General features: G+C 65.3%; 184 protein-coding genes, 8 tRNA genes, 12 rRNA genes and 2 pseudogenes (1 of these 206 cut by a window edge). 132 read left to right on the forward strand and 74 right to left on the reverse strand.

Annotated features, from left to right (window positions below; genetic code table 11):
- The first annotated feature begins 276 nt into the window (after nt 1-276).
- The 5 genes from ACEN9Q_RS00005 to rrf (ACEN9Q_RS00025) all read left to right on the forward strand — a co-directional run bounded on the left by ACEN9Q_RS00005 (nt 277) and on the right by rrf (ACEN9Q_RS00025) (nt 5493).
- Nucleotides 277-1815, forward strand: a 16S ribosomal RNA gene (locus tag ACEN9Q_RS00005).
- A gap of 82 nt (nt 1816-1897) precedes the next feature.
- Nucleotides 1898-1974, forward strand: a tRNA-Ile gene (locus ACEN9Q_RS00010).
- A gap of 100 nt (nt 1975-2074) precedes the next feature.
- Nucleotides 2075-2150, forward strand: a tRNA-Ala gene (locus tag ACEN9Q_RS00015).
- Between the two features lie 235 nt (nt 2151-2385).
- Nucleotides 2386-5262: ribosomal RNA gene (locus tag ACEN9Q_RS00020) — 23S ribosomal RNA — on the forward strand.
- Nucleotides 5263-5380: 118 nt separating this feature from the next.
- Nucleotides 5381-5493 (forward strand): 5S ribosomal RNA (rrf, locus tag ACEN9Q_RS00025).
- The 16S, 23S and 5S rRNA genes sit together here with 2 tRNA genes alongside, the layout of an rRNA operon.
- 68 nt (nt 5494-5561) lie before the next feature.
- Here rrf (ACEN9Q_RS00025) and ACEN9Q_RS00030 read toward each other — a convergent pair.
- Both ACEN9Q_RS00030 and ACEN9Q_RS00035 read right to left on the reverse strand, forming a co-directional pair.
- On the reverse strand, nt 5562-6785 hold the full coding sequence (locus ACEN9Q_RS00030; protein WP_495626947.1) for a sensor histidine kinase: 1224 nt from the start codon (nt 6783-6785) through the stop codon (nt 5562-5564).
- Nucleotides 6775-8118, reverse strand: a complete 1344-nt coding sequence (locus ACEN9Q_RS00035) for a sigma-54-dependent transcriptional regulator (RefSeq protein ID WP_495626948.1) — start codon at nt 8116-8118, stop codon at nt 6775-6777. Before ACEN9Q_RS00035 ends, ACEN9Q_RS00030 begins: the two co-directional genes overlap by 11 nt.
- Before the next feature lie 167 nt (nt 8119-8285).
- On the opposite strand from ACEN9Q_RS00035, the gene ACEN9Q_RS00040 reads away from it, so the two are divergent.
- The 3 genes from ACEN9Q_RS00040 to ACEN9Q_RS00050 are packed head-to-tail and all read left to right on the forward strand — an operon-like array spanning nt 8286 to nt 12815.
- A complete protein-coding gene (locus ACEN9Q_RS00040) occupies nt 8286-9641 on the forward strand; it encodes an efflux RND transporter periplasmic adaptor subunit (protein WP_495626949.1) in 1356 nt (451 codons plus the stop codon).
- A 38-nt stretch (nt 9642-9679) separates the two neighbouring features.
- Complete coding sequence (locus ACEN9Q_RS00045) at nt 9680-10360, forward strand: ABC transporter ATP-binding protein (protein ID WP_056450474.1); 681 nt, start codon at nt 9680-9682, stop codon at nt 10358-10360.
- Nucleotides 10361-10370: 10 nt separating this feature from the next.
- On the forward strand, nt 10371-12815 hold the full coding sequence (locus ACEN9Q_RS00050) for an FtsX-like permease family protein (RefSeq protein WP_495626950.1): 2445 nt from the start codon (nt 10371-10373) through the stop codon (nt 12813-12815).
- On the opposite strand, the gene ACEN9Q_RS00055 is transcribed toward ACEN9Q_RS00050, so the two are convergent.
- Both ACEN9Q_RS00055 and ACEN9Q_RS00060 read right to left on the reverse strand, forming a co-directional pair.
- The gene (locus ACEN9Q_RS00055; protein ID WP_495626951.1) at nt 12805-13239 is read right to left on the reverse strand and encodes a VOC family protein; all 435 of its coding nucleotides are present in this window, start codon (nt 13237-13239) and stop codon (nt 12805-12807) included. The two genes, ACEN9Q_RS00050 and ACEN9Q_RS00055, sit on opposite strands and share 11 nt — an antisense overlap.
- Before the next feature lie 51 nt (nt 13240-13290).
- Entirely contained in the window at nt 13291-14298 is a 1008-nt protein-coding gene (locus ACEN9Q_RS00060) for a YeiH family protein (RefSeq protein WP_495626952.1), read from the reverse strand.
- A gap of 93 nt (nt 14299-14391) precedes the next feature.
- Between ACEN9Q_RS00060 and ACEN9Q_RS00065 the strand changes: the two genes are divergently transcribed.
- The 9 genes from ACEN9Q_RS00065 (at nt 14392) to rrf (ACEN9Q_RS00105) (ending at nt 24226) form a co-directional block, all read left to right on the forward strand.
- A complete protein-coding gene (locus ACEN9Q_RS00065) occupies nt 14392-15282 on the forward strand; it encodes a LysR family transcriptional regulator (RefSeq protein WP_056450461.1) in 891 nt (296 codons plus the stop codon).
- 105 nt (nt 15283-15387) lie between these two features.
- Nucleotides 15388-16818, forward strand: a complete 1431-nt coding sequence (locus ACEN9Q_RS00070) for an aldehyde dehydrogenase family protein (RefSeq protein WP_495626953.1) — start codon at nt 15388-15390, stop codon at nt 16816-16818.
- Complete coding sequence (locus tag ACEN9Q_RS00075) at nt 16802-17731, forward strand: AraC family transcriptional regulator (protein WP_495626954.1); 930 nt, start codon at nt 16802-16804, stop codon at nt 17729-17731. Before ACEN9Q_RS00070 ends, ACEN9Q_RS00075 begins: the two co-directional genes overlap by 17 nt.
- 13 nt (nt 17732-17744) lie before the next feature.
- Nucleotides 17745-18587, forward strand: coding sequence for an alpha/beta fold hydrolase (locus ACEN9Q_RS00080; protein ID WP_495626955.1), 843 nt, complete (start codon nt 17745-17747; stop codon nt 18585-18587).
- Nucleotides 18588-19012: 425 nt separating this feature from the next.
- Nucleotides 19013-20541, forward strand: a 16S ribosomal RNA gene (locus tag ACEN9Q_RS00085).
- 82 nt (nt 20542-20623) lie between these two features.
- A tRNA-Ile gene (locus tag ACEN9Q_RS00090) sits at nt 20624-20700 on the forward strand.
- Nucleotides 20701-20800: 100 nt separating this feature from the next.
- Nucleotides 20801-20876, forward strand: a tRNA-Ala gene (locus ACEN9Q_RS00095).
- Between the two features lie 227 nt (nt 20877-21103).
- Nucleotides 21104-23995: ribosomal RNA gene (locus ACEN9Q_RS00100) — 23S ribosomal RNA — on the forward strand.
- Between the two features lie 118 nt (nt 23996-24113).
- Nucleotides 24114-24226 (forward strand): 5S ribosomal RNA (gene rrf / locus ACEN9Q_RS00105).
- A gap of 51 nt (nt 24227-24277) precedes the next feature.
- On the opposite strand, the gene ACEN9Q_RS00110 is transcribed toward rrf (ACEN9Q_RS00105), so the two are convergent.
- Complete coding sequence (locus ACEN9Q_RS00110) at nt 24278-25174, reverse strand: alpha/beta hydrolase (RefSeq protein WP_495626956.1); 897 nt, start codon at nt 25172-25174, stop codon at nt 24278-24280.
- Nucleotides 25171-26037, reverse strand: a complete 867-nt coding sequence (bla, locus tag ACEN9Q_RS00115) for a subclass B3 metallo-beta-lactamase (protein ID WP_495626957.1) — start codon at nt 26035-26037, stop codon at nt 25171-25173. Before bla ends, ACEN9Q_RS00110 begins: the two co-directional genes overlap by 4 nt.
- A 158-nt stretch (nt 26038-26195) precedes the next feature.
- Between bla and ACEN9Q_RS00120 the strand changes: the two genes are divergently transcribed.
- From ACEN9Q_RS00120 to ACEN9Q_RS00175, 12 genes are all read left to right on the forward strand, one after another.
- Nucleotides 26196-27311, forward strand: a complete 1116-nt coding sequence (locus ACEN9Q_RS00120; protein ID WP_495626958.1) for a sensor histidine kinase — start codon at nt 26196-26198, stop codon at nt 27309-27311.
- Nucleotides 27312-27314: 3 nt separating this feature from the next.
- Entirely contained in the window at nt 27315-28076 is a 762-nt protein-coding gene (locus ACEN9Q_RS00125) for a LytR/AlgR family response regulator transcription factor (protein WP_495626959.1), read from the forward strand.
- A 100-nt stretch (nt 28077-28176) separates the two neighbouring features.
- Entirely contained in the window at nt 28177-29325 is a 1149-nt protein-coding gene (gene ampC / locus ACEN9Q_RS00130) for a class C beta-lactamase (protein ID WP_495628897.1), read from the forward strand.
- Between the two features lie 431 nt (nt 29326-29756).
- Nucleotides 29757-31295: ribosomal RNA gene (locus ACEN9Q_RS00135) — 16S ribosomal RNA — on the forward strand.
- Between the two features lie 82 nt (nt 31296-31377).
- Nucleotides 31378-31454 (forward strand) — tRNA-Ile (locus tag ACEN9Q_RS00140).
- A gap of 100 nt (nt 31455-31554) precedes the next feature.
- Nucleotides 31555-31630: transfer RNA gene (locus ACEN9Q_RS00145), tRNA-Ala, on the forward strand.
- 241 nt (nt 31631-31871) lie between these two features.
- Nucleotides 31872-34748 (forward strand): 23S ribosomal RNA (locus ACEN9Q_RS00150).
- Nucleotides 34749-34866: 118 nt separating this feature from the next.
- Nucleotides 34867-34979: ribosomal RNA gene (rrf, locus tag ACEN9Q_RS00155) — 5S ribosomal RNA — on the forward strand.
- Nucleotides 34980-35081: 102 nt separating this feature from the next.
- Nucleotides 35082-36548: a DUF2868 domain-containing protein gene (locus tag ACEN9Q_RS00160; RefSeq protein WP_495626960.1), complete on the forward strand. Its 1467-nt coding sequence runs from the start codon at nt 35082-35084 to the stop codon at nt 36546-36548.
- Nucleotides 36545-38029 (forward strand): GTPase domain-containing protein, encoded by a 1485-nt coding sequence (locus ACEN9Q_RS00165; RefSeq protein WP_495626961.1) that lies wholly within the window; start codon nt 36545-36547, stop codon nt 38027-38029. Before ACEN9Q_RS00160 ends, ACEN9Q_RS00165 begins: the two co-directional genes overlap by 4 nt.
- A gap of 114 nt (nt 38030-38143) precedes the next feature.
- Entirely contained in the window at nt 38144-38617 is a 474-nt protein-coding gene (pedF, locus tag ACEN9Q_RS00170; protein WP_056450482.1) for a cytochrome c-550 PedF, read from the forward strand.
- A gap of 7 nt (nt 38618-38624) precedes the next feature.
- Nucleotides 38625-39470: a substrate-binding periplasmic protein gene (locus tag ACEN9Q_RS00175; protein ID WP_495626962.1), complete on the forward strand. Its 846-nt coding sequence runs from the start codon at nt 38625-38627 to the stop codon at nt 39468-39470.
- Nucleotides 39471-39482: 12 nt separating this feature from the next.
- Here ACEN9Q_RS00175 and ACEN9Q_RS00180 read toward each other — a convergent pair whose 3' ends face one another.
- The 3 genes from ACEN9Q_RS00180 to ACEN9Q_RS00190 form a co-directional block, all read right to left on the reverse strand.
- The gene (locus tag ACEN9Q_RS00180) at nt 39483-39668 is read right to left on the reverse strand and encodes a 4-oxalocrotonate tautomerase (RefSeq protein WP_056450486.1); all 186 of its coding nucleotides are present in this window, start codon (nt 39666-39668) and stop codon (nt 39483-39485) included.
- Nucleotides 39669-39678: 10 nt separating this feature from the next.
- Nucleotides 39679-40449 (reverse strand): class II aldolase/adducin family protein, encoded by a 771-nt coding sequence (locus tag ACEN9Q_RS00185; protein ID WP_495628898.1) that lies wholly within the window; start codon nt 40447-40449, stop codon nt 39679-39681.
- Between the two features lie 78 nt (nt 40450-40527).
- On the reverse strand, nt 40528-42648 hold the full coding sequence (locus tag ACEN9Q_RS00190; RefSeq protein WP_495626963.1) for a TonB-dependent receptor family protein: 2121 nt from the start codon (nt 42646-42648) through the stop codon (nt 40528-40530).
- Between the two features lie 147 nt (nt 42649-42795).
- On the opposite strand from ACEN9Q_RS00190, the gene ACEN9Q_RS00195 reads away from it, so the two are divergent.
- The 7 genes from ACEN9Q_RS00195 (at nt 42796) to ACEN9Q_RS00225 (ending at nt 52181) form a co-directional block, all read left to right on the forward strand.
- Nucleotides 42796-43737 (forward strand): beta-propeller fold lactonase family protein, encoded by a 942-nt coding sequence (locus ACEN9Q_RS00195; protein WP_495626964.1) that lies wholly within the window; start codon nt 42796-42798, stop codon nt 43735-43737.
- A gap of 169 nt (nt 43738-43906) precedes the next feature.
- The gene (gene adh, locus ACEN9Q_RS00200; protein ID WP_495626965.1) at nt 43907-45427 is read left to right on the forward strand and encodes an aldehyde dehydrogenase; all 1521 of its coding nucleotides are present in this window, start codon (nt 43907-43909) and stop codon (nt 45425-45427) included.
- A gap of 17 nt (nt 45428-45444) precedes the next feature.
- Entirely contained in the window at nt 45445-45825 is a 381-nt protein-coding gene (locus tag ACEN9Q_RS00205) for a DUF779 domain-containing protein (protein ID WP_495626966.1), read from the forward strand.
- 97 nt (nt 45826-45922) lie between these two features.
- Entirely contained in the window at nt 45923-47668 is a 1746-nt protein-coding gene (locus tag ACEN9Q_RS00210; RefSeq protein WP_495626967.1) for a PQQ-dependent methanol/ethanol family dehydrogenase, read from the forward strand.
- A 291-nt stretch (nt 47669-47959) separates the two neighbouring features.
- Nucleotides 47960-49120 carry a porin gene (locus ACEN9Q_RS00215; RefSeq protein WP_495626968.1) on the forward strand — a complete coding sequence of 387 codons (1161 nt, stop codon included), beginning with the start codon at nt 47960-47962 and terminating at the stop codon, nt 49118-49120.
- A gap of 8 nt (nt 49121-49128) precedes the next feature.
- Nucleotides 49129-51213 carry a 4Fe-4S binding protein gene (locus ACEN9Q_RS00220; protein WP_495626969.1) on the forward strand — a complete coding sequence of 695 codons (2085 nt, stop codon included), beginning with the start codon at nt 49129-49131 and terminating at the stop codon, nt 51211-51213.
- Nucleotides 51210-52181 carry an FAD:protein FMN transferase gene (locus tag ACEN9Q_RS00225; RefSeq protein ID WP_495626970.1) on the forward strand — a complete coding sequence of 324 codons (972 nt, stop codon included), beginning with the start codon at nt 51210-51212 and terminating at the stop codon, nt 52179-52181. The genes ACEN9Q_RS00220 and ACEN9Q_RS00225 overlap by 4 nt, the downstream gene beginning before the upstream one ends.
- 9 nt (nt 52182-52190) lie before the next feature.
- On the opposite strand, the gene ACEN9Q_RS00230 is transcribed toward ACEN9Q_RS00225, so the two are convergent.
- Nucleotides 52191-54158 (reverse strand): sigma-54-dependent Fis family transcriptional regulator, encoded by a 1968-nt coding sequence (locus ACEN9Q_RS00230; RefSeq protein ID WP_495626971.1) that lies wholly within the window; start codon nt 54156-54158, stop codon nt 52191-52193.
- A gap of 585 nt (nt 54159-54743) precedes the next feature.
- Between ACEN9Q_RS00230 and ACEN9Q_RS00235 the strand changes: the two genes are divergently transcribed.
- The 6 genes from ACEN9Q_RS00235 to ACEN9Q_RS00260 all read left to right on the forward strand — a co-directional run bounded on the left by ACEN9Q_RS00235 (nt 54744) and on the right by ACEN9Q_RS00260 (nt 61829).
- Nucleotides 54744-56272, forward strand: a 16S ribosomal RNA gene (locus ACEN9Q_RS00235).
- Between the two features lie 82 nt (nt 56273-56354).
- Nucleotides 56355-56431 (forward strand) — tRNA-Ile (locus ACEN9Q_RS00240).
- A gap of 100 nt (nt 56432-56531) precedes the next feature.
- Nucleotides 56532-56607: transfer RNA gene (locus tag ACEN9Q_RS00245), tRNA-Ala, on the forward strand.
- Nucleotides 56608-56834: 227 nt separating this feature from the next.
- Nucleotides 56835-59711: ribosomal RNA gene (locus ACEN9Q_RS00250) — 23S ribosomal RNA — on the forward strand.
- A gap of 119 nt (nt 59712-59830) precedes the next feature.
- Nucleotides 59831-59943 (forward strand): 5S ribosomal RNA (gene rrf / locus ACEN9Q_RS00255).
- A gap of 245 nt (nt 59944-60188) precedes the next feature.
- A complete protein-coding gene (locus ACEN9Q_RS00260) occupies nt 60189-61829 on the forward strand; it encodes a sensor domain-containing diguanylate cyclase (RefSeq protein ID WP_495626972.1) in 1641 nt (546 codons plus the stop codon).
- 7 nt (nt 61830-61836) lie between these two features.
- Here ACEN9Q_RS00260 and ACEN9Q_RS00265 read toward each other — a convergent pair whose 3' ends face one another.
- The 5 genes from ACEN9Q_RS00265 to ACEN9Q_RS00285 all read right to left on the reverse strand — a co-directional run bounded on the left by ACEN9Q_RS00265 (nt 61837) and on the right by ACEN9Q_RS00285 (nt 65877).
- Nucleotides 61837-62175 carry a DUF1840 domain-containing protein gene (locus ACEN9Q_RS00265; protein ID WP_056448225.1) on the reverse strand — a complete coding sequence of 113 codons (339 nt, stop codon included), beginning with the start codon at nt 62173-62175 and terminating at the stop codon, nt 61837-61839.
- Between the two features lie 70 nt (nt 62176-62245).
- Nucleotides 62246-63781: a putative ABC transporter permease subunit gene (locus ACEN9Q_RS00270; RefSeq protein ID WP_495626973.1), complete on the reverse strand. Its 1536-nt coding sequence runs from the start codon at nt 63779-63781 to the stop codon at nt 62246-62248.
- On the reverse strand, nt 63778-64518 hold the full coding sequence (locus ACEN9Q_RS00275; RefSeq protein WP_322404186.1) for an ABC transporter ATP-binding protein: 741 nt from the start codon (nt 64516-64518) through the stop codon (nt 63778-63780). The genes ACEN9Q_RS00270 and ACEN9Q_RS00275 overlap by 4 nt, the downstream gene beginning before the upstream one ends.
- 1 nt (nt 64519) lies before the next feature.
- A complete protein-coding gene (locus ACEN9Q_RS00280) occupies nt 64520-65038 on the reverse strand; it encodes a hypothetical protein (protein ID WP_495626974.1) in 519 nt (172 codons plus the stop codon).
- 74 nt (nt 65039-65112) lie between these two features.
- Nucleotides 65113-65877 (reverse strand): SDR family oxidoreductase, encoded by a 765-nt coding sequence (locus ACEN9Q_RS00285; RefSeq protein WP_495626975.1) that lies wholly within the window; start codon nt 65875-65877, stop codon nt 65113-65115.
- Between the two features lie 235 nt (nt 65878-66112).
- On the opposite strand from ACEN9Q_RS00285, the gene ACEN9Q_RS00290 reads away from it, so the two are divergent.
- Nucleotides 66113-67072: a GlxA family transcriptional regulator gene (locus ACEN9Q_RS00290; RefSeq protein WP_056448209.1), complete on the forward strand. Its 960-nt coding sequence runs from the start codon at nt 66113-66115 to the stop codon at nt 67070-67072.
- Nucleotides 67073-67079: 7 nt separating this feature from the next.
- Here ACEN9Q_RS00290 and ACEN9Q_RS00295 read toward each other — a convergent pair whose 3' ends face one another.
- Nucleotides 67080-68606, reverse strand: a complete 1527-nt coding sequence (locus ACEN9Q_RS00295; protein WP_495626976.1) for a YifB family Mg chelatase-like AAA ATPase — start codon at nt 68604-68606, stop codon at nt 67080-67082.
- Nucleotides 68607-68760: 154 nt separating this feature from the next.
- Here ACEN9Q_RS00295 and ACEN9Q_RS00300 point away from each other — a divergent pair, with 154 nt between their 5' ends.
- Entirely contained in the window at nt 68761-69063 is a 303-nt protein-coding gene (locus tag ACEN9Q_RS00300) for a hypothetical protein (protein ID WP_495626977.1), read from the forward strand.
- A 38-nt stretch (nt 69064-69101) separates the two neighbouring features.
- Here ACEN9Q_RS00300 and ACEN9Q_RS00305 read toward each other — a convergent pair whose 3' ends face one another.
- Nucleotides 69102-69350, reverse strand: coding sequence for an accessory factor UbiK family protein (locus ACEN9Q_RS00305; RefSeq protein ID WP_495626978.1), 249 nt, complete (start codon nt 69348-69350; stop codon nt 69102-69104).
- A 267-nt stretch (nt 69351-69617) separates the two neighbouring features.
- Between ACEN9Q_RS00305 and ACEN9Q_RS00310 the strand changes: the two genes are divergently transcribed.
- The 4 genes from ACEN9Q_RS00310 (at nt 69618) to gshA (ending at nt 73732) form a co-directional block, all read left to right on the forward strand.
- The gene (locus tag ACEN9Q_RS00310; protein WP_495626979.1) at nt 69618-70364 is read left to right on the forward strand and encodes a TorF family putative porin; all 747 of its coding nucleotides are present in this window, start codon (nt 69618-69620) and stop codon (nt 70362-70364) included.
- A 12-nt stretch (nt 70365-70376) separates the two neighbouring features.
- Nucleotides 70377-70715, forward strand: a complete 339-nt coding sequence (locus tag ACEN9Q_RS00315) for a P-II family nitrogen regulator (protein WP_025511601.1) — start codon at nt 70377-70379, stop codon at nt 70713-70715.
- A gap of 10 nt (nt 70716-70725) precedes the next feature.
- Complete coding sequence (locus tag ACEN9Q_RS00320; RefSeq protein ID WP_495626980.1) at nt 70726-72288, forward strand: ammonium transporter; 1563 nt, start codon at nt 70726-70728, stop codon at nt 72286-72288.
- Between the two features lie 142 nt (nt 72289-72430).
- Nucleotides 72431-73732 carry a glutamate--cysteine ligase gene (gene gshA / locus ACEN9Q_RS00325; RefSeq protein WP_495626981.1) on the forward strand — a complete coding sequence of 434 codons (1302 nt, stop codon included), beginning with the start codon at nt 72431-72433 and terminating at the stop codon, nt 73730-73732.
- An 80-nt stretch (nt 73733-73812) separates the two neighbouring features.
- On the opposite strand, the gene ACEN9Q_RS00330 is transcribed toward gshA, so the two are convergent.
- The gene (locus tag ACEN9Q_RS00330) at nt 73813-74529 is read right to left on the reverse strand and encodes a class I SAM-dependent methyltransferase (protein WP_495626982.1); all 717 of its coding nucleotides are present in this window, start codon (nt 74527-74529) and stop codon (nt 73813-73815) included.
- A 190-nt stretch (nt 74530-74719) separates the two neighbouring features.
- On the opposite strand from ACEN9Q_RS00330, the gene gshB reads away from it, so the two are divergent.
- The 8 genes from gshB (at nt 74720) to ACEN9Q_RS00370 (ending at nt 81958) form a co-directional block, all read left to right on the forward strand.
- Nucleotides 74720-75667, forward strand: a complete 948-nt coding sequence (gshB, locus tag ACEN9Q_RS00335) for a glutathione synthase (protein ID WP_495626983.1) — start codon at nt 74720-74722, stop codon at nt 75665-75667.
- Nucleotides 75668-75671: 4 nt separating this feature from the next.
- Nucleotides 75672-76076, forward strand: a complete 405-nt coding sequence (locus tag ACEN9Q_RS00340; protein WP_056448179.1) for a PTS sugar transporter subunit IIA — start codon at nt 75672-75674, stop codon at nt 76074-76076.
- A gap of 63 nt (nt 76077-76139) precedes the next feature.
- Nucleotides 76140-76409 (forward strand): HPr family phosphocarrier protein, encoded by a 270-nt coding sequence (locus ACEN9Q_RS00345; protein WP_322404258.1) that lies wholly within the window; start codon nt 76140-76142, stop codon nt 76407-76409.
- A 38-nt stretch (nt 76410-76447) separates the two neighbouring features.
- Entirely contained in the window at nt 76448-78199 is a 1752-nt protein-coding gene (gene ptsP / locus ACEN9Q_RS00350; protein WP_495626984.1) for a phosphoenolpyruvate--protein phosphotransferase, read from the forward strand.
- Nucleotides 78200-78266: 67 nt separating this feature from the next.
- Nucleotides 78267-79376: a homoserine O-succinyltransferase MetX gene (gene metX, locus ACEN9Q_RS00355; RefSeq protein WP_495628899.1), complete on the forward strand. Its 1110-nt coding sequence runs from the start codon at nt 78267-78269 to the stop codon at nt 79374-79376.
- Nucleotides 79373-79993, forward strand: a complete 621-nt coding sequence (gene metW, locus ACEN9Q_RS00360; protein WP_495626985.1) for a methionine biosynthesis protein MetW — start codon at nt 79373-79375, stop codon at nt 79991-79993. Before metX ends, metW begins: the two co-directional genes overlap by 4 nt.
- An 87-nt stretch (nt 79994-80080) precedes the next feature.
- The gene (locus tag ACEN9Q_RS00365; RefSeq protein ID WP_495626986.1) at nt 80081-81010 is read left to right on the forward strand and encodes a M48 family metallopeptidase; all 930 of its coding nucleotides are present in this window, start codon (nt 80081-80083) and stop codon (nt 81008-81010) included.
- Nucleotides 81011-81016: 6 nt separating this feature from the next.
- Nucleotides 81017-81958, forward strand: a complete 942-nt coding sequence (locus ACEN9Q_RS00370) for an RluA family pseudouridine synthase (RefSeq protein WP_495626987.1) — start codon at nt 81017-81019, stop codon at nt 81956-81958.
- Nucleotides 81959-82096: 138 nt separating this feature from the next.
- Here ACEN9Q_RS00370 and ACEN9Q_RS00375 read toward each other — a convergent pair whose 3' ends face one another.
- Entirely contained in the window at nt 82097-86929 is a 4833-nt protein-coding gene (locus tag ACEN9Q_RS00375) for an Ig-like domain-containing protein (protein ID WP_495626988.1), read from the reverse strand.
- Nucleotides 86930-87088: 159 nt separating this feature from the next.
- Nucleotides 87089-87859 carry an exodeoxyribonuclease III gene (locus tag ACEN9Q_RS00380; RefSeq protein WP_495626989.1) on the reverse strand — a complete coding sequence of 257 codons (771 nt, stop codon included), beginning with the start codon at nt 87857-87859 and terminating at the stop codon, nt 87089-87091.
- 225 nt (nt 87860-88084) lie between these two features.
- On the opposite strand from ACEN9Q_RS00380, the gene ACEN9Q_RS00385 reads away from it, so the two are divergent.
- From ACEN9Q_RS00385 to ACEN9Q_RS00415, 7 genes and pseudogenes are all read left to right on the forward strand, one after another.
- Entirely contained in the window at nt 88085-90637 is a 2553-nt protein-coding gene (locus ACEN9Q_RS00385; RefSeq protein WP_495626990.1) for an ATP-binding protein, read from the forward strand.
- Nucleotides 90638-90768: 131 nt separating this feature from the next.
- Nucleotides 90769-91836 (forward strand): annotated as a pseudogene (locus ACEN9Q_RS00390) (MEDS domain-containing protein); the annotation flags it as partial.
- A 240-nt stretch (nt 91837-92076) separates the two neighbouring features.
- A complete protein-coding gene (pyrE, locus tag ACEN9Q_RS00395; protein WP_056448283.1) occupies nt 92077-92733 on the forward strand; it encodes an orotate phosphoribosyltransferase in 657 nt (218 codons plus the stop codon).
- A 45-nt stretch (nt 92734-92778) separates the two neighbouring features.
- Nucleotides 92779-93018 carry a hypothetical protein gene (locus ACEN9Q_RS00400; RefSeq protein WP_495626991.1) on the forward strand — a complete coding sequence of 80 codons (240 nt, stop codon included), beginning with the start codon at nt 92779-92781 and terminating at the stop codon, nt 93016-93018.
- Complete coding sequence (locus tag ACEN9Q_RS00405) at nt 93015-93767, forward strand: prolipoprotein diacylglyceryl transferase (RefSeq protein ID WP_495626992.1); 753 nt, start codon at nt 93015-93017, stop codon at nt 93765-93767. Before ACEN9Q_RS00400 ends, ACEN9Q_RS00405 begins: the two co-directional genes overlap by 4 nt.
- Nucleotides 93764-94561, forward strand: a complete 798-nt coding sequence (locus tag ACEN9Q_RS00410) for a hypothetical protein (RefSeq protein ID WP_495626993.1) — start codon at nt 93764-93766, stop codon at nt 94559-94561. Before ACEN9Q_RS00405 ends, ACEN9Q_RS00410 begins: the two co-directional genes overlap by 4 nt.
- Complete coding sequence (locus tag ACEN9Q_RS00415) at nt 94558-96036, forward strand: radical SAM protein (RefSeq protein ID WP_495626994.1); 1479 nt, start codon at nt 94558-94560, stop codon at nt 96034-96036. The genes ACEN9Q_RS00410 and ACEN9Q_RS00415 overlap by 4 nt, the downstream gene beginning before the upstream one ends.
- Here ACEN9Q_RS00415 and ACEN9Q_RS00420 read toward each other — a convergent pair.
- Together ACEN9Q_RS00420 and ACEN9Q_RS00425 are read right to left on the reverse strand one after the other, a co-directional pair.
- Entirely contained in the window at nt 95996-97933 is a 1938-nt protein-coding gene (locus tag ACEN9Q_RS00420; RefSeq protein WP_495626995.1) for an SPFH domain-containing protein, read from the reverse strand. The genes ACEN9Q_RS00415 and ACEN9Q_RS00420 overlap by 41 nt on opposite strands.
- Nucleotides 97934-98033: 100 nt before the next feature.
- Nucleotides 98034-98684 carry a glutathione S-transferase family protein gene (locus tag ACEN9Q_RS00425; RefSeq protein WP_056448145.1) on the reverse strand — a complete coding sequence of 217 codons (651 nt, stop codon included), beginning with the start codon at nt 98682-98684 and terminating at the stop codon, nt 98034-98036.
- Between the two features lie 106 nt (nt 98685-98790).
- On the opposite strand from ACEN9Q_RS00425, the gene ACEN9Q_RS00430 reads away from it, so the two are divergent.
- The 5 genes from ACEN9Q_RS00430 (at nt 98791) to ACEN9Q_RS00450 (ending at nt 103402) form a co-directional block, all read left to right on the forward strand.
- Nucleotides 98791-99441: a TetR/AcrR family transcriptional regulator gene (locus ACEN9Q_RS00430; protein ID WP_495626996.1), complete on the forward strand. Its 651-nt coding sequence runs from the start codon at nt 98791-98793 to the stop codon at nt 99439-99441.
- 131 nt (nt 99442-99572) lie between these two features.
- Nucleotides 99573-100268 (forward strand): YIP1 family protein, encoded by a 696-nt coding sequence (locus ACEN9Q_RS00435; protein WP_056448139.1) that lies wholly within the window; start codon nt 99573-99575, stop codon nt 100266-100268.
- A 4-nt stretch (nt 100269-100272) separates the two neighbouring features.
- Entirely contained in the window at nt 100273-101496 is a 1224-nt protein-coding gene (locus ACEN9Q_RS00440; protein WP_495626997.1) for an efflux RND transporter periplasmic adaptor subunit, read from the forward strand.
- Nucleotides 101493-102185, forward strand: coding sequence for an ABC transporter ATP-binding protein (locus ACEN9Q_RS00445; RefSeq protein WP_200958390.1), 693 nt, complete (start codon nt 101493-101495; stop codon nt 102183-102185). Before ACEN9Q_RS00440 ends, ACEN9Q_RS00445 begins: the two co-directional genes overlap by 4 nt.
- Complete coding sequence (locus ACEN9Q_RS00450; RefSeq protein ID WP_056448133.1) at nt 102182-103402, forward strand: ABC transporter permease; 1221 nt, start codon at nt 102182-102184, stop codon at nt 103400-103402. Before ACEN9Q_RS00445 ends, ACEN9Q_RS00450 begins: the two co-directional genes overlap by 4 nt.
- 82 nt (nt 103403-103484) lie before the next feature.
- Here ACEN9Q_RS00450 and gatB read toward each other — a convergent pair whose 3' ends face one another.
- The 3 genes from gatB to gatC form a co-directional block, all read right to left on the reverse strand.
- On the reverse strand, nt 103485-104945 hold the full coding sequence (gene gatB / locus ACEN9Q_RS00455; protein WP_495626998.1) for an Asp-tRNA(Asn)/Glu-tRNA(Gln) amidotransferase subunit GatB: 1461 nt from the start codon (nt 104943-104945) through the stop codon (nt 103485-103487).
- 128 nt (nt 104946-105073) lie between these two features.
- Complete coding sequence (gene gatA / locus ACEN9Q_RS00460) at nt 105074-106549, reverse strand: Asp-tRNA(Asn)/Glu-tRNA(Gln) amidotransferase subunit GatA (protein WP_495628900.1); 1476 nt, start codon at nt 106547-106549, stop codon at nt 105074-105076.
- A 25-nt stretch (nt 106550-106574) separates the two neighbouring features.
- The gene (gene gatC / locus ACEN9Q_RS00465; protein ID WP_056448127.1) at nt 106575-106874 is read right to left on the reverse strand and encodes an Asp-tRNA(Asn)/Glu-tRNA(Gln) amidotransferase subunit GatC; all 300 of its coding nucleotides are present in this window, start codon (nt 106872-106874) and stop codon (nt 106575-106577) included.
- Nucleotides 106875-107181: 307 nt separating this feature from the next.
- Here gatC and ACEN9Q_RS00470 point away from each other — a divergent pair, with 307 nt between their 5' ends.
- From ACEN9Q_RS00470 to lpxD, 8 genes are all read left to right on the forward strand, one after another.
- Nucleotides 107182-108225, forward strand: a complete 1044-nt coding sequence (locus ACEN9Q_RS00470; protein ID WP_025511657.1) for a rod shape-determining protein — start codon at nt 107182-107184, stop codon at nt 108223-108225.
- 152 nt (nt 108226-108377) lie between these two features.
- Complete coding sequence (gene mreC / locus ACEN9Q_RS00475) at nt 108378-109736, forward strand: rod shape-determining protein MreC (RefSeq protein ID WP_495626999.1); 1359 nt, start codon at nt 108378-108380, stop codon at nt 109734-109736.
- The gene (gene mreD / locus ACEN9Q_RS00480; protein ID WP_495627000.1) at nt 109736-110257 is read left to right on the forward strand and encodes a rod shape-determining protein MreD; all 522 of its coding nucleotides are present in this window, start codon (nt 109736-109738) and stop codon (nt 110255-110257) included. The genes mreC and mreD overlap by 1 nt, the downstream gene beginning before the upstream one ends.
- A 22-nt stretch (nt 110258-110279) precedes the next feature.
- Entirely contained in the window at nt 110280-112265 is a 1986-nt protein-coding gene (gene mrdA, locus ACEN9Q_RS00485; RefSeq protein ID WP_495627001.1) for a penicillin-binding protein 2, read from the forward strand.
- A gap of 3 nt (nt 112266-112268) precedes the next feature.
- Nucleotides 112269-113384: a rod shape-determining protein RodA gene (gene rodA / locus ACEN9Q_RS00490; protein ID WP_056448115.1), complete on the forward strand. Its 1116-nt coding sequence runs from the start codon at nt 112269-112271 to the stop codon at nt 113382-113384.
- A 145-nt stretch (nt 113385-113529) separates the two neighbouring features.
- Nucleotides 113530-114420: a septal ring lytic transglycosylase RlpA family protein gene (locus tag ACEN9Q_RS00495; protein ID WP_229412843.1), complete on the forward strand. Its 891-nt coding sequence runs from the start codon at nt 113530-113532 to the stop codon at nt 114418-114420.
- Nucleotides 114421-114832: 412 nt separating this feature from the next.
- Nucleotides 114833-117928: a TonB-dependent receptor gene (locus tag ACEN9Q_RS00500; protein WP_495627002.1), complete on the forward strand. Its 3096-nt coding sequence runs from the start codon at nt 114833-114835 to the stop codon at nt 117926-117928.
- 187 nt (nt 117929-118115) lie between these two features.
- Nucleotides 118116-119174 carry a UDP-3-O-(3-hydroxymyristoyl)glucosamine N-acyltransferase gene (lpxD, locus tag ACEN9Q_RS00505; protein ID WP_495627003.1) on the forward strand — a complete coding sequence of 353 codons (1059 nt, stop codon included), beginning with the start codon at nt 118116-118118 and terminating at the stop codon, nt 119172-119174.
- A 12-nt stretch (nt 119175-119186) separates the two neighbouring features.
- On the opposite strand, the gene ACEN9Q_RS00510 is transcribed toward lpxD, so the two are convergent.
- Genes ACEN9Q_RS00510 through ACEN9Q_RS00530 form a run of 5 tightly spaced genes read right to left on the reverse strand, consistent with a single transcriptional unit; the run spans nt 119187 to nt 123169 of the window.
- Nucleotides 119187-120218, reverse strand: a complete 1032-nt coding sequence (locus ACEN9Q_RS00510; protein WP_495627004.1) for an alcohol dehydrogenase — start codon at nt 120216-120218, stop codon at nt 119187-119189.
- Between the two features lie 5 nt (nt 120219-120223).
- Nucleotides 120224-121348, reverse strand: a complete 1125-nt coding sequence (locus ACEN9Q_RS00515) for a flavin monoamine oxidase family protein (protein WP_495627005.1) — start codon at nt 121346-121348, stop codon at nt 120224-120226.
- Nucleotides 121336-122019, reverse strand: coding sequence for a cupin domain-containing protein (locus ACEN9Q_RS00520; protein WP_495627006.1), 684 nt, complete (start codon nt 122017-122019; stop codon nt 121336-121338). Before ACEN9Q_RS00520 ends, ACEN9Q_RS00515 begins: the two co-directional genes overlap by 13 nt.
- Nucleotides 122020-122024: 5 nt before the next feature.
- Entirely contained in the window at nt 122025-122369 is a 345-nt protein-coding gene (locus tag ACEN9Q_RS00525; protein WP_495627007.1) for a carboxymuconolactone decarboxylase family protein, read from the reverse strand.
- Nucleotides 122370-122395: 26 nt separating this feature from the next.
- Complete coding sequence (locus ACEN9Q_RS00530) at nt 122396-123169, reverse strand: SDR family NAD(P)-dependent oxidoreductase (RefSeq protein ID WP_495627008.1); 774 nt, start codon at nt 123167-123169, stop codon at nt 122396-122398.
- Nucleotides 123170-123306: 137 nt separating this feature from the next.
- Between ACEN9Q_RS00530 and gcvA the strand changes: the two genes are divergently transcribed.
- Nucleotides 123307-124245, forward strand: coding sequence for a transcriptional regulator GcvA (gene gcvA, locus ACEN9Q_RS00535; RefSeq protein WP_495627009.1), 939 nt, complete (start codon nt 123307-123309; stop codon nt 124243-124245).
- 132 nt (nt 124246-124377) lie between these two features.
- On the opposite strand, the gene ACEN9Q_RS00540 is transcribed toward gcvA, so the two are convergent.
- From ACEN9Q_RS00540 to argS, 7 genes are read right to left on the reverse strand one after another with little or no spacing between them, the layout of a single operon-like run.
- A complete protein-coding gene (locus ACEN9Q_RS00540; RefSeq protein ID WP_495627010.1) occupies nt 124378-125157 on the reverse strand; it encodes an SPOR domain-containing protein in 780 nt (259 codons plus the stop codon).
- 10 nt (nt 125158-125167) lie between these two features.
- Nucleotides 125168-125938 carry a type III pantothenate kinase gene (locus ACEN9Q_RS00545; RefSeq protein WP_056448084.1) on the reverse strand — a complete coding sequence of 257 codons (771 nt, stop codon included), beginning with the start codon at nt 125936-125938 and terminating at the stop codon, nt 125168-125170.
- Nucleotides 125939-125954: 16 nt separating this feature from the next.
- Nucleotides 125955-126701 carry a biotin--[acetyl-CoA-carboxylase] ligase gene (locus ACEN9Q_RS00550; RefSeq protein ID WP_495627011.1) on the reverse strand — a complete coding sequence of 249 codons (747 nt, stop codon included), beginning with the start codon at nt 126699-126701 and terminating at the stop codon, nt 125955-125957.
- 14 nt (nt 126702-126715) lie between these two features.
- The gene (locus ACEN9Q_RS00555; RefSeq protein ID WP_495627012.1) at nt 126716-127510 is read right to left on the reverse strand and encodes an SDR family oxidoreductase; all 795 of its coding nucleotides are present in this window, start codon (nt 127508-127510) and stop codon (nt 126716-126718) included.
- On the reverse strand, nt 127507-128184 hold the full coding sequence (locus ACEN9Q_RS00560) for a thiol:disulfide interchange protein DsbA/DsbL (protein WP_495627013.1): 678 nt from the start codon (nt 128182-128184) through the stop codon (nt 127507-127509). Before ACEN9Q_RS00560 ends, ACEN9Q_RS00555 begins: the two co-directional genes overlap by 4 nt.
- Nucleotides 128185-128199: 15 nt before the next feature.
- The gene (locus ACEN9Q_RS00565) at nt 128200-128898 is read right to left on the reverse strand and encodes an SPOR domain-containing protein (RefSeq protein WP_495627014.1); all 699 of its coding nucleotides are present in this window, start codon (nt 128896-128898) and stop codon (nt 128200-128202) included.
- A 25-nt stretch (nt 128899-128923) separates the two neighbouring features.
- Nucleotides 128924-130636, reverse strand: a complete 1713-nt coding sequence (argS, locus tag ACEN9Q_RS00570) for an arginine--tRNA ligase (RefSeq protein WP_495627015.1) — start codon at nt 130634-130636, stop codon at nt 128924-128926.
- A 418-nt stretch (nt 130637-131054) separates the two neighbouring features.
- On the opposite strand from argS, the gene rsmB reads away from it, so the two are divergent.
- The 10 genes from rsmB to ACEN9Q_RS00620 all read left to right on the forward strand — a co-directional run bounded on the left by rsmB (nt 131055) and on the right by ACEN9Q_RS00620 (nt 141642).
- Nucleotides 131055-132491: a 16S rRNA (cytosine(967)-C(5))-methyltransferase RsmB gene (rsmB, locus tag ACEN9Q_RS00575; RefSeq protein WP_495628901.1), complete on the forward strand. Its 1437-nt coding sequence runs from the start codon at nt 131055-131057 to the stop codon at nt 132489-132491.
- Between the two features lie 85 nt (nt 132492-132576).
- A complete protein-coding gene (locus tag ACEN9Q_RS00580) occupies nt 132577-133092 on the forward strand; it encodes a DUF4390 domain-containing protein (RefSeq protein WP_495627016.1) in 516 nt (171 codons plus the stop codon).
- Between the two features lie 3 nt (nt 133093-133095).
- A complete protein-coding gene (locus tag ACEN9Q_RS00585; protein WP_056448063.1) occupies nt 133096-135384 on the forward strand; it encodes a sensor histidine kinase in 2289 nt (762 codons plus the stop codon).
- Between the two features lie 92 nt (nt 135385-135476).
- Complete coding sequence (locus ACEN9Q_RS00590; protein ID WP_056448059.1) at nt 135477-136229, forward strand: response regulator; 753 nt, start codon at nt 135477-135479, stop codon at nt 136227-136229.
- Nucleotides 136219-136623 carry a hypothetical protein gene (locus tag ACEN9Q_RS00595; RefSeq protein ID WP_056448056.1) on the forward strand — a complete coding sequence of 135 codons (405 nt, stop codon included), beginning with the start codon at nt 136219-136221 and terminating at the stop codon, nt 136621-136623. The genes ACEN9Q_RS00590 and ACEN9Q_RS00595 overlap by 11 nt, the downstream gene beginning before the upstream one ends.
- Before the next feature lie 168 nt (nt 136624-136791).
- Nucleotides 136792-137049 (forward strand): BTH_I0359 family protein, encoded by a 258-nt coding sequence (locus ACEN9Q_RS00600; protein WP_036235350.1) that lies wholly within the window; start codon nt 136792-136794, stop codon nt 137047-137049.
- Nucleotides 137050-137200: 151 nt separating this feature from the next.
- Nucleotides 137201-137968, forward strand: a complete 768-nt coding sequence (locus ACEN9Q_RS00605; protein ID WP_056448053.1) for a class II glutamine amidotransferase — start codon at nt 137201-137203, stop codon at nt 137966-137968.
- A 98-nt stretch (nt 137969-138066) separates the two neighbouring features.
- Entirely contained in the window at nt 138067-139347 is a 1281-nt protein-coding gene (locus tag ACEN9Q_RS00610) for an EAL and HDOD domain-containing protein (protein WP_056448048.1), read from the forward strand.
- 61 nt (nt 139348-139408) lie between these two features.
- Nucleotides 139409-140350, forward strand: coding sequence for an ABC transporter ATP-binding protein (locus ACEN9Q_RS00615; protein ID WP_495627017.1), 942 nt, complete (start codon nt 139409-139411; stop codon nt 140348-140350).
- An 11-nt stretch (nt 140351-140361) separates the two neighbouring features.
- Nucleotides 140362-141642 carry an ABC transporter permease gene (locus ACEN9Q_RS00620; protein WP_495627018.1) on the forward strand — a complete coding sequence of 427 codons (1281 nt, stop codon included), beginning with the start codon at nt 140362-140364 and terminating at the stop codon, nt 141640-141642.
- A gap of 204 nt (nt 141643-141846) precedes the next feature.
- Here ACEN9Q_RS00620 and metH read toward each other — a convergent pair whose 3' ends face one another.
- Nucleotides 141847-145623: a methionine synthase gene (gene metH, locus ACEN9Q_RS00625; protein WP_495627019.1), complete on the reverse strand. Its 3777-nt coding sequence runs from the start codon at nt 145621-145623 to the stop codon at nt 141847-141849.
- A gap of 327 nt (nt 145624-145950) precedes the next feature.
- Here metH and ACEN9Q_RS00630 point away from each other — a divergent pair, with 327 nt between their 5' ends.
- On the forward strand, nt 145951-146184 hold the full coding sequence (locus ACEN9Q_RS00630; protein WP_056448036.1) for a BrnA antitoxin family protein: 234 nt from the start codon (nt 145951-145953) through the stop codon (nt 146182-146184).
- Nucleotides 146185-146389: 205 nt separating this feature from the next.
- On the opposite strand, the gene fmt is transcribed toward ACEN9Q_RS00630, so the two are convergent.
- Nucleotides 146390-147337, reverse strand: coding sequence for a methionyl-tRNA formyltransferase (gene fmt, locus ACEN9Q_RS00635; RefSeq protein WP_495628902.1), 948 nt, complete (start codon nt 147335-147337; stop codon nt 146390-146392).
- Nucleotides 147338-147342: 5 nt separating this feature from the next.
- Complete coding sequence (def, locus tag ACEN9Q_RS00640; RefSeq protein ID WP_056448033.1) at nt 147343-147870, reverse strand: peptide deformylase; 528 nt, start codon at nt 147868-147870, stop codon at nt 147343-147345.
- A gap of 273 nt (nt 147871-148143) precedes the next feature.
- Here def and ACEN9Q_RS00645 point away from each other — a divergent pair, with 273 nt between their 5' ends.
- The 4 genes from ACEN9Q_RS00645 (at nt 148144) to ACEN9Q_RS00660 (ending at nt 154023) form a co-directional block, all read left to right on the forward strand.
- A complete protein-coding gene (locus ACEN9Q_RS00645; protein ID WP_495627020.1) occupies nt 148144-149259 on the forward strand; it encodes a LysM peptidoglycan-binding domain-containing protein in 1116 nt (371 codons plus the stop codon).
- A 7-nt stretch (nt 149260-149266) separates the two neighbouring features.
- Nucleotides 149267-150472 carry a DNA-processing protein DprA gene (dprA, locus tag ACEN9Q_RS00650; protein WP_495627021.1) on the forward strand — a complete coding sequence of 402 codons (1206 nt, stop codon included), beginning with the start codon at nt 149267-149269 and terminating at the stop codon, nt 150470-150472.
- Nucleotides 150473-150594: 122 nt separating this feature from the next.
- Nucleotides 150595-151059, forward strand: a complete 465-nt coding sequence (locus tag ACEN9Q_RS00655) for a Smg family protein (RefSeq protein ID WP_056448026.1) — start codon at nt 150595-150597, stop codon at nt 151057-151059.
- 288 nt (nt 151060-151347) lie between these two features.
- Nucleotides 151348-154023 carry a DNA topoisomerase III gene (locus ACEN9Q_RS00660; RefSeq protein WP_495627022.1) on the forward strand — a complete coding sequence of 892 codons (2676 nt, stop codon included), beginning with the start codon at nt 151348-151350 and terminating at the stop codon, nt 154021-154023.
- Between the two features lie 171 nt (nt 154024-154194).
- On the opposite strand, the gene ACEN9Q_RS00665 is transcribed toward ACEN9Q_RS00660, so the two are convergent.
- The 3 genes from ACEN9Q_RS00665 to ACEN9Q_RS00675 are packed head-to-tail and all read right to left on the reverse strand — an operon-like array spanning nt 154195 to nt 158933.
- Nucleotides 154195-154407, reverse strand: a complete 213-nt coding sequence (locus tag ACEN9Q_RS00665) for an addiction module protein (RefSeq protein ID WP_056448020.1) — start codon at nt 154405-154407, stop codon at nt 154195-154197.
- A 46-nt stretch (nt 154408-154453) separates the two neighbouring features.
- Nucleotides 154454-158035 carry a M1 family aminopeptidase gene (locus tag ACEN9Q_RS00670; RefSeq protein WP_495627023.1) on the reverse strand — a complete coding sequence of 1194 codons (3582 nt, stop codon included), beginning with the start codon at nt 158033-158035 and terminating at the stop codon, nt 154454-154456.
- 4 nt (nt 158036-158039) lie between these two features.
- Complete coding sequence (locus ACEN9Q_RS00675) at nt 158040-158933, reverse strand: ABC transporter ATP-binding protein (protein ID WP_056448014.1); 894 nt, start codon at nt 158931-158933, stop codon at nt 158040-158042.
- Between the two features lie 218 nt (nt 158934-159151).
- On the opposite strand from ACEN9Q_RS00675, the gene ACEN9Q_RS00680 reads away from it, so the two are divergent.
- The gene (locus ACEN9Q_RS00680; RefSeq protein ID WP_495627024.1) at nt 159152-159604 is read left to right on the forward strand and encodes a hypothetical protein; all 453 of its coding nucleotides are present in this window, start codon (nt 159152-159154) and stop codon (nt 159602-159604) included.
- A gap of 37 nt (nt 159605-159641) precedes the next feature.
- Nucleotides 159642-160289 (forward strand): 2-polyprenyl-3-methyl-6-methoxy-1,4-benzoquinone monooxygenase, encoded by a 648-nt coding sequence (gene coq7 / locus ACEN9Q_RS00685; protein ID WP_056448008.1) that lies wholly within the window; start codon nt 159642-159644, stop codon nt 160287-160289.
- A 3-nt stretch (nt 160290-160292) separates the two neighbouring features.
- Here coq7 and ACEN9Q_RS00690 read toward each other — a convergent pair whose 3' ends face one another.
- The 4 genes from ACEN9Q_RS00690 to ACEN9Q_RS00705 form a co-directional block, all read right to left on the reverse strand.
- Nucleotides 160293-160715 carry an OsmC family protein gene (locus ACEN9Q_RS00690; protein ID WP_056448005.1) on the reverse strand — a complete coding sequence of 141 codons (423 nt, stop codon included), beginning with the start codon at nt 160713-160715 and terminating at the stop codon, nt 160293-160295.
- A gap of 87 nt (nt 160716-160802) precedes the next feature.
- Nucleotides 160803-161984 carry an ABC transporter permease gene (locus ACEN9Q_RS00695; RefSeq protein WP_495627025.1) on the reverse strand — a complete coding sequence of 394 codons (1182 nt, stop codon included), beginning with the start codon at nt 161982-161984 and terminating at the stop codon, nt 160803-160805.
- Nucleotides 161981-162715, reverse strand: a complete 735-nt coding sequence (locus ACEN9Q_RS00700) for an ABC transporter ATP-binding protein (RefSeq protein WP_495627026.1) — start codon at nt 162713-162715, stop codon at nt 161981-161983. The genes ACEN9Q_RS00695 and ACEN9Q_RS00700 overlap by 4 nt, the downstream gene beginning before the upstream one ends.
- A 14-nt stretch (nt 162716-162729) precedes the next feature.
- The gene (locus ACEN9Q_RS00705) at nt 162730-164154 is read right to left on the reverse strand and encodes an alpha/beta hydrolase (protein ID WP_495627027.1); all 1425 of its coding nucleotides are present in this window, start codon (nt 164152-164154) and stop codon (nt 162730-162732) included.
- A 293-nt stretch (nt 164155-164447) separates the two neighbouring features.
- Between ACEN9Q_RS00705 and rplM the strand changes: the two genes are divergently transcribed.
- Both rplM and rpsI read left to right on the forward strand, forming a co-directional pair.
- Nucleotides 164448-164876 carry a 50S ribosomal protein L13 gene (gene rplM / locus ACEN9Q_RS00710; protein ID WP_036235400.1) on the forward strand — a complete coding sequence of 143 codons (429 nt, stop codon included), beginning with the start codon at nt 164448-164450 and terminating at the stop codon, nt 164874-164876.
- A 13-nt stretch (nt 164877-164889) separates the two neighbouring features.
- Nucleotides 164890-165282 (forward strand): 30S ribosomal protein S9, encoded by a 393-nt coding sequence (gene rpsI / locus ACEN9Q_RS00715; RefSeq protein ID WP_028102305.1) that lies wholly within the window; start codon nt 164890-164892, stop codon nt 165280-165282.
- Between the two features lie 150 nt (nt 165283-165432).
- Here rpsI and ACEN9Q_RS00720 read toward each other — a convergent pair whose 3' ends face one another.
- Nucleotides 165433-165660, reverse strand: a complete 228-nt coding sequence (locus ACEN9Q_RS00720; protein WP_495627028.1) for a hypothetical protein — start codon at nt 165658-165660, stop codon at nt 165433-165435.
- 123 nt (nt 165661-165783) lie between these two features.
- Here ACEN9Q_RS00720 and argC point away from each other — a divergent pair, with 123 nt between their 5' ends.
- The 5 genes from argC to ACEN9Q_RS00745 all read left to right on the forward strand — a co-directional run bounded on the left by argC (nt 165784) and on the right by ACEN9Q_RS00745 (nt 171695).
- On the forward strand, nt 165784-166821 hold the full coding sequence (gene argC / locus ACEN9Q_RS00725) for an N-acetyl-gamma-glutamyl-phosphate reductase (RefSeq protein ID WP_495627029.1): 1038 nt from the start codon (nt 165784-165786) through the stop codon (nt 166819-166821).
- 118 nt (nt 166822-166939) lie between these two features.
- A complete protein-coding gene (locus ACEN9Q_RS00730) occupies nt 166940-167353 on the forward strand; it encodes a bactofilin family protein (protein WP_056447987.1) in 414 nt (137 codons plus the stop codon).
- Nucleotides 167354-167407: 54 nt separating this feature from the next.
- Entirely contained in the window at nt 167408-167779 is a 372-nt protein-coding gene (gene erpA / locus ACEN9Q_RS00735) for an iron-sulfur cluster insertion protein ErpA (protein WP_056447984.1), read from the forward strand.
- A gap of 210 nt (nt 167780-167989) precedes the next feature.
- Nucleotides 167990-169441, forward strand: a complete 1452-nt coding sequence (locus ACEN9Q_RS00740; RefSeq protein ID WP_495627030.1) for a family 8 glycosyl hydrolase — start codon at nt 167990-167992, stop codon at nt 169439-169441.
- Nucleotides 169442-169463: 22 nt separating this feature from the next.
- Nucleotides 169464-171695 (forward strand): beta-glucosidase, encoded by a 2232-nt coding sequence (locus ACEN9Q_RS00745; protein WP_495627031.1) that lies wholly within the window; start codon nt 169464-169466, stop codon nt 171693-171695.
- Nucleotides 171696-171707: 12 nt separating this feature from the next.
- Here the strand turns inward: ACEN9Q_RS00745 and ACEN9Q_RS00750 are convergent, their stop codons facing one another.
- The 4 genes from ACEN9Q_RS00750 to ACEN9Q_RS00765 form a co-directional block, all read right to left on the reverse strand.
- The gene (locus tag ACEN9Q_RS00750) at nt 171708-172616 is read right to left on the reverse strand and encodes a DUF2145 domain-containing protein (RefSeq protein ID WP_495627032.1); all 909 of its coding nucleotides are present in this window, start codon (nt 172614-172616) and stop codon (nt 171708-171710) included.
- Nucleotides 172616-173083 carry a hypothetical protein gene (locus ACEN9Q_RS00755; protein WP_495627033.1) on the reverse strand — a complete coding sequence of 156 codons (468 nt, stop codon included), beginning with the start codon at nt 173081-173083 and terminating at the stop codon, nt 172616-172618. The genes ACEN9Q_RS00750 and ACEN9Q_RS00755 overlap by 1 nt, the downstream gene beginning before the upstream one ends.
- Before the next feature lie 203 nt (nt 173084-173286).
- The gene (locus tag ACEN9Q_RS00760; protein ID WP_495627034.1) at nt 173287-174378 is read right to left on the reverse strand and encodes an anhydro-N-acetylmuramic acid kinase; all 1092 of its coding nucleotides are present in this window, start codon (nt 174376-174378) and stop codon (nt 173287-173289) included.
- A gap of 70 nt (nt 174379-174448) precedes the next feature.
- A complete protein-coding gene (locus ACEN9Q_RS00765) occupies nt 174449-175807 on the reverse strand; it encodes a peptidoglycan DD-metalloendopeptidase family protein (RefSeq protein WP_056447966.1) in 1359 nt (452 codons plus the stop codon).
- Between the two features lie 160 nt (nt 175808-175967).
- Between ACEN9Q_RS00765 and tyrS the strand changes: the two genes are divergently transcribed.
- From tyrS to ruvB, 10 genes are all read left to right on the forward strand, one after another.
- Nucleotides 175968-177242 (forward strand): tyrosine--tRNA ligase, encoded by a 1275-nt coding sequence (tyrS, locus tag ACEN9Q_RS00770; RefSeq protein ID WP_495627035.1) that lies wholly within the window; start codon nt 175968-175970, stop codon nt 177240-177242.
- The gene (dtd, locus tag ACEN9Q_RS00775) at nt 177239-177697 is read left to right on the forward strand and encodes a D-aminoacyl-tRNA deacylase (protein ID WP_495627036.1); all 459 of its coding nucleotides are present in this window, start codon (nt 177239-177241) and stop codon (nt 177695-177697) included. Before tyrS ends, dtd begins: the two co-directional genes overlap by 4 nt.
- Nucleotides 177698-177758: 61 nt before the next feature.
- Nucleotides 177759-178433, forward strand: coding sequence for a YbhB/YbcL family Raf kinase inhibitor-like protein (locus ACEN9Q_RS00780; RefSeq protein WP_495627037.1), 675 nt, complete (start codon nt 177759-177761; stop codon nt 178431-178433).
- 81 nt (nt 178434-178514) lie between these two features.
- Nucleotides 178515-179189, forward strand: a complete 675-nt coding sequence (locus tag ACEN9Q_RS00785) for a histidine phosphatase family protein (RefSeq protein ID WP_495627038.1) — start codon at nt 178515-178517, stop codon at nt 179187-179189.
- Nucleotides 179190-179319: 130 nt separating this feature from the next.
- Nucleotides 179320-180342, forward strand: coding sequence for a tRNA dihydrouridine synthase DusB (gene dusB / locus ACEN9Q_RS00790; RefSeq protein ID WP_082548281.1), 1023 nt, complete (start codon nt 179320-179322; stop codon nt 180340-180342).
- 75 nt (nt 180343-180417) lie between these two features.
- Complete coding sequence (locus tag ACEN9Q_RS00795; RefSeq protein WP_056447956.1) at nt 180418-180651, forward strand: helix-turn-helix domain-containing protein; 234 nt, start codon at nt 180418-180420, stop codon at nt 180649-180651.
- A gap of 95 nt (nt 180652-180746) precedes the next feature.
- A complete protein-coding gene (gene purH / locus ACEN9Q_RS00800) occupies nt 180747-182333 on the forward strand; it encodes a bifunctional phosphoribosylaminoimidazolecarboxamide formyltransferase/IMP cyclohydrolase (protein ID WP_056447954.1) in 1587 nt (528 codons plus the stop codon).
- 226 nt (nt 182334-182559) lie between these two features.
- Nucleotides 182560-183105, forward strand: coding sequence for a crossover junction endodeoxyribonuclease RuvC (ruvC, locus tag ACEN9Q_RS00805; RefSeq protein ID WP_056447952.1), 546 nt, complete (start codon nt 182560-182562; stop codon nt 183103-183105).
- Between the two features lie 16 nt (nt 183106-183121).
- The gene (gene ruvA, locus ACEN9Q_RS00810) at nt 183122-183700 is read left to right on the forward strand and encodes a Holliday junction branch migration protein RuvA (protein ID WP_056447949.1); all 579 of its coding nucleotides are present in this window, start codon (nt 183122-183124) and stop codon (nt 183698-183700) included.
- Nucleotides 183701-183837: 137 nt separating this feature from the next.
- Nucleotides 183838-184905, forward strand: a complete 1068-nt coding sequence (gene ruvB, locus ACEN9Q_RS00815) for a Holliday junction branch migration DNA helicase RuvB (protein ID WP_495627039.1) — start codon at nt 183838-183840, stop codon at nt 184903-184905.
- Nucleotides 184906-184932: 27 nt separating this feature from the next.
- On the opposite strand, the gene ACEN9Q_RS00820 is transcribed toward ruvB, so the two are convergent.
- Together ACEN9Q_RS00820 and ACEN9Q_RS00825 are read right to left on the reverse strand one after the other, a co-directional pair.
- On the reverse strand, nt 184933-185340 hold the full coding sequence (locus tag ACEN9Q_RS00820; protein WP_056447943.1) for a hypothetical protein: 408 nt from the start codon (nt 185338-185340) through the stop codon (nt 184933-184935).
- Nucleotides 185341-185481: 141 nt separating this feature from the next.
- A complete protein-coding gene (locus tag ACEN9Q_RS00825; RefSeq protein ID WP_495627040.1) occupies nt 185482-185937 on the reverse strand; it encodes a DUF2147 domain-containing protein in 456 nt (151 codons plus the stop codon).
- 234 nt (nt 185938-186171) lie between these two features.
- Between ACEN9Q_RS00825 and ACEN9Q_RS00830 the strand changes: the two genes are divergently transcribed.
- Nucleotides 186172-186807 carry a PEP-CTERM sorting domain-containing protein gene (locus ACEN9Q_RS00830; RefSeq protein WP_157202093.1) on the forward strand — a complete coding sequence of 212 codons (636 nt, stop codon included), beginning with the start codon at nt 186172-186174 and terminating at the stop codon, nt 186805-186807.
- Here ACEN9Q_RS00830 and ACEN9Q_RS00835 read toward each other — a convergent pair.
- The 3 genes from ACEN9Q_RS00835 to ACEN9Q_RS00845 all read right to left on the reverse strand — a co-directional run bounded on the left by ACEN9Q_RS00835 (nt 186717) and on the right by ACEN9Q_RS00845 (nt 191917).
- Nucleotides 186717-187253 carry a DinB family protein gene (locus tag ACEN9Q_RS00835; protein WP_056447933.1) on the reverse strand — a complete coding sequence of 179 codons (537 nt, stop codon included), beginning with the start codon at nt 187251-187253 and terminating at the stop codon, nt 186717-186719. The genes ACEN9Q_RS00830 and ACEN9Q_RS00835 overlap by 91 nt on opposite strands.
- A gap of 86 nt (nt 187254-187339) precedes the next feature.
- Entirely contained in the window at nt 187340-190138 is a 2799-nt protein-coding gene (locus ACEN9Q_RS00840) for a valine--tRNA ligase (protein WP_495627041.1), read from the reverse strand.
- A gap of 231 nt (nt 190139-190369) precedes the next feature.
- A complete protein-coding gene (locus ACEN9Q_RS00845; protein ID WP_495627042.1) occupies nt 190370-191917 on the reverse strand; it encodes a S8 family serine peptidase in 1548 nt (515 codons plus the stop codon).
- A gap of 364 nt (nt 191918-192281) precedes the next feature.
- On the opposite strand from ACEN9Q_RS00845, the gene ACEN9Q_RS00850 reads away from it, so the two are divergent.
- The 4 genes from ACEN9Q_RS00850 to ACEN9Q_RS00865 all read left to right on the forward strand — a co-directional run bounded on the left by ACEN9Q_RS00850 (nt 192282) and on the right by ACEN9Q_RS00865 (nt 197019).
- A complete protein-coding gene (locus ACEN9Q_RS00850) occupies nt 192282-192920 on the forward strand; it encodes an ANTAR domain-containing response regulator (RefSeq protein ID WP_495627043.1) in 639 nt (212 codons plus the stop codon).
- Between the two features lie 63 nt (nt 192921-192983).
- On the forward strand, nt 192984-194090 hold the full coding sequence (locus ACEN9Q_RS00855; RefSeq protein ID WP_495627044.1) for an S-(hydroxymethyl)glutathione dehydrogenase/class III alcohol dehydrogenase: 1107 nt from the start codon (nt 192984-192986) through the stop codon (nt 194088-194090).
- 145 nt (nt 194091-194235) lie between these two features.
- Nucleotides 194236-194730, forward strand: coding sequence for an outer membrane beta-barrel protein (locus tag ACEN9Q_RS00860; protein ID WP_495627045.1), 495 nt, complete (start codon nt 194236-194238; stop codon nt 194728-194730).
- Nucleotides 194731-194922: 192 nt separating this feature from the next.
- A complete protein-coding gene (locus tag ACEN9Q_RS00865) occupies nt 194923-197019 on the forward strand; it encodes a M13 family metallopeptidase (protein ID WP_495627046.1) in 2097 nt (698 codons plus the stop codon).
- 108 nt (nt 197020-197127) lie between these two features.
- On the opposite strand, the gene ACEN9Q_RS00870 is transcribed toward ACEN9Q_RS00865, so the two are convergent.
- Nucleotides 197128-197640, reverse strand: a complete 513-nt coding sequence (locus tag ACEN9Q_RS00870) for a hemerythrin domain-containing protein (RefSeq protein ID WP_495627047.1) — start codon at nt 197638-197640, stop codon at nt 197128-197130.
- A 176-nt stretch (nt 197641-197816) separates the two neighbouring features.
- The gene (locus ACEN9Q_RS00875) at nt 197817-198359 is read right to left on the reverse strand and encodes an SRPBCC family protein (RefSeq protein WP_082548277.1); all 543 of its coding nucleotides are present in this window, start codon (nt 198357-198359) and stop codon (nt 197817-197819) included.
- A 258-nt stretch (nt 198360-198617) separates the two neighbouring features.
- Between ACEN9Q_RS00875 and ACEN9Q_RS00880 the strand changes: the two genes are divergently transcribed.
- Nucleotides 198618-200936: a UvrD-helicase domain-containing protein gene (locus tag ACEN9Q_RS00880; RefSeq protein ID WP_056447866.1), complete on the forward strand. Its 2319-nt coding sequence runs from the start codon at nt 198618-198620 to the stop codon at nt 200934-200936.
- 120 nt (nt 200937-201056) lie between these two features.
- Here the strand turns inward: ACEN9Q_RS00880 and ACEN9Q_RS00885 are convergent, their stop codons facing one another.
- From ACEN9Q_RS00885 to ACEN9Q_RS00895, 3 genes are all read right to left on the reverse strand, one after another.
- The gene (locus ACEN9Q_RS00885) at nt 201057-201824 is read right to left on the reverse strand and encodes a BPSS1780 family membrane protein (RefSeq protein WP_056447863.1); all 768 of its coding nucleotides are present in this window, start codon (nt 201822-201824) and stop codon (nt 201057-201059) included.
- Nucleotides 201821-202780 carry a homoserine kinase gene (locus ACEN9Q_RS00890; protein ID WP_495627048.1) on the reverse strand — a complete coding sequence of 320 codons (960 nt, stop codon included), beginning with the start codon at nt 202778-202780 and terminating at the stop codon, nt 201821-201823. The genes ACEN9Q_RS00885 and ACEN9Q_RS00890 overlap by 4 nt, the downstream gene beginning before the upstream one ends.
- Before the next feature lie 61 nt (nt 202781-202841).
- Nucleotides 202842-203285, reverse strand: coding sequence for a DUF2782 domain-containing protein (locus tag ACEN9Q_RS00895; protein ID WP_495627049.1), 444 nt, complete (start codon nt 203283-203285; stop codon nt 202842-202844).
- A 185-nt stretch (nt 203286-203470) separates the two neighbouring features.
- Here ACEN9Q_RS00895 and polA point away from each other — a divergent pair, with 185 nt between their 5' ends.
- The 4 genes from polA (at nt 203471) to ACEN9Q_RS00915 (ending at nt 208259) form a co-directional block, all read left to right on the forward strand.
- The gene (polA, locus tag ACEN9Q_RS00900; protein WP_495627050.1) at nt 203471-206230 is read left to right on the forward strand and encodes a DNA polymerase I; all 2760 of its coding nucleotides are present in this window, start codon (nt 203471-203473) and stop codon (nt 206228-206230) included.
- 104 nt (nt 206231-206334) lie between these two features.
- Nucleotides 206335-207150, forward strand: coding sequence for a dienelactone hydrolase family protein (locus tag ACEN9Q_RS00905; protein WP_495627051.1), 816 nt, complete (start codon nt 206335-206337; stop codon nt 207148-207150).
- 172 nt (nt 207151-207322) lie between these two features.
- Nucleotides 207323-208024 carry a ZIP family metal transporter gene (locus ACEN9Q_RS00910; RefSeq protein ID WP_157202092.1) on the forward strand — a complete coding sequence of 234 codons (702 nt, stop codon included), beginning with the start codon at nt 207323-207325 and terminating at the stop codon, nt 208022-208024.
- A 91-nt stretch (nt 208025-208115) separates the two neighbouring features.
- A complete protein-coding gene (locus tag ACEN9Q_RS00915; RefSeq protein WP_157202083.1) occupies nt 208116-208259 on the forward strand; it encodes a hypothetical protein in 144 nt (47 codons plus the stop codon).
- 285 nt (nt 208260-208544) lie between these two features.
- On the opposite strand, the gene ACEN9Q_RS00920 is transcribed toward ACEN9Q_RS00915, so the two are convergent.
- From ACEN9Q_RS00920 to ACEN9Q_RS00930, 3 genes are read right to left on the reverse strand one after another with little or no spacing between them, the layout of a single operon-like run.
- Entirely contained in the window at nt 208545-209408 is an 864-nt protein-coding gene (locus ACEN9Q_RS00920; RefSeq protein ID WP_495627052.1) for a sulfurtransferase, read from the reverse strand.
- 9 nt (nt 209409-209417) lie between these two features.
- Nucleotides 209418-210329 carry a DMT family transporter gene (locus ACEN9Q_RS00925; RefSeq protein ID WP_056447845.1) on the reverse strand — a complete coding sequence of 304 codons (912 nt, stop codon included), beginning with the start codon at nt 210327-210329 and terminating at the stop codon, nt 209418-209420.
- 13 nt (nt 210330-210342) lie between these two features.
- Complete coding sequence (locus ACEN9Q_RS00930) at nt 210343-211458, reverse strand: aromatic ring-hydroxylating oxygenase subunit alpha (RefSeq protein WP_056447842.1); 1116 nt, start codon at nt 211456-211458, stop codon at nt 210343-210345.
- A 358-nt stretch (nt 211459-211816) separates the two neighbouring features.
- Here ACEN9Q_RS00930 and ACEN9Q_RS00935 point away from each other — a divergent pair, with 358 nt between their 5' ends.
- The 3 genes from ACEN9Q_RS00935 to dxs are packed head-to-tail and all read left to right on the forward strand — an operon-like array spanning nt 211817 to nt 214878.
- A complete protein-coding gene (locus ACEN9Q_RS00935; protein ID WP_082548276.1) occupies nt 211817-212116 on the forward strand; it encodes an exodeoxyribonuclease VII small subunit in 300 nt (99 codons plus the stop codon).
- Entirely contained in the window at nt 212113-213009 is an 897-nt protein-coding gene (locus ACEN9Q_RS00940) for a polyprenyl synthetase family protein (RefSeq protein ID WP_056447836.1), read from the forward strand. The genes ACEN9Q_RS00935 and ACEN9Q_RS00940 overlap by 4 nt, the downstream gene beginning before the upstream one ends.
- A complete protein-coding gene (dxs, locus tag ACEN9Q_RS00945) occupies nt 213010-214878 on the forward strand; it encodes a 1-deoxy-D-xylulose-5-phosphate synthase (RefSeq protein ID WP_495627053.1) in 1869 nt (622 codons plus the stop codon).
- 146 nt (nt 214879-215024) lie between these two features.
- Here the strand turns inward: dxs and ACEN9Q_RS00950 are convergent, their stop codons facing one another.
- Genes ACEN9Q_RS00950 through ACEN9Q_RS00960 form a run of 3 tightly spaced genes read right to left on the reverse strand, consistent with a single transcriptional unit; the run spans nt 215025 to nt 217319 of the window.
- Nucleotides 215025-215720, reverse strand: coding sequence for a 2OG-Fe(II) oxygenase (locus ACEN9Q_RS00950; RefSeq protein WP_495627054.1), 696 nt, complete (start codon nt 215718-215720; stop codon nt 215025-215027).
- Nucleotides 215717-216754 carry a rhomboid family intramembrane serine protease gene (locus ACEN9Q_RS00955; RefSeq protein WP_495627055.1) on the reverse strand — a complete coding sequence of 346 codons (1038 nt, stop codon included), beginning with the start codon at nt 216752-216754 and terminating at the stop codon, nt 215717-215719. The genes ACEN9Q_RS00950 and ACEN9Q_RS00955 overlap by 4 nt, the downstream gene beginning before the upstream one ends.
- 10 nt (nt 216755-216764) lie before the next feature.
- Entirely contained in the window at nt 216765-217319 is a 555-nt protein-coding gene (locus ACEN9Q_RS00960; RefSeq protein WP_056447831.1) for a cob(I)yrinic acid a,c-diamide adenosyltransferase, read from the reverse strand.
- A 74-nt stretch (nt 217320-217393) separates the two neighbouring features.
- Here ACEN9Q_RS00960 and ACEN9Q_RS00965 point away from each other — a divergent pair, with 74 nt between their 5' ends.
- From ACEN9Q_RS00965 to ACEN9Q_RS00995, 7 genes are all read left to right on the forward strand, one after another.
- On the forward strand, nt 217394-218875 hold the full coding sequence (locus ACEN9Q_RS00965; protein ID WP_056447828.1) for an FAD-linked oxidase C-terminal domain-containing protein: 1482 nt from the start codon (nt 217394-217396) through the stop codon (nt 218873-218875).
- A 2-nt stretch (nt 218876-218877) separates the two neighbouring features.
- A complete protein-coding gene (gene glcE / locus ACEN9Q_RS00970) occupies nt 218878-219942 on the forward strand; it encodes a glycolate oxidase subunit GlcE (protein ID WP_495627056.1) in 1065 nt (354 codons plus the stop codon).
- A gap of 3 nt (nt 219943-219945) precedes the next feature.
- Entirely contained in the window at nt 219946-221175 is a 1230-nt protein-coding gene (gene glcF, locus ACEN9Q_RS00975) for a glycolate oxidase subunit GlcF (protein ID WP_495627057.1), read from the forward strand.
- A gap of 59 nt (nt 221176-221234) precedes the next feature.
- A complete protein-coding gene (locus ACEN9Q_RS00980; protein WP_229412840.1) occupies nt 221235-221549 on the forward strand; it encodes a hypothetical protein in 315 nt (104 codons plus the stop codon).
- Nucleotides 221550-221792: 243 nt separating this feature from the next.
- Nucleotides 221793-223313 (forward strand): family 43 glycosylhydrolase, encoded by a 1521-nt coding sequence (locus ACEN9Q_RS00985; protein WP_495627058.1) that lies wholly within the window; start codon nt 221793-221795, stop codon nt 223311-223313.
- Between the two features lie 60 nt (nt 223314-223373).
- Nucleotides 223374-224063, forward strand: coding sequence for a pentapeptide repeat-containing protein (locus tag ACEN9Q_RS00990; protein ID WP_056448248.1), 690 nt, complete (start codon nt 223374-223376; stop codon nt 224061-224063).
- 62 nt (nt 224064-224125) lie between these two features.
- Nucleotides 224126-224761 carry a class I SAM-dependent rRNA methyltransferase gene (locus ACEN9Q_RS00995; RefSeq protein WP_056447813.1) on the forward strand — a complete coding sequence of 212 codons (636 nt, stop codon included), beginning with the start codon at nt 224126-224128 and terminating at the stop codon, nt 224759-224761.
- Nucleotides 224762-225238: 477 nt separating this feature from the next.
- Here the strand turns inward: ACEN9Q_RS00995 and ACEN9Q_RS01000 are convergent, their stop codons facing one another.
- The 6 genes and pseudogenes from ACEN9Q_RS01000 to ACEN9Q_RS01025 form a co-directional block, all read right to left on the reverse strand.
- Entirely contained in the window at nt 225239-226105 is an 867-nt protein-coding gene (locus ACEN9Q_RS01000) for a hypothetical protein (protein WP_495627059.1), read from the reverse strand.
- Between the two features lie 206 nt (nt 226106-226311).
- Nucleotides 226312-227010 carry a S1 family peptidase gene (locus ACEN9Q_RS01005; RefSeq protein WP_082548274.1) on the reverse strand — a complete coding sequence of 233 codons (699 nt, stop codon included), beginning with the start codon at nt 227008-227010 and terminating at the stop codon, nt 226312-226314.
- Nucleotides 227011-227032: 22 nt separating this feature from the next.
- Nucleotides 227033-228226 (reverse strand): annotated as a pseudogene (locus ACEN9Q_RS01010) (alpha-L-fucosidase).
- Nucleotides 228192-228323, reverse strand: a complete 132-nt coding sequence (locus tag ACEN9Q_RS01015) for an alpha-L-fucosidase (RefSeq protein WP_082548289.1) — start codon at nt 228321-228323, stop codon at nt 228192-228194. Before ACEN9Q_RS01015 ends, ACEN9Q_RS01010 begins: the two are co-directional and overlap by 35 nt.
- Nucleotides 228324-228568: 245 nt before the next feature.
- Entirely contained in the window at nt 228569-229321 is a 753-nt protein-coding gene (locus ACEN9Q_RS01020; protein WP_157202082.1) for a hypothetical protein, read from the reverse strand.
- A 126-nt stretch (nt 229322-229447) separates the two neighbouring features.
- The gene (locus ACEN9Q_RS01025) at nt 229448-229909 is read right to left on the reverse strand and encodes a hypothetical protein (protein WP_157202081.1); all 462 of its coding nucleotides are present in this window, start codon (nt 229907-229909) and stop codon (nt 229448-229450) included.
- Nucleotides 229910-230152: 243 nt separating this feature from the next.
- On the opposite strand from ACEN9Q_RS01025, the gene ACEN9Q_RS01030 reads away from it, so the two are divergent.
- A protein-coding gene (locus ACEN9Q_RS01030; RefSeq protein ID WP_495627060.1) for a TonB-dependent receptor plug domain-containing protein crosses the window boundary here: on the forward strand, nt 230153-230686 show its 5' end (the start). 1641 nt of this gene lie beyond the right edge of the window; 534 of the gene's 2175 nt are visible here — the first part of the coding sequence; its start codon is at nt 230153-230155; its stop codon lies off the right edge, out of view.

Below are 230686 nucleotides of genomic sequence, written 5' to 3' on the forward strand. Positions count from 1 at the left end.
GAGGGGTTGACGAGTTAAGCGAAGCACGGCATAATCTCACTTCTCTGCTGCTGACGAACAAAACGATTCGCAAGTGCAGCAAGGCAGTACCGAATACAGTTCTTTAACAATCAACAGTCGATAAGTGTGGGCGTTTGATGAGGTGCCAGCATCCTTTTGGGTGCTGAATGCTTAAATTATCAAATGTTCACACAAAAGAAATACGTTGCTCAGCAATGAGTAACGGTCAGTATTTTGAGTGAGCGATCTGCTGCGAAAGCAGCAAAAACAGAGATTAAACTGAAGAGTTTGATCCTGGCTCAGATTGAACGCTGGCGGCATGCTTTACACATGCAAGTCGAACGGCAGCGCGGGCGGGGGTAACCTCGCCTGGCGGCGAGTGGCGAACGGGTGAGTAATATATCGGAACGTACCCAAGAGTGGGGGATAACGTAGCGAAAGTTACGCTAATACCGCATACGATCCAAGGATGAAAGTGGGGGACCTTCGGGCCTCATGCTCCTGGAGCGGCCGATATCTGATTAGCTAGTTGGTGAGGTAAAGGCTCACCAAGGCGACGATCAGTAGCTGGTCTGAGAGGACGACCAGCCACACTGGGACTGAGACACGGCCCAGACTCCTACGGGAGGCAGCAGTGGGGAATTTTGGACAATGGGCGCAAGCCTGATCCAGCAATGCCGCGTGAGTGAAGAAGGCCTTCGGGTTGTAAAGCTCTTTTGTCAGGGAAGAAACGGTTCTGGATAATACCTGGAGCTAATGACGGTACCTGAAGAATAAGCACCGGCTAACTACGTGCCAGCAGCCGCGGTAATACGTAGGGTGCAAGCGTTAATCGGAATTACTGGGCGTAAAGCGTGCGCAGGCGGTTTTGTAAGTCTGTCGTGAAAGCCCCGGGCTTAACCTGGGAATTGCGATGGAGACTGCAAGGCTTGAATCTGGCAGAGGGGGGTAGAATTCCACGTGTAGCAGTGAAATGCGTAGAGATGTGGAGGAACACCGATGGCGAAGGCAGCCCCCTGGGTCAAGATTGACGCTCATGCACGAAAGCGTGGGGAGCAAACAGGATTAGATACCCTGGTAGTCCACGCCCTAAACGATGTCTACTAGTTGTCGGGTCTTAATTGACTTGGTAACGCAGCTAACGCGTGAAGTAGACCGCCTGGGGAGTACGGTCGCAAGATTAAAACTCAAAGGAATTGACGGGGACCCGCACAAGCGGTGGATGATGTGGATTAATTCGATGCAACGCGAAAAACCTTACCTACCCTTGACATGTCAGGAACCTCCGAGAGATTGGAGGGTGCCCGAAAGGGAGCCTGAACACAGGTGCTGCATGGCTGTCGTCAGCTCGTGTCGTGAGATGTTGGGTTAAGTCCCGCAACGAGCGCAACCCTTGTCATTAGTTGCTACGAAAGGGCACTCTAATGAGACTGCCGGTGACAAACCGGAGGAAGGTGGGGATGACGTCAAGTCCTCATGGCCCTTATGGGTAGGGCTTCACACGTCATACAATGGTACATACAGAGGGCCGCCAACCCGCGAGGGGGAGCTAATCCCAGAAAGTGTATCGTAGTCCGGATCGCAGTCTGCAACTCGACTGCGTGAAGTTGGAATCGCTAGTAATCGCGGATCAGCATGTCGCGGTGAATACGTTCCCGGGTCTTGTACACACCGCCCGTCACACCATGGGAGCGGGTTTTACCAGAAGTAGGTAGCTTAACCGCAAGGAGGGCGCTTACCACGGTAGGATTCGTGACTGGGGTGAAGTCGTAACAAGGTAGCCGTATCGGAAGGTGCGGCTGGATCACCTCCTTTCTAGAGTAGCACTGCGAGCGCGAGCTCGATCATCAAGCGTCCACGCTTATCGACTGTTCAAAGTTAAACGAGAAGAGTTTTCGGGGCTGTAGCTCAGCTGGTTAGAGCACCGTGTTGATAACGCGGGGGTCGTTGGTTCGAGTCCAACCAGCCCTACCAGGGCTATCAAACGAAAGTAAAAACCTACTTTCGTTTGGAACTGCGTTAGCTAAAAATGCCCGGCGAAGCCGGATCATTTTTAGATGGCAAAAGCCACAACGGGGGATTAGCTCAGCTGGGAGAGCACCTGCTTTGCAAGCAGGGGGTCGTCGGTTCGATCCCGTCATCCTCCACCAACTCTTGTTCACTGCATTTATGTAAGCCTGTGTGGTTTAGATAAGTGTAGTTCTCGTTCTTTAACAATCTGGAAGAAGTAAAGTTTTCTTTAAGCGTGTAGTTGATCCAACGATCAAATGCACACTTAGGGTAGTAATCTGTATGTATCAACAAACAAAGTAAGCTGAACTCTTGTCGATATGACGTTCCCTTCTCGTCTTTCCTTCGGAAAGACTGCAGGGGCCAACGTTATAGGGACAAGTGAATAAGTGCACATGGTGGATGCCTTGGCGATTACAGGCGATGAAGGACGTAGTAGCTTGCGATAAGCTGCGGGGAGTGAGCAAACACACTTTGATCCGCAGATTTCCGAATGGGGAAACCCGGCCTTTTAGGTCATCGCATACTGAATACATAGGTATGCGAAGCGAACGCGGCGAACTGAAACATCTAAGTAGCTGCAGGAAAAGAAATCAACCGAGATTCCCAAAGTAGTGGCGAGCGAAATGGGAAGAGCCTTGTACGTGATAGTCGGACTGATAGTGGAACAGCCTGGAAATGCTGGCCATAGAGGGTGATAGCCCCTTACACGAAATCAGACCGGTGATACTAAGCGTACGACAAGTAGGGCGGGACACGAGAAATCCTGTCTGAATATGGGGGGACCATCCTCCAAGGCTAAATACTCGTAATCGACCGATAGTGAACCAGTACCGTGAGGGAAAGGCGAAAAGAACCCCGGGAGGGGAGTGAAATAGATCCTGAAACCGTGTGCATACAAACAGTCGGAGCCTCTTCGTGGGGTGACGGCGTACCTTTTGTATAATGGGTCAGCGACTTACATTCAGTGGCGAGGTTAACCGAATAGGGGAGCCGTAGAGAAATCGAGTCCGAACAGGGCGACAGTCGCTGGGTGTAGACCCGAAACCAGGTGATCTACCCATGGCCAGGATGAAGGTGCGGTAACACGCCCTGGAGGTCCGAACCCACTAATGTTGAAAAATTAGGGGATGAGCTGTGGGTAGGGGTGAAAGGCTAAACAAACCTGGAAATAGCTGGTTCTCTCCGAAAACTATTTAGGTAGTGCCTCAAGTATCACCACCGGGGGTAGAGCACTGTTATGGCTAGGGGGTCATTGCGACTTACCAAACCATTGCAAACTCCGAATACCGGTGAGTGCGAGCTTGGGAGACAGACGTCGGGTGCTAACGTCCGGCGTCAAGAGGGAAACAACCCAGACCGCCAGCTAAGGTCCCAAAGATTGGCTAAGTGGAAAACGAAGTGGGAAGGCTAAAACAGTCAGGATGTTGGCTTAGAAGCAGCCATCATTTAAAGAAAGCGTAATAGCTCACTGATCGAGTCGTCCTGCGCGGAAGATGTAACGGGGCTAAGCCAGTCACCGAAGCTGCGGATATGTGCTTGCACATATGGTAGGAGAGCGTTCCGTAAGCCTGAGAAGGTGTCTTGTAAAGGATGCTGGAGGTATCGGAAGTGCGAATGCTGACATGAGTAGCGATAAAGAGGGTGAAAAGCCCTCTCGCCGAAAGCCCAAGGTTTCCTGTTCAACGTTCATCGGAGCAGGGTGAGTCGGCCCCTAAGGCGAGGCAGAGATGCGTAGCTGATGGGAAGCAGGTTAATATTCCTGCACCGTCGTATGATGCGATGGGGGGACGGATCGCGGAAGGTTGTCCAACTGTTGGAATAGTTGGTTTTTGACTCATAGAAGGTGCTTAGGCAAATCCGGGCACGTAATTCAAGGGGTCGAGACGGGTGTCCTTGCGACACGAAGCAATCGGAAGTGGTTCCAAGAAAAGCCTCTAAGCTTCAGTCATACGAGACCGTACCGCAAACCGACACAGGTGGGCGAGATGAGTATTCTAAGGCGCTTGAGAGAACTCGGGAGAAGGAACTCGGCAAATTGGTACCGTAACTTCGGGATAAGGTACGCCCCGGTAGCTTGACTGCTTTACTGCAGAAGGGTGAAAGGGTTGCAATAAACTGGTGGCTGCGACTGTTTAATAAAAACACAGCACTCTGCAAACACGAAAGTGGACGTATAGGGTGTGACGCCTGCCCGGTGCTGGAAGATTAAATGATGGGGTGCAAGCTCTTGATTGAAGTCCCAGTAAACGGCGGCCGTAACTATAACGGTCCTAAGGTAGCGAAATTCCTTGTCGGGTAAGTTCCGACCTGCACGAATGGCGTAACGATGGCCACACTGTCTCCTCCCGAGACTCAGCGAAGTTGAAATGTTTGTGATGATGCAATCTACCCGCGGCTAGACGGAAAGACCCCATGAACCTTTACTGTAGCTTTGCATTGGACTTTGAACCAATCTGTGTAGGATAGGTGGGAGGCTTTGAAGCGGGGACGCCAGTTCTCGTGGAGCCAACCTTGAAATACCACCCTGGTTCGTTTGAGGTTCTAACCTTGGCCCGTGATCCGGGTCGGGGACAGTGCATGGTAGGCAGTTTGACTGGGGCGGTCTCCTCCTAAAGTGTAACGGAGGAGTTCGAAGGTACGCTAGGTACGGTCGGACATCGTGCTAATAGTGCAATGGCATAAGCGTGCTTAACTGCGAGACCGACAAGTCGAGCAGGTACGAAAGTAGGACATAGTGATCCGGTGGTTCTGTATGGAAGGGCCATCGCTCAACGGATAAAAGGTACTCTGGGGATAACAGGCTGATTCCTCCCAAGAGTTCATATCGACGGGGGAGTTTGGCACCTCGATGTCGGCTCATCACATCCTGGGGCTGTAGCCGGTCCCAAGGGTATGGCTGTTCGCCATTTAAAGTGGTACGTGAGCTGGGTTTAAAACGTCGTGAGACAGTTTGGTCCCTATCTGCCGTGGGCGTTGGAAATTTGAAGGGGGCTGCTCCTAGTACGAGAGGACCGGAGTGGACGAACCTCTGGTGTACCGGTTGTCACGCCAGTGGCATTGCCGGGTAGCTAAGTTCGGAAGAGATAACCGCTGAAAGCATCTAAGCGGGAAACTCGCCTTGAGATGAGATTTCCCGGAGCCTTGAGCTCCTTGAAGGGTCGTTCGAGACCAGGACGTTGATAGGTCGGGTGTGGAAGTGCAGTAATGCATTAAGCTAACCGATACTAATTGCCCGTACGGCTTGTCCCTATAACCTTGGCAGTCATTGCCAGTACAAGGGTTCAGCTGTTTGTTGACACAACAGATTAAAACTACTTCTTCCAGATTCAGGGTAGCGTCCACATGGACGATACCCGTACAAGTTATGCCTGATGACCATAGCAAGTCGGTACCACCCCTTCCCATCCCGAACAGGACCGTGAAACGACTTTGCGCCGATGATAGTGCTGCAACCAGTGTGAAAGTAGGTTATCGTCAGGCTAGTTATATGCAGAAGCCCGCTCAGTTGATACTGAGCGGGCTTTTTGCTTTGGTGGCGCCCAAAAATCTCAGAATGTCATCACGAACCGCGCGCCGCCCTCCAGTGAGCGCGCGTAGCGAACCCGCCCCCCGTTCCGATGAACGAGTTGCCGCACCATGGCGAGACCGATGCCGCTGCCATTCGCGCGCGTCGTAAAAAACGGTGTGAAGATGTGCCGGATGAGTTCATCGGGTACGCCGGGACCGTTGTCCGCCACCTCGATGCGCAGTTGGCTGCCACGCACCAGGCGGGCGCTCACCTCCAGTTGCGGCCGGGGCTGGCCAGCGGTCGCTGCCAACGCGTTATTCGCAAGGTTGACCAGTGCTTGTTCCAGGTGGCCCGGGTCGGCCAGCAGCTCCAGATTGGCCGGCTCCACGGTGAAACGCGCCTCGCCTCCGTGCTCGGCCCACGCGCCGCCCACCATCGCACGCAGCCGCAGGAACAGGTCGTGCACACGGATGCGTTCAGGCCGGGGCTCGGGAACACTCGCCAGCGAACGGTAGCCGGTGACGAAGCTGGCCAGGCTGGTCGAGCGGCGGCCGATCGCGTCGAGTGCGGTGTCGAGGTCGACGGCGACGTCGGGTGCGAGGCCGGAAGCGCCCTTGAGCAGCTCGCGCGCCGTCTGTGACAGCGACGCGACCGGCGTGAGCGAATTCATGATTTCATGGGTCAGCACATGGACGAGTTTTTGCCAGGCTTGCATGGCTTCGGCTTCCAGTTCGTTCTCGACGGAGCTCAGGGCGACCAGTCGCTGCGGACGGCCTTCGATCGTCAGGTCGACCGCGCCCGCGAGCGCCCGCTCGGCGCCATGCTCCGTATCGATGCTCAGCACCGTGCGCCGGTCCGCCGGCAGTGCGGCAAGCTGCCGGCCGAAGCGGCCGCTGTCGACGACACGACCCGGCGCCAGCAGGCGCCGGGCAGCGGTGTTCAGCGTTTGCAATGGGCCGTCCGGCCCCGGCGCATCCAGGATGAACAGGGCGACCGGTGCGAATTCGATCCAGGTGTCGAGACGGTCCGCGCGTGCGGCGTCCGGCCGCTGCGCAACGGGAATCTCCAGTGGCGCGACAGGTGCCGTGCGGATCCGCGCCGCGTACCAGACAAGGCCCGCGCCGCCGAGCAGCGCCGCCCCCGCGCCTGCCCAGGTCCAGGCCTGGCCGGCGCCGTGGGCAAACCATCCCGCGCCGAACAACAGCGCGGCCCCCGTTCCGGCCGCGATGGCGGCCGTCGATCGCGGCGGCGCTTCAGAGTCCATGCTTGTCGAGTTTGCGGTACAGGGCCGCGCGGCTGACGCCCAACAGGCGGGCGGCGCGGCTGATATTGCCCTGCACCTTGTCGAGTGCCGCGGCCACGGCGTCGCGCTCCAGCGTATCCAGCTTGAGCGAAGCCGGCGTGGCGCACGGCGCCGCGTCGACCGGAACGACGCGCGCCGCCACGCCGAAATCGTCGACCATGTAGCGCTCGCCCTGGCTCAGGATCACGGCCCGCTCGCAGGCATGACGCAGGGCGCGTACGTTGCCGGGCCAGTCGTGGTGCTGCAGCAGGTCGAGCGCCGCGGCGTCGAGCGGCCGCGGCGTCCGTCCGTAATGGTGCTGATAGTGCGCCAGGTAGTGCGCGAGCAGCTGCGGAATGTCGCCCTGCCGCTCGCGCAGCGGCGGCACCTTGATCACGATGGTATTCAGGCGAAACAGCAGGTCGGGACGAAACACGGCGGGATCGTGCAGGGCATCCTCGGCGAGATTGGTGGCGCTGACGATGCGCACGTCGATGGCCTGCGCGCGGTCGGCGCCGAGCGGCGTGACTTCGCGCCGCTCCAGCGCCGTCAACAGCTTGGCCTGGGCGGGCAGGGGAAGATTGCCGATTTCGTCGAGGAAGAGCGTGCCACCGGACGCCGCCTGGAAGCGTCCTGCCCGGTCGTGGCGCGCGTCGGTGAACGCGCCCCTGCGGTGGCCGAACAATTCGCTCTCCAGCGTCGCTTCGGGCAGGGCACCCATGTCGAGGGCGAGGAACGGACGCGCCGCGCGCCGGGACTGGCAGTGCAGGGCGCGCGCGACCAGTTCCTTGCCGACGCCGTTCTCGCCCAGCACCAGGATATTGGCCTCGGTCGGCGCGACGTGGGCGATCAGGCTGCGCAAGTGACGCATCGACGGCGCGTCTCCCATCAGCGCACGATCGTCTCCGGCGGCGGAGACGGCGCCCGCGCGCCGCGCGCACGCCTGGTCGACGGCCGCCACCAGGCGCGCATTGTCCCAGGGCTTGGTCAGGAAGTCGCAGGCGCCCGCTTTCATGGCCTCCACGGCCAGCGCCACGTCCGCATAGGCGGTCAGCGCGATCACGGCAGGCGGCTGCGGCAAGGCCTGTAGTTGGCGCAGGGCGGCGAGACCCGCCGCGCCGTCGGTCTGGCCCGGCGCGAAGTTAAAGTCGAGCAGGACGACGTCCGGCGCGCAGCCCTGCAGGTAGCGCGGCAGGTCCGCAGGATGCGCCAGGCTGTCCACCCGCGCCACGTGCCGCCGCAGCAGCAGCGTGGCCGCGTAGGCCACATCGGCATCGTCGTCGAGGACCAGGATGTGCGCTGCGCTTGGCGGCATGGCGAGGCGGGCGTGAGTTGAGTTGGCCGATTCTAGCAGCCGCCGCGCACCCCGCCCAGCGATTCGGGCGCCGGGACCGCGGAGTGTCCGGAAGCGGACACCCGGCCCGTCCGCTTATGGACAATCCCGTGTCCACGAATGTCCGTTTGGGCCGGAAACGCCGTGGCATGGATGTTGCAAACAGTGCCGTCATGCTCTCTCACATGCATCCGCACCTGCCCCGACCCGACGCCGACGGCGCCGCCATGGACACCCCGCTGCCCGCGCGCCGCGCGCGCCCCCTTGCCGTGGCGGGCGGCGTCGCGCTGCTGGCCGCCGCCGCGCTGCTGTTGTGGCGGATGATGCCGCAAGGCCTGGCGGTCGACGCGGCCAACGTGCGCGTGGCCGTCGCCGGCCGGGACACGTTCCACGACGACGTGCTGGTGCGCGCCACCGCTGCCCCCTTGCGTTCCGTGATGCTGGATGCGGTCGAATCGGGCCGGGTCGAGGAGGTGCAGGCGCGCGACGGCGCGACCGTCGCGAAGGGGGACGTGCTGTTCCGCCTGTCGAACGCCCAGCGGCGCCTGGAACTGCTGCAGCGCGAATCGGAACGGGCGCAGCAGATTTCGAATGCGATGAACATGCGGATCGCGCTCGAGGCGAGCCGCGCAGACCGGCGCCGGCGGCTGGCGGACCTCGAGTTCGCGGCGCGCGAAGCGGACAAGCAGTACCGCCGCAACCTGGCCCTGTCCGGGCAGGGATTCGTATCCGCGTCCGCGCTGCAGGATGCGTTCGACCGCAGCACGCAGCAACAGCGGCTGCTGGCCGCGGAGCGGGCCGACGCGCGCGCCGAGGAGCGCATCCAGGCGAATGCCCTGCAGCAGATGGAGAAGGCCGGCATGCGCCTGGAAACGGGCCTGCGGCTCGTCAGCGAAACCGTCGCGGCGCTGGAAGTGCGTGCGCCGGTCGCGGGACGGCTGACCGACTTCCGGCTGCAGGTCGGCGAAACGGTCAAGCTCGACCAGCACCTCGGCCGCATCGACGATCCGGCGCGCTTCAAGCTGGCGGCCCAGCTCGACGAGTATTACCTGAACCGCCTGGCGCCAGGACTGCAGGCGCACGCCGACGTGAACGGCGTGCGGTACGCGTTGACGGTCAGCCGGCTCTACCCGCAGATCCGCGACGGCAAGTTCGCGCTCGAACTGGCGTTCGCCGCCGCCGCGCCCGCGCTCCAGCCGGGCCAGGGCCTGGAAGTGGCGATCACGCTCGGTGCCCCTGCGCCCGCGCTGGTGCTGCCCATGGATGCTTGGATCGCCGACGGCGGCGGTGCCAGCGCCTATGTGGTCGGCGCCGACGGGCGCAGCGCGCTGCGGCGCACGATCCGCACCGGACGGCGCAACGCCGGCCAGATCGAAGTGCTGGCTGGCCTGGCGCCAGGGGAGCGCGTCATCGTTTCTTCCTGCGCCGCATACGGCCAGGCCGCGCGGCTCGCCTTCGCGCAGCCGGTCGGCCCATCGACACAACCCAAGGACGTGACACAATGAAGCTCGACGACGACCCATCCATTCCTACCGGAGACACCATGCTGAAGCTCGTCAACGTGACCAAGACGTATCGCGGCGGCGACGTGCGCACGCGCGCGCTCGACGGCATCAACCTGGAGATCGAGGCCGGCGAATACCTGGCCATCACCGGTCCCTCCGGCTGCGGCAAGTCGACGCTGCTGGCGATGCTCGGCCTGCTCGACACCCCGGACAGCGGCGAATACTGGATCGATGGCCAGGAGGCCGGCCGCCTGGACGAGACGCGCCTGAACCGGTTGCGGCGCGGACGCATCGGCTTCATCTTCCAGAACTTCAACCTGATCGAGGCGCTCAGCGTCCAGGAGAACGTCGAGCTGGCATTGCAGTACATGGACGTGCCGGCGGCCGAGCGGCGCCGGCGCGCCGCCGCGATGCTGGAGAAGCTGGGCGTGGCGCACCGCGCGCGTCATCGCCCGTCGCAACTCTCCGGTGGCCAGCAACAGCGCGTGGCGATCGCGCGCGCGCTGGTCCCGAACCCCGCCGTGCTGCTCGCCGACGAGCCGACCGGCAACCTCGACACGGCGCGCGGCGAGGAGGTCATGCGCCTGCTCCGCCAGATCAACGGCGAAGGCACGACCATCGTGATGGTGACCCACTCGCCGGCGCATGCGGCCCAGGCGTCGCGCACGGTGCGCCTGCTCGATGGGCGGGTCGTGGTCGATGCCCTCCACGCGGCGTGAAGGAGCGGCGATGACCCGACAGGATTTCGCGATCGGCTGGCGCACGCTGGTCCAGGACCCGGTGTATTCGCTGGTGGTCGTGCTGGGGCTGGCGATCGGCTTCGGTGCCTGCCTGCTGCTGCTCGGCTTCGTGCGCTACTCATGGCAATACAACGCCAACGTGCCGCATGTGGAACAGGTCTACGTGGTCAAGCAGCGCGACAACCGGCAGCCGACGGCGCCCTGGTTCGACCAGGTCCCGCTGCTGTTGCACGCGACCGCGCTCAAGACGGCCGGCGTCGACAGTGCGGCCGCGTGGCTGCCGACCCGCCCGCGGCAGCTGACGGCGCGCATCGAAGGCCGCCTGTACCGCCACGACAGCCTGACGGTCACGCCGGAATTCGCCCGCACGCTCGGCCTCGTGGCGGTGCGGGGCGATCTCGGCGCCGCGCTGCGCCAGCCCGACAGCTTCGCCATCACGGAAGCCGGCGCGCTGGCGGCCTTCGGCAGCGTCGACGCGATCGGCCGCACCATCGAGGTCGACGGCCAGTCGGTGCGCGTCGGCGCGGTGCTCCGTACGCCGCCCGCCAACACGACGATTCCCTTCGAGACCCTGTTCGGCCCGGCGTCGAACGTGAACCCCGCCGACATCCGCGACGAACTCGCGACGGGCAGCCGCGGCTGGTGGGGCAGGATGCTGATTCGTGTAAAACCCGGCGGATCGATCGAGCCGATTCGCGCCGCCCTGCAGGACGCGGTCGATCACGCCGCGGCGCTGCAACGGATCCCGGCCGTGACGCGCGCCCGCCTGGGGGGACGCAAGGTCATGGATGTGGCGCTGGTCCCGCTCGGCGACGCCTATTTCGACCGCGACCTGGCCTCCAACAACCTCGCGCAGCCGGGACCGCGCGGCGACCGCGCGGTGGTGGCCGGCCTGGGCGCCATCGCCCTGCTGATCCTGATGCTCGCGGCGATCAATTACGTCAACCTGGCGACGGCGCGCGTGGTCCGGCGGCAGCGCGAGATCGCCATGCGCAAGGTGCTGGGCGCGAGCCCGCGCCAGATCGCCATGCAATTCATCGCCGAGGCCCTGCTGGTCGCGCTGCTGGCCACGGGCCTCGGCCTGCTGCTGGCCTGGCTGGCGCTGCCGCTGTTCGCGACGCTGGTGGCGCGCGACCTCGACGGCATGCTGTCGCCCTCGAATCTCGGCGCGGCGCTGGCGCTGGGCGTGGCGCTCGGCCTGGCCAGCGCGATCAATCCCGTGTGGACCGCACTGCGCGTGGCCCCGCACGGGGCACTGAGCGGGCGCCAGGATACCGAATCGGTACGTGCCGGCCAGGTACGCAAGCTGATGACGGTGCTGCAGATCGGCGCGGCGATGGGCCTGGCCTGCGTGACGCTCGCGATCACCTGGCAGACGCGCCATGCGCTGGCGAGGTCGCCGGGATTCGATCCGTCACCCCTGCTGATCGTGGACCTGGAAGGCGGCGCGAACGCGCGTGACACGGCCGCCGCGCGCGGCCTGATCGCGGCGCTGAAGGCCGACCGCACGGTGGCGGGCGTGGCCATCAGCGAAGATGCGGTCGGCCGCCACGACAGCGCCTGGTCGCGCGAGCTGCGCCGGCCCGGCGTGGCCGACGTGCGCGTCGAGATGAAATCCGTCAGCGCCAATTTCTTCGAACAGTATGGCATCAAGCCGGTCGCGGGCAGGCTGTTCGACCCCCGCGTCGACGCGGACCAGGCGGCCGAACCATTGGTCGTCAATGCGGTGGCCGTGCGCCAGCTCGGCTTCGCCAGCCCGGCCGCGGCGATCGGGCAGACGGTGGTCTTCACGAATTTCGACGACACCGTCGTCCACAAGCGGATCGTCGGCGTCGCGCCGGAACTGCGCTTCCATTCGCTGCGGGAGGCGCCGGCCGCGATCGGCTACGAATTGTGGATCGCCGGCTCGACGCTGACGGTGAAGGCGATGCGTTCGCTGCCCGAGACCGCGGCGGCGGTGCGGGCCCTGTGGCCGCGCTGGTTCCCGAATTCGGTGTTGACCATGCATGACGCCACCGACGTGCTCGCGGCCGACTATGCCGAGGACCGGCGCCTCGCCCGGCTCATGGCCATCGCCACCGGCATCGCGCTCGCCATCGCGGCCTTCGGCACCTACGCGCTGGCCGCCGACGCCGCCCAGAGACGGGCGCGCGAAATCGTCCTGCGCAAACTGTACGGCGCCCGCAAGCGCGATATCGGCCTGCTCATGCTGCGCGAGTTCGGCGCGCTGACGCTGGCGGGTGCCGCCATCGGATTGCCGATCGGGGCGGTCGTGGGCGAGCGCTATCTGTCCGCGTTCGTCGAGCGTGCCCCGTTCGGCCACTGGAACGTGGCGCTGGCCTTTTTCGCCAGTGCCTGCATGGCGCTGGTGGCGATCGCGCAGCATGCCTGGGGCGCGATGCGCATGTCGCCGGCGGACGCGCTCAGGGGGTGACGCTGCCGGTACGCACCGCGATCGGATGCCCCGCCCGCAGCTGCAACAGGTCCCACAGATTACCGTAGAGGTCTTCGAACACGGCCACCGTGCCGTACTCTTCCTCTTTCGGATCGCGTATGAACGTGACCCCGTTGTTGAGCAGCCGTTCGTAATCGCGCCAGAAATCGTCCGTGTTCAGGAACAGGAACACGCGCCCGCCGGCCTGGTTGCCGATGAACGGCTGCTGTTCAGGCTTCGATGCTTTCGCGAGCAGCAGCGTGGTGCCGGCGCCGCCCGGCGGCGCGATCACGACCCAGCGCTTGTCCTGCGCCGGCTGATACGTATCGTCCAGCAGTTCGAAACCAAGTTTGCCGACGTAGAAATCGATGGCTTCATCGTAGTCGCGCACGACCAGTGCAATGTGGACGATGGATTGCTGCATGAACGCTCCGTTGTGATTGATCGATGCCGATCAGTGTAGCAGTGCGACCGGTTACCGGATCCCCAACACCGCGATCAGCCCCCAGCTGATCAGTCCCAGCCCGACGAGCGACACGACGACGGTCGTGGTCACCTTGGCGCCCGCGCGCAGCACGGCGCGCGCGTCGACGCCGAGGCCGAGCGCCGCCATCGACATGCTGGTCAGCCATCCGGATGCGGCGTGCGCCGGTTCGAGCAGCGCGGCAGGCAATGCGCCGACGGACCGCAACGTCATCAGGGCGAGGAATCCGACGATGAACCAGGGGACAAGCTGCGCAATCGGCAGCGCCCGGTGCCGGCCGCCGTCGCGCCGGCATACCGACAGCCCGAGCACGACGGGGCCGAGCATCAGCACCCGCACCAGCTTCACGAGGGTCCCGATTTGCAGGCTCGCCAGCGACACCGGCGCCGCCGCGGCCAGGACCTGCGGCACGGCATACACGGTCATGCCGGCGAAGATGCCGTATTGGAGCGGCGTCAGCGCCAGTACCCGGTCGAGCAGCGGCAGCACGAGCACGACGACGACGCCCAGCACGGCCGTGAAGGCAATCGACGATGCGACATCCTTGCCGTCGGCATCGATGACGGGAGCGACGGCGGCGATGGCCGAGTTCCCGCAAATCGAATTCCCGCACGCGACCAGCACTGCCATCTCGTGCGGCAGTTGCAGCAGCCGGCCGACGGCGTAGCTGAAGCCGATCGCCAGGACCACCGCGAGCGCGATCCCGCCCAGCAGCGGCAGGCCGTGCGCGACGATCGCGCCGGCGCTGACGGAAGCGCCGAGCAGCATCACCGCCAGTTCGAGCACGAACTTGGCCGTAAAGCGCACGCCGGCCTCGCACGCGGCGGGGATCGGCGCGACGGTGCGCACGAGGCTCCCCAGCAGGATGGCCAGCACGAGGCTTTCCAGCCATGCGCGGCCAAAGAGCGCGGTTTCGCCGCGTTCCAGTAAAACGGCGGCGCCGGTGACGACGGTACCGAGAAAGAGGCCGGGAAGCAGGCGGAGGATTGTGTTGTTCATGTCATATGCCTTGATCGAGCCCGCAGTATCGGCTGGACAGCTTTGTTCGGTCCATCTTAAAATTCAGCACAAATCGTGTAAAAAAATCGAACGATGACCCTTGACCAGCTCCGCATCTTCGTCGCCGTCGCCGAACGCCAGCACCTGACCCAGGCGGCGGACGTCCTCGCGCTGACACCGTCCGCCGTCAGCGCATCGATCCGCGCGCTGGAAGAACGCTATGGCACGCCCTTGTTCGACCGGGTGGGGCGGCGCATCGAAGTCAATCCGGCGGGGCGCATCTTCCTCGACGAAGCACGCGCCACGCTGGCCCGCGCCGCCGGCGCCGAGCGCGTGCTGGTCGAACTGGCGGGACTGGCGCGCGGCGCGCTCGCGCTGCAGGCCAGCCAGACGATCGCCAGCTACTGGCTGCCGCCGCTGCTCGTCCGGTTTCGCGAAACGCATCCGCAGATCGACGTGCGGCTGGACGTCGGCAATACGCAGTCGGTGGCGGACGCCGTGCGTGACGGACAGGCCGATCTCGGCCTCGTCGAGGGCGGCGTCGACGATGCGGCGCTCGTCGTCGACAGCGTCGGGCAGGACCGCATGGCGATCGTCGTCGCGCCCGGTCATCCGTGGGCGCGCAAGCGCAAGCTGAGCGCCGCCGATTTGCAGGCCGCACGCTGGATCATGCGCGAACCGGGATCGGGGACGCGTTCCGTGCTCGAAGAGATGCTGGTGGGGCAGGGCGCCGACCTGGCCGCGCTGCAGGTCGCGTTGACCTTGCCGTCCAACGAAGCCGTGCGCGCGGCCGTGATGAGCGGAGGCGATGTGGCCGGACTGTCGGAACTGGTCGCGGCGCCCTATGTAGCGGCCGGCCTGCTCGCCAAGGTGCGCGTGAACCTGCCGCCGCGCGACTTTTTCCTGCTGCGCCACCGCGAGCGATACCGCAGCCGCGCGGCCCAGGCGTTCGAGCAGCTGGTGCGCGCAGCCCCGGGTGCCTGATCCGCGCCAGATCGGCAGGATCAGGCAATCCTTCGTCAGTATCCTGCTACCGCCTGGCGCGCCCGGACTCCTATGATGGATTCATCGTTCACGAGGAGTCCAGCCATGAAAACCATAGCCACCATCTATATCGACGGCCAGTTCGTTACCCCGCACGGACGCGAGCCGCTCGTCCTGCTCGACCCCGCCACGGAGCGCGAGACGACGACCGTGATCCTGGCCGACGACGTCGACGCGCAGCGCGCGATCGCGGCCGCGAAGGCGGCGTTTCCGGCCGTGGCGCGCACGACGCGCGAGGAACGCATGGCATGGCTGCAGCGCCTGCACGACGCCGTCGCCGCGGCGGAACCGGACATCATCGACGTGATGGTCACAGAATACGGCGGCACGACGGCGATGGCGACGGGCACCGCGCGCCGCGCCGCCGCGTCGTTTGCGATCGCGCGCCGCCTGCTGGCCGAGTATCCGTTCGAGCGCGAGGTCGGCGGTGCGCGCGTGACGATGGTGCCGCATGGCGTCGTCGGCATGATCACGCCGTGGAATGCGAGCATCGGGTTCATCGCGAGCAAGCTGGCGATGGCGATCGCCGCCGGCAGCACGGCCGTCATCAAGCCCAGCGAACTGAGTGCCGCGCAGACGGAACTCATCACGCGCGTGATGCATGGCGCGGGCCTGCCGCCGGGTGTCTTCAACATCGTCACCGGCCGCGGCGACGTGGTCGGCGCGGCGATCACGCGCCATCCCGACATCGCCAAGATCTCGTTCACCGGTTCGACGGCCGTCGGCAAGGCAATCGCGCGCGGCGCCGTCGACACCATGAAGCGGGTGACGCTGGAACTGGGCGGCAAATCGCCGACGGTGCTCCTCGACGATGCGGACTTCGCGAAGGCGATGCCGCTGGCGGCACAGGCCGCGGTGATGAACAGCGGGCAGGCGTGCATCGCCGGCACGCGCCTGCTGGTGCCCGAGAGCCGCGTCGGCGAAGCGCATGAGCTGGCGGTGCGCGCCTTTCGCGACCTGGTCGTCGGTCCGACCCGCGACCCGCGCGTGAGCGTGGGGCCGATGGTCACGCGCACGCAGTACGAGCGGGTGCAGGCGTATATCCGCAAGGGGATCGAGGAGGGCGCGACGTTGTTGACGGGCGGTCCCGGCCGGCCGGAAGGACTGGAGCACGGTTACTTCGTGCGGCCGACCGTGTTCGGCCACGTCCGCAACGACATGACCGTCGCGCGCGACGAGATCTTCGGGCCGGTCCTGTCCATCATCCCTTATCGCGACGACGACGATGCCATCGCCATCGCCAACGATACGCCATATGGCCTGCATGCCTATGTGTTCGGTGCGGACCTGGCGCGCGCGAACCGCGTCGCAGCAAGCATCCAGGCCGGGCGCGTGTTCGTGAATGGATTGTATGATGCACCGGAGGCGCCGTTCGGCGGCTTCAAGCAGTCCGGCCTGGGGCGCGAGTTCGGCGTCTTCGGCCTGGAGACTTATCTCGAACCCCAAGCCATCATGGGCCATGACAAACGACTCTGAGTCCAACCTCCTCGGCCAGTTGCGCAGCCTGGCCGACAAGGCGATGCGCGGCGCCGGCCCCGGTGTCCTCGATCTCGCCACCGATCTGCCCTGGCTCTGGCTCGTGCGCCGGCCCGCGCCGACGCCGGCCGGGCGCGGGATCCTGTCGCCGTCCGTCTGCCTGCTGGTGCAGGGCGAGAAGGAGATGCTCGTCGGCCAGCGGGTGCTGCGCTACGGCCCCGGATGTTATGTGCAGGCGGGGGCGGCGATGCCCGTATCGGGCCAGGTGACGCGAGCGAGCGAGGCCGCGCCGTACTACGGCATCCGCGTCGACATCGATCCCAAGGAAGTGGCGGCGTTCGTGCTGGAGATGCGGCTGCAGCTGGCGGCGAACGACGCCGACCCGCCCGCGATCACGGTCGAGCGCGCGGACGAGGCCATGCTGGAAGTGTTCGTGCGTCTCCTGCGCCTGCTCGAGCGGCCGCGCGACCTGGCCGTGCTGGGCCGCCTGCTCAAGCAGGAGCTGATCTACCATCTCGTCACGGCGCCGGGCGGGGCGACATTGAGCCGCGGGGTGGCAGGCGGGCAGCGCGAACGTGCCGTGGGCGAGGCGATTCACTGGATCCGCACGCATTACAACGAGCCCCTGAGCATCGACGCGCTGGCGCGCACGGTGCACATGAGTCCTTCGGTGCTGCACCGGCGCTTCAAGGCGGCGACCGTGATGAGCCCCTTGCAGTACCAGAAGCAGGTGCGCCTGCTCGAGGCGCGCAAGATGCTGATGAGCGGCGATGTCGAGGCGGCGAGCGTCGCGTTTGAGGTCGGGTATGAAAGTCCGTCGCAGTTCAGCCGCGAGTACCGCCGGCTGTTCGGCGCGCCGCCGTTGAAGGATGCGGAGCAGCTGCGGCGCCAGCCCGCGGCTGCCCAGCCTTAGCGGCAAGGAGAACATGATGATCGAAGCGGACCTGGTCCTGGACGACGGCCACATATTGCATTTCTACGACCAGGGGCCGTCCGATGGCGCCGGTCTCGCGGTCTTCTGGCTGCACGGTACACCGAATATCGGTCCGCCACCCGCGCCGCTGTTCGCCGATGCCGCCCGCCTCGGATTGCGTTGGATCGGCTACGACCGGCCCGGCTATGGCGGCTCGACGCCGCGCGAAGGCCGCGACGTGGCCTCGGCCGCGCGCGACGTCGTCCGTATCGCCGACCGGCTGGGCATCGACCGCTTCGCCGTGATGGGGCACTCCGGCGGCGGCCCTCATGCGCTGGCCTGCGCCGCGCTTCTGCCCGGACGCGTGCTGGCGGCGGTGGGCATCGCCGGTCTCGCACCCTATGGCGCCGAGGGACTCGACTGGTTTGCGGGCATGCGGCCGTCCGGCGAGGCCGGTCTGCGCGCGGCCCACGCGGGACGGGCGACCAAGGCCGAGTACGAGGCATCGTGCCCGGCATTCGACCCTGCGCTGTTCACCGAGCGCGACCGGGCTGCCTTGTCGGGGCAGTGGGCCTGGTTCGACAGCGTCGTTGGTCCGGCGATGGCCGGCGGGCCCGGTGGATTGATCGACGACGACATCGCCTACGTCACGCCCTGGGGTTTCGATTGCGCGCAGATAGCGCGGCCGGTGCTCCTGTTGCATGGGGACGAGGATCGCATGGTGCCCAGGCAGCACGGAGAATGGCTGGCGCGGCACTGTCCCGCGGCCGAGCTGTGGTTGCGGCCCGGGGACGGGCATATCTCCGTGTTGAGTGCCGCACCGCGTGCGCTGGAGTGGCTGAGGACGCAGATGTAGGTCCTCGTCGGATTTTTGCTACTGCTGGGCTTGCAGGACGGAATGGCGGTTGCTATACTGCGCGTCCGCTTCACGGCACGGTTGAAATCCCAAGGAAATCAATGTGTTAACGTTGCAGTGCCGAGTTCGGTGTTGCAGCGAAGCGAAAAGAGAAGTTGACGAACATCGCGAAACACTGCATAATCTCACTTCTCTGCTGCTGACGAACAAAACGATTCGCAGATGCAGCAAGGCAGTACCGAATACAGTTCTTTAACAATCAACAGTCGATAAGTGTGGGCGTTTGATGAGGTGCCAGCATCCTTCGGGATGCTGAATGCTTAAATTATCAAATGTTCACACAAAAGAAATACGTTGCTCAGCAATGAGTAACGGTCAGTATTTTGAGTGAGCGATCTGCTGCGAAAGCAGCAAAAACAGAGATTAAACTGAAGAGTTTGATCCTGGCTCAGATTGAACGCTGGCGGCATGCTTTACACATGCAAGTCGAACGGCAGCGCGGGGCAACCTGGCGGCGAGTGGCGAACGGGTGAGTAATATATCGGAACGTACCCAAGAGTGGGGGATAACGTAGCGAAAGTTACGCTAATACCGCATACGATCTAAGGATGAAAGTGGGGGACCTTCGGGCCTCATGCTCCTGGAGCGGCCGATATCTGATTAGCTAGTTGGTGAGGTAAAGGCTCACCAAGGCGACGATCAGTAGCTGGTCTGAGAGGACGACCAGCCACACTGGGACTGAGACACGGCCCAGACTCCTACGGGAGGCAGCAGTGGGGAATTTTGGACAATGGGCGCAAGCCTGATCCAGCAATGCCGCGTGAGTGAAGAAGGCCTTCGGGTTGTAAAGCTCTTTTGTCAGGGAAGAAACGGTTCTGGATAATACCTGGAGCTAATGACGGTACCTGAAGAATAAGCACCGGCTAACTACGTGCCAGCAGCCGCGGTAATACGTAGGGTGCAAGCGTTAATCGGAATTACTGGGCGTAAAGCGTGCGCAGGCGGTTTTGTAAGTCTGTCGTGAAAGCCCCGGGCTTAACCTGGGAATTGCGATGGAGACTGCAAGGCTTGAATCTGGCAGAGGGGGGTAGAATTCCACGTGTAGCAGTGAAATGCGTAGAGATGTGGAGGAACACCGATGGCGAAGGCAGCCCCCTGGGTCAAGATTGACGCTCATGCACGAAAGCGTGGGGAGCAAACAGGATTAGATACCCTGGTAGTCCACGCCCTAAACGATGTCTACTAGTTGTCGGGTCTTAATTGACTTGGTAACGCAGCTAACGCGTGAAGTAGACCGCCTGGGGAGTACGGTCGCAAGATTAAAACTCAAAGGAATTGACGGGGACCCGCACAAGCGGTGGATGATGTGGATTAATTCGATGCAACGCGAAAAACCTTACCTACCCTTGACATGTCAGGAACCTCCGAGAGATTGGAGGGTGCCCGAAAGGGAGCCTGAACACAGGTGCTGCATGGCTGTCGTCAGCTCGTGTCGTGAGATGTTGGGTTAAGTCCCGCAACGAGCGCAACCCTTGTCATTAGTTGCTACGAAAGGGCACTCTAATGAGACTGCCGGTGACAAACCGGAGGAAGGTGGGGATGACGTCAAGTCCTCATGGCCCTTATGGGTAGGGCTTCACACGTCATACAATGGTACATACAGAGGGCCGCCAACCCGCGAGGGGGAGCTAATCCCAGAAAGTGTATCGTAGTCCGGATCGCAGTCTGCAACTCGACTGCGTGAAGTTGGAATCGCTAGTAATCGCGGATCAGCATGTCGCGGTGAATACGTTCCCGGGTCTTGTACACACCGCCCGTCACACCATGGGAGCGGGTTTTACCAGAAGTAGGTAGCTTAACCGCAAGGAGGGCGCTTACCACGGTAGGATTCGTGACTGGGGTGAAGTCGTAACAAGGTAGCCGTATCGGAAGGTGCGGCTGGATCACCTCCTTTCTAGAGTGGCACTACGAGCGCAAGCTCGATCATCAAGCGTCCACGCTTATCGACTGTTTAAAGTTAAACGAGAAGAGTTTTCGGGGCTGTAGCTCAGCTGGTTAGAGCACCGTGTTGATAACGCGGGGGTCGTTGGTTCGAGTCCAACCAGCCCTACCAGGGCTATCAAACGAAAGTAAAAACCTACTTTCGTTTGGAACTGCGTTAGCTAAAAATGCCCGGCGAAGCCGAATCATTTTTAGATGGCAAAAGCCACAACGGGGGATTAGCTCAGCTGGGAGAGCACCTGCTTTGCAAGCAGGGGGTCGTCGGTTCGATCCCGTCATCCTCCACCAACTCTTGTTCACTGCATTTATCCAAGCCCAGCGAAGCTGAGTTTCGATAAGTGTAGTTCTCGTTCTTTAACAATCTGGAAGAAGTAAAGTTTTCTTTAAGCGTGTAGTTGATCCAACGATCAAATGCACACTTAGGGTAGAAAATCTGTATGTATCAACAAACAAAGTAAGCTGAACTCTTGTCGATATGACGTTCCCTGATACTCATACAGGGGCCAACGTTATAGGGACAAGTGAATAAGTGCACATGGTGGATGCCTTGGCGATTACAGGCGATGAAGGACGTAGTAGCTTGCGATAAGCTGCGGGGAGTGAGCAAACACACTTTGATCCGCAGATTTCCGAATGGGGAAACCCGGCCTTTTAGGTCATCGCATACTGAATACATAGGTATGCGAAGCGAACGCGGCGAACTGAAACATCTAAGTAGCTGCAGGAAAAGAAATCAACCGAGATTCCCAAAGTAGTGGCGAGCGAAATGGGAAGAGCCTTGTACGTGATAGTCGACTGGATAGTGGAACAGCCTGGAAATGCTGGCCATAGAGGGTGATAGCCCCTTACACGAAATCCGGACGGTGGTACTAAGCGTACGACAAGTAGGGCGGGACACGAGAAATCCTGTCTGAATATGGGGGGACCATCCTCCAAGGCTAAATACTCGTAATCGACCGATAGTGAACCAGTACCGTGAGGGAAAGGCGAAAAGAACCCCGGGAGGGGAGTGAAATAGATCCTGAAACCGTGTGCATACAAACAGTCGGAGCCTCTTCGTGGGGTGACGGCGTACCTTTTGTATAATGGGTCAGCGACTTACATTCAGTGGCGAGGTTAACCGAATAGGGGAGCCGTAGAGAAATCGAGTCCGAACAGGGCGACAGTCGCTGGGTGTAGACCCGAAACCAGGTGATCTACCCATGGCCAGGATGAAGGTGCGGTAACACGCCCTGGAGGTCCGAACCCACTAATGTTGAAAAATTAGGGGATGAGCTGTGGGTAGGGGTGAAAGGCTAAACAAACCTGGAAATAGCTGGTTCTCTCCGAAAACTATTTAGGTAGTGCCTCAAGTATCACCACCGGGGGTAGAGCACTGTTATGGCTAGGGGGTCATTGCGACTTACCAAACCATTGCAAACTCCGAATACCGGTGAGTGCGAGCTTGGGAGACAGACGTCGGGTGCTAACGTCCGGCGTCAAGAGGGAAACAACCCAGACCGCCAGCTAAGGTCCCAAAGATTGGCTAAGTGGAAAACGAAGTGGGAAGGCTAAAACAGTCAGGATGTTGGCTTAGAAGCAGCCATCATTTAAAGAAAGCGTAATAGCTCACTGATCGAGTCGTCCTGCGCGGAAGATGTAACGGGGCTAAGCCAGTCACCGAAGCTGCGGATATCTTTCTGATGCTTGCATCATGATCGATATGGTAGGAGAGCGTTCCGTAAGCCTGAGAAGGTGTCTTGTAAAGGATGCTGGAGGTATCGGAAGTGCGAATGCTGACATGAGTAGCGATAAAGAGGGTGAAAAGCCCTCTCGCCGAAAGCCCAAGGTTTCCTGTTCAACGTTCATCGGAGCAGGGTGAGTCGGCCCCTAAGGCGAGGCAGAGATGCGTAGCTGATGGGAAGCAGGTTAATATTCCTGCACCGTCGTATGATGCGATGGGGGGACGGATCGCGGAAGGTTGTCCAACTGTTGGAATAGTTGGTTTTTGACTCATAGAAGGTGCTTAGGCAAATCCGGGCACGTAATTCAAGGGGTCGAGACGGGTGTCCTTGCGACACGAAGCAATCGGAAGTGGTTCCAAGAAAAGCCTCTAAGCTTCAGTCATACGAGACCGTACCGCAAACCGACACAGGTGGGCGAGATGAGTATTCTAAGGCGCTTGAGAGAACTCGGGAGAAGGAACTCGGCAAATTGGTACCGTAACTTCGGGATAAGGTACGCCCCGGTAGCTTGACTGCTTTACTGCAGAAGGGTGAAAGGGTTGCAATAAACTGGTGGCTGCGACTGTTTAATAAAAACACAGCACTCTGCAAACACGAAAGTGGACGTATAGGGTGTGACGCCTGCCCGGTGCTGGAAGATTAAATGATGGGGTGCAAGCTCTTGATTGAAGTCCCAGTAAACGGCGGCCGTAACTATAACGGTCCTAAGGTAGCGAAATTCCTTGTCGGGTAAGTTCCGACCTGCACGAATGGCGTAACGATGGCCACACTGTCTCCTCCCGAGACTCAGCGAAGTTGAAATGTTTGTGATGATGCAATCTACCCGCGGCTAGACGGAAAGACCCCATGAACCTTTACTGTAGCTTTGCATTGGACTTTGAACCAATCTGTGTAGGATAGGTGGGAGGCTTTGAAGCGGGGACGCCAGTTCTCGTGGAGCCAACCTTGAAATACCACCCTGGTTCGTTTGAGGTTCTAACCTTGGCCCGTAATCCGGGTCGGGGACAGTGCATGGTAGGCAGTTTGACTGGGGCGGTCTCCTCCTAAAGTGTAACGGAGGAGTTCGAAGGTACGCTAGGTACGGTCGGACATCGTGCTAATAGTGCAATGGCATAAGCGTGCTTAACTGCGAGACCGACAAGTCGAGCAGGTACGAAAGTAGGACATAGTGATCCGGTGGTTCTGTATGGAAGGGCCATCGCTCAACGGATAAAAGGTACTCTGGGGATAACAGGCTGATTCCTCCCAAGAGTTCATATCGACGGGGGAGTTTGGCACCTCGATGTCGGCTCATCACATCCTGGGGCTGTAGCCGGTCCCAAGGGTATGGCTGTTCGCCATTTAAAGTGGTACGTGAGCTGGGTTTAAAACGTCGTGAGACAGTTTGGTCCCTATCTGCCGTGGGCGTTGGAAATTTGAAGGGGGCTGCTCCTAGTACGAGAGGACCGGAGTGGACGAACCTCTGGTGTACCGGTTGTCACGCCAGTGGCATTGCCGGGTAGCTAAGTTCGGAAGAGATAACCGCTGAAAGCATCTAAGCGGGAAACTCGCCTTGAGATGAGATTTCCCGGAGCCTTGAGCTCCTTGAAGGGTCGTTCGAGACCAGGACGTTGATAGGTCGGGTGTGGAAGTGCAGTAATGCATTAAGCTAACCGATACTAATTGCCCGTACGGCTTGTCCCTATAACCTTGGCAGTCATTGCCAGTACAAGGGTTCAGCTGTTTGTTGACACAACAGATTAAAACTACTTCTTCCAGATTCAGGGTAGCGTCCACATGGACGATACCCGTACAAGTTATGCCTGATGACCATAGCAAGTCGGTACCACCCCTTCCCATCCCGAACAGGACCGTGAAACGACTTTGCGCCGATGATAGTGCTGCAACCAGTGTGAAAGTAGGTTATCGTCAGGCTAGTTATATGCAGAAGCCCGCTCAGTTGATACTGAGCGGGCTTTTTGCTTTCTAACGCACCTTCTTCAAATACCCACGCAAACCATGGGTCAACACCAGCGGAAAGACGCTGGCATGATCCTCGTCCGCAAACACTTCGAGCCTGCTTTTGAGGTTCGAATAGCGGTGCGATTTGAGTGCTGCGTCGAAGTCGCATAAATCCGCGACCATGTCCGCATTCTCTTCCGTGTGCGCCCGTTTCCGGTCCTTGCCGAGCGTCTCGCGTCCGCCGATACCGAAAAACACGGAGGCCGGCATATCGTTGTGTGTTTTTGCGTAATCCTGTTCGCGCTCGAACATCACGCCCTGGTCGAACCACAGCGAAGGACTGCCGAGGATGTAATGGTCGAACGTGCGCGGTTCACTCAGCAGCAACTGCAGGCCCAGCAGGCTGCCATACGAATGGCCGACAAAGATCTTGCGGTTCATGTCGGCCCGATAGTTCGCGGCGATCAGCGGAAAAACGTCGGCGGCGATGAAGCGCCCATAAGCCTGAGCCTCGCCAAACGCCGGCGTCCGGCCCGGCATATCGGCGGCATAATTCCCACGCCGCGGCACGGCCGGCGTGTAGTCGCGGCGGCGGCTGTACACGGGACTGTCGCCGTGCGCATACGACAGGCCGACGACGATCACCTCTTCCATGCCCGCATGCTTGGCCAGTCGCTGCGCGATGCCGCGCGCGACCGGGAATGCGTAATTGGCGTCGGTGATGAACAACACGGGATAACGCCGGCTCGACGAACGATACGAATCCGGCAGCGCAACGAACACCTGATAGTCGCGGTTCAGCGCGCGCGCATGCACGTCGCGCACTTCCGTTTCGTCGAGCACATACGGCGCAGGTGCCGCGGCCGTGGCCAAGCCGGACGCGAAGCAACACAACAACAAAAGCTTGCGGACGGTCGTCATGGGCGCGCCTCGGCCGCCAGTACGCCTTCCAGCCTGGTACGCGCGTTTGTCGCATACTTGCGGCACGCGTCGTGATCGACGAACGCCGCGTCCCCGAGCTCGGCCTGCTTCGCTTTCCGCTCCCACAAGTCGCTCCCTTCCGGATGGGCGCTCACGAGCACGTCGCAGTCCAGCCCATCGATAATCGCGATGGAGTGTTCGACGTCCGCCCGCGCATTCGGGTACAGCGGATTCCTGCTGAAGCTGCGGCCGTCCGCGGCCAGCGCATTGATGCTGTCCGCGTACACCATGTGCATCGTCTTGCCGCCTTCGTTCGACTGCCACGTCCAGCTGGTCGCACCCGGCGTGTGCCCTGGCGTGAAGCGCGCGGTCACGGCGAGCGGTCCGAGTTTTACGACCTCGCCATCGCGCACGGCGCGCGTATTGGCGACGGGGTCCATTGGCTGGAGGCCGGGATACTGCGCGTCGCGTTTGTCCGGCTGCCCGGTCCGCAGCACCTCGAGGGACGCCGGGCTAGCCAGCACCACGGCACCGCTCATCTTCTGCAGGGCGGCGATGCCGCCGGCGTGGTCGAAGTGCTCGTGCCCACTCAGGATGTAGTGGATGTCCTCGACCTTGAAGCCGAGTTGACGGATGTGCGCTGCGATCTGCGCGGACGCGCCGGACGGGCCGCCGTCAATGAGGATGTGACCGGCCGGCGACGTGATCAGCACGGCGCTGATGCCGCGGGTGCCGACGTAATACGTATTGCCGTAGACGGCGAACGGATCCTGGGATGCGTACCAGTCCGCCGCGCCGGCGCCAGCCGAAGCGGAAGTGCCGCCGAGCAGGAGGGCGGCGGCCAGGCGTATCGTGTTTTTCATGGGGTAGCGTGAGAGTTGATAAAGAATCGTGACTGCGCCGCCGATTCTGCAACCAGCCCGGCGCCACGGCCCGCGCTGCGTGACGAAACGCCGCTTCCACGTGATGAAGCGGCCGCCTGCGGTCTTCGGACAGGCAAGGCCGCTGCTATACTTTTCCGATGACGCAGCACGCCGACACGACCATCCCCCATCCCGCGATACCGCCTGCGGCCAGGACCATCGTCATCGTGGTGCTCTTGTGGACCGCGATCAGCGCGCTCGGCGCCTTGCAGACCTACAGCGACAACCTGCGCCTCGGCGTGGACAGCCACTATCCGTCCCTGCTGGTGACGTGGTTCGTCGAGTACGCGGTGCCGCTGATCGTCCTGAGCTCAGGCCTGAGCATGGCACTGGCGCGCTGGCCCGCCCTGATCGCCCGTCCGCACAACGTGCTTCTGCTGTTCGTCGGCCTCGTGCTCGTGTTCCAGCCCGCGCAATGGACGTATATGGCGTGGCTGCGCGGCTACCTGCACATTGCGAGTCTCGACGACGCGCGCCGCCTGCTGATGAAGATGCTGCTGGTCGGCTGGTTCTCGACCACCGGCACTTTTGCGGCGATCCTCGCCATCCATTACTGGCGCCAGGCGCGCGAGCGCGAACTGGCGTGGCAGCGCAGCCAGACCGACATGCTCAACCTGCGCCTCGCGCTGGAAGAACAACGCATGCTGGCCCTGCGCGCGCAATTCGAACCCCACTTCCTGTTCAATGCGCTGAATGCGATCAGCGCCCTCGTGCGCGAAGGCGACCGCACGCTGGCCCTCGGCGGCATCGGCCGCCTGAGCGACCTGTTGCGCTATGCGTTGTCGGCCAGCGTGCGCAACACGGTCACGGTCGCCGCCGAGCTGCAGTTCGTGCGCGATTACCTCGACCTGCAACGCCTGCGCTACGGCGACCGGCTGCAGGTGCGCATCGATGGCGAAGACCGGTTGCTGCACGACGTCGACTGTCCGCCGCTGCTGCTGCAACCGCTGATCGAGAACGCGCTGCGCCACGATCTCGATTGCCGCGACGGGCCGAGCGATATCCGCCTGTCCTTCGTGGCCGACGGCGAGGCCCTCACGATCCGCGTCACGAACCCCGCCAGCGCGCATGCGTCGCCCAATCCCGGCGCGGGGCTCGGACTGGCGAACACGCGCGAGCGGCTGCGGCTCATGCATCCCACCGCGTCGCTGCGCACCAACCTGCAGGAGGGCCGCTTCGTGGCTGAAGTGCGCCTGCCGCTGGAGCGGGAGTAAGCGATGACCGTGCGTTACCTGATCGTCGACGACGAGGCGCCCAGCCGCGCCAACCTGCGCCTGGCATTGGCCGCGCATCCCGACTGGCGGCTCGTGGCCGAATGCGACGGCACCGCGGCAGCGCGCGCGGCGCTCGCCGCCCAGGACGTCGACGTCATCTTCCTCGACATCCAGATGCCGGCCGAATCGGGGCTCGTGCTCGCGCGCGAGATCAGCCGCCTGCCTGCGCCGCCGCTGATCGTTTTCGTGACGGCCTACAGCGAACACGCGATCGACGCGTTCGAAGTCCATGCGCTCGACTACCTGCTCAAGCCCCTGAACGACGCGCGCCTGAGCCAGGCCGTGGAGCGCATCGGCGCCATGCTGGGACAACGCCAGCGCGAGGCGTATGGCGCGGCCTTGCGCGATTATGTCGACGCCGGCGCGGACCAGGCGAAGGCAATCCTGGAACGGATCAACGTGCGCTCGGTCGGCCGCATCGAACAGATCCTCGTGGCGGACATCCTGTGGATCGAATCGGCCGGCAATTACGTCGAACTGCACCTGGCCGGGCGTACGGTCCTGCATCGCATTACGCTGAACCGCCTCGAGACGCTGCTCGCGCCCGACGACTTCCTGCGCGTGCACCGCGGCGTGATCGTCCGGCGCAGCGAGATCGCGCGCCTGGATGCCGTCGGCGACGGCGGGTATCGGCTCACGCTGCGATGCGGCGCGGCCGTCGCCGTCAGCGAGCGTTACCTGGGCGCCTTGAAGTCCGCGATGTGACGAAGTGCCGTTTTGCCGGGACGGCCGCGCTGTCTGCGGACGGTCGTCGCTGCCTATACTGTCGCTCGTCACGAACGATCCGGAGAATGCTTTGCTTACCCTGTCACGTCCCACGCGATCCATCGCCATCGCATGCCTGTCCCTGCTGCCGCTGACGGCCGGCGCCGTCGATGCGGCCGCCGTGCGCGCAGCCGTCGACCGCGTCATTCAACCGCTGATGGCGCAGCACGACGTCCCCGGCATGGCGGTCGCCGTTACCGTCGATGGCCACGCGATGTTCTTCAATTACGGCGAGGCGTCGAAACAGGGCCATGTGCCCGTCACCGAGAACACGCTGTTCGAACTGGGCTCCGTCAGCAAGACCCTCACCGCGACGCTGGCCTGTCATGCGCAGGACCTCGGCAAGCTGTCGTTCGACGATCATCCCGGTGCCTACATGCCGCAACTGAAGGGCAGCGCGATCGACCGCGCGAGCCTGCTCGAACTGGGCACTTATACGCCGGGCGGTCTGCCGCTGCAATTCCCGGACGAGGTCGAGACGGATGCGCAGATGATCGACTACTTCCGCGCATGGCGCCCGGACGCGGCGCCCGGCACGCAGCGCCGTTATTCGAACCCGAGCCTCGGCCTGTTCGGACACGTAACGGCGCGCGCGTTGGACGTCGATTTTGCCGACGCCGTCGAGCGCCGACTGTTTCCCGCGCTGGGCCTGAAGCACAGTCATATCCGCGTGCCGTCCGGCGCGATGGGCGACTACGCCTGGGGCTACGACAAGACCAATCGGCCCGTGCGCGTCAGTCCGGGCGTGTTCGATGCGGAGACATACGGCATCAAGTCAAGTGCCGTCGACATGATCCGCTTCGTCCAGGAGAACATCGACGCGAGCGTCCTGCCGGCCCCGATGCGCCGCGCCATCGATTGCACGCACACGGGTTACTTCCGCATCGGCGATACGGTGCAGGGACTCGGCTGGGAACAGTACCGTGCACCCGTGACCCTGGCCGCCCTGCAGGCGGGGAATTCCACGAAGATGAGCAGCGAGCCGAATCCGGCCACCCGGCTGCAGCCGCCCCAGGCGCCGCCGCGCGGGACGCTGTTCAACAAGACCGGTGCCACGCGCGGTTTCGGCACCTATGTGTTGTTTGTGCCGGCATATCGCGTCGGGATCGTCATGCTGGCCAATAAGAATTACCCGATCCCGGCACGGGTGAAGGCCGCGTATTCGATTCTCGGGCAACTGGCGCCGTGATGCCGTCAATACGCGCCGATGCGACAAATCGCCCTTGCGCACTCGCCCGTGGTTTTGCTATAGTTCGCGTCCTGCTTCTGCAGCGCAAGAAAAGTTCAGCGAAATCAAGTAGTTGAGCCAGGCCGTTTGATAACGCCGCTTGTGTTGAAGAAAAAGAGGGGTTGACGAGTTAAGTGAAGCACGGCATACTCTCATTCCTCTGCTGCTGACGAACAAAACGATTCGCAAGTGCGGCAAGGCAGTACCGAATACGGTTCTTTAACAATCAACAGTCGATAAGTGTGGGCGTTTGATGAGGTGCCAGCATCCTTCGGGATGCTGAATGCTTAAATTATCAAATGTTCACACAAAAGAAATACGTTGCTCAGCAATGAGTAACGGTCAGTATTTTGAGTGAGCGATCTGCTGCGAAAGCAGCAAAAACAGAGATTAAACTGAAGAGTTTGATCCTGGCTCAGATTGAACGCTGGCGGCATGCTTTACACATGCAAGTCGAACGGCAGCGCGGGCGGGGGTAACCTCGCCTGGCGGCGAGTGGCGAACGGGTGAGTAATATATCGGAACGTACCCAAGAGTGGGGGATAACGTAGCGAAAGTTACGCTAATACCGCATACGATCCAAGGATGAAAGTGGGGGACCTTCGGGCCTCATGCTCCTGGAGCGGCCGATATCTGATTAGCTAGTTGGTGAGGTAAAGGCTCACCAAGGCGACGATCAGTAGCTGGTCTGAGAGGACGACCAGCCACACTGGGACTGAGACACGGCCCAGACTCCTACGGGAGGCAGCAGTGGGGAATTTTGGACAATGGGCGCAAGCCTGATCCAGCAATGCCGCGTGAGTGAAGAAGGCCTTCGGGTTGTAAAGCTCTTTTGTCAGGGAAGAAACGGTTCTGGATAATACCTGGAGCTAATGACGGTACCTGAAGAATAAGCACCGGCTAACTACGTGCCAGCAGCCGCGGTAATACGTAGGGTGCAAGCGTTAATCGGAATTACTGGGCGTAAAGCGTGCGCAGGCGGTTTTGTAAGTCTGTCGTGAAAGCCCCGGGCTTAACCTGGGAATTGCGATGGAGACTGCAAGGCTTGAATCTGGCAGAGGGGGGTAGAATTCCACGTGTAGCAGTGAAATGCGTAGAGATGTGGAGGAACACCGATGGCGAAGGCAGCCCCCTGGGTCAAGATTGACGCTCATGCACGAAAGCGTGGGGAGCAAACAGGATTAGATACCCTGGTAGTCCACGCCCTAAACGATGTCTACTAGTTGTCGGGTCTTAATTGACTTGGTAACGCAGCTAACGCGTGAAGTAGACCGCCTGGGGAGTACGGTCGCAAGATTAAAACTCAAAGGAATTGACGGGGACCCGCACAAGCGGTGGATGATGTGGATTAATTCGATGCAACGCGAAAAACCTTACCTACCCTTGACATGTCAGGAACCTCCGAGAGATTGGAGGGTGCCCGAAAGGGAGCCTGAACACAGGTGCTGCATGGCTGTCGTCAGCTCGTGTCGTGAGATGTTGGGTTAAGTCCCGCAACGAGCGCAACCCTTGTCATTAGTTGCTACGAAAGGGCACTCTAATGAGACTGCCGGTGACAAACCGGAGGAAGGTGGGGATGACGTCAAGTCCTCATGGCCCTTATGGGTAGGGCTTCACACGTCATACAATGGTACATACAGAGGGCCGCCAACCCGCGAGGGGGAGCTAATCCCAGAAAGTGTATCGTAGTCCGGATCGCAGTCTGCAACTCGACTGCGTGAAGTTGGAATCGCTAGTAATCGCGGATCAGCATGTCGCGGTGAATACGTTCCCGGGTCTTGTACACACCGCCCGTCACACCATGGGAGCGGGTTTTACCAGAAGTAGGTAGCTTAACCGCAAGGAGGGCGCTTACCACGGTAGGATTCGTGACTGGGGTGAAGTCGTAACAAGGTAGCCGTATCGGAAGGTGCGGCTGGATCACCTCCTTTCTAGAGTGGCACTGCGAGCGCGAGCTCGATCATCAAGCGTCCACGCTTATCGACTGTTTAAAGTTAAACGAGAAGAGTTTTCGGGGCTGTAGCTCAGCTGGTTAGAGCACCGTGTTGATAACGCGGGGGTCGTTGGTTCGAGTCCAACCAGCCCTACCAGGGCTATCAAACGAAAGTAAAAACCTACTTTCGTTTGGAACTGCGTTAGCTAAAAATGCCCGGCGAAGCCGGATCATTTTTAGATGGCAAAAGCCACAACGGGGGATTAGCTCAGCTGGGAGAGCACCTGCTTTGCAAGCAGGGGGTCGTCGGTTCGATCCCGTCATCCTCCACCAACTCTTGTTCACTGCATTTATCCAAGCCCAGCGAAGCTGAGTTTCGATAAGTGTAGTTCTCGTTCTTTAACAATCTGGAAGAAGTAAAGTTTTCTTTAAGCGTGTAGCTGATCCAACGATCAGATGCACACTTAGGGTAGTAATCTGTATGTATCAACAAACATAGTAAGCTGAACTCTTGTTGTTATGACGTTCCCTTCTCGTCTTTCCTTCGGAAAGACTGCAGGGGCCAACGTTATAGGGACAAGTGAATAAGTGCACATGGTGGATGCCTTGGCGATTACAGGCGATGAAGGACGTAGTAGCTTGCGATAAGCTGCGGGGAGTGAGCAAACACACTTTGATCCGCAGATTTCCGAATGGGGAAACCCGGCCTTTTAGGTCATCGCATACTGAATACATAGGTATGCGAAGCGAACGCGGCGAACTGAAACATCTAAGTAGCTGCAGGAAAAGAAATCAACCGAGATTCCCAAAGTAGTGGCGAGCGAAATGGGAAGAGCCTTGTACGTGATAGTCGGACTGATAGTGGAACAGCCTGGAAATGCTGGCCATAGAGGGTGATAGCCCCTTACACGAAATCAGACCGGTGGTACTAAGCGTACGACAAGTAGGGCGGGACACGAGAAATCCTGTCTGAATATGGGGGGACCATCCTCCAAGGCTAAATACTCGTAATCGACCGATAGTGAACCAGTACCGTGAGGGAAAGGCGAAAAGAACCCCGGGAGGGGAGTGAAATAGATCCTGAAACCGTGTGCATACAAACAGTCGGAGCCTCTTCGTGGGGTGACGGCGTACCTTTTGTATAATGGGTCAGCGACTTACATTCAGTGGCGAGGTTAACCGAATAGGGGAGCCGTAGAGAAATCGAGTCCGAACAGGGCGACAGTCGCTGGGTGTAGACCCGAAACCAGGTGATCTACCCATGGCCAGGATGAAGGTGCGGTAACACGCCCTGGAGGTCCGAACCCACTAATGTTGAAAAATTAGGGGATGAGCTGTGGGTAGGGGTGAAAGGCTAAACAAACCTGGAAATAGCTGGTTCTCTCCGAAAACTATTTAGGTAGTGCCTCAAGTATCACCACCGGGGGTAGAGCACTGTTATGGCTAGGGGGTCATTGCGACTTACCAAACCATTGCAAACTCCGAATACCGGTGAGTGCGAGCTTGGGAGACAGACGTCGGGTGCTAACGTCCGGCGTCAAGAGGGAAACAACCCAGACCGCCAGCTAAGGTCCCAAAGATTGGCTAAGTGGAAAACGAAGTGGGAAGGCTAAAACAGTCAGGATGTTGGCTTAGAAGCAGCCATCATTTAAAGAAAGCGTAATAGCTCACTGATCGAGTCGTCCTGCGCGGAAGATGTAACGGGGCTAAGCCAGTCACCGAAGCTGCGGATATGTGCTTGCACATATGGTAGGAGAGCGTTCCGTAAGCCTGAGAAGGTGTCTTGTAAAGGATGCTGGAGGTATCGGAAGTGCGAATGCTGACATGAGTAGCGATAAAGAGGGTGAAAAGCCCTCTCGCCGAAAGCCCAAGGTTTCCTGTTCAACGTTCATCGGAGCAGGGTGAGTCGGCCCCTAAGGCGAGGCAGAGATGCGTAGCTGATGGGAAGCAGGTTAATATTCCTGCACCGTCGTATGATGCGATGGGGGGACGGATCGCGGAAGGTTGTCCAACTGTTGGAATAGTTGGTTTTTGACTCATAGAAGGTGCTTAGGCAAATCCGGGCACGTAATTCAAGGGGTCGAGACGGGTGTCCTTGCGACACGAAGCAATCGGAAGTGGTTCCAAGAAAAGCCTCTAAGCTTCAGTCATACGAGACCGTACCGCAAACCGACACAGGTGGGCGAGATGAGTATTCTAAGGCGCTTGAGAGAACTCGGGAGAAGGAACTCGGCAAATTGGTACCGTAACTTCGGGATAAGGTACGCCCCGGTAGCTTGACCACTTTACTGTGGAAGGGCGAAAGGGTTGCAATAAACTGGTGGCTGCGACTGTTTAATAAAAACACAGCACTCTGCAAACACGAAAGTGGACGTATAGGGTGTGACGCCTGCCCGGTGCTGGAAGATTAAATGATGGGGTGCAAGCTCTTGATTGAAGTCCCAGTAAACGGCGGCCGTAACTATAACGGTCCTAAGGTAGCGAAATTCCTTGTCGGGTAAGTTCCGACCTGCACGAATGGCGTAACGATGGCCACACTGTCTCCTCCCGAGACTCAGCGAAGTTGAAATGTTTGTGATGATGCAATCTACCCGCGGCTAGACGGAAAGACCCCATGAACCTTTACTGTAGCTTTGCATTGGACTTTGAACCAATCTGTGTAGGATAGGTGGGAGGCTTTGAAGCGGGGACGCCAGTTCTCGTGGAGCCAACCTTGAAATACCACCCTGGTTCGTTTGAGGTTCTAACCTTGGCCCGTGATCCGGGTCGGGGACAGTGCATGGTAGGCAGTTTGACTGGGGCGGTCTCCTCCTAAAGTGTAACGGAGGAGTTCGAAGGTACGCTAGGTACGGTCGGACATCGTGCTAATAGTGCAATGGCATAAGCGTGCTTAACTGCGAGACCGACAAGTCGAGCAGGTACGAAAGTAGGACATAGTGATCCGGTGGTTCTGTATGGAAGGGCCATCGCTCAACGGATAAAAGGTACTCTGGGGATAACAGGCTGATTCCTCCCAAGAGTTCATATCGACGGGGGAGTTTGGCACCTCGATGTCGGCTCATCACATCCTGGGGCTGTAGCCGGTCCCAAGGGTATGGCTGTTCGCCATTTAAAGTGGTACGTGAGCTGGGTTTAAAACGTCGTGAGACAGTTTGGTCCCTATCTGCCGTGGGCGTTGGAAATTTGAAGGGGGCTGCTCCTAGTACGAGAGGACCGGAGTGGACGAACCTCTGGTGTACCGGTTGTCACGCCAGTGGCATTGCCGGGTAGCTAAGTTCGGAAGAGATAACCGCTGAAAGCATCTAAGCGGGAAACTCGCCTTGAGATGAGATTTCCCGGAGCCTTGAGCTCCTTGAAGGGTCGTTCGAGACCAGGACGTTGATAGGTCGGGTGTGGAAGTGCAGTAATGCATTAAGCTAACCGATACTAATTGCCCGTACGGCTTGTCCCTATAACCTTGGCAGTCATTGCCAGTACAAGGGTTCAGCTGTTTGTTGAGACAACAGATTAAAACTACTTCTTCCAGATTCAGGGTAGCGTCCACATGGACGATACCCGTACAAGTTATGCCTGATGACCATAGCAAGTCGGTACCACCCCTTCCCATCCCGAACAGGACCGTGAAACGACTTTGCGCCGATGATAGTGCTGCAACCAGTGTGAAAGTAGGTTATCGTCAGGCTAGTTATATGCAGAAGCCCGCTCAGTTGATACTGAGCGGGCTTTTTGCTTTTTCAGGCACAATGCCTCTGCAAGCTTGTTAATTCAACCAGACAGGGAGCCTATGAACGAGCGGACCGCACGCGATGTCGTCCTGATGCGCGCCATCGAAACCGCCGACGCCCAGCGCGAGATCCTTTCCGAGGACGATCGCGTGTACGCCAGCCGCAGCGCGCGCGAGCTGGCGCACTGGCAGGCCGCCGAAGGCAAGAGCGAGCCCAGGCTCGACCACTTCCTCGGCCAGCGCGCGGAACTGATCCTCAAACGCCTGGCCGAGCGCACGCCGGCGTTTGCCGCCTTCCGTCAACGGCGCAGCGTGATGCCCGTGCTGGCCGTGCTGCTGCCCATCGTCGGTTTCCTGGCCGGCGCGGGACTCGACCGCATTGGCAATCCACACCGTGTCGACCTGCTGTCGGCGCCCCTGCTGTTGATCCTCGCGTGGAACCTGATCGTGTATCTCGCCCTGATCGTGTGGGCCCTCGTGCCGTCGAAGCGGACCGGCTGGGCGAGCCCGCGGCTGCTGCGCCGTCTGTCCGTCGGCAAGGCGGCGCTGCCGCGCAAGCTGCCGGCGCCGCTCGCCGCCGGCATCGCGCAATACTTCACGGACTGGGCGCAGCTGACCGCCAAGCTCACGCACCTGCGTCTTGGGCGCACGATACACCTGGCGGCGGCCGCGTTCGCGCTCGGTGCGATCGCCTCGCTGTATGCGCGCGGCGTGCTGACGCAGTACGCGGCCGGGTGGGAGAGCACCTTCCTCGATGCGCATCAGGTCCATGCGCTGCTGTCCTTCCTGTTCGCGCCCGCGCTGGCCGTGTTCCCGCTGCAGGGTTTTTCGCTGGCCGACGTCCAGGCACTGCATTTCGTGCAGGAGCCGTCACCCGCCGGCGGCGCGCGCTGGGTACACCTGTATGCCGCGACGCTGTTCCTCCTCGTCGTGCTGCCGCGCCTCGCGCTGGCCATCGTGTCCGCACTGCGCGCGCGCCGGCTCGCGCACCGCTTCCCCCTCGACCTCGGCCAGCCCTACTACCGATTGCTGGCCGATCGCGTCGGCGCGTCGGGACCGGCCGTGCTGCGCGTGGTCCCGTACAGCTTCACGGTCGACGAAGCGCGTCATAAAGGCCTGGCGGCCATCGCGGCGATGGTCCTCGGCGAGCAGGCGCAGTTGATGCTGCGGCCATCCTGCTCGTACGGCGAAGAACCGAAGGAGCTGCTGCGCGATGTGCGCCTGGACGATGCCGACGTCGCCGTCACGGCCGTCCTGTTCAATCTCGCGGCGACGCCGGAACGCGAGAACCACGGTGCCTTCCTCGACTACCTGGCACGCAATACGCCGCGCGGCATCGCCGTGCTGCTCGACGAATCCGGCCTGGTGGGGCGCGGGGCCGTCGACAACCGCGTGGTGGAGCGCGTCGCGCTGTGGCACGAGTTCTGCCAGTACCATCACACGCGCGCGACCGTCGTCGACCTCCTGCATCCGGAGCGCCATCCGCTCGACCTCGGGTCCGGGCTCGCCGTGTCGGGTGCGGCATGAGCGAGCAACCCGTCGACATCCAGTTCGCGCTCGTCTCGCACACGAACAACGGCAAGACGACCCTGGCGCGCACGCTCATCGGCATGGACGTGGGCGAGGTGCGCGACGCCGCCCACGTGACCGTGTTCGCCGAAGCGCATACGCTGCAGACCAGCAGCGCGGGCGACCGCTTGCTGTTGTGGGACACGCCCGGCTTCGGCGATTCCGTCCGCCTGCTCAAGCGGTTGGCATCCGCCGGCAATCCGATCGGCTGGTTCCTGCGGGAGGTATTCGACCGCTACCGCGACCGGCCGTTCTGGCTCAGCCAGCAGGCGCTGCGCGCCGCGAAGGATGCGGCCGACGTTGTGCTGTACCTGGTGAATTCGTCGGAAGATCCGCGCGACGCGGGCTATCTGCCGGCCGAGATGCGGATACTGGAGTGGCTGGGCAAGCCGGTCGTCGTGCTGCTCAACCAGCTGGGGCCACCGCGGCCCGACGAGCAGGAACAGGCGGAGCAGGCGCGCTGGAAGGCGCATCTCGACCAGTTTTCCATCGTGCGCGACGTGCTCGCGCTGGACGCGTTCGCGCGCTGCTGGGTGCACGAGGACGTGTTCTACGAGCGTGTCGGCCGGGTGCTCGACGACTCCAAGCGCGACGGCTACGCGCGGCTGCTCGCCGCCTGGCAGGCCAGCAACGTGCAGCGCTTCCGCGCGTCGGTGGACCTCGGCGCGCAGATGCTCGCCGGCGCGGCGCGCGACAGCGAGGCAATCGCACAGGAAGGCAAGGCGGGCTTCCTGAAGTCGGCACTGAAAGCGGTCGGCATCGGCAAGGATGAACAGAAGCGCCAGGATGCCGCGATGGCAGGCCTCGTCGAGCGGCTCGAGCGGCGGATCGGCGACACGACAGTCGGCCTGCTGCGCCTGCATCGGCTCGACCCGGGCGACGCGGGCCGCATCAATGCCCGCGTGCGCGAAAACTTCGCGGTGCGCGCGCCCATCGACAAGGCGCAGGCGGGGCTGCTCGGTGCCGTCGTCTCCGGCGCCGCGACGGGACTGTCGGCCGACCTGATGGCCGGCGGCCTCACGCTTGGCGGCGGCGCGCTGCTCGGCGCGATCGTCGGCGCGCTCACGATGGCCGGCGCCGCCTGGGGTTTCAATACGACGACGGACCGCGACCGCCCGACCGTGCAGTTTGCCGATCCGTTCCTGCGCACGCTCCTCGTCGGCAGCGTGTTGCGCTACCTGGCCGTGGCCCACTTCGGTCGCGGGCGCGGCAACTTCGTCGAAGGCGAGGCGCCGCCGTTCTGGCAGGCCGAAGTCGAACGCAGCGTCGCGCGGCACGAGGCCGAACTGGCGCCGTTGTGGAAGGACGTGCGCGCCGCGCCCGATGCCGCGGCGGCATCGGCGGCCGTGCAGGCGCTGCTGGGCCGCGTGATCGTCGAGACGCTCGAACACCTGTATCCGGAAACGGCGGCGCGGGCGCTGGCGCGCGCGGACATGTGACACCTGTTGCAAATTGGGACAGGCGCGGCCCGCAAACCCCGGCGTAACGGGCCGCGGCGCATGGCACGCCGATTGCTCATGTAGGGATAGACCGATAAACCTACAGGAGACATCATGAAGCACACCATCCGCATCGCCGCCGGTGCCCTGGCGCTCGGCGCCGCCGCACTCACCTCGCTCTGGGCCAGCGCGCACGGCAACGTGATCCCGCAAGCCGTCGACACAACGGGCCTGCCCACGCTGGGCGACAAGTGGCGCGACGAGAATCCGTACCGCACCAACAAGCTCGCACTCAAGATCGGCTCGTCGGCCTACAACCAGAATTGCGCGCGTTGCCACGGGCTGGAAGCGGAATCCGGCGGAATCGCGCCCGACCTGCGCCTGCTCGATCGCGACTGCACCGGCATCAAGAACGAGACCAAGAAACAGGCCTGCTACAAGGAGACCGACAAGTACTTCCTGACCAGCATCCGCCACGGCAAGGTGCGCAACGGCGCCGTCTACATGCCGCCGTTCGAGGGCGTGTTCAATCAGGAAGCGATGTGGGCCATCAAGACCTACCTCGAATCGCGCCGCGCCGCGGATTGAGGCGGCCATGTCCACCCCGCTATCGCCATCGCGCCGCCGCGTGCTCGCGGCCGGCCTGTTGCTGGGTGCGGGCATCGCCGCACCCGGTGCCGTCCTCGCCGCGGATGCACCTGTGCTGCGCGAACCGGGCATCCTCAAAGTAGCCGTCTACAACGACCTCGCGCCGTTCTCCGACCACGGCCAGGGCATCGACGCCGACCTCGGCGCCGCGCTGGCCGGCAAGCTCGGATTGAAGCTGGCGCTGTTGCCGTTCAATGCCGGCGACGATCTCGGCGACGATCTGCGCAACATGGTGTGGAAAGGCCACTACCTCGGCTACGGACCGGCCGACGTGATGCTGCACGTGCCCGTCGACCGCATGCTGATGAATGCGAATCCGCAGGTCGAGATCTTCGCGCCGTATTACGTGGAGACCGTGCGGCTCGTGCGCAGCGTGCGGGCCATTCCACAGTTCGATGGCGTCGACGCGCTGGCCGGCAAGCGGATCGGCGTCGAGAAGGTGTCGATCTCCGGCATGGTGATGCTGGGCGAGGGCGGGGGACGCTTCCGTGAGCAGGTACACATCTACCCGACCGCGATCGAGGCGCTGGAGCAGCTGAAGGCAGGCGGCCTCGATGCGGTGCTGGCCACGCGCGCGCAGATCGAATCCGTGATGAAGGGCGATCCCGCGTTCCCGCTGCAGGACGTGCCGTTCGACCGCCTGCCGCGCGGCGGCTGGGCGATCGGCATGGCGGTCCGCAAGGACAATCTCGGCCTCGCGCGCCAGCTGCAGGCCGCGCTGAACGACATGGCGGCCAATGGCGAGTTGCGGACGATCTTTGCGAAGTACGGCGTGCAGGCCGTCAAGCCATGATGCGGAAGGCGGCTATTCCTCCGACCACAGCTTGCCGCCGGTGGCCCAGTGCTCGCGCTTGATTTCGTGGATCAGGATGTCGACGGATTCGGGCGAGCACTCGAGCGTCCTGACGGCGGCTTCCGTGACGGCCCGGACGAAGGCGCGCTTTTGTTCCGGCGTGCGGCCGTCGAACAGTTGAACGTTAATGGTCGGCATAGGGGTTCCTTTAATTACGGTAGCGGGGGCTGACCGCGTCCAGGCGGCGCAGCAGCGCAGGCCATTCGGGCACGCCTTCGGGCGCGCCATCGCCTCGCAGCTGCGCATGCGCGGTCACGCACATGGCCGCAGGCGGCTGGCGCAGCGGCACACCGGCCGCTTGCGCGCGCAACTGCACGTCGCAGGCGCGGTCCAGCGTTTCCATCAGCACGAACGCTTCCGGGATCGTGCGCCCCACGGTCAGGCTGCCGTGGTTCCGCAGCAGCATCGCAGGCCGGGCGCCCAGGTCGTGCACGAGGCGCGCCTGCTCGTCCGGCGTCATCGCGATGCCTTCGTAGTCGTGATACGCGAGCTCGCCGTAAAAGCGCAGCGCGTACGGCGACAGCGGCAGCAGGCCGCTTTCCTGCATGCCGACGGCGATGCCGGCCAGGTTATGCAGGTGCATGACGCAGGCCGCGTCCGGCCGCGCCTCGTGCACGGCCGCGTGCAGGCGGAAGCCGGACTGGTTCACCGGGGCGGCGAGCGGTCCGACGACGTTGCCGTCGCTGTCCACCTTGACCAGGTTCGACGCCGCCACTTCATCGAAGCGCATGCCGAATGCGTTGATCAGGTAGTGGCCCGGTTCGTCCGGCACGGCGGCCGAGATATGGGTGTAGATGCCGTCGTCCCAGCCGTACAGCGCGCATAAGCGGTAGCACGCGGCGAGGTCGATGCGGGTTTGCCATTCGGTGGGGGAGGGGTGGCCGCATGCGGTGCGGCCGGCTGTCGCGAGTCTGTCCATCACGCCAGCGTAGCAGGCATCGTGCACATCGGTCATATGCCTGCCTGCATAGACGCTATGCGTATCGCGTATTCAAAACTAGAACTGATACCGGACGCTGGCGCCCAGCACCCAGTTGCGTCCGGGCGCCGGCTCATAGTATCGCTTGTTGCTGTCGCCGACGATGACCGAGCCGACGTACGTGCGGTCGAACACGTTGTTCACGCGTGCGTACTCGCGCACGTGCCACGCGCCCAGCGCCTGCCTGGCCTGCACGCGCGCGTTGACGATCGCATAGCCCGGCGCCGGGATCGCGGCATTGGCGTCGTCCGGATACACCTTGCCGCCGGCGACCGTCTCCAGCGCCGCCTGCAGGCGGCCGTCCGCATCCTTCCACGCCAGCTCGCCGAACAGGCTCGTTCGCGGTACGCCCGGCAGGCGGTTGCCCTCGGCGACGCCGGTGAACGCCTCGTCGTAGATCGCGCGCAGCAGCGTGGCCGCCACGCGCGCGGAAAAGCCCGCGCGCAGGTCGGCGTCGAGCGACAGTTCCAGGCCCTGGCGCAACGTGGCGCTCGCGTTGCGGTAGCTGGTGCGGCCGCCGCTGGAACTGTCGACGACCAGCTCGTCCTGCGTGCGCACCTGGAACAGCGCGGCGTTCACGCGCACGTCCCGGCCGACGAGGGCCTTGGCGCCGGCTTCGAGTTGCGTGCTCGTCGCCGCGCCCAGGTGGTAGTTGAAGCCGCCGCCCGTGCCCGAGTAGAACACTTCGTTGAGCGTCGGCGTCTCGAAGCCGCGCGCCGCGCTGGCGTAGACGTTCAACGTGGGCGTGACCTTGTACAGGGCGCCCAGCAGCGGCGTCGTGTGGCGATAGTCGACGCTGCCGCCGTCGTTGCCGTTCGAGAGATAGTGGTCGGCGACGTCGAAGCTCACGCGGCTGTGGCGCAGGCCTCCCGTGAACACCCACGGTCCGCGCTCCCACTCCAGCTGCAGGTAAGGATCGACGTTGCGCACGTCGTCGTCTTCGTCGCGGCGCAGGCGGCCCTTCACGCCGAACGTCGTGTCGACGTAGTTCTCGTAACCCTTGCGCGCATCGTTCGATTTGCCCGCTTCCAGGCCGAGGGTCGTGCGCAGCAGTCCGTCGCCGAGCGGGCGCACCATCAGCCAGTTCGCGTCGACGCCGTAGAAGTCGCGGTCGAAATCGACCACGCCGCCCGAATGGCTGGCCGGCGCCTGGAACGCTTTCGAAAAGGACTGGTACTGGATTACGCTGCGGTTGCCGCCGTAGACCGTCACGTGCAGGCGATCGGTGCCGAATTTTTCATCCCACGACAGGCCGACCTGCTGGTGGTGGATGCTCTTGCGCGTGTCGTAGCGGTCGGCCAGCGTGCGTTTGGGCGTCTGCGTGTCGGTCGCGTCGATTTCGCCCGCGCGCGGGTCGCGCTGGAACGTGGCCCACGTCACGCCGAGCGGATCCTGCGTGTCGTCCTGGCGCAGGCTGCTCCCCGTCACCGTCAGCTTTCCCGTGGCCGACGTGTCGAACGTCAGCTTGGCATAGGCCTGGTCGCGCGTGGCGGCGCTGTGGGCGCGGTAGCCGTCCGTCTCGAAGCGCGAGCCGTCCAGCAGCCAGCCGAAGGCGCCCTGCTTGCCGCCCGCGTTGACGTCGGTCTTGCGCATGCCATCGCTGCCGGCGGCGACGTTCGTTTCGACAAACGGTGCGCCGTGCGGATCGCGCGTGAACAGTTGAATGACGCCGCCCGCGTGGTTGCCGTACAGGGCGGAGAAGGGGCCGCGCAAGACCTCGATGCGTTCGGCCATGTCGAGGTCGAACGTCGCGGCCTGGCCCTGGCCGTCCGGCATCGTGGCCGGCACGCCGTCCGCGATCAGGCGCACGCCGCGCACGCCGAACGCAGAACGGGCGCCGAAGCCGCGCGAGGAAATCTGCAGATCCTGCGCATAGTTCTGGCGATTCTGCACGACGAGTCCAGGCACGGCGGCCAGCGCCTCGGACGCGTTCACGCGCGGCTGGGCGGCGCCGATGCGGTCGGCGTCGACGACGTCGATGGCGGCCGGCAGGTCGAAGCTCGTGTGTTCGGCGCGCGTGGCGCTGACGACGACCACGTTCAGCGGCGCATCGGGTGCATCGGGTCCGTCGGGCGCTGCGGCGCAGGCCAGCGGGGCGGCCGCGAACAGCGCCGCAACAAAGTTCAAACGTGATTCCATCTTGTCTCCGTGTCGAATAGTCCGCCCTGTCATGCGGGCGCCGACTATCACGGCAAGCAATATACCTGCCAAGCCGGAAACCTGCTGCCCGCATGGCATGGCGCTTGCAATCCTGGCGGTATCGCATCCACACCTGAAAGGATCATCATGTCGCTCATCCGTTTCTCGTTCGTCCTGCTGGCGTTCGGCTGCGGCGCCGCGCAGGCCGCGCCCTTCGCCTACGTCCCCAACGAAAAATCCGGCAGCGTCAGCGTCATCGACACGGCCAGCAACGTGGCCGTGCGCCAGATCGCGGCCGGCAAGCGCCCGCGCGGCATCGCCGCCGATCCGCAAGGCACGCGGCTGTACGTGACGGACGCCGCCGCCAATGCGCTGCTCGTGCTGGACGCGGCCAGCGGCGCCCTGCTTGCCACGCTCCCCCTCGGCAGCTCGCCCGAAGGCGTGAATGCATCGCGCGACGGGCGCTGGGTCGCCGTCGCGGTGGAGGACACCAACAGCGTGGCGCTCATCGACGCGGCCGCGCGCACGCTCATCGCCGACATCCCGGTCCAGGGCAAGAATCCCGAGCACGCCGTGTTCAGCCCCGACGGACGCTGGCTGCTCGTCTCGGCCGAGAACGCGGAGCAGGTCGACGTGATCGACGTGGCCGCGCGGCGCCAGGTGGGAGCGATCGTCGTGGGCCTGCGCCCGCGCGGCATCGGCTTCAGTCCGGACGGCGCACGCGCCTATGTGGCCTGCGAGCTGGCCGGCGCCGTGTACGTGCTGGACCTCGAAACCCGGCGCAGCATCGCGACAATCCCGGCGGGGAGGAACCCGGCCGGCATCGTCGTCGCGCCCGATGGCAGGACGGTGTTCGTGTCGAACGGCGCGGACGGCAGCGTGATGCGCATCGACGCCGCCCGCAACGTGGTGGACGCCACGATCGCGGTCGGAAAACGGCCGTGGAACATGGCGCTCACGCCCGACGGCAGCCGGCTGTACGTGGCGAACGGGCGCTCGGACAGCGTGTCCGTGATCGATACGGCGGCGGGCAGCAAGACGGGCGACATCGCGGTGGGCCGGCTGCCGTGGGGCGTGGTGATCCGCTGAGCTGTTCAAGTTTGGGACACCTGTACCAGAAACGGCCGGCATCGGGCGGTCCGGCACGGCAAAAACAGGCGAAAGCGGGCTGGCACGGGGTTTGCGAAAGAAGGGATGTACCGAACGAATACCCAGCGCCGGCAACGGCGAATTCCAACTCATAGTGAAAGAGGATGACATGAATCTCGCGGACATCAGCAAACTCGGCGTCGCCAATCCGTTCCGCCAACGCTACGACAACTACATCGGCGGACGCTTCGTCGCGCCGACCAAGGGCGAGTACTTCGCCAACGTCACGCCGATCAGCGGCCAGCCATTCTGCGAAATCGCGCGTTCGACGGCGGAAGATGTCGAGCTGGCGCTGGACGCCGCCCACGCCGCCAGGGATGCATGGGCCAGGACATCGCCGGCCGACCGCGCCAACATCCTGAACCGCATCGCCGACCGCATGGAGCAGAACCTGCGGTTGCTGGCGACGGCCGAGACGATCGACAACGGCAAGCCGATCCGCGAAACGATGGCGGCCGATATCCCGCTCGCGATCGACCACTTCCGCTACTTCGCCAGCTGCATCCGCACGCAGGAAGGCGCCATCTCGACCATCGACGACCAGACCTACGCCTACCACTTCCACGAACCGCTGGGCGTCGTCGGCCAGATCATTCCGTGGAACTTCCCGATCCTGATGGCCGTGTGGAAGCTGGCTCCCGCGCTCGCCGCCGGCAACTGCGTCGTGCTGAAACCGGCCGAGCAGACCCCGGCCTCGATCATAGTGCTGGTCGAGCTGATTTCCGACCTGCTGCCGGCGGGTGTCCTCAACGTCGTCAACGGCTTCGGCCTGGAAGCGGGCAAGCCGCTCGCGTCGAGCAAGCGCATCGCCAAGATCGCCTTCACGGGCGAGACGGGCACCGGCCGCCTGATCATGCAGTACGCCGCGCAGAACCTGATTCCGGTGACGCTGGAATTGGGCGGCAAGTCGCCCAACATCTTCTTCGCCGACGTGATGGACGCGGACGACGACTTCTTCGACAAATGCCTGGAAGGCTTCGCGATGTTCGCGCTGAACCAGGGCGAGGTGTGCACCTGCCCGTCGCGCGTGCTGATCCAGGAATCGATCTACGAGAAGTTCATCGAACGCGCGCTGGCGCGCGTGGCGCAGATCAAGGCCGGCAACCCGCTCGACGAGGGCACGATGATCGGCGCCCAGGCGTCGAAGGAACAACTGGAAAAGATCCTGTCCTACCTCGACATCGGCCGCCAGGAAGGCGCGCAGGTGCTGGCCGGCGGCGAGCAGGCCAGGCACGACGGGGATCTCTCCGGCGGCTACTACGTGCGTCCGACCGTGTTCAAGGGCGACAACAGCATGCGCATCTTCCAGGAAGAGATCTTCGGCCCGGTCGTGTCGGTGACCACGTTCAAGGACGAGGCGGACGCGCTGCGCATCGCCAACGATACGCTGTACGGCCTGGGCGCCGGCCTGTGGACGCGCGACGGCAGCCGCGCCTTCCGCGTCGGCCGCGCGATCCAGGCGGGCCGCGTGTGGACCAATTGCTATCACCTGTACCCGGCCCACGCAGCGTTCGGCGGCTACAAGCAGTCGGGCATCGGCCGCGAGAATCACAAGATGATGCTCGACCACTACCAGCAGACCAAGAACCTGCTGGTGAGCTACAGCCCGAAAGCGCTGGGCTTCTTCTGATTTGCCCCGCCAGCGCCATGACATCCAATATCGAACGCGTGACTGCGACCCCCGCCGCGCTGGCCTTCATCGGCGAGCTGCGGCGGCACCACGGGCCGGTGATGTTCTTCCAGTCCGGCGGCTGCTGCGACGGCAGCACGCCGATGTGCTACGCCGCCGGGGAATTCGACCTCTCCGACACCGACGTCTATCTGGGCAACCTGGATGGGGCGCCGTTCTACATCGGGCTGGAGCAGTTCGGCTACTGGGAACACACCCAGTTGATCATCGACGTCGTGGACGGCAATGGCGGCATGTTCTCGCTCGATAACGGCACGGGCCGGCGCTTCCTCGCGCGCTCGCGCCTGTTCACGGACGAGGAGTGCGGCCAGCTGCGCGACCAGGCACCCGCACCTTAAATACATCAGTAGGGTGGGCTCCCCGAGCCCACGCGTAACGCTGGCGTCGCGTGGGCACAGGGTGCCCACCCTACAACGACAACAAAGGAGACAAAGCATGAAGACGAGATTGACCATCCTGCTCGCAGGACTCGCCCCCCTGGCGTTCCTCGCCCAGGCGGCCGACATCACCAACGCGATGCTCGAGAATGCATCGAAGGACACGAAGAACGTGCTGTCCTTTGGCATGGGCTCGCAGGGCCAGCGTTTTTCGACGCTCACCCAGATCAACACGAAGACCGTCGGCCAGCTCGTGCCCGCGTGGTCGTTCTCGTTCGGCGGCGAGAAGCAGCGGGGCCAGGAATCGCAGCCCGTCATCGCCAACGGCAAGATGTTCGTGACCGCGTCGTACTCGCGCATCTTCGCGATCGACCTCAAGACGGGCAACAAGCTGTGGAAGTACGAGCACCGCCTGCCGGAAGCGATCATGCCGTGCTGCGACGTCGTCAACCGCGGTGCCGCGCTGTACGGCAATCTCGTCATCTTCGGTACGCTGGATGCGCAACTGGTCGCCCTCGACCAGAACACCGGCAAGATCGCGTGGAAGGAAAAGGTCGACGACTACGCGGCCGGTTATTCGATGACGGCCGCGCCGCTGATCGCCAAGGGCGTCCTGATCACGGGCGTGTCGGGCGGCGAATTCGGCATCGTCGGCCGCGTGGAAGGCCGCAATCCGCTGACGGGCGATCTGCTGTGGACGCGCCCGACCGTCGAAGGCCACATGGGGTACCGCTACGACAAGGACGGCAAGGCCATCGAGAACGGCATCACCGGCACCGTCAACAAGAGCTGGCCGGGCGAGTTGTGGAAGACGGGCGGCGCATCGACCTGGATGGGCGGCACGTACGATCCGGCCACGGGCCTTGCCTACTTCGGCACCGGCAACCCGGCGCCGTGGAACAGCCACCTGCGTCCGGGCGACAACCTGTATTCGTCGTCGACCATCGCGCTCGACCCGGAGACGGGCCAGATCAAGTGGGCGTACCAGAACACGCCGAACGATTCCTGGGACTTCGACGGCGCCAACGAATTCGTCACGTTCGACATGAACGGCAAGCGCTACGGCGGCAAGGCCGACCGCAACGGCTTCTTCTACGTGATCGACGCGAAGACGGGCCATTTGCAGAATGCCTTCCCGTTCGTGCGCAAGATCACGTGGGCGAGCGGCATCGATCTGAAAACGGGCCGCCCGAACTTCATTGCCGCCAACCGTCCCGGCGATCCGACGACGGGCGACGGCAAGAAGGGCTCGACCGTCTTCTCCGCGCCGGCCTTCCTGGGCGCGAAGAATCAGATGCCGATGGCGTACAGCCCGCAGACCGGCCTGTTCTACGTGCCGGCCAACGAGTGGGGCATGGAGATCTGGAATGAGCCGATCACGTACAAGAAGGGTGGCGCTTACCTTGGCGCGGGCTTCACGATCAAGCCGCTGAACGAGGACTACATCGGCGCGCTGCGCGCCATCGATCCGAAGACCGGCAAGATCGTCTGGGAAGACAAGAACACGGCACCGCTGTGGGGCGGCGTGATGACGACGGCCGGTGGCCTCGTCTTCTACGGCACGCCGGAAGGTTACCTGAAGGCCGTCGACGCCAGGTCCGGCAAGGAGTTGTGGAAGTTCCAGACGGGTTCCGGCGTCGTCGCGCCGCCGGTGACGTGGGAAGACGGCGGCACGCAATACGTGGCCGTCGTGTCGGGCTGGGGCGGCGCCGTGCCGCTGTGGGGCGGCGAGGTCGCGAAGAAGGTCAACTTCCTCGAACAGGGAGGTTCCGTGTGGGTGTTCAAGCTCGCCACGAAGATCTGAGGATTTGACGATGTAATGTGTGTGGTCAGGGAGGGTTATGCATCGGCCGCGGCGGCGGCCGGCGTCAAGACCCTGTTTTGCGGCGGCTTCGGCCGCCGTTTTTTTATTTATATCGTTTATTCTGTTTTGTTTCGAACGGTCAAAACTGGAACACCTGATCCGATTCGTCACAGCAAAAACGCCGCCGCTCCCCGCTTTCCCCGTGTGCACGACCGGGCACGCAACTTGCCATCACTGTGGGTACATCGAATCGATGTGCTCACCACAACGAACAAGAAAGCGAGGAGACAAATGAAGAAGGTTCAGCTATTCACCGTCCTGGCGGCGATGACCGCATGCGCGCAGCAGGCGTGCGCGGTCGACCTGAAGGCCGGCGACTGGACGGTCAACGTCGGCGGCATCGTCAACGCCTATTACACGGCCGTCTCGTGCAGCGGCGACGCCGTCGGCGGCCTGGCGCTGGCCGGGAAGGCGCTCGGCTGCGGCGGCGAAGACCACCGCACCACCATCGGCAACGGTCTGCTGCCCAGCGGCCTCGTGACGTCGGTGGCGTCGACGCAGGGCGGCTACGACGTCACGGCCAAGATCGGCATCTACGCGGCCACGGCCACCGACAGCGCGATCGCGCAGAACAGCACGGTCGACGTGCGCCAGGCGTTCTTCACGTTCGGCCGCGCCGATCTCGGCACCGTCAAGCTAGGCCGCGACTACGGCATCTTCGGCGCCAACGCGATCCTGGGCGACATGACGCTCGTCGGCGCCGGCGCACCGGTGCAGGCCACGCAGCGCGGACGCGTCACCCTGGGCCACATCGGCGCGGGCTACAGCTACCTGGGGACGTACGGCCAGATCGTCTACAGCGCGCCGAAGAACGCATCCGGCATCGGGTTCGACGTCGGCGTGATGAGTCCCGTGTCCGACACGCCCGTGATTGCCGGTCCGCGCTACGCGACCCGATCGAGTCCTCAGGTGCAGGCGCGCCTGAGCGTCGAGCACGACGGCTTCAAAGCGTGGCTCGGCGCGAAGTCGCAGCGCTTCGAGTCCACGACGACAGGCGTCGGCGACCTGACGATGCACGGCTTCGAAGCCGGCGCATCGTGCCAGCTCGGCGCGGCCGGCCTGCTGGTCAATGCGCAGACGGGACGGGCGCTGGGCATCCTGTCCGACGCCGACCAGGGCGACGTCCGTTCGAAGAACTTCCTCGTGCAGGGAACCTTCAAGACGAGCGACGCGCTCAAGCTGGGACTGTCGTGGGGCCGCAGCGCCAATGACGACAATGCCGCCGGCACGGGCGGCCTGAAGTCGAACGCCAACCTGACCGCGGGCGCCTACTATGCGCTGAACAGCGCGATCACGCTGGTGGCCGAGATCGGGCAGACCCGTTCGAAAGGCTTTGGCGGCGCCACCGCGCGCATGAACGGCGGTTCGGTCGGCGGCATCGTTTTCTTCTGACGACGGCCATGCGCCCGCTCCGCCTCTTCATCTGCTGGATACTGGTCCATATGTCCGCGTCCGCGTCCGCGCATGCCGGTACGCTGACGCAGGCGGAGCTCGCGCGGCGCTTCCCGGCGCCGCTGACGGTCGGCGCAAAGGCGGCCGACCTCCCGGCCTGGCCGCTGTTCAAGCAGAACGGTACAAAGACGGAACTGGTCGGCTACGCGTTCGAATCGGCCGACCTGGCGCCCGTGCCGGGCTTCGCCGGCGTGCCGCCGAACCTGCTCGTCGTGATCGACCCGAAGGGGATCTTCCTCGACGTCGCCGTGCTGTCGCAACACGAACCCGTATTCATGGAAGGCCTGGGCGAGGCGCCGCTGCGCGCGTTCCTGCGCCAGTACCGCGGCCGGTCGCTGGCGCAGGGGATCACGGTCGGCGGGCCGGGGCAGCTTGACGGCGTGTCCAAGGCGACGGCGTCGGTCCGCATCATCAACCAGAGCGTGCTGTCCGCCGCGCTGAAGGTGGCGCGCGCCAAACTCGGCTTCGCCCAGGGCCGCGATCCGGGCCGCATCGGCCGCATTCGCCGCGACCGGTTCGAGCCGATGTCGCTGGCGGCCTTGCTGGATGCTGGCCTCGTGCGCCACGTGCGCGTATCGAATGCCGACGTCGAGCGGTTGTTCGCGGGCAGCGCCGGCGCCGGGCTGGATGCGCAGGCGCTGGCGGCACCGGGCGACGTCTTCATCGACGTCTGGATCGCCTGGGCCTCGGTGCCGGCCGTCGGCCGCAACCTGCTGGCGCCGCGCACGTGGCGCCGGCTGCAGGAGCGCCTGGAGCCGGGCGACCACGCGCTGCTCGTGATGACGGCCGGCCGCCACACGGTCACGGGCGACGACTTCGTGCGCGGCAGCGTCCCGCGCGGCATCGTGTTGCGCCAGGACCGGTTGCCGGTCGAGATGCGCGACCTCGACATCGAGCCGCGGCTGGCCGACGGCGTCGATCTGCCTGCCGGCGAGATGCTGCTGTTGCGCGTGATCGGCCAGGCCGGTCTCGATCCGGCGCGCGCGCTCGACCTGGCGCTGCCGGTCACGCGCAGCAAGGGTATCGTCTATCCCGAGCGCATCACGCGCGAGATCGCGTTCGGCTATCGCCTGCCGGCCGCTTACTACACGGCGCCGGACGAGGATGCGCCGGCGTGGCAGGCCAGCTGGAAGGCACGGCGCGGACCGTTGATCGTGCTGGGCGTGGCGCTGGCGCTGCTCGGCGCCGCGCTGTGGCAGCAGCGCTGGCTCGTGGCACACGCGCGCCGCTTCGCCTGGCTGCGCCGCGCATGGCTGCTGTTCACCGTCGGTTTCATCGGCTACGCGGTGCAGGCCCAGCTTTCGATCGTCAACATCACCGGCATCGTGCAGGCGCTGCGCGCGGGACGCGGCCTGGATTACCTGCTGTTCGATCCGATGACGGTCGCGTCGTGGGCGTTCGTGCTCGTCTCGCTGGTGGCGTGGGGACGCGGCACGTTCTGTGGCTGGCTGTGCCCCTTCGGCGCGCTGCAGGAATTCGCCGGACTCGCCGGACAAGCATTCGGATTGCCGCAACTGGCCGTGCGGCGCGTGCTCGATGCGCGCCTCAAGCGCGTGAAGTATGGCGTGCTGGCCGCGATCCTGCTGGCGGCCGTGTGGGCGCCGGCGTGGGCCGACAGGCTCGTCGAACTGGAGCCGTTCAAGACGGCGATCACCTTGACCTTCGTGCGGGCCTGGCCGTTCGTCGCGTATGCCGTCGGTTGGCTGCTGCTCGCGATGGTCGTCAACAAGGCGTTCTGCCGCTATCTGTGTCCGCTGGGTGCCGCGCTGGCGTTGCTGGGCCGCGTGCGCCTGCTCGACTGGATCCCGCGCCGTGCCGAATGCGGTACGCCGTGCCAGACCTGCCGCCACCGCTGCGGCTACAACGCGATCGCGCCCGGCGGCGCGGTCGACTACGAGGAGTGTTTTCAATGTATGGAATGTGTCGTTATCCACGCAAGCGACGCGCAATGCGCGCCGCGGATACTGGAACGCAAGCGGGCGCGGTCGATTCCGATCGTGCCGGTATCGGGCATCGTCGACAGGAGACCATGATGCACAGGAGGAGCTTCATCGCCGCCACGTTGGGCGGCATGGCCGGCGCCGCGGTGGATGCGGCCGAAGCCGACCAACTGCCGCTGCACAGCGGCGCCGCGCTCGCATTCGGTACGACGATCAGCATCGCCGTGCGCCATGCGGACCCGGAAACCGCGCAGCAGGCCATCGCCGCCGCGCTGGGCGAGGCGCGCCGCGTCGACGCCCTGATGAGCCTCCACCAGCCGCCGAGCCAGGTGTTCCGGCTGAACCGCGACAAGGTGCTGCACGGGCCGGACCGGCATCTGCTGACGGTGCTGGAGCATGCGCGTACGCTGTCGCGCCTGACGCAGGGCGCGTTCGACGTCACCGTGCAGCCGTTGTGGCGCGCGTTCGACGCGGCGCACGGCGTGCCGTCCGAATCCGAGCGCATGCGCGCGCAGCGTCTCGTCGGCTGGACGCACGTGCAGGCGGGGCTTGATCGCGTCGTGCTGGCGCGTCCGGGCATGGCGATCACGTTGAACGGCCTGGCGCAGGGGTATGCGACGGACCTGGCGCTGGCGGCGTTGCGCCGGCACGGCATCCGCCATGCGCTCGTCGACACGGGCGAATACGGCGCGCTGGGGCGGACGGACGGGCGGCGCTGGCGCCTGGGCATCCGCGACCCGCGCCACGAGGATGCGCTGGCGGCGAGCGTCGTGCTGGACGGCCGCTGCGTCGCCACGTCGGGCGATTACGCGTCCGCGTTCACGTCCGACCTGCGCCATCACCACATCTTCGATCCCGCCAGCGGCGATTCGCCGACGGAGCTCGCGAGCGTCACGGTGCTGGCACCGACGGGCCTCGAAGCGGATGGGTTGTCGACCGCGTTCATGGTGATGGGCGCGCGCCGTTCTCACGCGCTGGCGGCGCACCTGCCGGGCGTGGATCTGCTCACGATCGGCAAGGATGGCGCGCGCTGGAAGTCGTCCGGCTTTCCGGCGGCGTGAGGGCGGAGGTTATTTCAGGTGCGGCAGCTTGCGATAAATGGTGTTGCGCGAGACGCCCAGCGCGCGCGCCGTGGCCGAGACGTTGCCGCCGTTCGCCTCGAGCGACCTGACGATCGCGGCCAGTTCCATCTCTTCGAGGTTGGCGCCGGCCGCGATCACCTGCTGTGCGGCCGGTGCGGCCGCGGGTTCGGTCGCGGTCGTGGGGGCGGCGTGCGCCTCCGCGATATCGTCGAGGAAGTCGTCGGGCATGTGGCGCAGGCCGATTTCCTCGTCGTCGCCGGCCATGATCGCGGCCGTGCGCAGGAGGTTCGTCAACTGGCGAAAGTTGCCTGGCCATTTGTGGCGCCGGAACAGCCGCAGCACCTCGTCGGAGATCGTATGGCGGCTGTTGCCGCAGGCGTCCGTTTCGGAGGCGAGGATTTTCCTGACCACCGTTTCGAGGTCGGTGCGCTCGCGCAGCGGCGGCAGCTTGACCACGAGGCCGTTCAGCCGGTAGTAGAGGTCTTCGCGGAACAGGCCCTCGGCGATGCGCCGGCGCAGGTTGTGGTTCGTCGCGCAAATCAGTTCCACGTTGACGGGGATCGATTTGCCGCTGCCGAGCGGCGTGACCATCCGCTCCTGCAGCACGCGCAGCAGGCGCGCCTGCAGGGGGTAGGGCATGTCGCCGATCTCGTCGAGGAACAGCGTGCCGCCGTTCGCCTGCAGGATCCGGCCGACGGCGCCCTTCTTGCGCGCGCCGGTGAACGCGCCGTCTTCATAACCGAACAGCTCCGATTCGATCAGCGTCTCGGGGATCGACGCGCAATTGACGGCCACGAACGGCCCTTGCGCGCGCGGCGAATCGTTGTGGATGGCCTGGGCGAGCAGTTCCTTGCCGGTGCCTGTCTCGCCCATGATCAGGATCGGCACGTCGCGTCCGAGCACGCGGTTGACCTTGTCGATGACCTGTTCGAGCTGCGGATCGCCCGTGTTCAGGTAGCGCAGGCCGGACAGGCGCCGCGTCGCGGCCTTGGCCGCAGGCTGGGGGAGGGCGGCGGCTTGCGGCGCATCGTCGAACGCGCCGGTGAGCACGTGGACGCCGTTCGTCAGGCGCAGCTCCGCGCGGCCGCATACGCGCACGCCGTTGTGCATGCACAGGTCGAGGAGGCCGGGCGCCGCCGTGCGGTAGTGATCGTAAAGCGCCGAGACGGGGAGGCCGAACAGGGAGCTGAACGTATGGGCCTGCAGCGCGGGATACGAGAGGCCGAGCTGGAACAGGCCGTTGCGGTTGGCGGCGAGGAAGCGGCCGCCCGGGCTGAACGACGCGATCCCTTCCATCAGCGTGCCGATGAATTCCGGCCGCGTGTGGAAGTGCAGCGTGATCGCGTTCTCGAACGTCGCCGCGAACATCTGGTTCTCGATCATCAGCGCCGACATGCGCACGAGGGCCATCGTGTGCTTGTGGAAGCTGCGGCGGTCGCCGCTGACGTCCAGCACGCCGACCACGTTGCCGCGATGGTCCGTGATCGGCGCCGCGGAGCAGGTCAGGAAGTGGTTCGCCGAGAGGAAGTGCTGGTCGGCGTGGACCGTCGTCGGCGCCCGTTCGGCGATGGCGGTGCCGATCGCGTTGGTCCCCTTGCTCTCTTCGGACCATGCCACGCCCGGCGTCAACGCGACGCGGTTGGCCTTTTCCAGGAAGTCGGCATCGCCCAGCGAATGCACGATCACGCCCTGGGCGTCCGTCAACAGGACCATATTGTGCGTGTTGGCGATCTGCTGGTACAGCGTTTCCATCGCGGGTACCGCATGGCTGTACAGGAGGCGATTCTGTTCGACCAGGTGCGACAGGTCGGCGCCGGACATGGGGTTGAAGTCGGGCCGCGAATCGGGGCACAGGCCGAATTGTTCCGAACGTTGGTGCGAGATGGCGATCATGGAGGCCAGGTCGTCGCCGGGTACGCCAGGGACGAGCAGGCCCGCTGCGTGCTGGTAAGTCATTCCATGTCTCCTGTTTGGCCCTGGACGGCGGCTCTGTGCTGGGAATCGACTGTTCACTAATGTAGCACCTGTACCAGAACGGAACAATCGAATGCGTCCATATGTTCCGTCTGCGAGGTGCTTTGTTTTATGCAATACGTAGTAAGCAAGCGGGATGCCAGCTTTTTGTGCACGCAAAACAAGTCTTGCGCAGGAGCCCGGGGTTTTGCTATAGTTCGCGTCCTGCTTCTGCAGCGCACAAAAAGTTTAACTGAATCAACTAGTTAAGCTTGTCAGATCGATTACGTCGAGTGTGCTGCGGAAAAAGAGGGGTTGACGAGTTAAACGATGTGCTGCATACTCTCGCTCCTCTGCTGCTGACGAACAAAACGATTCGCAGATGCAGCAAGGCAGTACCGAATACAGTTCTTTAACAATCAACAGTCGATAAGTGTGGGCGTTTGATGAGGTGCCAGCAGTCACGTAAGTGCTGCTGAATGCTTAAATTATCAAATGTTCACACAAAAGAAATACGTTGCTCAGCAATGAGTAACGGTCAGTATTTTGAATGAGCGACATGCTGCGAAAGCAGCAAAAACAGAGATTAAACTGAAGAGTTTGATCCTGGCTCAGATTGAACGCTGGCGGCATGCTTTACACATGCAAGTCGAACGGCAGCGCGGGGCAACCTGGCGGCGAGTGGCGAACGGGTGAGTAATATATCGGAACGTACCCAAGAGTGGGGGATAACGTAGCGAAAGTTACGCTAATACCGCATACGATCCAAGGATGAAAGTGGGGGACCTTCGGGCCTCATGCTCCTGGAGCGGCCGATATCTGATTAGCTAGTTGGTGAGGTAAAGGCTCACCAAGGCGACGATCAGTAGCTGGTCTGAGAGGACGACCAGCCACACTGGGACTGAGACACGGCCCAGACTCCTACGGGAGGCAGCAGTGGGGAATTTTGGACAATGGGCGCAAGCCTGATCCAGCAATGCCGCGTGAGTGAAGAAGGCCTTCGGGTTGTAAAGCTCTTTTGTCAGGGAAGAAACGGTTCTGGATAATACCTGGAGCTAATGACGGTACCTGAAGAATAAGCACCGGCTAACTACGTGCCAGCAGCCGCGGTAATACGTAGGGTGCAAGCGTTAATCGGAATTACTGGGCGTAAAGCGTGCGCAGGCGGTTTTGTAAGTCTGTCGTGAAAGCCCCGGGCTTAACCTGGGAATTGCGATGGAGACTGCAAGGCTTGAATCTGGCAGAGGGGGGTAGAATTCCACGTGTAGCAGTGAAATGCGTAGAGATGTGGAGGAACACCGATGGCGAAGGCAGCCCCCTGGGTCAAGATTGACGCTCATGCACGAAAGCGTGGGGAGCAAACAGGATTAGATACCCTGGTAGTCCACGCCCTAAACGATGTCTACTAGTTGTCGGGTCTTAATTGACTTGGTAACGCAGCTAACGCGTGAAGTAGACCGCCTGGGGAGTACGGTCGCAAGATTAAAACTCAAAGGAATTGACGGGGACCCGCACAAGCGGTGGATGATGTGGATTAATTCGATGCAACGCGAAAAACCTTACCTACCCTTGACATGTCAGGAACCTCCGAGAGATTGGAGGGTGCCCGAAAGGGAGCCTGAACACAGGTGCTGCATGGCTGTCGTCAGCTCGTGTCGTGAGATGTTGGGTTAAGTCCCGCAACGAGCGCAGCCCTTGTCATTAGTTGCTACGAAAGGGCACTCTAATGAGACTGCCGGTGACAAACCGGAGGAAGGTGGGGATGACGTCAAGTCCTCATGGCCCTTATGGGTAGGGCTTCACACGTCATACAATGGTACATACAGAGGGCCGCCAACCCGCGAGGGGGAGCTAATCCCAGAAAGTGTATCGTAGTCCGGATCGCAGTCTGCAACTCGACTGCGTGAAGTTGGAATCGCTAGTAATCGCGGATCAGCATGTCGCGGTGAATACGTTCCCGGGTCTTGTACACACCGCCCGTCACACCATGGGAGCGGGTTTTACCAGAAGTAGGTAGCTTAACCGCAAGGAGGGCGCTTACCACGGTAGGATTCGTGACTGGGGTGAAGTCGTAACAAGGTAGCCGTATCGGAAGGTGCGGCTGGATCACCTCCTTTCTAGAGTGGCACTACGAGCGCAAGCTCGATCATCAAGCGTCCACGCTTATCGACTGTTTAAAGTTAAACGAGAAGAGTTTTCGGGGCTGTAGCTCAGCTGGTTAGAGCACCGTGTTGATAACGCGGGGGTCGTTGGTTCGAGTCCAACCAGCCCTACCAGGGCTATCAAACGAAAGTAAAAACCTACTTTCGTTTGGAACTGCGTTAGCTAAAAATGCCCGGCGAAGCCGGATCATTTTTAGATGGCAAAAGCCACAACGGGGGATTAGCTCAGCTGGGAGAGCACCTGCTTTGCAAGCAGGGGGTCGTCGGTTCGATCCCGTCATCCTCCACCAACTCTTGTTCACTGCATTTATCCAAGCCCAGCGAAGCTGAGTTTCGATAAGTGTAGTTCTCGTTCTTTAACAATCTGGAAGAAGTAAAGTTTTCTTTAAGCGTGTAGTTGATCCAACGATCAAATGCACACTTAGGGTAGAAAATCTGTATGTATCAACAAACAAAGTAAGCTGAACTCTTGTCGATATGACGTTCCCTGATACTCATACAGGGGCCAACGTTATAGGGACAAGTGAATAAGTGCACATGGTGGATGCCTTGGCGATTACAGGCGATGAAGGACGTAGTAGCTTGCGATAAGCTGCGGGGAGTGAGCAAACACACTTTGATCCGCAGATTTCCGAATGGGGAAACCCGGCCTTTTAGGTCATCGCATACTGAATACATAGGTATGCGAAGCGAACGCGGCGAACTGAAACATCTAAGTAGCTGCAGGAAAAGAAATCAACCGAGATTCCCAAAGTAGTGGCGAGCGAAATGGGAAGAGCCTTGTACGTGATAGTCGACTGGATAGTGGAACAGCCTGGAAATGCTGGCCATAGAGGGTGATAGCCCCTTACACGAAATCCGGACGGTGGTACTAAGCGTACGACAAGTAGGGCGGGACACGAGAAATCCTGTCTGAATATGGGGGGACCATCCTCCAAGGCTAAATACTCGTAATCGACCGATAGTGAACCAGTACCGTGAGGGAAAGGCGAAAAGAACCCCGGGAGGGGAGTGAAATAGATCCTGAAACCGTGTGCATACAAACAGTCGGAGCCTCTTCGTGGGGTGACGGCGTACCTTTTGTATAATGGGTCAGCGACTTACATTCAGTGGCGAGGTTAACCGAATAGGGGAGCCGTAGAGAAATCGAGTCCGAACAGGGCGACAGTCGCTGGGTGTAGACCCGAAACCAGGTGATCTACCCATGGCCAGGATGAAGGTGCGGTAACACGCCCTGGAGGTCCGAACCCACTAATGTTGAAAAATTAGGGGATGAGCTGTGGGTAGGGGTGAAAGGCTAAACAAACCTGGAAATAGCTGGTTCTCTCCGAAAACTATTTAGGTAGTGCCTCAAGTATCACCACCGGGGGTAGAGCACTGTTATGGCTAGGGGGTCATTGCGACTTACCAAACCATTGCAAACTCCGAATACCGGTGAGTGCGAGCTTGGGAGACAGACGTCGGGTGCTAACGTCCGGCGTCAAGAGGGAAACAACCCAGACCGCCAGCTAAGGTCCCAAAGATTGGCTAAGTGGAAAACGAAGTGGGAAGGCTAAAACAGTCAGGATGTTGGCTTAGAAGCAGCCATCATTTAAAGAAAGCGTAATAGCTCACTGATCGAGTCGTCCTGCGCGGAAGATGTAACGGGGCTAAGCCAGTCACCGAAGCTGCGGATATGTGCTTGCACATATGGTAGGAGAGCGTTCCGTAAGCCTGAGAAGGTGTCTTGTAAAGGATGCTGGAGGTATCGGAAGTGCGAATGCTGACATGAGTAGCGATAAAGAGGGTGAAAAGCCCTCTCGCCGAAAGCCCAAGGTTTCCTGTTCAACGTTCATCGGAGCAGGGTGAGTCGGCCCCTAAGGCGAGGCAGAGATGCGTAGCTGATGGGAAGCAGGTTAATATTCCTGCACCGTCGTATGATGCGATGGGGGGACGGATCGCGGAAGGTTGTCCAACTGTTGGAATAGTTGGTTTTTGACTCATAGAAGGCGCTTAGGCAAATCCGGGCGCGTAATTCAAGGGGTCGAGACGGGTGTCCTTGCGACACGAAGCAATCGGAAGTGGTTCCAAGAAAAGCCTCTAAGCTTCAGTCATACGAGACCGTACCGCAAACCGACACAGGTGGGCGAGATGAGTATTCTAAGGCGCTTGAGAGAACTCGGGAGAAGGAACTCGGCAAATTGGTACCGTAACTTCGGGATAAGGTACGCCCCGGTAGCTTGACTGCTTTACTGCAGAAGGGTGAAAGGGTTGCAATAAACTGGTGGCTGCGACTGTTTAATAAAAACACAGCACTCTGCAAACACGAAAGTGGACGTATAGGGTGTGACGCCTGCCCGGTGCTGGAAGATTAAATGATGGGGTGCAAGCTCTTGATTGAAGTCCCAGTAAACGGCGGCCGTAACTATAACGGTCCTAAGGTAGCGAAATTCCTTGTCGGGTAAGTTCCGACCTGCACGAATGGCGTAACGATGGCCACACTGTCTCCTCCCGAGACTCAGCGAAGTTGAAATGTTTGTGATGATGCAATCTACCCGCGGCTAGACGGAAAGACCCCATGAACCTTTACTGTAGCTTTGCATTGGACTTTGAACCAATCTGTGTAGGATAGGTGGGAGGCTTTGAAGCGGGGACGCCAGTTCTCGTGGAGCCAACCTTGAAATACCACCCTGGTTCGTTTGAGGTTCTAACCTTGGCCCGTAATCCGGGTCGGGGACAGTGCATGGTAGGCAGTTTGACTGGGGCGGTCTCCTCCTAAAGTGTAACGGAGGAGTTCGAAGGTACGCTAGGTACGGTCGGACATCGTGCTAATAGTGCAATGGCATAAGCGTGCTTAACTGCGAGACCGACAAGTCGAGCAGGTACGAAAGTAGGACATAGTGATCCGGTGGTTCTGTATGGAAGGGCCATCGCTCAACGGATAAAAGGTACTCTGGGGATAACAGGCTGATTCCTCCCAAGAGTTCATATCGACGGGGGAGTTTGGCACCTCGATGTCGGCTCATCACATCCTGGGGCTGTAGCCGGTCCCAAGGGTATGGCTGTTCGCCATTTAAAGTGGTACGTGAGCTGGGTTTAAAACGTCGTGAGACAGTTTGGTCCCTATCTGCCGTGGGCGTTGGAAATTTGAAGGGGGCTGCTCCTAGTACGAGAGGACCGGAGTGGACGAACCTCTGGTGTACCGGTTGTCACGCCAGTGGCATTGCCGGGTAGCTAAGTTCGGAAGAGATAACCGCTGAAAGCATCTAAGCGGGAAACTCGCCTTGAGATGAGATTTCCCGGAGCCTTGAGCTCCTTGAAGGGTCGTTCGAGACCAGGACGTTGATAGGTCGGGTGTGGAAGTGCAGTAATGCATTAAGCTAACCGATACTAATTGCCCGTACGGCTTGTCCCTATAACCTTGGCAGTCATTGCCAGTACAAGGGTTCAGCTGTTTGTTGACACAACAGATTAAAACCTACTTCTTCCAGATTCAGGGTAGCGCTCGAAAAAGCGATACCCGTACAAGTTATGCCTGATGACCATAGCAAGTCGGTACCACCCCTTCCCATCCCGAACAGGACCGTGAAACGACTTTGCGCCGATGATAGTGCTGCAACCAGTGTGAAAGTAGGTTATCGTCAGGCTAGTTATATGCAGAAGCCCGCTCAGTTGATACTGAGCGGGCTTTTTGCTTTGGCGCGCAGGACAATAAGGCCATCCGCTGTAAAAATATTTGTGTAGCCGGTCGCGTATGTACGGTAGCATTTCAGTCTTTATTTTTTCGCAAAACCGTATGAGCGCTGCCAGCGACACCGAAACACGAGCCAAGCGGACCAGGCCTGTTCGGCTCGCGGCATGGATGGTGTCGTTTGCCTGCCTGACGGTGGCGATGACTGCATTTCTGCAACTGAGTCTCGTCGACCATTTCGCTATCCGCCACGCGGCGGAAGAAGCCGGCTTGCGGCTGGAACAACTGTCCTGGCAAATGCGCGACTCCCTCGACCGCACGCTGGACCAGACGGTCCGCGATGTGACCTTGCTGTCGACTTCGTCGGACGTCCGCGCCGCCCGGAGTTCCGCGGCGGTCAGGCGGGCACTCGAGAATTTCCAGCGCAATTTCCCCGACTATGCGTGGATCGGCATCGCACGGCCGGATGGCCGCGTGCTGGCCGCGACCGGCGGCTTGCTGGAGAATCGCGACGTCACCGCGCGGCCCTGGTTCCACGTCGGCCAACTGGCCGTTGTCGCGGAAGATTATCATCCTGCCGTCATGCTGGGCAGCCTGCTGCCGCGCACGTCCGACCCGTGGCGCTTCGTCGACGTGGCCGGCCCGATCCGGGATGCCGACGGTACGCTGCGCGGCGTCCTTGCCATTCACCTGAGCTGGAAGTGGGCGCGTACGCTCGCCACGGCACTGCTGACGCCGGCGCTGCGCGAATACGGCGCGGAGATCATCGTCGTGCGCAGCGACGGCGTCGTGCTGCTCGGCCCGGCTGATATCCTGGAAAAACCCATCGCGACCGAGAGCCTGCGCCGCGCGTTCGACAACGGCACCGGGGCGGTCAAGGAGCGCTGGCCCGATGGCCGGACCTATATGACGGGTTACAGCCAGACGGGGCGCGGCCGCGATCGCGCGGGCCTGCGCTGGGCCGTCCTCGTGCGCCAGACGGAAGTTGCAGCGCTGGCCTCGGCGCACGATTTCGAACGCCGCGTGCTGTGGCTGTGTCTCGGCCTGGGTATCGTCCTCGCGGCCGTGGCGGCCCTGCTGGCGCGGCGCATCGTCGCGCCGCTCAAGGTGCTCAGCAGCGCCATCGAAGACCTCGCGCAGGCGCCCGCGCACGGGTCGCTTGCGCGGGTTCCGGCAGTGAACAGTTTTTACGAGGTGCAGGTGTTATCGGAGGCGCTGCGCGATCTCGTCGCCAGCGAGCGCACGCACCGCGACACCCTCGAGCGGATGAACGCGCAACTCGAGGTGACGGTGGCGGCGCGTACGGCCGAGTTGCAGGGATTGCTGATGCGCGACGTGCTGACCGGCTTGCCGAACCGCCGCGCGCTGATGCAGGCGTTGCCGGAAGCGATGGCGCGGGCGGCGCGGCTGGGACGTCCGTGCGCGGTCCTGTTTCTCGACATGGACGGTTTCAAGCAGGTCAACGATACGCGCGGCCACGAAGAGGGCGACGAGTTGCTGCGCCAGTTCGGCATGCGTCTACTGAACGGCATCCGCGAGACCGACATGGCCGCGCGGCTGGCGGGCGACGAATTCGTCGTCGTGCTCGAGCTGTTGACCGATGCGCAGGATGCCGAAAACAAGGCGCATGTCCTGCTGGACGAGTTGTCACGTCCCTACCTGCTGGCCGGCGGCAGCGTACAGGTGGGCGCGAGCATCGGCGTGGCCCTGCAGTTGCCGCACGAACTGCAGGAGCCGGCCCGCCTGCTGGCCCGCGCCGACCAGGCGATGTATGAAGCCAAGCGCAAGGGCAAAGGCCGCGTCGCGCTGCCGGCGGCCGAGCTTGCGCGGGAAACTTCCTAGCCGGGGCTCAGACACCCCAGAGCACGTCGGTCTGATGGTCGCGTGCGGCACGCAGCATTTCCAGCAGCGGGAAAGCGCGGGTCGAGAACGTCACTGCCTCGATCGTCTCGTGCTCGGTATCTGCTTCGCCGTGGTGCGCCTTGACGTCCTGCTCCATCTCGTCCGTGGCCAGGTGCTTGCGGCTTTCCTCGATCTCGCTTTCGAGCAGCTTGACCGCCTTGCCAGCTTCCTCGGCGGTAATGACGCCGCGTTCACTGTCCTTGTGCAACAGGTCGAGGATCCGCCTGGCGTGATCCTGGTACATCATGACGTTGGGGTAGGCTTTGGATTTAAAGGTAATAAGCATAGTTGTCTCATTCAATCGCTAGTAGCCAAACGATAACACGAGTGGCGCATGAAGGTCAGTGCGCTCGCTCTCACATCGGGCCGCGTCGGAACTGCCAGGCGAGCAGCAACACGCCCAGTCCCGCAGCCAGCAACGCTGCGGCCGCAAACAGCACCCAGCTTGCAGCGCCCGCGGCCAGGTAGACGAGCAGCCAGCCGAGGCCACCCCAGCAGAGACTGCTGATCATTTCCAGCATCCTGCTCAGGACATTTCCCTTGCCGCGCGTCTTGAAATCGCTGCGCGGCGCCGGCCGCCCCGTCCACAGCACGATGAGGCCGGCGCTCAGCACGGCCGCGCTGACGGTGAACGCGAAGAGCAGGCCGGTCAGCGGCGCGTGCACGATCAGCCACAGCAGCGGCAGCGCGACGATCAGCAGGGCAGGCATCGTGGCCGCGGCCAGCTTGGCCAGCTGCAAGGTGCGCCTCGATGCCGGTGCCGACAGCAGGAGGTCGGGCGCGTCCTCGGCCGAGATCACGATCCAGGTCAGGCTGCCCGTCAGCGAACTGCACAGCAGCGTGAGGCCGGCGCCGAGCGCGGCGCTGGTCGAATTGTCGCGCAGGATGGGAAGCACCAATGGCACGAGATAGATCAGCTGCAACAGCACCTGCGTGATCAGGTGCGGGTCGCGCGCGATCAGGCGCCATTCCTTGACGACGATCGTGTCGAACAGGCTGCCGCGGAAATGGAAGCGCACCGCGCCGGCCGGCCTGGCGCGCACGCGGCTGGCCCCGGCGGCCTGCTGGAGGCCATGGACAAAGAAGCGGTGGGTACGGCCCACCGTCAGCGCGAACGCGAGCGCAGCCAGCACAAGGGCGGCCAGCAGCGGCATGGGCGCGCCGAGGATGGCATGGCCGGGCAGCCACAACGCGCTGCCGGGGCCGAACAGGTGCTGGCTGGCGAGCATGGCCAGCAGCCGCGGTCCGGTGCTGCCGTCGTGGCGGGTGAAGTTGTACGCCTGCGACAGCAGGAACACCAGCGCGCCCGCGATGGCGGCCATCACCTGGGCCACGACGCGCGTGCGGCGCGCACCGAGCGTGCGCACGAGCGCCAGCGTCAGCAACATGCCGGCGCAGGCCATCAGCATGGCGCAGGCACAAATCACCACGTACAGCCCGAGCCATCCCGGATGCCCCAGCACCAGCGCGACGTTGGCGAAGGGGCCCGCCAGGAACAGGTAAGGGGTGGCGGTGGCCGCCGCGATGCCGAGCAGGCGCACGGCGAAGACGCTGCGCGAGGGCAGCGGCGAGGACAGCAACAGGTCCAGGTCGCCGCGCTCGAACAGCGCCATCACGCAGCTCGACAGGGCGCTCGACAGCATGAAGGTCGCGCACACGAGCAGGATGGCGGTGAGGGGAATGGCCAGGAACGCCTCGTCCATGCCGCTGTGCTCCAGTGCGAGCAGCATGGCGAACGCGACCAGGTGCTGCAGGAGCCCGACGGTGACGATGAACGCCATGCCGAAGCGTCCCCGGCCGCGCTTGCCGCCCTTGTTCAGTCCCGTGCCATACCATGCCATGCGCAGCTCATGGCCCAACAGCCAGAGGATGCTTCCGGGAGCGGCACTCATCCCGGCTGTCCTTCGGTCAGTTGCAGGAACACGTCTTCCAGGCTGCCGCCCTGCGTGCGTGCGCGCAGCTCGGCCAGCGTGCCCTCGGCGATCAGGCGGCCCTGGCGGATGATGCCGATGCGCTGCGCCAGGCGCTCCGCCACTTCGAGGATGTGCGTGGTCAGGATCACGGTGCCGCCCTTGTCGACGTGCGACACGAGCAGGTCCTTCACCTGGCGCGCCGCGGCGGCGTCCAGGCCGGTCAGCGGTTCGTCCAGGATCAGCAGTTCGGGCTCGTGGATCAGCGCGCCGGCCAGCGCCAGCTTCTGCTTCATCCCGCGCGAAAATCCTTCGCTCAGTTCGTGCGCGTGTTGCGTCAGGTCGAGCCAGTCGAGCAGGCGGCGCGCCCGGGGTTCGGCGTCCTGGGCGCGGATGCCCCACAGGCCGGCGACGAATTCCAGGTATTCCGTGGGCTTGAGTTTCCCGTACAGCAGCGGGTCGTCCGGCAGATAGGCCATGCCCCGCTTGGCGCCCGCGGGGTCGCGCGCGAGGTCGATGCCGAGCACCTCGACGGTGCCTTCATCGGGCGCCAGCAGGCCCGTGACCATGCGCAGCGTCGTCGTCTTGCCGGCGCCGTTGGGGCCCAGCAGCGCATACAGTTCGCCGCGCCGCACCGTCAGATCGAGGCCGTCGACGGCCGGACGGCCGAAGGATTTGCGCAGCGCCGACAGGCGCAGGGCGGGAGATGCAGTGTTCATGTCAGCGCAGCTTGAAGGAAGTGAGGAATTGTTCGACCTGCTCGGCCGGCAGCGCTTGCGTCTTGCCGAGCACGATCACCTGGTAGAAGCGCTTGCCGCGCGATTCGAAATGGCCGACGAGGCGCATCGGGACGCCCTGGCTGGTCCCGCTGGCTTCGATGTCGCGCGTCGCCCGGTCGTTGTTGTCCACCGTCGTATTCCGGCTCGTCACGGTGGCGCCGATGTTGCGCACCAGCGCGACCTCCATCGCTTCCAGCGCGGCCTGTGCGCGCGCGGCATCCGGTGCCTCGGCCGCGCCGACGGCGAAGGTCGCGCCGTCGACTTCGGCCGCCGTCATCGTCATGGCGACCTGCATGCCGTCCAGGTTGATGTTGCGGGTGAAGGTGGCCGGCTTGGCCGGGAACGTGACGCGGTAGCGGGCGTCCGGACTGGCATAGTCGCGCCAGTTGTATTTGGGGGAGCAGGCCGCCAGGAGGCACAGCGCGGCGGCCACGGAAAACGCGAAGAGTCGTCTTGTCATGACGCCATGGTAACAGGGCTTGCCCAGTGGCGAAACCGGCAGCAGCGCCGGTCGGCCCTCGACCGCCCGGCGCTTCAGGCGCCCACGGGAATCGGATGTGCCGCGATGTGGGCGTTGAAGTCGTTGACCAGCTTGTGCTCGTCCGGACCCGCATTGTTGCGCAGCGGGACGGCACTGTCGACCAGCGCTTCTTCCCGGTTCGTGGCCAGTGCCTGCATGGTCTGGGCGATGAACGCGTCGAGCGGCATGGCGCGCGGATCGTCGCCTTTGTGGATCAGGTCGGTGTTGACCCAGGGCGGTGCGATTTCCTGCACCGTCACGCTGGTGGCGCGCAACATGAAGCGCAGCGACAGCGTGTACGAGTGCAGCGCGGCCTTGGTGGCCGAGTACACGGCGCTCGTGGCGATCGGCACATAGGCCAGCACCGACGTGTTGTTGACGATGGTCGAACGCGGCTGCTTCTTGAGGTGCCCGACGAGGCTGGCCGTCATGCGGATCGGGCCAAGCAGGTTCGTCCCGATGGTCGACACGGCCGTCAGGTCGTCGATCGGGCCGGACGGATCGTCGAACGGCATGATGCCGGCATTGTTGACCAAGACGTTCAGCGTCGGATAGTCCGCGATCAGCGTCGCGGCGGCGCGATCGATGCTGGCCAGATCGGCGATGTCCAGTTCGATGGCGCGCATGCCGGGATTGGCGCGCGTCACCTCGTCCAGCAGGGCCTTGCGGCGACCGCTGATGATGACCTGATTGCCGAGCCGGTGGAAGGCTTCCGCCAGGCCGCGGCCGATGCCCGAGGTGCCGCCCGTGATGAAAATGGTGTTGTCCGTCAGTTGCATGTTCGTTCTCCGGTTGTCGTCAGGGCTTTATGTTGGCGCAAACACTCGTGCCTTGAATGACAAAGAACCCTCGAATCAGGACAACCTGTGCGTATGCACATCGAAATAACCTCCTATCTACTTTGTCAGTTGTTTTTGGCCGGGGCCAAGCTGGTGTCGTATGATTACCATCATGCACTGCAGCAGACGCTGTAATCCGGTCCAGCCGGCAAGCCTAATCATCACTGAGGACAACATGAAACGCAGAATCGGACTCTTGCTGCCCCCCGGCTTCCAGGCCCTGGACCTGATGGCAACGACGGTGTATGAATTCGCCAACGCCCTGTCCGACGAACCCTTGTACGAAGTCACGATCCTGTCCGAGCACGGCGGCGCCATGGCCAGCTCCTCTGGCATCAACGTGCTGACGGACGCCGTCACGCGCTACGACTACGACACCCTGCTGGTGGCGGGGCAGATGGTGCCGCGCCGGCCGTCGTCGCCGGGCTTCGTCGAGATCCTGCGCCAGGCCGGCGTGCAGTCGCGCCGCGTGGGCAGCATCTGCACGGGCGCCTTCCTGCTGGCGGAAGCGGGCCTGCTGGACGGCAAGCGCGCCACCACGCACTGGTCGCTGGCCCGCGACCTGCAGCGCATGTACCCGAAAGTGCGCGTCGAGGAAGACCGCATCTTCATCAACGAGGGCAGGGTCTGGACGTCCGCCGGCATGACCGCGTGCGCCGACCTGTGCCTGGCCCTCGTCGAGAGCGACCATGGCATCGAGCTGTCGCGCAACATTGCCCGCAAGCTGGTCGTCTACCACCGCCGCAGCGGCGGCCAGTCGCAGTTCTCGGCCCTGCTGGAACTGGAGCCGAAATCCGACCGCATCCAGCAAGCACTGTCCTATGCCAAAACCCACCTGCGCAAGCCGCTGTCCGTGGACGAGCTGGCGGAAGCGGCCAACCTGAGCACGCGCCAGTTCAGCCGCACCTTCCGCATCGAGACGGGCCAGTCGCCGGCGCGCGCAATCGAGGTGCTGCGCGTGGAAGCGGCGCGCGCCATGATCGAGGGCAGCAACCATTCGATCGACGTGGTGGCGCGCGAGACCGGTTTTTCCGACCCCGAGCGCATGCGCCGCGCCTTTTTGCGCGCCTTCGGCCAGCCGCCCCAGGCCATCAAGCGCGCGGCGCGCGAGCAGGCGTCGACCGGGCTCGCCTGATTTTCCATCAGTGATCGCGCAGTCCGCGCCGGTACTGGATCGCCTCGGCCACGTGGATGGCCTGCGCCCTGTCCGACCCGGCCAGGTCGGCGATCGTGCGCGCCACCTTCAGCACGCGGTGGTAGGCGCGTGCCGACCAGTGCAGGTGCTGCATGGCGTCGCCCAGCAGGCGTTCGGCGGCGGCGTCGAGGCGGCAGTGGGTGTCGATCTCGCGCGTCGTGAGCTTCTGGTTGGCCTTGCCCTGGCGCGCCAGCTGGCGCGCGTGCGCGCAGGCGACGCGCTGCGCGATGGCGGCGCTCGGCTCGCCGTCGGCCAGTTGGGCCATCGTATCCGGCGCCATCGCCGCGACGGGGATCTGGATGTCGATGCGGTCGAGCAGGGGGCCGGAGATGCGGTCCTGGTAGCGCTGGACGCCGTCCGGCGTGCAGCGGCATTTGCCTGACGGATGGCCGAGCCAGCCGCACGGGCACGGATTCATCGCCGCGATCAACTGGAAATTGGCGGGGAAATCGGCCTGGCGGGCCGCGCGCGAGATCGTGATGCCGCCCGTTTCCAGCGGTTCGCGCAGCACTTCCAGGACCTTGCGGTCGAACTCCGGCAACTCGTCGAGGAACAGCACGCCGTGGTGGGCCAGCGAAACTTCTCCGGGGCGCGGCACGGGGCCGCCGCCGACGAGGGCCACGCCGGAGCTCGTATGGTGCGGGTTGCGGAACGGCCGCTTGCGCCAGCGCTCGATGGCGAAGCTGCCGGCCAGCGACTGGAGGGCTGCCGTTTCCAGCGCTTCTTCTTCGCACATCGGCGGCAGCAGGCCGGGGAAGCGGGATGCCAGCATGCTCTTGCCGGCACCGGGCGGCCCGATCAGCAGCACGGAGTGCAGGCCCGCGGCCGCCACTTCCAGTGCGCGCTTGACCTGTTGCTGGCCCTTGACGTCGGCGAAGTCCGGGTACACGGGCGGGGCGTCCGCGGCGGCGGGCCGGTAGCGCGCGAGCCGCGCATCGTCGGACTTGGCCGCGAAGTGCGCGCACACCTCCAGCAGCGAGCGGGCCGGGTAGATGGCGGCGTCCGTCACGAGGGCGGCTTCGTCCGCGTTCGCCCAGGGCAGCACGAAGGCCCGCGCCGGTTCGTCCGCGCGTGCATGGCGGCGCAACATCGCAAAGCTCATCGCCAGCGCGCCGCGCACAGGGCGCAATTCTCCCGACAGCGACAGCTCGCCGGCGAATTCGTAGCCGTCCAGCGCGCCGGCCGGGATCTGCTCCGACGCCGCCAGGATGCCCAGCGCGATCGGCAGGTCGAACCGTCCCGATTCCTTGGGCAGTTCCGCCGGCGCGAGGTTGATGGTGATGCGGCGGCTGGGCACGTCGAAGCCCGAGTTCTGCAGCGCGGCGCGCACGCGGTCTTTCGACTCGCGCACTTCGGCGTCCGCGAGGCCGACGATATTCATGGCCGGCAATCCGTTGGCCAGGTTGACCTCGACGCTGACGGCGGGCGCTTCCATGCCGGCGAGGGCGCGGCTCCTGAGGACGGCGAGGCTCAATCGGGTTCCTTCAGCGGTGGACGAGGCCCCATCTTAGGCAAGCGGAGCCGGTGCCTGTTGAGAGGGGACAGGCGCGCGTACCGAACTTTTTTCGCATGGGGTCTGGTAAGGTAGCGGGCCCGGCCGCCTGGCCGGCTTTGATCCCTATCGACGCATGCCCAGACTGATTCTTTCCCTGCTCGCCATCGCGGTCCTGTTCTGCCTGCTGTGCGGACCCGTGACCTGGGTGGCGCTGCGCCTGTGGCGGCGCGGGGACCTGGGCGCGTTCCGGCCGGTGCGCAGCGTCTGGATCGCGCAGGTGGCGCTGGCGTGTGCCTTGATGTTTGCCGCTGACAGTGCCGGGTTGCCCAATCCGGTGGGCTGGATGGTCGCGATCGTGCTTGCTGTCAGCCTGGGTGGGGCTGTCCTGTTCGCCACGTGGCGGGCGGTGGTGCGGGTGGCGGTGCGGCGGCGATAGGAGCGGCGCGAGGGCGGCGCAAGGCCGCCCGCTGTGCGTCAAGCCTTGGTGTCGGCCGCCGCCACCTTGGCTTCCAGTTCGGCCACGCGCAATTCGAGCGCGTCGAGCTTGGCGCGCGTCTTCGCCAGCACCTGGGCCTGGATGTCGAACTCTTCGCGCGTCACGAGGTCCAGCTTCGAAAAGCCCTGGGTCATCATCGCCTTGACGTTGCGCTCGATGTCCTTCGCGGGCGAGTTTTCGAAGACTTCGTTGAGCTTGCCCTGCAAATCATTAAAAAAATTATTCATTTCACACTATTCCTTGAGTCGGTGCGACGCACCAAGACGGTGCGTATGTACCTGAATTGGTGCGTGCACCGGGACGGCGCACGCGTCCTGGTCTCGTTTGTTTTTTGAAACCAAAAAAGTGGGGGCATAAGGCGTGAAAAACAAGGCGATACCCGTCCCGGCAAGGGTGGCACGCATCCTGCTAATCAACCATAAACCATAACGGGGTCGCGATCCGGGATTGTAAACCGCAACTCAAGAATATGTTCAACTACAAGGGAGTGTCGTATGAAGCGTCGTAACAGCAATTGGCCCCACGTTGCAGTACTGGCCGCAAGCTTGTGGAGTCTCGGCATCGGGATGGCCGGCGCCGAGGAGCAGAAGCCGGACAATGAAGTGAGCTACAACGCGGCGGTGACGAGCGATTATCGCTACCGCGGCATTTCCCAGTCCCGCCTCGACCCCGCGCTGCAGGGCGGCGCCGATTACACCCACAACCCGACCGGCCTGTACGCGGGCACCTGGCTGTCGACCATCAAGTGGACCAAGGACCTGGGCGGCAGCGGCGACGTCGAATGGGACCTGTACGGCGGCAAGCGCGGCAACCTCAGCGCGGACGTCACGTATGACGTCGGCGGCCTGTACTACTTCTATCCGAGCAATGGCCTGCATCCCAACGCCAACACGTTCGAAGTGTATGGCCAACTCGGCTTCGGCCCGGCCTACGTCAAGTACTCGCATTCGCTGACGAACCTGTTCGGCACGGCCGACAGCAAGGGCAGCGGCTACCTGGACATCGGCGCCAACGTCGACATCAGCAACGGCTTCACGCTGAACCTGCATGCCGGCCGCCAGAACGTGCGCCACAACGGTTCGTTTTCCTACACCGACTACAAGATCGGCGTGACCAAGGACCTGGGCGTCTGTTCGGTGGCCCTGGCCTTCATCAAGGCCGACACCAGTGCCTATCTGAGCCCGTCCGCAGAAAACCTGGGCAAGTCCGCGGCCCTGCTCACTGTTTCAAAAACTTTCTGAAGAGGCAAAAGCATGAAAATGATCACCGCCATCATCAAACCCTTCAAGCTCGACGAGGTGCGTGAAGCCCTCTCGGAAATCAACGTCCAGGGTATCACGGTAACCGAGGTGAAGGGTTTCGGCCGCCAGAAGGGCCATACCGAGCTCTACCGTGGTGCGGAATACGTCGTCGATTTCCTGCCGAAGACCAAGATCGAGGCAGCCGTCGACGACGCCATCGTCGACCAGGTGATCGACACCATTCAGAGCGCCGCCCGCACCGGCAAGATCGGTGACGGCAAAATTTTCGTCTCCAACCTGGAGCAGGTAGTCCGTATCCGTACCGGCGAAACCGGCAACGAAGCGCTGTAAGGGGAATCCGATGATCCATACAATCACAAAACTGATCGCAGGCGTGTCCGTCGCCATGGCGCTGGCCGCATCCGCGCCGGCCCTGGCCCAGGACGCCGCCAAACCTGCCGCCGCGGCCCCGGCCGTGAGCGCGCCGGCCGCCGCCGCGCCGGCCGCCGACGCCGCGCCGGTTGCCGCCGCAGCCACAGCCGCCCCGGCCGCGGCAGCAGCGCCGGCACCGGCCGCCGCTGCTCCGGCCGCCGCCCCCACGCCGCAGAAGGGCGACACCGCCTGGATGATGGTGTCGACCCTGCTGGTGATCATGATGACGATCCCGGGCCTGGCCCTGTTCTACGGCGGCCTGGTCCGTTCGAAGAACATGCTGTCCATCCTGCTGCAGGTCTTCATGATCTTCGCCGTCATCATCGTCCTGTGGTGCCTGTACGGGTATTCGCTGGCGTTCACCGAGAACACCGCGTTCATCGGCGGCTTCGACCGCCTGTTCCTGAAGGGGATCTGGGATCCGGTCAAGGGCGCGTTCTCGACCGCGGCCACGTTCAGCAAGGGCGTCGTCATTCCTGAATTCGTCTACGTGGCGTTCCAGGGCACGTTCGCGGCCATCACCTGCGGCCTGATCGTCGGCGCCTTCGCCGAGCGCGCCCGCTTCTCGGCCGTGCTGCTGTTCGTCGTGCTGTGGTTCACGTTCGGCTACCTGCCGGTCGCCCACATGGTCTGGTTCTGGACCGGTCCGGATGCCATCACCGCCGCCACCGCCGACGCCGAGACCGCCAAGGCAGGCTGGCTGTTCCAGAAGGGCGCCCTCGACTTCGCGGGCGGCACCGTGGTGCACATCAACGCCGCTATCGCCGGCCTCGTCGGTGCGGTCCTGATCGGCAAGCGCGTCGGCTACGGCCGTGAATCGATGGCCCCGCACTCGCTGACCATGACCATGATCGGCGCCTCGCTGCTGTGGGTGGGCTGGTTCGGCTTCAACGCCGGTTCGGCACTGGAAGCGGGCGACATCGCCGCGCTGGCCTTCGTCAACACCCTGCTGGCCACCGCCGCCGCCACCCTGTCGTGGGTCTTCGGCGAATGGATCACCAAGGGCAAGCCGTCGATGCTGGGCGGTGCCTCGGGTGCCGTCGCCGGCCTCGTCGCCATCACCCCGGCCTGCGGTTTCGTCGGTCCGATGGGCGCGCTGATCATCGGCCTCGTCGCCGGCATCGTCTGCCTGTGGGGCGTGAACGGCCTGAAGCGCATGATCGGCGCCGACGACTCGCTGGACGTGTTCGGCGTGCACGGCGTGGGCGGTATCCTGGGCGCGCTGCTGACCGGCGTGTTCGCGGCACCGCAACTGGGCGGCCAGGGCATCTTCGACTATGTCACCAACAAGATGTCCGCCGATCCGTACTCGATCGCCCACCAGGTGCTGGTGCAGGCGGAAGCCGTCGGCACCACCATCGTGTGGTCGGCCGTCGTCTCGTTCGTCGCCTACAAGATCGTCGACGTCGTCGTGGGCCTGCGTGTGCCCGAGGACGAGGAACGCGAAGGCCTGGACATCACGAGCCACGGCGAGCAGGCGTATCACTCCTGATTGTCGAATCGGCAATGTGGTTCAAAAAAGCGCCTTCTTGGCGCTTTTTTGTTGCCTGAATGAATATGGGGCTTTAAAAAACGTTCAACCACCCCAATCTCGGCTTACCATATCGCCAAGAAGCCCGAAGGACGTCATTTTTATGGTTCCCCACCTCGCCACTGCCCTGACCGGTCCCCTGCTGGACCTGGAAAAGAAGATCCTCGAAGCCACGCCCGCCATCGAACGCTGGTTCCGCCTCGAGTGGCAGGAGCATACGCCGCCGTTCTATTGTTCGGTGGACCTGCGCAATGCCGGCTACAAGCTGGCGCCGGTGGACACGAACCTGTTCCCGGGCGGCTTCAACAACCTGTCGACCGAGATGCTGCCGCTGACGGTGCAGGCCGCCATGGCCGCGATCGACAAGTATTGCCCGGACGCCCGCAACTTGCTGCTGATCCCGGAAAGCCACACGCGCAATCCGTACTATCTGCAGAACGTGCAGCGCCTGATGCAGATCTTCCGCCAGACGGGCCTGCACGTGCGCCTGGGCTCGCTGTCGCCCGACGTGACGGAACCGACCCCGCTCGCGCTCCCGGACGGGAATATGCTCGTCGTCGAACCGCTCGTGCGCTCACCCAACGGCCGCCGCGTCGGCCTGGCCGATTTCGATCCGTGCACGATCCTGCTGAATAACGACCTGTCCGCCGGCATCCCGGGCATCCTGGAAAACGTCCACGAGCAATCGCTGCTGCCGCCGCTGCACGCCGGCTGGGCCGTGCGCCGCAAGAGCAATCACTTCAAGGCCTTCGACGAAGTCGCCAAGAAGTTCGGCAAGCTGATCGACATCGATCCCTGGCTCGTGAACCCGCTGCACAGCAAATGCGGCGAGGTCGATTTCCAGGAAGACGTCGGCATGGAGTGCCTGGCCGACAACGTGTCGGCGCTGCTGTCCAAGATCAAGAAGAAATACAAGGAATACGGGATGAAGGACCAGAAACCCTTCGTCATCGTCAAGCCGGACGCCGGCACCTACGGCATGGGCATCATGACCGTCAAGGACGCGAGCGAGGTCAAGGACCTGAACCGCAAGCAGCGCAACAAGATGTCGGTCATCAAGGACGGCGTCACCGTCACCGACGTGATGATCCAGGAAGGCGTGCCCACGTTCGAGTCGATCAACGACGCGGTGGCGGAGCCGGTCGTGTACATGATCGACCGCTACGTCGTCGGCGGCTTTTATCGCGTGCATGCGGAGCGCGGCGTCGACCAGAACCTGAACGCGCCGGGCTCGCAATACGTGCCGCTCGCGTTCGCGCAGCAGCATGCCGTGCCGGACCTGAAGGCGAAGCCGGGGACGGCCGCGCCGAACCGGTTTTATGTGTACGGCGTCGTGGCGCGTCTCGCGTTGCTGGCGGCGTCGCTGGAGCTGGAACGGACCGATCCGGATCCGGAAATCTATTAATCGTTGGTGGACCGCATGCGTTTGGTGGGCTCGGGGAGCCCACCCTACGCTTGAGCGCTCGGACCCGGAAATCTATTGATTCATTCCGCCCGGTCCGTCTCGGGCTTGCGCGCCATGTAGATGAAGTGCGAGCGCAGCGGCGGGATCAATGTTGCCAGCGCTTCCGGTATCAGCCAGGGCAGGGCGGCCAGGGTGCGGCCCAGCGGCGGCGCCAGCACCAGCGTGCGGTAGTGGCGGCTGGCGGCGGGCCAGAAGCGCAGCAGTTCGACGTCCGTCACCTTGCGCACGTGGGCGTTGCGTGGACTGGCGTAGCGGAAGTCGAAGATCATCGTCCAGCCGCCCGGACGCAGCACGCGCCACATCTCGGCGGCCAGGTCGCGCCGCAGGTCTTCGTCCAGGATCGAGGAAAACACGGTGTGCGCGCTCACGAGATCCATGCTGGCGTCGGGAAAGGCGTCGAGCTGGCCCAGGTGCCAGCGGATGCCCGGCGCCGTGCGGCTGCGCGCCTGGTCCAGGCGGTCCTGCTGCAGCTCCGTGCCCGCCAGGTGGGTGGGCGTGGCGCCCCAGTCGATCAGCTGGCGCAGGAAGCTGCCGCTGCCGCAGCCGACGTCGAGCGCGCGCACGGCGGACAGGTCGCGCCCCACCGTCTGCGGCAGCAGCTCGGCCAGCGCGCGCGACCGCGCCGCCGTCTGGCGGATGACGTCGGGCCGGTGCCAGGCATATTTCGCGAGCGCGGCGCCGCCATGCCATTGGCGGTAGACCTGGTTGATGCGTTCCTGCTCGGCACGGTCGTTCATCGTGTCCTCCTCGAACGCATCTTCCCAAGCGGGCCGGAGGCACGTTTGAGGGTACGCAAATGCGGGCTGAATAGATGACATTTTGCCAATGGGAAGCTGCCTCGCCAACTCGTCCGGCAGTCGCGGCCGCCTTTCCGCGAACATCCGCGTTTCCGGCTAAAATCGAGGCATTGCCTCCATTGGGACCATCATGAAAATCGCTTTTCTCGCCGATCCGCTGTCCGGCTTCAAAATCTACAAGGACTCGACCTTCGCGATGATGCGCGAAGCCGCGCGGCGCGGTCACCGGATCTACGCCTTCGAACAGCGCCACCTCGTGCTGGAGGAGGGCGTCGTGACGGCCGAGGCGACGGAGATTCAGCTGACCGGCGACGCCGACGACTGGTACCGCGAGGGCGACACCGATATCGTGCCCCTGTCCGGATTCGACGCCGTCATCGAGCGCAAGGATCCGCCGTTCGACATGGAATACGTGTACGGCACGTATCTGCTGGAGCTGGCCGAGCGCCAGGGCGCGCGCGTGTTCAACAAACCCTCGGCGATCCGCGACCACAACGAAAAGCTGACCATCGCCCAGTTCAGCCAGTTCACGTCGCCGACGCTCGTGTCGTCGTCCGGCACGCGCCTGCGCGCCTTCCACGCCGAGCACGGCGACGTGATCTTCAAGCCGCTGGACGGCATGGGCGGCGCCGGCATCTTCCGCGTCAAGGACGATGGCCTCAATCTCGGCTCGATCATCGAGACGCTGACGGAAAACGGCGCGCGCACGATCATGGCCCAGAAATACATTCCCGCCATCGTCAAGGGCGACAAGCGCGTGCTCGTCATCGACGGCAAGCCGGTCCCGTTTTCGCTGGCGCGCATTCCGCAGGCCGGCGAAGTGCGCGGCAACCTGGCGGCCGGCGGCACCGGCGTCGCGCAGCCGCTGTCGGCGCGCGACCGCGAGATCGCGGAAACGCTCGGCCCCGTACTGGCCGCGCGCGGGCTGTTGCTGGTAGGATTGGATGTGATCGGCGATTTCCTGACCGAGGTGAATGTCACCAGCCCCACCTGTTTCCAGGAAATCGCCGACCAGACCGGTTTCGACGTCGCGGCGATGTTCATCGATGCCATCGAAAACCGGGTAACGGGAAACTAAGACAATGGTAGGCATTCTGCTGATGACCCACGCGCCGCTGGGCCAGGCATTCATCGCCGCGGTTGCGCACGTGTTCCGCGGCCCCACCGAGCGCTTCGAGGCGATCGACGTGACGGCGGACCAGGACACGAACGAAATCAACGCACTGGCGAAGAGCGCGATCGCGCGCCTGGACGAAGGCGACGGCGTGCTGGTCATCACCGACATCAAGGGCGGCACGCCGTCGAACTGCTGCAATTCGCTGGCCGAGGCCGGGCGCGTGGAAATCATCGCGGGCATCAGCCTGCCGATGCTGCTGCGCGCGATCACGTACCGGCGCGACACGCTGGACGTCGTGGTCGAAATGGCACTGGCCGGCGCCCAGAACGGCGCCGTCAGGGTGGACAACAGGATCCGGCTCGGCACCTGACCGGGGTCCGGGGCCGTTCTGAAACGGCCCGGGCGTATCTCACGAGAAAACGACAACTACAATATGATTCAACAGGAACTCGAGATCATCAACAAGCTGGGCCTGCACGCCCGCGCTTCCGCCAAATTCACCCAGCTGGCCGCCAAGTTCCAGAGCGACGTCTGGCTCACCCGCAACGCGCGCCGCATCAACGCCAAGTCGATCATGGGCGTCATGATGCTGGCCGCCGGCAAGGGCGCCAAGGTGACGCTGGAGGCGGACGGCCCCGACGAACAGGCATGCATCGCGGCGCTCGCCGGCCTCATCAACGACAAATTCGGCGAAGGCGAGTAATGCCGGATACACGCGGCGGACGTCACCCGGGACCCTCCATGGCATCGTTCACATTGCACGGCATTCCGGTCTCGCGCGGGATTTCGATCGGGCGCGCGCACCTGCTCACGCCGGCCGCGCTCGACGTCAAGCATTACCTCGTGCCGGAAGAGCAGGTCGAGGCGGAAGTGAAGCGCCTGCAGGACGCGATCGCCGAAGTGCACCGCAACCTGCAGGAATTGTGGACCGAGCTGCCCAAGGAAGCCCCGACGGAACTGGGCGCGTTCATCGACGTGCATGTGCTGATCCTGTCCGATCCGATGATCTCGGAGGCGCCGCTCGACATCATCCGCAGTCGCCACTACAACGCCGAATGGGCGCTCGTCACGCAGATCGACGAGCTGTCGGCGCAGTTCGACGAGATCGAGGACGAGTACCTGCGCGAGCGCAAGCAGGACATCCAGCAGGTGGCCGAGCGCGTGCTCAAGGTGCTGATGGGGACCGCGCTGCCGGCGCCGCCGCCGGTCGGCGAAGACCACTTCCAGCCGCAGATGATCGTGGTCGCCCACGACATCTCGCCGGCCGACATGCTCGCGTTCCGCGACCGCTCGTTCGTCGGCTTCGTCACGGACGTGGGCGGCCAGAATTCGCACACGGCGATCGTCGCGCGCAGCCTGGACATCCCGGCCGCCGTCGGCATGAGCCAGGCGTCGCGCCTGATCGAGCAGGACGACTGGGTGATCGTCGACGGCGACGCCGGCGTCGTCATCTGCAATCCGAGCGCGCTCGTGATGGAGCAGTACCGCGCGCGCCAGGCCAGCCTGATGAAGGCGCGCAAGCGCCTGCTCAAGCTGAAAAAGACGCCAGCCGTCACCACGGACGGCACGCCGATCACGCTGCTCGCGAACATCGAGCTGCCGGACGACTGCGGCCCGGCGCTGGATGCGGGCGCCGTCGGCGTCGGCCTGTTCCGCTCCGAGTTCCTGTTCATGGGACGCGGCGCGCAAGGCCTCAAGGTGCCGGGCGAGGACGAGCAGTTCGAGCAGTACCGCAAGGCGGTGCTGGCGATGAAGGGCCGGCCCGTCACGATCCGCACGCTCGACGTGGGCGCCGACAAGCCGCTCGACCAGACCGAGCACACGGCGCTGAATCCGGCGCTGGGCCTGCGCGCGATCCGTTATTGCCTGGCCGAGCCGCAGTTGTTCCTCACGCAGCTGCGCGCGATCCTGCGCGCGTCCGCGTTCGGCAAGGTGCGCATCCTGATCCCGATGCTGGCGCATGCGTTCGAGATCGACCAGTCGCTCGCCATGATCGAACAGGCCAAGGCCCAGCTGCGCGAGCAGAACGTCAAGTTCGACGACGACGTGGACGTCGGCGCCATGATCGAGATCCCCGCGGCCGCGCTGGCGCTGCCGATGTTCGTGAAGCGCCTGGACTTCCTGTCGATCGGCACCAATGACCTGATCCAGTACACGCTGGCGATCGACCGCGTCGACTACGAGGTGGCGCACCTGTACAATCCGCTGCACCCGGCGGTATTGAACCTGATCGCGATGACCATCGAGGCCGGGCGCAAGGCCGGCGTCGACGTGGCCGTGTGCGGCGAGATGGCGGGCGACGTCAAGCTCACCCGCCTGCTGCTGGGCATGGGCCTGCGCGAGTTCTCGATGCATCCGGCCCAGCTGCTGGCCGTCAAGCAGGAAATCCTGTCCAGCGACCTGGCGCTGCTCGTGCCGCGCACCCGGCGCATCCTGCGCGCGATGGAGCCGGCGGCCATCGCCGAAGCCGTGGAGCAGCTGCAGTCCCTCTAGTCATTCGCAGCACACAATAATTTAACGAGTCTTCATGGGATCGATCGGAATAGTCTCCCCCCAGGCGATGCAGTTCGCCGAACCACTACCTCTGCAAAGCGGCGCGGTGCTCGGCGATTACACGCTGGTGTACGAAACGTATGGCACGCTGAACGCCGACAAATCGAACGCGGTGCTGATCTGCCACGCGCTGAACGCGTCGCACCACGTCGCCGGCCACTACGCCGACCAGCCCAAGAGCGCCGGCTGGTGGGACAATATGGTCGGGCCGGGCAAGCCGGTCGACACCGACCGCTTCTTCGTCATCGGCGTCAACAACCTCGGTTCCTGCTTCGGTTCGACGGGCCCGATGCACACGAATCCGGCCTCCGGCAAGCCGTACGGCGCCGCCTTCCCCGTCGTGACGGTGGAGGACTGGGTCGCCGCGCAGGCGCGCCTGGCCGACCGCCTCGGCATCGAACGGTTCGCGGCCGTGATGGGCGGCTCGCTGGGCGGCATGCAGGCCCTCGCGTGGAGCATCATGTTCCCCGCACGCCTGCGCCACTGCATCGTGATCGCATCCACGCCCAAGCTGTCGGCGCAGAACATCGCGTTCAACGACGTGGCGCGCCAGGCCATCCTCACCGATCCGGACTACCGCGGCGGCGACTTCTACGAACACGGCGTCGTGCCCAGGAACGGCCTGAAAGTGGCGCGCATGGTCGGCCACATCACCTACCTGTCGAACGACGACATGGCGGAAAAATTCGGCCGCAAGCTGCGCAACGCGGCCGAGCGCAACGAGTACAAATTCGACTTCGGCGTCGACTTCGAGATCGAATCGTACCTGCGCTACCAGGGCGATAAATTCTCGGAATACTTCGACGCCAACACCTACCTCCTGATCACGAAGGCGCTCGATTACTTCGACCCGGCGCGCGAACATGGCGGGGTGCTCGCCAAGGCGCTGGAAAACACGCGCGCCCAATACCTGATCGCCTCGTTCAGCACCGACTGGCGCTTCTCGCCGGAGCGCAGCCGCGAGATCGTCGAAGCGCTGCTGGCCAACCGCCGCAAGGTGACGTATGCCGAGATCGACGCGCCGCACGGCCACGACGCCTTCCTGCTGGAGGACGCGCGCTACATGAACATCGTGCGCGCCTACTACGAACGCATCTGGGCAGAGGAGGCCGCATGAAATTCGAAGACCTGAGCACCCTGCGCCCCGACCTGGCCTTCATCGCGCACTGGGTGGGCGACCGCGCGCACGTGCTGGACGTCGGCTGCGGCGACGGCGCCATGCTGCGCTACCTCGAACAGGCCAAGCGCTGCACCGGCTACGGCGTCGAGATCGCCGACGACAAGGTCCTGGAAAGCACGCAGCGCGGCATCAGCGTGATCCAGCACGACATGGAGCAGGGTCTCGGCCTGTTCGCGGACGATGCGTTCGACATGGTCCTGTGCCTGTCGTCGCTGCAGATGATGCAGCACGTGGAGGCGCGCCTGCGCGACATCGTCCGCGTGGGCAAGGAGGCGATCGTGTCGTTCCCGAACTTCGCCTACTGGCCGCACCGCGCCGCGCTGCTGAAAGGGCGCATGCCGGTGTCGCGCACGCTGCCTTACCAGTGGTTCGACACGCCGAACCTGCGCTACGCGACGATCTACGACTTCAAGGACCTGGCCGAGAAATGCGGCCTGGAAGTGCTGGAATACGTCGCGCTGGCCGAGGGCAGGCCGGTGTCGTTCCTGCCGAACCTGCGCGGCAGCCTGGCCGTATTCCGCCTGCGCAAGCGCGATCTCGCCGGCAAGGCCTGAGCGTTTGCACTCGCATGCCCGCGTATCGTGTTGTACATACGTGCGTGTCGCGGGCATGATGTCGTCAGAACCCAGCAGGAGAACACCATGAATCCACTCTTCAAGCGCAGCGCGGCCGTGCTGTTTGCCGTGTGCGCCGCCACCCAGGGCGCGTACGCCGCGCGTCCCCAGGACGACCGCCCGAACCAGGGCCAGGTCGTGCAGGACGGCATCGCCGTCAAGCCGCTCAACCGCAACCGGATCGTCAGCGGATGGCGCGACATCGCCGCGCCCGAGGAAGCGGTCAACCAGCAGTCGGCCCAGCAATACCTGGCACTGATGAGCAAGGCGAAGCAGGAGGGCGCGCTCGTGCCCGAATCCGATCCGCAGGTGCAGCGCCTGCGCGCGATCGCCAAGCGCATCATCCCCAACACCATCCGCTGGAACCAGGACGCGCAGCAGTGGAAGTGGCAGGTCAACCTGCTGAAATCCGGTGAGGTAAACGCCTTCTGCATGCCGGGCGGGCGCATCGCCTTTTATACCGGCATCATCGACAAGCTGCGCCTGACGGACGACGAGATCGCGGCCGTGATGGGCCACGAGATCGCGCACGCGCTGCGCGAGCACGGGCGCGACCGCCAGAGCAATGCAACGGCGGCTGGTGTCGTCAGCCAGTTGGGCGGTACCGTATTGTCGGCCTGGCTCGGCGTGGACGTGCGCGGCGCGACGAACGCCCTCGGCAAGCTGGCGGTGCTGAAATTCTCGCGCGACGAAGAGCGCGAGGCCGACCTCGTGGGCCTGGACATCGCCGCGCGCTCCGGCTACGACCCGCGCGCCGGCATCGCGCTGTGGAACAAGATGGCCGTCCTGAACCAGAGCGGCGCGCCGATCGAACTGCTGTCCACGCACCCGGGCGGCAGCGAACGCATCGAGCAGATCGAGAACCACATGAACGTCCTGCTGCCGCTGTACGCGCGCAGCAAGGGCGTGCCGCTCGACAGCCTGCCGCCGTACCGCAGCAACGTCGCACAGCGTTGAGGACTGATGGCACGTTTCGTCAGGAAGGGCCACCAGGCCGCCGCCAATGCCGTCGTGCCGCTGCCGGTGAAGGACGGCGTGGCGCCCAGTTATCTGTGGATCACGGACACCCGCACCGGCGGCATGCTGGCCTTCCTGGAAGCGCGTTTTCCCGACGTCGCCGGCCCGTCCTGGGCCGAGCGCCTCGCGCGCGGCGACGTCGTCGACGGGCAGGGCGAGCGCCTCGGCGCCGACAGCCACGTGCGCCAGGGCATGCGCATCTGGTACTACCGCGAGCTGGAACACGAGACGCCGATCCCGTTCGAGGAATCGATCATCTTCCAGGACGAGCACCTGCTCGTCGTCGACAAGCCGCACTTCCTGCCGATGATCCCGACCGGGCGCTTCCTGCGCGAGACCTTGCTCGTGCGCCTGAAGCAGCGATTCGACCTGCCGCACCTGACGCCGATCCACCGCCTCGACCGCGAGACGGCCGGCGTCGTCATCTTCTCGCACAACCTGGCCACGCGCGGGACGTACCAGTCGATGTTCCAGAAGCGCAGCATCCGCAAGGTGTACGAGGCGCTGGCGCCCGTGCTGGAAGGGCGGGAATTCCCGTTCACCTACCGGAGCCGCATGGTCGACGGCGACAAGTTCTTCGTGATGCGCGAAGAACCGGGCGAGCCGAATTCGGAGACGTTCGTCGAGCTTCTGGAAACGCGCGGCGGCGTCGCGCGTTACCGGCTGCATCCGCACACGGGACGCAAGCACCAGCTGCGCCTGCACATGGCGGCGCTGGGCGCGCCGATCCTGAACGATGCGTTTTATCCCGTCGCGCTGCCGTGCAAGGGCGACGATTTTTCCGCGCCGCTGCAACTGCTGGCGCGCGCCATCGCGTTCGACGACCCGCTCACGGGCGCGCCGCGCAGCTTCGCCAGCGCGCGCGCGCTGGACTGGCCGGCGCTGTAGAACCTGTCCGGCGGGCGCATGCATCCGCGTGGGCGGGGGCCGCCCACCCTACTGTCCTGGTAGGGTGGGCACCCCGTGCCCACGCGCACGCGTGCGAAAACGGGATACCTCCGAACCGGGACAGGTTCCCTGCGCCCGTCAGGCCAATCCGACCGAGAAGCTCGAGGTGCCGATGATGGCGACGTTGCCCGCCACGTCCTGGATCGCGTTGTCCGCCACCGCCAGGTGAAAGCTGCCGTTCAGCGTGCCGAGGTTGAGTTCCAGCGTGTTCTGCACACCCTGCGCGTTCGTCGTGATGTCCCAGTTGGTCAGGTCCCACGCATGGTGCGATTTGCCGACGTTGAGGCCGTCGAGCACGTCGATCGCGCTGTTCTTCACGAATACGACGTGTTCGCTGAATTCCAGGCTGTGCCAGTTCGCCGACGATTTCGTGTACGACTGGCTCACGGTGATGGTCGGCGCCGTCGTGTCGACGGTGATCGACAGCGGCGCCGAAGCGGCGCTCCGGTTGCCGGCCGCATCCACCTGGCGCGCGGTGAGCGTGTGTACGCCGTCCGCGAGCGCCTGGCCGGCGCCGGGCGTGAACGACCAGGCGCCGTCGGTGCCGACGTCGGCGTTGCCCAGCAGCGTGTCGCCGTCGTACACCTCGACCTTGCCGCCGGCCTCGAACGCGGTGCCGGCCAGGGTGGGCGTCGTGTCCATCGTGATGCCGTCGCTGGCCGAGACGCCCGTGTCGCTGCCTGCGGCCAGCAGCGGCGTGCCGGGCGCGTAGGGGGCGACGGCGTCGATCGTGAAGGTGTACGGCGCCGACAGCTCGCGCGGCGTCACGTTGTTGTTGGCGTCGGCCAGTTCCAGCGTGATCGTGTGCTGGCCGTTCGCCAGGTCCCAGCCCGGCGCGAAATGCCAGGCGCCGTCGCCGCCGGCGGTGGTCGAGCCGAGCACCGTGCTGCCGTCCCACACGGTCACCGTCGTGCCGGCGGCCACGGTGCCCGTGAACGCGGGCCTGGTGAGGCTCGTGATGTTGTCGGTCGCGGACAGGCCGTTGTCGACGTCCGCGTCCAGTCTCGTCATCGCGATCGCCGCGTCGGCGACGGTGACCGCCAGCGGTTGCGACGGTGCGCTGGCATTGTTCGCGGCGTCGTACTGGATGGCCGTCAGCGAATAGATGCCGTCGGTGCCCAGCACGACGGAATCGATGGCCCAGTTGCCGCTGCCGTCGGCCTGGCCGCTGCCGACCAGGTGGTCGCCCGCGTACAGGTCGATCCTGGCCCACGCTTCGGCGCCGCTGCCGGTGATGGTGGGCGCCATGATGCTCGTGACGTCGTCGCCCACGGTGCCCGTGTCCGACCCGGCGGCCAGGTGCGGCGCGGGCGGGGCGTCGGGCGCATGCGCATCGATCTGGATGGAGTGGCCGTAGCCGTCGCCGTCGAGCAGGTACCCGAACGTGATGTGCGCCTGGTCGAGCAGGTGGCCCGCATCGTCGGCGAAATGGCCGGCCAGGTCGGCCCTGTTGGCGATGTCGAGACCGGCGACATCCTGGTCGCCGGCCGCCACCTTGTATTCGAACACGGCGGAGCGCCGGTCCGCGCTGGTGTTCACGAACGTGGCCGTGGCGCCGTTGTCGAGAAGGAGGACGGGCGTGCCGTCGCCGGCCACGTTGACCGGTTCGCTGAACGTCACGCTGATGTCGATGGTCGAGCCGATGCCGTACACGCCGCCGCTGCCTGCCGCCAGGCCGGTCGCCGACGGCGGCGTCACGTCGACGTAGGTGCCGGCCGTGTGGAACACGATGCTTTCGTACGCCACCTGGTTGCCGGCCAGGTCGGTCAGCGAGTAGGGCAGGTAGAGGGTATAGTCGTTGCCCGAACCGAGGTGCAGCTCGTCGGCGGTGAGCGTGATGGTCTTGTGGTCGCTCGAGAAGTCGCCGTCCGCCAGGTCGAGATAGGTGCTGGCGCCGTCATGGTCGTACAGCTGCAGGCCGTCGTAGGCACCCTCGCCGTTCGTCCAGTACACGGCCTTGTCGAACGTGAGGACGAGGTTGCCCGCCACGTCGAACGCGGCGTTGCCGTCGGGGGAGCCGGTCAGGCGCGGGTTCGTCATGTCGACCGTGATCTGCTTCGATACCGTCACGCTGGCGTGGCCGTCGGCATCGACGATGCTCGCGGTGTACGTGTGCACGCCCGCCGGCATATAGGCTTCGCTCGCGTAGTACCACGCCGTCACGCCGCCGCTCGGCGTGCCGACGTGCAGGCCGTACGGGTCGACTTCCTGGCCGTCGTAGGTGACCCGCAGGTGCTGGGTGTCGGTCAGCGTGCCGACGAAATAGCCCTCGACGTATTCGTTGCCGGCATTCGTCACGCCATCGTCGGCGAACGGGCCGGCGTCGTTGACGTGGATGCCGGACACATATCCGGCCACCGCCGTATCGAACGTGTAGTTGCCCGAGCTGGCCGTGCCGCTGCCCGCATTGCCGAGCGTGTCGTGCACCTGGGCCAGGTCCACGCTGACGACGTTGGTGCCGTCGACGACGCCCGCGTCGGCCGCGGACAAGGTCGCGTACCAGGTCAGGTTGTCGGCCGAGTGGTGCAGGTCGGCGAGCGTGGCGTGCGGCGCGCTGATGGCGGCGGCGTCCAGTGCCGCCACCGGTGCCGAGAAGTGGATCGTGACGGCGACGCTGGCGCCGTTGACCAGCGCGGCGCCGTCCAGGTCGACCGTGGCGCCGACGGGCTCCATGTTCAGGCCGTAATGCGACACCGACGTCGCGGTGCCCGTGCCCGCGTTGCCGGCCGCGTCGTGCACCTGGGTCAGGTCCACGGCGAGCGCGTTGTCGATGCTGCTCGTCGCGCCGGCGGCGGCCGTGAGCATGCCGGTCCACGTCCTGCCGCCGTCGAGCGTCGCGAGCCCGCTCACGTCGGCGTGCGGGGCCTGCAGCGCGGCCGCCGTCAGGCCGCTCACGCTTTCCGAGAACGTGATCGTGAAGCCGATGCCGTGCGCCTGGCCGATCGTGGTGTCGTCGAACAGGATGTCCATCACGGTGGGCGGCGTGACGTCGACCGCGGACGTCGTGATGATGCCGCTGCCCGTGTTGCCGAGGGCATCGTGCACCTGCGCGAGGTCGAGGCTGGCGGTATTGCCGCCGTTATCGCCCTGCGGCGTCACCGTCGCCGTCCACGTCAGCCAGTCGGACGAGTGCTGCAGGTTGCCGAGCGTCGCGTTGGGCGCCTGCAGGGCGGCCGCCGTCAGGTCCGTCACGGCTTCGTTGAAGCGGATCGTCAGGTCGCTGCCGGCCAATGTCAGCGTGGCGGCCGGGCCTTGCGTGTCGACCGTGTACGCCGTGCCGGTTCCGGTGCCGTTGCCGCTGTTGCCGGCCAAATCGACAACCTTCGTCAGGTCGACGCTGACGGCATTGTCGGCCCAGGTGCCGCTGCCGTTGGGGGTGAGCGTCGCCGTCCAGGTCTTGCCGCCGTCGTTCGACCTGAGGTCGGCGACGTTCGCGTGCGGCGCGCTGATCGCGGCCAGCGGCAGGTCCTGCAGGCTTTCCGCGAACGTGAACGTCGCGTGGATGCTCCGCGCGCCGCCGAGGATGGCGCCGTCGAGGGCGATGGCGACCGTGTCCGGGGCCTGCGTGTCGACGGCGTAGTTGCCGGAAAACGTGCTGCCGCTGCCGGCATTGCCCGCCGCGTCATGGATCTGGGCGAGGTCGAGGCTGACCGCGTTGGTCGTGTCGGTGACGCCCGCCTGCGGGGTGAGCGTGGCCGTCCACGTCAGGTAATCGGACGAGTGCTGCAGGTTGCCGAGCGTCGCGCCCGGGGCATGCAGGGCGGCCGGCGTCAGGTCCGTCACGGCTTCGCTGAAATGCAGCGTCAGGCCGATGGTGCCGCCCGTGTGCAGGACGCCGCCGCTCAGTTCCAGCTTGGCGGTCGGCCCCTGGGTGTCGACCGTGTAGCTGCCCGAGGCGGCGGTGCCGCTGCCCGCGTTGCCGGCCAGGTCGCGCACCTGGGCCAGGTCGACGGCGAGGACGTTGTCGCCCGCGGTCGTGGCGGCATTGCCGCTCAGCGTGGCGAGCCAGGTCGTGCCGCCGTCGGTGGTGTGCAGGTTCGAGACCGTCGCGTGGCCGGCGCTCAGGGCGGCCGGCGTGAGGCCGGTGACGGCTTCGGAAAAATGGATCGTTGCGACGGCGTCGTGGCCGGACGCGAGCAGCGTGCCGTCCAGCGCGACGCTGGCCGTGGGCGCCTGGGTGTCGACCGCGTAGGTGGCCAGGGTGCCCGTGCCGCTGCCGTGGTAGCCGGACGTGCCGACCAGCTGGCTCATGTCCAGGGTCAGGACGTTGCCGGCGGCCGTGGTGGCGCCCGCCGGCGCCCCCAGGTGCACCACCCAGGTGATGCCGCCGTCAGCCGTCGTGGCGCCGGTGACGGCCGCGTGCGGCGCGTCGAGGGCGCCCAGCGGCAGGTTCGTCACGGCTTCCGAGAACTTCAGCGTGACGGCGATGCTGCCGTCCGCCTTGAGGATGCCGCCGTCCGAACCGGCGGCGACGAGCGTCGGACCGGCGGCCGGCGTGGGGAACGACAGCAGCGATGTGGAACGCACGCCCCCGAACGCCACGTGGTCGCTCGACTGCAGCGCGTCCGCGCCCATCACGACGCTGTACTTGTGGCCGGGCAGCAGGTTCGTGACGTGCAGCGTGACCTCGGCCCCGTCGATGACGAGGCTGGACGCGGCTATCGTGTGGGTGTCGGTCGCGCCGACCACGCGCATCGTGGGCAGGCCGGTCGCGCGGTCGATCACGGTCTGCACGGCGCCGTCCGTGACGATGATCGTGCCGTTGCCGGCCGCCATCGCCGTGTTGAAATCCATGACGATGCTCATGTCGCGCGCCGTGCCGAGTGCCTTGATGCCGGGTTGCAGGATCGGCGGCGTGAGGCTCGCGGTGGCGGGGGCGGTGGTGGTCGGGGCGGTGGGCTGAGTGGTCATGATCGTTCGCGGACAGTTTTTGGCGCCGTGGAAAAAGATTCCGTACGGAAAGCTTAGCGGACGATCATATCAACAAACCACCTCGTAATCTTCGGAAAGTGTGTAAGTTGATGTTTTTACGACATTCTCAGCGATAAATCCCCCCCGCCGGGGGGTAAATCAGAGCGCGTAATCGATGATCAGCGGCGCGTGATCCGAAAACCGCTCGTCCTTGTAGATCGAGACCGCGTGCGCCGTGGCGGCGATGCCCGGGGTGGCGACGTGGTAATCGATGCGCCAGCCCACGTTCTTCGCCCACGCCTGGCCGCGGTTGCTCCACCACGTGTACTGCTCGGGGCGCTGGTCGATGCCGCGGTGGACGTCCACCAGCCCGAGTTCGTCGAAGATGCGCGTCATCCAGGCGCGTTCTTCCGGCAGGAAGCCCGAATTCTTCTGGTTGCCCTTCCAGTTCTTGAGGTCGATTTCCTTGTGCGCGATGTTCCAGTCGCCGCAGATCACGATCTCGCGGCCTTCGGCCTTTAGCTCCTGCAAGTGCGGCAGAAACACTTCCATGAAGCGGAACTTGGCCTCCTGGCGCTCCGGCGACGACGAGCCGGACGGGCAGTACACGGAAATGACGGTCAGATTGCCCACGTCGGCGCGGGTGTAGCGGCCTTCGTTGTCGAATTCGACGCAGCCGAAGCCCGTTTTGACGGCGTCCGGCTTGGTGCGGCTGTAGACTCCCGTGCCCGAGTAACCCTTCTTCTCGGCATAGTGGAAATGGCCGTGGTAGCCGTGCGGCGCGAGGAATTCCTCGGTCATGTCGGCCTGCTGGGCTTTCAGCTCCTGGACGCAGATGAAGTCGGCTTTCTGGCCGGCGATCCAGTTGAAGAACCCTTTTTTGTGGGCGGAACGGATGCCGTTCAAATTGGCGGAAATAATTCTTGGCATGGATAGAAACGAAAGGGCGTTGGGCCGGGGCGCAGCCGCGATGCGGCGCACACGATAAGGCGCCAGTGTAGCGTGTTTTGACATGTATCAACACATTCATGCCGGATGTTACCGCTGACAACATGGGGTGCCGCGCGATAGAAATGTTAAGAAAATCACACAACATGTTAAGCTCCAATGCTGTGCCCGATGTGCGGGCACGTTCACTGTGCAAAAGGAGCCAGCGTGCTGATCAGATCCGATGATCTGCTGTCGGGCAAACACGGCAGGAGCGGACATTTCGTGAGGTTTTACGACGACGGCGACGTCATGCTGGACGAAGTCGCGACGTTCCTCGGCCAGGCCGTGCGCACCGACGGCAAGGGCATCGTGATCGCCACGCAGGACCACATCGACGTGCTGCGCCGGCGCCTCGGCCCGGCGGCCGTGCGGGTGTCATGGGTGGATGCCGACGCCGCGCTGGCGCAGTTCATGGTCGACGGCTGGCCGGACCCGGCACGCTTCGAGGCCGCGGTCGGGACCGCGGTTGCCGCGGCCTGCGCCGGCGGCGCCACCGTGCATGCGTTCGGCGAAATGGTGGCGCTGCTGTGCGCGCGCGGCTGCCACGATGCCGCGCTCGAACTCGAGGCGCTGTGGAACGAACTGGCCGAGCGGCACGTGTTCTCGCTGTTCTGCGCCTATCCCTGGGATGCGTTCCCGACGCCCGACCTGGCGCAAGCCTTCCGCCAGGTGTGCGCACAGCACGACCATGCCTGCGCCGACACGGCGCTGGTCCTGCCGGCCGAGGGCGACGCCGATATCGGCCGCCTGCGGCTCGAGCAGGAGGTGCGGGCGCTGCGCGCCGAAGTGGCACGGTACAAGGACAACGAACAGGCGCTGCGCCGCAGCGAGCGCGAACTCGCGGACTTCGTCGAGAACGCGGTCGAGGGCCTGCACCGCGTCGGCGCCGACGGCACCATCCTGTGGGCGAACCGCGCGGAACTGCAGATGCTCGGCTACGGCTGGGAGGAGTACGTCGGCCGCAACATCACCGAATTCCACGCCGACCGGCCGGCCATCGACGACATCATCGCCCGGCTGGGGCGCGGCGAAACGCTGTACGACCATCCGGCGCGGCTGCGCTGCAAGGACGGCTCGATCAAGCACGTGCTGATCCACTCGAACGCCAGCTTCGAGGACGGCCGGCTGCGCTACACCCGCTGCTTCACGCGCGACGCCACCGAGCGGCGCGAACGCGACGTCGCGCTCGAGCAGCGCGACCGCATGCTGCTCGACGCCCCGGTGGCGGCGGTCCTGCTGATGGGCCCGGACTTCGTCGTCCGCCTGGCCAACCGCTGCTACCGCGAGCTGGCCGGCCGCGACGTCATCGAAGGACAGCCGTTGCTGCAGGCGTTTCCGGAGCTGCGCGGCAGCGAGATCCACCACCTGCTCGACCAGGCCCACGGCAGCGGCCGGGCGGCGCGCGCGGAAGAGCTGCGCGTGCTGCTGCGCGACGCCGCCGGCCGTGAGCGCGAACGCTTCCTCAAGTTCAGCGTCGAGCCGCTGGCGGTCGAGGAGGGCGAGGAGCGCGGCATGGTCGTGGTTGCCGTCGATGTCACCGAGCACGTGCGCACCCGCCAGGAGATCGAGCAGGCCCACGCCGAGCGCGCCGAGCTGCTGGCCGAATTGACGGCCGCCAGCCGCGCCAAGGACGAATTCCTGGCCATGCTCGGCCACGAGCTGCGCAACCCGTTGTCGCCGATCGTCAGCGCGCTGGAGCTGATCCGCATGCGCGGCGAGACCGGTTCCGTGCGCGAGCGCGAGATCATCGAGCGCCAGGTCCAGCACCTGGTGCGGCTGGTGGACGACCTGCTGGACGTGTCGCGCGTCACCCGCGGCAAGGTGGAGCTGAAGTGCGAACGCGTCGAGCTCGCCCAGCCGCTGGGCAAGGCCGTCGAGATGGCGCGGCCGCTGCTGGAGCACCACCACCACCGGCTCGACGTCGAGATCGAACCGGGACTGGCCTGGGAAGGCGATCCGATGCGCCTGGCCCAGGTGGTGTCGAACCTGTTGACCAATGCCGCGCGCTACACGCCGGCCGGCGGCCATGTCGTGCTGCGCGCGCGCGGCGAGGACGACGCACGCGTGCGCATCGACGTGCGCGACACCGGCATCGGCATGAGCCCGGAACTGCGCACCCAGGTGTTCGACCTGTTCTTCCAGGGGAAGCGCGACATCGACCGCGCCGAGGGCGGCCTGGGCATCGGGCTGGCGCTCGTCAAGAACATCGTCGAGCTGCATGGCGGCCGCGTGGAAGCGCACAGCGCCGGGCCGGGCATGGGCAGCGAGTTCGTCGTGCTGCTGCCCCGGCGCACGCCGGCGGCAAGCGCGGCGCCGGACGGGCCGCGCCTGCTGCCCGCGCCGGCGGCCAAGCGGCGCCGCGTCATGCTGGTGGACGACAACGTCGACGGCGCCGACACCTTGGCGCGCCTGCTCGCCGCGCACGGCCACGAGGTGAAGGTCTTCAACGAACCGGTGGCCGCGCTGGCCGCCGTACCGGGCTTCCTGCCCGACCTGGCCGTGCTGGACATCGGCCTGCCGGTCCTCGACGGCTACGAAGTGGCGCGCCGCCTGCGTCCGCTGCTGGACGGCCACCCGTGCCGCCTCGTCGCGCTGACCGGCTACGGCCTGGCCGCGGACCGCGCGCGCAGCGCCGCGGCCGGATTCGATGCGCACCTCGTGAAACCGGTCAATCCCGATCTGGTGGTGCGGCTGGCGGGGGGAAGCGGCACCGCCTGAGTGGCGGTGTTGTGCCGGTGGGAAACTTCGCAAAGTTCGGGCGTAACGTGTTTTGATCCAAATCAACACCATTACGACCTGCCCGAATGTTGTCGTTTTGCTCGCTAGAATGACATCCTTGTAATGTTTCTATGCGCGACGTCAACGCATCCTTCCACCCACCAGAGACCCAAGTGCTGATCAAGACCGATGACCTGTTGTCCGGCAAACATGGCAAGACGGGGCATTTCGTCCGTTTTTACGACGACAGCGACACGCTGCTCGACGAAGTCGCGTCTTTCATCGAGCGGGGATTGCGGGCGCGGGGCCGGGGCATCGTGATCGCCACCGGCGCGCACACCGACGCGCTGCGCCGGCGCCTGGACGAGCTGGCGGCCGCCGAAGGGCGGGCGGCGCCGCCGTCCTGGGACATCGTGTGGCTCGACGCCGAAACGACGCTGGCACGCCTGATGGCGGGCGGCTGGCCGGACCGGACCCGCTTCGAGTACGAGGTCGGCCGCATCGTGGCCGAAGCGTGCGCCGGCGGCGCGCCCGTGCACGTGTTCGGCGACATGATGGCGCTGCTGTGCGCGCGCGGCCGCTACGATGCGGCACTGCATCTGGAGCGGCTGTGGAACGAGCTGGCGCGCAAGGTCGATTTTTCGCTGTTCTGTGCGTATCCGTGGGGCCTGTTCCCGACGGCCGACGTGGCGCACGTGTTCCGGCAGGTGTGCACGGAGCACAACCATGCGTGCGCGGACGCCGCCGCCCCGCTGCCGCCCGGGCAGAGCGTCGACATCAACCTGGTCAGGCTGGAGCAGAAGGTGCATGCGCTGCAGACGGAGGCGGCACGCCGCCGGCAGGCGGAAAAAGACCTGCTCCGGCGCGAGCGCGAGTTCGCCGACATCGTGGAAAACGCGGCCGAAGGCCTGCACCAGATCGGCGCCGACGGCACCATCCTGTGGGCCAACAAGGCCGAGCTGCAGATGCTCGGCTACCGCTGGGAAGAATACGTCGGGCACCACGTCGCCCGCTTTCACGCCGATGCATCCGTCGCCGAGGGCATGCTGGCCAGGCTCGCGGCCGGCGAAACGGTGCTCGACGAGCCGGCGCGCCTGCGCTGCAAGGACGGCTCGATCCGGCACGTGGTCGTCCGCTCGAACGCCTGCTTCGAGGACGGCAGCCTGCGCTACACCCGCTGCTTCACGCGCGACGTCACCGATCAGGCGCGCAGCCTGGACGAGATCGCGCGCGCCAAGGCCCGCCACGCGGAACTGGCGGCCGCGCTGGAGGCGGCCGGCCGCGCCGAGGAGGCATTCCTCGCCATGCTCGGCCGGTCGCTGCGGGCCCCGCGCACCGAACGGCGGCTGCGGCGCATCGCGCGGCTGGTCGAGAGCCGGCTTCGCGGGCGCGCACGGGGCGGATTACAATACCGGTTTTCACAGTTCGAGGGTCGTGTCGTGGACAATCTGCGCCAACAGTTCATTGCGTTTTCAGTCGAAGCCGAAGTCTTGAAGTTCGGCCAATTCATCACCAAGGCGGGCCGCCAGTCGCCGTACTTCTTCAACGCCGGCCTGTTCCACGACGGCGCCACGCTCGGCAAGCTGGCCGAGTTCTACGCCCAGACGCTGCTCGATTCCGGCCTCGAGTTCGACATGCTGTTCGGCCCCGCCTACAAGGGCATCACCCTGGCCTCCGCGACGGCCGTGGCGCTGGCGGCAAAAGGCCGCAACACGTCGTTCGCCTACAACCGCAAGGAAGCCAAGGACCACGGCGAAGGCGGCACCATCGTCGGCGCCAGGCTGGCCGGCCGGGTCGTCATCATCGACGACGTGATCTCGGCGGGAACGTCGGTGCGCGAATCGGTCGCGATGATCCGCGCCGCCGGCGCCGAGCCGGCCGCCGTGCTGATCGCGCTCGACCGCATGGAACGGGGCGGCAAGGACGGCGTGCTGTCGCCGCTGTCGGCCGTGCAGGAAGTCAGCCAGGCCTACGGCATCCCCGTCATCTCGATCGCCAGCCTCACCGACCTGTTCGGCTACCTGGAGGCCGATCCGAAGCTGGCCCAGTACAAGGACGCCGTCGCGGCGTATCGCCATCAATACGGCGTGGCCTGAGCCGCCGGATTGTGATGTAATGGCAGCAACTATTCCGGAGCTGCCATGAACAACGTCGCCCGCGGCATTCTGACCCTCATCCTCTGCGTCGTGCTCGTGGGCTTCGGCGTCTGCGGCGCCTACGGCACGTTCGGGGGCCTGTTCGAACTGGTCCGCGGCGCGGGCGAGGCCGGGGGCTTCGCGCCCATGCTCATCGGCTTCGGGCTCGTCGGCCTCGGCATCGCCTGGGTATGCTGGAAGGCCGTCGCCGGCCTCTGGCGGACGCGCCCGCCCGGCACCGAATGACCGGTCCCGTCCTCCCCGCCGCGACGGCGCAGCTGGTCCACCTCGTGTTCGAATGGCTGGCCCTGGCCGGCGGCGTGCAGCTGTACCGCTGGCAGCGCCGCCGCGCGCATCAGCCCGCGCTGCTGCAGCCGGGCTCCTTCGCCGTCGTCGTCGGCTGCATCCTCGGCGCCGCCATCGGCAACAAGCTCGTGTTCTGGATCGAGATGCCGCACCTGTGGCACGGGCTCGATCCGGACTGGCGCCTGATCGCGTCGGGCCAGTCGATCGTCGGCGGGCTGCTGGGCGGCCTGCTCGGCGTGGAGATCGCCAAGAAGGCCGCGGGCATCCGCGGGTCGACGGGCGACCAGTTCATCCTGCCCCTGATTGTGGGGACCATCGTCGGCCGCATCGGCTGCTTCCTGGCCGGCCTGCACGACGGCACCTACGGCGTGCCCACGAGCGTGCCGTGGGGCGTCGATTTCGGCGACGGCATCCCGCGCCATCCCACGCAGGTCTACGACATGCTGTTCGTGCTGGCCGTGGGCGCCTTGCTGTGGCGCGCGCGCCTGCCGCTCGCGCGCAGTCCGGGGCTCGCGTTCAAGCTGTACCTGTCGTCCTACCTGGCCTGGCGCCTGTTCGTGGACGGCATCAAGCCGGTGGCCTATGCGTATGCGTTCGGCCTGTCCGGCATCCAGTGGGTGTGCGTGCTGGCGCTGGCGTGCTATCTGCCGTTCGTGTTCTTTCAATCCCGGGAGCTTGCCCGCACATGACGTTTTTATCCGATTCCCGCGCGCGCGGCGGGATGCTGATCCTCGCCCTCGCATTCATCGGCGGCACCGGCTGCGTCGCCATCGACGCGGTCAACAAGAACCGCTACGAGCGACAGCAGCGCGACGCGGAGGAGGCACGCCAGCGTCGCATCGCCGAGCTGGCGCCGGCGGCCGAACGTGGCGACGCGGCGGCGCGCACGGCGCTGGCATACGCATTGTTGTCGCCATCCGGCGCCGGGCAGGCCGACGGCCCGCGTGCGCTGGCGCTGCTGGAGCAGGCGGCCGCGCAGGACGACGGCATGGCGCAGGCGCTGCTGGGCGCGATCCTGTCCGGCGCGCGCGTGGGCGCGTACCGGCACTTCCCGACGACCCCGCAGGACCTTGCCCGCGCTACCGCATTACTGCAACGTGCCGCGACCAAAGCCTGCGTGTACCGGCCCGGACCCGCATACTTCCGGCTCGAGCCGGCGCAGCGGGTCGAGCAGGTTCTGGACGCAGCCGGTCGCCGCGACGAATCCCGCCTCTGGCAGGCGCGCAGCATTCTTCACTGCGGCGGCGCGCACGCGGGCACCCTGTCGTGGCAGGCAAAGTCCGCGAACGTCACGCCCGCGCAGCGCACCGACGCGCTGGCGCTGCTGACGTTGACCGGCGACGCGAAGGCCATCGCCGAGGCCACGGCCGCGCTGCCCGCGGACACGGTCGCCGCCGCCGGGCGCCTGGCCGCCGACCTGCGCCGCCAGGTCGCCGCGTCCGAACTGGACTACCCGGCGCCGCCGCGCAAGGAACTGCCATGAGCCGCAAATCCCGCCCCTACCTGTTCTACGACACCACGACCTCCGTGTGCTCGACCTGTTTGCACCCGGCCGAAGCGAAGATCGTGTTCAAGGACGACAAGGTCTACATGGACAAGTGGTGCGGCGCGCACGGCCTTGAACGCGTGCTCGTCAGCGACGACGTTGCCTACTACCGGCTGTGCCGCGAAGTCTTCGTCAAGCACCCGGAGATGCCGCAGCAGTTCAACACGAAGATGGAATACGGCTGCCCGTACGATTGCGGCCTGTGCCCCGACCACATGCAGCACTCGTGCCTGTCCGTCGTCGAGATCACGGACAACTGCAACCTGAACTGCCCCGTGTGCTATGCGGAGAGCGGCACGCACCGCGAACGGCATCGCCCGCTGGAAGACGTCATCCGCATGCTCGACGCCGTCGTCGCCAACGAGGGCGAGGCCGACGTGATGCAGTTGTCCGGCGGCGAACCCACGCTGCACCCGCGGTTCTGGGACATCCTCGATGCCGCGAAGGCGCGCCCCATCAAGCACGTGATGGTCAACACGAACGGCATCGTGCTCGCGCAGGACAAGGGTTTCGTGCGGCGCCTGGCCGGCTATGCGCCCGGCGTCGAGGTCTACCTGCAATTCGATTCGCTGCGCGCGGAAGTCCACCGCGAATTGCGCGGCGCGGACCTCACGCGCATCCGCCGCCAGGCGCTCGACAACCTCAATGAAGCCGGCCTGTCGACGACGCTCGTCGTCACGCTCAAGAAGGGCCTGAACGACGGCGAGATCGGCGACATCATCGACTTCGCGCTGCAGCAGCCGTGCGTGCGCGGCGTGACCCTGCAGCCGATCCAGGACGCCGGCCGCGTCGAAGGGTACGACCCGCGCCTGCACCGCCTGACGGTGTCCGAGATCCGCCGCCGCATCGCCGAACAGAGCCGCCTGTTCACGCTGGAAGACGTCGTGCCGGTGCCCTGCAACCCGGACACGCTGGCGATGGCCTATGCGATCAAGACGGAGCAGGGCACCGTGCCGCTCACGCGCTGGCTCGATCCGCAGGCGCTCGTCGAAGGCAGCGGCAACACGATCGTGTTCGAGCGCGATGCGGGGATGCGCAACGTCGTGAAGGACCAGGTATTCAAACTGTTCTCGACGAACCACTCGCCGGAATCGCAGGCCAACTGCCTGTCCGAGCTGATGTGCTGCCTGCCCTTGATCAGCGCGCCGTCCGCGCTCCGTTACGACAACGTGTTCCGCGTGCTGATCGTGCAGTTCATGGACGCGTATTCGCTGGACGTGCGCGCGCTGAAGAAATCGTGCATCCACTTCGCGCTGCCGGACGGCCGCCTCGTCCCGTTCGAGAGCTACAACCTGCTGTACCGCGACGGGCGCAGGCTGGAACACATCCGCGCCGGCATCGCGGCCGACTTCGCGCGCCGGCGCGAGAGGCCTACGATACCGCTGGTGCCGGCGCCGCCATCTGCTGCTTGACGGCCATCGCCAGGAAGGCGTCGAGCGCCGTGCCGCGGCCGTCGCTCGCGCCCACCTGGATCGACGGCACGAGCGCCACCTGGCCCCGCTCGATCGCTTCGGCGAAGCGCAGCAGGACGGTCTGCTGGAACTGGAGTTCCGGCCCACCGTAGGCCGCCACGTTCAGTTCCGTCGCCTTGGCCTGCGCCTGGCCGACGGCTTCCAGCTGGAACGCTTCCGCCTCGGCCAGGCGGCGCTTGGCGTCGGCGGCGCCGGCCGCGTTCTGGCGCGCTTCCTCGGCCGCCTTGATGGCCTTCTGCACGGCGGCGCTGCCCTGGTTCTCGGCGATGCGCACCGCGAGTTCCGATTCCGTGATCGACGTCTGCTGCTTGGCGCGCGCCTCCGCTTCGCGCAGGATGCGTTCCTGCTGCGCGGCCGCTTCCTTGGTGCGGTAGGTCTCCAGCTGCTCGCGCGAGACCTGCCGTTCGCGCAGCTGGCGCAGGATCGTCTCGATCTGCGTGTCGCCTTCCTTGGCGCGCGGCGTGCCGATCAGGACTTCGTTCAGGGTCAGGTTATAGCCCTCGAAGTTGCGGCGCATTTCCGCCATCGCGCGTTCCTGGATATCCGAGCGTTCCTGCAGCAGCTCGATGAGCGTCTTGCGCTGGCCGACGTTTTTAAAATATGCGGCGACCATAGGATCGAGGGTCTGCTCGACCAGCTTGCGGATGTCGCCGAAGCGCTGGATCACGAGCGGCGCCATCTTGTAGTCGATGTTGACGACGACCGACAGCGGCAGGTCCGGCTCGAACGCATCCTTCGTGATCAGCGAGACTTCGGACAGATGCTTGTCCAGCTCATGCGAGCCGATGGCGCCGGCCTGCCATTTCAGGATGAAGTTCGTCGTCGGCACTTCGATCACGCGCTTCGCGTACGGGTTCAGCGCGTACTTGCCGGGCAGGAGGGGCGTCGCCTGCACGCCTTTCTCGTCGGTGGCCACGAGCTCGCCGTGGCGGTAGTCGTCGCCTGTCTGGTCCGTGCCGGCCTTGCCGGTGTACGACACGACGACGCCGACGAAGCCCACCGGCACCTCGGTCTTCGGCACGATCTCCCACGACGCGAAGCGCGCGTTCAGGTAGTACGTGCCTTCGACGAGCACCTGCAGCTGGCGGCCCTTGTAGCCGCCGGCGTCGATGAACGTTTCCGGGTTCTGGTAATCGTGGTGATAGCGCGCCGCGTCGGCCGGATCGGCGCCGACGATGGGGGCGACGATCGTCCCTTCCGGCAGCGACTGGCCCTCGTGCGTCGTGACGACCGCCAGCTTGTCTTCGCGGATCACGAGCGGGCGGAAACCGCCGCGGGCGACGAGGTCGTCGTGGACGGCGGCGAGGATGCCGCCGATCCCGCCCTTGGCATCGACGTTGGCGTCGCCCGGCAGCGCCAGTGCGTACACGCGGTCCTCGGCCAGCACGACGAATTGCGCGAGGTTGATGGCATACGTGCCCTCACGCAGGATCTTGCGCTGCAAGCCTTTCTGGCCGCCTTGCGCGAGGAACGCGGCGACGTCGGTGAAATCGGCGGCGACCTTGTTGCAGCCGAGGTTCTGGCTCGGCGCCATCGGCAGGCCGTCGCGCGCGAACACGTAGGCGAGGGTGCCCTGCTGGATGGTCACGAGGTTCTCGCGGTGCACCCGGTACTGGAACGGCGCGAAGAAGTGGAAGCCGCCGCGCAGCAGGTCCGGCTGGAAGCCCGCCTCGCCCTGCAGCGCGATGAAGCCGGCGCGCACGGAGCCCCGGCCCGACCATTTCTTTTCCACGACCCCGATCTTGTCGTTGGGGATGTAGACCACGCAGCTGCGCACGAACACCAGGATGGCGGCGGCGAGCAGCCCCGCGGCTGCGACGGCGATGATCTCGAACATATGACGTCCTTTCGACGAATGATGACGAGATCAGCGTAGCGGGCCGGGCGTAAACGCGGTGTATAAAGATCGGGCGCGCCCGCAACGATGGCGTAAAAACCTATGCCGCCATGGGCGCCGCCGCGAACTGCGCCACCTGGTCCGCCAGCGCCTTGCGGTACGCCGGACGGGCCGTGCAGCGGTCGCGCCAGGCAGCGAGGCGCGCGAAGCGCTCGACGTAGCCCATGCCGTCGAGCAGGCGCACGACGGTCGTCATGAGGATGTCGGCCACGCTGAAATCGCCGGCCAGGTAGTCGCGGCCGTCCAGCCACGCGTCCACCTGTCCCAGGCGCTTCAGCGCGATCTCTTCCAGCACCGGGCGCTGCGCGGCGGCCCAGGGCTGGTCCATGGAAAACGCGACGAGGTTGGCGAGGTTGCCCAGATACGGTTCGACCGAATTCAGGGCGGCGAACGTCCACATCGTGACGTTGGCGCGTTCGACCGGATCGCGCGGCAGCAGGACGGGATGACGCTCGCCCAGGTGCAGCAGGATCGCGCCGGATTCGAACAGCGTCAGGTCGCCGTCCTGCAGCACGGGCACCTGGCCGAACGGCTGCTCGCGGCGATACGCGGGCGAGTCCTTGTCCTCGAAGCCGATCAGGCGCATGTCGTAGGGTTGGCCGGCTTCCTCGAGGGCCCAGCGCACACGCAGGTCGCGCACGTGGCCGACGGCAAACGAAGGAACGGAACGGAAGGTAGTCAGGGTAGGCATCGGTCGTCTCCTTGGGGTGAATGACGAGAGCTTACGCCGGTCCAAAATATGTTCAAGAACATAATGTGGATGCGCGCATAATGCCGTTCTCGAAAGGAGATGCGAGATGCCCTACAGTAGCGAACACAAGGCCCAGACCCGCGAACGCATCGTGCATGCGGCGCGCCGGCTGTTCAACCGCCATGGCTTCGAACAGGTCTCGATCGACCGCGTGATGTCCGAGGCGGGCCTGACGCGCGGCGGCTTTTATCACCACTTCGACAGCAAGGACGAGCTGTACGCGGCGGCCGTCGCCAGCTTCAGCACCTGCAACCCGTTCCGGCCCGATCTCGAGGATACGCCGCCGCCCGAACCGCGCGAGCTGGCGCGCATGCTGGTCGACATCTACCTGAGCGACGAAGTGTTCGACAACATCGAGGCGCATTGTCCGCTGTATGCATTGCCGGGCGACGTGGCGCGCGCGGGACTGTCGCCGCAGAAGGCGTACACGCAGCTGATCCGTAACCTCGTGCAGGTGTACGCGGGCGCGCTCGCGCACGAACCCGACGGCGACCGGCGCGCGCAGGCGATCGTGGCGCTGTGCGTGGGCGGCATGGTGCTGGCGCGCACGACGGACGATGCCGTGCTGCGCGCATCGTTGCGGGCGACGGCGCGCGAGCAGGCGCTGACGCTGCTGGAGGGGGATGTAAACGCCGTGTATAAAGATGCGCGCGCCGTGCAAGCACCGCGTAAACGACTGCGCGCCGCCCCAGAGTGAAGACGCGGTCTTTGCTGCCGCGTGGACGATTTTGCAATGACAATTGGTGAGTTTTCCGTGGCGCGAATCCCCTAGACTACTGGCAGCTGAGCAGCGGGCGCTGCCAGTGACAATAACTAGGGAGTCACAACATGGCCACGCAGGCATTCTTCGATATCGGTAACGTCATCCTCGCACCGTCGCCCACGTTTGCACGGCTGAAGGACAAGCCGCGCCCGTGGGTGCCGCTGCTGCTGCTCGTCGTGTTGACGCTGGGCGTCTCGTACTGGTACATCTCGACGCTCGATTTTTCCTGGTTCCGCGAGCACATGCTGGCGGCGCGCGGGTCCATCAAGCCGGAGGAGCGGGCCGCGCTGGAGCATTTCCTTACGCCGAAGACGATGATGTGGAGCTCCGGCGCCGGCGCCGTGCTGGGCGCACCGGTCCTGTGCGCCCTGGCGGCGCTGTACTACCTGTTGGCGGCCAAGGTGATGGGGACCGGCATCGGCTACGGCAAGTGGTTCGGCTTCGCCGTCTGGACCAGCATCCCGCGCCTGCTGGCGCTGCCGCTGTCGGCGCTGCAGATCGTGACGTCGGGCGGCCGCCTGGCGCCGGAAGACATGAACATGGTGTCGCTCAACTACCTGCTGCTGCACGTGCCGATGTCGAACCCCTGGTTCGGCTTTGCCACCAATCTCGACCTGACGTCGCTGTGGGCCATCGCGCTGGCCGCGATCGGCCTGAAGGCCTGGACGGGGCGTTCGACCGCGGCCTGCGTGACGGTCGCCGTGCTGCCGTATGCGCTCATCTACGGCATCTGGGCCGCGAAGATCGCCTTCATCGGGTAAGCGCATGAACAAGAAATCGATAGGCGCGGCCGTGGTCGCGGCGTTCTTCCTCGTCCCGGTGGCGATCAAGTTCGCGGGCAAGCCGACGCGCCGCGAGGCCGAGCTGGCGGCCGTGCAGAAGCTGGCGATCCATCCGTCGATCCTCGCCACGGGCAACCTCGTGTTCCGCCAGGAGGTGCAGCTGTCGGCCGAGGTGATCGGCAAGGTGTCCGGCGTGCTGGTGAAGGAGGGCGACAAGGTCGAGCGCGGGCAGATCCTGCTGCGGCTCGATCCGACCGTGTACCAGGCCGAGGTGGCGCAGCAGGAAGCCAACCGGCGCAACGCGGCGATCGCCATCGAGCGCGCCCAGATCAATCTCGCCAACCAGCAGCGCAACCTGGACCGCACGGGCCAGTTGTACAAGGCGAAGTACATCGACATCTCGAAATACGACGACGCCGTGCACCAGATGGACCTGGCCAAGGTGGAGGTGCGTGCCAGCCGCGAATCGCTCGAACAGGCGAGCGCGCTGCTGTCGCAGTCGCGCGAGCACCTGGCCAAGACCGAGGTGCGCGCGCCCATCGACGGCACTGTGACGGCCGTGCCGATCAAGATTGGCGAGACCGCCGTCGCCAGCGCGACCGGCATCGCGGGATCGTCCCTGATGACGATCGCCGACGTCGGTTCGATCATGGCCGAAGTGAACGTGGACGAGGCGGACATCGCGCGCGTCGCGGTCGGCCAGCAGGCCAGGGTGTTCCCGGCCGCGTTCCCCGACCAGCCGGTGACGGGCAGCGTCGAGAGCGTGGCCATGGCGCCGCGGAACACGCTGGGCGCGCAGAGCCAGGGCCGCAGCTATGTCGTCAAGCTGCACCTGCCCGACACGAAGCTGGCGCTGCGGTCCGGAATGACGTGCCGGGTCGAGATCGTCGTCGGCAACGGCGCGGCGCGGGCCGCGGTGCCCATCCAGGCCGTGATGAGCGAGGAAATCCCGGGCGCCAAGGACAAGGTCAAGAACGCCAGTTACGTGTTCGTCGTCCAGGACGGGAAGGTGAAAAAGACCACGGTGGAGCTGGGGCTGTCCGACGACGCCAACCAGGAAGTGACGAAGGGCCTGGCGGCCGGCCAGACGATCGCCGTGGGCCCGGCGCGCCTGCTGCGCGAGCTGCACGACGGCGATGCGGTGACGGCGAAGAAGGCCGAGGTGAAGGTCGCCGACGTCAAGCCCGCCGATGGAGCCCACCCGTGATCCGGCTGGAAGGCGTGACCCGGCAATACCAGATGGGCGACCAGACCGTGCACGCGCTGCAGGGCGTGGACCTGCACATCCGCGCCAACGAGTTCGTGGCGTTCATCGGCGCGTCCGGGTCCGGCAAGTCGACCATGATGAACATCGTCGGTTGCCTCGACCGCCCCAGCAGCGGCGCATACTGGCTCAACGGGCGCGAGGTCGCGACCATGTCCGGCGACGAGCTGGCGCGCGTGCGCAACGAGGAGATCGGCTTCATCTTCCAGAGTTTTCATTTGCTGCCGCGCGCGAGTGCGCTCGACAACGTGGCGCAGCCGCTGATCTATCGCGGCATACCGCTGCGCGAGCGCCTGGCGCTGGCGGAACGGGCCTTGCAGCGCGTGGGCCTGGGCGAGCGCATTCACCACCGGCCCAACGAGCTGTCGGGCGGCCAGCGCCAGCGGGTCGCGATCGCCCGCGCGCTCGTGGGCAAGCCCTCGATCCTGCTGGCCGACGAGCCGACGGGGAACCTCGATTCGGCCACCAGCGAGGAGATCCTGGAACTGATCCGCGAACTGCACGCGGGCGGGCAGACGGTCGTCGTGGTGACGCACGAACCCGAGATCGCCGCACAATGCCGGCGCATCATCCGGTTGCGCGACGGCCGGATCGTGTCGGATACGGCAAACGATGCGGAGGACGCGGCATGAACCTGTTCCTCGAAAGCCTGCGCTCGGCGCTGGCGTCGATCCGCGCGCACCGGCTGCGCAGCTTCCTCACGTCGCTCGGCATCGTGATCGGCGTGGCGTCCGTGATCACCGTGATCTCGCTGATCCAGGGCCTGTCCAAGAGCGTCAGCGACCAGTTCGAGGGCCTGGGCGGCAACGGCCTGACGATCCGGCCGCACAACGAGTTCAAGGAGGTCATGCGCGGCAAGGTGAACTACCTGCATTTCGAGGACGTGGCCCAGCTGCACCTGCGCGTGGACGGCATCCGCAACCTGAGCCCCGTGTTCACGCCCGGCTTTTCCGAAGTGCGCTTCACGGGCCTGTCGGCCACGGCCCAGGTGTTCGCCACGACGGCCAGCTACCAGGAAGTGAATGGCCGCTACGCGCGCCTGGGCAGGTTTCTCAGCGAGTCCGACGACGCCAGCGCGCGCCGCGTGGCCGTGATCGGCGAGAAGCTCATCGACGACCTGCACCTGCCGCCCGACCCGGTCGGGCAATTCATCCTGTACGCGAACGAGTGGTTCAAGATCGTCGGCGTGATGGAAAAGCGGGGCGAGATCTTCGGCATGTCGCAGGATAACTACATGATCATCCCGTTCAAGACGGGGCAAAGCATCATCGGCAACAACACGCGTCCGCAACTGCAGATCACCGTCGCGGTGCGCGACCTGGGCCGGCTGGACGCGACCCGCACCCACATCCGCATGGTCATGCGCCAGGCTCACCGCCTGAAGGCCGAGGAGCCGGACGATTTCGAGATCGAATCGGCCGACCAGATCGCGAAGTCCTTCGACAAGTTGAGCAGCACGGTGACGCTGGTGATGAGCGGCGTGGTCGGCATCGCGCTGCTGGTCGGCGGCATCGGCATCATGAACATCATGCTGGTGTCGGTGAAGGAGCGCACCCGCGAGATCGGCATCTGCAAGGCGATCGGCGCGCGCAGCCGCGACATCCTGCTGCAATTCCTGATCGAGGCCGTCACCTTGTCGCTGCTGGGCGGGTTGCTGGGCCTCGTGATCGGCTACGCGCTGGGCGTGGCGATCGCCGCCATGATCCCCGATTTCCCGCCGGCCGTCGTGCCGTGGTGGGCGGTGGCGCTGTCGGTGCTGTTTTCGGGCTCGGTGGGGGTCGTGTTCGGCGTCGTGCCGGCCAGCCAGGCGGCGCGGCTCGACCCGATCGACGCGCTCCGCTATGAATGACACCGGGGTCAGAGCCCGTTTTTTGGCACGATCTCTGGGGCAATTACCCAAAACCGGGCTCTGACCCCGGTTTTACGTCAAGTCAGGCCACCAGCTTTTTCTTCAGCAGTTCGGTGACCTGCGCCGGATTCGCCTTGCCCTTCGACGCCTTCATGCATTGGCCGATCAGCGCGTTGATCGCCGCTTCCTTGCCGGCCCTGTACTGCTCGACCGATTTCGCGTTGGCCGCGAGGACCTCGTCGACGATCGCTTCCAGCGCGCCCGTGTCCGAGATCTGCTTCAGGCCTTCGCGTTCGATGATGGCGTCGGCCAGATGCTCGTCCGCCGATTGCGCTTCCCACATCAGGCTGAACACCTTCTTGGCGGCGTTGTTCGAGATCGTGCCGTCGGCGATGCGTTTCAGCAGCAGCGCGAGTTGCGACGCTTCGACCGGCGAATCCTCGATGGCGACGTCGGCACGGTTCAGCGCGGACGACACGTCGCCCATCAGCCAGTTCGCGGCCGCCTTGGCGTTCTCCTTGCCGGCCCTGGCGACGACGGCTTCGTAATACGTCGCCATCGCCTGCGACGACGTCAGGATCAGCGCGTCGTACTCGGGCAGGCCGTAGGCGCCGATGAAGCGCTCGCGCATCGCGGCCGGCAGTTCCGGCATGTCGGCTTGCACGCGGGCTATCCACTCCTGCGAGATCGCGAGCGGCGGCAGGTCGGGGTCGGGGAAGTAGCGGTAGTCCTGCGCGTCTTCCTTGCTGCGCATCTGGCGCGTTTCCTTGCGGTCCGGGTCCCACAGGCGCGTGGCCTGCACGACCTTGCCGCCGTCTTCGATCAGCTCGATCTGGCGCCGCACTTCGTAATGCACGGCTTCTTCGATGAAGCGGAACGAGTTCAGGTTCTTGATCTCGCAGCGGGTGCCGAATTCCTTCTGGCCGACGGGGCGCACGGACACGTTGACGTCGCAGCGGAACGAGCCTTCCTGCATGTTGCCGTCGCAGACGCCGAGCCACATCACGAGGCCGTGCAGGGCCTTGGCATACGCGACGGCTTCGGCCGCGCTGCGGATTTCCGGCTCGGAGACGATCTCCAGCAGCGGCGTGCCGGCGCGGTTCAGGTCGATGCCGCTCATGCCGTGGTAGTCCTCGTGCAGCGACTTGCCGGCGTCTTCCTCGAGGTGGGCACGGGTCAGGTTGACGGTCTTCGTCTCCAGCTTGCCGTCCTTCTCGAACGCGAACGTGAGGCTGCCGCCCTGCACGACCGGGTCTTCGAACTGGCTGATCTGGTAGCCCTTCGGCAGGTCGGGGTAGAAGTAGTTCTTGCGCGCGAAGACCGACTCCGGCGCGATCTTGCCGCCCACCGCGAGGCCGAAGCGGATGGCGCGTTCGACCGCGCCCTTGTTCATCACGGGCAGCACGCCCGGCAGCGCCAGGTCGACGGGGCTGGCCTGCGTGTTCGGCTCGGCGCCGAACTTGATCGAGCTGCCGCTGAAGATTTTGGAGTTGGTCGTGAGTTGGACGTGGTTCTCAAGACCGATGACGACTTCCCATTGCATAGTGTTCTCTCTTTGTCGTTACGTTCGCATGTGCCGCCGTGGGCTCGTCACGCGTCACGCGTGGGCTCGGGGAGCCCACCCTACGATGCATTCTTGCCGTAGGGTGGGCACCCCGTGCCCACCATGCATCAAACGCCTTCCGGGGCGCGCGTATGCCAATCCGTGGCTTGCTGGTACTGGTGCGCGATGTTCAGCAGCTTCGCCTCGGCAAAGTAATTGCCGATGATTTGCAGGCCCACCGGACGCTTCGCGTTCTTCTCGCCCTGGCCAAAGCCGACCGGGATCGACATGCCGGGCAGGCCGGCCAGGCTGGTCGACAGCGTGAAGATGTCGGCCAGGTAGTTCGCCACCGGGTCGTTCGCCTTCGAGCCCAGGTCCCACGCGACGCTCGGGGCCACCGGGCCCATGATCACGTCGCACTTGTCGCGGAACGCGGCCTGGAAGTCGTCGGCGATCAGGCGGCGGATCTTCTGTGCCTGCACATAATAGGCGTCGTAGTAGCCGTGGCACAGCACGTACGTGCCGACCATGATGCGGCGCTGGACTTCCTTGCCGAAGCCCTGCGCACGCGTCTTCTTGTACATGTCCTGCAGGTCGGTGTACTCGGGGGCGCGGTAGCCGTAGCGCACGCCGTCGAAGCGCGACAGGTTGGACGACGCTTCCGCCGGCGCGATGATGTAGTAGACGGGGATCGACAGCGACGTCTTCGGCAGCGAGATCTCGACCAGCGTCGCGCCCAGCTTCACGAATTCGTCCAGCGCGGCGCGCACGGCCTGCTCGACGTCGCTGGCCAGGCCTTCGCCGAAGTATTCCTTGGGCACGCCGATGCGCAGGCCGGTCAAGGGCTGATTGAGGTCGCGCGCGAAGTCTTCGCGCGCGTTGCCTTGCTCGGCCGTGAGGCTCGTCGAGTCGCGCTCGTCGAAGCCGACCATCTCGTTCAGCAGCAACGCGCAGTCCTCGGCCGTGCGGGCCATCGGGCCGCCCTGGTCGAGCGACGAGGCGAACGCGATCATGCCGAAGCGCGACACGCGGCCGTACGTCGGCTTGATGCCGGTGATGCCGCAGAACGCGGCCGGCTGGCGGATCGAGCCGCCCGTGTCGGTGCCGGTCGCGGCGGGCGCCAGGCGCGCGGCGACCGCGGCGGCCGAGCCGCCCGACGAGCCGCCCGGCACGGCCGCGGCGTCCCACGGATTCCTGACGGCGCCGAACGCGGAGTTCTCGTTCGACGAGCCCATCGCGAATTCATCGCAGTTCAGCTTGCCCAAGGTGACCATGCCGGCGTCCGCGAATTTCGTCACGACGGTGGCGTCGAACGGACTCACGTAATTGCCCAGCATTTTCGACGCGGCGGTCGAGCGCCAGCCCTGCGTCACGAAGATGTCCTTGTGCGCGATGGGGATGCCGGTCAGCGGGCCGGCGTTGCCCGCTGCGATGCGGGCGTCGGCGGCCCTGGCCTGGGCCAGCGACAGGTCGGGATTCACGTCCAGGAAGGCGTTGTGGCTGCTCGCGGCGATGCGGTCGAGGTAGTGCTGCGCCAGCTCCGTTGCCGAGACTTGTTTCGTGTGCAGGAGCGCGGACAGCTCCTTGATGGTTTTTTGATGCATCATGATGGTCGGCGTTCGCTGCGGGTTATTCGATGACTTTCGGCACGAGGTACAGGCCGTCCTGGGTTGTCGGGGCCGGGGCCTGGTAGTCGTCGCGGTGGTTTTCTTCGGTCACCACGTCCTCGCGCAGGCGCAGCGGCAGGGCAAGCACGGCCGCCAGCGGTTGCGACAACGGCGCAACACCGCTGGTGTCGACGGCCTGCATCTGCTCGGCCAGGGCGAAGATCCCGTTCAGCTCGTTCAAGGCGATTTCGGCATGTGCCTCGTCCATATCGAGCTGAGCCAGATTGGCGATCCGTTTTACGTCTGAAAGTGTCAGGGACATGGCAAAAAGCGCGGTTCGGCACCGCGTTCAAAGATGAATGTGTAGATAATGAAATTTGGACAACGGCGCGCTAAAGCTGATAAAAGCTTTCTAATACCGTCCATCTCGCAGGCTGATATGGGCATGAAACCACCCGTTTTTCAGCGTTTAATCGGCAAATTATAAGGTAGAATGGCGGGCTAATGCGTTCTCCGGGCAAACCGGCCCTACTTCCACGCATGAAAAAGCCCGCGATGCGGATTCGGCGTTGCGGCGAAGATTCCCCGATTAATGTTAGGCGCACGTCGTTGCGCACATCAGGACACACATGTTTGGTTTTTTACGTAGCTATTTCTCGAACGACCTGGCCATCGACCTGGGTACCGCCAACACGCTGATCTATGTCCGTGGTCTGGGCATCGTACTGGACGAACCTTCGGTCGTCGCGATCCGCCAGGAGGGCGGTCCGAACGGCAAGAAGACGATCCAGGCGGTCGGCAAGGAAGCCAAGCAGATGCTCGGCAAGGTTCCCGGCAACATCGAAGCGATCCGTCCGATGAAGGATGGCGTGATTGCCGACTTCACCGTCACCGAGCAGATGCTCAAGCAGTTCATCCGCATGGTGCACGACTCGAAGTTCTTCCGGCCGTCGCCGCGCATCATCATCTGCGTGCCGTGCGGTTCGACGCAGGTCGAGCGCCGCGCGATCCGCGAATCGGCGCTGGGCGCCGGCGCGTCGCAGGTCTACCTGATCGAAGAGCCGATGGCGGCCGCGATCGGCGCCGGCCTGCCGGTGTCGGAGGCGACCGGTTCGATGGTCGTCGACATCGGCGGCGGCACCACCGAGGTCGGCATCATCTCGCTGGGCGGCATGGTCTATAAAGGTTCCGTGCGCGTGGGCGGCGACAAGTTCGACGAAGCCATCGTCAACTACATCCGCCGCAACTACGGCATGCTGATCGGCGAGCAGACCGCCGAGTCGATCAAGAAGGCCATCGGTTCCGCGTTCCCGGGCTCCGAAGTCAAGGAGATGGAAGTCAAGGGCCGCAACCTGTCGGAAGGCATCCCGCGTTCCTTCACCATCTCGTCCAACGAGATCCTGGAAGCGCTGACCGACCCGCTCAACAACATCGTCTCGGCCGTCAAGAACGCCCTCGAGCAGACCCCGCCGGAACTGGGCGCGGACATCGCCGAGAAGGGCATGATGCTGACCGGCGGCGGCGCGTTGCTGCGCGACCTCGATCGCCTGCTGATGGAAGAGACCGGCCTGCCGGTGCTGGTGGCCGAGGACCCGCTGACCTGCGTGGTGCGCGGCTCCGGCATGGCGCTCGAGCGCATGGACAAGCTGGGCTCGATCTTCTCGTACGAGTAACCCGGCAGTGGCAACGCGGACAGGACGTGTGACCGTTCCGGCGATCCCGGGGCGGCACGCGCCGTCCGCGTCTGGCGCCGCCCGGCAGTCGCATCCTGGTGCCGGGCGTCTACATCGACGCGGGCGCAGCTAGCCCCGCATTATTGGAAGTCATGGAATACAGTCCTCCGCCGCTTTTCAAGCAAGGCGCCCCCGCAAGGGTCAAGGTGACCGTGTTCGCTCTGCTCTCGATCGCGCTGCTCGTGGTCGACGCCCGCCTGCATGCGCTCACCGCCGTGCGCCAGGTGGCGGCAACGGTCCTGTACCCGTTCCAGATGGCTGCCCTGATGCCGCGCGATGCGCTGGCGAACATGGGCACGTATTTTTCCTCGATCTCCGCCCTGCAGAAGGAAGTGCGCGACCTCAAGAGCCAGCAGGTCGCGATGGCCCAGGCCATGCAGCAGGCGCAGCTCCAGATGGCCGAGAATACCCAGCTGCGGCGCCTGATGGACGCGCGCGAACACCTGCCCGTGCGTTCGCAGATGAGCGAGATCCTGTATGACGCGCGCGACCCGTCCACGCGGCGCGTGGTGCTCGACCGCGGCACCCGCAACGGCGTCAAGCTCGGCCTGCCCGTGATCGACAACGCCGGCGTCGTCGGCCAGGTCACGCGCGTGTTCCCGTTCACGTCCGAAGTCACGCTGCTGACCGACAAGGAGCAGGCGATCCCCGTGCAGGTGCTGCGCAACGGCCTGCGCAGCGTGGCCTATGGCCGCGGCCAGTCCGGCCTGCTGGACCTGCGCTTCGTCGCGCCAAACGCCGACATCCAGGTCGGCGACGTGCTCGTGACGTCGGGCCTGGACGGCGTGTATCCGGCCGGCCTCGCGGTGGCCAAGGTGATCCAGGTCGAGAACGTGGTGCAGGGCGCCTTCGGCCGCGTCGTGTGCCAGCCGCTGGCGGGCATCGACCGCTACCGCCAACTGTTGATCGTGATGTCCGACCAGCCGCTGCCGCCGCGCCCGCCCGCGGAACCGGTCAAGGCCGCCACCAGCGCGGCGTCGAAAAAGAATCTGCCGCGCATGGAACCGGTGCCGCCGCTGCCGCTGCCTCCGCAGCCGCTCGCGCCGGCCGTCGCGCCGGCCGCGAATGCCGCAAATGCCGCAAATGCCGCGAACGGCGCGCGTCCGGCGGCGCCGCACGCGAACGCCGCCGCGCGTGCGCCCGCGCCCGCGCCCGCGCCCGCGCCCGCACGTGCGACCCCGGGGGCCGCGACGGGCGCTCCGGCGCCCGCGACGGGGGCACCGGCCGCCGGCACGCCGGCCGCCACGGCACCCGTTGCCCGCCCGCCGGCACCGCCCGCCGCCCGCACCCCGGCCGCGGCCACGGCCGCACCGGCCGCGACGACGGTCGCGCGCACGCCGGCCGCAGGCACCGGCACCGCCGCGCGCCAACCGGCCGCCGCCGCGCCGGCACAAGGCGCCGCCGCAGCGCCCGCCGCCAACGCCGCCGCGCGGCCGAAGGAGGGCAACTGATGCCGACGACGAACCGTCCGCACTACATCCTGCTGCCGGTCAGCCCGCTGTTCATCGCGTTCAGCCTGGTGTGCGCCTTCATGCTCAACCTGCTGCCCTGGGGCCGCTGGGTCGGCGCGCCGGACTTCGTCGCGCTGGTGCTCGTGTTCTGGGGCATCCACCAGCCGCGCAAGGTCGGCATCGGCATCGCGTTCTGCATGGGCCTCCTGATGGACGTGCACGACGCGACGCTGCTGGGCGAGAACGCCCTGGCGTACACGCTGCTGTCGTACCTGGCGATCATGATCCACCGTCGCGTGCTGTGGTTCCCGCTCGTCACGCAGGCGATGCACGTGTTCCCGCTCCTGCTGCTGACCCAGGCGATCCAGGTGATGGTGCGCTTCTTCGTCACGGGCCGCTTCCCCGGCACGCTCGTGTTCATCGAGAGCGTCGTCGCCGTCGCGCTGTGGCCGGTGATTACGTGGCTGCTGCTGGCGCCGCAGCGCCGCGCGGTCGACAAGGACCATACGCGTCCGATCTGAAGAACCATTCACGCCATCCCGAATGACCGAGATCAAAGACAGCGATCGCGAGATCCACCTGTTCCGCATGCGCCTCACGGCGATCGCGCTGTTCGTCTTCATCTGCTTCGGCCTGCTGGTCGCACGCTTCGTCTGGTTGCAGGTCGTCAAGCACAGCCAGTACATGGCGCAGGCCGAGGACAATCGCATCGCGCTCGTGCCCATCGTACCGAACCGCGGACTGATCCTGGACCGCCACGGCGTCGTCCTGGCCAGCAACTACTCCGCCTACACGCTCGAGATCACGCCGTCGAAGCTCGAAGCGAACCTGGATTCCGTCATCGACGAACTGTCCAAGCTCGTGACGATCGAACCGAAGGACCGCAAACGCTTCAAGCGGCTGATGGAAGAATCGAAGAATTTTTCCAGCGTCCCGATCCGCACGCGCCTGACGGACGACGAGGTGGCGCGCTTCACGGCGCAGCGCTTCCGCTTCCCCGGCGTGGAGGTGCAGGCGCGCCTGTTCCGCCAGTATCCGCTGGGCGAGGTGGCGTCGCACGTGCTGGGCTATATCGGCCGCATCAACCAGGCCGAGGCCAAGGTCATCGACGCCAGCGACGATGCCGCCAACTACAACGGCACGGACCACATCGGCAAGGAAGGCCTGGAAAAGAGCTACGAACACCAGTTGCACGGCCAGACCGGCTACGAGGAAGTGGAACGCTCGGCCGGCGGCCGCGCCATCCGCACGCTCTCGCGCACCCCGCCCACGCCGGGCACCAACCTGATCCTGTCGATCGACATCGAATTGCAGAAGGTCATCGAGCAGGCATTCGGCGATTACCGCGGCGCGCTCGTCGCCATCGAACCGTCGACGGGCGACGTGCTCGCGTACGTGTCGCGCCCCGGCTTCGACCCGAACCTGTTCGTCGACGGCATCGACTCGCAGAGCTGGAGCGAGCTGAATACGTCGCTCGACAAGCCGCTGATGAACCGCCCGCTGTCCGGCACGTACCCGCCCGGCTCGACGTTCAAGCCGTACATGGCGCTGGCGGCGCTCGAATACGGCCTGCGCCGTCCCGAGTACGGCATCAGCGACCCGGGCTTCTTCATGCTGGGCGGCCACCGCTTCAACGACGACAAGAAGGGTGGCCACGGCTTCATCGACATGTACCGGTCGATCGCGGTGTCGTGCGACGTCTATTACTACCAGCTCGGCAATGAGATGGGGATCGACCGCATCCACGACTTCATGCAGCCGTTCGGCTTCGGCGAAAAGACGGGCATCGACCTCGAACACGAAAAGACCGGCATCCTGCCGTCGCAGCAATGGAAACGCGAGCGCTTCAAGCGCAACCGCGCGGCGCAGAAGTGGGTGGGCGGCGACACGATCTCGATCTCCATCGGCAACGGCTTCAACAGCTACACGCCGCTGCAGATGGCGCACGCCGTGGCCACGCTGGCCAACGACGGCGTCATCATGAAGCCGCACCTCGTCAAGATGCTCGAGGACGGCGGCAGCCACGCGCGCACGCTGACGGTGGCGAAGGCATCCGGCCGCATCCCGATCAAGCAGGAAAACATCGACATCGTCAAGCGCGCCATGGTCGGCGTGACGTCGGACGCGAAAGCGCCCGGCACGGCTGTTCTCCCGTTCCGCGGCGTCCCGTACACGGTCGCCGGCAAGACGGGTACGGCGCAGGTGGTGGGCCTGAAGGGGCAGAAGTACAATGCGGCGGCGACGCCGGAACGCCTGCGCGACAATGCGCTGTTCATTGCCTTCGCACCCGCCGACCACCCGCGCATCGCGCTCGCGCTCGTCGTGGAAAACGCCGGCTTCGGCGCGGCCGTGGCGGCGCCGATCGCGCGCAAGGCGCTCGATTACTACCTGCTCGGCAAGCGCCCGGGCGACGCCGACAAGCCGCCGCCCAAGCCCGCCGACCCGGTGCCGGCCGACGAAGACCAGGTGGCGCCCACGGCCGGCGCCGACTTCCAGCCGGGCGGCGAGACCCCCGGCAACAAGGACTGAATCATGGCGCACTTTCCCGAACGCCGCTCGCTCAGCCGGCGCCTCAAACCGTATTTCGCCGTGTTCGACCCGGCGCTGTCGCTGATCCTGTTCCTGCTGCTGTGCGTGGGACTCGTCACGCTGTCCTCGGCCGGCCACGACTTCCCCGGCCGCCTGGAAGGCCAGATGCGCAACATCGTCGCGGCCTTCGTGTTCATGTGGGCCGCGGCCATCGTGCCGCCGCAGACCCTGCTGCGCCTCGCGGTGCCCGTGTACACGTTCGGCGTCGCGCTGCTGCTGGCCGTGGCGGCCGTCGGCACCATCAAGAAGGGCGCGCGGCGCTGGCTGCACGTGGGCGTGGACATCCAGCCGTCCGAGATCATGAAGATCGCCACGCCGCTGATGCTGGCCTGGTATTTCCAGACACGGGCCGGGGCCCTCAAGTGGAAATCGTTCCTGGTGGCGGCGGTGCTGCTCGTGATCCCGTTCGGCCTCATCGCCAAGCAGCCCGACCTCGGCACGGCGCTGCTGGTGGGCGGCTCGGGCTTCTACGTGATCTTCCTGGCCGGCCTGTCGTGGAAGGCGCTCGGCGCGCTGTTCGCGGGCGGCTGCGCCGCGCTGCCCGTGGCGTGGTCGCTGATGCACGATTACCAGCGCGAGCGGATCATGACCCTGATCGACCCGACGTCCGATCCGCTCGGCAAGGGCTTCCACATCATCCAGTCGACCATCGCGATCGGCTCCGGCGGCGTGTCCGGCAAGGGGTACATGAAGGGCACGCAGGCGTATCTCGAGTTCATTCCCGAGCGCACCACCGACTTCATCTTTTCGGTATATTCCGAAGAGTTCGGTTTGATCGGTAATTTGGTACTGCTGTTCCTGTACCTGCTGCTGATCGGGCGCGCCATGATGATCGCGGCCAATGCGCCGAACCTGTTCACGCGCCTGCTGGCGGGGGCGGTCGCGATGATGTTCTTTACGTATGCCTTCGTCAATATGGGCATGGTCAGCGGCATCCTGCCGGTGGTCGGAGTTCCGCTTCCTTTCATGAGCTATGGCGGTACCGCGCTGATTACTTTGGGCCTTTGCAGTGGTATATTGATGAGTATTCAACGACACCGCAAACTGGTGCAGACCTGATATGCAAGAGAACGCGATGGCCGTTCCGAGGTTACTCCCAGCGGTCATTGCAGTGCTGGCAATGATGGCGGGATGCAGTACCACGGACCAGAACGGCGAACACAAAAGCCTGATTCCCCTGCCTTGGCGGCACAAGGTCACCCGCGTGGACCCCACGCTTCCCAACCTCCCCGCGGCCGGCTCCGGCCGCGGCGGCTACTACCAGGACGACGGCCCCGGCACGAATCCGCCGCCGGGCCTGATGGACACGCCGGACGCCGTCGTCAAGTACGAACCCTATGCCAGGTTCGCCAACAAGCCGTACTCCGTGTTCGGCCAGACCTACACGCCGCTCGTCAACGACGAACCGTTCACCCAGCGCGGCGTGGCCAGCTGGTATGGCGTGAAGTTCCACGGCCAGCGCACGTCGTCGGGCGAGCCCTACGACATGTACAAGATGACGGCCGCGCACCCGACCTTGCCGATTCCCTCGTACGCGCGCATCACGAACCTGGAGAACGGCAAGTCCGTCGTCGTGCGCATCAACGACCGCGGCCCGTTCCACTCCGACCGCATCGTCGACGTCTCGTACACGGCGGCCCTGAAACTGGGCCTGCTGGGCAAGGGCAGCCACGAAGTCCAGATCGAGCGCCTGTTCCCGGGCGACGAGATCCACCTCGCGTCCGCGCGCCGCGCCGCCGCGTCCGAGGCGCAGGCCCTGCCGCCGCCGGCCATCGCGGCCCTGATGCTGGAAGACCGCGCCGACACCGACAGCGCCGCCGTCGCGCCGGCGCCGGCGCCGGCCGCGGCGGCCGACCAGGCGGCGCCCAGGTCCGGCTTCTACCTGCAACTGGGCGCCTACGGACGCGCGGGCAAGGCCGAGGAAGTGAGCGAAAAGCTCAAGCAATCCGGCGTCGACCTGGCAATCGAGGTCGTGCGCTCCGGCAGCCTCAACCGCCTGTACGGCGGTCCGTTCGAAACCCGCGCCCTGGCGCAGGAAGCGGCGCGCGCGCTGCCGGCGGGGCTCGGGCTGCGGCCCATCGTCGTGCGCCGCTGAGCGGGCAGGGCGGGACGTTCGTCAATTCCCATAGACATCTGATGTCTGACCAGAAACAGGGCATTTCCTCGACAATGCCGCCAATCGGTGTTGTCGATCCCTGTATTTTTGGCAATAAATGTCTCAAAACACCGGTTCCCTCCATGTTTTTCGTCGGATGTCAGACATCTGCAACGATTTTTTATTTGCTATACGCTACCATTTTTTGCCCGAGAAAATCAGTAAACGTCCGAATATTAAAAGACGGTCCTGCGTTAAATGCCATATAAACGCAAAGTTTGCCATGATGTTTGCGCATAACATTTTTGTTTGCGCAATTGACACTACTAACATTGTGCTCCTACACTGGGTTTGCCAACGATAAGGACGGCCTACCGGCACGTCCTGGCACAGAACAACACAGGAGACAGCAATGATCGAGAAGTCCGTACAGCGGCGCCGCCAGCGCCGGCAAGTCGTGCTTGGCCTGGGCGTACTCGCCGGCCTCATCCAGCAAGCCTATGCGCAGGAAGCCGCCGCACCGGCCCCGGACGCACCCGCGCAAGTCGCGCCGGCCGTCCAGGCCGATGTCAACGTCGTCAAGGTGACCGGCTACCGCGCCAGTCTGCTTTCGTCGGCCAAGGACAAGAAGGAAGCCATCGGCTTCCAGGACACCATCAGCGCCGAAGACATCGGCAAGTTCCCCGACAAGAACATTGCCGAATCGCTGAGCCGCGTGCCGGGCGTGCAGATCGCGCGCGACGTGACGGGCGAGGGCACGAACATCCAGATCCGCGGCCTCGGCTCGAGCTTCACCAAGATCCTGCTGAACAATGCGCAGATCGCGGTGGCGTCGTCCGGCCCGATCGACGGCGCCAACACGAACCGCGAGGTCGACCTCGATCTGCTGCCGACCGACCTGTTCACCAAACTGACCGTCAGCAAGAGCCCGACGGCCGACCTGATCGAAGGCGGCGCCGCCGGCGTCGTGAACATGCGCAGCGCGCGTCCGTTCGACAATCCCGGTACGCACGTCTCGTACGGCGTCACGGCGCAGAAGCAGCAGATCGCCGACGGCGTCGGCGGCCGCGGCTCCCTCGTGGCCAGCAAGACCTGGGGCGACACGTTCGGTATCCTGGCCGGCTTCACCGTCAACCGCCAGAAATCGCGCACGACCGGCTACGAGACCGTCGGCCTGACCAACCCGAACCTGACGGCCGCGCAGAGCGCCTCGCCGACCCGCAACAGCACGGGCGGCGGCAACTGGACCATTCCGGCCACCGTGCCGGCCGGCGCCGGCGCGGGCCTCGTGGCGGGCACCCCGATCGACCAGGCATTCCTGCTGTCGCACAACCCGGGCCTGACGATCGACCAGATCGACAACGCCCTCTTGCCGCGCCTGGGCCGCTTCATGGATTACTTCGGCACGCGCGACAAGGGCTCGGCCATCCTCAGCGCCGAATGGCGTCCGCTGGCAAACCTGCACTTCTACGTCGACACGCTGTACAGCAAGAAGGACGACGACATGCAGCGCATCGCCTACACGTGGGCGGTCCGCAACGGCGCGTCGATCCCGCTGAACATGCAGGTCGATAACACCAACTGCACCATCGGCTGCACGGTCACGTCGGGCACGTATTCCAACGCGAGCTACTTCATCGAGTTCGGCCCGCGCCGCGACCGTACCGACCTGAAAGGCATCAACCCGGGCATGGAGTGGAAGATCACCCCGACCCTGAAACTGGATGCGCAGGCCAACGCCACCAAGTCGACGTTCTCGCACGAAGCGCCGACCGTCATGCCGATCACGGCCGCCGGCAGCGGCCTCGTCGCCACCTTCAACAACAACGGCGGCGGCGTGCCGAGCATCACGTTCAACCAGGACGTCAACGACCCGGCGAACTTCGTCTGGGCCGGCGGCCGCGTCAACATCCAGAACGAGCTGCGCGAGACGAGCACGAAGGGCTTCCACACCGACCTGACCTGGGGCGATTCGAAGCTGAGCCTCAAGGCCGGTCTCGCCTACGACGACATCGACCGCCGCATCCGCGGCCAGGACAACTCGGCCGCGTGGCAGGCTGCCGTCTGCGGCAACAACCCGAGCGTGTTCCTGCAGGGCCCGAACGGCGCCCCGGCCTGCGACGGCGCCAGCACGCCGGGCGCCAGCGCCGCCGCGCTGTACCCGGGCTACGGCACCGGCTACACGGCCGGCCAGACGGCACCGCTGGTGTACCAGGGTTCGCTGATCCCGCTGAACAAGCTGTCGACCTACTTGGTGCCCGGCCCGAACGGCCGCGTGGTCGTCGACTGGGATCGCTTCCGCAAGGATTCGAACTACGACGCCTACAATTCGAGCGCGCCGGATTCCACGAGCTCGTCGACGGGCGCCAGCTCGGGCTATGTGCGCGAGAAAACCACCGGCTTCTACACCGAGATCAATGGCGAGACCACGCTGGGCAGCTTCCCGGTGCGCTACAACGCCGGCGTACGCTATGTCCGCACGAAGCAGGACGTCGGCTCCCTGAACTCGTTCAGCGACCCGCGCAACGCCACCCTGACGCAGAACGGCTCGAAGTATCCGAACCAGACCGAGTGGGTCTACCAGGACACGACGTACAACAACACGCTGCCGTCGGCCACCGCCGCCATCACGCTGCGCAAGGACGTTGTGGCCCGCGTCGCGCTGTCGAAAAGCATGACCCGCGCGAACCCGAACTCGCTGCGTCCGGGCATCAACTTCAGCGGCACGTCGGCCGACGTCGGCACGATCGGCAGCCCGGAACTGAAACCCTACCTGTCGAACAACATCGACCTGGGCATCGACTGGTACACCGGACGTGAAGGCTACGTGAGCCTGACCGTGTTCCAGAAAAAGGTGAAGGGCTTCACCGTCATCGACAACCTGACGATGCCGTTCTCCGCCCTGGCCGCCTACGGCATCACCTACAACAACCTGATCCCGACCCAGCAGGTGGCGATCAACTCGCGCGGCGGTCCGGACGTGGCGACCGTGGTGATGAGCCAGGAGCGTAACGCCGGCGGCATCCTGACCGTGCGCGGCCTGGAAATCGGCTGGGTCCAGCCGCTCGACAAGCTGCTGCCGATCAGGGGCTTCGGCTTCAGCGAGACGGCCACGCTGATCAACCAGAGCGCGAGCGGCGAGGGCACCAACGGCTTCGTCGCCCTGAACGTACCGAAGAAGAGCAACAACTTCGGCTTCTACTACGAGAACCACGGCTACATGGCGCGCATCTCGCACCAGTACCAGCAGGGCAGCCAGTCCGCCAACGCGAACCAGAGCGGCGTGACGCTGGCGGCACTGTACGGCCGCTCGTACAAGCAGGCCGACTTCTCGTCCAGCGTGGACCTGGAAGAAGTGCTGGGCCGCGACAACTGGCCGACGATCACGTTCGACATCGTCAACCTGAACAAGGCCAAGCGCGAAGGCTACTTCCAGTTCCCGAACGCGGCGTTCAGCTCGTATGATCCGGGCCGCACGTTCCAGCTGGGCCTCCGCGGCAAGTTCTGATCACGCAGTACCCATTACGTCCCCTGTCCCCGCTTTCGACCGGCATGCTGTGCGCCGGTTGCAAGCGGGGCTTTTTCTTTTGCGGTAGCTCACACCGCTTCCTTGTTCTCCCTGCGATCCGGAACCGCCGGGCCGGCGCATCGGTCGAACCGCAATCACACGTAACGATGCGACAGGAGGCGAGGGCATGGGCACACGACTCATGGAGCTGGTCGAACGCTTCGGCGGCCGGCTGGAAGGCGATCCGCAGATCGAAGTCACGCGCATCGCCCCGCTGGACCGCGCGGGCGCCACCGACATCAGCTTTCTCAGCAACAGCCGCTTGCGGGCCGCGGCCGCGCACAGCCGGGCGGCGGCGCTGATTCTATCGCCGCTCGACGAGCCGGACGTCGCCGCCGCGTACGACGGCGCACGCATCGTCACGAACAACCCGTACGCCTATTTCGCGCGCACCGCGCAATACCTGTGCGGGTCCGCCGCGCCCGCGCCGGGCATCCACCCGTCGGCCGTCGTGCACGCGAGCGCGCGCGTGGACCCGGCCGCGTACGTCGGCGCGCACGTCACGGTGGAGGCGGGCGCCGTCATCGGGCCAGGCGCCGTGATCGACGCCGGCTGCTACATCGGGCACGACGCGTCGGTGGGCGAAAGTACGCACTTCTTCGCCAACGTGACCTTCCACGCGCGCTGCGTCATCGGCGCGCGCGGCATCGTCCACTCGGGCGCCGTGATCGGCGGCGACGGCTTCGGCTTCGCCGTGGACGGCGGCATCTACATCAAGATTCCGCAGACGGGGCGCGTGGTGATCGGCGACGACGTCGACATCGGCTCGAACACGGCGATCGACCGCGGCGCGCTGGACGACACCGTGATCGAAGACGGCGTGAAGCTCGACAACCTGATCCAGATCGGCCACAACTGCCGCATCGGCGCGCACACGGCAATGGCGGGCTGCGTCGGCGTGGCGGGCAGCGCCAACATCGGCAGCCACTGCACGTTCGGCGGCGCCGCGATGATCAACGGCCACATCGACATCGCCGACAACGTCCACGTCACGGCCGGCACGCTGGTGCCGAACTCGATCGCGGCACCGGGCCGCTACACGGGCTTTTATCCGATCGCGCCGAACGCGGAATGGGAACGCAGCGCGGCGCTCGTGCGCAACCTGTCGGCCATGCGCGACAAGGTCAGGGCGCTCGAGCGGGCCATGAAAGTGCTGGGCGGGGAGCCGGTGGGGCGATCGGGGTAGGCGCCCGCACGGTCACCGGCCCGCGCCCGCCATGGTCAGGACCATGCGGAACCTGGCGGCGCCGGACCGCATCTTTTGGTAGGCTTCGTTGGCCCGCTCGAACGGCATCACCTCGATCATCGGACGAATGCCGGCCAGCACGCTGAACGCGAGGGTCTTTTCGTTTTCGTAGGGCGTGCCCGTCAACGATCCGACGATCTCACGCTCACCGACCACCAGCTGGCCGGATGAGACCGGCAACGGATCCTTGCCGGCACCGAGCAACACCAGCCGTCCACGCGGCGCCAGGCCGCCGGCCAGCGCGGCAACAGCGGAAGGATCGCCGATGGCGGCGACGATCGCCTGCGCACCGCCCATCTCCCGCAGCCGCGCGGCGGCGTCCTCCACATCGGTGTCGATGTAGCGGTGGGCGCCCAGGGCCAGCGCATCGGCGGCGATGTCGCTGCCGCGCCCGACCGCGATCACCCGGAAACCCATATGGCGCGCGTACTGCACCGCCATATGCCCGAGGCCGCCGATGCCGAGGATGGCGACGGTGTCGCCGGCTTGCGCGCCGCTCTTCTTCAACGCGTTGAATGTGGCGATGCCTGCGCACAGGATGGGCGCCGTGTCTTCGGCGTCGAGCTCGTCCGGAATGGCGATCAGCGCGGTTGCCCGCGCCACCATCATTTCCGCGTAGCCGCCGTCACGCGTCGCGCCGACGAAAGGCTGGTTCTGGCACAGCGTGAACCGGCCCTGGCGGCACGGGGCGCACTCGTTGCAGTGACCGCCAAGCCGGCCGACGCCGACACGCTGGCCCCTTTTCCAGATCGATGGCGCGTGCGCACCCAGGGCGGCGATACGCCCGACGACTTCGTGGCCCGGTACGCGGGGCGGCTGCAGGGCCGGATCGGCGCCTTCGATGTCGGCGACGTCCGCACCGCACATGCCGCAGGCTTCGATCCGGATGAGGACTTCGCCGACGCCGGGTGACGGTATCGGCCGCTCCACGAGTTCCAGGATGCCTGGGCGGGTGACTTGCATGGCGCGATAGGTGGAGTTCATGATCGTTATTCCAAATAATGAAGGGTGTCGTTGGTCAAAGGATCGAGCAATGCGCGCACGCCCACGCTCGCGGCATCGACGGCACCGGCCAGATACCCCGGAAACCGGGACGACCACTCGCTGGCGATCCCGGTCAGGCGTCCTTCCCAGGGGCCGGCCGGGGCCGTGGCGTCAGGCGCCCCCGCGTGCCCGCCGGTGGCATGCGCATCCATGGCGGTCGCCGTGTACGGATCGGATGCCCAGTCCTTCAGGAACTCGGCCGTGGGCGCGGCCGCTTGCGGTCCGAACAGGCGGCCGAGCTGCGCGCGGCAGTGCGCCCGCAAGACGTCGTCCGGCACACGCTTGCGCACGGCGGCCGGCACACTGAAAAAGCCGAACAGCGCGGCGCTGCCGCCAGGCATGGACGCGTCGTGGATGTCGCCCAGCGGACCGGCCATGCTGCGGGCCGCGCCGGACAACCCCTGGTCGCGCCAGAACGGCGCCGCGTACACGGCGACGTATTTCGCGTGCGGCGCCATCCAGGTGTCCGTCGCACGCCACTGCCGGGCGAGCGATGACGGCAGGGCCGGCGCAAAATCGATGCCGCTTTCCGCCAGGCGCGGCGGCACCGCCAGCAGCACATGGCCGGCGCGCCAGGTCGTCGCATGACCCGTCGCGTCTTCGCTGTCGATCTCCACGCCGGGCCCGGCACGACGCATGCGCCGCACCGCCTGACCGGTGACGATGCGCGTCTCGTCCACGCGTCGCCGCAGCGCGTCGACGAGCGCGCCCATCCCGCCGGCCAGGCGCATCGACGCCGGCGAACTGGCATGGCCGCGCGTGCGCAGGGGCGCTTCGTTGTGCGTGCGTTCGACCAGCATGTCGCCGGCCTCGTGTTGCCGGAAGCGCACGAGGCCGAGGTCGCTCACCAGGCGATCCAGCTGGCTCTGGCAGCCCGGCCAGAACCAGGCGGGGCCCAGGTCGAAACGGTCGACCGGGCCGGCAGCGCCAGGCGTCGACACGATGCGGCCACCGACGACGTCGCGCGCGTCGATGACCACGTAATCGGTCATGCCGTGTTGCGCGAGCAGGGCGGCCGCGTACAAGCCGCTCAGGCCGCCGCCGACGATCGCCACCTTTACCGTTCGCATACGTGTTCCTTTTCCGCCATGCCGCGCAGATGGCCGGTCTTGACATACAGCGTTGCGCCGTCCGGGCCGGCCGCGATGGCCGGACGGTCGCCGGGTGGCAGCCGGAGCCAGCTGCCGCATTCGTACGCCGCGGACGCCACGCGCGCCGCGCCGGCGATCACGAAGACTTCGGCACCGTCGTCGAAGCGCGCCGGCAGGCGTTGTCCGGCCGCCAGCCGGTGCACGCACACCACTTCGGTCGCGCTGGAGAACAACGGGCATGTATCGCCGCCCGCGCCGTGCCGCCATGACGACGGGTCGTTGACGTCGATGCGGACCGGTGCGGTCTCCGCGGGCTCCTTCTGGCAGAGCTTGACGAAGATGACGGCGCCCTCGGGACTGGAAGGCCGGTGCGCGGAACCGGGCGGATTGCGCAGATACCAGCCGGCCGGATAACGCTCGCCGTCCTCGCAGAATGCGCCGGACAACACCAGGATCTCCTCGCCGCCGGGGTGCCGGTGGCGAGGAAAACAGGCGCCCGGCGCATAACGCACGATGCTGGTGGCCCGGGCTGCTTCGCCGCCCAGGCGGTCCAGCATCACGCGTTCGACGCCGCCTTGCGGGGAACGGACCCAGCGATACTCGCCGGGCGCGACCGCCGCGGGGCGCGAGAAGTCTGCATTGACGCGCATGCGCGTCACTTGCCGGGCACCTGGGCGTGCGCTTCGAGCACGCGCGCCGAGTAGGTCAGGGCGGCGCCCGCATTCAGCGCGATCGCGACGCCCAGCGCTTCCGAAATTTCTTCCAGGGTGGCGCCGTGTTCGACGGCCTTCTGGGTGTGCACGGCAATGCAGCCGTCGCAGCGCGTCGTGACGGCGACAGCCAGGGCGATCAGTTCATGTATCCTGGGCGCCAGGTGGCCGGTCCTGGCGGCGGCGCCGTCGATGGCCATCAGGCCGCGTACGACGTCCGGGCTTTGTCTGGCATAGTCGCCCACGCGTTCCAGCAGGGCGTTTCGGTAGGTATTCCAGTCGTGCATCATGATTCGGACTCCGGTGTGATAGCGATTTAATTGCGGCCGGCCATGACGCCGCCGTCGACGTCCCAGATCGCGCCCGTCACCCAGTCCGCCTTGTCCGACAGCAGGAAGGCGATGACCTCGGCAACGTCCTGCGGCGTACCGACGCGGCCGATCGGGTGGAAGCCGTTGAATCCCTGGAGCGTGCCGTGCACGTCGGCTTTCGGGATGAAGCCTTCATAGATCGGGGTCTGCACGACCGCCGGCGACACGGCGTTGACGCGGATGCGGCTCGGCGCGAGTTCCATCGCCAGGTGCTGGGTCAGCGCATGCAGGCCGGCCTTGGCCATGGAATAGGCGGACGACGGCGTCGCCGCGATCGCCTGTTTGGCCCACATCGAGCCGATGTTGACGATCGCGCCCGGCCGCTCGCCGGCGACCAGGTTGGCCGCGACCTTCTGCGTGATGAAGAAGAGGGCCTTGTTCAGCTTCATGTACTGGTCGTAATCCGCCTCCTCGTGCGCCAGGAACGGTTTCGGGAAAAACACGCCGGCGGCATTGACCAGCAGGTCGATGTCCGCGTGGTGCGCATCGATCGTTGCGAGCAGTTGCGCGAGACCGTCTTCGCGCGCCAGGTCGGCAGTGAGTGCCGTCACCTGGCCCAGCGCGGCGAGTTCCCGGCGCGCGTCCTCGGTCTTGTCCGGCCGATTGCCGACGATGACGACGCTGCCGCCCTCCGCGACGACCGTCCGGGCCGCCGCGAACCCCATCCCGCTGGTGCCGCCGACGACCAGCAGTTTCCTGCCTTTGAATTGAGTGCTCATGGTATTTACCTTTCCAGTGTTTGCCGAGCTCGCTGCTCGGAGAAGATTTACTTTGCGACGGAAAGGAGTGTGCGTCTGAAAGAACTCATCGACAAATGAGATAAACTGTGCGGCACTGATAGAAAAAGTTTAGTGCCGTGAAAGCGCCCGTCCATCTCAACGCCTTGCGTGCCTTCGAAGCGAGCGCGCGTCACCAGAGCTTTTCGGCCGCGGCGGCCGAACTCAACGTCACGCCGGCCGCCGTCGGGCAACTCGTCCGCATGCTGGAGAACTGGCTCGGCATGCCCCTGTTTCATCGCACGGCCAGCGGACGTGCCCGCCTCGTGACGACCGAGGCGGCCGAACGGGCGCTGCCGGACATCCGGGCCGGGTTCGACCGGCTTGCCCTCGGGCTGGAACGGCTCAAGGAAGGATCGACCCACGGCGTGCTCACCGTGACGGTCAGCCCCGCATTCGCGGCCAAATGGCTGCTGCCGCGCATCGACCGGTTCCAGGCCGCGTGGCCCGACACGGACGTGCGGCTGGAGACCAGTCTCAAGCCCGTCGATTTCGTCGCGCAGCGCATCGACATCGGTGTCCGTTATGGCCTGGGCAGGTGGGCGGGCGTGCACGCGGACAAGCTGATGGACGAGGAAATCTATCCGGTCTGCGCGCCGGCACTGCTGCGCCGGAAGCGACGTGCGCCGCAGCCGGCGGACCTGATGCACGAGACGCTCATCCACGATTTATCGATGGATGGACATGCCGAATTTCCGACCTGGGATGCGTGGTTGCGCACGGCCGGGGTAACGGGCGTGGCCACGGCGCGCGGCATGAAAATCAACAACTCCGCCGCCGTCCTGCAAGCGGCGCTCGAGGGGCATGGCATCGCGCTCGCGCGCAGCGTGATGGCGCGTGACGATCTCCTGTCCGGACGGCTGATCCGCCTGTTCCCCGAGATTACGTTCGCCTCACCGCTGGCCTACTACGTGGTGTTCCGGCCCGATTGCGCGGCGCTGCCGCGGCTCGTCGCATTTCGCGACTGGCTGCACCGGGAGGCGGCGCGCGATCAGGACGCGCTCGATCGCAACGCCTGACGTCCGCGCCGAAGGCGATGTGGTGGCGCGCCATGATGTCCTTGACCAGCGGGATCAGGGTATCGATCTGCTTTTCGGGAAAGGCGCCCAGGTCCGAGGCGAACGATCAACGCTTGCTGGCGCGACGCCGGCTCAGTTGCAACTCTTGACGTCGGCGCCGTCGTAGCGTTCCGCGTAGCCTTCGATGCGCTTGCGGGTCGCGGCGTCGAGGCTGCGCACGCGATAGACGTAGTGCGTGGTCTGCGGTCCGCGCGGGGCGATGCGCGCCGTGTGCACGCCCTGTTTGCCCAGTTGGGCGAGCATGGCCTGGGCGCTGCTTTCGGTCTTGAACACGCCGAGCGAGATCGCGTACTTGAGCGGGGAATCGGTCTGCATGATGTAGAAATTGGTCACGCCCAGGTTGCGCAGCTCCGCGGCCTTCTTGTCGGCCGCTTCCTTGCTGCCCTGGGACGGGATGTGCACGAGCCAGCTGGTCACGTCCTGGGCCTGGACGGCCTGGCGCGACTGGCGGTCGCCGAGGTCGAGCGCGGCCAGGCGCGCGTCGAAACGGCGCGCGTCGCCCGCGTCGAGCGGGCCGATTTCCGTGCAGGCGAAGGCGGGCGCGGGGGTGGCCGCAGCAGCGGGCGTGGTGGCTGGCGCTTTCGCGGCGGTTGCGGCGGCTGCAGGCGCGCTCGTCGCCGCGCTTGCCACTGCCGCGCCATCGGCCTCGTCGCCACCCGGCGGCGGCGCGGCGGCCTTCGCGGCGGCTTCGGCCTGTTCGCGCGTCAGCAGCGTCATCTTGGCCGTGTTGAACTGGCGCTTGAGGCGCGCCGGTTCGTGTTCATTGCTCTTGCCGGTGCCGAACAGGCCCTGGGCATACGCGAACAGGGCGGCGTTCAGGAACAGCAGGGACCAGAAGGCGAGTCGTAGCACGAGCGTGTCCTCAAGCAGATGCGGGGTCGGGGTCGGAAGCGAGCAGCGGTGCGGCCGCATGCAGGCCCACCAGCACGATATTATCCAGCATCCAGTGGGGAACGGACAGCAGCGGGGCCACGCTGGCCGCCGCGCCGCCGGAGACGATGCACAGATCGGCCGGCAGGGCGGCGCAGGCGCGTTCGATCGCGCCCGCCTGCGCGGCCAGGCAGCCGGACAGGATGGCGTCGCTCGTGTGGTCGGCGAACGTCGGGGGCGCGGCATACGCGCCGGCACCGGGCGCCACCTGCGGCAACTGGGCCGTGCCGCGCGCCAGCGCGCCCAGCATCAGGCCCAGGCCCGGCAGGATCATCCCGCCGACGAAGTCGCCGGCGGCAGTCACGGCGTCGACCGTCGTCGCGGTGCCGCACGTGGCCACGACGAGGGCCTGGCCGGGGGCGAGGCAACGCGCGCCGAGCGCGGCGGCGAAGCGGTCGCTGCCCAGTTGCGCCGGATTGCGGTAGCGGTTGCGCAGGCCGTTCAATTCGGCGCGCGACGTGAACCAGTCCGGCGCGGCCGGCAGCAGCGGGGCGAGGAGCGCCGTCAGCTGCGCCTGCATCGCGTGGCCCGCCACGTTCGAGACGACGGCGCGCGTGAGCCCGTGGCCGGCCCAGGCGGCCTGCAGGCGGTCGAGTTCCGCGTGCGGCACGGCGCCGTGCGCGGTCCAGTCGCCAGGCAGCGCATCGAGCGCCGCGATGGCCCATTTGATTCTCGTGTTTCCCGCGTCGACGAGCAGCAGCATGGTGGTCTCCCGAAGATCAATCCCTGGTGCGCAGCGACACGTCGCCCGCGACGATCGCGATGCGCCCGCCCGCCGTGTCGAGCAGCAGGCGGCCCGTGTCGTCCACGCCGGCGGCAAGGCCCTCGTGCTGGATCGCGCCCCGGTCGAGCAGGACGACCGGCCGCCCCTGCCAGGCGTGCAGCACATTCCAGCGCGCGGCGAACGCGGCAAAGCCCTGGCGCGCGAACAGGGACAGCGCGTCGGCCAGGCCGTCGAGCAGTGCGGCCAGCAGTGCGTCGCGGTCCATGCGCGCGAGCCACGGCATCGCGGCGGCGCTGCGTCCGATCTTTTCTTCGAGTGCGTCCGGCATCACGAGGTTCAAGCCGATGCCGACGATGGCCCAGGCCGCGCCGTCCGGCAGCGCCTGGGTCTCGACGAGGATGCCGGCCAGCTTGTCGCCATCCTTGAGCACGTCGTTCGGCCATTTCAGCTGCGCCGGCTGGCCGAGGCGGCCCAGCGTTTCCGCCAGCGCGACCCCGATCGCGAGCGGCAGGCCGGCCAGGCCGCGCAGGCCGTCGGCGAAGCGCCAGGCCAGCGAGAACGTCAGCGAGTTCCCCGGCTCGGACAGCCAGCTGCGGCCCGCGCGGCCGCGCCCGGCCGTTTGATGTTCCGCGACCAGCAGCACCGGCGCCGCCAGCTGCGGCGCGCGCGCCAGCAGGTCGGCGTTCGTCGATCCGGTTTGCGCGACCACCTCGACGGCGACGCCGGCGCGTGACAGTTGCATGATGCGCTCGGCGTTCATGGCGCCACCTTGCCCGCCTTCTGCGGCGCATGCACGAACAGGGCGTCGAACAGGACGTTGGGCAGCAGGCGCAGGAGTTTCGCCACGATTCCCATCGGCCAGGGGATCACGCGGTAGCTTCGGCCCGCGTCGATGGCGCGCGCGGCCGCGGCCGCGAAGCGGTCGGCGGGCATCAGGAAGGGCATGGGAAAGCGGTTCAGGCGGGTCATCGGCGTATCGACGTAACCGGGCGCGATGGTCACGACCCGGATACCGTGGGGTTGGAGTTCGAGGCGGAGCGATTCCGCATACGTGTGCACGGCCGACTTCGACGCGCAATAGGCGCCCGCGCCTTTCATGCCGCGGATGCCCGCCACGCTGCCGATCGCAACGAGGCGGCGCGTACCCGTGCCTTGCTTCATCGTGGCGATGAACGGTGCGAAGGTGGCGACGGTGGCCGTGACGTTGATGGCGAAGATCTCGGCGAACTGGGACAGATCGCCCGGCCGCTCGGTCAGCGTGCCGGCCGAGACGCCGGCGCCGGCGATCACGATGTCGGCGCCGCCTTCGCGCGCGATGAAATCGGATGCGGCGCCCGCCAGGGCCGCGTGGTCCGTCACGTCGACGGCGTAGATGTGGTGGTCGCCGGGTGCGGGCAGCGTGGCGGCGAGCTCGCGCAGGGCATCGCCGCGGCGGCCGAGCAGGCCGAGGACCGCGCCGCGCGCCGCGTACTCGCGTGCCAGGGCCGCGCCGATGCCGCTGGATGCGCCGGTGACGAACACGCGCAGCCGGCGGCCCCGCGCCGCGGTCATCGCTTGTCCGCTTTCGCTTTCGTGACGAGGAAGTCCATCACCTGCAAGGCCGTCTGCTGTTGCTGGGCTTCCGTGGTGCCCTCGGGCGCGCCCGCGCCCGCGTGCGAGGGCGACGTGACGAAGCGGCCGTCGATGACGACGAGCGGCCAGCGGTCGACGCCGTACGCATCCATCATCGCGGCCGCGCGGCGCAGCTTCGCCTGGATGCCGAAGGACCGGTAGGTGTCGATGAACTTCGCGCGGTCGATGCCGTTTTGCGCCGCCCAGTCGAACACCTGCTCGTCGCTGGACAGGCGCAGGTGCTGCTGGTGCATGGCGTCGAACACCTTCCGGTGGTACTGGTTCAGGAGGCCCATCGCGTCCAGCGTGTAGAACAGGCGCTGCTGCGGCAGCACGCTGGCGTCGCGCGGCACGTGCACGCGCTTGAACACGATGTCGTCGCCCTCTTTCTTGACCCATGATTCCAGCGCCGGTTCGAAGGCGTAGCAGTGCGGGCAGTAGTAGGCGAAGAACTCGATGACTTCGATTTTTTTACCGGTGTCGGTCGGCTGCGGCGAGGGGAGCACGAGGTATTGCGCGCCCGCTTGCGGGTCGGCGGCCAGCGCCGACGCGGCATGCAAGCCGGCCGCGAGGCCGAGGAGGGCGGTGCAGAACAGGCGGCGCGGCAGGCGCATGCGGGTCTCCCGGGATCAGCGCTGGTTGCGCACGATGTCGACGACGACGCCGCTGTCGAGCAGTTTGGCGCGCGCCTTGTTCATGGTTTCGACCTGGTTGTACGGGCCCAGGCGCACGCGGTGCAGCACGCCGCTGTCGCTCGCGCGGTCGCTGATCGTCGCCTCGAAGCCGAGCAACGCCAGCTTGGCGCGCGTCGCTTCGGCGTCCGGCAAGCCGCGGAACGCGCCGGCCTGCAGGTAGTACACATATTCGCCGGTGGCGCCCGTGGCGCCGGCAGCGGCGGCGGCCGGTGCGGCCGAGGCGACGCGCGTCTCGGGTTTCGGTTCCGGCCGGGCCGGTGCCGTCTCCTTCATCGCGGCGATCGCCTGGCCCAGCGGATCGGGCTCGGCCGGCTTGGTCTCGGCGGGGGCGGCGGTGCCGCCGTTCGCCCGCGCGGCCGCCTTTTCCGAAATCTCCTTGTTCGCCTCGCGCGCGGCGTCGCGGTTGGCGTACATCGGCTTGTTCGGATCCTGGGCCTGGCCCGGCGCCGGATCGGCCGGGCGGCCGGCCTTGACCGTCTTGTCGGTGAACGGCGAGGCGCCCTTGGTGATCGTGAGCGCGACCGCGACCGCGATACCCAGGCCGACGATCAGGCCGATGATGAGGCCAGTGAGCGTGCTGCCCCGCTGGCGCGCGAAGGATTGGAGCTGTCGATTACGGAATACGGCGGTCATGTAGTGCGGGTCTAGGTTGGAACGCTTACATCTTCTCCGGCGCCGAGACGCCGATCAGGGCCAGGCCGTTGCGCAGCACCTGGCGGATGGCGGCCGCCAGCGCGAGGCGCGCAAGCTTCGTCGGCTCGTCGTCGTCGAGCAGCCATTTGTGGGCGAAGTAATAGCTGTGCAGTTCGCCGGCCAGGTCGCGCAGGTAGAACGCGACCTGGTGCGGGCCCAGCTCGACGAGCGCGCGCTGCAGCATCTCGGGATAGTCCGCCAGCTTGGCCAGCAGGCCGGATTCGTGCGAATTCGTCAGCGGCGACAGGTCGGCGTTCGCCAGCCGGGCGACGTCGCCGCCCCAGTTCGCGAGGGCCGAGCAGATGCGCGCGTGGGCGTACTGCACGTAGTAGACGGGGTTCTCGTCGTTGGTCGCGAGGGCGACGTCGACGTCGAACACGAACTCCGTGTCGGCCTTGCGCGAGATGAGGAAGAAGCGCACGGCGTCGCGGCCGCGGGTCACGTCGCCGTTGCCCGACCATTCGATCAGGTCGCGCACGGTCACGTACGAACCGGCGCGCTTGGAGATCTTGACCTCTTCGCCGTTCTTCATGACGGTGACCATCTTGTGCAGCACGTAGTCGGGATAGCCTCGCGGGATGCCGATGTTCACCGCCTGCAGGCCGGCGCGCACGCGGGCGATGGTGCCGTGGTGGTCGCTGCCCTGGATGTTGATGGCCTGGTCGAAGCCGCGCTTGAACTTCTGGATGTGGTACGCCACGTCCGGCACGAAGTACGTGTACGTGCCGTCCGACTTGCGCATCACGCGGTCCTTGTCGTCGCCGTAGTCCGTCGTCTTGAGCCACAGCGCGCCGTCCTGTTCGTAGGTCACGCCGGCGTCGACCAGGGCCTGCACGGCCGCTTCGACCTTGCCGTCCGTGTACAGCGAGGACTCGAGGTAGTAATTGTCGAACTTGACGCCGAACGCCTGCAGGTCCTGGTCCTGCTCGTTGCGCAGGTAGGTGACGGCGAAGCGGCGGATCGATTCGATGTCGTTCGTGTCGCCGCTGGCGGTGGCCGGCTGGCCGTCGCTGGCCGACACGGTCTTCTTGGCGAGGAAGTCGTCGGCGATGTCCTGGATGTAGTCGCCGTTGTAGGCCGACTCCGGCCATTCGGTGTCGCCGGGACGGAAGCCGCGCGCCCGCGCCTGGACCGAGTTGGCCAGGGTCAGGATCTGCACGCCGGCGTCGTTGTAATAGAACTCGCGCGTGACCTGGTGGCCCTGCGATTCGAACAGCGCCGACATCGCGTCGCCCAGCGCCGCCTGGCGGCCGTGGCCGACGTGCAGGGGGCCGGTCGGGTTGGCCGACACGAATTCGATGATCACGTGGCGCTCGTTGCCGGACGCGCCGCGGCCGAAGGCGTCGCCCTCGCGCAGGACGGTGGCGACGACGGACTGCTTGGCGCTCGCGGCCACGCGCAGGTTGATGAAGCCGGGACCGGCCACGTCGGCCGCTTCGATCAGGCCCGCCGCCTTCGGCTCGGCCAGCAGCGCGGCGACGAGGCGGGTGGCCAGCTCGCGCGGGTTGGTCTTGAGCGGCTTTGCCAGTTGCATGGCGATGTTGCAGGCGATGTCGCCGTGCGACGGATCGCGCGGGCGTTCGAGAACGACGTTGGGCGCGAGGTCGCTGCCCGCAACGATGGGGGCCAGCGCGGCCTGGAACAGGGCGACGATCTCTTGTTTTTGTTGGGCGAGCATGAACTGTGGTCGAAAATATAATGGTCGGTGCGGCACGGTGGCATGGCCACGGGCAGGCTAAGCAATCATTATACTGGTTTGACGCAACGCGCAATACCACCCAACGGCGCCGGCGCAAGCCTCGCTTAAGCCTGCGCAACGCGTAACCGTTACAATGTGCGTCTTTATGCATTGATCGATTGCCATGACCGAAAAGCGCCCGACGCTCACCCTCAAACCCAAGGCCGGCGGCCGCACCGGCGGCAAGAAGGCCGGTCCGGTCCGGCCGGGTGGCCCGCAGGCGGGGAAAGGGACCGGTCCGCGCAACCCCAAGGCCGGCCCCGCCGCGACCGGCGGACGCGATCCGGGCCGCGACCAGCGGCGCGAAGGCGCGCGCGACACCGCGCCGCGCGGCCCCGGCGGTGCGCCGCAGCGCGCCATGGAAAATCGCCCCCAGCGCGTCGAACCGGCGCCGCGCGATGTCGCCGTTGCGCCGCCGCGTCCGCAGGAAGAGCCGGGCCCGCGCCTGCGCCACAGCCACGAGGTCAAGGTCCATGCCCAGCTCGATTACCGTCCCGACCTGCGCGACGATTCCCTTGCGTTCGCCCTGCTGGGCGCGGCGAGCGGCCTGGCGCGCGTGCGCGCCGGCATGGCGCTGCCGCAGGCGCTGGCCGACGTGTTCCAGGCCTGGGACGCGCCGCCGCAGGCGCGCGGCGCCATGCAGGACATCGCCTACCGCGCCATGCGCCAGCTGGGGCGCAGCGGCACCCTGTTGGGGCTGATGACGAGCAAGGCGCCCGAGCCGCCGATGCTGGCCGGCCTGCTGGAGTGCGCGCTGGCGCTGCTCGATCCGCCCGAGGGCACCGAGCCGCCGTACGAAGCCTTCACGGTCGTCGACCAGGCCGTCCGCGCGGCCGCCGCGCACCCGGATTTCGCCCACGCCAAGGCGATGGTGAACGCCGTGCTGCGCCGCTTCCTGCGCGAGCGCGAGGACGTGGTGGCCAGCGCCCTGCGCGAGCCCGTCGCGCAGTGGAATTACCCGCAATGGTGGATCGACGCCGTGCGCATCGCGTATCCGGGCGACTGGCAGGCCATCCTCATGGCCGGCAACCGCCAGCCGCCGCTGACCCTGCGCGTGAATCGCCGCAAGACCGACGTCGACACGTATCTGAAGCTGCTGGCCGCGGCCGGCATGGACGCGGAGCAGGTCGGGCCGAGCGCCGTGCGCCTGGCGCAGGCGGTGGGCGTGACGCAGATCCCCGGCTTTGCCGACGGCCTCGTCTCCGTGCAGGATGCGGGCGCCCAGCTGGCCGCGCCGCTGCTCGACGTCCGTGACGGCATGCGCGTGCTGGACGCGTGCGCGGCCCCCGGCGGCAAGAGCGGCCACATCCTGGAAACGGCCGACGTCGACCTGACGGCGCTGGATGTCGACGCGCGCCGCCTCGTCCGCGTCGACCAGAACCTGCAGCGCCTCGGCCTGCATGCGACCGTCAAGGCGGGCGCGGCCGAAGCCACGGATTGGTGGGACGGCGGCCTGTACGATCGCATCCTCGCCGACGTGCCGTGCACGGCCTCCGGCATCGTGCGCCGCCACCCGGATATCCGCTGGTTGCGCCGCAAGAGTGACACCCACCAACTTGCAACACTTTCCACCAAAATACTCGACAATCTTTGGCAGATGCTGCGGCCCGATGGTAAATTGCTGTTCGTGACATGTTCGCTCTGGCCGCAGGAATCGGAAGCGCAGGCCGCCGCCTTCGCGGCGCGCCACGATGCGGTCCGTCTCGATGCGCCGGGCCAACTGCTTCCTCGAAGTGGCGCCGGGCAGGATCATGACGGTCTGTTCTACGCCCTGTTCCACAAGGCCGGAGCGTGAGTAACCCCGACAACGCTTTTTAAGGCTCTGGCCCCTAGTGACTGTACGATTTTTCCTCCTCCTCGCCTGCCAGCTGTTTCTGGCATTGACATGCGCGACTGCGCAGGCGGCCGAAGGGATCGAAATCACCCGCGCCAGTATCGAGGCTTCCGACGACGGCTACCGCCTGTCGGCCGCCTATTCGTTCGACCTGACGCCCGGCCTCGAGCAGGCCATCGAGCACGGCGTGGCGCTGTCGTTCACCACCGAGATCGAGCTCACCCGGCCGCGCTGGTGGTGGACCGACGACCATGCCGTGTCCTCGCGCCGCACGATCAAGCTGAACTACGACGTGCTGCTGCGGGTCTATCACGTCTCCGCCCCCGGCAGCATCCAACAGAATTTCGACACCCTCGACGACGCGCTGCGGGCGATCCGCCTCCCGGCCCGCTGGCTGATCGCCCCCAAGGGCGCGCTCAAGCCGGGCGAGGTCTACAACGTCACGCTGCGCATGTTCATGGACCGCGAATTCCTGTTGAAGCCGCTTCAGATCGACGCCTTCAACAATTCCGACTGGCGCCTGGCCTCGCACAAGAAGACGTTCACCTACCGTGCGGAGTAAGCCGTGATCAAGGCCCTGCGCTACGGCCTGGTGATCGGCAGCGCGATCGCCTCGATCCTGCTGTTCCTGCTCGCTTCCGCGTCCAGCAACACGGGCTTCTTCGCCCATGACTTCACCTGGCTGCTGGGCCTGATCCTCGGCGTGGCCGGCGCGTTGTTCATCCTCGTGCTGGTCGCGTTCTGGCGCCTGTATTCGCGCTACAAGGCCGGCAAGTTCGGTTCGCGCCTGATGCTCCGCCTGATGGTCCTGTTCGGCGGCATCGGCATCCTGCCCGGGCTCGTCGTCTTCATGGTCTCGGTGCAGTTCGTCTCGCACTCGATCGAGTCGTGGTTCGACGTCAAGATCGAGGCCGCGCTCGACTCGGGCCTGAACCTGTCGCGCGCCGCCCTCGACGAAGCCCTGGTCAACCTGGGCGTCAACGCCGGCACCGTGGCCGCCACGCTGGCCGGGCAGGGCGAGCGCGATGCGCAGGCCATCCTCGTGCGTGCGCTCGACGAGGGCAACGGGATGCGCAGCGCGCTCCTGATCGATGCCGCCGGCAGGCTCGTGGCCGGCGCCACCGAGGACCGCCGCGCCGTGCTGGCCGCCGACCTGCCCACCCCGCAGATGCTCAAGCAGGCCGCGATGCCGGGCGGTTACGCGCGTGCGGAAGGCGGCATCGACGACGACTTCCGCGAGGCGCGCGGCGAGCCGCCCAGCGGCCTCGACGCCGCCACCGGCCTGCGCCTGCGCGTGGTGGTGGCCGTGCCCGAGCCGCCCGGCATGGCGCCGCACTACCTGCAATTGACGCAAGGCGTGCCCGTCAACCTGGCGTCCAACGCCGCCGTGCTCTCCACCGCGTATCGCGAATACCAGGAGCGCTACGCCGCGCGCACGGGCTTGCGCAAGATGTACATCGGCACGCTCACGCTGACCCTGCTGCTGGCGATCTTCTCGGCCATCGGCGCCGCATTCCTCATCGCCGGCAACCTGGCCCAGCCGCTGCTCGTGCTGGCCGAGGGCACGCGCGCCGTGGCCGAGGGCGACCTGTCGCCGCGCCCGATCGTCGAGACGAACGACGAACTGGGCACGCTCACGCAATCGTTCAACGCGATGACGGGCCAGCTGTTCGAGGCCCGCTCCGCCGTCGAGCGCAACCGCGCCGCGCTGGAAAGCGCCAAGGTCCACCTGGAATCCGTGCTGGCCAATATGTCGGCGGGCGTGATCGTGATGAACGGCGACGGCGTCGTCGTCAACTCCAACGATGCCGTGCACCGCATCCTGCAGGTCGACGTGGCCTCGCTGGCGGGGCGCCCGCTGGACCAGATCGACGGGCTGGAAGTCTTCGCCGGCGCCGTCACGCGGGCCTTCTCGGCGCAGAGCGCGCAGTCCGCCGCGGGCCGCGGGAAAGGGCGCGCGCACTGGCAGCAGCAGATCGAGATCCCGCGCCGTCCCGGCACCGACGACGACCACGACATCACGCTGCTGGCGCGCGGCTCGCGCCTGCCGGTGGGGGCGGGCAGCGGCTTCATCGTCGTGTTCGACGACATCTCCGACGTGATCTCGGCCCAGCGCTCGGTGGCGTGGGGCGAGGTGGCGCGCCGCCTCGCGCACGAGATCAAGAACCCGCTCACGCCGATCCAGCTGTCGGCCGAACGCCTGCAGATGAAGCTGATCGACCGCGTCGATGCGGACGCCGCCGCGCTCCTCAACAAGGCCACCGACACCATCGTCAGCCAGGTGTCCGCGATGAAGCGCATGGTCGACGATTTCCGCGACTATGCGCGCACGCCCCCGGCCGTGCTGTCGGCGCTGGACCTGAACGACCTGATCGAAGAAATCCTGAACCTGTATTTATCCGAGGACGGCTCGGACGTGATCCATCCGTCCCTGCAGCCGGGCCTGCCGCGGGTGATGGGCGACACGACCCAGCTGCGCCAGGTGATCCACAACCTGCTGCAGAACGCGCAGGACGCGCTGGCCGACCGCACCACGCACGACGACCCGCCGCGCATCGACATCGTCACGGAGGCCATCCACTACGTCGGCGCCGACGGCGGGACGGGCACCGCGGTGCGCCTGGCGATCGTCGACAACGGCCCCGGATTCGCGCCGAAGATCCTGTCGCGCGCGTTCGAACCGTACGTCACGTCGAAAGCGCGCGGCACCGGCCTGGGCCTGCCGATGGTCAAGAAGATCATCGATGAACACGGCGGCCGGATCGACATCGCCAACCGCGCCGACGGAAGTGGCGCTTCGGTATCGATTTTGCTGTTAAAGTTAGCGCCAGAGGCGAACTTGGCCGAAGCGTGAATCGCGCATAGAATCTTGGCTGTATAAGGGGGCCCGGCAGCGGTTGGCCGGCGTCTCCATGGAGAGAGTCAGATCAAAAAAGGCATAACAAGATGGCGAACATACTCGTAGTTGACGATGAAATGGGCATCCGCGAGCTGCTCTCGGAAATCCTTGGCGACGAGGGACACGCGGTCCAGCTGGCGGAAAACGCCCAGCAGGCCCGCCAGGCGCGCCAGCAGGGCGCCCCCGACCTGGTGCTGCTCGACATCTGGATGCCCGATACCGACGGCGTCACGCTGCTCAAGGAATGGCAGCGCGACGGCCTGTTGACGATGCCGGTCATCATGATGTCCGGCCACGCCACGATCGACACCGCCGTGGAAGCGACCCGCATCGGCGCCCTGAACTTCCTGGAAAAACCGATCGCCCTGCAAAAGCTGCTGAAAGCCGTGCAGCAGGGCCTGCAGCGCGGCCAGGAAGTGGCGCGCGCGCCGGCCATCGCGCCGCGTCCGATGGCCTCCGCCGCATCGGTCTCGTCCCCGCTGCCGGAACCGAGCGCCGCGGTGCAACCGATGTACGCGCCGCAGCCGCAGGGCGGGGCGATGGGCGCGTCAATGGGCATGGCCCGCCCCGTCAGCAATGGCGAGGCGCACGCCCACGGCTACACGCTGTCGTTCGACCTGCCGCTGCGCGAAGCGCGCGACGCCTTCGAGCGTATGTACTTCGAGCACCACCTGGGCCGCGAAGGCGGCTCGATGACGCGCGTGGCCGAAAAGACGGGACTGGAACGTACCCACCTGTACCGCAAGCTCAAGCAGCTCGGGGTCGAACCGGGCAAGCTGGGCAAGAAGAGTGCCCAGTGATCCCGCCGGTGCGACGGCCGCGGACGATGCGCGTGTCGTCGTCACCCTCGTCACGGGCCTGAGCGCCCGGGCGCGCGAAGCGGCGATCGCCGCTCACCTTTCCGATATGCATGACGAAGGCGCGCAGGCCATCATTCTCGAAGGCCTCGCGTCCGGCGTTTCCCCCCTCGATGACCTCGCTCCGGACCAAAGCCTTGCGCGGATCGCGCCCGGTTGCTTGTGCTGCACCGGCAATCTGGTTTTGCGTGTAACATTGAATCGCCTGCTCCGCCGGCGTCCCCGCCGTATCTTCATCGGCGTCGCCGGCAGCGAGCATCTTGATCAGTTGCGATCGTGGTTGCGGTCCGAGCCATACGATCAGCTGTTACGGCTGACTTCCGACCTGAAGGCCTGAATCGTCCGCAGCTTGACCGATACAGTGGAATTCGTAACAAGTTGTAGAGGTTCTTGAATTCGGTTCCAGTGGCCCCACCTCGTAGTTGAAGTGGAAAGAAAGCGGAAAGTAAGCCGTCCGCCGCCGGGCGGCAGCCTTGCACCCACCTGATCGAGTGAAGGAGTCATCATGAACATGATCTATAACAGCGAACAGTATAGCGTTGTCGAATTTGGCGTCGATCACAACCTCGAGGCCCTGCGCTTCGGCGGCTACGAGATCGTCGACAAATCCGGCCGGCGCGAAGCGTTCATCGGCGGCAAACTGGCGCAAGCGTTCCGGCGTGATGTCAACAACCTGATCGCGAGCGAACCGACCATGGAGGAAATCGACGATTTCCTGGGTTCCTACGACACCCTCATGAGCCAACCGGTCGTCCTGCACTGATCGTCCCGGTCGGGCGCCTTCGTCCGGCCACTGCACCTGCGTGACGCGGCGCCGTTCCGGGCTGGCGACGCAGGGCACCATCTTCTTTCCCGTTCCCGCTACCTCATCTTCCCCATACCGGCTTTGCGTCCGTACATGGTAAGCTTGACCCATGTGTCAGCTGCTCGCCATGAATTGCAATGTCCCTACCGACATTGTTTTTAGTTTCACCGGCTTCGCCCATCGGGGCGGACGCACGGACACGCACCATGACGGCTGGGGCATCGCTTTCTTCGAGGGCGCCGGCGTGCGCCATTTCGTCGACCACCAGGCGGCCATCGCCTCGCCGATCGCCGAACTGATCAAGCATTACCCGATCAAGTCGCTGAACGTCATCGCCCACATCCGCAAGGCCACGCAGGGCAAGGTCGCGCTCGAAAACTGCCATCCGTTCGTGCGCGAGATGTGGGGCCGCTACTGGGTGTTCGCCCACAACGGCGACCTCAAGGCTTTCGACCCCGTCCTCGACGGCCCGTACCGCCCGGTCGGCAATACCGACAGCGAACGCGCCTTCTGCTTCCTGCTGCAGCAATTGCGCGACCGCTTCGGCGACCAGGCGCCCGCCATGCCCGTGCTGCGCGCGGCCATCGCCGACCTCGTCGCCGTCATCGCGCGCCACGGCACGTTCAACATGATGCTGTCCGACGGCACGGCGCTGTTCGCGCACTGCTCGACCAAGCTGTGCTACGTCGTGCGCCGCTACCCGTTCGCGGCCGCCTGCCTCGCCGACGAAGACCTGTCCGTCGACTTTTCGCAAGTGACGACGCCGAACGACCGCGTGGCGATCATCGTCACGACCCCGTTGACCACCAACGAGACGTGGACGGAGTTCGCGCCGGGCGAACTCAAGGTGTTCGTGGACGGCCTGCCGCAGCCGTGATCATCCTGATACGTTTTTTACAGGAAATCATTTTCAAATAGTCACCAGGTGGCGGAATGCGTTAAAGTAGCTACGTTCCATTGCTACAAGAGTCCGTGATGACCGATACCGCCGCGAGCCTGGACCACGCGAACTACCCCTTGCGCGTGCGTGACTTTTATTTGGGGCGCCAGCCTGTGCTCGACCGCAACCAGGCCTTGTACGGTTATGAACTCCTGTTCCGCAGCGCGCGCCAGGGCGAGGCCGACGAGACCGGCCTGACCGCGACGGCCGCGGTGATCGCCCACGCGGCCCAACTGGGGCTCGCGCGCGCGATCGGCGACGCCGCCTGCTTCCTGAACGTGGACGCCGAAGTCCTCGGCAGCGACATCTTCGCCTTCCTGCCGCGCGAGCGCACGGTGCTCGAGATCGTGCCGACCGTCGTGCCGGACGACGCCCTGCTGGCGCGCATGCGCGAGCTCGCGGGCCACGGCTTCCGCTTCGCGCTGGACGGCATCGAAGGCGACAGCCTGCGCCTGCAGCGCCTGTTGCCGCTGGCCGGCTTCGTCAAGCTGGACCTGCGCACCGTGCCGCCCACCCAGTTGCCGAACCTCGTGCGGCGCCTGCACGGCATGGAAAAGACCGTGGTCGCGGAAAAGGTCGAGACGCGCGACGCCTACCAGGCCGCGATGGACCTGGGCTTCGATTACTTCCAGGGCTTTTATTTCGCGCGCCCGTCCGTGCTGGGCGGCCGCAAGCTGTCGCCGTCGCAGCTCGCGGTGGTCGAGCTCATGAACCTGGTGATGTCGGACGCGGACAATGCGGTCATCGAAAAGACCGTCAAACGCGACGTGACGCTCGCCCTGAACCTGCTGCGCCTCGTGAACACGCCGGCCGTGGGCGCGGCCCAGCGCATCGATTCCGTCAGCCAGGCGCTGCTCGTGCTGGGCCGGCGCCAGTTGCAGCGCTGGCTGCAGATCATGCTGTACGCGGAACCGGCCACGCGCGGCCACAACCAGACGCCCCTGCTGATGCTGGCCACCACGCGCGGCCGCCTGATGGAATTGCTGGCCCAGCGCCTGCGTCCCGGCCAGCGTGCCGTCGCCGACATCGCCTTCACGGTCGGCATCATGTCGCTGATGGACGCCCTGTTCGGCATCCCGATGGCCGACATCGTCGAACAGATCCCGGTCAGCGACGAAGTCCGGCAGGCCCTCCTGGGCCGCGCCGGCTTCTTCGGCGAGCTGCTCAAGCTGTCCGAGAGCATCGAGCAGGCCGACGACGACACGGAACTCGTGCTGCCCACGCTGAAGGAGCTGCAGATCTCCGGCGACGACATGATCGAGCTCGAGATGTCGGCGTTCCAGTGGTCCGACTCCGTCGTCCGCTACGCCATCTGACGTCTTCCCGCCGCGCGCGTCCGCGCGCGGCTGTCCAACCATGCGATCCGACGGGAGCCCCATGTCGAATGTGTTGTTGCGTGTTGAAGGTCTCGTGAAATCGTACGGCGCCCGGCGCGCCGTGGACGGCGTGTCGTTCCAGGTGCTGGCCGGCCAGACCGTCGGCCTGCTCGGTCCGAACGGGGCGGGCAAGTCGACCACCGTCTCGATGCTGTGCGGGCTGCTCAGGCCCGACGCCGGCCAGGTGCTGCTGGACGGCCAGGCGGTGACGACGGGAGCGGCAGGCGTCAAGCGCCGCATCGGCCTCGTGCCGCAGGACCTCGCGCTGTACGAGGACCTGTCGGCGCACGAGAACCTGCGTTTGTTCGGCGCCCTGTACGGCCTGAAGGGCAAGGCGCTGAACGAGCGCATCGAACACGTGCTGGGCCTCGTGAACCTCGTCGACCGCGCGCGCGACAAACCGGCCACGTTCTCGGGCGGGATGAAGCGCCGCCTGAACATCGCGGCCGCGCTGCTGCACGATCCGGACTTGCTGATCCTCGACGAGCCCACGGTCGGCGTCGACCCGCAGAGCCGCAATGCCATCTTCGATACGCTGGAGGCGCTGCAGGCGCAGGGCCGGGCGCTGATCTACACGAGCCACTACATGGAAGAGGTGGAGCGCCTGGCCGACCACATCGTCATCATCGACCACGGCAAGGTGCTGGCCGACGACAGCCCGGCCGCGCTGCACCGCAAGCTCGCCGCGAAGGCCCTGCTGCGCGTGGAGCTGGCGCAACCGGCGGGCGCCGGCCTGCTGGACGCGCTGCGCTCCCAGGCCGGCGTGACGGCCCTGGCGAGCGAGGGCACGACCCTCGACATCGGCCTCACCGACAATGCCGACGCCGTGCCGCTGCTCGGCTGGCTGCAGGGGCAGGGCCAGCGCCCCGTGCACTTCGCCACCGCGCGCGCGCGCCTCGAAGACATCTTCCTCGACCTGACCGGTCGCACCCTGCGCGACTGAGACCACGCCAGATGAACACGACCGCCTTCTTCGCCCTGGTCCGCAAGGACCTCATCCTCTACATCTCCGACAAGCGCGCGCTGCTGATGCACCTCGTGCTGCCCATCGTGATCGCCGCGTTCTTCGGTTCCGTGTTCGGCGGCGGCAGCGCCAAGGGCAGCGGCATCGACGTGGCCCTCGTCCAGCAGGACACGAGCGACGCCGGCAACCGCATCGCGGCGGGCCTCAAGGCCGACCCGAACCTGCACGTGACGCCGATGGACATGACGCAGGCCCGGGATGCCGTGCGCAAGGGCAGCCAGGCCGTCGCGATCGTGCTGCCGGCCGGCTTCGCCGAAGCGGCCGGCACCGCCATGTTCTCGAACCAGGACAAGCCGGCCATCCCATTGCTGTACGACCCGTCGCAGCCGGCCGTGCTGGCGATGGTGAAGGGCATGCTGACGCAGCAGGTGATGCAGGTCGTCAGCGCCGAGATGTTCGGCGGACCGCTGGGCAAGAAGCTGACGGCGCGCAGCCTGCAGCAGCTCGACGAGAACAAGGTGCAGGACCCCGCGCTGCGCGACATGCTCGTCGCGGTGCGCAAGTACGAGGACACGCCGCGCGAGGAGGACGCCGGCGCCGCCCGGCCGCGCGGCCTGTCGATGCCGTTCACGACGCACGACGAGAGCCTGGCGAGCGGTCCCGTCGCCCAGGGCTACAACCCGTACGCGCATTCGTTCTCGGGCATGGGCGTGCAATTCATCCTGTTCATGGGCGTGAACATGGGCATCGGCATGCTGCTGACGCGCCGCAGCGGCGTGTGGGACCGCCTGCTCGCCGCGCCCGTCACCTTGACCGAGGTCGTGCTGGCGCGCGCCGCCTCGGCCGCCATCATCGCGTCCTGCCTGCTGTGCGCCATCTTCGTGGTGGCGGTGCTGGGGTTCCACGTGCAGGTAAGCAGCGTGCCGGGCTTCCTCGGCATGGCGATCGGCTTCGGCGCGCTCACGGCCGGCTTCGGGCTGCTCATCGCCGCGTTCGGGAAGACGCCGGAAGCGGCGCGCGGCATCGCCATGTTCGCGACCCTCATCCTCGTGATGCTGGGCGGCGCCTGGGTGCCGTCGTTCATGTTTCCTGCGTGGGTGCAGCAGCTGACGCTCGTCGTGCCGACGCGCTGGGCCATCGCGGGCCTCGATGCGGTGACGTGGCGCGGCCTGGACGCGGCGGCGGCCGCGCCGGCCATCGCCGTGCTGCTCGGTTTTGCGCTGCTGTTCACCGTGGCCGCCGTGTGGCGGTTCCGGCGCGAGCAGGTTTAACGTACGCGATGTGCGAACGATGGTGGGCACAGGGTGCCCACCCTACGGCAGCGGCAATCGTAGGGTGGGCTCCCCGAGCCCACGCGCAGTTCGATCAGAGGTTCGGCATGAGCCGTAGGGTGGGCTCCCCGAGCCCACGCGCAGTTCGATCAGAGGTTCGGCACGAGCCGTAGGGTGGGCTCCCCGAGCCCACGCGCAGTTGGCTCAGAGGTTCGGCGCGAGGTAGCGTTCCACCTCGTCCTTCGGCAGGCCGCGGCGCTTGGCCATGTCGTCGAGCTGGTCCTGCCCGATCTTGCCGACCACGAAATACTTCGACTCCGGGTGCGAGAAGTAGAAGCCCGACACCGCGGCGCCCGGATACATCGCGAACGACTCCGTCAATTCCATGCCGATCTCCTCGGCCTGCAGGGTCTTGAACAGGTCGGCCTTCACGGTGTGCTCCGGGCACGCCGGATAGCCCGGTGCCGGGCGGATGCCGACGTATTCTTCCTTGATCAGCGCTTCGTTCGACAGCTTCTCGTCCGCCACATAACCCCACAGGTCCGTGCGCACGCGCTCGTGCATGTACTCGGCGAAGGCTTCCGCCAGGCGGTCGGCCAGGGCCTTCACCATGATCGACGAGTAGTCGTCGCCTTGCGCCTCGAAGCGCTTCTCGATCTTCTCGGCGCCGATGCCCGCCGTCACGGCGAACATGCCGATGTAGTCGGCGATGCCGGACGATTTCGGCGCGATGAAGTCGGACAGGCACTGGTTCGGGCGCTGCACGCCGTCCACCACCGGCTTGACGCCCTGCTGGCGCAGGCCGTACCAGGTGAACGCGACCTCGCTGCGAGTGTCGTCCGTATAGATCTCGATGTCGTCGTCGTTGACGCTGTTCGCCGGCAGCAGGGCAACGGCGCCGTTCGCCGTCAGCCAGCGGCCGTCGATGATCTTCTTCAGCAGCGCCTGGCCTTCCTCGAACACCTTGGCCGCCGCTTCGCCCACCACCTCGTCGGTCAGGATCGCGGGATACGGGCCGGCCAGGTCCCAGGTCTGGAAGAAGGGGCCCCAGTCGATGTAGCGGGCGAGCGTGCCCAGGTCGACGTTCTTGAAGACGCGGCGGCCGACGAACTTCGGCTTCAGCGGCGCGAACGCCAGCTGCGCCTTGTTGGCGCGCGCCTGCTCCAGGCTCACCATCGGCAGCGCCTTTTTATTGGCGTGCTGTTCGCGGATGCGCACGTAGTCCTCGGCGATCTCGGCGACGTAGCCGTCGCGGGTCTCCGCCGTCACGAGCGACTGGCCCACCGAGACGGAGCGCGACGCGTCCGGCACGTACACGACCGGGCCTTCGTAATGCGGCGCGATCTTGACGGCCGTGTGCGCGCGGCTCGTCGTCGCGCCGCCGATCAGGAGAGGAATGCGGCGGTCGCGGAACCACGGGTCGCGCTGCATCTCGCGCGCGACGTGGGCCATCTCTTCGAGCGACGGCGTGATCAGGCCGGAGAGGCCGATGATGTCCGCGTTTTCTTCCTTGGCCTTCGCCAGGATCTCGGACGCAGGCACCATCACGCCCATGTTGACGATCTCGAAGTTGTTACACTGCAGGACCACGGACACGATGTTCTTGCCGATGTCGTGCACGTCGCCTTTCACGGTGGCGATGACCATCTTGCCCTTCGGTTTCGCGACGATGCCCGTGCGCGCTTCCTCCGCCGCCTTTTCTTCCTCGATGAACGGGATCAGGTGGGCGACGGCCTGCTTCATTACGCGCGCCGATTTCACCACCTGCGGCAGGAACATCTTGCCCTGGCCGAACAGGTCGCCGACGACGTTCATGCCGTCCATCAGCGGGCCTTCGATCACCTGGATCGGGCGGCCGCCTGCGTTCGCGATCGCGGCGCGCGCTTCCTCGGTATCCTCGACGATCCACTGCGTGATGCCGTGCACGAGCGCGTGCGCGAGGCGCTTGCCGACGGGCGCGTCGCGCCACTCGAGATTCTGTTCCTGTTTCGCGCCGCCGGCCTTCAGGGTGCCGGCGAATTCGATCATGCGCTCGGTGGCGTCGTCGCGGCGGTTCAGCACGACGTCTTCCACGCGCTCGCGCAGCTCCGGAGAGAGATCGTCGTACACGCCCACCATGCCCGCGTTGACGATACCCATCGTCATGCCGGCCTTGATGGCGTGGTACAGGAACACGGTGTGGATCGCTTCGCGCGCGGGGTCGTTGCCGCGGAACGAGAACGACACGTTCGACACGCCGCCCGACACCTTCGCATACGGCAGGTGCTCGCGGATCCAGCGCGTGGCGTTGATGAAGTCGACGGCGTAGTTGTTGTGCTCTTCGATGCCGGTGGCGATGGCGAAGATGTTCGGGTCGAAGATGATGTCTTCCGGCGGGAAGCCGACCTTCTGCACGAGGGTGTCGTAGGCGCGCTTGCAGATCTCGATCTTGCGCTCGAACGTGTCGGCCTGGCCCTTCTCGTCGAAGGCCATCACGATCACCGCGGCGCCGTAGCGGCGGCACAGGGTGGCCTGGCGCAGGAATTCTTCCTCGCCTTCCTTCATCGAGATCGAGTTGACGATGGCCTTGCCCTGCACGCATTTCAGGCCGGCCTCGATCACGCTCCACTTGGAGGAGTCGATCATGATCGGCACGCGCGAGATGTCCGGTTCCGATGCGATCAGGTTCAGGAAGCGCGTCATCGCGGCCTGCGAATCGAGCATCGCCTCGTCCATGTTGATGTCGATGACCTGGGCGCCGTTCTCGACCTGCTGGCGCGCGACGGACAGCGCTTCGTCGAACTGCTCGTTCAGGATCATGCGCGCGAACGCCTTCGAACCCGTGACGTTGGTGCGCTCGCCGACGTTGACGAACAGCGAGGTGTCGTCGACGACGAACGGCTCCAGGCCGGACAGGCGCAGCGCGACGGGGATCTCGGGCACGGTCCGCGGCGGGCAATCGGCCAGCAGGGCGCCGATGGCCTGGATGTGCTCCGGCGTCGTGCCGCAGCAGCCGCCGGCGACGTTGACGAAGCCGGCGTCGGCGAATTCGCGCAGCAGGGCGGACGTGTCTTCCGGCAGTTCGTCGAAGCCGGTGTCGCTCATCGGGTTGGGCAGGCCGGCGTTCGGGTAGATGCAGACGAACGTGTCGGCGATCTGCGACAGCTCTTCCGCGTACGGGCGCATCAGGGCGGCGCCCAGCGCGCAGTTCAGGCCGATCGTCAGCGGCTTTGCATGGCGCACGGAGTTCCAGAACGCCGGCACGGTCTGGCCGGACAGGATGCGGCCCGACGCGTCCGTGACGGTGCCGGAGATCATCAGCGGCAGGCGCGGCGTTGCCGGGTGCTCGGTGAAATACTGGTCGATGGCGAACAGCGCGGCCTTGCAGTTCAGCGTGTCGAAGATGGTCTCGACGAGCAGCAGGTCGACGCCGCCCTCGACGAGCGCGTCGACCTGCTCGTAGTACGCCGCGACGAGCTGGTCGAACGTGACGTTGCGCGCGGCCGGGTCGTTCACGTCCGGCGAAATGGATGCCGTCTTCGGCGTCGGGCCGAGGGCGCCGGCGGCGTAGCGGGGCTTGTCCGGCGTCGAATACTTGACGCACGCGGCGCGGGCCAGCTTCGCGGCCTCCACGTTCATCTCGCGCACGAGGTGCGCCATGTGGTAGTCGTCCTGGGCGACGCCGGTCGCGCCGAACGTGTTCGTCTCGATGATGTCGGCGCCGGCGGCCAGGTAGCGCTCGTGGATTTCCTGGATGATCTGCGGCTGCGTCAGGTTCAGCAATTCGTTGTTGCCCTTGACGAACAGCTCGCGCGCCCCACTGGCGGCGGGCGCCGTGAAATCGGCGAAGCGCCCGTCCGGACCGCCGCGGTAGGCCTGCTCGTCGAGCTTGTATTGCTGGATGATCGTGCCCATCGCGCCGTCCAGGATCATGATGCGGCGCGCGAGGATCTCGCGCAACTTGGCTTCGACGGGGGAGGGGGCGTGGACGGCGGTGATCATCGTTGGCTTTCCTGGGGTCTGCTGGAGATAAATATGAGGCGGGTCTGTGATTATACCGTTACTGGCCGAGTTTGTTCCCGGTGCGGCCGGCAGTCCACGGTTCGCTCAAAAAAAGACGGCGTTGTAAAGACGTTTGTAACGCACTGTATCAAAAGCTGCATTGTTACATTGGGATACAAATTGCCGCATATTAGCAATTTCCTGGATACATACAGGGACGACAATTAACTTCATGGAACCGCCGCAGTCGCGGTTTCACGATCAGTACCCGTCCAATCAACGGAATGTGCGGACTGTTGTTCCGCCTCCAAAATGGGAAGAATTGCAATGAACAAAGAATACGTATCCGAGTGGGACCAGCCGGCAGCGCGCAGCGAGGAAAGCGCTCCGGCCAAGACCCACACCGTCGCCGGCGTCAAACAAATCGTCACGATCCGCCTGGATGTGGACATGCTGGAATGGTTCAAGTCGGCCGGTCCTGGCTACCAGACCCGCATCAATCAGGTCCTGCGCGAATACATGGAAGCGAATCGCGTGCGTGCTCAGGGCGAGCAGCACTGATTCCTTGTCAACGTGATGGTCGGGGCACAGCGCCCCGCGGGCCTTCAGGGCCTGATGCCGGAACGGTGTGCCATGTCGGGCATGCGCCCGTAGGGTGGGCGGCCTCCGCCCACCAAACTACATAAGCTCAACAAGCGAAACGAAAAACAGAAGGGCATCATCCGGCGCGAACCGGCTGATGCCCTTCTTTATTGCCGCGTCGTTTTCAGGCGAACGCGAGGCCGTCGAACGAAAAGCCCTTCAGGAATTCGGCCGCCGCCAGGCGCTTGCCGCCCGGCTTTTGCAGTTCCGTCAAACGAAGCGCGCCCGTGCCGCAGGCGACCACGATGCCGTGGGCATCGGCCTGGAGCACCTGGCCCGGCTGGCCCTGGCCATCGACGGGTTGCGCGTTCCAGATCTTGATCGTCGTCGATCCCGCTTGGGCCTGGGCTCCGGGAAACGGATTGAAGGCGCGCACCTTGCGTGCGAGGTCGACGGCCGCCAGCGTCCAGTCGAGCTTCGCTTCTTCCTTGCCGATCTTGGCGGCATACGTCACGCCTTCCTCCGGCTGGGGCACGGCTTCCAATTGACCCTGCGCCATTTTTTGTAGCGCAACGACGATCATGCGGCCGCCGAGGGCCGCCAGCTTGTCGTGCAGGCTGCCCGTCGTGTCCGCGTCGTCGATGGCGATGCGCTCGACGAGCAGCATCGGGCCCGTGTCCAGGCCTTCTTCCATTTCCATGATGGTGACGCCCGTTTCCGCATCGCCCGACTCGATCGCGCGGTGGATGGGCGCGGCGCCGCGCCAGCGCGGCAGAATGGAGCCGTGGATATTGATGCACGGTTTGATGTCGAGCGTGGCGCGGGGCAGGATCAGGCCGTAGGCGGCCACGACCATCACGTCGTACGTCGTCGCCAGCAGGCGCGCGTGCGCGGCCTGTGCCTCGCTGGCGCGCTGCGGGTCCTTCGCATCCATGCGCAGCGACACCGGCTGCAATACCTCGATGCCGTGCGCGACGGCGACCTGTTTCACGGCGGACGCCTGCAACTGCATGCCGCGGCCGGCCGGGCGGTCCGGCTGGGTCAGCACGAGCGGCACCTCGAAACCGGCGTCGAGCAGGGCGCGCAGCGCCACGGCGGCAAATTCCGGCGTGCCGGCGAAGACGACTTTCAGGCCGCTCATGCGCGGCGGGCGGACGAGCGCTGCATGTCGCGCTCTTCCTTCTGCAGCTTCGTCTTGATGCGGTTGCGCTTGAGCGGCGACAGGTATTCCACGAAGACCTTGCCCATCAAGTGGTCCAGCTCGTGCTGGATGCACACCGCCAGCAGGCCGTCGGCCTCGAGCTCGAAGGGCTTGTTATCCTGGTCGACAGCGCGTACCTTGACGCGTGCCGGACGTTCGACGCCGTCATAGATGCCGGGCACCGACAGGCAGCCTTCGTCGTAGACCTGCTTGTCCGGGCTGGACCAGACGATTTCCGGGTTGACGAAGACCAGCAGGTTGTCCTTGGTCTCGGTCACGTCGATGACGACGATGCGCTCGTGCACGTCGACCTGCGTCGCGGCCAGGCCCACGCCGGGGGCGTCGTACATGGTTTCGGCCATGTCCGCCACCAGCTTGTGGAGGCGGTCGCCGAATTCGGTGACCGGCTTGGCGACCTTGTGCAGGCGCGGGTCGGGGTAGCGGAGGATGTTCAGTAAAGCCATGGCTGTGTAGTCGAAGTCGTTCAATAATCGGTATATCGGGGTCCGTCGCGCGATTCAAAGGCTGCACAGGCATAAACGCAACACGCCGTCCCCGCTGCCGGGCACGGTTTGTCTTGCTAGTTCAGGGATTTCTCGGCAGAATTTGATTCAGTAAGGCAACTCTTGCGACCCTTTATGATCCGCTGCGCGGTCGAAGAGTCGTCTGTTTCCTGCTTTGTTGCCGGCCGAGGTGGCGTAGCACTCGTGTCGATACGGCACTTTACGGACTCTCCAATGAAAAATTTTAGCACAGGCGCTGCCCGATCGCTCGCGATCCGTACCGCTGCCACGGCCGCGTTCGCCTTCCTTGCGGCCATTCCGGCGCAGGCCGCCACGACCTGTTCGTTCCGCCCGAACGCGCCCGACCAGCACGTCGTCGTCAAGGGCGATACCTTGTGGGACATTTCCGGCGCCTTCCTCGAGCATCCGTGGTGCTGGCCCCAGGTCTGGGGCATGAACCGCGACGACATCCGCAATCCGCACTGGATCTACCCGGGCCAGGTCGTCTATTTCGACCGCGCCCACGGCCGTCTCACGTTGAACAAACCGGGCACCGCAACGGATGCCGGCGAGCCGCCCGTCGTGCGCCTGTCGCCGCAGCTGCGCACCGACGACCTGGGCGAGAACAACGCCGTGCCCGCGATTCCGGCCGGCGCGATCGAACCCTTCCTGACCCAGCCGCTCGTCGTCGAACAGCAGGCGCTGGCCGGCGCGGCGCGCATCGTCGCCGCCCAGGAAGACCGGCTCTACCTGGGAGAAGGCGACCGCATCTATGTGCGCGGCGCACTCGACGGGGCGACCAGCTTCCAGGTCTTCCGTCCGGGCAAGGAGCTGGTCGACCCGGATACCGACAAGGTCACCGCCTACGAGGCGGCCTATGTCGGCACGGCGCGCCTCGTGAAGGCGGCGGGACCGGGCACGGACGTGCACACCTTCGTCGTCACCAAGTCGGTGAAGGAAATGGGCGTCGGCGACCGCCTGCTGCCGACGCCGCCCGCGCCGCTGCGCAACTACATGCCGCACGCGCCCGCCCGGCCGGTGGTGGCGCGCGTGATGGCCATGGCGTCCGAATCGAATTACGCGGCGCAGAATCAGGTCGTGACTGTCAATCGGGGCACGCTTGACGGACTCGATGTCGGCGCCGTGCTGCAGTTTTATCATCTCGGACAGACCGTGACGGACCCGGAAAGCAAAGGCTTCCTCGGCTTCGGCAAGGCCAGACTGAGGCTCCCGGACGAGCAATACGGCGAACTGTTCATCTTCCGGGTTTTCGACCATGTCGCGTATGGCCTGGTCATGCAGGTGACGGCGCCCGTGCAGATCGGCGACGTCGCGAAATCACCGGAGTAACCCCACCGTGCAGGACACGGACCGTCACCTGGCGCCTGCACCCTCATCCTTCCCGCCGGACCGGCTGGCCGCCTGGCTGCGCCTGGAGCGCAGCCCCGGCGTCGGTCCGCGCGCGGCGGCCACGCTGCTGGCAGCGTTCGGCACCCCTGGCGCCGTGTTCGCCGCCGACTTTGCCGCGCTGGCCGCCCACGTGAGTCCGGCACAGGCGCACGCCCTGCTGCAACCGCCCGCCGACACGACGCGCCGCCTGATCGACGCCACGCTGGACTGGCTGGCCACGCCCGGCCACCACGTCCTCGCGCTGGGCGAACCCGGCTATCCCGAGCTGCTGGCCCGCATCCCCGACCCGCCGCTGCTCCTCTATATTAGAGGGCATGCGCATATACTGGACGGACCGGCCCTCGCCATCGTCGGCAGCCGCAATGCCAGCGTGCAGGGCAGGGCGAACGCGCAGGCGTTCGCGGAAGCGTTGTCCGCAGCCGGGCTGTGCATCGTATCCGGCCTCGCGCTGGGCATCGACGCCGCCGCGCACGAGGGCGCGCTGCGCCGCTGCGGCGGGACCGTCGCCGTCGTCGGCACCGGTCCCGACATTGCCTACCCGGCCCGCAACCGCGCCCTGTGCGAACGCATTGCCCATGAAGGCTGCATCGTCAGCGAATATCCCGTCGGCACGCCGCCGTTGCCGGGCAATTTCCCTAAACGCAACCGGATCATCAGCGGCCTCGCGGCCGGTGTGCTCGTCGTCGAGGCGGCCGCGCAGTCCGGCTCGCTGATCACGGCGCACCAGGCGGCCGAGCAGGGGCGCGACGTGTTCGCGATTCCCGGCTCGATCCACGCGGCGCTGGCCAAGGGTTGCCACATGCTGATTCGCGAGGGCGCGAAACTCGTCGACACGGCGCGCGACGTGCTGGAAGCGCTCGCGCCGTCCCCGCTGCTCGCATTGCAGGCGGCCCGCCTGGCGCCCGGCTTACCCGCCGCAGATATTTCCTTAACGGATAACAAGATCGATAACAGCCCGGAAGCTGATGCCGACGGGCAAGCCGAAGCCGCGCTGCTGGCGGCCCTCGGCCACGACCCCGTCGACCCGGACGTATTGCTGGCCCGGCTCGGCTGGCACCCGGGAGAACTCAGTGCGCGCCTGCTCGTGCTGGAACTGGCGGGGCGTGTCGAACGCCTCCCGGGCGGCCTCGTTCAGAGGATAATCAAGCGATAATTGGGAGGAACACTGCTGGCAAACCCGATAAGGCCGATAAACAACGCTGATGTTTCCGGGCGTTAGTGGCGCACGTGACGCACTTGTGCCGCGAGGAGTTTAGCTGCTACAGTAGCGTCACCATGTTCGACATCCTAGTCTATCTTTACGAGACGTATTACCGTCCCGATGCCTGCCCCGAGCCGGAGGCCCTGGCACGCAAGCTGTCCGCCGTCGGTTTCGACGATATCGAAATTTCCGAAGCGCTGGACTGGTTAAATGGCCTGAGGGAAATGGCCGGGACGACCAATCCCGCGCTCGAATCGAGCGGTACGCGCTTCTATATTGCCCAGGAAGTCGATACGCTCGGCAGCGCCGCCGTCGGCTTCATCCAGTTCCTCGAACTGGCCGGCTTGCTGTCCGCGTCGCAGCGTGAAATCGTCATCGAACGCGCGCTGGCGCTGGACGAATCGCCCGTCACGCTGGGCAAGCTCAAGATCATCGTCCTGATGCTCCTGTGGAGCCAGGGCAAGGAACCGGACGCGCTGATGTTCGATGACCTGTTCGGTTCGGACGAGGAAGACGCGGCGCCGCGCCTGCTGCATTGACAGCGGTACGATCATGAATACGAAAACGGGGCTGCGGCCCCGTTTTTTCTTGCGACAAAGCAAGATCGAGCGTATTTTGCTCGGCAGGATAGGTGGGTTGCCACAATGCGCACGCAGGCAGAGTCTACTTGCGGATTGCGCGGCAACCCGCTTATCATTGGCCGCTACCTGCCAAAGTTACCAATAAGCTAATAATAAGACAACGAGCGGCCGGCTTATCGAGCCGCCCTGATCTATGGCTCATGTATGATGCGCGAGCCAAAGCCAAGAACAAGTACGAGAAACCATATGACCAAAGCCCTCATCATTGCCGAAAAACCCTCCGTGGCGAACGATATCGCCAAGGCGCTCGGCGGCTTTACCAAGCACGATGAGTATTTCGAATCCGACGACTACGTCCTGTCGTCCGCCGTCGGCCACCTGCTCGAGATCGCGGTGCCCGAGGAATACGACGTCAAGCGCGGCAAGTGGAGTTTTACGCACCTGCCGATGATTCCGCCGTACTTCGCGCTGAATCCGATCGCGAAGACGGAGTCGCGCCTCAAAGTGCTGAACAAGCTGATCAAGCGCAAGGACGTCGATACCCTGATCAACGCATGCGACGCGGGCCGCGAAGGTGAACTGATCTTCCGCCTGATCGCCCAGAACGCCAAGGCCAAGCAGACCGTCAAGCGCCTGTGGCTGCAATCGATGACGCCGAACGCCATCCGCGACGGCTTCGCCCACCTGCGCAGCGACCAGGACATGCTGCCGCTGGCCGACGCCGCGCGCTGCCGCTCGGAGGCGGACTGGCTGATCGGCATCAACGGCACCCGTGCGATGACTGCCTTCAACTCGAAAGAGGGCGGCTTCTACCTGACCACCGTGGGCCGCGTGCAGACGCCGACCCTGTCGATCGTCGTCGAGCGCGAAGAGAAGATCAAGAAATTCGTGGCGCGCGACTACTGGGAAGTGCGCGCGGAATTCCGCTGCGCCGCCGGCATGTACGAAGGCCGCTGGCTCGACACCGGGTTCAAGAAAGACGAGAACGACGCCGAGAAGCGTGCCGAGCGCCTGTGGTCGAAGGCGGCGGCCGACGCCATCGTCGCCGCCTGCATGGGCAAGCAGGGCAAGGTCACCGAAGAATCGAAACCGACCACGTCGATGGCGCCCGCGCTGTTCGACCTGACGTCGCTGCAGCGCGAGGCCAACGGCCGCTTCGGCTTCTCGGCCAAGAACACGCTGGGCCTGGCGCAGGCGCTGTACGAAAAGCACAAGGTGCTGACCTACCCCCGTACGGATGCGCGCGCGCTGCCGGAAGACTACCTGGACACCGTCAAGTCCACGCTGGAAGTGTTGAAGGGCAGTTCGAACTATCTGCCGTTCGCCAAGCAGATCCTGGACAAGGGCTGGGTCAAGCCGAACAAGCGCATCTTCGACAACAGCAAGATCTCGGACCACTTCGCGATCATCCCGACGGGCGTCGCGCCGAAGAACCTGTCCGAGCCGGAACAGAAGCTGTACGACCTCGTCACGCGCCGCTTCATGGCCGTCTTCTTCCCGGCCGCGGAATTCCTCGTCACGACCCGCTTCACCGAAGTCGAAGGGCACCAGTTCAAGACCGAAGGCAAGGTCATGACGAACCCGGGCTGGCTGGCCGTGTACGGCAAGGACACGACGGGCGACGACAAGGACGGCGCCAGCCTCGTGCCGGTGGCGAAGGGCGAGCTGGTGAAGGCCGAGCAGGTCAATGCCAACGGCCTCGTCACCAAGCCGCCCGCACGCTACAACGAAGCGACCCTGCTGTCGGCGATGGAAGGCGCCGGCAAGCTGGTCGATTCCGACGAATTGCGCGACGCCATGGCCGGCAAGGGCCTCGGCACGCCGGCCACGCGCGCCGCGATCATCGAAGGCCTGCTGACGGAAAAATACCTGCTGCGCGAAGGCCGGGAGATGATCCCGACCGCCAAGGCGTTCCAGCTGATGACCCTGCTGCGCGGCCTCGGCGTGAACGAATTGACGGCGCCGGAACTGACGGGCGAATGGGAATACAAGCTGTCGCAGATGGAAAAGGGGCTGATGTCGCGCGAAGAGTTCATGCGCGAAATCGCCGAGATGACCGAGATCATCGTCAAGCGCGCCAAGGAATACAACAACGACACGATCCCGGGCGAGTACGCCACCTTGAAGACGCCGTGCCCGAACTGCGGTGGCGTCGTCAAGGAAAACTACCGCCGCTTTGCCTGCACCAAGTGCGATTTCTCGATGAGCAAGGTGCCGGGCGGGCGCCAGTTCGAGATCGAGGAAGTCGAGGAACTGCTGGAGAAGCGCACCATCGGTCCGCTGCAGGGCTTCCGCTCGAAGATGGGCCGGCCGTTCGCCGCGATCCTGCGCATCGTGCGCGACGAGGACATCCACAACTACAAGCTGGAATTCGACTTCGGCCAGGACCAGGACGAGGGCGAGGACGGAGAAGGCGTCGACTTCACCGGTCAGACGCCGCTCGGACCGTGCCCCAAGTGCGCCGGCAATGTCTACGAGATGGGCCTGGCCTATGTCTGCGAACACACGGTCGCCAAGCCCAAGACCTGCGATTTCCGCAGCAGCCGCATCATCCTGCAGCAGGAGATCCTGCCCGAGCAGATGGCCAAGCTGCTGAACGAAGGCAAGACCGACCTGCTGCCGGGCTTCGTCTCGCAACGGACCCGCCGGTCGTTCAAGGCGTTCCTCGTGCGCGGCAAGGACGGCAAGATCAGCTTCGAGTTCGAGGAGCGCAAGGCCAAGCCGGGCGCGAAGCCCAAGGAACAGGCCGAGGAAGGCGATAGCGGCGCGGAAGCCGCCGCCGCCAAGCCGGCCGCACGCAAGACCGCGGCAACGAAGGCCGCCGCGAAACCTGCGGCGAAAGCGGCCACCAAGACGACTGCCGCCAAAAAAGCGCCGGCCAAGCGCGCCACGACGGCCAAGAAGGCGGTCGCCGGCGAATAAGCCACCGTCGTGCCCGCGAAGGCGGGGCCCAAGTTCGGCGTCGCGTTGCCGCCGGCAAAACTTGGGCCCCTGCCTTCGCAGGGGCGACGTGCTTCAGGCGCTTCTCGTTGTCGAACGAATAAAAAAAACCGCGATCCTTCCGGTATCGCGGTTTTTTTACGTCCGGCGGCGTTATTCGCGCCAATCCTCCTGCAGCGCCCGGATGGCCGCCTCGCCATTGCGGATCGCCTTCACGCGGCGCACGATTTCGTTGCGCCAGGCTTCGTCGGCATCCTGGTCACCGTCGTCACTGTCCACCATCAGCAGACGCAACAGCTCATGCCTGTCCTCGGGGGACAGTTGCTGGATCTGACCGGCCAGTTCGGCGACGGTGGCATTGGACATGGAGTGTCTCCTAGCAGGGTTTTGTGACCAGATCATAACGTGAAGTTCAGTGCATGTCGACTGGCTGCATATTGTCCGTTGGCTTCCTGTCGATCAGCTTGTTGTCGGGATCGATGCCGGCCCGCGCCGGGCGACCGTCGACCACGAGCACGACGCGCTGGTCCGCCTGCGTCACGAGCCGGCGCTCGCGCGCGAGCGGGTTGCCGTCCTGGTCGTCGACGCCGAATTCGATGTAGTCGCGCAACGGCACGGCCTGTTCCTCGCCCCGGTCGCCGGCGCGTACCTTGCCGGCCGTGGCGCGGATCTCCACCTCGTACTTGCCGTCCGGCCGGCGGTGCGCCGTCGCGCCGTCGGTGTGGTTTTCGTACAGGACGATGGATTCGAACAGGTCGTCGATCAGGTAGGCCTTGTCCGGCGGCGTGATGCCGCGCAGCCGCTCGACCAGCGTCGCCACGGTCGGATACGGCGGCCCCTTGTACGCGTATTCCAGCAGCAGGCCGTGCAGCACGCCGTTGACGGCGTCCTCGCCCACCATGTCCTGCAGCAGGTACATCGCGAGGCTGCCCTTGTGGTAGTGGATGTAGCTCTGGTTCTCGTTTTGCGCGAGCGGCAGCTCCTTCTTGTTCTCGCGCGCGCGGCCCATCAGGTATTCTTCGAGGTCGTAGCGCAGGAAGCGCCGCATCTTGCTCGATCCCAGCGTGTTCTTCATCGTCATCAGCGCCGTGTATTCGGCGAGGCTTTCCGACAGCACGGTCGCGCCGCGCACGTCGGCGCCGACGATCTGGTGCGCCCACCACTGGTGGCCCACTTCGTGCGCGCTGATGTAATACGGGTAGTCGATGTCCTTGCGCGATTCCGGGTCCACCTTGGCGATGAAGCCCACGCTTTCCGAGAACGGGATCGTGCCCGGCGCCGCCTGCGCGTACGATGCATAGCGGGGAAACTCCGCGATGCGCAGCTCGCGGTTCTGGTAGGGGCTGAAGTGCTTCGAGCCGTAGGCGAGGGCCGCCTTGGCGCCGCGGATCATGCGGTCGACGTTGAACTCGTGGCCGGGCTGGTAATAGACGTCGATCGTCACGTCCTGCCAGCGGTCGTGGCGCACTTCGTAGCGGGCCGACTGGAACGTGTAGAAGTTCAGCACCGGCTTGTCGGCCTTGTAATGGAACCAGCGCCGCCCGCCGCTCATCCACTCCTGCTCCAGCGTGCCCGGCGCGACGACCGTCTGGTCCGGGCTCGTGCTGACGACGGCGTCGAAGTGGATCCAGTCGGCGTCGTTGGCGATGTAGTTGTTCGCGCGCGCGCCCTGGTCGTCGCGCGCGGCCATGCGTTCCCGGGGCGCGAGGCCGTGGCGCTTGCGGTCGCGGTCGTCCTCCAGCTCGTACGTGCGCTGGTAGCCGACGTGCGGCAGGATCTCGTTGCTGAAGAAGGTGCCGTTGCCGACGACGGCCGTGTCGCGGCCCAGTCCCAGGATGCCGCCGGGGGCGTCCAGCAGGTCGAATTCCAGCGCCGTGCGCGCGCCCGGCTGCAGGGGCGACGCCAGCAGGTAATGATAGAAGCCGTGCTCCGGATCGGCGCGCAGCAGCCGCGCCGCCTGCGCGAAGCGCGGATGGAATGCCGGGCCGGGCTTCTGGAACAGGACGACGTCGCGCACCGGCGCGCCCGTGCGGTTTTCCAGCTGGTAGAAGCCGTGCACCTTCAGCGTGCGGCTGCCGGGATGGATATCGACCTGCAGGCCGACGTCCGTGATGCGCGGCTGCGGCAGTTTCGCGTAGCGCTTGTAGCGCAGCTCGTAGTCGGCGCGCACCTGCTCCTTGTGCCAGGCCGTCTGGTACGCGCCCAGATGCACGAGGTTGTACCACAGCAGGGCGCCGCTGGCGGCGAAGATCAGGACCCCGGCCGCGAACGCTTTCAACACGCCGGGCGTCAGGCGGCGGCGCGCCAGTTGCAGGCGCTCGGCGAAGCTGTCGCTCACGCCGCGCGGCCACAGCACGAGCGCGATGGTGAACAAGACGACGGCCGCGCCGCCCCAGTAGACTTGCAGCGCGCGCTGCAGTGCCAGGAAATGGCCGAAGCCGTTCATGGCCGAATAGGTCACGTCCGGCAGCGCGCCGTACACGAGCATCGGGTGGTCGAGGCCGAAGCCGCCGAGGAACAGCGTGGCCACGTAATACGTCACCAGCGCGAAGTAGGCGAGGTATTTGTGGTTCAGGATGGCCTGGGCGGCGATCGCCAGCACGGCCAGCAGCACGTAGCGGGGCAGCAGGATGCCGAACAGCGTCGTCAGGTACAGGCCCGGCTCCAGCGTCACGTAGCCGTGCGCCAGCTGGATGCCCATCCCGCACAGCATCGCGGCCAGCAGCAGCAGCGCCTGCAGCCCGACGAGGGCGATGGTCTTGGCGGCCAGCGGCAGCCAGCTGGGCACGGGCAGCGCGTCCAGCATCAGACCCATGCGCGCCTCGCGCTCGCGCCACACCATCTCGCCGGCATAGAACGTCGTGACGACCAGCAGGAACAGCGCGAACACGTCGCGGATCAGTTCCAGCACCATGTAGGTGACGGGATAGGTCTTCGTGCCGTAGATCGCGCCCAGGTCGAGCGAGCTGACGATGAGGGTCAGCATGCCCGCGAGGACGATCACGGCGAAGTAGACGTTCTTGACGGATTCCCGGAACGCGAGCCAGCTCGATTTCGCCAGCAGCACGGCGAGGCTGCGCGCGGCGAAGTCCGGTGCCTCGTGCATGTCGGCGGCGAGGGGCGCGGCTTGCGGTGCGGCGTCGGGGTCAAGCCGCGCCTGGCCGCGCCGGCCCGCGGGCGTGGACACGAAGCTGAAGCGCCAGTAGCCGAGCACCAGTGCGACGAACGAGAACAGCGACCAGAGCGCGCGGTTGATGAGGTAGACGCCTTCGAACGGGACCTGCAGCGTGTTGCGTTCCGTGAGGCTCCAGTACTCGGTCAGGCGGATCAGCGCGGTCGTGCCGAACGGGTCGATCAGTGCCGCGAGGGTCTTGTAATCGAGGTCGCGCGCCAGCGACGGGGCGACGATGTAACCGATCAGCATGACGACGCTGGCGACGTACACGGCCAGCATGCGCCGCGTGAGCGCCGCCAGCACGAAGAAGATGGCGCCGAAGATGAACAGGTTCGGCAGCAGCGTGAGGAAAAAGGGGAGCAGGTAGCCGGCCACCGAATAGGGGCCGACACGGGCGGGATCGATCCCGGGCAGCACGGTCCCCAGCAGGGTGCCGAACAGGATCGCCGAGAACACGACGGCCAGCGTGGCCAGCGCGCCGAGGAAGCGTCCGAACACGTACGCGTACTTCGGGATCGGCGCGCTGAAGAAGAAGTGGTGCATCTCGTATTCGAAGTCCTGCTGCACCGAACGCCCCATCATCGCGGCCACGACGATGACGCCGAGGCAGCCGAGGAAGGCCACGCTCAGCGCGATCTGGCGCGGGGCGTTGATCAGGACGCGGCCGCCGAACGACACGAAGGCGTCCTTGAACACGCCGCCCGCGGCGGCCATCCACAGCAGCGCAAGCGCGAAGAAGGCAAGGAAATACACCCAGGTCGACAGCAGCTTCAGGCGCTGCCTGGCCTCGAAGCCGGCGATGGCGAGGAGCGCGCCCATGGCGTCAGCAATTCCCCGCCAGGCCGTTGTGGCGGCCGGCGATGGTGGCGAAGTAGACGTCGTCCAGGGTCGGGTGGATCGGTTCGAAGTCGTCGCCGGGATAGCGGTCGGCGTACACGTGGATCAGCGTGCGTCCGGACAGCAGGCGCGTGGAGATGACGGTGTGGCGCTTCTGGAAGTCGGGCAGGTCCTGCTTGCCGACGACTCGTGCCCAGATCTTGCCCTCGATGCCTTCGATGAGACGGACCGGCTCGCCGCACAGCAGCACGTGGCCCTTGTTGATGATCGCCATGTTGGCGCACAGGTCGGCCACGTCGGACACGATGTGCGTGGACAGGATCACGGTCTTGTCCTCGCCGATGTCGGACAGCAGGTTGTGGAAGCGCACCCGTTCCTGCGGGTCGAGGCCGGCCGTGGGTTCGTCGACGATGATCAGTTGCGGGTCGCCGAGCAGCGCCTGGGCGATGCCGAAGCGCTGGCGCATGCCGCCGGAAAAGGTGCCCAATTTCTGGTTGCGCACCTCGAACAGATTGGTCTGCTGCAGCAGGGCGTCGACGACTTCGCGCCGGCGGTGGCGCTGCGCCAGGCCCTTCAACTGTGCAAAATGGTCGAGCAGTTCGTAAGCGGTCACTTTCGGGTAGACGCCGAAATCCTGCGGCAGATAGCCCAGCAGGCGGCGCACCTCGTCCTGTTCGTCGAGCACGTCGATGTCGTCCAGGAAGACGGAGCCGCTGTCGCATTCCTGCAAGGTGGCGAGGATCCGCATCAGGGTCGACTTGCCGGCCCCGTTCGGGCCCAGCAGGCCGAACATCCCCGGAGGGATGCTCAGCGTGACCTTGTCCAGCGCGACCACGCCGTTGGCATAGGTCTTGGACAGGTTGCGGATTTGTAATTCCATGGAGACTCCCGTTGCACGTGACAATGCACGCATTTCATGACTGTTGCATTGTATTAAAAACGAGCTGAGGAGGCAGCAGCTGTGCGACACACGGCGTTTTCACAAGTCCAGAGTGCAGAAAAGCGGGAGCAGGATGCCGGCCAGCATACGGTACGGCATGCTTTCTGTCCACTTTGGCAACATTGCCGGTGCTATCCGGACAGGCGCATAATGGCCCCATGGATACTCTCATCAAGGACAAGGTCCTGGCCGTCACGCGCCAGGGCCGCACACGGGCCGAATCGACGGACTGGTTCCGCGTCGCCCTCGGCCTGTACTATCTGGCCGGGCTGATGACGAAGGAAGCCATCGATTTCAAGACGGTGGACCGCGACTTCAACCGGTTCATCTACCACACGATCGGCGCCGGCCACACGATCACGAGCATCCTGCAATTCATGAGCGGCCAGCGGGTCTTGCCGGTGGTGCAATCCGAGCGCTTCATGGCGGCGTTCACCAGCACGTGCAGCGACGTGCCGCGCGATTCGATCCCGTTTCTGCTGGAACTGAACCTGGGCGTGGCGAAGAACATCTCGAAGCTGGAGGTGGACGGGCCGTTGCACGACTGGCTGGGGGCGCAGAAGCTTGCGCAGAAGACAAGGGACGGAGGCGCGGCGACCGAGGGCATATAATTCGGCTTATCGAACAACCTGGCTGAAAAGGCATCTCATGGCAACCGCACCCCGCATCCTCCATCCTCTCGACCACCTGATCGTCGGCTTCGACAAGGCGTTGCGCGTCATGGGCGGCGTGGCGAAGGCCGCACGCCCGAATCCGGGCGTGTCGGCCCCGGACTGCGAGCTGAATGCCCAGGAACAGCGCCACAGCGCGGGCCTGATGCGCGTGAATCACGTGGGGGAAGTGTGTGCGCAAGCCTTGTACGATGCGCAGGGCCGGCGCGCGTCCACGAACGCCATGCGCGCGCAGTTCGCGCAATCCGGACGCGAGGAAGAAGACCACCTGGCCTGGACGGCCGAGCGCCTGGCCGAACTGGGCTCGCAGCCGAGCCTGCTGAATCCGCTGTGGTATGCCGGCGCCTACGCGCTCGGGACGGTCGCATCGCGCCTGGGCGACGCCGTCAGCCTCGGTTTCGTCGTCGAGACGGAGCGCCAGGTCGAGGCGCACCTGAACAGCCACCTCGAGCAGCTGCCGCCGCACGACGCGAAGTCGCGCGCGATCGTCACCCAGATGCGCGACGACGAGATCGCGCACGGCGCCAAGGCCGAGGCGATGGGTGCCGCCGAGATGCCGTTGCCCGTCAAGGCGGCGATGCGCGCCATGTCTCGGGTGATGACCACGGCGGCGTATTACATTTGAGGCTTATCCTTCGACGATCTCGAACGAGTGCGTGATCTCGGCCGTCTTGGCCAGCATGATCGACGCCGAGCAGTATTTGTCGTGCGACAGGTTGACGGCCCGCTCGACGGTCGCCGGCTTGAGGTCGCGGCCCGTGACGATGAAGTGGAAGTGGATCTTCGTGAACACTTTCGGATCCGTCTCGGCGCGTTCGGCCTTCAACGTGACGTCGCAGCCGCGCACGTCCTCGCGGCTGCGCTTGAGGATCAGCACGACGTCGTAGGCGGTGCATCCACCGGTACCCAGCAGCACCATTTCCATCGGGCGCGGCGCCAGGTTGTGGCCGCCGCCTTCGGGCGCGCCATCCATGTTGACCAGGTGGCCGGAGCCGGTCTCGGCCCGGAAGCTCATCCCGGACGGTCCGTTCCAGCTGACTTTGACTTCCATCGAATTCTCCGCTTGAGTGTGTGTTGACGAGGGCGTCCATTCTAAGCCAGCGCGGCGCACCGTGCTGGCCGGGCCGCATTCCATCGTTCAGACGGCCAGCACGTAGCGCTCGCTCTTCATGCGCCAGGCGGCGAACGCGACGGCCGCCCACGCCGCCACGCCTGAACACAGGAACGTCAGCACGAACGGCAGGAAGCCGATGTCGCCGCCCTTGGCCGTCTCGCGCAGCAAGGTCTGGTTCGACAGCATCGGCACGAGGTACATCCACGACGCCGTCTTCAGCTCCAGCATCGACACCGCGAGCCCCGGCAGCATCGGCACCAGCATCACGATCGACAGCACGCTCTGCGCTTCCTTGAACGAGCGCGCGTTCATCGCCACCGCGATCTGCATGGCGGCCGCGAACAGCGACAGCGGCACGGACGCCAGGCAGACGAGCAGCAGCCGTCCCCAGCCCACGCGCCAGCTCATGCCGATTTCCTCCAGCGGCATCCACGACAGGATGCCATGCGCCAGCATCAGCTCCAGCGTGATGCCGATGATGGCCAGCGACGCCGCGGCCAGCCATTTGCCGCCGACGAGTTCCCACGTGCGCACGGGCTGCGCCATCAGCACTTCGAGCGAGCGGCGTTCGCGCTCGCCCGCCGTGGAATCCACCGCCGCCGACAGGCCGCAGATGAACGCGGGGAAGAACAAAAATCCGAGGACGCCGCCGATGACGCCGGCCGAGCGCGCGGCGGTGGTGCCCGTGTCGTAGCGCTGGACCTGCACGGGCGACAGCGCGGCCGGCGACACGCCGTGCGCCAGCAGGCGCGCGCTGGCGACGTTGGCGCCGTAGGCGTTCAGCACGTCCTCGACGTCGCGCCGGCCGTCCTGCTCCGTCGACGAATCGAACCACAGCTCGATGCGGGCCGGCCGCATCGCTTCGTAGTCGGTGGCGTACTTGCCCGGCAGGCGCAGCACGGCGGCCGCCTTGCGGGCGCGCAGCAGCTCGCCGATGGCCGCTTCGTCCAGCGGCGGCGTGGCGTGGATGGTGATGTTCTTCTGCTTCAGCTGGGCCATCAGGGTGGGCGCCTGGGCGCCGCCGATCACGGCCAGCACGATGCCTTCGCGCTCGGGCCGCGTGGCGCGCTCGATCCACTGGTGCAGCAGGACGCCCAGCAGCACCGGATACATCAGCGTGAACAGGGCCAGCAGGCCGAGCGAGCGCTTGTCGCGCAGCGATTCCTTGATCTCTTTGCGAAACACCACGAGGAATCTGGATTTCATGCGACGATCCCTTCGTCGGTGCCGACCAGGCGCACGAAGGCGTCTTCCAGGTTGGCGATGCCGGTGCGCCGGCACAGGTCGGCCGGCGTGCCCTGCGCCACGGTATGGCCCTTGGCGATGACGATCACGTCGTCGCACAAATGGCTGACTTCCTGCATCACGTGCGTGGCCATCACGACGCAGCAGCCCTGCGCGCGCAGCGCGGACAGTGCGTGGCGCACGGCGCGCGTGCTCATCACGTCCAGGCCGCGCGTGGGCTCGTCCAGCAGCAGGTGGCGCGGGCGGTGCAGCAGCGCGCGCGCGAGGGCCACCTTGATGCGCTGGCCCTGCGAAAAGCCCTTGCTGCGCCGTTCCAGGATGTCGTCCATCGCGAGCATCTCCGAGACCTCGTCGATGCGCTGGCGCAGGTCGCCGTTCTCCATGCCGTTCAGTTCCCCGAAATACGTGAGGTATTCGCGCGTGGACAGGCGCTCGTACAGCCCGAACTGGTCGGTCAGGAAGCCGATGTTGGCGCGCACGGCGAGCGGATCGCGTTCCGGGTCGACGCCGTCCACGAGAATGGTGCCGTGGTCGCGTTTCAGCATGCCGACGAGGGTGCGCAGCAGGGTCGTCTTGCCGGCGCCGTTGGGGCCCAGCAGGGCCGTGATGTTGCCGTCGCGCGCCGTGAAGCTGACGCCTCCCAGCGCCTGCACGGCGCCGAACTGTTTGCGGACTTCGTGTGCTTCGATCATGGGCTTGGGATTCGTCAGGGTTGCGGCCCGGCGCTGCCGAGCTGGAAGGTCGGGGCCGGGATCTCGTTCAGGCAGGCGCCGTCGATGTTGGCCTCGGGCCGGTCGAGGAAGGCGCGCAGCAGGCGCGGCGCGCAGCCCAGTTGCGACACGCCGTGGCCGACGTTGGGCGCCGTCAGCAGCTGGGCCTTGGCCATGAAGCGCGCGGCGTCCTGGGCGCGGCGCGGCGGCGTGACGGGATCGAGGGCCCCCGACAGCAGCAGCGCCGGCGCGGCGATGCGCGTGGGCGCGACGTACGGCACGGCCGGCACGTTCATCGCGCGGCACAGTCCTTTGAGGCGGTCGGCGAGGGTGCGCGTCAGTGGACTCGCATCCGCGGCCGCCAGGGCGGGCGTAAAGCGTGGCATGTCCTCGGCGCAGACGACGGCCAGGTGCAGCAGCGTGGCCGGCGCGCCTTCGGCGGCGAAGTCGGCGGCCAGGTTGCGGCGTGCGACGAACGGCTGCCAGCGGCCCGCGCTGGCGCTGTGCACGAGGAAGGGCAGGCGGCGCGCGTCGGCCGGCGAATACAGCATGTTGCGCACGGTGTCGAGCAGGCGCGCGCTCGTCATCGTGACGTCGACCTGGCGCGCCGTGCGCGGGTCGGGCAGGTTCAGCGTCAGCGGCCCGGCATCGAGCCTCGCGACGAGGGCGTCGAATTCGCCGCGCAGGTTCGGGTAGGCGTGGGCGCAGGCGGCATCGCTGGCGCACTGCGCGAACAACCGGTCGAGCGCGGCCTGGGCGTCGTGGCCGCCGGCCGGGATCACCTGGTCGGGCGCGGCCACGGCATCCAGTGTCAGCGTGCGCACGCCGGCCGGGTAGGCGCGCGCATAGGCCTGCGCGAGGCGGGTGCCGTACGAGCCGCCCCACAGGTTGATGCGCCCGAAGCCCAGTGCGCGGCGCACGGCTTCGATGTCGCGCGCGGCGGCGGCCGTCGTGTAGGCGGCAAACGGGGCTTTGCTGGCCGCGATGCAGCGGCGCAGGGCGGCGTCCGCCTCCAGATCGCTGAGCTGCGCATCCTCGTCGCTGTCGGACGGGCAGTCGAGCTTGCCGGACAGGCCAGTGCCGCGCTGGTCGATGAACACGATGTCGCGCGTGGCGCGCACGCGCCTGAAGGCGGTGGAGAGCAGGGGCAGGACGTCGCTGCCCGCTTCGCCGGGACCGCCGGCCAGCACGAACAGCGGGTCCGGCCGCGCGCCCTGGCGCAAGGCGGGCGCGATCGTCACGTGCAGGTTCAGGGTGGCGGGCTTGCCGGGTTCGAGCGGGACGGGCAAGGTGAGGCAGCGCAGGGCTTCCTCGACGCCGGGCAGGTGGCAGCTGCGCGTCTGCGCCGGTGCCGCGGGCGTCGCCGCCGCGGCCGGAAGCGTGGCCAGCAGTGCGCCCAGGAACAGGATGGATTTCAACAAATACTCTCCTCGTCGATGCGGACCATACTAATTTGACATCGATTTCTCGGTCAATGAAAAGTTGCAAAATTGCATGACCCAGCGTGGGAGTCTAGGCCGGGTATTCCCACAGGGAATTGCGTTGCCTCCAGCCCAGTGCGCTAGGGTAGGTGGCTTGACGGTCGGGTGAGAAATCGGCTATAGTCGTGGGCTTTCCATTTGCTCGGGAAAAGACAATAAGGCAGAGTCCGCGAAGCAGTATCGCCCGCGGAACCACCATTCGAGCATTACTACCCCTATATTAGGAAGTCAACATGAAAACTTTTTCCGCTAAGGGCCATGAAGTCCAGCGCGATTGGTACGTGATTGACGCGACGGACAAAGTCCTCGGACGTGTTGCCAGCGAAGTGGCACTCCGACTGCGCGGCAAACACAAGCCGGAATTTACTCCGCACGTCGATACCGGTGATTTCATCGTCGTCGTCAACGCAGGCAAACTGCGCGTGACCGGCACCAAAGCCAACGACAAGAAGTACTACCGTCACTCGGGCTACCCGGGCGGTATCTACGAAACCAACTTCCTGAAAATGCAACAGCGCTTCCCGGGCCGTGCCCTGGAAAAGGCCGTCAAAGGCATGCTGCCGAAGGGCCCGCTGGGCTACGCAATGATCAAGAAGCTGAAAGTGTATGCGGAAGCCACCCACCCGCACGCTGCCCAGCAACCCAAAGCACTCGAAATCTAAGTAAGGAACTGACATGATCGGTAACTACAACTACGGCACCGGCCGTCGCAAGAGTGCAGTGGCCCGTGTGTTCATCAAAGCTGGCACCGGCCAGATCATCGTGAACGGCAAACCGGCCGCCGAATACTTCTCGCGCGAAACCGGCCTGATGGTCATCCGTCAACCGCTGGAACTGACCGGCAACGTCGAGCGTTTCGACATCAAAGTCAACGTGCATGGCGGCGGCGAGTCCGGCCAGGCAGGTGCAGTGCGCCACGGCATCACCCGCGCACTGATCGACTACGACGCAGGCCTCAAGGGCGACCTGGCACGTGCCGGTTTCGTCACCCGTGACGCCCGTGAAGTCGAGCGTAAGAAAGTTGGTCTGCGCAAAGCACGTCGCGCAAAGCAATTCTCGAAGCGTTAATCGGATCTGCAGCGCGTTTGCGCTGCTGCCGAAACGAAAAGCCGCCCGCTGCAAAGCCGGCGGCTTTTTTGTTGCCCAAATTCGGGGTCAGCAAATTCGGGGTCAGAGCCCTGTTTCAGGCAATTTCCAAAAAACGGGCTCTGACCCCGGTTACGGTTTGCCGTTCAGGGTGACGAAGAACTGGCGCGGCGCCCCGGCCAGCAGCGTGGCGAAGGTGCCGTTCGGGTCGCTCGTGACGAAGCCGTTCGAGCCGATCGTGCTCAGGTGGTTTTTGTCGAACAGGTTGCTCACGTTTGCCTGCAGCGACAAGTCCTGCAGCATGCCGAACGACTTCATGCGCCAGCCGGCCGCCAGGTTCGCGAGCCAGAACGACGGCACGCCCGCATCGTTCGTGTACGTGTGATCAGCGTCAGGCGAAACGTCGGGGGCAGCACGCGCCGTGGCAGCCTGCTAAAATTGCGGGCTCGAACAGAACATATTCATTTACCAAGGGGAAACAGCATGATCAAAGTTGGCATCGTTGGCGGCACCGGCTACACGGGCGTGGAATTGCTGCGCCTGCTTGCTGCCCACCCCGAGGCGCAGCTGACCGCCATCACGTCGCGCAAGGAAGACGGCCTGCCCGTCGCCGACATGTTTCCCTCGCTGCGCGGCCACGTCGACCTCGCGTTCTCGAGCCCGGACAAGGCCGACCTGAAGCAGTGCGACGTCGTGTTCTTCGCGACCCCGCACGGCGTCGCCATGGCCCAGGCGCCCGAGCTGATCGCCGCCGGCGTGAAAGTGATCGACCTGGCCGCCGACTTCCGCCTGAAGGACCAGGCCACGTTCGAGAAGTGGTACAAGATCCCGCACAGCGCGCCCGACCTGCTGGAAGAAGCCGTGTACGGCCTGCCGGAACTGAACCGCGACGACATCAGGAAGGCCCGCCTGATCGCCAACCCCGGCTGCTACCCGACCACGATGCAGCTGGGGTTCTATCCGCTGCTGAAGGCCGGCATCGTCGATGCCGGCAACCTGATCGCAGACAGCAAGTCGGGCGTGTCCGGCGCCGGTCGCAAGGCCGAGATCGGCACGCTGTTCTCGGAAGCCAGCGACAATTTCAAGGCCTACGGCGTGCACGGCCACCGCCACACGCCGGAGACGTCGGCCCAGCTGCAGCGCTACACGGACCAGAAAGTCGGCCTGATCTTCACGCCGCACCTCGTGCCGATGATCCGCGGCATGCATTCGACCCTGTACGCGCGTCTCACCCAGGACATCACGAACGACGCCCTGCAAGCGTTGTTCGAAGCGCAGTACAAGGACGCGGAATTCGTCGACGTGATGCCGTTCGGCTCGCATCCGGAAACCCGCTCGACGCGCGGTTCGAACATGCTGCGCATCGCGCTGCATCGTCCGGACAACGGCAACACGGTCGTCATCCTCGTCGTGCAGGACAACCTGGTCAAAGGCGCGGCCGGCCAGGCCGTGCAGTGCATGAACCTGATGTTCGGCGTGCCGGAAAGCACCGGCCTGAAGCAGATCGCGCTGCTGCCGTAATACCCCGGACCGCGCACCCCCAGGCCACAAGACGCAGATCAAGGCGGCAAGTGTTGGCGACGGTACATTGACCGTTGGACTGAGTTTTGACGTCGACGCCACACGCACGGGGGACAACATGTTCGGTCGTAACGCAAAAAGCGAAATCGATAGCCTGATCGGTATTTCCGCACGCATCGAAGGGGATCTGGTGTTCACCGGCGGCCTGCGCATCGACGGCGAGGTGCACGGCAACGTGGTCGCCGCGGACGGCAACGAGAGCGTGCTGATCGTTTCCGAACACGCGCGCATCGAGGGCGAGGTCCGTTGCGCCAACCTGGTGGTCAACGGCTATATCGCGGGGACGGTGTATTCGTCCGAGCTCCTTGAATTGCAGCCGAAAGGCCGCATACATGGGGATGTCCATTACCGCCTGCTGGAAATGCACGGCGGCGCCCTCGTCACCGGCAAATTGACGCACCAGACCGACCTGGCGCCGGCCCCCGAGCCCGTTTTTCATCTCGGCGTGGCGGCCGAAGGGGCTTCAGCATGACCGGCGCCAACGGTCTATAATGGACGAAATCCGAATCCAATCAGGAGTTTATCCATGAACGCAGTCGCCGAAGTACAAAACGCGCAAGACACGATTCCCTCGCCCATCAATTTCACCGACAGCGCTGCCCAGAAAGTTGCTCAGCTGATCGAGGAAGAAGGCAATCCCGACCTGAAACTGCGCGTCTTCGTGCAGGGCGGTGGTTGCTCGGGCTTCCAGTACGGCTTCACCTTCGACGAGATCGTGAACGAAGACGACACGACGATGGAAAAGAACGGCGTCATGCTGCTGATCGACTCGATGAGCTATCAGTACCTGGTCGGCGCCGAGATCGACTACAAGGACGACCTCGAAGGCGCCCAGTTCGTCATCAAGAACCCGAACGCCACGTCGACCTGCGGCTGCGGTTCGTCGTTCTCCGCGTAAGCCACGCGCGCACCGACACGAAAAACCGCTCCGGCCGTGCCGGGGCGGTTTTTTTTCGTCCCGGCACAGTGTTGGATGCTGCCGTAATGACAATCTAATCGATGGCTGATAGGCAACTAGCCGTAGTACACTGATTGCGCCGATGGGCGTCCGCTGCGCGCGGGCGTGGCGGCAAGGAGACACACAACCCAATAAAACGAAAGAAGAACAATGTCGAGGGCGTTCATTTTACTTGGCGGTGTTACCGCTATCATCGTTGCCTGGGCCGGTGCGGCCCAGGCGCAGCCGGCAACCGCCGCGTCCGCAGTCGGCGCGGCACAAGCCGTCGACGACGGCGCCGGCGCCTACCGGACGCAACGGTACCGCAACCTGTTCGCCGAACGCCTGGGCCGCAGTCCGCAAGAAACGCATGCGCGGATCGAGAACACGTTCCAGCAACTGTTCCACGGCGATGGCCAGGAACAGCGCGTGTATTTCGAGACGGGGGCGAACGCGAACGGCACGCTGGCCTACATCACGGACTGGGCCAACAACGATGTCCGCACCGAGGGCATGAGCTACGGCATGATGATCGCCGTCCAACTGGACAAGAAGCGCGAATTCGACGCGCTGTGGAACTGGTCGAAGACTTATATGCTGACGACCGATCCGGCCAACCCGTCGCGCGGCTATTTCGCGTGGTCGATGAATACGGACGGCACGCCGCGCGCCACCGGGGCCGCGCCGGACGGCGAGGAATACTATGCGATGGCCCTGTATTTCGCCGCGCGCCGCTGGGGCAACGGCAAGGGCATCTACGATTACCAGCGCGAAGCCGATACCATCCTGCGCGGCATGCGCCACCACCCCGTCGTGACGGCCACGCCGCCGTTCCGCATCCACCCGGGCGACGCGCCGTTCGTCGAGCCGGACGCGCCGTGGCCCAGCCCGAACAACCGCCGCGAACAGGCCGCCGCCGGGACGGCCGGCAAACCGTGGCCCCCGCACCGCCCGCGCCGCGCACCGCGCGCGGTGACGGTCGGACCGATGGTCGACGAGGCGCACGCGATGGTCCGCTTCGTGCCCGAGACGTTCATCCCCGGCACCGATCCGTCCTACCACCTGCCCGCGTTCTACGAGCTGTGGGCACGCTGGGGGCCGCGCGAAGACCGCGCGTTCTGGGCCCGCGCGGCGGCTGCCAGCCGCGACTTCTTCGTCAGGACGGCCGACCCCGCGACCGGCCTCGGTCCCGACCGCGCCGACTTCGACGGCACGCCCTTGAAGAGCTGGGACGGCAGCCCCGGCATCTTCGCCTACGACAGCTGGCGCACGATCAGCAACTGGTCCGTCGACCGCAGCTGGTGGAACAAGGACCCGCGCCAGCAGGCGCTGTCCGACCGCCTGCAGCGCTTCCTGGCCACGCAGGGCGTCGACCGCTTCGCCGACCGCTACACGCTGGACGGCAAGCCGCTGTCGGACCGCCATTCGACCGGGATGCTGGCGGCGGCCGCCGTCGGGAGCCTGGCCGCCACGCCGGGACAGGTGTCCGACGACTTCCTGCGCGCGCTGTGGGACACGCCCGTGCCGAGCGGCGAGCAGCGCTACTTCGACGGCATGTTGTACTTGATGAGCATGATGCACCTGGCGGGCGAATTCCGCGTGATCGACACGGCCCGCAAATAACACCAACGACAAGGAGACAAGCATGATGAAACAAACGACCGTCGCCGTTCTTCTCGCCTGCGCGGCGATGGGCGCCCAGGCGCAGGACCGCCCCTGGCTCGACAAGTCCAAATCCGCCGACGAGCGCGCCCGCGCGGCCGTCGCCGCCATGACGCTCGACGAAAAGCTGCTGCTGATCGTCAGCTACACGGGCAAGGAAGACTTGGCCAAGCAGCCGGACGACGTCGTGCCCCCGAGCGTGAAAGCCGACGTGGCGGCGCACGAGATCAGGGGCTCGGCCGGCTACGTGCCGGGCATCGCGCGCCTGGGCATTCCGGGACAGTGGCAGACCGACGCGTCGATCGGCGTGCGCGTGAGCGGCATGGAGCGCACGGCGCTGCCGTCGTCGCTGGCGACGGCGGCCAGCTTCGATCCGGCCGTCTCCGAAGCGGGCGGGCGCATGATCGCCGACGAGGCGCGCGCGTCCGGCTTCAACACCTTCCTGGCCGGCGGCGCCAACCTGGCGCGCGAGCCGCGCAATGGCCGCAACTTCGAATACGTGGGCGAAGATCCGCTGCTGGCCGGACGCATGGCGGCGGGGCTCGTGAACGGCATCCAGTCGCGCCACATGGTGTCGACGATGAAGCACTTCGCCATCAACGACCAGGAAAGCCAGCGCACGACGGTCGACGTCACGATCTCGCCCGAGGCGATGCGCCAGTCCGACCTGCTGGCGTTCGAGATCGTCAACGACCTGGCGAAGCCGGGCTCGGTGATGTGCTCGTACAACCTCGTGAACGGGCGCTGGGCGTGCGAGAACGAATACCTGCTGAACAAGACACTGAAGCAGGACTGGAAATTCAAGGGCTATGTGATGGCCGACTGGGGCGCCGTGCACTCGACGGCGGACGCGGCGAACTATGGCCTCGACCAGTTCACGGGCTACCCGTGCTGTAACCACCACGGCCCGTTCTATTCGGCCAGGAATTTCAAGCAGGCGATGGAGCGCGGCGACGTCTCGATGCGGCGCCTGGACGACATGGCGCAGCGCATCCTGTGGCCGCTGTTCCAGACGGGCACCTTCGACGATCCGCCGCAAGTCGACAAGATCGATTTCGCTGCGCACGCCGCCGTGTCGCAGCGCGCCGCCGAGGAATCCCTGGTGCTGCTGAAGAACGAGAAGAACCTGCTGCCGCTCGCGAACGTGAAGTCGGTGGCCGTCATCGGCGGCCATGCGGACAAGGGCGTGCTCGCCGGCGGCGGATCGTCCGGCGTAACGCCGGTCGGCGGCAATGCCGTGCCGGACCTGGCGCCCAAGACGTGGCCGGGTCCCGTCGTGTACATGCCCTCGTCGCCGCTGGCGGCGTTGAAAACCGAGCTGCCGGCGTCGAAGATCGGCTACGCGAGCGGCACGGACATCGGGGCCGCCGTCGCGCTGGCGAAGCAGTCCGACGTCGCCGTCGTGTTCGTGACGCAGTGGATGGGCGAGGGCTTCGACGGCAAGCTGGAACTGGACGGCAACCAGGATGCGCTGGTCGCCGCCGTCGCGCGCGCGAACCCGCGGACCGTCGTCGTCGTGGAATCGGGCGGCGCGATCCTGATGCCGTGGCTGAACCAGGTGCCGGCCGTACTGGAAGCGTTCTATCCCGGCATCCGCGGCGGCCAGGCGATCGCGCGCATCCTGACGGGTAAAGTGAATCCGTCCGGCCACCTGCCGATCAGCTTCCCCGCCTCGGACGCGCAACTGGCGCATGCGGAGATTCCCGGCTTCGGCCACAAGGACGGCGTCCCCGTCCACATCACCTACGACGAAGGCGCCGCGATCGGCTACAAGTGGTACGACGCGAAAGGGTATAAACCGTTATTCGCGTTCGGCCATGGCCTGAGCTATACGCGCTTCGCCGTCGCGGCGCCGAAGGCGAACGTCGCCAACGGCGCGCTGACGGTCGGCGCCGCGCTGCGCAACACGGGCGGCCTGGCCGGCAAGGGCGTCGTGCAGGTGTATGTCGCGCCGGCGGATGTGAAGGCGTCGGGCTGGGAAGCGCCGAAACGCATGGTCGCGTTCCAGAAGCTCGACCTGCGGGCCGGCGCCGCCGGCACGTTCACGCAGGCCGTCGATCCGCGCCTGCTGGCCACGTACGAAGTCGCGGACGACAGCTGGCGCATCCGTGCGGGCACCTACCGCGTGCTGTTCGGGCAGGCGGCGGACGACCTGCCGGTGTCGGTGGACGTCACGCTGCCCGATATGGTGTGGAGCGCCGTGCACAAGGAGTGATGAAGACGGGCGTCAGGGCGCGAGGGCGATGACGTCGTCGCCCGGCAGCGGTTCGCAGCCCGCGCCGAGCGTCTCCCAGCCGCGGTGCACGACGATGTGGCGCTCGTCGTGGCACAACTCGACGCGGCGCGTCTGCGGCGCTTCGCGGTGCACGAAGTCCTCGATCGTCGTCGGCACGCTGATGTGCAGCGCGAGGGCATGGATGTCGTCGAGCGGATGGTCGCCCACGTGCACGAGCGGCACGAACTGGCCGGCGAACATCGTCCAGTGCGAGGGAATCCTGACGGGCGTGGCCGCGTAGCCTTGCGCGCGCAGCCACGCTTGCGCGCGCACGCGCGGGGCGCTCGACCCGCCCGTCCCGGCGAGGTGTCCCCAGGCGAACGCGAGCAGCTCCGCAACCCACTGGTTGCAGTTCTGGTAGCGCGTGCCGAAGGCATAGGCGTTCGCGCTGTAGCTGTCGCCCAGCAGCGCGAGCGCGAGGGGTTTGTCGAGCGCGGCCCGTTCGAGCAGCGCGCTGTCCGCTTCGGGCGGGAACAGCAGGGCGACGTGGCCGTGCGTCGGGGCGTCCGCACCAAGCACGAAGCCGGACATGCCCTGGTCGAACAGGCGCGGGCGCGATTCGTCGCAGGCGTAATACAACTGGCGCACGGCCCACGGGCCGCCGGGACTGTCCTTCAGGGCGATGCCCGCGTGCGAGTACAGCAGGCCGAAGCGGGAGAGGTCCAGGCCCGCGCGCGCCACGAGCGCGATGTTGCTGCCCGAGCGCGCCAGTTCGTCCTTGACGGCCGCGGCGAAGCGCAGCACGCGGTCCTGGTCCGCGGCCGTCACCTTGTCGGCGCGGTCGCAGAACGTCGGGATGCCGGCCCATGCGCCCGCGCTCAGGAAGAACAGGAGCGCGGCCGCAACGAGCCGCGGCAGCATCAGATCGTCACTTTGCGCGAGGCGAGTTCGCGATACCAGTCGTCCTGCAGCGCGAGAAAGAAGGGTTTGTGCGTGTCGCCGTACGCGAATTCGTAGCCGTACACGCGCTCGTTCACCTGCACGATTTGCCCCTTGTCGACGCGGCGGTCGGCCAGCGCGCGGTCGGGGACGTCGACCCAGAACTCGGTCGCGGCATCGCCCGCGGCGGCGCGCAGCGTGATGCGCGTGACGCCCGCCTTGGCCGGGGCCTGGGCGACGTCGATCACGCGGTACGGGCCGGTCTCCGCGCCCTTGTTGTCGCCGTTCGAGCTGTTGCTGGAGCCGCCGATCGAATCGGAGATGCTGCCCGACGAGGCCGAGCCCGCGCTGGAGGCGGACGACGCGACGCTGTCGGCGTGGGCGGGGATGGAGAAGGCGGCCGCGGCCAGGGCCAGGGCGAGCGCGCGGGTGAGATTCGTGAAGGTCATGGTGTCTTTCTCAAGCGTATTGGGTAGTCACAATGGTACAAGTGCCGCGTGCCGCTGAGAAGGCGCACGTGGTTTTGCCGCACCAAATATCGTAGGGTGGGCGGTCCTCCGCCCACGCGGATGCATGCGCGACGCGAACGTCGCGCGTGGGCACGGGGTGGCCACCCTACGGAGGCGGCCGTGGTTTTGCCGCCAACAGGGCGTCAGGCCGGATAGAGGGCGCCGAGGACGCGCGGTCCCGCCGCCCCCGTCACGGCCGGCAGATTGCCCGGCTGGCGGCGCAGGAAACGGTAGCCCAGCCAGGCGAAGGCGAGGGCTTCCACGCGGTTCGGCGCGACGCCCAGCGTCTCGGTCGACGCGACGGGAATCCCGCCGCCGAGCGCGGCGGCGATGTCGCGCAGCAGCACGCCGTTGTAGGCGCCGCCGCCGCAGACGTAGACGGCCTGCGCGGCGGCCTCGTCCCGGATGGCGCGGGCGATGGTCACGGCCGTCAGCCGCGTCAACGTTGCCTGCACGTCGGCCGGCGCCACGCCCGGCTGCTGCGCCAGCTTCGCATCGAGCCATTGCGCGTGGAACAGGTCGCGGCCCGTGCTCTTGGGCGGCGGCTGGCGAAAGTACGGTTCGTCCAGCAGGAGGTCGAGCAGGGGCGCGTCGACCTGGCCGGTGGCCGCCCAGGCGCCGTCCTGGTCGTACGGGAGGCTGCGGTGGCGTGCGATCCACAAATCCATTAGCACGTTGCCGGGGCCGGTGTCGTAGCCGTTCACGCGGCCGTCGCCGTGCAGCACGCTGATGTTGCCGATGCCGCCGATGTTGACGACGACGCGCACCTGCCCGCGCTTGCCGAAGCGGGCTTCGTGGAACGCCGGCACGAGGGGCGCGCCCTGGCCGCCGGCGGCGACGTCGCGGCTGCGGAAGTCGGCGATGACGTCGATGCCGGTGAGCTCGGCCAGCAGGGCGGGATTATTGGTCTGGCGCGTAAAACCCAGTTCGGGGCGGTGGCGGATGGTCTGGCCATGCGCGGCGACGGCGCGGACCGGGCCGGGCGCCGCCGCGGCCAGCGTCCGGACGCAGTCGGCGTAGCAGCGCGCCAGCGCGTTCGCGGCCAGCGCCTCGCGCTCCAGTTCGTTGGCGCTGGCGGCCTGCAGGGCCATCAGTTCGGCGCGCAGGTCGGCCGGAAACGGCGTGAAGGCGGCGTCCAGCGTGCGGATGCCGCGCCCGGAAAAGTCGGCCAGCACGCCGTCGACGCCGTCCAGGCTCGTGCCGGACATCAGGCCGATGTAGAGGGTGGATGCCATTATCGATTCCTAAAAGCAAAACGCCTTGCCGGCATGCCGTGCAAGGCGTCTATATCGCAAAGCTGAAGGATCAGCGTGCGGCCATCGCGTTGCCGGCCGGCGAGAGCAGCGAGAAGCGGTGCGACATCTCGGCGGCGGCCATCTTGAAGCGGCTCATTTCGCCCGGCGTCAAAGGCTGCTGCTGCAGGTTCTTCAGCGCCATCGGGTCGGTGGCGTGGCCGCCGATGCGGAATTCGTAGTGCAGGTGCGGGCCCGTCGCCCAGCCCGTCGCGCCGACGTAGCCGATCACGTCGCCCTGCGCCACTTTCTGTCCGCGGTGCAGGCCGCCGGCGAAGCGGCTCATGTGGCCGTAGACCGTGCTGTAGTTCGACCAGTGCTTGAGCATGACCACGTTGCCGTAGCCGTTCTGGGTGCCGACGAAGTCGACGACGCCGTCGCCCGACGCCTTGATCGGGGTGCCCATCGGCGCCGCGAAGTCGACGCCTTCGTGCTTCTTCCAGACGCCGAACACCGGGTGCATGCGCATCGAGAAGCCCGACGAGATGCGGTTGAACGCCACCGGCGATTTCAGGAACGCTTTCTTCAGCGCCTTGCCGTCCAGGCTGTAGTAGCTGCCCTGGTGGCTGATGGGGTCTTCGTACCAGACGGACTGGTAGGCGACGCCGCGGTTGACGAATTCGCCGGCCAGGATGCGGCCCGTGCGCACCATCTCGCCGTCCAGCCAGTAGGTTTCATAGACGACATTAAAATGGTCGCCGCGCTTCAGGTCCGAGCGGAAGTCGATGCTCGTCGAGAACATCTCGATGATCTGGTTGACGACGGAATCCGGAATCTGGCTACCGTCGCTGGCGTCGTCGGTGGCGGCGTACAGCGAGCTGTTGATGTTGCGCGAACGCATCTCGACGCGGCGCTCGAGCTGGGCCGGGGCCGTGTTGGAGACGAATTTGTCGCCCTTGCGCGTCACGGTGACGGTCTTGAACTGATCTTTGTCGGCGATCGTCGCGTGCAGGCTCAGCAGCAGGCCGTTCTCGTCCGTCTCGGCCTGGATGCGCTTGCCGGTCTTGAGCGAGAGGATGGAGCGGGCGACCTTGTCGGCGCGGACGAAGGCCTGGGCCTGCTGGTCTTCGATGCCGAGACGGTTGAACACGGCGCCGAGCGAGTCGCCGGGACGGATGCGTTCTTCGTGGATGAATTGCTGCTGGTCTTGCTGGAGGGCCGCGATCTGGTCTGCCAGGTTCGGCAGTTGCAGGTCTTGCGCGACCGACTTGACCGGCATGTCGGATGCGTCCGGTGCGATCGGTGCGACGGCGGTGGCGCCGAAGGCGCACAGTGCCAGGGCTGCTGCACCCCCGGCGACGATGCGGGTTTTGCGGCTCGTTTCAGCCAGGCCAAACCAGCGCTTGCCGGTGATTTTCTGTATTGGGTTCATGCAATCAGTTAAAATTTACCGCTTGAACAGCCCAAGACCATTTGTCGTTGTTATTAGTGTTGTCGTTGAAACTTTTCGTGCGGCAAGATTGACGGGATCGCGAATTATATCAAACTACCGGGTCTTACAACCGTTTTAGCCCTTTTCCTACAAGATTTTTATGACTTCTCCAGAAATTTCTGGTAATGCAAAAATTGCAACGCCAGCGGCCGGCCCGGCGCTCCTGCCTCTGAGCGATGCCGTCCTGGAAGCCCTCGCCATCACCAAGCACGGGGTGGACGAGCTGCTGATCGAGAGCGAATTTGCCCAGAAACTGGCCCGTTCGGAACAGAGCGGCACACCGCTGCGCATCAAGCTGGGCCTGGATCCGACGGCGCCCGACCTGCACCTCGGCCACACCGTCGTGCTGAACAAACTGCGCCAGCTGCAGGACCTCGGCCACCAGGTGATCTTCCTGATCGGCGACTTCACGTCGATGATCGGCGACCCGTCGGGCCGCAACGCCACCCGCCCGCCGCTGACCCGCGAACAGATCGAAACCAACGCCGCGACCTACTTCAAGCAGGCGTCGCTCGTGCTCGATGCGGCGCGCACGGAAATCCGCTACAACTCCGAGTGGTGTGACGCGCTCGGTGCGCGCGGCATGATTCAATTGTCCTCGCGCTACACCGTGGCCCGCATGATGGAGCGCGACGACTTCACCAAGCGCTACAAGAGTGGGACCCCGATCTCGGTGCATGAGTTCCTCTATCCTTTGATGCAGGGCTACGATTCCGTCGCTTTGAAAGCGGACCTTGAGCTGGGTGGAACGGACCAGAAATTTAATCTGCTTGTGGGCCGCGAGCTGCAAAAAGACTACGGCCAGGAGCCGCAGTGCATCCTGACCATGCCGTTGCTGGAAGGCCTGGACGGCGTCGAGAAGATGTCCAAGTCCAAGAACAACTATATCGGCATCACCGAACCGGCCAACACGATGTTCGGCAAGCTGATGAGCATCTCGGACGTCATGATGTGGAAGTACTTCGAGCTGCTGTCGTTCCGTTCCATTCAGGATCTGGCCGCGTTGAAAGCGGAGGTGGCAGGCGGCCGCAACCCGCGCGATGCGAAGGTCGCGCTGGCGCAGGAAATCGTCGCCCGCTTCCACTCGCAGCAGGCCGCCGAGGATGCGCTGGCCGACTTCGTCAACCGCTCCAAGGGCGGCATCCCGGACGACGTGCCGGAAGTCGACGTCGAAGGCGCGCCGCTGGGCCTGCCCCAGCTGCTGCGCCAGGCCGGCCTGTGCGCGTCCAGCTCGGAAGCCATGCGCATGATCGACCAGGGCGGCGTGCGCATCGACGGCACGGTCGTGGCCGACAAGGCGTTGCAGGTCCAGGCCGGCACGTTCGTGCTGCAGGTGGGCAAGCGCAAGTTCGCCCGCGTCACGCTCTCCGCATGATCGGCCTGCTGCAGCGGGTCGGCGAGGCCAGCGTTACGGTCGACGGCGAAGTCACGGGTGCCATCGGCCGCGGGCTGATGGTGCTCGTGTGCGCGGAAAAGGGCGACACGGAACGCGAGGCCGACGCGCTGCTGGCGAAACTGCTGACGTACCGCGTGTTTTCGGACGACGCCGGCAAGATGAACCGCAGCGTGACGGACGTGGCGGGCGGCCTGCTGCTCGTGCCGCAGTTCACGCTGGCGGCCGACACCCGTTCGGGCACGCGGCCGTCGTTTTCCCCGGCCGCCGCGCCCGAGGACGGGCGGCGGCTGTTCGACCATGTCGTGCGCCGGGCGCGCGAGCGTCACGGTATCGTCGAAACGGGCCGTTTCGGCGCCGACATGAAGGTGGCGCTGATCAACGACGGGCCGGTGACGTTCTGGCTGCGTATTGATCCACCCCGGGTCGCGAGCTGAAAGGGGAAACTGCGCGCCGCGGCGGCGGTCTTACGGTGAGCGGATGGCAGGGAGACTAATCATGAAGATCTGGAGCGATTCCTTTACCGAGGGCGACATGATTCCGCCCAGATGTGCGTTCGCCGAGATGAACCCCGGCACCCATATCAAGCTGTCGAGCAACCGCAGCCCGCATATCGCCTGGGACGACGTACCGGCCGGTACGCAGTCGCTGGCGCTGCTCGTGCACGACCTCGACGTGCCGACGGACGGCAGCAACGTGAACCAGGAGGGCCGGACCGTCCCCGATACGCTGCCGCGGACGGATTTCTATCACTGGTCGCTGGTCGACATTCCCGTCTGCCTGAAATCCTTCGCCGAGGGCCTGTTCTCGGACATGGTCACCCCGGGTGGCAAGAGCGGGCCCCTCGTGCCGTTCACGATCAAGAACGGCACGGAGCACCAGTTGCGTCACGGCATCAACGATTACACGGGTTGGTTCGCGAACGATCCCGACATGGCCGGCGAATATTATGGCTACGACGGCCCGTGCCCGCCGTGGAACGACGAGCGCGTCCATACCTATGTGTTCACGCTGTATGCCCTCGACATTCCGCGGTTGCCGCTGGATGGGCCTTTCACCGGCAAGGAAGCGCGCCTGGCCATCACGGGGCACATCCTGGACGAGGCGAAGATCTTCGGCGTGTATTCGCTCAATCCCGACGTGGCGGGCAATCTGACCGGCCAGCCTTCCTGACCGGTTTCACTCTACCTACGGCCGCCCGGTCCGCCGGGTCGCCATGAACGATCGCTCCGCGGTGCGGGGCGGCGCATCCGCATGACGACAACGAACGCATCCGCAGCACCCACCGACATCCTCCTGATCCGCCACGGCGAAACGGCCTGGAACGCTGAACGCCGCCTGCAGGGCCATCTGGACATTCCGCTGAACGACGAGGGCGAGCGCCAGGCCGCGCTGCTGGCGGGCGCGCTGGCGCCGGAATCCATCGACGTCCTCGTCGCGAGCGATTTGCGGCGGGCCCGCCAGACGGCCCAGGCCGTGGCCGATGCCCGCGGCCTGGCGCTGGAGATCGAACCGGCGCTGCGCGAACGCGGCTACGGCGGCTTCGAAGGCTTGCTGTACAGCGAGATCGAGCAGCGTTTCCCGCTCGAATTCGCCGCCTGGCAGGCGCGCGACGTCGATGCCCGCCTGCCGCCGGGCCGCAATGTCGGAGAGAGCTTTCGCGCCTTCTTCGATCGCGCCACCGGCGCCATCCTGGCGCTGGCGGCGGCCTGCCCGGGCAAGACCATCGCGCTCGTCGCCCACGGCGGCGTGCTGGAATGCGCCTACCGGCTCGCGCGCGGACTGTCGCTGGAAACCCCGCGCGACTTCAAGGTCTATAACGCCAGCATCAACCGTTTCCGCTTCGAGCCGGCCACGGGCAGCCTCGTATTGCACAGCTGGGGCGAGGTCGACCATCTGCGTCCCGCGGTGCTGGATGAACTGCCTTGACGGCATGCTGGCGGAATTGGCAAGTGTTTTCTGGTACGTGCGCAACAATTCAGCAAAAAAATGTGCTGATAAATTAAGCAGCACTTCGGGTAAAATAGCGAGTTCCCGTTGCTTCCCGTGATTTTCTGCCGTGCAAATAGGTCCCTATACGCTGCGCAATAATGTCTTCGTCGCCCCGATGGCCGGGGTGACCGACCGTCCGTTCCGCCAACTGTGCAAGAAGCTGGGCGCGGGCTATGCGGTGTCCGAGATGGCGGCGTCGAATCCGCGCCTGTGGGCCAGCGAGAAGAGTTCGCGCCGTACCGACCACGCGGGCGAGATGGAGCCGAAAGCCGTGCAGATCGCCGGCGCCGACCCGCACGACCTGGCCGAATGCGCCAGGTTCAACGTCGAGCGCGGCGCCCAGATCATCGACATCAACATGGGGTGCCCCGTCAAGAAGGTGTGCAACAACTGGTGCGGCTCGGCGCTGCTGCAGCATGAAGACCTCGTGCAGCGCATCCTTGACGCCGTCGTGAACGCCGTCGACGTGCCCGTCACCCTGAAATTCCGCACCGGCTGGGACCGCGAAAACAAGAACGCGCTGACCATTGCCCGAATGGCCGAGCAAGCCGGCATCGCCATGCTGACCCTGCACGGTCGCACCCGCGCCGACGGCTACAAGGGCGACGCGGAATACGACACCATCGCCGCCGTCAAGGCCGCCGTCGGGATTCCCGTCGTGGCCAACGGCGACATCACGACGCCGGACAAGGCGAAGTTCGTGCTCGACTATACGGGGGCCGATGCCGTCATGATCGGCCGCGCCGCCCAGGGGCGTCCCTGGATCTGCCGCGAAATCGATTACTTCCTGCGCACGGGCGACTACCTGCCGGCGCCGCTGGTGGACGAGGTGCGCGAACTGATGAACGAACACTTGCCGGCCCACTACGCCTTCTATGGCGAATACCTGGGCGTACGCACGGCGCGCAAGCATATCGGCTGGTATGTCGAGGACTTGCCCGGCGGCGAAGAATTCCGCCAGCGCATGAACCGGATGGAATCGACGGCCGAACAATTGGCCGCCGTCGATGAATTTTTTAAATCGCAACACCGGTATGGCGAGCGGTTACAATACCGGCCCGCGCATGCAGATGCTGCGATTGCCGCCTAAAAGATAGTCAAAATAATAAGAACTTCGGAGACAAACGCTGCCACAAGCAGCATTCAACCAGGATGAAGCAGCAACATGAGTAAAGAAAGTATCCAGGAAGTCGTTCAAAAAAGCCTCGAAGACTATTTCAACGACCTGGGCGAGCAAAAACCGTCGAACATCTACGACATGATGCTTCTGACCGTCGAAAAGCCGATCCTGCAAGTCGTCATGACGCGGGCGGAAGGCAATCAGTCGCATGCTGCCCAGATGCTGGGCATTAATCGCAATACGTTGCGCAAGAAATTGCAGGAGCACGGGCTGCTGTAAGCCGCCGGCGGAGGGGCCGGGGCGTGCAGGCGTGCGTCGGGCCCTTTGTCCGGCGTGCGCGAGCCCGTCCAGATTTTTTTCAACAGGCCACTCCCATGATCAAACAAGCACTCATCTCCGTTTCCGACAAAACCGGCGTCCTCGATTTCGCGCGCGCGCTGTCCGCCCTCGGCGTGAACATCCTGTCCACCGGCGGCACCGCCAAACTGCTGCAGGACAATGGTGTGCCGGTGACCGAAGTCGCCGACTACACGGGCTTCCCGGAAATGCTCGATGGCCGCGTGAAGACGCTGCATCCGAAGGTCCACGGCGGCATCCTGGCGCGCCGCGACTTCCCGGAACACGTTGCCAAGCTGGAAGAGCACGGCATTCCGGAGATCGACATGGTGGTGGTCAACCTGTATCCGTTCCAGGCGACCGTCGCCAAGGAACAGTGCTCGCTGGAAGACGCGATCGAGAACATCGATATCGGCGGCCCGACCATGCTGCGCTCGGCGGCCAAGAACCACCGCGACGTCGTCGTCATCGTCGATCCGGCCGACTACGGTCCGGTGCTGGCGGAGATGAAAGGCACCGGCGAGGCGGCCGGCAGTGTGGGCTACGAGACGAAATTCCGCCTGGCCAAGAAAGTCTTCGCGCACACGGCACAGTACGACGCCGCCATCACGAACTACCTGACCAGCCTCGGCCCGGACAAGGATCACACGAACCGCGCCGCCTACCCGCAGACGCTGAACCTGCACTTCGAAAAAGTCCAGGACATGCGCTACGGCGAAAACCCGCACCAGACGGCCGCGTTCTACCGCGACCTCGTGCCGGCCGCCGGCAGCCTGGCCAACTACCGCCAGCTGCAGGGTAAAGAGCTGTCGTACAACAACATCGCCGACGCGGATGCCGCGTGGGAATGCGTCAAGTCGCTGGGTGGCTTCAACCTGCCGGCCGGCTGCGTGATCATCAAGCACGCCAACCCGTGCGGCGTGGCCATCGGCGCCGACGCCCTGGACGCCTACCAGCGCGCCCTCAAGACCGACCCGACGTCGGCCTTCGGCGGCATCATCGCCTTCAACGTCCCGGTCGACGGCCCGGCGGCGGAAGCGGTCGCCAAGCTGTTCGTGGAAGTCCTGATCGCCCCGGCCTTCACGGCCGAAGCGCTGCAGATCATGTCCGCCAAGCAGAACGTGCGCCTGCTGGAAATCGCCCTCGGTGACGGCCTGAACGTCTACGACGTCAAGCGCGTGGGCGGCGGCCTGCTCGTGCAATCGCCGGACGCCAAGAACGTCGGCATCGATGACTTGCGCGTCGTGACGAAGAAGCAGCCGACCCCGCAGCAGCTGCAGGACCTGATGTTCGCGTGGCGCGTCGCCAAGTTCGTGAAATCGAACGCGATCGTGTTCTGCGCCGGCGGCATGACGCTGGGCGTGGGCGCGGGACAGATGAGCCGCATCGATTCGGCGCGCATCGCGTCGATCAAGGCCCAGAACGCCGGCCTGTCGCTGGCGGGCTCGGCCGTGGCATCGGACGCGTTCTTCCCGTTCCGCGACGGTCTCGACGTCGTCGTCGATGCGGGCGCGACCTGCGTGATCCACCCGGGCGGCTCGATGCGCGACCAGGAAGTGATCGACGCGGCGGATGAACGTGGCGTGGTCATGCTCTATACTGGGACGCGTCACTTCCGTCATTGATGTAAACGATGCGCGAACGTAGGGTGGGCGCCCCGTGCCCACGCGTGACGCCGGCACAACGCGAACGTCCCGCGTGGGCGGAGGCCGCCCACCCTACGGTATCCCGTCAATGTCGACAGTATCGGTAGGGTGGGCTCCCCGAGCCCACGATGTGTTTTTGCCGTTGACCTGTGTTTTTGCACAGTATTTTTCCCACGAAACACCCTCGCCGGTATAACATTCGATAATGATTATTCTCGGCATCGACCCCGGCCTGCGCACGACAGGGTTCGGGGTCATTGAAAAGCAAGGCAACCGGCTGCGCTACATCGCGTCCGGCACCATCAAGACCGGCAGCGAAGGCGCGTTGCCGCCGCGTCTGAAAGTCATCCTGACCGGCGTCAGCGAAATCGTCGCCACCTACCAGCCGGCCTGCGCGGCCATCGAAAAAGTCTTCGTCAACGTCAATCCGCAGTCGACCCTGCTGCTCGGCCAGGCGCGCGGCGCCGCGATCACGGCCCTTGTCGGCGCCGACCTCGAGGTGGCGGAATACACGCCCACGCAGGTCAAGCAGGCCGTCGTCGGCACCGGCAAGGCCGTCAAGGCCCAGGTGCAGGAGATGGTCGCGCGCCTGCTCAAGCTGCCGGGCCTGCCGGGCTCGGACGCCGCCGATGCGCTCGGCATTGCCATCTGCCATGCCAACAGTCACGATGCGCTGGCATTGATGGGCGCGCTCGCGCCGGCCAATCCGAAAAAGCCGACGCTGCACATGAAGCGCGGCCGCCTCGTCTAACTATTGAAAGGTCACCATGATCGGTCGTCTCTCCGGAGTCCTGCTGGAAAAGAACCCGCCGCAAGTGCTCGTCGATTGCCAGGGTGTCGGCTATGAAGTCGATGTGCCGATGAGCACGTTCTACAACCTGCCGCACACGGGCGAGAAGGTGACGCTCTTCACGCACTACGTCGTGCGCGAGGATGCGCACCTGCTGTTCGGCTTCGGGTCGTCGAACGAGCGCGCCGTGTTCCGCCAGCTGATCAAGATCACCGGCGTCGGCGCGCGCACGGCATTGTCCATCCTGTCCGGGATGACGGTGGCCGACCTCGCCCAGGCCGTGACCTTGCAGGAAGCGGGCCGCCTGATCAAGGTGCCGGGCATCGGCAAGAAGACGGCCGAGCGCCTGTTGCTGGAACTGAAGGGCAAACTGGGGGCCGACATCGGCGCTGTGGCCCGCACGCCGCACGACGACGCCCAGGCAGACGTGCTCAATGCGCTGCTGGCTTTGGGGTATTCTGACAAGGAAGCCCTGATCGCGATCAAGAACATGCCGGCCGGGACCGGTGTGTCCGACGGCATCAAGCTGGCGTTGAAGGCGCTCTCGAAGGCATGAACGGGCATGGTGGGCACCGGTGTCCACCCAACGGGCGTTCCCGTATTGCGTAGGGTGGGCACCCCGTGCCCACCGGTCGAATGCGTGGGCGGAGGCCGCCCACCCTACGTAACGCCGGCACCATTTAAGATAACGTAATGAGCATCCAGACCGACAATTTCACCGAGCAGCGCATCATCGACGCGGCGCCGGCCTCGCCCAACGAGGAGGCGATCGAGCGCGCGTTGCGCCCCAAGCATCTGGACGAATACGTCGGCCAGGAAAAGATCCGCGACCAGCTCGAGATCTTCATCCACGCGGCAAGAAAGCGCCGTGAGGCGCTCGACCACACGCTGCTGTTCGGTCCGCCGGGCCTCGGCAAGACGACGCTCGCCCACATCATCGCGCGCGAGATGGGCGTCAACCTGCGCCAGACGTCCGGCCCGGTGCTGGAGCGCCCCGGCGACCTGGCCGCGCTGCTGACGAACCTGGAAGCGAACGACGTCCTGTTCATCGACGAGATCCACCGTCTGTCTCCGGTTGTCGAGGAAATCCTGTATCCGGCGCTGGAAGATTATCAGATCGACATCATGATCGGCGAAGGCCCGGCCGCGCGGTCCGTGAAGCTCGACCTGCAGCCGTTCACGCTCGTCGGCGCGACGACGCGTGCCGGCATGCTGACGAATCCGCTGCGCGACCGCTTCGGCATCGTCGCCCGGCTGGAGTTCTACAACGTCGATGAATTGACCAAGATCGTCACGCGCAGCGCCGCGCTGCTGGAAGCGCCGATCGACGAGGACGGCGCGCGCGAAGTGGCCCAGCGCGCACGGGGCACCCCGCGTATCGCCAACCGCCTGCTGCGCCGCGTGCGCGATTATGCGGAAGTGAAGGGCAATGGCGAGATCACCAAGGACATGGCCGACCGCGCGCTGCGCATGCTGGACGTGGACACGGTCGGGTTCGACGTGATGGACAGGAAGTTGCTGGAGGCGGTGCTGTTCAAGTTCTCCGGCGGGCCGGTCGGCATCGGCAACCTGGCCGCCGCCATCGGCGAAGCGGCGGACACCATCGAGGACGTGCTGGAACCCTATCTGATCCAGCAGGGTTATCTGCAGCGCACGCCGCGCGGCCGCATCGCGACGCCGCTGGCCTACCGCCATTTCGGCATCGCCGCGCCGCGCATCAGCCCGACGGGCGATCTATGGGACAACCTGCCCCCGGTCTAGTTGTAGCGAAATAAATGACGGCGCGGGTCAGGGCAGCGCCGGCTCCTGGCGGTCGCGCTTGCGCATCGGGCGCTGGCGGCGGTCCGGGGTGGCGGGGAAGACGAAACTGATGAACATCAGCACGGAGGCCGCGAGCAGCAGGCCGCCGCACCACAGCATTTCCGCTTCGCTGCGCTGCCACAGCACGCCGCCGCCGACCGCTGCCGGCAGCATCAGCAGGAGACCGCCCAGCGCGCGCAGGGCGATGGAGCGCCGCATGCGGGGCGCCAGCAGGGCGATGTACAGGAAGCTCCCGGAAATCAGGCTCAGGCCGAACAGTCCGCCAAGCACGGGCCAGCCGGGCATGCCGCGGGTGCTGTCGTCGGACAGCACCAGCGCCGGCACCACCGGGATGACGATGGCAATCAAAAAAGACAGAAGCCGCAGGAAGATCATCGTACTGTCTCCGCGCGGTCCGAAATTGCAAATCGATAAGTCATGCAGCGCCATGTGTGATGAATGAAACATCGACCAGATTAGCATAACGCCTCCGGTTATGGCGCGCACGATGCGCAAACTTCGTATTTACAATCGTCGTTATTCCTGGCGCAGCCAGACCTGCGAGCGCCCGAACATCGGCACGCCGACATAGCCCCGCACTTCGAGCTTCCTGCCGCCTTCGTGCACGCTCAGCTTGCTCTTGTACACCTTGCCGTCCTTGGGATCGAGGATCTCGCCGCCGGTATAGTCGTCGCCGTCCTTCCTGAGGCCGGAAACGATCGTCATGCCGACGATCGGCTGGTCCTTGCGCGCGCCCTGGCACAGCGAGCATTTCGGATTCTGCTCTTCCTCCGGGGTGCGGAACAGTTTTTCGATCCTGCCCCGTAATTCGCCCTGGCTCTCCGTGATGCGGATCAGCGCGGTCGGCTTGCCGGAGGCGTCGTCGATGGTCTTCCACAGCCCGACCGGCGAGGCATCCTGGGCCCAGGCCAAGGGCGCGGCGAAGACGGTGGCAAAGGCCGCGAGGGCGGCGGCGTGGATCAGGGGGCGCATGGTGTCTCCTTATTGGATTGTCGGTATTTGCTCTGCCAGTGTAGCAAACTGCACGGTCGTGCGGTAAACCGTGGAGCGCCTCTGTCACGACAAAAAATGCGCCGGCGCGATCCAGCTTATGCGATATGCATCAATTGGTCGGCGTAGCCCATCCTTACACTGGTTGCGAGGACGGCCGTCGTCCGCTGCCAACGAGTCCCGGGGGATACCATGAGCATGACGCAACATGGCTGGATGAAACACTGTATCGCCGCGGCCTGCTGTGCCTGCGGCATCGCCGGTGCTGCGGCCGAGACGGTGACGCTCACCTTCGACCAGTTCGGGGACGACGGACCTTACCCGGATTCGTACACGGAATCGGGCTTCGTCATCACGTCGCTGTATCCCGGCGGCCACCTGCATAACGGTGGGAGCTCGCTGTGGCTGCACAGCCGCGAGGGCTCGTCGCCTTACCAGATCCGGCGGGTGGACGGCGGCACCTTCGACTTCCTCGGCTTCGACTATGACGGCGGCGATTCCGTCTTCGTCAGCGATGCGGGCGCCACATTCACGATCCTGGGCGACCAGCCGCTGGCGACGTTTACCTTGTCGCCGGCGTTCCAGCACGTCGGTTACGTCAACTGGTATATGAACAATCCGGGCGACTTGAGCACGCCGGACGAGCAGTGGGGGCAAATCGACAATATCGTGACGAATATTTCGCCGGCGCCCGAACCGGCGCAGGCCGCGATGCTGGGCCTGGGACTGGCCGGGCTGCTGCTGCGCGCGCGCCGTGCGCGTCAATCCACGTTCGGCACCAGCAGCAGGAGGTCGGTCACGCCGACGTCGACGCCCATCTGCGAGAACAGCGTCGTCGCCTGGCCCCGGTGATGCGTCTGGTGATTGAACACGTGCAGGAGGACGTCGCCCAGCCGCTTCCTGCTCGTGACGCCTTTCGTGGACGTGTATTCGAACGGCCCTTCCAGCTGGGACGGCCGGACTTCGTCGCAGAACGCGATGATGGCCGCGTCCAGCCTGGTCCGCAGGCCGTCCAGCTCGGGCAGGGTGGCGCACAGGCGCTGGTCGAGGGACGCCGGCCGCGGCAAATCGTCCAGGCATCGCAGCGATGCGAAGCCGGGCAGGTTGGCGGCGATGCGCTTGAACCAGATGAGGTCCGCGATCACGAGGTGGTTGAGCGTGCCGAACACCGAACCGAAGAACGCGCCCCGGTCTTCGTGCAGCCGGTCCGCCGGCAGGGCGGCCGCCGCGTCGTACAGCTTCCGGTTCATCCACTGGTTGTAGGTGGCCAGTTGGGGAAAGTGCGACGTGTTGTTCATGGCTTGATCGAATGCGGGTGAAAAAAATGCGCCGGCGTGAACCGGCGCATTGTTTCGCGGACTGCGTCAGCGTGGGCCTTGCGGCATCAGGCCGGCGGCAGCTTGGCGAACTGCTCGTTCAGCTTGGACAGCGTGGCGCTGAAGTTTTCCAGGCGCTCGCGCTCCTGGGCGACGACGGCCGCGGGCGCGCGCGCGACGAAGCTTTCGCTGGACAGCTTGCCGTTGGCCTTGCCGATCTCGCCTTCGATGCGCGCGATTTCCTTTTTCAGGCGCTCGCGCTCGGCGCCGACGTCGATCTCGACCTTCAGCATCAGCTTCGTCGTGCCGACGATGGCGACGGCGGCCGGCGAATCCGGCAGCGCGTCGACGATCTGCACCTCGGACAGCTTGGCCAGCAGGGCGACGTACGGCGCGAAGCCCTGGGCAGCCGCGCGGTCGGCATCGTTCGCCGGCTCGACGATCAGCGGCACGCGTACGGACGGCGACAGCTTCATTTCGCCGCGCAGGTTGCGGGTGGCGTCGGTGACCTTCTTGAACTGCTCCATCCAGGCTTCCGCATCCGCATCGATCAGCGCTTCGTTGGCGATCGGGTACGGTTGCAGCATGATGGTGTCGCCGGTTTTGCCTGCCAGCGGCGCCACGGCCTGCCACAAGGCCTCGGTGACGAACGGGATGATCGGGTGCGCGAGACGCAGCACGACTTCCAGCACGCGCAGCAGCGTGTGGCGGGTGGCGCGCTGTTGCGCCTCGGTGCCTTGCTGGACCTGCACCTTGGCGAGCTCCAGGTACCAGTCGCAGTACTCGTCCCACACGAAGCTGTAGATGCTGTTCGCGATGTTGTCGAAGCGGTAGTCCTCGAAGCCCTTCGCCACGTCCAGCTCGACGCGATTCAGGCGCGAGACGATCCAGCGGTCGGCCGGGGAATAGTCGGCGGCGTCCGGCTTGCCGCAGTCCTTGCCTTCCGTGTTCATCAGCACGAAGCGCGTCGCGTTCCACAGCTTGTTGCAGAAGTTGCGGTAGCCTTCGCAGCGGCCCAGGTCGAAGTTGATGTTGCGGCCGAGGGAGGCGTAGCTCGCCATCGTGAAGCGCACGGCGTCGGTGCCGAACGCGGCGATCCCGTCCGGGAATTCCTTGCGCGTCGCCTTCGCGATCTTCTCGGCGGCCTTCGGATTCATCAGGCCCGTCGTGCGCTTGGTGACGAGCGACTCGACGTCGATGCCGTCGATCAGGTCGATCGGGTCGAGCGTGTTGCCCTTCGATTTCGACATCTTCTGGCCCGACGAATCGCGCACGAGACCGTGCACGTACACGGTCTTGAACGGGACCTTGCCGGTGAAGTGCGCCGTCATCATGACCATGCGCGCGACCCAGAAGAAGATGATGTCGAAGCCGGTGACCAGCACGGAGGAGGGCAGGAACAGGTCCATGTCCTTCGTCTGTTCCGGCCAGCCGACCGTCGAGAACGGGACGAGCGCGGACGAGAACCACGTGTCGAGCACGTCGTCGTCGCGTTTCAGTTCACCCTGGACGCCGCTAGCGGCCGCCTTCTGCCGTGCCTCTTCTTCGTCGCGGGCGACGACGACTTCGCCGTTCGGACCGTACCAGGCGGGGATGCGGTGGCCCCACCACAGCTGGCGCGAGATGCACCAGTCCTGGATGTTGTTCAGCCACTGGTTGTACGTGGTCGTCCAGTTCTCCGGGACGAACTTGATTTCGCCGCTCGCGACCTTGTCCAGCGCCACTTCGGTGATCGACTTGCCCGGATTGTGCGTGCCTTCCGGTGCCGGCTTGCTCATCGCGACGAACCACTGGTCGGTCAGCATCGGCTCGATGATGACGCCCGTGCGGTCGCCGCGCGGCACCTGCAGCTTGTGCGGTTTGACCTGTTCCAGCAGGCCTTGCGCTTCGAGGTCGGCGACGATCTTCTTGCGCGCGTCGAAGCGGTCGAGGCCGCGGTAGGCTTCCGGTGCGTCGTCGGTGATCCTGGCGTCGAGCGTCATGATCGACAGCAGCGCCAGGTTGTGGCGCTGGCCGACGGCGTAGTCGTTGAAGTCGTGCGCGGGCGTGATCTTCACGCAGCCCGTGCCGAACGCCTTGTCGACGTAGGTGTCGGCGATGACCGGGATCTCGCGACCGACGAGCGGCAGTTTCAGCATCTTGCCGTGCAGGTGCGTGTAGCGTTCGTCGGTCGGATCGACGGCGACGGCGACGTCGCCCAGCATCGTTTCCGGACGCGTCGTCGCGACCGTCAGGTGGCCGCTGCCGTCCGCCAGCGGATACTGGATGTACCACATCGAGCCGTCTTCTTCTTCCGACACCACTTCCAGGTCGGAGACGGCCGTGCCCAGCACCGGGTCCCAGTTGACGAGGCGCTTGCCGCGGTAGATCAGGCCCTGCTCGAACAGGCGCACGAAGACTTCGGTGACGGTCTTGCTGCGCGGCTCGTCCATCGTGAAGTATTCGCGGGCCCAGTCGGCGGACGCGCCCAGGCGGCGCATCTGGCCGGTGATGGTGCTGCCCGATTTTTCCTTCCACTCCCACACCTTCTCGACGAAGGCTTCGCGGCCGAGGTCGTGGCGCGAGACTTTCTGCGCGTCGAGCTGGCGCTCCACGACGATCTGCGTGGCGATGCCGGCGTGGTCGGTGCCCGGGATCCACGCCGTGTTAAAGCCACGCATGCGGTAGTAGCGCGTCAGGCCATCCATGACGGTCTGGTTGAAGGCGTGCCCCATGTGCAGGGTGCCCGTCACGTTCGGCGGCGGCAGCTGGATGCTGAACGACGGCTTGGCGTCGTCCATGGAGGCGGCGAAATAACCGCGCTGTTCCCATTCCGTGCGCCAGAATTGTTCGATGTCGGCTGGCTCGAAAGACTTGGCTAATTCCATGATGTGGCTGAGGTGGATGTATTTGCGAAAACGACCATTATAGATGACGGCGTAAAGCCTGCGCCGACAAGGCGGCGGGATTTTTGGACGGACGGGCAGATGAGATGCGTAGGGTGGGCGGCCCTCCGCCCACGCGTGACGTTCGCGTTGTGCCGGCGTCACGCGTGACGTACGCGTTGTGCCGGCGTCACGCGTGGGCACGGGGTGCCCACCCTACGACAAACGTCGCGGTTATTTACCGCAACCCAGCGACTTGATGCGATCGTACGCGGCCTTCGCCTGCACCAGGCCGTAGCCGTACTTGGTGTCGCGGCCGGCCGTGCCCAGGTCGAGCGCGCTGTTGTCCAGCGACGTGCGGATCTGGGAACCGGTGCAGGTCGGGAAGTAGCTCCACACCAGCGCGGCGACGGCCGATACGTGCGGCGTGGCCATCGACGTGCCGTCGAAGTAGGCGTAGTTCGACGCCTTCAGGGCCACCGTCGCGGTCTGCCCCAGCTGGGCCTTCATCGCGGCGCCGTCCGTGTCCGACGCGGTCAGCGAGGGGATCGTCGTCACGGTCGTGCCCAGCGTGCCGCCGAAGCTGCCGGCCACGTTGTTGTAGACGATGGCGCCCACGCCGCCGCTGTTCTGGCAGTTGGTGACCTTGGTCGCGAAGTCGTTCGTGCCGCGCTGGATCAGGCAGATCTTGCCGGAGACGGCCGTGTTGACCGTGTCGCCGATGCCGAAGTCGGCCAGCGGCGCGGTGGCGGTCTTGACGGGCGAGCCTTCCATCGCCGACGACGCGTAGTTGGTCGAGCCGACCGTCAGCGCCGTGTCGACGCCGGTGCCCATCGGGACGGTGGACAGCACGGAGACGCCCGGACCGGCGATCTCGACGTCCTTGTTGTACTGCGAGAAGGAGGCGACGACCTTGTTCTCGTCCACGGCCGCCACCGACATCACGCTGGCATAGCCGGCCGGGTACGACGTCGTCGAGTTGCCGTCGTTGCCGGCCGCCGCGATGGAGAGCACGCCCTTGGTCTGCAGGTTGTCGAACGCGCGCTGCTCGGTGATGCTGCGCGCGCCGCCGCCCAGCGACATCGTGATGACGTTCGCGCCCGCCGCGCCGCACTTGTTGGCCGCGTTGGCCAGGGTCGACGAGTACGTCCACGCGCCGTCCGCGCCGAAGACCTTCACGATGTGCAGCTTGAGCTGCTTGTTCGGATTCACGCCGACCACGCCCAGGCCGTTGTTGACGCCCGCGATGGTGCCGAACACGTGGGTGCCGTGATGGGTCTCGTCGGTGTACCACCAGCCGGTGCCGGAATCGTATTCGCCGGTGACGTTGGCGCCGTTGTCCTTCAGGTCTTCATGGTTGAAGTCGACGCCGGAGTCGATGATGCAGATCTTGCGGTTGCTCGTGTTCGCGTCCGCGAGCTGGTCGGCCTGCACGAGCTTGATGCCGTACGGGACCAGCTGGCCGCTCGTGTACGGCACGCCGGTGGAGGGCGTCGTCAGCGAGAACGGCTTGCGGATCACGTCTTCCTCGACGTACTCGACGTTCGGGTTGTGCTGCAGGCCCTGCAGCGCGGCCGTCGGCACTTCGATGGCCATCGCGTTCATGTTGAAGATTTCCTGCTTGACCGCTCCCCTTGCGGCCGCGACGGCGGATTTGACGTTGGCAGCCGAGCCCGGCTTGAAGGCGACGATCACGCGGGTGGTGTCGGGCGCGGCCGATGCACTGCCTGCGAACGCGACGGCAAGGGCCGCCACGCACAGCCCGAGGGCGGGAACCATCATTGATGCGCGAGTTTGCTTCTGATTCATCGGTGTTTTCTCCGTTGATTAGGGTATCGTTATCGCCGCTAGCCTTGTGGGCCGCGAGCTTGTGGTAGTACTCCTCTAACAGCCGATACATCGCGCTACCCGTATCGGGCAGCGCGAATCAGTTTATTTTGAGAACTTATACATATGCAATTAGTTTTCAATCGTGCGCGCCCGCTGTTGCGCTCGTGTCGCACGCATGTTGCGCTGGCGCAGAACGATTGAATTCGATTGACGAGCCGGCTTGTCAACGTGCTATATTTTTGCCGCGCCTTGGCGCCGTGCGACCGTTTGCGCCGCAGCGGGCGCGTTCACCCACATCGCTGCGAGAACCATCACAATGAGCGCGCACCTTCCTCCCCGCCGCCTGATCCTGGTCGTCGACGACGATCCCATCCTGCTCGACTACCTGGCGACCGTGCTGGACCATGCCGGCTACGACACCGTGAAAGCCGCTTCGGCCGCGGAGGCGCTGCAGCGCGTCGCCGAACGCGAAGCCGACATCGCGCTGGCGCTGCTGGACATCAGCATGCCCGGCATGTCCGGCCTCGAGCTGGCGCTGCGTCTCAAGGAACACACGTCGGTCGCCTTCATGTTCCTGTCGTCGGTGGACGATGCCGAGACGGCCCGCCAGGCCGCCAGCCACGGCGCCGTCGGCTTTGTCGTCAAGCCGGTCGACGCCGCGCGCCTGTTGCCGTCCTTCGAATCCGCGCTCGCGCGCGCCGACGAGATCCGCCAGCTGCGCCGCACCGAAGCGAACCTGAACGCCGCGCTGGCGGCGGGCCGCGAGACGAGCCTGGCCGTGGGCCTCCTGATGACGCGCTTCCAGACCGACCGCAACACGGCATTCGAAGTGCTGCGCGACCACGCCCGTTCGACCCGGCGCAAGGTCAACGAAGTCGCGGAACAGCTCGTCGCTGCCGAGGAATTGCTCAACAGCCTGCATGGGGCGTTCGCGGGGCGGCTGAAAGGTAAATAACGTTCCGCCCCTGGCTTGGTATCATGGCAAACTTTCTTGCATCATTTTCCGGGGATAGAAAACATGAAAACCAAGGCAGCGATCGCATGGCAGGCAGGGAAACCGCTGACGATCGAGGAAGTCGAGCTCGAGGGCCCGAAAGCGGGCGAGGTGCTGGTCGAAGTCAAGGCGACAGGCATCTGCCATACCGATTACTACACGTTGTCCGGCGCGGACCCGGAAGGGATCTTTCCCGCCATCATGGGCCATGAAGGCGCCGGCGTCGTCGTCGACGTCGGGCCGGGCGTCACGAGCCTGCGCAAGGACGACCACGTCATCCCGCTGTACACGCCGGAATGCCGCCAGTGCAAATTCTGCCTGTCGCAAAAGACCAATCTGTGCCAGGCGATCCGCAGCACGCAGGGCCGCGGCCTGATGCCGGATGCGACCTCGCGCTTCTCGCTGGACGGCAAGCCGATCTATCACTACATGGGGACGTCGACCTTCTCGAACTACATCGTGGTGCCGGAAATCGCGCTGGCGAAAGTCCGCTCCGATGCGCCGTTCGACAAGATCTGCTATATCGGCTGCGGCGTGACGACGGGCATCGGCGCCGTCATCTTCACGGCGAAGGTCGAGGCGGGCGCGAACGTCGTCGTGTTCGGCCTGGGCGGCATCGGCCTGAACGTGATCCAGGCGGCGAAGATGGTCGGCGCCGACAAGATCATCGGCGTGGACCTCAACCCCGGCCGCGAAGACATGGCGCGCAAGTTCGGCATGACCCATTTCGTCAATCCGAAGAACGTCGAGAACGTCGTCGACACGATCGTCCAGCTGACGGATGGCGGCGCCGACTACAGTTTCGAATGCATCGGCAACGTCCAGACCATGCGCCAGGCGCTGGAGTGCTGCCACAAGGGCTGGGGCCAATCGATCATCATCGGCGTGGCGGAAGCGGGCAAGGAGATCGCGACCCGTCCGTTCCAGCTGGTCACGGGCCGCGTGTGGAAAGGTTCCGCGTTCGGCGGCGCGCGCGGCCGCACGGACGTGCCGAAGATCGTCGACTGGTACATGGAAAACAAGATCAACATCGACGATCTGATTACCCACCACCTGCCGCTCGACCGGATCAACGAGGGCTTCGACCTGATGAAGAAGGGCGAGTCGATCCGCTCCGTCGTCGTCTACTGATCCTGCCATGCCCGCGGCGCCGCAAGCGCTGCGGGCATATGTGTCATATCGGCGTGCGAATATATTGTTTCTTGTATAATTTCCGGCCCGCGATCGCGCTTTGGCCATTGCGGAAATAAATCAAGATAAAGAGATCGGAAATAATATGTTCAAGAAATTCGCAATCGGCGCCACGCTGGCGCTGGCGGCATCGTCGTCGTTCGCCGCGGCACCGACCGGCTATTACGCCGGCCTGGACGTCGGCTCGACCAGGATCGACAACCTCGACGACAGCAAAACCGGCGTCGGCGGCTTCCTGGGCTACGGCTTCAACCGCTTCGTCGCCGTCGAGCTGGGCTATCGCCAACTGGGCAGCTGGGACTTCGGCCCCGTCGAGGTGACCGCCAAGCAGACCCATGTCTCCGTCGTCGGTTCCTACCCGCTGACCCCGCAATTCGACATCTACGGCCGCCTCGGCTACAACTCGCTGCGCGCCGAAGCGTCGTACGGCGGCGCCAGGTACGGTGACGACACCAACGGCGCCCTGTATGGCGTCGGCCTGAATTACAACTTCACCCCGACCATTTCCGGCCGTGTGGAAGCGCAGAAACCGTCCAGCGATTCGACCAATTACGGCGTCGGCATCGTTTTCAAATTCTGATCGACGCGCCGGGCGGATTGTCCGGCGGTGATTACGAGCGGCATGTATTTCGGAAACGGAATATATGCCGTTTTTATTGATGGGTTTCCGAACCGTATTCGGCCGCGGACGATACATCGACATGCATATATTGCTGTGCCGATTCCGGTGTGGCACGATGCCGTTTTAACGTTTTATTAATTCGGATACCGCATGCGCCCAGTCCGCCTCGCACTTCTCCTGGCCCTGGCCGGCACGACCTTCGCCGCCGCCGCCGCCGCCCAGGACCACCCACCCGCGGCTGCGCCGGCTGCCGAGCGTCCCGCCACCGCATTCCCGTACACGCCGGGCCTGGACGTGAACGCGATGGACCGCAAGGCCGACCCCTGCGTCGACTTTTACCAATATGCCTGCGGCGGCTGGATCAAGAACAACCCGATCCCGGCCGACCAGGCGCGCTGGTCGGTGTACGGCAAGCTGGCGCTGGACAACCGCCGCTACCTGTGGGGCATCCTCGAAGACCTGTCGAAGCGCCAGGACGGCCGCAACGCGAACCAGCAAAAGATCGGCGATTACTTCGGCGCCTGCATGGACGAGAAGGCCATCGATGCGCGCGGCGCCGCGCCGCTGAAGCCGTATTTCGACGCGATCGCGCAGCTGCATTCGAACCGCGACCTGCCGCGCGTGCTGGCGCGCCTGCAACTGGCGCTGGCCGATCCGGGCCTGTTCTTCGGCTTCTCGTCGAGCCAGGATTTCGCGGATTCCTCGCGCGTGATCGCGTTCGCATTCGCCGGCGGCCTCGGCCTGCCGGACCGCGATTCCTATCTCAAGACGGACGCCAAGTCGAAAGAGATCCGCGCCAAGTACGTGACCCACATCGCCAACACGTTCAAGCTGCTGGGCGATGCGCCCGCCCAGGCGCAGCGCAACGCCGCGCGCGTGATGCAGATGGAGACGGCGCTCGCGCAGGCGTCGCTGTCGTCCGTGGACAAACGCGATCCGTATAAACTGTTCCACAAGGTCGATGTCAAAGGCCTGCAGGCGTTGACGCCGGCCTTCGACTGGCACGCCTACCTGGACGAACTGGGGGAGGGGAACCTGGCGACGTTCAACGTCACGGAACCCGCGTTCTTCAAGGCGCTCGGCAAGATGTGGAAGACGAGCGACGTCGATGCCACGCGCACCTACCTGCGCTGGCACGTGGCGCGCAATATGTCGCCGCTGCTGGCGTCGAATTTCGACAACGAACACTTCGATTTCTTCAGCAAGACCCTGCGCGGCGTGCAGCAGCAGCAACCGCGCTGGAAGCGCTGCGTGGCCCTCGTCGACCATCAGCTGGGCGAGGCGCTGGGCCAGGAATTCGTCAGCCGCGCGTTTTCCCCGGAGCTCAAGGAAAAGGCGCTGCACATGACGCGCCAGATCGAAGACGCGATGAAGCGGGACATCGACGAACTCGACTGGATGAGCGCGGAGACGAAGCAGCAGGCGCAAAAGAAACTGGCCGCGATCGTCAACAAGATCGGCTACCCGGACAAGTGGCGCGACTATGGCGCCTACGTCGTCAAGCCGGGCGACTTCGCCGGCAACGTCGAACGCGGCAACGAGTTCGAGGCGCGCCGCCAGCTGGCCAAGATCGGCAAGCCGCTCGACCGCACGGAATGGGGCATGACGCCGCCGACGGTGAACGCGTACTTCGATCCGCAGATGAACGACATCAACTTCCCGGCCGGCGTGCTGCAGCCGCCGCTGTTCGACCCGAAGATGGACGACGCGCCCAACTACGGCAACACGGGCGGCACCATCGGCCACGAGCTGACCCACGCCTTCGACGACGAGGGGCGCCAGTTCGACGCCAACGGCAACCTCAAGGACTGGTGGACGAAGAAGGATGCCAAGGCCTTCGAGGAACGGGCCCAGTGCGTCGTCGACCAGTACGCCAAGTACACGGTGGTGGACGACATCAAGATCAACAGCAAGCTCACCCTGGGCGAGGACGTCGCCGACCTGGGCGGCCTGATCCTCGGCTGGATGGCGTGGCAGACGGAGATGGCGAGCATGCCGCAGAAAGCCCAGCCGCAGCCGCTGCGTGACGGATTGACGCCGGAGCAGCGCTTCTTTGTCGGCTACGCGCAATGGGCTTGCGAAAACGATCGCCCGGAAAACCTGCGCGTGAGCGCGATGACGGACCCGCACTCGCCGGGTCGCTACCGCGTCAACGGGCTGATGGTGAACATGCCGCAGTTCCAGCAGGCGTTCCAGTGCAAGGCGGGGCAGCCGATGGTGAACGAGAAGCGGTGCAGGGTGTGGTGAGCGTTGGCTCGAGCACGTCCCCGCGCAGGCGGGGATCCAAGTGCTGAGCGGCCTGCACACGAACCGGGCCCTCTGCGCGGGGGCGACGGTTGAAGGTGCGCGTCGTGCTCAGGACCGCGCGGCCTGGTCGCTGAGCTGCGCCTGCATGTGCACGAGATTCGCTTCGAACGCCTGCATCTCCAGCCCGATCGACGTCAGGTCGAGTGCCGCCTGCTTGAGTTCGGGGAACAGCTGCGTTTCCTCCTGGCGGATATGGCTCAGGACCGCATCGATGAGTTCGTGTACCAATGGCTCGGCGCGGGCCTCGTCCAACGACATGCCTTGCAGCGTGGCCAGCAGGTCGTCGACGGCGAGATGGTCTTCCTCGAAGCGGGCGATCAGGTTCGGGTCGACGCGGCGTACGCCGGGATAGAAGACGCCTTCCTCGAGGCGCGAGTGCATGTGGATGGCCTGGATCAGCTGGGTCGCCGCCTGCTTCCTGACGTCGGCGCTTTGCGTGTTCTGGTATTTGTCCGCGAGCTTGCGGACCAGGTCGTGGTCGCGCAGCAGGGCCTGGACCGGATTGTCGGCAGGGAACGCGGCATGCGGTTCCGGCCGTGCAGGGTCGTCTGTGGTTGCCATGGGTACTCTCCTCAACGGGTTGCCCGGCATATTCCGATATGCCGTCAGGGTTTCATCCTACTCCCCGCCCACCCATGCAGCATGTTCGGTAACGCACCCAGGGTCGCGTCACAGCAACGCCCGCTTCCGAAAAAAACGCCGCCTCACGGGCGGCGTCCATACAGGCGGCGGGACCTTCAGTGCTGCGAGATGCTGCCGCGCCAGGCGCCCGTTTCCTTGCCGCGTTTCTCGAGCAGGTCCTTGAACTTCTGCAGGTTGCCGCGGGCTTCCAGGCGCACCGCGCCGAGGGCGTCGCCGATCTTCTCGGCGGGTCCCTCCGGCTGGTAATCCATCTGCAGCGTGATGCGGGTGACGTCGTCGGACAGCTTGTGGAAGGTCACGACGCCGCCGTTCGGCACGCCGCTGGTGCTGCGCCAGGCGATGCGCTTGTCCGGAATCTGCTCCGTGATCTCGGCATCCCATTCCTTGTCTTCGCCGGCCACATTGGCCTTCCAGTGCAGGCGCTTGTCGTCCAGTTGACGGACTTCATGGACGCTGCCCATGAACTGCGGGAAGTCCTCGAACTGGGTCCACTGATTGTAGGCGGTGCGCACGGGGACGTTGACCTCGATCGTTTCGAGAATCGACGAGCCCATGCCCGATTTATTACCCTTCATTTTTTTCGACAGCATCATGCCGCCGACGGCCAGCGCGGCGACCGTCACTACACGGTTCAGCATTTTTACCTCCTTATGCCAAGAGCGTTCGCTTGCGATACACAAAAGTGGTCCACGCCTGACAAAGGCGGGACCGATGAAAAACCCCATCTGTCGTCAAAATTACGTGAAAAGAGATCATCATGGCGCCCGCGAGCCGTGTGGCAACATTGCGGATGCAGTCATGTTTCGGTGGCGACGATGTTGTGATACTGTATATATCATCAGTAAAAATGCCGCCGCGGCGATGCCGAGGGCGGGTCGCGACGTTATAATGCCCGCATGAATCTCCTCGACAACCTGAACCCCGAACAACTGGCCGCCGTCACGCTGCCGTCCCAGAGCGCCCTCATTCTCGCGGGCGCCGGGTCCGGCAAGACGCGGGTGCTGACGACCCGCATCGCCTGGCTGATCCAGACGGGGCAGGTGTCCCCGGCCGGCCTCATGGCCGTGACCTTTACCAACAAGGCCGCCAAGGAGATGCTCACGCGCCTTTCGGCGATGCTGCCGGTGAACACGCGCGGCATGTGGATCGGCACGTTCCACGGCCTGTGCAACCGCCTGCTGCGCACGCACCACCGCGACGCCGCGTTGCCGCAGACGTTCCAGATCCTCGATTCGCAGGACCAGCTGTCGATGATCAAGCGCATGCTCAAGGCGCTGAACGTGGACGACGAGAAGTACCCGGCCAAGGACCTGATGTACTTCATCAACAACGCCAAGGACCGCGGCCAGCGCGCGCACGACGTCGAGGCGTACGACCATGTGCAAAAGCGCATGGCCGAGCTGTACGATTTCTATGACCAGCAATGCCAGCGCGAAGGCGTCGTCGACTTCGCCGAGCTGCTGTTGCGCTCGTACGAACTGCTGCAGCGCAACCACCCGCTGCGCCAGCATTACCAGATGCGCTTCCGCCACATCCTCGTCGACGAGTTCCAGGACACCAACGACCTGCAGTACAACCTGCTGAAGCTGCTGGCCGGCCACGGCGAGCAGCGCGGCGGCGCCATCTTCGCCGTCGGCGACGACGACCAGAGCATCTACGCGTTCCGCGGCGCCAATGTCGGCAACATGCAGGCGTTCGAGCGCGACTTCGAAGTGAAAAACCTGATCAAGCTGGAGCAGAACTACCGCTCGCACGGCAACATCCTCGACAGCGCCAACCACCTCATTTCGAACAACGCGAAACGCCTCGGCAAGAACCTGCGCACGGACGCGGGCCAGGGCGAGCCGGTGCGCATCTACGAAGCGTCGTCCGACCTCGAAGAGGCGCAGTGGATCATCGACGAGGCCAAGAGCCTGATGGCGGAAGGCGTCTCCAAGAGCGAGATCGCCGTGCTGTACCGCTCCAACGCCCAGAGCCGCGTGATCGAGCACGCGCTGTTCGCGGCCGGCCTGCCGTACACCGTGTACGGCGGCCTGCGCTACTTCCAGCGCGCCGAGGTCAAGCACGCCATCGCGTACCTGCAGCTGATGGACAACCCGCACAACGATTCCGCGTTCATGCGCGTCGTGAATTTTCCGACGCGCGGCATCGGCGCCCGTTCGATCGAGCAGTTGCAGATGGCGGCGGAAAGCTATCGCGTGTCGCTGTACGCGGCCGTGCCTTACATGACGGGCAAGGCCGGCACGGCGCTCGGAAATTTCGTCAAGCTGATCGAGAGCGCGCGCTTCGAGACCCAGCAACTGCCGCTGCCGGAGATGGTGCGCGTCGTGCTCGAGCGCAGCACGCTGCTGGCGCACTACGCCAACGAAAAAGAGGGCCAGGAGCGCATCGAGAACTTGCAGCAGATGGTAGGCGCCGCCACCCAGTTCGTGCAGGAAGAAGGTTTCGGCACGCAGGCGCCGGCCCATCTCGGCCCGCAGGCCCTGGCCGCGAGCGGCACGGCGATCGTGGACGGCGACGGCATCGACGTGCTCGACGCGGACGCGCCGCTGTCGACCGTGATGTCGCCGCTGTCCGCCTTCCTCGCGCACGCGTCGCTGGAAGCGGGCGACGCCCAGGCGCAGGCCGGCCAGGAAGCGATGCAGCTCATGACCGTGCACTCGGCCAAGGGCCTGGAATTCGACGCCGTGTTCATCACGGGCCTGGAAGAGGGCCTGTTCCCGCACGAGAGCAGCGCGCGCGAGATGGATGGCGTCGACGAGGAACGCCGGCTGATGTACGTGGCGATCACGCGCGCGCGCCAGCGCCTGTACATGAGTTTTACGCAGCAGCGCATGCTGCACGGCCAGACGCGCTTCAACATGAAGTCGCGCTTCTTCGACGAGCTGCCGGAACACGCGCTGAAATGGCTGACGCCGCGCGTGCAGACGAACTGGTTCGCCGGCCGCAAGTCGACGACGGCCTGGGACGACGCCGATTTCCGCGAAGGCGGCAGCGACAACCAGATCGCCAAGCAGATTGCGCAAAAGTCCAGCAGCGGCAACGGGACCGGATGGCGCATCGGCGAGTCGGTGAATCACGCGCGGTTCGGCGAAGGCGTGATCGTCAACATCGAGGGTGGCGCGGGCAGTGCGCGCGCGCAGATCAATTTCGGCGCGGCGGGGATGAAGGTGCTCGACCTGTCGGTGGCCAAGCTGGAGCGCGTCGGCCGATAAAATTGGCCGTTGGGTGGGCACCCCGTGCCCACGCGGATGCATGTGATGCGCAAACGCCCGCGTGGGCGGAGGCCGCCCACCCTACGTCGGCGTGTGTAAGCAGGCACCCCGTGCCCGGCATCACGCCGGCTGCGGCGCCTTGTCGTACGGCTTGCCGAAGATGGTGCGATACCCCGCATACATCGCGCACTGCAGCAACAGCACGAACAGGAAGATCAGCCACATGAGCACGACCCGCCCCAGCGCGGCGTCGCCGAACAGCAGGGCGGCGACGATGCACACGCCAAAGAAAATGGCGAACCAGGCCGCCAGCAGCACGAGGAACGGGCGCGCCGTGCGGATGACGGCGAAGAAGCTGTAGAACGTCGCCTTGCCCGGTCCCATGTGCTTCCAGTAGGTGAGCGGGGCGGCGAAGCACAGCGTCACCAGCACGGCCACGTCCATCAGGAACACGCCGAACAGCGCCAGCATGTGCGACGTCTGGATGTCCGGCGGGGCCTTGGCGTCGGGCCGGGGCATCATCTGCATGAGGACCTCGGGCGGGATCGCCAGGCGCGTGATCACCATCATCAGCAGCGACACGCCCAGGTAGACGAGCCCGAGCTTGCACAGCGCGGCCAGCGCCGGCTGGCGGAAGCCCGTCAGCAGCACGGCCGGGGTGACTCGGTCGCCATTCTCGATCATCAGGCAAGCCTGCATGAAGGCCATCGAGAACGACGGAATCAGCACGACCGCAAGTACCGAACCCAGGAACGGCACGGCCGACAGGCCGATGCTGAACAGGATGTTGGCGAAGAGGAGCGTCGTCAGGGCTGCGGGCTGTTTGCGGAACAGGCCGATGCCTTGTTTCAGCCACTCCCATCCGGTACGTGCGGGTAAATCGTTCATGCTGTGAGGTCGGGGGCGCCTGTCGCGATGCGCTCGCGCAGGACTCGTTCGAAGTGGGTGGGATCGTGCGGGGTCAGCATTTCGGCCTCGCGCGGACGGTAGAAGTCGTACAGGCGCGACAGCCAGAAGCGCAGCGCCGCCGCCCTCAGCATCGGCAACCACGCCGCCTGCTCGGCCGCCGTGAACGGACGGACGGCGTGGTAGGCGCGCGTCAGGGCCAGGACGCGTGCCGCGTCGAGGCGGCCGCTGTCCAGGTCGATGCACCAGTCGTTGACGGTGACGGCCAGGTCGAACAGCCAGGTGTCCCAGCCGGCAAAGTAGAAATCGAAGCAGCCGGACAGGCGCTCGCCGACGAACATCACGTTGTTGCGGAACAGGTCGGCGTGGACGGGACCGCGTTCCAATTGCGCATACGTGGTGCCGGCCGCGAAGTCGCGCTGGAATGCCAGTTCCGCTTGCAACAGCGCGGCCGTGTCCGCGGCCAGCCAGGGCAGGACCTTGGGCACCGTCTCGACCCACCAGTCCAGCCCGCGCAGATTCGGCTGGTGCAGCGGGAAGTCGCGGCCGGCCAGGTGCATCCGCGCCAGGATCGCGCCCACTTCGGCACAGTGCACCGGCTGCGGGTCCATCTGCGAGCTGCCGTCGAGCTTGCTGACGATGGCGGCCGGCTTGCCGTGCAGCGCCACCACCAGGTCGCCCGCCTCGTTCGGCACGGGCGCCGGCACGGGAATGCCGCGCTCGGCCAGGTGGCGCATCAGTTGCACGTAGAACGGCAGTTGCTCGAAGTCGAGGTTTTCGAAGATGGTGAGGACGTACTCGCCGCGTTCCGTCGTCAGGAAGAAATTACTGTTTTCGATGCCGCTCGAGATACCTTTGAGCGCGACGGCTTTGCCAAGGGGAAACTGCTTGATCCACTGGGAGAGGTCATCCAGCGTGACCGGGGTGAAGACTGCCATTGTGTAGGAAAGAAAAGTCGCTGTAGCGGCCACGCGAGTGGCCGGTCCTGTTGACGGCTTGTTACTTCTTCTCAGGCGCGGCGGTAGCCGGCATGGGAGGAGGAGGCGGCGCGTCGGCCGTCGTCGGGGCATTGGTGCCGGATTCGCTCGTGGCTTTCCGCTTGCCCGACAGGTCGAACTCACCCACCTTCCACTGCGGCGCGCGGATCGAATTCGTCTGCGCGTTGCCGGGCTGGGTGTTCGGTTTCATGTAGTAATGGCTGCCACCGGGCGTGGTGACTTCGACTTCGGTGACCTGGCCGCCGGCGCGCGTTTCCTTGATCTGGGTGCCGCGTTTCGGCGGAATATTGGTCGCGGGAATGTCGCTCCCCGGTTCGATGCGCTCGAGCTTCGGCGGTGCCGGGCTGGGCGTCGGCTGCGTCGCCGACTGCTGGGCCGCGGCCAATCCGGCTTGAGAAGCCAGGAACAGCGCGAAAATGGCGAGGCGGGAAGGGATGCGCGGCATGATGGTCACCTTTGTCGTTTAGTCCATTGTAACAAACGGCGCCACTTCCCTGTGAAAAGTGTGGCTTCGTCCTCATCTGGATGGCATGGCCGGCGGCTCTGCCGGCTTATCTTTTTTCTACCCTGTTTCTGCGATAATGGCGCACGTTTTGCCGTGCCGCCGCGGCCCACTCTCGATTCTGCCCTATGGACAATACCCTGCTTCTCGTCGACGGTTCCAGTTATCTCTATCGTGCGTTCCACGCGTTGCCCGACCTGCGCAGCCCGGACGGCTACCCGACCGGCGCGATGCACGGCATGGTCAACATGCTGCGCCGCCTGCGCGCGGACTTCCCGGCCGCGTACATCGCCTGCGTGTTCGACGCCAAGGGCAAGACGTTCCGCGACGATCTGTATCCGGACTACAAGGCCACGCGCGCGTCGATGCCGGAAGACCTGGCCAGGCAGATCGAGCCGATCCACGAAGTGGTGCGTCACATGGGGTGGCCGATCCTGATGGTCGAGGGCGTCGAAGCGGACGACGTCATCGGCACCCTCGCGGCGCAGGCGACGGCGCGCGGCCTTTCCACCGTCGTCTCGACCGGCGACAAGGACCTCGCACAGCTCGTGAACGACAAGGTCATGCTGATCAACACGATGAGCAACGAGAAGCTCGACGAGGCGGGCGTGCTGGCGAAATTCGGCGTGGCCCCGAACCGCATCATCGACTACCTGACCCTCATCGGCGACACCGTCGACAACGTCCCCGGCGTCACCAAGTGCGGCCCCAAGACGGCCGTCAAGTGGCTGACCCTGCACGGTTCGCTGGACGGCGTGATCGAAAACGCCCACAGCATCACGGGCGCCGTCGGCGAGAACCTGCGCGCCGCCCTCGAATGGCTGCCGAAAGGCCGCGAACTGATCACCGTGAAGACGGATTGCGACCTCGTGGGCCACATCGTGTCGATCGAGGAAACCCTCGTCGGCCGCCCCGAGGACAAGGAGGCGCTGCGCGACTTCTTCCAGCGCTACGGCTTCAAGACCATGCTGCGCGAGATCGGCCCCGGCAACGCGGCCAAGTACGGCGCCCCCGGCGCGCCGGCGCCCGCCCTCAATTCGCCGGAAGGCGCGGGCGGCACCCAGCCGGGCATGCCGATCATCAAGGGCGAGTACGAGACCGTCACGACGCTGGACGCGTTCGAGCGCTGGCTGGACCTGATCGACAGGGCGCCGCTGACGTCGGTCGACACCGAGACAACGTCGCTCGACCCGATGACGGCGGAGATGGTCGGCATCTCGCTGTCCGTCGAAGCGGGCAAGGGCGCGTACATCCCGCTCGCGCACCGCTACGCCGGCGTGCCCGAGCAGCTGAACCGCGAGGAAGTCCTGGCGCGCATGAAGCCGTGGCTGGAAAACCCGGACAAGCCGAAACTGGGGCAGAACCTCAAGTACGACAGCCACATCTTCGAAAACCACGGGGTGAAACTGCGCGGCATCGTGCACGACACGCTGCTGCAATCGTACGTGTTCGAATCGCACAAGCCGCACGACATGGACACGATGGCGCTGCGCCACCTGGGCTATACGACGATCCCCTTCGTCGACGTGTGCGGCAAGGGCGTGAACCAGATCTGCTTCGACCAGGTGGAACTCGGCCGCGCGACCGAGTACGCGGCGGAAGATTCCGACATCACCCTGCGCCTGCACCATGCGATGATCGGCCACGTGGAAAGCGACGCAGGCCTGAACCATATCTACCGCAAGATCGAACTGCCCACGTCCGTCGTGTTGCAGAAGATCGAGCGCAACGGCGTGCTGATCGACGCCGACAAACTGGCGGCGCAGTCGAACCAGCTGGCGGCGCGCATCATGGAACTGGAGCAGCAGGCGTATGAACTGGCCGGCGGCCCGTTCAACCTCGGGTCGCCCAAGCAGATCGGCGAGATCTTCTTCGGCAAGCTGCAGCTGCCGGTGATCAAGAAGACCGCGACCGGTGCGCCGTCGACCGACGAAGAGGTGCTGCAGAAGCTGGCCGAGGACTATCCGCTGCCGAAGATCCTGCTGGAGCACCGCGGCCTGTCGAAGCTGAAGTCGACGTACACCGACAAGCTGCCGAAGATGGTCAACCCGAAGACCGGCCGCGTGCACACGAACTACGCGCAGGCCGTCGCCATCACGGGCCGGCTCGCGTCGAACGATCCGAACCTGCAGAACATCCCCGTGCGCACGGGCGAGGGCCGCCGCATCCGCGAAGCGTTCGTCGCGCCGCCGGGCAGCGTGATCGTGTCGGCCGACTATTCGCAGATCGAGCTGCGCATCATGGCCCACATCTCGGAAGACGAGGCGATGCTGCGCGCGTTCGCGGCCGGCGAGGACATCCACCGCGCCACGGCCGCCGAGATCTTCGGCGTGGCGCCGGACGAGGTGGGGAGCGAGCAGCGGCGCTACGCGAAGGTCATCAACTTCGGCCTGATCTACGGGATGAGCGCCTTCGGCCTCGCGCAGAACCTCGGCATCGAGCGGGGCGCCGCCGGCAACTACATCGAGCGCTACTTCCAGCGCTTCGCGGGCGTCAAGCGCTACATGGACGAGACCCGCCTGCTCGCCAAGGAGCGGGGCTATGTCGACACCGTGTTCGGCCGCCGCCTGTCGCTCCCCGAGATCAATTCGCCGAACGGCCCGCGCCGCGCCGGCGCCGAACGCGCCGCGATCAATGCGCCGATGCAGGGCACGGCCGCGGACCTGATCAAACTGGCGATGATCGCCGTGCAGGACTGGATCGAGAAAGAGGCCCTGGCAACGCGCATGGTGATGCAGGTGCACGACGAACTGGTACTGGAAGTGCCGCAGGACGAGCTCGAACTGGTCAAGCAGAAGCTGCCGGCACTGATGGGCAGCGTGGCCACGCTCAAGGTGCCGCTCGTGGCCGAAACGGGTGTCGGGAGCAACTGGGAAGAGGCTCACTGAGAGGGTGGGGTGGGCCCGCCGTGCCTGTGCCGCACGGCGGGCAAGCGTATCGCCGATGGCGCTGCTAACATGGCAGGCCAGTCATCCGCGAACGAAAGAGGGAAATGAACGACAACGCAAGCGCCGGCGATGGTTTTGCGGCAGCCGCCCGGCCCATCGCAACCCAGTCCGTGATCCACACCGATACCGAAGGCCTGGCCGCCGGCCTGGCCAGCCTGGCGGTCGACGGCCAGGCGGTGCCCGTCTACCACGCCCGTCCGGCCGGGCAGGACAAGCTGCCGGTGGTGATCGTCGTCTCCGAAATCTTCGGCCTGCACGAGCACATCGCCGACGTGGCGCGCCGCTTCGCCAAGCAGGGCTACCTGGCGCTGGCGCCGGATCTCTTCGTGCGCCAGGGCGACCCGTCCACCATCCCCGACATCACGACGCTGATGGCGCGCATCGTCCGCAAGGTGCCGGACGCCCAGGCGATGGGCGACATCGACGCCTGCGTGGCCTGGGCCGGCCGGAACGGCGGCGACGTCGACCGTCTCGGCATCAACGGCTTTTGCTGGGGCGGGCGCATGACGTGGCTGTACGCGGCGCACAATCCGCGCGTGAAGGCGGCCGTGGCGTGGTACGGCAAGCTGGTGGCCGATCCGAATCCTCCCGGCCAGCCGCGCCATCCGATCGACGTCGCGCCCGCGCTCACCGTGCCCGTGCTCGGCCTGTACGGCGCGAAGGACACCGGCATCCCGCTCGCCACGGTCGAGAACATGACGGCCGCGCTGGGCGCGGGGACGAGCGATTCCGCGATCGTCGTCTACCCGGACGCCGGCCACGCCTTCCACGCCGACTACCGCCCCACCTACAACGCGAAGGCTGCCCGCGACGGCTTCGCCCGCGCGCTGGCCTGGCTGCGCGAACACGGCGTCGGCTGACGCCGTCACGCCGGGGAGGTACAATCAGCGGTTTGCGTCCGCTGGGTGTGCATGCGTGCGCCTGTATGCACACCATCCAAGAACAACAAGAGGCTTCAACATCGACCCGATTCTCATCTCCATCCTGCTGGCCACCGGCCTGGCGGGCGTGGTCAGCATCACGGCCGCCGCGGTGTTTTCCTTTGCCTTGCTGGCGAAAGTCGTCGAACGCATGGTCAGCCTGTCGGTCGGAATCATGCTGTCGACCTCGCTGCTGCACGCCTTGCCGGAAGCGTTCGAATCGAAAGCAGACACGCATGCGCTGTTCGCCACCCTGCTGGGCGGACTGCTCGCGTTCTTCCTGCTGGAGAAGGTGGCCCTGCTGCGCCATTCGCACCACCACGAGGGCGACGGGCACCATCACGCCCACGGCCACGACGCCATGCAGGCGGGACGCGCCGGCTGGATGATCCTGATCGGCGACGGCATGCACAACTTCACCGACGGCATCCTGATCGCGGCGGCGTTCCTGGCCAATCCGCAGCTGGGCATCGTCACGGGCGTGGCCATCATCGCCCACGAGATCCCGCAGGAGATCGGCGACTTCATCGTGCTGCTGAACGCCGGTTTCTCGCGCGTGCGCGCCTACGTGTTCAACCTGTTATGCAGCCTGCTGGCCGTGCTGGGCGGCGTGCTCGGTTATGCGACGCTGGACCGCGCCAGCAACCTGATTCCCTACGTGCTGGTGTTCGCGTCGTCCGGCTTCATCTACATCGCAGTGAGCGACCTGATGCCGCAGATGCAGCGCCGCGCCACCGTGCGCGATTCGATTCCGCAGGTGTTGTTGATCGGGCTCGGCGTCGTCATCGTCTTGCTCCTGACGCACGGCCATTAAGATACGGATCACCGCAGGATCACTGCGCCTGCCGGTTGACACGGCGATTCCTTGCGTCCTATGCTGAACCGTAACCTGAACGGAGGCGAGCATGGGAAGGCTGCTGAATCAACTGGTCGTGGCACTGCGCGACAAGCCGGCGCGTTTCGGCTACGTGCTCATGGCCCTGGTGTTGACCGTCGTGTTGTTCACCCTGGCGGACGTGTTGCCCGCCCCGTACGACTTCAGCCACTGAACAACGTCGCCCCTGCGCAGGCAGGGGCCAGGTTTCATGCGCAGCGGCAGCGCTCTCAAAATTGGGTCCCCGCCTGCGCGGGGACGACGGGGGGACACGGGGACGCCGGCGCGACGCAGGAACGACGGAATGACCAGGCCGCGCCCGTATCCAAACGGTGCCACGCGACTGATGAACGTCGCCCCTGCGCAGGCAGGGGCCCAAGTTTCATGCGTAGCGGCAGCGCTCGCAACACTGGGTACCCGCCTGCGCGGGGACGACGCGTCAGGCGGGGCTGCGAAATGATCAGGCGGCGCCTGTCGCCACCGCGCGCTTCGGGTCCGCCGTCCACTCGCTCCACGACCCCGGATACAGCGCCGCACCCCGCAGTCCGGCCACTTCCAGCGCCAGCAGGTTGTGGCACGCGGTCACGCCGGAGCCGCATTGCATGATGGCGTCCTTCGGATCGCCCACCGCCACCCCCAGCTCCGCCTTCAGCTGATCCGGCGCCTTGAAGCGGCCGTCGGCCTGCAGGTTGTCCTTGAAGAAGCGGTTCTTCGCGCCCGGGATATGGCCGCCGACCGGGTCGATCGTCTCGTTCTCGCCGCGGAAGCGGTCCGGCGAGCGCGCGTCGACGATGGTCTTGCCGCCGTGTTCCACGTTGTGCAGGACCGCGGCCACGTCGACCGTCGTCACGAGGGCCGGTCGGGCGGAAATGCTGCCGCGGGCGCGCGGGGCCGGGGCATCGGTGACGACGGGTTGCCTCGCCGCCTGCCAAGCGCTCAAGCCGCCATCCAGCACGGCGACGGCCCCGTGGCCGACCCAGCGCAGCATCCACCACAGGCGCGCGCCATACATGCCGCCGTGCGCGTCGTACGCGACGACCTGGGAATCGTCGTTCACGCCCCAGCCGCGCAGCAGTTCGATGAACGCCTCCTTTTCCGGCAGCGGATGGCGGCCGCGGAAGTTCCCGGCCGCGTCGCGCTTGGCGCCCGACAGTTCCGTCTCCATGTCGGCGAAGACGGCGCCCGGGATGTGGCCGGCCGCCCAGGCGTCGCGGCCGGCGGCGAGGTTCATGAGGTCGTGGCGGCAGTCGACGATCACCCAGTTCGGGTCGGCGACATGCGCTGCCAGTGCGGCGGGTTCGATCAGGGTCGTGTAGGTGGACATGGCACTCCTTTATTCGGTGACGATGGGGTCGAGTTCCTTGACGACGGCGCCGCGCGCCGTGCGCGTCGTATTGTAGAACGTCGCGGCGATCCCGGAGAGGAGGATCACGCCCATGCCCAGCCAGACGTGCCAGTCGAACACGTCGCCCCACAGCACCATGCCCCACAGGCTGGAAAAGATGATGCCCGTGTACTGCAGGTTGGCGACGACGAGCACCTTGCCGATGCGGTAGGCGCGCGTCATGGCGATCTGGGCGATCAGGCCGCTGGCGGCGATCCCCGCCAGCAGGCCCATGCCGTGCAGGGATTGCGGGCGGAACGTGCTCATGCCGTTCCCCAGCAGCGAGCCGACGAGGCCCGCAACGCCCATCGTGACGGAAAAATAGAACACGACGCGGTATTCCGGCTCGCCCATCTGGCCGAGGCGCCGCACCTGCATGTACGCCATGGCGGCGATCACGGACGAGGCGATGGCGACGACGCCGCCGATCCACTCATGGGTCGCGACGGCCGGGCGCAGCACGAGCGTCACGCCGACGAAGCTCATCGTGATCGCGAGCGCCAGCGGCCATTCGGGCAAGCCCTTGCCGCGCCACCAGCCGATGAAGAACATATACGTGGCGAGCCAGATCGGCGCCATGTAATTGAGGGTGACGGCGGTCGCCAGCGGCAGTTTGGCGATCGCGTAGAACCACAGCCACAGCGAGACGACGCCGACGACGCTGCGCCAGAGATGCTCTTTCGGGAACGATGTCCTGAACGAACCGCCCTGCAGGCGGATCATCGGCAGCAGCAGCAGGGCGCCGATGAAGCCCCGGTACATCACGATTTCCGACGTCGAGTAGAGCACGGAGGCCAGCTTCACGCACGCGCCCATGGCGGCGAACAGGAAGCTGGCGAACAACATCCAGAGTGGAGCCATCAGATAACAACCATTACATCCCCGGAGGAATATTGTCGAGTTTGCCGCGATACCATTCGTGGAAGTGCTGCATGCCGTCTTCCATCGGCGACTGGTACGGCCCCGCCTCGGTGACGCCGCGTTCCATCAGCGCCTTGCGGCCGGCGTCCATGCGCAGGGCGATCTCGTCGTCCTCGACGCACGTCTCCATGTAGGCGGCGCGCTCGGCATCGACGAATTCGCGCTCGAACAGGACGAATTCTTCCGGATAGTAGAACTCGACGACGTTGCGCGTCTTCTGCGGACCCAGCGGCCACAGGGTCGACACGACGAGCACGTTCGGATACCACTCGACCATGATGTTCGGATACAGGGTCAGCCAGATCGCGCCGTATTTCGGTGCCTGCCCGTTATTGAACTTGAGGACCTGCTCTTGCCATTTCTTGTACGCCGGCGAGCCGGACTTCTGCAGGCCGCGGTGCACGCCCACGGTCTGGACGCTGAAGTCCGGACCGAATTCCCAGCGCAGGTCGTCGCAGCTGACGAAGTTGCCCAGGCCCGGGTGGAACGGCTCGACGTGGTAATCCTCCAGGTAGACCTCGATGAAGGTCTTCCAGTTGTAGTCGCACTCGTGCACCTCGACGTGGTCGAACATATAACCCGAGAAATCCAGGTCCTTCGTGACGGACAGCTTGCCCAGCTTGTCCATCACGTCGTAGCCGTTCTGTTCGAACAGCAGGCCGTTCCAGTTCTGCAGCGGCGTCCTCGACAGGTTGAGGCACGGCGTGTCGGCGAAATGCGGCGCGCCGATCAGTTCGCCCTTGAGATCGTAGGTCCAGCGGTGCAGGGGACAGACGATGTTCTTGGCGTTGCCGCGGCCATTGAACATCAGCGCCTGGCGGTGGCGGCAGACGTTCGACAGCAATTCGATGCCTTGCGCATTGCGCACCAGCATGCGGCCCTCGTTCTCCGATTTCAGGGTCGCGAAATCGCCCGCCTCGGGCACCATCAACTCGTGGCCGACGTAGCGGGGCCCCTTGAGAAACAATTGCTGCATTTCGCGCTGCAGCAGCGCGTCGTCGAAGTAGACATTTACCGGAAGCTGGGCGAGCGAACGCGCCAGCTTGGCGTGGGTAGCCAGATCGGACATCCCAACCCCCCTTTTCCAAGAATTCAGCCAAAGAAGAGAAAGAATCCGAGAACCAGTATTTTTAAAGAGCGGAATACGGTATTTCGGAGACAGAACCGGAGATTATAGCGTGTAACGAGCTCTACAGTCCCGGACCGGCTCGCGATTGTGGTACGTGGGTGTTCAAAAATTGCCTAAACGGCATCGTTTTCATGAATCCCGAGGCGCTTTGCGATAAAATGTATCCTTGCTTGCAAGTTGGCGGCGACAGGCGCACCGTTCGTGTCGAAGTAGGATTGTTTAAAATAAGCGATTAGACTGGCGCGCCGCGCACAGGTTGCGCGTAGTGCGGCCCCGCCCCGAATCGATCAAACTCATTATGCCAAATAAAACAAACGCGGAGAGCGCCGGAGCGCCGGCCGCCGGAGCGCCGGCCGCCGCAGCGCCGGCCGCGCAGCCGCCGGAATCCTTCGAGCAGGCGATGGCCGAACTGGCCCAACTCGTGACCCAAATGGAAAGTGGGCAATTGCCCTTGGAAGCATCGGTGGCCGCGTATGCACGCGGTTCCGAGCTCGTGCGCTATTGCGCCGCCCAGCTGGAAAAGGTCGAATCCCAGGTCAAGGTGCTGGAAGGCGAGATGCTGAAACCGTTCAGCGCCGACGGCGAGGACGACGTATGAGCGCCGCCCAGGAGTTCCCGGCCTGGATGAAGGCCGTGCAGGCCGACGCCGAAGCCGCCCTCGACCGCTTCCTGCCGGCGGCGAGCCGGGTGCCGGCGAAGCTGCACGAAGCGATGCGCTACACGGTGCTGGGCGGCGGCAAGCGCGTGCGCCCGCTGCTCGTGCACGCGAGCGGCGCGCTGTTCGGCGCGGAGCCTGACGCGCTGGCGCGCGCCGCGTGCGCCGTCGAAATGATCCACGCCTATTCGCTCGTCCACGACGACATGCCGTGCATGGACGACGACGCCCTGCGCCGCGGCAAGCCGACCGTGCACGTGGCGTATGACGAAGCGACCGCGCTGCTCGTGGGCGATGCGCTGCAGGCCCAGGCCTTCGAGGTGCTGGCCGGGACGGCCACCGTGCCGCCGGCGCGCACGGTGACCATGCTGCGCCTGCTGGCCGAGGCGGCCGGTTCCGCGGGCATGTGCGGCGGGCAGGCGATCGACCTGGACAGCGTCGGCATCAGCCTCACGCTCGAACAACTGGAGCGCATGCACCAGCTCAAGACCGGCGCCATGCTGCGCGTGTCCGTGCTGCTGGGCGCCCTGGCGGGACGCGACCTCGCGCCGCACGAGCTGGAAGCGCTCGCCGCGTATTCGCGCGCGATCGGCCTCGCGTTCCAGGTCGTGGACGACGTCCTCGATGCGACCGAGGACTCGGCCACCCTGGGCAAGACGGCCGGCAAGGATGCTGCCGACAACAAGCCGACCTATGTGTCGATTCTGGGGCTGGAGCCGTCCAGGGCGCTGGCCGAACAATTGCGGCGGGAGGCGCACGACGCGCTGGCGCCGTTCGGAGAACAAGCACTGCGGCTGCGCCAGATCGCGGACCTGATCGTGCAGCGGAAGGCATAAATGAAACTGCTAGATACCATCAACGACCCGGCCGACCTGCGCAAGCTGCCGCGCACCCAGCTCACGCCGCTGGCGCACGAGCTGCGCCAGTTCCTGCTCGATTCGGTCTCCAAGACGGGCGGCCACCTGTCGTCCAACCTCGGCACCGTCGAGCTGACGATCGCGCTGCATTACGTGTTCAACACGCCGGAAGACCGCATCGTGTGGGACGTCGGCCACCAGACCTACTCGCACAAGATCCTCACGGGCCGGCGCGAGCGCATGCCCACGCTGCGCCAGCTGAACGGCCTGTCCGGCTTCCCGAAGCGCGACGAAAGCGCGTACGACACCTTCGGCACGGCGCACTCGTCGACGTCGATCTCGGCGGCCCTCGGCATGGCGCAGGCGGCCAGGATCAAGGGCGAAAAGCGCAAGGCCATCGCCGTCATCGGCGACGGTTCCATGACCGCCGGCATGGCGTTCGAGGCCCTGAACAATGCGGGCGTGGAGGACGACGTCGACCTGCTCGTCGTCCTGAACGACAACGACATGTCGATCTCGCCGCCGGTCGGCGCGCTGAACCGCTACCTGGCGCGCCTGATGTCGGGCCAGTTCTACGCTGCCGCCAAGAACGTCGGCAAGACGATGCTGCCCGCGCCCATGCTGGAGCTGGCGAAGAAGCTCGAGGAGCACGCGAAGGGCATGGTCGTCCCGGCCACCATGTTCGAGGAATTCGGCTTCAACTACATCGGCCCCATCGACGGCCACGACCTCGATTCGCTGATCCCGACGCTGGAAAACATCAAGCGCCTGAAGGGCCCGCAATTCCTGCACGTCGTGACGAAGAAGGGACAGGGCTACAAGCTGGCCGAGGCCGAGCCTATCCTGTACCACGGCACCGGCAAGTTCAATCCGAGCGAAGGCATCAAGCCCGCCAAGGCCACCAAGATCACGTACACCGAGGTGTTCGGCAACTGGCTGTGCGACATGGCGTCCGTCGACAAGCGCCTGGTCGGCATCACGCCGGCGATGCGCGAAGGCTCGGGCATGGTGCGCTTCAACCAGGAATACCCCGACCGCTACTTCGACGTCGGCATCGCCGAGCAGCACTCGGTGACGTTCGCCGGCGGCCTCGCGACGGAAGGCATGAAGCCGGTCGTCGCGATCTACTCGACCTTCCTGCAGCGCGGCTACGACCAGCTGATCCACGACGTGGCGCTGCAGAACCTGGACGTGACGTTCGCGCTGGACCGCGCGGGCCTCGTCGGCGCCGACGGCGCCACGCACGCCGGCAACTACGACATCGCCTACCTGCGCTGCATCCCGAACATGGTCGTGATGGCGCCGTCGGACGAAAACGAATGCCGCAAGATGCTGACGACGGCCTACCGCTACGAAGGCCCGGCCGCCGTGCGCTACCCGCGCGGCGCCGGCGTCGGCGCGGCCATCGACCCGGCGCTGGATGTCCTCGAGATCGGCCGCGGCGTCGTCCGCCGCGAGGGCAAGGGCGTCGCGATCCTCGCGTTCGGCTCGATGGTGGCGGCGAGCCTCGGCGCCGCCGAAGGCCTGAACGCGACCGTCGCCGACATGCGTTTCGTGAAGCCGCTCGACGTCGACCTCGTGCAACGGCTGGCGCGCGATCACGACTACCTGGTGACGGTGGAAGAGGGCTGCACGATGGGCGGCGCCGGTTCCGCCGTGGCGGAGGCGCTGGCCGCCGAGGGTATCGTCAAGCCGCTGCTGATCCTGGGCCTGCCGGACCGCTTCATCGACCACGGCGACCCGGCTGCGCTGCTGGCGTCCGTCGGCCTCGATGCGCACGGGATCGGCACGTCGATCCGGGAACGCTTCGGCATCGGCGAGCCGCGCCTCGTCGTCAACAACAACTGAGCACTTTACGCCCGGTGGGCACCCCGTGCCCACCAAAACGTTCGCGAACCGCATGCGTAAGGCGGGCTCGGGGAGCCCACCCTACGGCCTTGTGATTTCGTAGGGTGGGCACCCTGTGCCCACCAAATGCACGCACCGCGATAACGTTACGAAAACAAGTCCTCGGCGCGGCGGTACAGGATCCACGACGTGGCAACGTATTTGTCGCCGCTCGTCGCCACGTGTCCCTTGTGCGTGTGCGTAAAACCGGCCGGGGCGATGATCAGCCGGCCCTGGCGCGCCTCGACCTTGCGGCGCTGGTACAGGAATTCGGTCTCGCCGCCCTCCGCCACGTCGTTCAGGTAGAACTGGAACAGCAGTACGCGGTGCAGCGTGTCGCAGCTGGCGTTCTGCGGATAGATCTCGGAATGCCAGTGGTGGTAGCCGCCGCTGCCGCGCAGGTATTTTTGCAGGTTGATCGCGCCGCAGCGGTACATGGCCTGGATCAGCCCGTCGAGGTGCGGGCGGCCGCATTCGTCGAAATTGTCCAGCGCGAGCGCCACCGGCCGGCTCGTGGCGGGATGCGCCACCGTCGGCGCCAGGGCGCCCAGCAGCAGCGCGCGATAGCGGTCCATGTAATCGGCCAGGTGGCGCCGCACGGCCGTCGTCATCAGGTTGCAGACGTCGTGCCACTCCTTGTACTGGCTGATGGTGATGTCCCAGCTGTCCTTCTTCGCCGTGTCCACGCCCATGCCGGTGCGGCCGCGCATGTGCTTGTCGCTGGCCTCGAACCGCGCCAGGATGTGCGCGCACTGGTCGGGCGTCAGCGCGCCGTCGTAGATGCCGATGAAGTCATCGTTCATGCCGTTTTCCGCTCCGCCGGCACGTGCAGCGAGCGCGCCAGCAGGTGGCCGGCGAGCCAGCCGCCGGCCAGGCCGCCGATGTGCGCCGCGTTGTCCGTATGGGGATACAGGAAGCCCGCCGCCAGGTTGAACACCAGGAACGGCAGCAGCGAGCCGCGCAAGTCATGCACGACGGTGGGCGGCACGCCGCTGTTCTCGCGCCGCATGAAGGCGAACAGGCCGCCGACGATGCCGAAGATCGCGCCGGACGCGCCCACGCTGTTCACGTGCGCGTTCCACATCACGCTCGCGACGCTGCCGCACACGCCGGCGATCATGTACAGGGCGGTGAAGCGCAGGCTGCCGAACAGGCGCTCGACCAGCTGGCCGACCTGCCACAGCGCGATCATGTTGAATGCCAGGTGCAGGATGCTCCCGTGCAGGAACAGCGAGGTGACGAGGCGCCACCATTGCCCGTTCAAGGTCAGGCGGCCGACGTTCGAGCCCCAGTCGACGAGCTGGATCGAGCGCAGGACGGCGTCGTAGTTCGAATTCCAGCCCCAGCCCAGCATCGATCCCATCGCGCCGCCCGGCAGGTTGCGGCGCACGAGCCACATGAGGAAGTAGATGCCGATGTTCAGCGCCAGCAGGGTCCACAGCACGGGTGTGGACGGGCTCCAGTAATCGATCCGGTCGTGGAAGTCGTTGCGCTCCGCGTGGGCGATGGCGAAGGCCTCGGTGCGGCGTGCCGGCAGCAGGGCGGCGATCCGCTGCGCCGTCGCGGCGTCCGGCGCGCTGAACCCGACGCCCAGGTTCTCGCGTACGCCCAGCACGTGGAAGTGCACGTCCTCGCCGTCCGTGTGGACGTTGACGATGTCGACCACGCGCAGCCGGTGTTCCGCGCGCACCGGGAAGCGGAACGAGCGGTGGCTGCTGCCGCGCACGAGCACGAAGTCCGGCTCGACGGCGATCTCGCCCTTGCCCTGGAAGTGGAACGGATTGGCCGGCCAGTTGGCGCGGCCGGCGTGGAAGCGGACGTCGAAGGTTGCCGTCATCCGCGCTCCGTCAGGTGCGCTTGCGCTCGTGCTGCCACAGCACGTCGCTGCCGCCCGCGTGCCGGTTCAGCACGCGCGCCAGCACGAACATCAGGTCCGACAGGCGATTCACGTACTGGCGCGGCGCCGCGTTGATCGTCTCGACTTTCGCCAGCGCGACGATGCTGCGCTCGGCGCGCCGGCACACCGTGCGGCACACGTGCGCGAGCGACGCCGCGCGCGCGCCGGCCGGCAGGATGAATTCCTTCAGTACCGGCAGGTCGGCGTTGTACTTTTCCAGCAGCGCGTCCAGGCGCGCCACCTGATCAATCTTGATCAGCTGGTAGCCCGGGATGCACAGCTCGCCGCCCAGGTCGAACAGGTCGTGCTGGACCGTGACGAGTTCCTCGCGCAGGTCGCCCGGCATGTCCTCGCACAGCAGCAGGCCGACGAAGGAATTCAGTTCGTCGACGTCGCCCAGCGCCGCGATGCGCGCGCTGTCTTTACCGGTGCGGCTGCCGTCGCCCAGGCCGGTGCTGCCGTCGTCGCCGGTGCGGGTCGCGATCTTGGAAAGTCGATTGCCCATGCTTATATCCTGCCTACGAAAAAAGATAGGCGGAGCATACGCCAAATCGCGGGGATTGTGCTTACAATCGATCCATGATTCCCTCGATTCCAGTCGACCCCGAGCGCAGGCGCGCCGTCGCCGCCGCGCTGCGCGCCGTGCTCCCGGCGCGCGCCGTCCTCGCCGATCCCGAAGACACCCGTCCCTACGAATGCGACGGCCTCGCCGCCTACCGCCAGCTGCCGATGGTCGTGACCCTGCCCGACGACGAGGCGCAGGTGCTCGCCATCCTCAAGGTGTGCCGCGACCTGGACGTGCCCATCGTGCCGCGCGGCGCGGGCACGGGCCTGTCCGGCGGCGCGCAGCCGCTGGCGGACGGCGTCGTGATCTCGACGGCGCGCCTCTCCCGCATCCTGCGCGTGGAACCGTATGCGCGCACGGCCGTCGTGCAGCCGGGCGTGCGCAACCTCGCCATCTCGGAAGCGGCCGCGCCGTTCAACCTGTATTACGCGCCCGACCCGTCGTCGCAGATCGCCTGCACGATCGGCGGCAACGTGGCCGAGAACTCGGGCGGCGTGCACTGCCTGAAATACGGCCTCACGGTGCACAACGTGCTGCGCGTGCGCGTCTGCACGATCGAAGGCGACGTCATCGAACTCGGTGGCGACGCCCTCGATGCGCCCGGCCTCGACCTGCTGGCCGTGTTCATCGGCTCCGAAGGCATGCTGGGGATCGTCACCGAAGTCACGGTCAAACTCGTGCCGAAGCCGGCGCAGGCGCAGGTGATCATGGCGTCGTTCGACGACGTGGCGACGGGCGGCAATGCGGTGGCGAGCGTGATCGCGGCCGGCATCATCCCGGCCGGCCTGGAGATGATGGATCGCACGTCGTCGCGCATGGTCGAACCGTTCGTGAAAGCCGGCTACGACCTCGACGCCGCGGCGATCCTGCTGTGCGAGGCGGACGGCACGGCGGCCGAAGTGGCGGAAGAAATCGCGCGCATGACGGAGGTCTTGCGCGCGGCCGGGGCCAGTGCGATCACGGTGTCGCAGAGCGAGGCGGAGCGGCTGCGCTTCTGGTCCGGCCGCAAGAACGCGTTCCCGGCCGCGGGCCGCATCTCGCCCGACTACTACTGCATGGACGGGACGATCCCGCGCAAGCAGCTCGCGCACGTGCTGGCGCGCATCGAAGAGATGGAGACGACGTTCGGCCTGCGCTGCGCGAACGTCTTTCATGCGGGCGACGGCAATATGCACCCGCTGATCCTGTTCGACGCCAACCAGCCGGGAGAACTCGACCGGGCCGAAGCCTTCGGCGCCGCGATCCTCGCGCTGTGCGTGGAAGTGGGCGGCACCATCACGGGCGAGCATGGCGTCGGCGTGGAAAAGATCGATTCGATGTGCGTGCAGTTCGGCGCGCAGGAGCTCGCCGCGTTCTTCACGGTGAAACGCGCCTTCGATCCGCGCATGCTCCTCAATCCCAACAAGGCCATTCCCACGTTGAACCGCTGCGCGGAACTGGGTGGCATGCGCGTGTCGGGCGGCGCACTGCCGTTCGCGCACCTCCCGCGTTTTTGATCATGCAGAATATCGTCGAACAGTTTCAGGAACGCGTGCGGACGACTGCGCGCGACAAGCGCCCGCTCCGTATCCGCGGCGGCGGCACCAAGGACTGGTATGGACAGCGGCTCGAGGGCGACATCCTCGACACGCGCGGGTACGCCGGCATCATCGACTACGAGCCGACGGAACTCGTGATCACGGCGCGCTGCGGCACGCCGCTGGCCGCCATCGAAGCGGCGCTGGCGGAGCGCGGCCAGATGCTCGCGTTCGAGCCGCCGCATTTCGGCGCGCACGCCACGCTGGGCGGGGCGGTCGCGGCCGGCCTGTCCGGACCGCGCCGCGCGAGCAGCGGCGCCGTGCGCGACTTCGTCCTCGGCTGCACGCTCCTGGACGGCAAGGGCGACGTGCTGCGCTTCGGCGGCCAGGTGATGAAGAACGTGGCCGGCTACGACGTCTCGCGCCTGCTGGCCGGGTCGCTCGGCACGCTCGGGCTGCTGCTGGACGTGTCCGTGAAAGTGCTGCCGCGCGCGCCGCGCGAAGCGACGCTCGTGTTCGACGGCGTGACCGAGATCGATGCCATCCGCCGCCTGAACGAATGGGCCGGCCAGCCGCTGCCGGTGTCCGCGAGTTGCTGGCACGACGGCGTGCTGACGGTGCGGCTGTCCGGCGCGCATGCGGCCGTCGATGCGGCCATCCGTTCGCTGGGCGGGGCCGTGCTGCCGGATTGTGCGCGCTTCTGGGCAAGCCTGCGCGAACAGCGCCACGCATTTTTTGAAGGCGATTTGCCGCTGTGGAGGCTGTCCGTGCCGTCGACCGTCGGCGCCATCGTGCTGGGCAGCGCGCAGCTGATCGAGTGGGACGGGGCGCAGCGCTGGCTGCGTGCGCCCGGCGATGCCGCCACGGCGCAACGCATCCGCGCGACCGTGAGCGCGGCGGGCGGCCATGCCACGCTGCTGCGCGGCGGCGATAAAAGCGTCGGCGTGTTCCAGCCGCTGGCGCCCGCCGTCGCACGCATTCACGAACGCCTGAAGGCCGGCTTCGATCCGGCCGGACTCTTCAACCCAGGCCGGATGTACGGATAGACCATGCAAACGAATCTCGCCGATTTCATCAAGGGCACGCGCGAGGGCGATGAAGCCGACGCGATCCTGCGCGCCTGCGTGCACTGCGGCTTCTGCACCGCCACGTGTCCGACCTATCAGCTGCTGGGCGACGAGCTGGATGGCCCGCGCGGCCGCATCTACCTGATCAAGCAGGTGCTGGAAGGGGAGGCGCCCACGCGCAAGACGCAGCTGCACCTGGACCGCTGCCTCACGTGCCGCAACTGCGAAACCACGTGCCCGTCGGGCGTGCAGTACGGACGCCTCGTCGACATCGGCCGCAAGGTCGTCGACGAACGCGTGCCGCGCCCGTTCGCCGACAAGGTCAAGCGCACGACCTTGAAGGAATTCCTGCCGCGGCCGAATCTCTTCAAGCCCGCGTTCAAGGCGGGGCAGATGGTGCGCCCGTTGTTGTCGTCCACGCTGCGGGACAAGCTGCAGAGCGCGCGCGCGCCCGGCCGCCGGCCCACGCGCGAGCACGCCCGCAAGATGCTCGTGCTGGAAGGGTGCGTGCAGCCGGCGATGGCGCCGAACGTCAACGCGGCGACGGCGCGCGTGCTCGATGCGCTGGGCATCCAGCTGCTGTCCGCGCCGCGCGCCGGCTGCTGCGGCGCCGTGCGTTTCCACATGAACGACCAGGACGGCGGGCGCGCCGACATGCGCCGCAACGTCGACGCGTGGTGGCCGTATGTCGAGAGCGGCCAGGTGGAAGCCATCGTGATGACGGCCTCCGGCTGCGGCGTGACGGTGAAGGATTACGGCCACCTGCTCGCGCACGACGCGGCGTATGCGGCAAAGGCCGCGCGCATCGCGGCGCTGACGAAGGACCTGTCGGAAGTGATGTGCGACTTCGAAGGCGAGATCGCGGCGCGGCTCGCGGGCCGCATCCATGAACGCGTCGCATTCCACCCGCCGTGCACCCTGCAGCACGGCCAGCAGATCCGCGGCAAGGTCGAGGGCGTGCTGCGCGCGGCCGGCGTCGACGTCGTGCTGTGCGCGGAAAGCCATCTGTGCTGCGGCTCGGCCGGCACGTATTCCGTGCTGCATCCCGGGATCGCGCACGCGCTGCGCGACCGCAAGCTGGCCAATCTCGAGGCGACGGGCGCGCAGGAATACGTGTCGGCCAACGTGGGGTGCATCTCGCACCTGCAGTCGGGGACGGCGACGCCGGTGACGCACTGGATCGAGCTCGTCGACCGCGCGCTGGCGGGCTGAAAAAGCCGCCGTCCCGTGGTAGCATCGGCGCCCTGTTTCAAAGATCGATGGAGTGGATCGTGAGTTTCGTGTTTCGGCTGATATCCCAGGACGAGGACGCGGCGCCGTCCGTCGCCTTCCAGGACAGCATCAGTCCCGGCTACGTGCCGCTGTGGGAAGCGGTGGGCGTGTACGACGCCCTGTACAACAGCGACGGCCGCGAGGCGCGCGACATCTCGCGCGCCATCGCCTATGGTGTCGACCGCATCGCCGACGACGAAGCGCTGGGCCGCCTGCTGCCGCCGGCCTGCCGGCTGGGAGAAGCGCTGCGCTTTCTGGAGAATGTGCACCGCGGCTGCACGATCCACGCGTCCGCGCGCGTCGAGACGCGCTGACCTGCGCATGATATCGAATTTAGTATTACGAACGTCATAAATACGATTGGTGCGTTCCGTTGTCGATAAGTAGACTGCAATTGCGGTAAATACCCGCCGGTAGTGTGGGGACTATTAAAACGACAACGGAGATCATATGGAAACCATGGCAATGCCCGGCGTGCGTGCGCGCCGGTCCGACTTTCTCGCTCCGCTGACATTCCCGACAGCTTCGGCACTCGACTGATTTTCAGCGGAGTATCCATGAAACGTCTATATTCCTGTCTCGCCATGCTGGCCGGCCTGGCCTGCATCGCTTTCTCGGCGCATGCCGCCATCACCATCAACACGAGCGTCCAGTACAAGATCAAGAACGTCAACAGCGGCCTGGTGCTCGGCATCGACGGCGCCAGCCAGGCCGCGGGTTCAAAAGTGGTCCAGTGGACCGACAACGGCACGGCCGACCACCTGTGGCACTTCATGCCGATGGGGAACGGGCAGTACAACATCGAGAACATGCTGACGCACCAGGTGCTGGGCGTGGCCAATGCCTCGACCGCCGACGGCGCGCAGATCGTGCAGTGGTCCGACAACGGCACGTCCGATCACCTGTGGACCGTCACCCAGGCCGCGGACGGGAACTTCCTGATCCAGAACGTCAACAGCGGCAAGTACCTGGAAGTGTACATGGCGAGTACGTCGACCGCGGCCACCATCGACCAGTGGGGCCTGACCAACTGCACGTGCCAGGAGTGGCAGCTGGTGAATACGCAGGTCAGCCCCTATCCGGCGCCGCGCGCCGTCGCCGGCAACGGCATCTTCGTGCACGACCCGTACATGCTGCGCGACGCCGGCGGCAAATACTGGCTGTACGGTTCGCACCAGACGGTGGCCACGTCGACCGACGGCACCAACTTCACGATGTACACCAGCTGCACCAGCGCGCAGATGGGCGGCTATGCGCCGAACTGCCCGTCGATCGGCCCGGACTTCAGTTCCTGGGGCGGACTGCAGACGCCGAAGGGATGGAACAACGGCGCCAATACGGACGTCTGGGCGCCCAGCATGCTGGTCTCGAACGGCACCTATTACCAGTACTATTCGCTTCCCTACCTGCCCAGCACCGGCGCGGAAGCCGTGATCGGCGTGGCCACCAGTTCGTCGCCGGCAGGGCCGTGGACCGACAAGGGCTTCGTCACCAGGTCGTGGACCAGCACCACCACGCAGCCTGCCTCCGGCTTCTGGGCAACCACCGACAATGCCATCGACCCCGCGCCGTTCAAGGACGCCAGCGGCAACTGGTGGATGGCATGGGGCTCGTGGAGCGACGGCACCCACCTGATGCAGCTGAACCCGAGCACGGGCCTGCAATCGACGACCAACACCACCGTCTACACGCTGGCGCAACGCGGCAACCCGTCGGCCGGCGAGGAAGGCCCGTTCATCTACTACTACAACGGCTACTACTATTACTTCGCGCCGATTAACCTCTGCTGCAACGGCACCACCAGCACCTACCGCACCATCGTGGGCCGGTCCACCAGCGTGACCGGACCGTACGTGGACCGTGGCGGCGTGGCGCTGACGGCGGGCGGCGGCACCATCCTGCTCAGCACCCACGGCAACATCATCGGCCCGGGCGGCGGCAGCGTGTTCACCGACGCCGGCAACAACAACGCGCCGACCTACGTCTACCACTACTACGACGGCAACAACGGCGGCCGCGCGACGCTGGGCATCAACACGCTCGGCTTCACGTCGGACGGCTGGCCGTTCGTCAAGTAAGGACCGGGGCTGCTTCGAACGGGGATGCGCAAGGCCGCGCGGGCGTGTATGCTGCCGGCCATGTCCCGAACCACCATCACCCTCAGCGGCGAATCCGTCGGCCGCGCGCGCATCGAAGCGCTGCTGGCCGACGACACGCTGCTCGTCCTCGAAGACTGCGACCTGACCGGCGCCGACCTGTCGCGCCTGAACCTGCAGGATTGCGTGTTCACCCGCTGCGCGCTGGCCGGAACGTCGTTGTATGCCGCGAACCTGGCGCGCACGCGCTGGCAGCGCTGCCGCGGCGGCCATGCGGATTTCGAATCGGCCGACCTGGTCGACGCGCGCTTCGACGCCTGTGACCTGAACAACGCCGGCTGGCGCCGCGCCAGGCTGGCGTCCGTGGCGTTCCGCGCCTGCAAGCTGACGGGCGCACGCTTCGAGGAAGTGAGCCAGCTGGGGCTCTCGTTCGAGGATTGCCTGCTCGTCGGCGCCGACCTGCGCCGCATGTCGTTTCGCAAGGCGACGTTGCGCGGCCTGGATTTCGCCGACGCCGACCTGTCGGGCTGCGATTTCCGCGACGCCGTGTTCGAAGAAGGGTGCAGCCTGCGCGATGCCCACATCAAGGACACGCGCTTCGATGCGGCCGATTTGCGCGAGGCGGACCTGGGCGGCCTGAAGCTCGCGAACGCGAAGCAGTTCGCCGGCGCCACGATCTCCGCGCGCCAGGCCGCGGAACTGGTGCGGGCGCTGGGATTGAACGTGGCGTAGTGCGCCAAACGGAAACCGGCAGCCTTGCTGTATCATTCGGCTCCTGAAAACGAAGCCCGCATATGCTCATCATCACCATCAAACAGGGCAAGGAAAAGAGCCTGCTGTCCGGCGATCCCTGGATTTACCTCTCGGCCATCGACAAGGTCGAGGGGCGGCCGCAGGAACGCAGCAAGCCCGGCGCCACGGCGGTCGTGCAGACGTCGTCGCGCCAGTTCCTGGCGCGCGCGGCCTATAACGCGAAGTCGCAGATCGCGGCCCGCGTCTGGACCCTGCGCGAGGACGAGCCGGTCGACCACGCGATGATCAAGCGGCGCGTGCAGGCCGCGGTCGCGCGGCGTGCCGTCGCCGTGCGCGGCGCCGATCCGCAAGCCCTGGCGCTGGTGATCGATGGCGAGAAAGACGGCCTGCCGGGCCTCCTGGTGCACAGCTACGGCGGAACCGCCGGTTACCTGGTGTGCCAGTTCAATGCCGCCGGTGTCGACTTGTGGAGGGTGACGATCGTGCAGGCGCTGCTGGCGGCGACGGGATGTCCCAACGTGTTCGAACGCAGCGACGAACTGCTGCGCAAGGGCGAAGGGCTGCCCGTCATCTGGCGTGCGCTGGCCGGCGACGAGCCGCCCCAGCGCCTGATGGTGCGCGATGGCAAGCGCCTGCTGCCGACCGATATCCGGACTGGATTCGTCTATCCGCGCTGAGCGATCGGGGCCAGGCGCTGCTGTCTTGGATTTGCAGGTGCAGGCCTGCCGCGTCCTGCGTGAACGGAACCGCATCGCCGCCGATCCGTTCGACCCGCGCCACCTTGCCAAGCGACGGCGTCACGGACGCCAGCGTCGCGTCGCGAGTGCTCGGTGAGTATTCTCCCCACCGCCGCCACCCAATCTCATAGAACACCGCCGCCTATTCTCGGCGAAACAATGCACCGGTGCTAAAGAAGGAAGGTCGCGCTACGAGGGGCAAGAAATAGAGAAGCCTCTCCAGATTGTCACTTGGCTGATACATGCCGTCTCCGGTGAATACGGAGGATAGATTACTTCGAGATCCCCGTGCTGCTGGGCGCTGCGCGTGGTGCGTGCGATTCAAAAGGTTCTTCGAGGCAGGCGTATCCGAAGAAGAATGGCAGGGCGGCACTATTTTGAGGTCGCCTGGCCTATATCAACTTATGCAGGCCCTGGTCACTTCCTGACCAGGCTTTGCAACCGTTTCCCTACGCTTTCCGCCAACACCTTCAAGCCTTCTTCATTATTGAGGTATTTAACGTAGCGGATGTGGCGGAGATCGAAAGGAATGTCGGTCTCATGCTGCGCAATCAGGATCACATCCTGACCCAGCGCATGCGCGATCCCGGCTTCGTAGAAGACATTCGCGTTCTTGCCGGTCAGATCGCAAATCACAACTCTGGCACTCGCGATAAGCTTCACGACATCTTCGATAAGCACATGGTGCTCCCAGATTTTGTCGGCACGTAGGCATCGCATACCGGCTGCACTTACTGCGGTTTCCAGCGCTGCAAAAACTCTATTAAACCCACCATCGAATGGCATCATCACCGAGACCAAGTTTGGATCTACTGATCCTTGGGGTAAGGTAAAGACTGTCGGCTGCCGATGGCCCAAGCCTTCAGTGTACAAAACACGAAAGAGATCAGCGTCCTTAACTGCCCAATGATTGGTGTGAAAATCGCCCCAGGATCGCCTTCCAGCAGATATGAAGTTCAGCTGGGGGCCGAGTGACTCAAGGACATCATTGGCAATCGGGGAGATGTCGGAATCGAGTGTGTACTCGATGTGATACTCCGAGTTGTCGCGTCTGATCTTAGTGATCGTGCCAACCCGAGCAAAAGTCCGAAAAGCGGGGTCGCTACTGGATTCGTTCGTGATAACCAATGGCATTGACATCAGTGCAGCTTGGTCAAGCACGCCTCCGGGAGCATACTTCTCCTCTATATCAGCGTTCGTACAATTAAAAACACGGTCCGTCCCCAATGTGACTATGCCACGCGGCGAAGTGATCTCTGCGCTAATCACCAAAAAGTTAAACATCAATTGTTCCTTTATCGATCGCCGCTACTTGAAGCTTCCGCAATTGGCCGTCAGCCGCCGAGTTCAGAATTTAAATATTTTAGTAGTTCAGCAGGGGCATCGCCGCTACTGAGTCCTCAATCATTTCGAGTGCAGGAAAGCCCTCACCACTGCGTACAAAAGATGCTTCTGCAATGGTCATCCGCCCCGAAGCGGACTTTTCGACCTCATCTATCCAATGACTCGTCGCGAATTGAACGACCGAGAAGTTGAGGCTCCCAACTATGAAATGAGTCACTTCTAGTAGCATAACCAACAGGAGTCACTGCCTCCCCTGCACCAATGTAGACACCCATGATCTCCCATGCGTCTCCCATCGGTACGTTCGGGATCTTGACGACTGGTCCGCCAGAGCATCCATCACCAGCGACTTCGCTAAGCTCATAAAACGCTTGGCCACGGTAAATGGAGAACGGCAACTCCCTTGAGATTCGTCTCCGGACATACCCTCTGGTAAATATCAAGTCTGGAGTTTGCAGGCCATCTTCATTGTGCTTGGCGCCCATTTCCGCTATGGCAATTGGATAACCCCAGGCATGGTAACTGCACGCCTGATGTTCACTGGACGAACCAATTACCATCCATGATGGCCCCGGCATATATTCGAGCTGTATCACCGCAACATCTTCTGAAGGATGCTTTTCCGCACCCACGATGCGATATGCCGACCACCCCTCATCGGTTACGACGGCCACTGCAGACGATTCCAAGTTAATTTGATCAATGACATGTGCTGCAGTAACAGCAAAGCCCCGCTTCCCGATCAAAAACGCAGTTCCCGCCACTTCTCTAAAAGCGAAGTTTGTGTCCTTCCATTCCCCTGCAAACACCGGGAGCACAACGTCCCGAACTTTCTGATCATTCATTATCGTCTTCCAAGCTGGCCAATTACATTTGCACAATAAATATGGGAAAGCTTGCCAATGGCGGCATCTGACTGTCTGTTCCGGGCCGGACTCGGCCGTTGGCCATAGAGGATAACATCTTGCTCATCTGAAAAATACGCGAAATCTCACGAGCCCGAGTGGCAGTGACCGACGAGAACGATTGGCGGCGATGAATGAGAACCGGGTGGCGGCGGTAAGTGAGAATAGGTGGCGGCGACTGATGAGAACGGGTGGCGGCGGTCAGTGAGAACAGGTGGCGGCAGCAATGAGAATACTCACTCGGCCTGCCGATCGCATACAGCGCGCCGTCCTTGACCGTGAAGCGCCAGTCGCCATCGCCGAAGCGCGTCCAGGCGTGCGTGCCGTAGATCGCTTCTCCATTCCGTTTTAGCCAGGCGCCGATCTCGAGCAATACCGCGCGCTGGTCGTCGGGAATCGTCCCGCCGGCGTTGAGCGCGATATTCAGCAAATAAAAGCCGCCCTTGCTGACGGTATCGATCAACTTGCCGAGGATGGCGCCCGCCGAGCCGATTGTCATGCGGTCCGTGTAGCCCCAGGTGCTGCCGATCGTGTCGTCGACCATCCACGGTCCCGGACGGATGCCGGATGGTGAGCGCGTGCCGACCTTCTCGAAGCCGATGACGGCGCCGATCTGGTGGCGGTCGTCGTTGTCGGGCGCGTACGCCACCCATTTGGTGACGATCGACACGTCCTAGCCCCAGTCGGCCGCACGGTTGTAATAGTAGGCGGCCACGCGTTCGTTCAATGGATCGAGTACCCGCAGGTTCACGCCGTTATCGAAATACAGCAGATCGGGCTGGTACTTGTCGATCAGCTCGAAATTACGCGCCAGCCAATCGGAGAGGAAGCGCGCCATCGCCTGCGGGCTGCGGTCGGCCACGTTGTAGAAGCCGGCCCAGGTCGCGTCGTACAGGTCGGCGAGCTGCGTCCTGAGCCGTGCGTCGAGCGTGTCGGTCGGATTCACGAAGGTGAAATTCTCGACGCCGTGATTGGAGACGCCGAAGCGCAGCCCGGCCTTGCGCACCGCCGCGCCGAGGTCGCCGATCAGGTCGCGGTGCGGCCCCATGCGCTTGGCATTGAACGGCGTGACGGCGCTGTCCCGGAGCGCGAAATTATCGTGGTGTGCGCGGTCGGCATCACTAGGCGTGCGCCGGCACGGCGTACAGTCCCCAATGCAGGAAGATGCCGAACTTGGCGCCGGCGCGCCAGGCCGGCGGATGGTAATGGTGGCGGATCGATTCCCACCTGGCCTGGAATGGCCCTGGCGGCAGCGGCGACGATGGCCGGGGTCGCGGGCGGCCCCATCACGCCATAGTCGTACAGGTTCGACTCGGCATGCCGCCGCGATCGGGTTTGGGGAGTGGGGTAGCGCTGGCAGGCAGGGCGCAGGCCAGCAGGACGAGCAATGCCTTCATCCGGATCGCATGGCGCTGATCGATCCATCGAGTATCCACGAAAACGCAGCGGCGGGACTGTTGCGTGGGGCATTACTCAAGCGGCTGACTATTTGATGGCGTTACCGACCCGAGCGCAGCCAGGAATCGAGTTCCACGTCGCTTGGCGGTTTTGCGAAGATCCTGTCGAGTGTCCAGTGTTTCTTGTCGAGCAAATAGGCAACGCGCAAGTGATACCCGAGGTACAAGCTGCTCGTGGCTCGACTCAGTTCCGGCGCGCCGGCGAGGAATTTTGCGCGATTCGCATCGAAATCGAAATCCCCGCCTTTGCCGACGTAGTCGGGATAGCCTTCCATGAGCCACTCCGGATATCGGGCAACCATCGTGCGCCCGAATCGGCGCGACAAGTCGACGTGCGTAATCTCGTGCGCGATGAAATACGACAGCGGACGATGCTGCTCATCGGGGATCGGATATGGCCAGGGTGATACGACCCGGTTCGCCGCGATGTCCGCCGCACGGATGATCACATGCCGGGTCAACCAGACGTCCGCCACGCCGCCGTACCGCGTACTGAACTTCATCCCGTAGAGCCACATACGCCAGGGCGCGTTGCAGATGTAGATTTCTACCGGAACCGATGCATCGTGCACGGCCGAGGTTTTCAGCCGCCGTGTGACGTCATCCAGCACGGGCCGGATCGCCGGCGAAATGGGCCGGTCCGACCATACCTGATAGATTCCATAAACGGTCCGGTATTCGAACATCGGCTTTGCCCAGATGAGCAGGCACAGATATACGCTGAACAGGACAGCAATAGATATGACACCGGCCATCAGGACGGTGCGGCGGCGGGGGCGGGTAGTGGAAATCATTTATCCGAGCGCTGACGGCGAGGCACGTTTGACTCTGCAGCGAGGGGCGAAATATTGCAGATTTTCGGCATATCATATTAAGGCCGTGGTATCTATGCCCCATATTAATTCGCTCGCAACCCGATCTCACCAAGCCTGGGCGTGCTTCGTGCGCTCGACGAAGGCACGTCGGTCTGCCGCTTCCGCGTCGATTCCCTTCTTTAATTCGAAACACGCCGCCTTATCACCCTCGTCAGCGATGCCGGAACAATCCTGCGTCCAGGCCGCCGGTGAAGTATGCGTTCGCATGAGCTCAGCCTTTGCGCCGACAAGCTTGTTGCCGTCGATGTGCATGGCGTCGTTAAATGTCATGCCAGTCAGAAGAACCTTGCCATCGCTTACCGTGTAGTCGCCACTCGCCCCAGCCGAAAAGACAAACTTGCCGTTAGCAAGCGTTACGGTTACGGGCGGCCAACTGATGGGCCCCTTCGTCAGGACATACGTTCCATCGACAGTCGGGCCCTTCGAACAGGCGGACAGAAGGATCGCTGCTGTCAACAATGCCGCCGGTTGCCGAATTCGTGCAAAGCGCATATTCCTGAAATGCATTGGTTCTCTCAAAAATAAATGGGAAGCAATAAGGTATCAGATGCGTGAATTGAGAAATGCGCACTTTGTCACCGATTGCTTATCGGGGTCTGCGAATGGCAGCGGCAATCGAGCCGCGCGATCCAGACTCCCGCGCCGTCACCCCGCTCAGCTTGTTGATCATTTCACGCGTCGTGGTTTTGCGAGAGAAACAAGATCGCGTCTCTCTCCATAATGGCCGGTTCGTTATAACCGAGTACGCTCATGACCCGTTCCGCCTGCGCCGCGACCCTAGCCCTGGTGTGCAGTTTCGCCGCCCACGCCGCCGAACCCATCGAAGCAAAAGCCGACGCAAAACCGGCCGAGGCGAAGAAGGCGCCCATCGCCAAGGTCGAGGTCAAGGCCAGGGCCGACGACTACGATCCGCGCCGCGACGACACCGCGAGCAAGACCGTGATGACGCAGGAAGAGATCCTGAAGTACGGCGACACCAATGTGTACGACGTCCTCAAGCGCGCGCCGGGCGTCACGGTCGTGGGCAACAGCATCCGCATGCGCGGGCTGGGCAACGGCTATACGCAGATCCTCGTGAACGGCGAGCGCCCGCCGCCGGGCTTTGCGCTGGATGCCGTGCCGCCCGACCAGATCGAGCGGATCGAGATCATTCGCGCCGCGTCGGCCGAGTTTTCGATGCAGGCGATCGCGGGCACCGTCAACATTGTGCTGAAGAAGGTCGTGGCCAAGCCGCAGAAAGATGGACGGCTCACCATCAACCACGCGGACGAGAAGCAGAGCCAA

The sequence above is a fragment of the Massilia sp. Masssp93 genome (assembly GCF_059491295.1).

What these genes read in the sequence shown, in the direction of transcription:
- ACEN9Q_RS00500 (WP_495627002.1), top strand. Translation starts at nt 114,833, where the DNA reads ATGATCGAGAAGTCCGTACAGCGGCGCCGCCAGCGCCGGCAAGTCGTG.
- ACEN9Q_RS00700 (WP_495627026.1), bottom strand. Translation starts at nt 162,715, where the DNA reads ATGATCGAAGCACACGAAGTCCGCAAACAGTTCGGCGCCGTGCAGGCG.
- ACEN9Q_RS00785 (WP_495627038.1), top strand. Translation starts at nt 178,515, where the DNA reads ATGACGACAACGAACGCATCCGCAGCACCCACCGACATCCTCCTGATC.
- ACEN9Q_RS00795 (WP_056447956.1), top strand. Translation starts at nt 180,418, where the DNA reads ATGAGTAAAGAAAGTATCCAGGAAGTCGTTCAAAAAAGCCTCGAAGAC.
- gatA (WP_495628900.1), bottom strand. Translation starts at nt 106,549, where the DNA reads ATGCATCAAAAAACCATCAAGGAGCTGTCCGCGCTCCTGCACACGAAA.
- ACEN9Q_RS00765 (WP_056447966.1), bottom strand. Translation starts at nt 175,807, where the DNA reads ATGAACCCAATACAGAAAATCACCGGCAAGCGCTGGTTTGGCCTGGCT.
- ACEN9Q_RS00045 (WP_056450474.1), top strand. Translation starts at nt 9,680, where the DNA reads ATGCTGAAGCTCGTCAACGTGACCAAGACGTATCGCGGCGGCGACGTG.
- bla (WP_495626957.1), bottom strand. Translation starts at nt 26,037, where the DNA reads ATGAAAAACACGATACGCCTGGCCGCCGCCCTCCTGCTCGGCGGCACT.
- ACEN9Q_RS00280 (WP_495626974.1), bottom strand. Translation starts at nt 65,038, where the DNA reads ATGACAAGACGACTCTTCGCGTTTTCCGTGGCCGCCGCGCTGTGCCTC.
- ACEN9Q_RS00180 (WP_056450486.1), bottom strand. Translation starts at nt 39,668, where the DNA reads ATGCCGACCATTAACGTTCAACTGTTCGACGGCCGCACGCCGGAACAA.
- ACEN9Q_RS00375 (WP_495626988.1), bottom strand. Translation starts at nt 86,929, where the DNA reads ATGACCACTCAGCCCACCGCCCCGACCACCACCGCCCCCGCCACCGCG.
- rodA (WP_056448115.1), top strand. Translation starts at nt 112,269, where the DNA reads ATGGCGCACTTTCCCGAACGCCGCTCGCTCAGCCGGCGCCTCAAACCG.
- ACEN9Q_RS00435 (WP_056448139.1), top strand. Translation starts at nt 99,573, where the DNA reads ATGGCCACGCAGGCATTCTTCGATATCGGTAACGTCATCCTCGCACCG.
- ACEN9Q_RS00550 (WP_495627011.1), bottom strand. Translation starts at nt 126,701, where the DNA reads ATGCAACTGTCACGCGCCGGCGTCGCCGTCGAGGTGGTCGCGCAAACC.
- ACEN9Q_RS00330 (WP_495626982.1), bottom strand. Translation starts at nt 74,529, where the DNA reads ATGAACGACCGTGCCGAGCAGGAACGCATCAACCAGGTCTACCGCCAA.
- metH (WP_495627019.1), bottom strand. Translation starts at nt 145,623, where the DNA reads ATGATCACCGCCGTCCACGCCCCCTCCCCCGTCGAAGCCAAGTTGCGC.
- ACEN9Q_RS00890 (WP_495627048.1), bottom strand. Translation starts at nt 202,780, where the DNA reads ATGGCAGTCTTCACCCCGGTCACGCTGGATGACCTCTCCCAGTGGATC.
- polA (WP_495627050.1), top strand. Translation starts at nt 203,471, where the DNA reads ATGGACAATACCCTGCTTCTCGTCGACGGTTCCAGTTATCTCTATCGT.
- ACEN9Q_RS00930 (WP_056447842.1), bottom strand. Translation starts at nt 211,458, where the DNA reads ATGTCCGATCTGGCTACCCACGCCAAGCTGGCGCGTTCGCTCGCCCAG.
- ACEN9Q_RS00955 (WP_495627055.1), bottom strand. Translation starts at nt 216,754, where the DNA reads ATGACGGCAACCTTCGACGTCCGCTTCCACGCCGGCCGCGCCAACTGG.
- ACEN9Q_RS00515 (WP_495627005.1), bottom strand. Translation starts at nt 121,348, where the DNA reads ATGCGAACGGTAAAGGTGGCGATCGTCGGCGGCGGCCTGAGCGGCTTG.
- ACEN9Q_RS01025 (WP_157202081.1), bottom strand. Translation starts at nt 229,909, where the DNA reads ATGCATTTCAGGAATATGCGCTTTGCACGAATTCGGCAACCGGCGGCA.
- ACEN9Q_RS00730 (WP_056447987.1), top strand. Translation starts at nt 166,940, where the DNA reads ATGTTCGGTCGTAACGCAAAAAGCGAAATCGATAGCCTGATCGGTATT.
- ACEN9Q_RS00960 (WP_056447831.1), bottom strand. Translation starts at nt 217,319, where the DNA reads ATGGGCAATCGACTTTCCAAGATCGCGACCCGCACCGGCGACGACGGC.
- ACEN9Q_RS00600 (WP_036235350.1), top strand. Translation starts at nt 136,792, where the DNA reads ATGAACATGATCTATAACAGCGAACAGTATAGCGTTGTCGAATTTGGC.
- ruvC (WP_056447952.1), top strand. Translation starts at nt 182,560, where the DNA reads ATGATTATTCTCGGCATCGACCCCGGCCTGCGCACGACAGGGTTCGGG.
- ACEN9Q_RS00110 (WP_495626956.1), bottom strand. Translation starts at nt 25,174, where the DNA reads ATGACGACCGTCCGCAAGCTTTTGTTGTTGTGTTGCTTCGCGTCCGGC.
- ACEN9Q_RS00610 (WP_056448048.1), top strand. Translation starts at nt 138,067, where the DNA reads ATGACCGATACCGCCGCGAGCCTGGACCACGCGAACTACCCCTTGCGC.
- ACEN9Q_RS00750 (WP_495627032.1), bottom strand. Translation starts at nt 172,616, where the DNA reads ATGCTGCCGCGGCTCGTTGCGGCCGCGCTCCTGTTCTTCCTGAGCGCG.
- adh (WP_495626965.1), top strand. Translation starts at nt 43,907, where the DNA reads ATGAATCTCGCGGACATCAGCAAACTCGGCGTCGCCAATCCGTTCCGC.
- metX (WP_495628899.1), top strand. Translation starts at nt 78,267, where the DNA reads ATGCAGTTCGCCGAACCACTACCTCTGCAAAGCGGCGCGGTGCTCGGC.
- ACEN9Q_RS00310 (WP_495626979.1), top strand. Translation starts at nt 69,618, where the DNA reads ATGAAGCGTCGTAACAGCAATTGGCCCCACGTTGCAGTACTGGCCGCA.
- rplM (WP_036235400.1), top strand. Translation starts at nt 164,448, where the DNA reads ATGAAAACTTTTTCCGCTAAGGGCCATGAAGTCCAGCGCGATTGGTAC.
- ruvB (WP_495627039.1), top strand. Translation starts at nt 183,838, where the DNA reads ATGAGCATCCAGACCGACAATTTCACCGAGCAGCGCATCATCGACGCG.
- mreC (WP_495626999.1), top strand. Translation starts at nt 108,378, where the DNA reads ATGGAATACAGTCCTCCGCCGCTTTTCAAGCAAGGCGCCCCCGCAAGG.
- ACEN9Q_RS00605 (WP_056448053.1), top strand. Translation starts at nt 137,201, where the DNA reads ATGTGTCAGCTGCTCGCCATGAATTGCAATGTCCCTACCGACATTGTT.
- argS (WP_495627015.1), bottom strand. Translation starts at nt 130,636, where the DNA reads ATGCTCGCCCAACAAAAACAAGAGATCGTCGCCCTGTTCCAGGCCGCG.
- erpA (WP_056447984.1), top strand. Translation starts at nt 167,408, where the DNA reads ATGAACGCAGTCGCCGAAGTACAAAACGCGCAAGACACGATTCCCTCG.
- ACEN9Q_RS00870 (WP_495627047.1), bottom strand. Translation starts at nt 197,640, where the DNA reads ATGGCAACCACAGACGACCCTGCACGGCCGGAACCGCATGCCGCGTTC.
- ACEN9Q_RS00820 (WP_056447943.1), bottom strand. Translation starts at nt 185,340, where the DNA reads ATGATCTTCCTGCGGCTTCTGTCTTTTTTGATTGCCATCGTCATCCCG.
- tyrS (WP_495627035.1), top strand. Translation starts at nt 175,968, where the DNA reads ATGACTTCTCCAGAAATTTCTGGTAATGCAAAAATTGCAACGCCAGCG.
- ACEN9Q_RS00915 (WP_157202083.1), top strand. Translation starts at nt 208,116, where the DNA reads ATGGGAAGGCTGCTGAATCAACTGGTCGTGGCACTGCGCGACAAGCCG.
- ACEN9Q_RS00665 (WP_056448020.1), bottom strand. Translation starts at nt 154,407, where the DNA reads ATGTCCAATGCCACCGTCGCCGAACTGGCCGGTCAGATCCAGCAACTG.
- ACEN9Q_RS00165 (WP_495626961.1), top strand. Translation starts at nt 36,545, where the DNA reads ATGAGCGAGCAACCCGTCGACATCCAGTTCGCGCTCGTCTCGCACACG.
- ACEN9Q_RS00175 (WP_495626962.1), top strand. Translation starts at nt 38,625, where the DNA reads ATGTCCACCCCGCTATCGCCATCGCGCCGCCGCGTGCTCGCGGCCGGC.
- ACEN9Q_RS00225 (WP_495626970.1), top strand. Translation starts at nt 51,210, where the DNA reads ATGATGCACAGGAGGAGCTTCATCGCCGCCACGTTGGGCGGCATGGCC.
- ACEN9Q_RS00560 (WP_495627013.1), bottom strand. Translation starts at nt 128,184, where the DNA reads ATGCGCCTGCCGCGCCGCCTGTTCTGCACCGCCCTCCTCGGCCTCGCG.
- pedF (WP_056450482.1), top strand. Translation starts at nt 38,144, where the DNA reads ATGAAGCACACCATCCGCATCGCCGCCGGTGCCCTGGCGCTCGGCGCC.
- ACEN9Q_RS00670 (WP_495627023.1), bottom strand. Translation starts at nt 158,035, where the DNA reads ATGGGCGCGCTCCTCGCCATCGCCGGCTTCGAGGCCAGGCAGCGCCTG.
- ACEN9Q_RS00780 (WP_495627037.1), top strand. Translation starts at nt 177,759, where the DNA reads ATGAAGATCTGGAGCGATTCCTTTACCGAGGGCGACATGATTCCGCCC.
- ACEN9Q_RS00190 (WP_495626963.1), bottom strand. Translation starts at nt 42,648, where the DNA reads ATGGAATCACGTTTGAACTTTGTTGCGGCGCTGTTCGCGGCCGCCCCG.
- gshB (WP_495626983.1), top strand. Translation starts at nt 74,720, where the DNA reads ATGAAAATCGCTTTTCTCGCCGATCCGCTGTCCGGCTTCAAAATCTAC.
- ACEN9Q_RS00210 (WP_495626967.1), top strand. Translation starts at nt 45,923, where the DNA reads ATGAAGACGAGATTGACCATCCTGCTCGCAGGACTCGCCCCCCTGGCG.
- ACEN9Q_RS00510 (WP_495627004.1), bottom strand. Translation starts at nt 120,218, where the DNA reads ATGAACTCCACCTATCGCGCCATGCAAGTCACCCGCCCAGGCATCCTG.
- ACEN9Q_RS00985 (WP_495627058.1), top strand. Translation starts at nt 221,793, where the DNA reads ATGAAACGTCTATATTCCTGTCTCGCCATGCTGGCCGGCCTGGCCTGC.
- ACEN9Q_RS00655 (WP_056448026.1), top strand. Translation starts at nt 150,595, where the DNA reads ATGTTCGACATCCTAGTCTATCTTTACGAGACGTATTACCGTCCCGAT.
- ACEN9Q_RS00160 (WP_495626960.1), top strand. Translation starts at nt 35,082, where the DNA reads ATGAACGAGCGGACCGCACGCGATGTCGTCCTGATGCGCGCCATCGAA.
- ACEN9Q_RS00265 (WP_056448225.1), bottom strand. Translation starts at nt 62,175, where the DNA reads ATGCTTATTACCTTTAAATCCAAAGCCTACCCCAACGTCATGATGTAC.
- ACEN9Q_RS00940 (WP_056447836.1), top strand. Translation starts at nt 212,113, where the DNA reads ATGAGCGCCGCCCAGGAGTTCCCGGCCTGGATGAAGGCCGTGCAGGCC.
- gshA (WP_495626981.1), top strand. Translation starts at nt 72,431, where the DNA reads ATGGTTCCCCACCTCGCCACTGCCCTGACCGGTCCCCTGCTGGACCTG.
- purH (WP_056447954.1), top strand. Translation starts at nt 180,747, where the DNA reads ATGATCAAACAAGCACTCATCTCCGTTTCCGACAAAACCGGCGTCCTC.
- ACEN9Q_RS00050 (WP_495626950.1), top strand. Translation starts at nt 10,371, where the DNA reads ATGACCCGACAGGATTTCGCGATCGGCTGGCGCACGCTGGTCCAGGAC.
- ACEN9Q_RS00120 (WP_495626958.1), top strand. Translation starts at nt 26,196, where the DNA reads ATGACGCAGCACGCCGACACGACCATCCCCCATCCCGCGATACCGCCT.
- ACEN9Q_RS00865 (WP_495627046.1), top strand. Translation starts at nt 194,923, where the DNA reads ATGCGCCCAGTCCGCCTCGCACTTCTCCTGGCCCTGGCCGGCACGACC.
- ACEN9Q_RS00315 (WP_025511601.1), top strand. Translation starts at nt 70,377, where the DNA reads ATGAAAATGATCACCGCCATCATCAAACCCTTCAAGCTCGACGAGGTG.
- ACEN9Q_RS00520 (WP_495627006.1), bottom strand. Translation starts at nt 122,019, where the DNA reads ATGCGCGTCAATGCAGACTTCTCGCGCCCCGCGGCGGTCGCGCCCGGC.
- ACEN9Q_RS00230 (WP_495626971.1), bottom strand. Translation starts at nt 54,158, where the DNA reads ATGACTTACCAGCACGCAGCGGGCCTGCTCGTCCCTGGCGTACCCGGC.
- ACEN9Q_RS00840 (WP_495627041.1), bottom strand. Translation starts at nt 190,138, where the DNA reads ATGGAATTAGCCAAGTCTTTCGAGCCAGCCGACATCGAACAATTCTGG.
- mreD (WP_495627000.1), top strand. Translation starts at nt 109,736, where the DNA reads ATGCCGACGACGAACCGTCCGCACTACATCCTGCTGCCGGTCAGCCCG.
- metW (WP_495626985.1), top strand. Translation starts at nt 79,373, where the DNA reads ATGAAATTCGAAGACCTGAGCACCCTGCGCCCCGACCTGGCCTTCATC.
- ACEN9Q_RS00125 (WP_495626959.1), top strand. Translation starts at nt 27,315, where the DNA reads ATGACCGTGCGTTACCTGATCGTCGACGACGAGGCGCCCAGCCGCGCC.
- argC (WP_495627029.1), top strand. Translation starts at nt 165,784, where the DNA reads ATGATCAAAGTTGGCATCGTTGGCGGCACCGGCTACACGGGCGTGGAA.
- ACEN9Q_RS00345 (WP_322404258.1), top strand. Translation starts at nt 76,140, where the DNA reads ATGATTCAACAGGAACTCGAGATCATCAACAAGCTGGGCCTGCACGCC.
- ACEN9Q_RS00895 (WP_495627049.1), bottom strand. Translation starts at nt 203,285, where the DNA reads ATGCCGCGCATCCCTTCCCGCCTCGCCATTTTCGCGCTGTTCCTGGCT.
- ACEN9Q_RS00040 (WP_495626949.1), top strand. Translation starts at nt 8,286, where the DNA reads ATGGATGTTGCAAACAGTGCCGTCATGCTCTCTCACATGCATCCGCAC.
- ACEN9Q_RS00615 (WP_495627017.1), top strand. Translation starts at nt 139,409, where the DNA reads ATGTCGAATGTGTTGTTGCGTGTTGAAGGTCTCGTGAAATCGTACGGC.
- ACEN9Q_RS00425 (WP_056448145.1), bottom strand. Translation starts at nt 98,684, where the DNA reads ATGCCTACCCTGACTACCTTCCGTTCCGTTCCTTCGTTTGCCGTCGGC.
- ACEN9Q_RS00850 (WP_495627043.1), top strand. Translation starts at nt 192,282, where the DNA reads ATGAGCGCGCACCTTCCTCCCCGCCGCCTGATCCTGGTCGTCGACGAC.
- ACEN9Q_RS00525 (WP_495627007.1), bottom strand. Translation starts at nt 122,369, where the DNA reads ATGATGCACGACTGGAATACCTACCGAAACGCCCTGCTGGAACGCGTG.
- ACEN9Q_RS00990 (WP_056448248.1), top strand. Translation starts at nt 223,374, where the DNA reads ATGTCCCGAACCACCATCACCCTCAGCGGCGAATCCGTCGGCCGCGCG.
- ACEN9Q_RS00760 (WP_495627034.1), bottom strand. Translation starts at nt 174,378, where the DNA reads ATGGCATCCACCCTCTACATCGGCCTGATGTCCGGCACGAGCCTGGAC.
- ACEN9Q_RS00950 (WP_495627054.1), bottom strand. Translation starts at nt 215,720, where the DNA reads ATGAACGATGACTTCATCGGCATCTACGACGGCGCGCTGACGCCCGAC.
- gatB (WP_495626998.1), bottom strand. Translation starts at nt 104,945, where the DNA reads ATGCAATGGGAAGTCGTCATCGGTCTTGAGAACCACGTCCAACTCACG.
- ACEN9Q_RS00060 (WP_495626952.1), bottom strand. Translation starts at nt 14,298, where the DNA reads ATGAACAACACAATCCTCCGCCTGCTTCCCGGCCTCTTTCTCGGTACC.
- ACEN9Q_RS00620 (WP_495627018.1), top strand. Translation starts at nt 140,362, where the DNA reads ATGAACACGACCGCCTTCTTCGCCCTGGTCCGCAAGGACCTCATCCTC.
- ACEN9Q_RS00690 (WP_056448005.1), bottom strand. Translation starts at nt 160,715, where the DNA reads ATGGAAGTCAAAGTCAGCTGGAACGGACCGTCCGGGATGAGCTTCCGG.
- ACEN9Q_RS00080 (WP_495626955.1), top strand. Translation starts at nt 17,745, where the DNA reads ATGATGATCGAAGCGGACCTGGTCCTGGACGACGGCCACATATTGCAT.
- ACEN9Q_RS00290 (WP_056448209.1), top strand. Translation starts at nt 66,113, where the DNA reads ATGAAACGCAGAATCGGACTCTTGCTGCCCCCCGGCTTCCAGGCCCTG.
- ACEN9Q_RS00630 (WP_056448036.1), top strand. Translation starts at nt 145,951, where the DNA reads ATGAACAAAGAATACGTATCCGAGTGGGACCAGCCGGCAGCGCGCAGC.
- ACEN9Q_RS00660 (WP_495627022.1), top strand. Translation starts at nt 151,348, where the DNA reads ATGACCAAAGCCCTCATCATTGCCGAAAAACCCTCCGTGGCGAACGAT.
- ACEN9Q_RS00880 (WP_056447866.1), top strand. Translation starts at nt 198,618, where the DNA reads ATGAATCTCCTCGACAACCTGAACCCCGAACAACTGGCCGCCGTCACG.
- ACEN9Q_RS00860 (WP_495627045.1), top strand. Translation starts at nt 194,236, where the DNA reads ATGTTCAAGAAATTCGCAATCGGCGCCACGCTGGCGCTGGCGGCATCG.
- ACEN9Q_RS00470 (WP_025511657.1), top strand. Translation starts at nt 107,182, where the DNA reads ATGTTTGGTTTTTTACGTAGCTATTTCTCGAACGACCTGGCCATCGAC.
- ACEN9Q_RS00220 (WP_495626969.1), top strand. Translation starts at nt 49,129, where the DNA reads ATGCGCCCGCTCCGCCTCTTCATCTGCTGGATACTGGTCCATATGTCC.
- ACEN9Q_RS00195 (WP_495626964.1), top strand. Translation starts at nt 42,796, where the DNA reads ATGTCGCTCATCCGTTTCTCGTTCGTCCTGCTGGCGTTCGGCTGCGGC.
- ACEN9Q_RS00065 (WP_056450461.1), top strand. Translation starts at nt 14,392, where the DNA reads ATGACCCTTGACCAGCTCCGCATCTTCGTCGCCGTCGCCGAACGCCAG.
- ACEN9Q_RS01000 (WP_495627059.1), bottom strand. Translation starts at nt 226,105, where the DNA reads ATGTTTAACTTTTTGGTGATTAGCGCAGAGATCACTTCGCCGCGTGGC.
- ACEN9Q_RS00855 (WP_495627044.1), top strand. Translation starts at nt 192,984, where the DNA reads ATGAAAACCAAGGCAGCGATCGCATGGCAGGCAGGGAAACCGCTGACG.
- def (WP_056448033.1), bottom strand. Translation starts at nt 147,870, where the DNA reads ATGGCTTTACTGAACATCCTCCGCTACCCCGACCCGCGCCTGCACAAG.
- ACEN9Q_RS00450 (WP_056448133.1), top strand. Translation starts at nt 102,182, where the DNA reads ATGAACCTGTTCCTCGAAAGCCTGCGCTCGGCGCTGGCGTCGATCCGC.
- ACEN9Q_RS00415 (WP_495626994.1), top strand. Translation starts at nt 94,558, where the DNA reads ATGAGCCGCAAATCCCGCCCCTACCTGTTCTACGACACCACGACCTCC.
- ACEN9Q_RS00590 (WP_056448059.1), top strand. Translation starts at nt 135,477, where the DNA reads ATGGCGAACATACTCGTAGTTGACGATGAAATGGGCATCCGCGAGCTG.
- ACEN9Q_RS00825 (WP_495627040.1), bottom strand. Translation starts at nt 185,937, where the DNA reads ATGCGCCCCCTGATCCACGCCGCCGCCCTCGCGGCCTTTGCCACCGTC.
- glcE (WP_495627056.1), top strand. Translation starts at nt 218,878, where the DNA reads ATGCAGAATATCGTCGAACAGTTTCAGGAACGCGTGCGGACGACTGCG.
- ACEN9Q_RS00410 (WP_495626993.1), top strand. Translation starts at nt 93,764, where the DNA reads ATGACGTTTTTATCCGATTCCCGCGCGCGCGGCGGGATGCTGATCCTC.
- ACEN9Q_RS00905 (WP_495627051.1), top strand. Translation starts at nt 206,335, where the DNA reads ATGAACGACAACGCAAGCGCCGGCGATGGTTTTGCGGCAGCCGCCCGG.
- ACEN9Q_RS00055 (WP_495626951.1), bottom strand. Translation starts at nt 13,239, where the DNA reads ATGCAGCAATCCATCGTCCACATTGCACTGGTCGTGCGCGACTACGAT.
- ACEN9Q_RS00755 (WP_495627033.1), bottom strand. Translation starts at nt 173,083, where the DNA reads ATGACCTTCACGAATCTCACCCGCGCGCTCGCCCTGGCCCTGGCCGCG.
- ACEN9Q_RS00070 (WP_495626953.1), top strand. Translation starts at nt 15,388, where the DNA reads ATGAAAACCATAGCCACCATCTATATCGACGGCCAGTTCGTTACCCCG.
- mrdA (WP_495627001.1), top strand. Translation starts at nt 110,280, where the DNA reads ATGACCGAGATCAAAGACAGCGATCGCGAGATCCACCTGTTCCGCATG.
- ACEN9Q_RS00925 (WP_056447845.1), bottom strand. Translation starts at nt 210,329, where the DNA reads ATGGCTCCACTCTGGATGTTGTTCGCCAGCTTCCTGTTCGCCGCCATG.
- ACEN9Q_RS00260 (WP_495626972.1), top strand. Translation starts at nt 60,189, where the DNA reads ATGACTGCATTTCTGCAACTGAGTCTCGTCGACCATTTCGCTATCCGC.
- ruvA (WP_056447949.1), top strand. Translation starts at nt 183,122, where the DNA reads ATGATCGGTCGTCTCTCCGGAGTCCTGCTGGAAAAGAACCCGCCGCAA.
- glcF (WP_495627057.1), top strand. Translation starts at nt 219,946, where the DNA reads ATGCAAACGAATCTCGCCGATTTCATCAAGGGCACGCGCGAGGGCGAT.
- gatC (WP_056448127.1), bottom strand. Translation starts at nt 106,874, where the DNA reads ATGTCCCTGACACTTTCAGACGTAAAACGGATCGCCAATCTGGCTCAG.
- ACEN9Q_RS00275 (WP_322404186.1), bottom strand. Translation starts at nt 64,518, where the DNA reads ATGAACACTGCATCTCCCGCCCTGCGCCTGTCGGCGCTGCGCAAATCC.
- ACEN9Q_RS00555 (WP_495627012.1), bottom strand. Translation starts at nt 127,510, where the DNA reads ATGACCGCGGCGCGGGGCCGCCGGCTGCGCGTGTTCGTCACCGGCGCA.
- ACEN9Q_RS00965 (WP_056447828.1), top strand. Translation starts at nt 217,394, where the DNA reads ATGATTCCCTCGATTCCAGTCGACCCCGAGCGCAGGCGCGCCGTCGCC.
- dtd (WP_495627036.1), top strand. Translation starts at nt 177,239, where the DNA reads ATGATCGGCCTGCTGCAGCGGGTCGGCGAGGCCAGCGTTACGGTCGAC.
- ACEN9Q_RS00305 (WP_495626978.1), bottom strand. Translation starts at nt 69,350, where the DNA reads ATGAATAATTTTTTTAATGATTTGCAGGGCAAGCTCAACGAAGTCTTC.
- ACEN9Q_RS00030 (WP_495626947.1), bottom strand. Translation starts at nt 6,785, where the DNA reads ATGGACTCTGAAGCGCCGCCGCGATCGACGGCCGCCATCGCGGCCGGA.
- ACEN9Q_RS00680 (WP_495627024.1), top strand. Translation starts at nt 159,152, where the DNA reads ATGGATACTCTCATCAAGGACAAGGTCCTGGCCGTCACGCGCCAGGGC.
- rpsI (WP_028102305.1), top strand. Translation starts at nt 164,890, where the DNA reads ATGATCGGTAACTACAACTACGGCACCGGCCGTCGCAAGAGTGCAGTG.
- coq7 (WP_056448008.1), top strand. Translation starts at nt 159,642, where the DNA reads ATGGCAACCGCACCCCGCATCCTCCATCCTCTCGACCACCTGATCGTC.
- ACEN9Q_RS00370 (WP_495626987.1), top strand. Translation starts at nt 81,017, where the DNA reads ATGGCACGTTTCGTCAGGAAGGGCCACCAGGCCGCCGCCAATGCCGTC.
- ACEN9Q_RS01020 (WP_157202082.1), bottom strand. Translation starts at nt 229,321, where the DNA reads ATGATTTCCACTACCCGCCCCCGCCGCCGCACCGTCCTGATGGCCGGT.
- ACEN9Q_RS00845 (WP_495627042.1), bottom strand. Translation starts at nt 191,917, where the DNA reads ATGATGGTTCCCGCCCTCGGGCTGTGCGTGGCGGCCCTTGCCGTCGCG.
- ACEN9Q_RS00185 (WP_495628898.1), bottom strand. Translation starts at nt 40,449, where the DNA reads ATGGACAGACTCGCGACAGCCGGCCGCACCGCATGCGGCCACCCCTCC.
- ACEN9Q_RS00545 (WP_056448084.1), bottom strand. Translation starts at nt 125,938, where the DNA reads ATGCTGCTGCTCGTCGACGCGGGAAACACGAGAATCAAATGGGCCATC.
- ACEN9Q_RS00285 (WP_495626975.1), bottom strand. Translation starts at nt 65,877, where the DNA reads ATGCAACTGACGGACAACACCATTTTCATCACGGGCGGCACCTCGGGC.
- rsmB (WP_495628901.1), top strand. Translation starts at nt 131,055, where the DNA reads ATGGAAAATCGCCCCCAGCGCGTCGAACCGGCGCCGCGCGATGTCGCC.
- ACEN9Q_RS00400 (WP_495626991.1), top strand. Translation starts at nt 92,779, where the DNA reads ATGAACAACGTCGCCCGCGGCATTCTGACCCTCATCCTCTGCGTCGTG.
- ACEN9Q_RS00830 (WP_157202093.1), top strand. Translation starts at nt 186,172, where the DNA reads ATGAAACACTGTATCGCCGCGGCCTGCTGTGCCTGCGGCATCGCCGGT.
- ACEN9Q_RS00420 (WP_495626995.1), bottom strand. Translation starts at nt 97,933, where the DNA reads ATGTTCGAGATCATCGCCGTCGCAGCCGCGGGGCTGCTCGCCGCCGCC.
- ACEN9Q_RS00935 (WP_082548276.1), top strand. Translation starts at nt 211,817, where the DNA reads ATGCCAAATAAAACAAACGCGGAGAGCGCCGGAGCGCCGGCCGCCGGA.
- ACEN9Q_RS00835 (WP_056447933.1), bottom strand. Translation starts at nt 187,253, where the DNA reads ATGAACAACACGTCGCACTTTCCCCAACTGGCCACCTACAACCAGTGG.
- ACEN9Q_RS00320 (WP_495626980.1), top strand. Translation starts at nt 70,726, where the DNA reads ATGATCCATACAATCACAAAACTGATCGCAGGCGTGTCCGTCGCCATG.
- lpxD (WP_495627003.1), top strand. Translation starts at nt 118,116, where the DNA reads ATGGGCACACGACTCATGGAGCTGGTCGAACGCTTCGGCGGCCGGCTG.
- ACEN9Q_RS00075 (WP_495626954.1), top strand. Translation starts at nt 16,802, where the DNA reads ATGACAAACGACTCTGAGTCCAACCTCCTCGGCCAGTTGCGCAGCCTG.
- ACEN9Q_RS00340 (WP_056448179.1), top strand. Translation starts at nt 75,672, where the DNA reads ATGGTAGGCATTCTGCTGATGACCCACGCGCCGCTGGGCCAGGCATTC.
- ACEN9Q_RS00530 (WP_495627008.1), bottom strand. Translation starts at nt 123,169, where the DNA reads ATGAGCACTCAATTCAAAGGCAGGAAACTGCTGGTCGTCGGCGGCACC.
- ACEN9Q_RS00695 (WP_495627025.1), bottom strand. Translation starts at nt 161,984, where the DNA reads ATGAAATCCAGATTCCTCGTGGTGTTTCGCAAAGAGATCAAGGAATCG.
- ACEN9Q_RS00645 (WP_495627020.1), top strand. Translation starts at nt 148,144, where the DNA reads ATGAAAAATTTTAGCACAGGCGCTGCCCGATCGCTCGCGATCCGTACC.
- ACEN9Q_RS00995 (WP_056447813.1), top strand. Translation starts at nt 224,126, where the DNA reads ATGCTCATCATCACCATCAAACAGGGCAAGGAAAAGAGCCTGCTGTCC.
- dxs (WP_495627053.1), top strand. Translation starts at nt 213,010, where the DNA reads ATGAAACTGCTAGATACCATCAACGACCCGGCCGACCTGCGCAAGCTG.
- ACEN9Q_RS00565 (WP_495627014.1), bottom strand. Translation starts at nt 128,898, where the DNA reads ATGACCGCCGTATTCCGTAATCGACAGCTCCAATCCTTCGCGCGCCAG.
- ACEN9Q_RS00215 (WP_495626968.1), top strand. Translation starts at nt 47,960, where the DNA reads ATGAAGAAGGTTCAGCTATTCACCGTCCTGGCGGCGATGACCGCATGC.
- ACEN9Q_RS00440 (WP_495626997.1), top strand. Translation starts at nt 100,273, where the DNA reads ATGAACAAGAAATCGATAGGCGCGGCCGTGGTCGCGGCGTTCTTCCTC.
- ACEN9Q_RS00885 (WP_056447863.1), bottom strand. Translation starts at nt 201,824, where the DNA reads ATGAACGATTTACCCGCACGTACCGGATGGGAGTGGCTGAAACAAGGC.
- ACEN9Q_RS00300 (WP_495626977.1), top strand. Translation starts at nt 68,761, where the DNA reads ATGCCCAGACTGATTCTTTCCCTGCTCGCCATCGCGGTCCTGTTCTGC.
- ACEN9Q_RS00205 (WP_495626966.1), top strand. Translation starts at nt 45,445, where the DNA reads ATGACATCCAATATCGAACGCGTGACTGCGACCCCCGCCGCGCTGGCC.
- ACEN9Q_RS00405 (WP_495626992.1), top strand. Translation starts at nt 93,015, where the DNA reads ATGACCGGTCCCGTCCTCCCCGCCGCGACGGCGCAGCTGGTCCACCTC.
- ACEN9Q_RS00920 (WP_495627052.1), bottom strand. Translation starts at nt 209,408, where the DNA reads ATGTCCACCTACACGACCCTGATCGAACCCGCCGCACTGGCAGCGCAT.
- ACEN9Q_RS00035 (WP_495626948.1), bottom strand. Translation starts at nt 8,118, where the DNA reads ATGCCGCCAAGCGCAGCGCACATCCTGGTCCTCGACGACGATGCCGAT.
- ACEN9Q_RS00430 (WP_495626996.1), top strand. Translation starts at nt 98,791, where the DNA reads ATGCCCTACAGTAGCGAACACAAGGCCCAGACCCGCGAACGCATCGTG.
- ACEN9Q_RS00745 (WP_495627031.1), top strand. Translation starts at nt 169,464, where the DNA reads ATGATGAAACAAACGACCGTCGCCGTTCTTCTCGCCTGCGCGGCGATG.
- ACEN9Q_RS00675 (WP_056448014.1), bottom strand. Translation starts at nt 158,933, where the DNA reads ATGGAATTACAAATCCGCAACCTGTCCAAGACCTATGCCAACGGCGTG.
- ACEN9Q_RS00365 (WP_495626986.1), top strand. Translation starts at nt 80,081, where the DNA reads ATGAATCCACTCTTCAAGCGCAGCGCGGCCGTGCTGTTTGCCGTGTGC.
- ACEN9Q_RS00740 (WP_495627030.1), top strand. Translation starts at nt 167,990, where the DNA reads ATGTCGAGGGCGTTCATTTTACTTGGCGGTGTTACCGCTATCATCGTT.
- ACEN9Q_RS00875 (WP_082548277.1), bottom strand. Translation starts at nt 198,359, where the DNA reads ATGCTGAACCGTGTAGTGACGGTCGCCGCGCTGGCCGTCGGCGGCATG.
- ptsP (WP_495626984.1), top strand. Translation starts at nt 76,448, where the DNA reads ATGGCATCGTTCACATTGCACGGCATTCCGGTCTCGCGCGGGATTTCG.
- ACEN9Q_RS00270 (WP_495626973.1), bottom strand. Translation starts at nt 63,781, where the DNA reads ATGAGTGCCGCTCCCGGAAGCATCCTCTGGCTGTTGGGCCATGAGCTG.
- ACEN9Q_RS01005 (WP_082548274.1), bottom strand. Translation starts at nt 227,010, where the DNA reads ATGAATGATCAGAAAGTTCGGGACGTTGTGCTCCCGGTGTTTGCAGGG.
- ACEN9Q_RS00380 (WP_495626989.1), bottom strand. Translation starts at nt 87,859, where the DNA reads ATGCCAAGAATTATTTCCGCCAATTTGAACGGCATCCGTTCCGCCCAC.